This is a genomic window from Streptomyces lacaronensis, assembly GCF_047337785.1.
Taxonomy (GTDB): Bacteria; Actinomycetota; Actinomycetes; order Streptomycetales; family Streptomycetaceae; genus Streptomyces; species Streptomyces lycopersici.
In genome coordinates, this window is sequence record NZ_JBLHDK010000003.1 from 4,447,086 (window position 1) to 4,674,016 (window position 226,931).

Annotated in this window: 199 protein-coding genes, 2 tRNA genes and 2 pseudogenes (1 of these 203 only partly in view); 90 read left to right on the top strand and 113 right to left on the bottom strand. The window is 71.5% G+C overall.

Annotated features, from left to right (window positions below; translation table 11 throughout):
• The 7 genes from ACMTAK_RS18710 to ACMTAK_RS18740 form a co-directional block, all read right to left on the bottom strand.
• On the bottom strand, window positions 1-116 hold the 5' end (the start) of the coding sequence (locus tag ACMTAK_RS18710; RefSeq protein WP_262701756.1) for a tetratricopeptide repeat protein. The gene continues 871 nt to the left of window position 1, outside the view; 116 of the gene's 987 nt are visible here — the first part of the coding sequence; its start codon is at window positions 114-116; its stop codon lies beyond the left edge, outside the window.
• 240 nt (window positions 117-356) lie between these two features.
• On the bottom strand, window positions 357-1,622 hold the full coding sequence (locus ACMTAK_RS18715) for an HD-GYP domain-containing protein (protein ID WP_413807287.1): 1,266 nt from the start codon (window positions 1,620-1,622) through the stop codon (window positions 357-359).
• A 695-nt stretch (window positions 1,623-2,317) separates the two neighbouring features.
• Complete coding sequence (locus tag ACMTAK_RS18720) at window positions 2,318-3,751, bottom strand: HD-GYP domain-containing protein (protein ID WP_413812929.1); 1,434 nt, start codon at window positions 3,749-3,751, stop codon at window positions 2,318-2,320.
• A 285-nt stretch (window positions 3,752-4,036) separates the two neighbouring features.
• Window positions 4,037-4,354, bottom strand: coding sequence for a mycothiol system anti-sigma-R factor (gene rsrA / locus ACMTAK_RS18725; RefSeq protein ID WP_413807288.1), 318 nt, complete (start codon window positions 4,352-4,354; stop codon window positions 4,037-4,039).
• Complete coding sequence (locus ACMTAK_RS18730; RefSeq protein ID WP_413807289.1) at window positions 4,351-5,040, bottom strand: sigma-70 family RNA polymerase sigma factor; 690 nt, start codon at window positions 5,038-5,040, stop codon at window positions 4,351-4,353. The genes rsrA and ACMTAK_RS18730 overlap by 4 nt, the downstream gene beginning before the upstream one ends.
• A gap of 310 nt (window positions 5,041-5,350) precedes the next feature.
• Complete coding sequence (locus tag ACMTAK_RS18735; protein WP_413807290.1) at window positions 5,351-6,019, bottom strand: alpha/beta hydrolase family protein; 669 nt, start codon at window positions 6,017-6,019, stop codon at window positions 5,351-5,353.
• Window positions 6,019-6,837 (bottom strand): SOS response-associated peptidase, encoded by an 819-nt coding sequence (locus ACMTAK_RS18740; protein ID WP_413807291.1) that lies wholly within the window; start codon window positions 6,835-6,837, stop codon window positions 6,019-6,021. Before ACMTAK_RS18740 ends, ACMTAK_RS18735 begins: the two co-directional genes overlap by 1 nt.
• A gap of 48 nt (window positions 6,838-6,885) precedes the next feature.
• On the opposite strand from ACMTAK_RS18740, the gene ACMTAK_RS18745 reads away from it, so the two are divergent.
• The 4 genes from ACMTAK_RS18745 (at window position 6,886) to ACMTAK_RS18760 (ending at window position 10,944) form a co-directional block, all read left to right on the top strand.
• Window positions 6,886-7,599 carry a M50 family metallopeptidase gene (locus tag ACMTAK_RS18745; RefSeq protein ID WP_413807292.1) on the top strand — a complete coding sequence of 238 codons (714 nt, stop codon included), beginning with the start codon at window positions 6,886-6,888 and terminating at the stop codon, window positions 7,597-7,599.
• 192 nt (window positions 7,600-7,791) lie between these two features.
• Complete coding sequence (gene aroA, locus ACMTAK_RS18750; protein WP_413807293.1) at window positions 7,792-9,168, top strand: 3-phosphoshikimate 1-carboxyvinyltransferase; 1,377 nt, start codon at window positions 7,792-7,794, stop codon at window positions 9,166-9,168.
• Between the two features lie 12 nt (window positions 9,169-9,180).
• Complete coding sequence (gene rsgA, locus ACMTAK_RS18755; protein WP_413807294.1) at window positions 9,181-10,188, top strand: ribosome small subunit-dependent GTPase A; 1,008 nt, start codon at window positions 9,181-9,183, stop codon at window positions 10,186-10,188.
• 432 nt (window positions 10,189-10,620) lie between these two features.
• The gene (locus tag ACMTAK_RS18760) at window positions 10,621-10,944 is read left to right on the top strand and encodes a DMT family transporter (protein WP_262701764.1); all 324 of its coding nucleotides are present in this window, start codon (window positions 10,621-10,623) and stop codon (window positions 10,942-10,944) included.
• A gap of 83 nt (window positions 10,945-11,027) precedes the next feature.
• Here the strand turns inward: ACMTAK_RS18760 and ACMTAK_RS18765 are convergent, their stop codons facing one another.
• Window positions 11,028-11,597, bottom strand: a complete 570-nt coding sequence (locus tag ACMTAK_RS18765) for a TetR/AcrR family transcriptional regulator (protein WP_413807295.1) — start codon at window positions 11,595-11,597, stop codon at window positions 11,028-11,030.
• Window positions 11,598-11,770: 173 nt separating this feature from the next.
• On the opposite strand from ACMTAK_RS18765, the gene hisN reads away from it, so the two are divergent.
• Both hisN and ACMTAK_RS18775 read left to right on the top strand, forming a co-directional pair.
• A complete protein-coding gene (hisN, locus tag ACMTAK_RS18770; RefSeq protein WP_413807296.1) occupies window positions 11,771-12,565 on the top strand; it encodes a histidinol-phosphatase in 795 nt (264 codons plus the stop codon).
• Window positions 12,566-12,754: 189 nt separating this feature from the next.
• Window positions 12,755-13,147 (top strand): CBS domain-containing protein, encoded by a 393-nt coding sequence (locus ACMTAK_RS18775; RefSeq protein ID WP_413812930.1) that lies wholly within the window; start codon window positions 12,755-12,757, stop codon window positions 13,145-13,147.
• Between the two features lie 107 nt (window positions 13,148-13,254).
• Here ACMTAK_RS18775 and ACMTAK_RS18780 read toward each other — a convergent pair whose 3' ends face one another.
• Entirely contained in the window at window positions 13,255-14,787 is a 1,533-nt protein-coding gene (locus ACMTAK_RS18780) for a catalase (protein ID WP_413807297.1), read from the bottom strand.
• 95 nt (window positions 14,788-14,882) lie between these two features.
• Between ACMTAK_RS18780 and ACMTAK_RS18785 the strand changes: the two genes are divergently transcribed.
• On the top strand, window positions 14,883-15,296 hold the full coding sequence (locus tag ACMTAK_RS18785) for a Fur family transcriptional regulator (RefSeq protein ID WP_020868561.1): 414 nt from the start codon (window positions 14,883-14,885) through the stop codon (window positions 15,294-15,296).
• A gap of 133 nt (window positions 15,297-15,429) precedes the next feature.
• Here ACMTAK_RS18785 and ACMTAK_RS18790 read toward each other — a convergent pair.
• The 4 genes from ACMTAK_RS18790 to ACMTAK_RS18805 all read right to left on the bottom strand — a co-directional run bounded on the left by ACMTAK_RS18790 (window position 15,430) and on the right by ACMTAK_RS18805 (window position 20,709).
• Window positions 15,430-15,506 (bottom strand) — tRNA-Met (locus tag ACMTAK_RS18790).
• Window positions 15,507-15,588: 82 nt separating this feature from the next.
• Complete coding sequence (locus ACMTAK_RS18795) at window positions 15,589-17,436, bottom strand: tetratricopeptide repeat protein (protein ID WP_413807298.1); 1,848 nt, start codon at window positions 17,434-17,436, stop codon at window positions 15,589-15,591.
• Between the two features lie 181 nt (window positions 17,437-17,617).
• A tRNA-Met gene (locus ACMTAK_RS18800) sits at window positions 17,618-17,691 on the bottom strand.
• 69 nt (window positions 17,692-17,760) lie between these two features.
• Window positions 17,761-20,709, bottom strand: coding sequence for a UPF0182 family membrane protein (locus ACMTAK_RS18805; protein WP_413812931.1), 2,949 nt, complete (start codon window positions 20,707-20,709; stop codon window positions 17,761-17,763).
• 134 nt (window positions 20,710-20,843) lie between these two features.
• On the opposite strand from ACMTAK_RS18805, the gene ACMTAK_RS18810 reads away from it, so the two are divergent.
• Window positions 20,844-21,407: a PPA1309 family protein gene (locus ACMTAK_RS18810; RefSeq protein WP_210949539.1), complete on the top strand. Its 564-nt coding sequence runs from the start codon at window positions 20,844-20,846 to the stop codon at window positions 21,405-21,407.
• A 35-nt stretch (window positions 21,408-21,442) separates the two neighbouring features.
• On the opposite strand, the gene ACMTAK_RS18815 is transcribed toward ACMTAK_RS18810, so the two are convergent.
• The 4 genes from ACMTAK_RS18815 to ACMTAK_RS18830 all read right to left on the bottom strand — a co-directional run bounded on the left by ACMTAK_RS18815 (window position 21,443) and on the right by ACMTAK_RS18830 (window position 24,741).
• Entirely contained in the window at window positions 21,443-22,537 is a 1,095-nt protein-coding gene (locus ACMTAK_RS18815) for a YlbL family protein (protein WP_413807299.1), read from the bottom strand.
• A gap of 80 nt (window positions 22,538-22,617) precedes the next feature.
• On the bottom strand, window positions 22,618-22,800 hold the full coding sequence (locus ACMTAK_RS18820; RefSeq protein WP_020868566.1) for a hypothetical protein: 183 nt from the start codon (window positions 22,798-22,800) through the stop codon (window positions 22,618-22,620).
• Between the two features lie 280 nt (window positions 22,801-23,080).
• Window positions 23,081-23,548, bottom strand: a complete 468-nt coding sequence (locus ACMTAK_RS18825) for a molybdenum cofactor biosynthesis protein MoaE (RefSeq protein ID WP_037952335.1) — start codon at window positions 23,546-23,548, stop codon at window positions 23,081-23,083.
• An 83-nt stretch (window positions 23,549-23,631) separates the two neighbouring features.
• On the bottom strand, window positions 23,632-24,741 hold the full coding sequence (locus ACMTAK_RS18830) for an NAD-dependent epimerase/dehydratase family protein (RefSeq protein WP_413807300.1): 1,110 nt from the start codon (window positions 24,739-24,741) through the stop codon (window positions 23,632-23,634).
• Between the two features lie 191 nt (window positions 24,742-24,932).
• On the opposite strand from ACMTAK_RS18830, the gene ACMTAK_RS18835 reads away from it, so the two are divergent.
• Both ACMTAK_RS18835 and ACMTAK_RS18840 read left to right on the top strand, forming a co-directional pair.
• Complete coding sequence (locus ACMTAK_RS18835; RefSeq protein WP_413807301.1) at window positions 24,933-26,402, top strand: zinc-dependent metalloprotease; 1,470 nt, start codon at window positions 24,933-24,935, stop codon at window positions 26,400-26,402.
• The gene (locus tag ACMTAK_RS18840; protein WP_413807302.1) at window positions 26,399-26,926 is read left to right on the top strand and encodes an NUDIX hydrolase; all 528 of its coding nucleotides are present in this window, start codon (window positions 26,399-26,401) and stop codon (window positions 26,924-26,926) included. Before ACMTAK_RS18835 ends, ACMTAK_RS18840 begins: the two co-directional genes overlap by 4 nt.
• Window positions 26,927-27,091: 165 nt before the next feature.
• On the opposite strand, the gene ACMTAK_RS18845 is transcribed toward ACMTAK_RS18840, so the two are convergent.
• From ACMTAK_RS18845 to ACMTAK_RS18860, 4 genes are all read right to left on the bottom strand, one after another.
• Entirely contained in the window at window positions 27,092-27,850 is a 759-nt protein-coding gene (locus ACMTAK_RS18845) for an AIM24 family protein (RefSeq protein WP_413807303.1), read from the bottom strand.
• Window positions 27,851-27,866: 16 nt separating this feature from the next.
• A complete protein-coding gene (locus ACMTAK_RS18850) occupies window positions 27,867-28,550 on the bottom strand; it encodes an AIM24 family protein (protein ID WP_037952321.1) in 684 nt (227 codons plus the stop codon).
• An 11-nt stretch (window positions 28,551-28,561) separates the two neighbouring features.
• On the bottom strand, window positions 28,562-30,304 hold the full coding sequence (locus tag ACMTAK_RS18855; RefSeq protein WP_413807304.1) for a TerD family protein: 1,743 nt from the start codon (window positions 30,302-30,304) through the stop codon (window positions 28,562-28,564).
• A 168-nt stretch (window positions 30,305-30,472) separates the two neighbouring features.
• On the bottom strand, window positions 30,473-31,102 hold the full coding sequence (locus ACMTAK_RS18860) for a M48 metallopeptidase family protein (protein ID WP_413807305.1): 630 nt from the start codon (window positions 31,100-31,102) through the stop codon (window positions 30,473-30,475).
• A gap of 205 nt (window positions 31,103-31,307) precedes the next feature.
• Here ACMTAK_RS18860 and ACMTAK_RS18865 point away from each other — a divergent pair, with 205 nt between their 5' ends.
• Together ACMTAK_RS18865 and ACMTAK_RS18870 are read left to right on the top strand one after the other, a co-directional pair.
• A complete protein-coding gene (locus ACMTAK_RS18865) occupies window positions 31,308-32,537 on the top strand; it encodes a ThiF family adenylyltransferase (RefSeq protein ID WP_413807306.1) in 1,230 nt (409 codons plus the stop codon).
• A gap of 74 nt (window positions 32,538-32,611) precedes the next feature.
• Window positions 32,612-34,096, top strand: a complete 1,485-nt coding sequence (locus ACMTAK_RS18870) for an ABC1 kinase family protein (RefSeq protein ID WP_413807307.1) — start codon at window positions 32,612-32,614, stop codon at window positions 34,094-34,096.
• A gap of 158 nt (window positions 34,097-34,254) precedes the next feature.
• Here ACMTAK_RS18870 and ACMTAK_RS18875 read toward each other — a convergent pair whose 3' ends face one another.
• The 4 genes from ACMTAK_RS18875 to ACMTAK_RS18890 form a co-directional block, all read right to left on the bottom strand.
• Window positions 34,255-34,566 carry a hypothetical protein gene (locus tag ACMTAK_RS18875; protein ID WP_413807308.1) on the bottom strand — a complete coding sequence of 104 codons (312 nt, stop codon included), beginning with the start codon at window positions 34,564-34,566 and terminating at the stop codon, window positions 34,255-34,257.
• Entirely contained in the window at window positions 34,563-34,925 is a 363-nt protein-coding gene (locus ACMTAK_RS18880; RefSeq protein WP_020868576.1) for a WhiB family transcriptional regulator, read from the bottom strand. The genes ACMTAK_RS18875 and ACMTAK_RS18880 overlap by 4 nt, the downstream gene beginning before the upstream one ends.
• A gap of 115 nt (window positions 34,926-35,040) precedes the next feature.
• Entirely contained in the window at window positions 35,041-35,307 is a 267-nt protein-coding gene (locus ACMTAK_RS18885) for a hypothetical protein (RefSeq protein WP_262701782.1), read from the bottom strand.
• Window positions 35,308-35,449: 142 nt separating this feature from the next.
• The gene (locus ACMTAK_RS18890; protein ID WP_413807309.1) at window positions 35,450-37,744 is read right to left on the bottom strand and encodes an ATP-dependent DNA helicase UvrD2; all 2,295 of its coding nucleotides are present in this window, start codon (window positions 37,742-37,744) and stop codon (window positions 35,450-35,452) included.
• Window positions 37,745-37,891: 147 nt separating this feature from the next.
• Here ACMTAK_RS18890 and ACMTAK_RS18895 point away from each other — a divergent pair, with 147 nt between their 5' ends.
• Window positions 37,892-38,134, top strand: a complete 243-nt coding sequence (locus ACMTAK_RS18895; RefSeq protein WP_037952302.1) for a mycoredoxin — start codon at window positions 37,892-37,894, stop codon at window positions 38,132-38,134.
• A gap of 135 nt (window positions 38,135-38,269) precedes the next feature.
• On the opposite strand, the gene nudC is transcribed toward ACMTAK_RS18895, so the two are convergent.
• From nudC to ACMTAK_RS18920, 5 genes are all read right to left on the bottom strand, one after another.
• Window positions 38,270-39,205: an NAD(+) diphosphatase gene (nudC, locus tag ACMTAK_RS18900; protein WP_413807310.1), complete on the bottom strand. Its 936-nt coding sequence runs from the start codon at window positions 39,203-39,205 to the stop codon at window positions 38,270-38,272.
• A 51-nt stretch (window positions 39,206-39,256) separates the two neighbouring features.
• Window positions 39,257-40,660: a dipeptidase gene (locus ACMTAK_RS18905; protein ID WP_413807311.1), complete on the bottom strand. Its 1,404-nt coding sequence runs from the start codon at window positions 40,658-40,660 to the stop codon at window positions 39,257-39,259.
• Window positions 40,661-40,714: 54 nt separating this feature from the next.
• The gene (locus tag ACMTAK_RS18910; protein WP_413807312.1) at window positions 40,715-44,350 is read right to left on the bottom strand and encodes a UvrD-helicase domain-containing protein; all 3,636 of its coding nucleotides are present in this window, start codon (window positions 44,348-44,350) and stop codon (window positions 40,715-40,717) included.
• A gap of 128 nt (window positions 44,351-44,478) precedes the next feature.
• Window positions 44,479-47,697, bottom strand: coding sequence for an ATP-dependent helicase (locus ACMTAK_RS18915; RefSeq protein WP_413812932.1), 3,219 nt, complete (start codon window positions 47,695-47,697; stop codon window positions 44,479-44,481).
• Between the two features lie 379 nt (window positions 47,698-48,076).
• Window positions 48,077-48,457 (bottom strand): MGMT family protein, encoded by a 381-nt coding sequence (locus ACMTAK_RS18920; RefSeq protein WP_413807313.1) that lies wholly within the window; start codon window positions 48,455-48,457, stop codon window positions 48,077-48,079.
• A gap of 245 nt (window positions 48,458-48,702) precedes the next feature.
• Here ACMTAK_RS18920 and ACMTAK_RS18925 point away from each other — a divergent pair, with 245 nt between their 5' ends.
• The 3 genes from ACMTAK_RS18925 (at window position 48,703) to ACMTAK_RS18935 (ending at window position 54,943) form a co-directional block, all read left to right on the top strand.
• Window positions 48,703-51,471: a lysylphosphatidylglycerol synthase transmembrane domain-containing protein gene (locus ACMTAK_RS18925; RefSeq protein WP_413807314.1), complete on the top strand. Its 2,769-nt coding sequence runs from the start codon at window positions 48,703-48,705 to the stop codon at window positions 51,469-51,471.
• A 212-nt stretch (window positions 51,472-51,683) separates the two neighbouring features.
• Window positions 51,684-53,192, top strand: a complete 1,509-nt coding sequence (locus ACMTAK_RS18930) for an alpha/beta hydrolase (protein ID WP_413807315.1) — start codon at window positions 51,684-51,686, stop codon at window positions 53,190-53,192.
• A 146-nt stretch (window positions 53,193-53,338) separates the two neighbouring features.
• Window positions 53,339-54,943 (top strand): alpha/beta hydrolase, encoded by a 1,605-nt coding sequence (locus tag ACMTAK_RS18935; RefSeq protein WP_413807316.1) that lies wholly within the window; start codon window positions 53,339-53,341, stop codon window positions 54,941-54,943.
• Between the two features lie 117 nt (window positions 54,944-55,060).
• Here ACMTAK_RS18935 and moeZ read toward each other — a convergent pair whose 3' ends face one another.
• The 7 genes from moeZ to ACMTAK_RS18970 all read right to left on the bottom strand — a co-directional run bounded on the left by moeZ (window position 55,061) and on the right by ACMTAK_RS18970 (window position 64,572).
• Window positions 55,061-56,239 (bottom strand): adenylyltransferase/sulfurtransferase MoeZ, encoded by a 1,179-nt coding sequence (gene moeZ / locus ACMTAK_RS18940; RefSeq protein ID WP_044570234.1) that lies wholly within the window; start codon window positions 56,237-56,239, stop codon window positions 55,061-55,063.
• 85 nt (window positions 56,240-56,324) lie between these two features.
• Window positions 56,325-57,092, bottom strand: a complete 768-nt coding sequence (locus tag ACMTAK_RS18945) for a spherulation-specific family 4 protein (RefSeq protein WP_413807317.1) — start codon at window positions 57,090-57,092, stop codon at window positions 56,325-56,327.
• Window positions 57,080-58,162 (bottom strand): NAD-dependent epimerase/dehydratase family protein, encoded by a 1,083-nt coding sequence (locus ACMTAK_RS18950; protein ID WP_413807318.1) that lies wholly within the window; start codon window positions 58,160-58,162, stop codon window positions 57,080-57,082. Before ACMTAK_RS18950 ends, ACMTAK_RS18945 begins: the two co-directional genes overlap by 13 nt.
• A 168-nt stretch (window positions 58,163-58,330) precedes the next feature.
• Window positions 58,331-59,818: a hypothetical protein gene (locus ACMTAK_RS18955; RefSeq protein WP_413807319.1), complete on the bottom strand. Its 1,488-nt coding sequence runs from the start codon at window positions 59,816-59,818 to the stop codon at window positions 58,331-58,333.
• Window positions 59,815-61,671 carry a DUF3492 domain-containing protein gene (locus tag ACMTAK_RS18960; protein WP_413807320.1) on the bottom strand — a complete coding sequence of 619 codons (1,857 nt, stop codon included), beginning with the start codon at window positions 61,669-61,671 and terminating at the stop codon, window positions 59,815-59,817. Before ACMTAK_RS18960 ends, ACMTAK_RS18955 begins: the two co-directional genes overlap by 4 nt.
• A gap of 203 nt (window positions 61,672-61,874) precedes the next feature.
• Window positions 61,875-63,554: a DUF3152 domain-containing protein gene (locus ACMTAK_RS18965; protein WP_413807321.1), complete on the bottom strand. Its 1,680-nt coding sequence runs from the start codon at window positions 63,552-63,554 to the stop codon at window positions 61,875-61,877.
• Window positions 63,538-64,572, bottom strand: a complete 1,035-nt coding sequence (locus ACMTAK_RS18970) for an alpha/beta fold hydrolase (RefSeq protein ID WP_413807322.1) — start codon at window positions 64,570-64,572, stop codon at window positions 63,538-63,540. Before ACMTAK_RS18970 ends, ACMTAK_RS18965 begins: the two co-directional genes overlap by 17 nt.
• Window positions 64,573-64,863: 291 nt before the next feature.
• On the opposite strand from ACMTAK_RS18970, the gene ACMTAK_RS18975 reads away from it, so the two are divergent.
• From ACMTAK_RS18975 to ACMTAK_RS18990, 4 genes are all read left to right on the top strand, one after another.
• Complete coding sequence (locus tag ACMTAK_RS18975) at window positions 64,864-65,094, top strand: hypothetical protein (protein WP_413807323.1); 231 nt, start codon at window positions 64,864-64,866, stop codon at window positions 65,092-65,094.
• A 137-nt stretch (window positions 65,095-65,231) separates the two neighbouring features.
• Window positions 65,232-65,873 (top strand): TetR/AcrR family transcriptional regulator, encoded by a 642-nt coding sequence (locus ACMTAK_RS18980; protein WP_044570254.1) that lies wholly within the window; start codon window positions 65,232-65,234, stop codon window positions 65,871-65,873.
• Between the two features lie 224 nt (window positions 65,874-66,097).
• The gene (locus tag ACMTAK_RS18985) at window positions 66,098-66,325 is read left to right on the top strand and encodes a DUF3107 domain-containing protein (RefSeq protein ID WP_020868598.1); all 228 of its coding nucleotides are present in this window, start codon (window positions 66,098-66,100) and stop codon (window positions 66,323-66,325) included.
• Window positions 66,326-66,528: 203 nt separating this feature from the next.
• The gene (locus ACMTAK_RS18990) at window positions 66,529-66,801 is read left to right on the top strand and encodes a hypothetical protein (RefSeq protein ID WP_413807324.1); all 273 of its coding nucleotides are present in this window, start codon (window positions 66,529-66,531) and stop codon (window positions 66,799-66,801) included.
• 121 nt (window positions 66,802-66,922) lie between these two features.
• Here the strand turns inward: ACMTAK_RS18990 and ACMTAK_RS18995 are convergent, their stop codons facing one another.
• Window positions 66,923-67,732: a ferritin-like domain-containing protein gene (locus ACMTAK_RS18995; protein ID WP_262703608.1), complete on the bottom strand. Its 810-nt coding sequence runs from the start codon at window positions 67,730-67,732 to the stop codon at window positions 66,923-66,925.
• 285 nt (window positions 67,733-68,017) lie between these two features.
• On the opposite strand from ACMTAK_RS18995, the pseudogene ACMTAK_RS19000 reads away from it, so the two are divergent.
• Together ACMTAK_RS19000 and ACMTAK_RS19005 are read left to right on the top strand one after the other, a co-directional pair.
• Window positions 68,018-70,649, top strand: a pseudogene (locus ACMTAK_RS19000) (DEAD/DEAH box helicase).
• Between the two features lie 124 nt (window positions 70,650-70,773).
• Entirely contained in the window at window positions 70,774-71,640 is an 867-nt protein-coding gene (locus ACMTAK_RS19005) for an alpha/beta fold hydrolase (RefSeq protein ID WP_413807325.1), read from the top strand.
• Between the two features lie 86 nt (window positions 71,641-71,726).
• Here the strand turns inward: ACMTAK_RS19005 and ACMTAK_RS19010 are convergent, their stop codons facing one another.
• Complete coding sequence (locus ACMTAK_RS19010; RefSeq protein ID WP_413807326.1) at window positions 71,727-72,656, bottom strand: NYN domain-containing protein; 930 nt, start codon at window positions 72,654-72,656, stop codon at window positions 71,727-71,729.
• A gap of 214 nt (window positions 72,657-72,870) precedes the next feature.
• Between ACMTAK_RS19010 and ACMTAK_RS19015 the strand changes: the two genes are divergently transcribed.
• Window positions 72,871-73,023 (top strand): hypothetical protein, encoded by a 153-nt coding sequence (locus ACMTAK_RS19015; protein WP_020868604.1) that lies wholly within the window; start codon window positions 72,871-72,873, stop codon window positions 73,021-73,023.
• Between the two features lie 73 nt (window positions 73,024-73,096).
• Here ACMTAK_RS19015 and ACMTAK_RS19020 read toward each other — a convergent pair whose 3' ends face one another.
• The 4 genes from ACMTAK_RS19020 to ACMTAK_RS19035 all read right to left on the bottom strand — a co-directional run bounded on the left by ACMTAK_RS19020 (window position 73,097) and on the right by ACMTAK_RS19035 (window position 76,219).
• The gene (locus tag ACMTAK_RS19020; protein WP_262703605.1) at window positions 73,097-73,702 is read right to left on the bottom strand and encodes a MarC family protein; all 606 of its coding nucleotides are present in this window, start codon (window positions 73,700-73,702) and stop codon (window positions 73,097-73,099) included.
• Window positions 73,703-73,791: 89 nt separating this feature from the next.
• Window positions 73,792-74,646 carry a PHP domain-containing protein gene (locus tag ACMTAK_RS19025; protein WP_413807327.1) on the bottom strand — a complete coding sequence of 285 codons (855 nt, stop codon included), beginning with the start codon at window positions 74,644-74,646 and terminating at the stop codon, window positions 73,792-73,794.
• A gap of 136 nt (window positions 74,647-74,782) precedes the next feature.
• A complete protein-coding gene (locus ACMTAK_RS19030; protein ID WP_121824791.1) occupies window positions 74,783-75,424 on the bottom strand; it encodes a DUF6758 family protein in 642 nt (213 codons plus the stop codon).
• A gap of 189 nt (window positions 75,425-75,613) precedes the next feature.
• Window positions 75,614-76,219, bottom strand: a complete 606-nt coding sequence (locus ACMTAK_RS19035; RefSeq protein WP_413807328.1) for a suppressor of fused domain protein — start codon at window positions 76,217-76,219, stop codon at window positions 75,614-75,616.
• A 449-nt stretch (window positions 76,220-76,668) separates the two neighbouring features.
• Here ACMTAK_RS19035 and corA point away from each other — a divergent pair, with 449 nt between their 5' ends.
• Window positions 76,669-77,769: a magnesium/cobalt transporter CorA gene (corA, locus tag ACMTAK_RS19040; RefSeq protein ID WP_413807329.1), complete on the top strand. Its 1,101-nt coding sequence runs from the start codon at window positions 76,669-76,671 to the stop codon at window positions 77,767-77,769.
• Window positions 77,770-77,863: 94 nt separating this feature from the next.
• On the opposite strand, the gene ACMTAK_RS19045 is transcribed toward corA, so the two are convergent.
• Window positions 77,864-78,823 carry a DMT family transporter gene (locus ACMTAK_RS19045; RefSeq protein WP_413807330.1) on the bottom strand — a complete coding sequence of 320 codons (960 nt, stop codon included), beginning with the start codon at window positions 78,821-78,823 and terminating at the stop codon, window positions 77,864-77,866.
• A gap of 85 nt (window positions 78,824-78,908) precedes the next feature.
• On the opposite strand from ACMTAK_RS19045, the gene ACMTAK_RS19050 reads away from it, so the two are divergent.
• Entirely contained in the window at window positions 78,909-79,496 is a 588-nt protein-coding gene (locus ACMTAK_RS19050; RefSeq protein WP_413807331.1) for a hypothetical protein, read from the top strand.
• Window positions 79,497-79,562: 66 nt separating this feature from the next.
• Here ACMTAK_RS19050 and ACMTAK_RS19055 read toward each other — a convergent pair whose 3' ends face one another.
• Complete coding sequence (locus ACMTAK_RS19055; RefSeq protein WP_413807332.1) at window positions 79,563-80,306, bottom strand: hypothetical protein; 744 nt, start codon at window positions 80,304-80,306, stop codon at window positions 79,563-79,565.
• A 200-nt stretch (window positions 80,307-80,506) separates the two neighbouring features.
• Between ACMTAK_RS19055 and ACMTAK_RS19060 the strand changes: the two genes are divergently transcribed.
• Genes ACMTAK_RS19060 through ACMTAK_RS19070 form a run of 3 tightly spaced genes read left to right on the top strand, consistent with a single transcriptional unit; the run spans window position 80,507 to window position 83,506 of the window.
• Window positions 80,507-81,790: a magnesium transporter MgtE N-terminal domain-containing protein gene (locus ACMTAK_RS19060; RefSeq protein ID WP_413807333.1), complete on the top strand. Its 1,284-nt coding sequence runs from the start codon at window positions 80,507-80,509 to the stop codon at window positions 81,788-81,790.
• Window positions 81,780-82,310: a DUF1003 domain-containing protein gene (locus tag ACMTAK_RS19065; protein WP_413807334.1), complete on the top strand. Its 531-nt coding sequence runs from the start codon at window positions 81,780-81,782 to the stop codon at window positions 82,308-82,310. Before ACMTAK_RS19060 ends, ACMTAK_RS19065 begins: the two co-directional genes overlap by 11 nt.
• A 41-nt stretch (window positions 82,311-82,351) precedes the next feature.
• Complete coding sequence (locus ACMTAK_RS19070) at window positions 82,352-83,506, top strand: Mrp/NBP35 family ATP-binding protein (RefSeq protein WP_413807335.1); 1,155 nt, start codon at window positions 82,352-82,354, stop codon at window positions 83,504-83,506.
• A 76-nt stretch (window positions 83,507-83,582) separates the two neighbouring features.
• Here the strand turns inward: ACMTAK_RS19070 and ACMTAK_RS19075 are convergent, their stop codons facing one another.
• The 5 genes from ACMTAK_RS19075 to sigE all read right to left on the bottom strand — a co-directional run bounded on the left by ACMTAK_RS19075 (window position 83,583) and on the right by sigE (window position 88,700).
• Window positions 83,583-84,242, bottom strand: coding sequence for a hypothetical protein (locus ACMTAK_RS19075; protein WP_413807336.1), 660 nt, complete (start codon window positions 84,240-84,242; stop codon window positions 83,583-83,585).
• Between the two features lie 119 nt (window positions 84,243-84,361).
• Window positions 84,362-84,832, bottom strand: coding sequence for a sec-independent translocase (locus ACMTAK_RS19080; RefSeq protein ID WP_413807337.1), 471 nt, complete (start codon window positions 84,830-84,832; stop codon window positions 84,362-84,364).
• Between the two features lie 99 nt (window positions 84,833-84,931).
• A complete protein-coding gene (locus ACMTAK_RS19085; protein WP_413807338.1) occupies window positions 84,932-86,674 on the bottom strand; it encodes a S1C family serine protease in 1,743 nt (580 codons plus the stop codon).
• 290 nt (window positions 86,675-86,964) lie between these two features.
• Window positions 86,965-87,888, bottom strand: coding sequence for an anti-sigma factor family protein (locus tag ACMTAK_RS19090; RefSeq protein ID WP_413807339.1), 924 nt, complete (start codon window positions 87,886-87,888; stop codon window positions 86,965-86,967).
• Window positions 87,885-88,700 (bottom strand): RNA polymerase sigma factor SigE, encoded by an 816-nt coding sequence (sigE, locus tag ACMTAK_RS19095; RefSeq protein ID WP_413807340.1) that lies wholly within the window; start codon window positions 88,698-88,700, stop codon window positions 87,885-87,887. Before sigE ends, ACMTAK_RS19090 begins: the two co-directional genes overlap by 4 nt.
• 130 nt (window positions 88,701-88,830) lie before the next feature.
• Here sigE and ACMTAK_RS19100 point away from each other — a divergent pair, with 130 nt between their 5' ends.
• A complete protein-coding gene (locus ACMTAK_RS19100) occupies window positions 88,831-89,496 on the top strand; it encodes an O-methyltransferase (RefSeq protein WP_137979415.1) in 666 nt (221 codons plus the stop codon).
• A 225-nt stretch (window positions 89,497-89,721) separates the two neighbouring features.
• Here the strand turns inward: ACMTAK_RS19100 and ACMTAK_RS19105 are convergent, their stop codons facing one another.
• Window positions 89,722-89,889, bottom strand: coding sequence for a DUF3117 domain-containing protein (locus tag ACMTAK_RS19105; RefSeq protein ID WP_003966491.1), 168 nt, complete (start codon window positions 89,887-89,889; stop codon window positions 89,722-89,724).
• Window positions 89,890-90,244: 355 nt separating this feature from the next.
• On the opposite strand from ACMTAK_RS19105, the gene chcB reads away from it, so the two are divergent.
• Window positions 90,245-91,051: a 2-cyclohexenylcarbonyl CoA isomerase gene (gene chcB / locus ACMTAK_RS19110; protein WP_413807341.1), complete on the top strand. Its 807-nt coding sequence runs from the start codon at window positions 90,245-90,247 to the stop codon at window positions 91,049-91,051.
• A gap of 43 nt (window positions 91,052-91,094) precedes the next feature.
• Here the strand turns inward: chcB and ACMTAK_RS19115 are convergent, their stop codons facing one another.
• Window positions 91,095-91,691, bottom strand: a complete 597-nt coding sequence (locus tag ACMTAK_RS19115; RefSeq protein WP_413807342.1) for a DNA-3-methyladenine glycosylase I — start codon at window positions 91,689-91,691, stop codon at window positions 91,095-91,097.
• The gene (locus tag ACMTAK_RS19120) at window positions 91,688-92,224 is read right to left on the bottom strand and encodes a DivIVA domain-containing protein (protein ID WP_413807343.1); all 537 of its coding nucleotides are present in this window, start codon (window positions 92,222-92,224) and stop codon (window positions 91,688-91,690) included. The genes ACMTAK_RS19115 and ACMTAK_RS19120 overlap by 4 nt, the downstream gene beginning before the upstream one ends.
• Before the next feature lie 137 nt (window positions 92,225-92,361).
• Between ACMTAK_RS19120 and folP the strand changes: the two genes are divergently transcribed.
• Entirely contained in the window at window positions 92,362-93,222 is an 861-nt protein-coding gene (folP, locus tag ACMTAK_RS19125; protein WP_413807344.1) for a dihydropteroate synthase, read from the top strand.
• Between the two features lie 26 nt (window positions 93,223-93,248).
• Here the strand turns inward: folP and ACMTAK_RS19130 are convergent, their stop codons facing one another.
• Together ACMTAK_RS19130 and dapE are read right to left on the bottom strand one after the other, a co-directional pair.
• Window positions 93,249-93,998 carry an LOG family protein gene (locus ACMTAK_RS19130; RefSeq protein ID WP_020868627.1) on the bottom strand — a complete coding sequence of 250 codons (750 nt, stop codon included), beginning with the start codon at window positions 93,996-93,998 and terminating at the stop codon, window positions 93,249-93,251.
• A 711-nt stretch (window positions 93,999-94,709) separates the two neighbouring features.
• Window positions 94,710-95,780, bottom strand: a complete 1,071-nt coding sequence (dapE, locus tag ACMTAK_RS19135; RefSeq protein WP_262703588.1) for a succinyl-diaminopimelate desuccinylase — start codon at window positions 95,778-95,780, stop codon at window positions 94,710-94,712.
• 145 nt (window positions 95,781-95,925) lie between these two features.
• Here dapE and ACMTAK_RS19140 point away from each other — a divergent pair, with 145 nt between their 5' ends.
• Both ACMTAK_RS19140 and ACMTAK_RS19145 read left to right on the top strand, forming a co-directional pair.
• Entirely contained in the window at window positions 95,926-96,846 is a 921-nt protein-coding gene (locus ACMTAK_RS19140; protein WP_413807345.1) for a hypothetical protein, read from the top strand.
• A gap of 214 nt (window positions 96,847-97,060) precedes the next feature.
• Window positions 97,061-97,693, top strand: coding sequence for an ATP-binding protein (locus ACMTAK_RS19145; RefSeq protein WP_413807346.1), 633 nt, complete (start codon window positions 97,061-97,063; stop codon window positions 97,691-97,693).
• A gap of 495 nt (window positions 97,694-98,188) precedes the next feature.
• On the opposite strand, the gene dapC is transcribed toward ACMTAK_RS19145, so the two are convergent.
• Window positions 98,189-99,286, bottom strand: a complete 1,098-nt coding sequence (gene dapC / locus ACMTAK_RS19150; protein ID WP_413807347.1) for a succinyldiaminopimelate transaminase — start codon at window positions 99,284-99,286, stop codon at window positions 98,189-98,191.
• A 174-nt stretch (window positions 99,287-99,460) separates the two neighbouring features.
• On the bottom strand, window positions 99,461-99,787 hold the full coding sequence (fdxA, locus tag ACMTAK_RS19155) for a ferredoxin (protein ID WP_014054705.1): 327 nt from the start codon (window positions 99,785-99,787) through the stop codon (window positions 99,461-99,463).
• A gap of 114 nt (window positions 99,788-99,901) precedes the next feature.
• On the opposite strand from fdxA, the gene ACMTAK_RS19160 reads away from it, so the two are divergent.
• Both ACMTAK_RS19160 and ACMTAK_RS19165 read left to right on the top strand, forming a co-directional pair.
• Window positions 99,902-100,960 (top strand): GNAT family N-acetyltransferase, encoded by a 1,059-nt coding sequence (locus ACMTAK_RS19160; RefSeq protein WP_413807348.1) that lies wholly within the window; start codon window positions 99,902-99,904, stop codon window positions 100,958-100,960.
• Window positions 100,961-100,978: 18 nt separating this feature from the next.
• Entirely contained in the window at window positions 100,979-101,815 is an 837-nt protein-coding gene (locus ACMTAK_RS19165) for a transglutaminase-like domain-containing protein (protein WP_413807349.1), read from the top strand.
• Window positions 101,816-102,157: 342 nt separating this feature from the next.
• Here ACMTAK_RS19165 and ACMTAK_RS19170 read toward each other — a convergent pair whose 3' ends face one another.
• Entirely contained in the window at window positions 102,158-102,760 is a 603-nt protein-coding gene (locus tag ACMTAK_RS19170) for a TetR/AcrR family transcriptional regulator (RefSeq protein WP_413807350.1), read from the bottom strand.
• A gap of 92 nt (window positions 102,761-102,852) precedes the next feature.
• Between ACMTAK_RS19170 and ACMTAK_RS19175 the strand changes: the two genes are divergently transcribed.
• Entirely contained in the window at window positions 102,853-103,635 is a 783-nt protein-coding gene (locus tag ACMTAK_RS19175) for an MBL fold metallo-hydrolase (protein ID WP_413807351.1), read from the top strand.
• 79 nt (window positions 103,636-103,714) lie between these two features.
• Here the strand turns inward: ACMTAK_RS19175 and ACMTAK_RS19180 are convergent, their stop codons facing one another.
• From ACMTAK_RS19180 to ACMTAK_RS19215, 8 genes are all read right to left on the bottom strand, one after another.
• A complete protein-coding gene (locus ACMTAK_RS19180) occupies window positions 103,715-104,320 on the bottom strand; it encodes a response regulator transcription factor (protein ID WP_413807352.1) in 606 nt (201 codons plus the stop codon).
• Window positions 104,321-104,426: 106 nt separating this feature from the next.
• Window positions 104,427-105,698: a sensor histidine kinase gene (locus ACMTAK_RS19185; RefSeq protein WP_413807353.1), complete on the bottom strand. Its 1,272-nt coding sequence runs from the start codon at window positions 105,696-105,698 to the stop codon at window positions 104,427-104,429.
• 80 nt (window positions 105,699-105,778) lie between these two features.
• Window positions 105,779-106,522, bottom strand: coding sequence for an ABC transporter permease (locus tag ACMTAK_RS19190; protein ID WP_413807354.1), 744 nt, complete (start codon window positions 106,520-106,522; stop codon window positions 105,779-105,781).
• Window positions 106,519-107,484 carry an ABC transporter ATP-binding protein gene (locus ACMTAK_RS19195; RefSeq protein WP_413807355.1) on the bottom strand — a complete coding sequence of 322 codons (966 nt, stop codon included), beginning with the start codon at window positions 107,482-107,484 and terminating at the stop codon, window positions 106,519-106,521. Before ACMTAK_RS19195 ends, ACMTAK_RS19190 begins: the two co-directional genes overlap by 4 nt.
• Before the next feature lie 184 nt (window positions 107,485-107,668).
• Window positions 107,669-109,915, bottom strand: a complete 2,247-nt coding sequence (locus tag ACMTAK_RS19200) for a hypothetical protein (protein ID WP_413807356.1) — start codon at window positions 109,913-109,915, stop codon at window positions 107,669-107,671.
• 196 nt (window positions 109,916-110,111) lie between these two features.
• Complete coding sequence (locus tag ACMTAK_RS19205; RefSeq protein WP_044570320.1) at window positions 110,112-110,480, bottom strand: DUF6113 family protein; 369 nt, start codon at window positions 110,478-110,480, stop codon at window positions 110,112-110,114.
• Window positions 110,477-111,361: an N-acetyl-1-D-myo-inositol-2-amino-2-deoxy-alpha-D-glucopyranoside deacetylase gene (gene mshB / locus ACMTAK_RS19210; protein ID WP_413807357.1), complete on the bottom strand. Its 885-nt coding sequence runs from the start codon at window positions 111,359-111,361 to the stop codon at window positions 110,477-110,479. Before mshB ends, ACMTAK_RS19205 begins: the two co-directional genes overlap by 4 nt.
• 63 nt (window positions 111,362-111,424) lie before the next feature.
• Window positions 111,425-111,619: a hypothetical protein gene (locus ACMTAK_RS19215; RefSeq protein WP_037952186.1), complete on the bottom strand. Its 195-nt coding sequence runs from the start codon at window positions 111,617-111,619 to the stop codon at window positions 111,425-111,427.
• Window positions 111,620-111,939: 320 nt separating this feature from the next.
• Between ACMTAK_RS19215 and ACMTAK_RS19220 the strand changes: the two genes are divergently transcribed.
• Window positions 111,940-114,102, top strand: coding sequence for a S9 family peptidase (locus ACMTAK_RS19220; RefSeq protein ID WP_413807358.1), 2,163 nt, complete (start codon window positions 111,940-111,942; stop codon window positions 114,100-114,102).
• Window positions 114,103-114,204: 102 nt separating this feature from the next.
• Here ACMTAK_RS19220 and ACMTAK_RS19225 read toward each other — a convergent pair whose 3' ends face one another.
• Window positions 114,205-115,413 carry a hypothetical protein gene (locus tag ACMTAK_RS19225; protein WP_413807359.1) on the bottom strand — a complete coding sequence of 403 codons (1,209 nt, stop codon included), beginning with the start codon at window positions 115,411-115,413 and terminating at the stop codon, window positions 114,205-114,207.
• A 522-nt stretch (window positions 115,414-115,935) separates the two neighbouring features.
• Here ACMTAK_RS19225 and ACMTAK_RS19230 point away from each other — a divergent pair.
• The 5 genes from ACMTAK_RS19230 (at window position 115,936) to ACMTAK_RS19250 (ending at window position 122,116) form a co-directional block, all read left to right on the top strand.
• Complete coding sequence (locus tag ACMTAK_RS19230) at window positions 115,936-116,943, top strand: ABC transporter permease (RefSeq protein WP_413807360.1); 1,008 nt, start codon at window positions 115,936-115,938, stop codon at window positions 116,941-116,943.
• A gap of 70 nt (window positions 116,944-117,013) precedes the next feature.
• A complete protein-coding gene (locus ACMTAK_RS19235; protein ID WP_413812933.1) occupies window positions 117,014-118,804 on the top strand; it encodes an ABC transporter substrate-binding protein in 1,791 nt (596 codons plus the stop codon).
• A gap of 87 nt (window positions 118,805-118,891) precedes the next feature.
• The gene (locus ACMTAK_RS19240; RefSeq protein WP_413807361.1) at window positions 118,892-119,869 is read left to right on the top strand and encodes an ABC transporter permease; all 978 of its coding nucleotides are present in this window, start codon (window positions 118,892-118,894) and stop codon (window positions 119,867-119,869) included.
• A gap of 19 nt (window positions 119,870-119,888) precedes the next feature.
• Window positions 119,889-120,959, top strand: coding sequence for an ABC transporter ATP-binding protein (locus tag ACMTAK_RS19245; RefSeq protein ID WP_413807362.1), 1,071 nt, complete (start codon window positions 119,889-119,891; stop codon window positions 120,957-120,959).
• A gap of 26 nt (window positions 120,960-120,985) precedes the next feature.
• Window positions 120,986-122,116 (top strand): ABC transporter ATP-binding protein, encoded by a 1,131-nt coding sequence (locus tag ACMTAK_RS19250; RefSeq protein WP_413807363.1) that lies wholly within the window; start codon window positions 120,986-120,988, stop codon window positions 122,114-122,116.
• 17 nt (window positions 122,117-122,133) lie between these two features.
• Here ACMTAK_RS19250 and ACMTAK_RS19255 read toward each other — a convergent pair whose 3' ends face one another.
• The gene (locus ACMTAK_RS19255) at window positions 122,134-122,916 is read right to left on the bottom strand and encodes a GNAT family N-acetyltransferase (RefSeq protein WP_413807364.1); all 783 of its coding nucleotides are present in this window, start codon (window positions 122,914-122,916) and stop codon (window positions 122,134-122,136) included.
• A gap of 166 nt (window positions 122,917-123,082) precedes the next feature.
• On the opposite strand from ACMTAK_RS19255, the gene ACMTAK_RS19260 reads away from it, so the two are divergent.
• The 3 genes from ACMTAK_RS19260 (at window position 123,083) to ACMTAK_RS19270 (ending at window position 124,873) form a co-directional block, all read left to right on the top strand.
• Window positions 123,083-123,211 carry a cittilin family RiPP precursor gene (locus tag ACMTAK_RS19260; RefSeq protein WP_247616614.1) on the top strand — a complete coding sequence of 43 codons (129 nt, stop codon included), beginning with the start codon at window positions 123,083-123,085 and terminating at the stop codon, window positions 123,209-123,211.
• An 80-nt stretch (window positions 123,212-123,291) separates the two neighbouring features.
• Window positions 123,292-124,611 carry a cytochrome P450 gene (locus tag ACMTAK_RS19265; protein WP_413807365.1) on the top strand — a complete coding sequence of 440 codons (1,320 nt, stop codon included), beginning with the start codon at window positions 123,292-123,294 and terminating at the stop codon, window positions 124,609-124,611.
• Window positions 124,612-124,741: 130 nt separating this feature from the next.
• Window positions 124,742-124,873, top strand: coding sequence for a hypothetical protein (locus ACMTAK_RS19270; protein ID WP_413807366.1), 132 nt, complete (start codon window positions 124,742-124,744; stop codon window positions 124,871-124,873).
• An 18-nt stretch (window positions 124,874-124,891) separates the two neighbouring features.
• On the opposite strand, the gene ACMTAK_RS19275 is transcribed toward ACMTAK_RS19270, so the two are convergent.
• Window positions 124,892-125,089: a hypothetical protein gene (locus tag ACMTAK_RS19275; RefSeq protein WP_020868650.1), complete on the bottom strand. Its 198-nt coding sequence runs from the start codon at window positions 125,087-125,089 to the stop codon at window positions 124,892-124,894.
• A 137-nt stretch (window positions 125,090-125,226) separates the two neighbouring features.
• Window positions 125,227-126,240 (bottom strand): NADP-dependent oxidoreductase, encoded by a 1,014-nt coding sequence (locus ACMTAK_RS19280; RefSeq protein ID WP_413812934.1) that lies wholly within the window; start codon window positions 126,238-126,240, stop codon window positions 125,227-125,229.
• 111 nt (window positions 126,241-126,351) lie between these two features.
• Between ACMTAK_RS19280 and ACMTAK_RS19285 the strand changes: the two genes are divergently transcribed.
• Complete coding sequence (locus ACMTAK_RS19285) at window positions 126,352-126,897, top strand: TetR/AcrR family transcriptional regulator (protein ID WP_413807367.1); 546 nt, start codon at window positions 126,352-126,354, stop codon at window positions 126,895-126,897.
• A 52-nt stretch (window positions 126,898-126,949) separates the two neighbouring features.
• Here the strand turns inward: ACMTAK_RS19285 and ACMTAK_RS19290 are convergent, their stop codons facing one another.
• On the bottom strand, window positions 126,950-128,074 hold the full coding sequence (locus ACMTAK_RS19290; protein ID WP_413807368.1) for an epoxide hydrolase family protein: 1,125 nt from the start codon (window positions 128,072-128,074) through the stop codon (window positions 126,950-126,952).
• Window positions 128,075-128,345: 271 nt separating this feature from the next.
• Between ACMTAK_RS19290 and ACMTAK_RS19295 the strand changes: the two genes are divergently transcribed.
• From ACMTAK_RS19295 to ACMTAK_RS19315, 5 genes are read left to right on the top strand one after another with little or no spacing between them, the layout of a single operon-like run.
• Entirely contained in the window at window positions 128,346-130,019 is a 1,674-nt protein-coding gene (locus tag ACMTAK_RS19295) for a peptide ABC transporter substrate-binding protein (RefSeq protein WP_413807369.1), read from the top strand.
• Window positions 130,020-130,022: 3 nt separating this feature from the next.
• Entirely contained in the window at window positions 130,023-130,946 is a 924-nt protein-coding gene (locus ACMTAK_RS19300) for an ABC transporter permease (protein ID WP_413807370.1), read from the top strand.
• A complete protein-coding gene (locus tag ACMTAK_RS19305; protein ID WP_413807371.1) occupies window positions 130,939-132,000 on the top strand; it encodes an ABC transporter permease in 1,062 nt (353 codons plus the stop codon). Before ACMTAK_RS19300 ends, ACMTAK_RS19305 begins: the two co-directional genes overlap by 8 nt.
• Window positions 132,001-132,002: 2 nt before the next feature.
• Window positions 132,003-133,103 carry an ABC transporter ATP-binding protein gene (locus ACMTAK_RS19310; RefSeq protein ID WP_413807372.1) on the top strand — a complete coding sequence of 367 codons (1,101 nt, stop codon included), beginning with the start codon at window positions 132,003-132,005 and terminating at the stop codon, window positions 133,101-133,103.
• Window positions 133,096-134,133, top strand: coding sequence for an ABC transporter ATP-binding protein (locus tag ACMTAK_RS19315; RefSeq protein ID WP_413807373.1), 1,038 nt, complete (start codon window positions 133,096-133,098; stop codon window positions 134,131-134,133). Before ACMTAK_RS19310 ends, ACMTAK_RS19315 begins: the two co-directional genes overlap by 8 nt.
• Here ACMTAK_RS19315 and ACMTAK_RS19320 read toward each other — a convergent pair.
• The 3 genes from ACMTAK_RS19320 to ACMTAK_RS19330 form a co-directional block, all read right to left on the bottom strand.
• Window positions 134,123-134,644, bottom strand: a complete 522-nt coding sequence (locus ACMTAK_RS19320) for a hypothetical protein (protein WP_413807374.1) — start codon at window positions 134,642-134,644, stop codon at window positions 134,123-134,125. The two genes, ACMTAK_RS19315 and ACMTAK_RS19320, sit on opposite strands and share 11 nt — an antisense overlap.
• 290 nt (window positions 134,645-134,934) lie before the next feature.
• Window positions 134,935-135,489, bottom strand: coding sequence for a flavoprotein (locus ACMTAK_RS19325; protein ID WP_413807375.1), 555 nt, complete (start codon window positions 135,487-135,489; stop codon window positions 134,935-134,937).
• Entirely contained in the window at window positions 135,486-136,892 is a 1,407-nt protein-coding gene (locus tag ACMTAK_RS19330; protein WP_413807376.1) for a hypothetical protein, read from the bottom strand. The genes ACMTAK_RS19325 and ACMTAK_RS19330 overlap by 4 nt, the downstream gene beginning before the upstream one ends.
• 712 nt (window positions 136,893-137,604) lie before the next feature.
• Here ACMTAK_RS19330 and ACMTAK_RS19335 point away from each other — a divergent pair.
• On the top strand, window positions 137,605-137,811 hold the full coding sequence (locus tag ACMTAK_RS19335; protein ID WP_413807377.1) for a hypothetical protein: 207 nt from the start codon (window positions 137,605-137,607) through the stop codon (window positions 137,809-137,811).
• 455 nt (window positions 137,812-138,266) lie between these two features.
• Window positions 138,267-138,557, top strand: a complete 291-nt coding sequence (locus ACMTAK_RS19340) for a hypothetical protein (protein ID WP_413807378.1) — start codon at window positions 138,267-138,269, stop codon at window positions 138,555-138,557.
• 909 nt (window positions 138,558-139,466) lie between these two features.
• On the opposite strand, the gene ACMTAK_RS19345 is transcribed toward ACMTAK_RS19340, so the two are convergent.
• From ACMTAK_RS19345 to ACMTAK_RS19355, 3 genes are all read right to left on the bottom strand, one after another.
• Complete coding sequence (locus ACMTAK_RS19345; RefSeq protein WP_413807379.1) at window positions 139,467-141,098, bottom strand: recombinase family protein; 1,632 nt, start codon at window positions 141,096-141,098, stop codon at window positions 139,467-139,469.
• Between the two features lie 76 nt (window positions 141,099-141,174).
• Window positions 141,175-141,375, bottom strand: a complete 201-nt coding sequence (locus tag ACMTAK_RS19350; protein ID WP_413807380.1) for a DUF397 domain-containing protein — start codon at window positions 141,373-141,375, stop codon at window positions 141,175-141,177.
• Window positions 141,376-141,386: 11 nt separating this feature from the next.
• Window positions 141,387-142,277 (bottom strand): helix-turn-helix domain-containing protein, encoded by an 891-nt coding sequence (locus tag ACMTAK_RS19355; protein ID WP_413807381.1) that lies wholly within the window; start codon window positions 142,275-142,277, stop codon window positions 141,387-141,389.
• A gap of 166 nt (window positions 142,278-142,443) precedes the next feature.
• Between ACMTAK_RS19355 and ACMTAK_RS19360 the strand changes: the two genes are divergently transcribed.
• Window positions 142,444-142,611 (top strand): ATP-binding protein, encoded by a 168-nt coding sequence (locus ACMTAK_RS19360; RefSeq protein WP_413807382.1) that lies wholly within the window; start codon window positions 142,444-142,446, stop codon window positions 142,609-142,611.
• 184 nt (window positions 142,612-142,795) lie between these two features.
• On the opposite strand, the gene ACMTAK_RS19365 is transcribed toward ACMTAK_RS19360, so the two are convergent.
• From ACMTAK_RS19365 to ACMTAK_RS19395, 7 genes are all read right to left on the bottom strand, one after another.
• Window positions 142,796-143,953 carry an ABC transporter ATP-binding protein gene (locus ACMTAK_RS19365; protein WP_413807383.1) on the bottom strand — a complete coding sequence of 386 codons (1,158 nt, stop codon included), beginning with the start codon at window positions 143,951-143,953 and terminating at the stop codon, window positions 142,796-142,798.
• The gene (locus ACMTAK_RS19370; RefSeq protein ID WP_413807384.1) at window positions 143,946-145,004 is read right to left on the bottom strand and encodes an ABC transporter ATP-binding protein; all 1,059 of its coding nucleotides are present in this window, start codon (window positions 145,002-145,004) and stop codon (window positions 143,946-143,948) included. Before ACMTAK_RS19370 ends, ACMTAK_RS19365 begins: the two co-directional genes overlap by 8 nt.
• An 11-nt stretch (window positions 145,005-145,015) precedes the next feature.
• The gene (locus tag ACMTAK_RS19375) at window positions 145,016-145,993 is read right to left on the bottom strand and encodes an ABC transporter permease (protein ID WP_413807385.1); all 978 of its coding nucleotides are present in this window, start codon (window positions 145,991-145,993) and stop codon (window positions 145,016-145,018) included.
• Window positions 145,986-146,912, bottom strand: coding sequence for an ABC transporter permease (locus ACMTAK_RS19380; RefSeq protein WP_413812935.1), 927 nt, complete (start codon window positions 146,910-146,912; stop codon window positions 145,986-145,988). The genes ACMTAK_RS19375 and ACMTAK_RS19380 overlap by 8 nt, the downstream gene beginning before the upstream one ends.
• Before the next feature lie 149 nt (window positions 146,913-147,061).
• Complete coding sequence (locus tag ACMTAK_RS19385; protein ID WP_413807386.1) at window positions 147,062-148,705, bottom strand: peptide ABC transporter substrate-binding protein; 1,644 nt, start codon at window positions 148,703-148,705, stop codon at window positions 147,062-147,064.
• Between the two features lie 552 nt (window positions 148,706-149,257).
• Complete coding sequence (gene typA / locus ACMTAK_RS19390) at window positions 149,258-151,153, bottom strand: translational GTPase TypA (RefSeq protein WP_413807387.1); 1,896 nt, start codon at window positions 151,151-151,153, stop codon at window positions 149,258-149,260.
• Between the two features lie 971 nt (window positions 151,154-152,124).
• Window positions 152,125-154,167: an ABC transporter family substrate-binding protein gene (locus tag ACMTAK_RS19395; protein ID WP_413807388.1), complete on the bottom strand. Its 2,043-nt coding sequence runs from the start codon at window positions 154,165-154,167 to the stop codon at window positions 152,125-152,127.
• 307 nt (window positions 154,168-154,474) lie between these two features.
• Between ACMTAK_RS19395 and ACMTAK_RS19400 the strand changes: the two genes are divergently transcribed.
• The 4 genes from ACMTAK_RS19400 to ACMTAK_RS19415 all read left to right on the top strand — a co-directional run bounded on the left by ACMTAK_RS19400 (window position 154,475) and on the right by ACMTAK_RS19415 (window position 158,425).
• A complete protein-coding gene (locus ACMTAK_RS19400) occupies window positions 154,475-154,759 on the top strand; it encodes a hypothetical protein (protein WP_020868672.1) in 285 nt (94 codons plus the stop codon).
• 75 nt (window positions 154,760-154,834) lie between these two features.
• A complete protein-coding gene (locus ACMTAK_RS19405; RefSeq protein ID WP_413807389.1) occupies window positions 154,835-155,686 on the top strand; it encodes a hypothetical protein in 852 nt (283 codons plus the stop codon).
• A gap of 16 nt (window positions 155,687-155,702) precedes the next feature.
• Window positions 155,703-157,658: a fumarate reductase/succinate dehydrogenase flavoprotein subunit gene (locus ACMTAK_RS19410; RefSeq protein ID WP_413807390.1), complete on the top strand. Its 1,956-nt coding sequence runs from the start codon at window positions 155,703-155,705 to the stop codon at window positions 157,656-157,658.
• The gene (locus ACMTAK_RS19415) at window positions 157,655-158,425 is read left to right on the top strand and encodes a succinate dehydrogenase/fumarate reductase iron-sulfur subunit (RefSeq protein ID WP_413807391.1); all 771 of its coding nucleotides are present in this window, start codon (window positions 157,655-157,657) and stop codon (window positions 158,423-158,425) included. Before ACMTAK_RS19410 ends, ACMTAK_RS19415 begins: the two co-directional genes overlap by 4 nt.
• Window positions 158,426-158,983: 558 nt before the next feature.
• Here ACMTAK_RS19415 and ACMTAK_RS19420 read toward each other — a convergent pair.
• The 6 genes from ACMTAK_RS19420 to ACMTAK_RS19445 form a co-directional block, all read right to left on the bottom strand.
• Window positions 158,984-161,686 carry a SpoIIE family protein phosphatase gene (locus ACMTAK_RS19420; protein WP_413807392.1) on the bottom strand — a complete coding sequence of 901 codons (2,703 nt, stop codon included), beginning with the start codon at window positions 161,684-161,686 and terminating at the stop codon, window positions 158,984-158,986.
• 222 nt (window positions 161,687-161,908) lie between these two features.
• On the bottom strand, window positions 161,909-162,337 hold the full coding sequence (locus ACMTAK_RS19425; RefSeq protein WP_413807393.1) for a (deoxy)nucleoside triphosphate pyrophosphohydrolase: 429 nt from the start codon (window positions 162,335-162,337) through the stop codon (window positions 161,909-161,911).
• A 204-nt stretch (window positions 162,338-162,541) separates the two neighbouring features.
• Entirely contained in the window at window positions 162,542-162,727 is a 186-nt protein-coding gene (locus ACMTAK_RS19430; protein ID WP_020868678.1) for an SPOR domain-containing protein, read from the bottom strand.
• 147 nt (window positions 162,728-162,874) lie between these two features.
• Complete coding sequence (locus ACMTAK_RS19435) at window positions 162,875-164,533, bottom strand: APC family permease (RefSeq protein ID WP_413807394.1); 1,659 nt, start codon at window positions 164,531-164,533, stop codon at window positions 162,875-162,877.
• A 166-nt stretch (window positions 164,534-164,699) separates the two neighbouring features.
• The gene (locus tag ACMTAK_RS19440; protein ID WP_413812936.1) at window positions 164,700-166,427 is read right to left on the bottom strand and encodes a purine-cytosine permease family protein; all 1,728 of its coding nucleotides are present in this window, start codon (window positions 166,425-166,427) and stop codon (window positions 164,700-164,702) included.
• A 234-nt stretch (window positions 166,428-166,661) separates the two neighbouring features.
• Complete coding sequence (locus tag ACMTAK_RS19445) at window positions 166,662-167,414, bottom strand: GntR family transcriptional regulator (protein ID WP_413807395.1); 753 nt, start codon at window positions 167,412-167,414, stop codon at window positions 166,662-166,664.
• Window positions 167,415-167,765: 351 nt separating this feature from the next.
• Here ACMTAK_RS19445 and ACMTAK_RS19450 point away from each other — a divergent pair, with 351 nt between their 5' ends.
• The gene (locus tag ACMTAK_RS19450) at window positions 167,766-169,208 is read left to right on the top strand and encodes a M1 family metallopeptidase (RefSeq protein ID WP_413807396.1); all 1,443 of its coding nucleotides are present in this window, start codon (window positions 167,766-167,768) and stop codon (window positions 169,206-169,208) included.
• Window positions 169,209-169,262: 54 nt separating this feature from the next.
• Window positions 169,263-169,844 (top strand): Uma2 family endonuclease, encoded by a 582-nt coding sequence (locus ACMTAK_RS19455; protein WP_413807397.1) that lies wholly within the window; start codon window positions 169,263-169,265, stop codon window positions 169,842-169,844.
• Window positions 169,845-169,874: 30 nt separating this feature from the next.
• On the opposite strand, the gene ACMTAK_RS19460 is transcribed toward ACMTAK_RS19455, so the two are convergent.
• Both ACMTAK_RS19460 and ACMTAK_RS19465 read right to left on the bottom strand, forming a co-directional pair.
• On the bottom strand, window positions 169,875-170,501 hold the full coding sequence (locus ACMTAK_RS19460) for an NADPH-dependent F420 reductase (RefSeq protein WP_413807398.1): 627 nt from the start codon (window positions 170,499-170,501) through the stop codon (window positions 169,875-169,877).
• Window positions 170,502-170,679: 178 nt separating this feature from the next.
• Window positions 170,680-172,578, bottom strand: a complete 1,899-nt coding sequence (locus tag ACMTAK_RS19465; protein ID WP_413807399.1) for a propionyl-CoA synthetase — start codon at window positions 172,576-172,578, stop codon at window positions 170,680-170,682.
• Window positions 172,579-173,346: 768 nt separating this feature from the next.
• Between ACMTAK_RS19465 and ACMTAK_RS19470 the strand changes: the two are divergent.
• The 4 genes and pseudogenes from ACMTAK_RS19470 to ACMTAK_RS19485 form a co-directional block, all read left to right on the top strand.
• Window positions 173,347-173,436, top strand: a pseudogene (locus tag ACMTAK_RS19470) (cold-shock protein); the annotation flags it as partial.
• Window positions 173,437-173,693: 257 nt separating this feature from the next.
• Window positions 173,694-175,211 carry a DEAD/DEAH box helicase gene (locus ACMTAK_RS19475; RefSeq protein WP_413807400.1) on the top strand — a complete coding sequence of 506 codons (1,518 nt, stop codon included), beginning with the start codon at window positions 173,694-173,696 and terminating at the stop codon, window positions 175,209-175,211.
• A 46-nt stretch (window positions 175,212-175,257) separates the two neighbouring features.
• Complete coding sequence (locus ACMTAK_RS19480; RefSeq protein WP_413807401.1) at window positions 175,258-175,656, top strand: CBS domain-containing protein; 399 nt, start codon at window positions 175,258-175,260, stop codon at window positions 175,654-175,656.
• A 41-nt stretch (window positions 175,657-175,697) separates the two neighbouring features.
• The gene (locus ACMTAK_RS19485) at window positions 175,698-176,006 is read left to right on the top strand and encodes an SCO5918 family protein (protein ID WP_413807402.1); all 309 of its coding nucleotides are present in this window, start codon (window positions 175,698-175,700) and stop codon (window positions 176,004-176,006) included.
• A gap of 132 nt (window positions 176,007-176,138) precedes the next feature.
• Here ACMTAK_RS19485 and ACMTAK_RS19490 read toward each other — a convergent pair whose 3' ends face one another.
• Window positions 176,139-176,513, bottom strand: a complete 375-nt coding sequence (locus ACMTAK_RS19490; RefSeq protein WP_413807403.1) for a hypothetical protein — start codon at window positions 176,511-176,513, stop codon at window positions 176,139-176,141.
• A gap of 632 nt (window positions 176,514-177,145) precedes the next feature.
• Here ACMTAK_RS19490 and ACMTAK_RS19495 point away from each other — a divergent pair.
• Window positions 177,146-177,484, top strand: coding sequence for a helix-turn-helix domain-containing protein (locus tag ACMTAK_RS19495; RefSeq protein ID WP_037960250.1), 339 nt, complete (start codon window positions 177,146-177,148; stop codon window positions 177,482-177,484).
• Between the two features lie 301 nt (window positions 177,485-177,785).
• On the opposite strand, the gene ychF is transcribed toward ACMTAK_RS19495, so the two are convergent.
• A complete protein-coding gene (gene ychF, locus ACMTAK_RS19500) occupies window positions 177,786-178,874 on the bottom strand; it encodes a redox-regulated ATPase YchF (protein ID WP_262703525.1) in 1,089 nt (362 codons plus the stop codon).
• Window positions 178,875-179,076: 202 nt separating this feature from the next.
• Here ychF and ACMTAK_RS19505 point away from each other — a divergent pair, with 202 nt between their 5' ends.
• On the top strand, window positions 179,077-179,745 hold the full coding sequence (locus ACMTAK_RS19505; protein WP_413807404.1) for a DUF6542 domain-containing protein: 669 nt from the start codon (window positions 179,077-179,079) through the stop codon (window positions 179,743-179,745).
• Here ACMTAK_RS19505 and ppgK read toward each other — a convergent pair.
• Both ppgK and ACMTAK_RS19515 read right to left on the bottom strand, forming a co-directional pair.
• The gene (gene ppgK / locus ACMTAK_RS19510; RefSeq protein WP_413807405.1) at window positions 179,651-180,442 is read right to left on the bottom strand and encodes a polyphosphate--glucose phosphotransferase; all 792 of its coding nucleotides are present in this window, start codon (window positions 180,440-180,442) and stop codon (window positions 179,651-179,653) included. The two genes, ACMTAK_RS19505 and ppgK, sit on opposite strands and share 95 nt — an antisense overlap.
• The gene (locus tag ACMTAK_RS19515) at window positions 180,439-181,530 is read right to left on the bottom strand and encodes a 4-hydroxy-3-methylbut-2-enyl diphosphate reductase (protein ID WP_413807406.1); all 1,092 of its coding nucleotides are present in this window, start codon (window positions 181,528-181,530) and stop codon (window positions 180,439-180,441) included. Before ACMTAK_RS19515 ends, ppgK begins: the two co-directional genes overlap by 4 nt.
• A 148-nt stretch (window positions 181,531-181,678) precedes the next feature.
• Between ACMTAK_RS19515 and xseA the strand changes: the two genes are divergently transcribed.
• The 3 genes from xseA to ACMTAK_RS19530 all read left to right on the top strand — a co-directional run bounded on the left by xseA (window position 181,679) and on the right by ACMTAK_RS19530 (window position 184,478).
• The gene (gene xseA, locus ACMTAK_RS19520) at window positions 181,679-182,899 is read left to right on the top strand and encodes an exodeoxyribonuclease VII large subunit (protein WP_413807407.1); all 1,221 of its coding nucleotides are present in this window, start codon (window positions 181,679-181,681) and stop codon (window positions 182,897-182,899) included.
• Window positions 182,900-182,909: 10 nt separating this feature from the next.
• On the top strand, window positions 182,910-183,212 hold the full coding sequence (locus ACMTAK_RS19525) for an exodeoxyribonuclease VII small subunit (RefSeq protein WP_413807408.1): 303 nt from the start codon (window positions 182,910-182,912) through the stop codon (window positions 183,210-183,212).
• 675 nt (window positions 183,213-183,887) lie between these two features.
• Window positions 183,888-184,478 (top strand): malonic semialdehyde reductase, encoded by a 591-nt coding sequence (locus tag ACMTAK_RS19530; RefSeq protein WP_413807409.1) that lies wholly within the window; start codon window positions 183,888-183,890, stop codon window positions 184,476-184,478.
• 108 nt (window positions 184,479-184,586) lie between these two features.
• Here the strand turns inward: ACMTAK_RS19530 and ACMTAK_RS19535 are convergent, their stop codons facing one another.
• Window positions 184,587-185,126 (bottom strand): DUF4245 domain-containing protein, encoded by a 540-nt coding sequence (locus ACMTAK_RS19535; RefSeq protein ID WP_413106000.1) that lies wholly within the window; start codon window positions 185,124-185,126, stop codon window positions 184,587-184,589.
• 188 nt (window positions 185,127-185,314) lie between these two features.
• Here ACMTAK_RS19535 and glpX point away from each other — a divergent pair, with 188 nt between their 5' ends.
• Complete coding sequence (gene glpX / locus ACMTAK_RS19540; protein ID WP_413807410.1) at window positions 185,315-186,346, top strand: class II fructose-bisphosphatase; 1,032 nt, start codon at window positions 185,315-185,317, stop codon at window positions 186,344-186,346.
• 175 nt (window positions 186,347-186,521) lie between these two features.
• Here glpX and ACMTAK_RS19545 read toward each other — a convergent pair whose 3' ends face one another.
• Together ACMTAK_RS19545 and ACMTAK_RS19550 are read right to left on the bottom strand one after the other, a co-directional pair.
• Window positions 186,522-186,878: a WhiB family transcriptional regulator gene (locus ACMTAK_RS19545; protein ID WP_020868722.1), complete on the bottom strand. Its 357-nt coding sequence runs from the start codon at window positions 186,876-186,878 to the stop codon at window positions 186,522-186,524.
• 178 nt (window positions 186,879-187,056) lie between these two features.
• On the bottom strand, window positions 187,057-187,779 hold the full coding sequence (locus ACMTAK_RS19550) for a DUF1707 SHOCT-like domain-containing protein (RefSeq protein ID WP_413807411.1): 723 nt from the start codon (window positions 187,777-187,779) through the stop codon (window positions 187,057-187,059).
• A gap of 186 nt (window positions 187,780-187,965) precedes the next feature.
• Between ACMTAK_RS19550 and ACMTAK_RS19555 the strand changes: the two genes are divergently transcribed.
• Window positions 187,966-189,654, top strand: a complete 1,689-nt coding sequence (locus ACMTAK_RS19555; protein WP_413807412.1) for a fumarate hydratase — start codon at window positions 187,966-187,968, stop codon at window positions 189,652-189,654.
• A gap of 106 nt (window positions 189,655-189,760) precedes the next feature.
• Here ACMTAK_RS19555 and ACMTAK_RS19560 read toward each other — a convergent pair whose 3' ends face one another.
• Window positions 189,761-190,855, bottom strand: a complete 1,095-nt coding sequence (locus ACMTAK_RS19560; protein ID WP_413807413.1) for a chitinase — start codon at window positions 190,853-190,855, stop codon at window positions 189,761-189,763.
• Window positions 190,856-191,022: 167 nt separating this feature from the next.
• Between ACMTAK_RS19560 and ACMTAK_RS19565 the strand changes: the two genes are divergently transcribed.
• The 6 genes from ACMTAK_RS19565 to ACMTAK_RS19590 all read left to right on the top strand — a co-directional run bounded on the left by ACMTAK_RS19565 (window position 191,023) and on the right by ACMTAK_RS19590 (window position 199,950).
• Complete coding sequence (locus tag ACMTAK_RS19565) at window positions 191,023-191,904, top strand: hypothetical protein (RefSeq protein ID WP_413807414.1); 882 nt, start codon at window positions 191,023-191,025, stop codon at window positions 191,902-191,904.
• Window positions 191,901-194,234 (top strand): bifunctional polysaccharide deacetylase/glycosyltransferase family 2 protein, encoded by a 2,334-nt coding sequence (locus tag ACMTAK_RS19570; protein ID WP_413807415.1) that lies wholly within the window; start codon window positions 191,901-191,903, stop codon window positions 194,232-194,234. Before ACMTAK_RS19565 ends, ACMTAK_RS19570 begins: the two co-directional genes overlap by 4 nt.
• Before the next feature lie 78 nt (window positions 194,235-194,312).
• The gene (locus ACMTAK_RS19575) at window positions 194,313-195,731 is read left to right on the top strand and encodes a class II fumarate hydratase (protein WP_413807416.1); all 1,419 of its coding nucleotides are present in this window, start codon (window positions 194,313-194,315) and stop codon (window positions 195,729-195,731) included.
• A 68-nt stretch (window positions 195,732-195,799) separates the two neighbouring features.
• Window positions 195,800-196,501, top strand: a complete 702-nt coding sequence (fomD, locus tag ACMTAK_RS19580; protein WP_413807417.1) for a cytidylyl-2-hydroxypropylphosphonate hydrolase — start codon at window positions 195,800-195,802, stop codon at window positions 196,499-196,501.
• Between the two features lie 134 nt (window positions 196,502-196,635).
• Window positions 196,636-197,355, top strand: a complete 720-nt coding sequence (locus tag ACMTAK_RS19585) for a class I SAM-dependent methyltransferase (protein ID WP_413807418.1) — start codon at window positions 196,636-196,638, stop codon at window positions 197,353-197,355.
• A 57-nt stretch (window positions 197,356-197,412) separates the two neighbouring features.
• A complete protein-coding gene (locus ACMTAK_RS19590) occupies window positions 197,413-199,950 on the top strand; it encodes a SpoIIE family protein phosphatase (protein ID WP_413807419.1) in 2,538 nt (845 codons plus the stop codon).
• Window positions 199,951-200,004: 54 nt separating this feature from the next.
• Here ACMTAK_RS19590 and ACMTAK_RS19595 read toward each other — a convergent pair whose 3' ends face one another.
• Window positions 200,005-200,652, bottom strand: a complete 648-nt coding sequence (locus ACMTAK_RS19595; RefSeq protein ID WP_020868731.1) for a TetR/AcrR family transcriptional regulator — start codon at window positions 200,650-200,652, stop codon at window positions 200,005-200,007.
• Window positions 200,653-200,766: 114 nt separating this feature from the next.
• On the opposite strand from ACMTAK_RS19595, the gene ACMTAK_RS19600 reads away from it, so the two are divergent.
• Genes ACMTAK_RS19600 through ACMTAK_RS19610 form a run of 3 tightly spaced genes read left to right on the top strand, consistent with a single transcriptional unit; the run spans window position 200,767 to window position 204,973 of the window.
• Window positions 200,767-201,687 carry a shikimate dehydrogenase gene (locus ACMTAK_RS19600; protein WP_413807420.1) on the top strand — a complete coding sequence of 307 codons (921 nt, stop codon included), beginning with the start codon at window positions 200,767-200,769 and terminating at the stop codon, window positions 201,685-201,687.
• A gap of 2 nt (window positions 201,688-201,689) precedes the next feature.
• The gene (locus ACMTAK_RS19605; protein ID WP_413807421.1) at window positions 201,690-203,486 is read left to right on the top strand and encodes a bifunctional sugar phosphate isomerase/epimerase/4-hydroxyphenylpyruvate dioxygenase family protein; all 1,797 of its coding nucleotides are present in this window, start codon (window positions 201,690-201,692) and stop codon (window positions 203,484-203,486) included.
• Between the two features lie 53 nt (window positions 203,487-203,539).
• Window positions 203,540-204,973, top strand: coding sequence for an Nramp family divalent metal transporter (locus tag ACMTAK_RS19610; protein ID WP_413807422.1), 1,434 nt, complete (start codon window positions 203,540-203,542; stop codon window positions 204,971-204,973).
• Window positions 204,974-205,039: 66 nt separating this feature from the next.
• Here the strand turns inward: ACMTAK_RS19610 and ACMTAK_RS19615 are convergent, their stop codons facing one another.
• On the bottom strand, window positions 205,040-207,280 hold the full coding sequence (locus tag ACMTAK_RS19615) for a transglycosylase domain-containing protein (RefSeq protein WP_413807423.1): 2,241 nt from the start codon (window positions 207,278-207,280) through the stop codon (window positions 205,040-205,042).
• A gap of 216 nt (window positions 207,281-207,496) precedes the next feature.
• On the opposite strand from ACMTAK_RS19615, the gene ACMTAK_RS19620 reads away from it, so the two are divergent.
• The 6 genes from ACMTAK_RS19620 (at window position 207,497) to ACMTAK_RS19645 (ending at window position 213,228) form a co-directional block, all read left to right on the top strand.
• Window positions 207,497-208,453: an SPFH domain-containing protein gene (locus tag ACMTAK_RS19620; protein WP_413807424.1), complete on the top strand. Its 957-nt coding sequence runs from the start codon at window positions 207,497-207,499 to the stop codon at window positions 208,451-208,453.
• A 47-nt stretch (window positions 208,454-208,500) separates the two neighbouring features.
• Window positions 208,501-208,749 carry a type II toxin-antitoxin system antitoxin gene (locus ACMTAK_RS19625; RefSeq protein WP_413812937.1) on the top strand — a complete coding sequence of 83 codons (249 nt, stop codon included), beginning with the start codon at window positions 208,501-208,503 and terminating at the stop codon, window positions 208,747-208,749.
• A gap of 87 nt (window positions 208,750-208,836) precedes the next feature.
• The gene (locus ACMTAK_RS19630) at window positions 208,837-209,361 is read left to right on the top strand and encodes a PadR family transcriptional regulator (RefSeq protein WP_262702997.1); all 525 of its coding nucleotides are present in this window, start codon (window positions 208,837-208,839) and stop codon (window positions 209,359-209,361) included.
• Window positions 209,358-210,044, top strand: a complete 687-nt coding sequence (locus ACMTAK_RS19635; RefSeq protein ID WP_413807425.1) for an ABC transporter ATP-binding protein — start codon at window positions 209,358-209,360, stop codon at window positions 210,042-210,044. The genes ACMTAK_RS19630 and ACMTAK_RS19635 overlap by 4 nt, the downstream gene beginning before the upstream one ends.
• Window positions 210,041-212,458 carry an FtsX-like permease family protein gene (locus ACMTAK_RS19640; RefSeq protein ID WP_413807426.1) on the top strand — a complete coding sequence of 806 codons (2,418 nt, stop codon included), beginning with the start codon at window positions 210,041-210,043 and terminating at the stop codon, window positions 212,456-212,458. Before ACMTAK_RS19635 ends, ACMTAK_RS19640 begins: the two co-directional genes overlap by 4 nt.
• A 170-nt stretch (window positions 212,459-212,628) precedes the next feature.
• Window positions 212,629-213,228: a Uma2 family endonuclease gene (locus tag ACMTAK_RS19645; protein ID WP_413807427.1), complete on the top strand. Its 600-nt coding sequence runs from the start codon at window positions 212,629-212,631 to the stop codon at window positions 213,226-213,228.
• Window positions 213,229-213,231: 3 nt separating this feature from the next.
• Here ACMTAK_RS19645 and ACMTAK_RS19650 read toward each other — a convergent pair whose 3' ends face one another.
• Window positions 213,232-214,191: a hydrogen peroxide-inducible genes activator gene (locus ACMTAK_RS19650; RefSeq protein ID WP_413807428.1), complete on the bottom strand. Its 960-nt coding sequence runs from the start codon at window positions 214,189-214,191 to the stop codon at window positions 213,232-213,234.
• Between the two features lie 138 nt (window positions 214,192-214,329).
• Between ACMTAK_RS19650 and ACMTAK_RS19655 the strand changes: the two genes are divergently transcribed.
• Window positions 214,330-214,884 carry a peroxiredoxin gene (locus tag ACMTAK_RS19655; protein ID WP_413807429.1) on the top strand — a complete coding sequence of 185 codons (555 nt, stop codon included), beginning with the start codon at window positions 214,330-214,332 and terminating at the stop codon, window positions 214,882-214,884.
• Window positions 214,885-214,895: 11 nt separating this feature from the next.
• A complete protein-coding gene (locus ACMTAK_RS19660) occupies window positions 214,896-215,435 on the top strand; it encodes an alkyl hydroperoxide reductase (RefSeq protein ID WP_138914026.1) in 540 nt (179 codons plus the stop codon).
• 103 nt (window positions 215,436-215,538) lie between these two features.
• Here the strand turns inward: ACMTAK_RS19660 and ACMTAK_RS19665 are convergent, their stop codons facing one another.
• The 5 genes from ACMTAK_RS19665 to ACMTAK_RS19685 all read right to left on the bottom strand — a co-directional run bounded on the left by ACMTAK_RS19665 (window position 215,539) and on the right by ACMTAK_RS19685 (window position 221,893).
• Entirely contained in the window at window positions 215,539-217,065 is a 1,527-nt protein-coding gene (locus tag ACMTAK_RS19665; RefSeq protein ID WP_413807430.1) for an AI-2E family transporter, read from the bottom strand.
• Between the two features lie 144 nt (window positions 217,066-217,209).
• On the bottom strand, window positions 217,210-217,926 hold the full coding sequence (locus ACMTAK_RS19670; protein ID WP_461773812.1) for an aggregation-promoting factor C-terminal-like domain-containing protein: 717 nt from the start codon (window positions 217,924-217,926) through the stop codon (window positions 217,210-217,212).
• A gap of 428 nt (window positions 217,927-218,354) precedes the next feature.
• On the bottom strand, window positions 218,355-219,692 hold the full coding sequence (locus ACMTAK_RS19675; RefSeq protein WP_413807432.1) for a PhoH family protein: 1,338 nt from the start codon (window positions 219,690-219,692) through the stop codon (window positions 218,355-218,357).
• A gap of 396 nt (window positions 219,693-220,088) precedes the next feature.
• Window positions 220,089-220,850, bottom strand: a complete 762-nt coding sequence (locus ACMTAK_RS19680) for an isoprenyl transferase (RefSeq protein WP_413807433.1) — start codon at window positions 220,848-220,850, stop codon at window positions 220,089-220,091.
• A gap of 296 nt (window positions 220,851-221,146) precedes the next feature.
• A complete protein-coding gene (locus ACMTAK_RS19685) occupies window positions 221,147-221,893 on the bottom strand; it encodes a prepilin peptidase (protein ID WP_413807434.1) in 747 nt (248 codons plus the stop codon).
• Between the two features lie 84 nt (window positions 221,894-221,977).
• Here ACMTAK_RS19685 and ACMTAK_RS19690 point away from each other — a divergent pair, with 84 nt between their 5' ends.
• On the top strand, window positions 221,978-222,448 hold the full coding sequence (locus ACMTAK_RS19690; protein WP_413812938.1) for a DUF192 domain-containing protein: 471 nt from the start codon (window positions 221,978-221,980) through the stop codon (window positions 222,446-222,448).
• A 104-nt stretch (window positions 222,449-222,552) separates the two neighbouring features.
• Complete coding sequence (locus ACMTAK_RS19695; RefSeq protein ID WP_262702985.1) at window positions 222,553-222,957, top strand: cold-shock protein; 405 nt, start codon at window positions 222,553-222,555, stop codon at window positions 222,955-222,957.
• Between the two features lie 91 nt (window positions 222,958-223,048).
• Here the strand turns inward: ACMTAK_RS19695 and ACMTAK_RS19700 are convergent, their stop codons facing one another.
• The 5 genes from ACMTAK_RS19700 to ACMTAK_RS19720 form a co-directional block, all read right to left on the bottom strand.
• On the bottom strand, window positions 223,049-224,311 hold the full coding sequence (locus ACMTAK_RS19700; RefSeq protein ID WP_413812939.1) for an SLC13 family permease: 1,263 nt from the start codon (window positions 224,309-224,311) through the stop codon (window positions 223,049-223,051).
• A 344-nt stretch (window positions 224,312-224,655) separates the two neighbouring features.
• The gene (locus tag ACMTAK_RS19705; RefSeq protein WP_413807435.1) at window positions 224,656-225,288 is read right to left on the bottom strand and encodes an OmpA family protein; all 633 of its coding nucleotides are present in this window, start codon (window positions 225,286-225,288) and stop codon (window positions 224,656-224,658) included.
• A gap of 8 nt (window positions 225,289-225,296) precedes the next feature.
• Window positions 225,297-225,878 (bottom strand): hypothetical protein, encoded by a 582-nt coding sequence (locus ACMTAK_RS19710; RefSeq protein WP_413807436.1) that lies wholly within the window; start codon window positions 225,876-225,878, stop codon window positions 225,297-225,299.
• Window positions 225,879-225,928: 50 nt separating this feature from the next.
• Complete coding sequence (locus ACMTAK_RS19715) at window positions 225,929-226,636, bottom strand: pilus assembly protein TadG-related protein (RefSeq protein ID WP_413807437.1); 708 nt, start codon at window positions 226,634-226,636, stop codon at window positions 225,929-225,931.
• Window positions 226,637-226,644: 8 nt separating this feature from the next.
• The gene (locus ACMTAK_RS19720) at window positions 226,645-226,794 is read right to left on the bottom strand and encodes a hypothetical protein (RefSeq protein ID WP_162496074.1); all 150 of its coding nucleotides are present in this window, start codon (window positions 226,792-226,794) and stop codon (window positions 226,645-226,647) included.
• Between the last annotated feature and the right edge of the window lie 137 nt (window positions 226,795-226,931).

Consider the following 226,931-nt stretch of genomic DNA (forward strand, 5'->3'; position numbering starts at 1 on the left):
GTCAGCAGCGCGCCCGCGTCCTCGTACCGGCCGTCGCCGATGAGCGTGAACGCACGGTCCGTGGCCTGCCGCCATGAGGCGGACGGCCGGTGCCGTACCTTGCCGAAGATCTTCACGATTCCCGCCTGCCGGTATCGAAGTCGTCCCGTACCAGATGCCTTCGCGGACGGCGTCGCCCTCCCTCGAAGACAACCTGCCACACATTCGCGGACATCTCAGCCCGACCCCTCACGCTGCGGCCGGGATGCGACGCCCACCACACCTCCTTGCCACCGGCCATCTGGCCTGGCACCCCTCTCCTCGCATCCAACCATGCCCCTCGGGAGCCCCGCTCATTACCGGCGAGTTATCAGTTCTCACCGGGGGCGGCCGTAAACCCCGCGCGACAGCACCGTGGCGAGCGCCTCGACCACGACCGGGTCGAAGTCGCGCGCCGTGGCCAGCCGCAGCCGCTCCAGGGCGCGCAGCGCCGCCACCCCGGCCGCTCCCTCGGCCGCGGGCCCGCTCACCAGCTCGGTGTACGCGTTCACCGCGCGCACGATACGCGCGGCGAGCGGCTGCTCGCGGTACGGGTCCGCCTGGCGCTCCACGACCAGCGCCACCTCGGCGGGTACCCCGGTCTGGCGCACCACAGCGCCGCCGAGCAACGCGATTTTGCGCTGCTCGGCGGCGGGCAGCGGCTCGGTGGCCCCCGCGGGCACCGGGTCCACCAGCGACAGCTGGCCGATGTCGTGCATCAGCGCCGCGTACTCCAGCACGGTCAGCCGGGGCTCGGAGAGGCCCAGCTCACGCCCCACGGCCCGGCTGAGCCCGGCCACCTCGCGGGCGTGGCCCGTCGGGGTGTACCCGGCTATCTCGGTCGACCGGGCCAGGGAGGCGATGGTCTGGCGGTAGGTGGCCCGTATCCCGGCGTAGCGGCGGTAGGAGTACTGGATCAGCAGCAGCGGCACCGCCAGCACCGGCACCGGCCACAGCCCGGCGACGGCCACGGTGAGCGCCATCACGGCCGCGGTCGCGCACACCGCCGCCCCGACCCCGGGCAGCGACCGCAGCTCGTCGCGGAGCAGCGGCCCGTAAGGCCAGCCGGTACGGGCGCGCGCGAGGGCGGCGGCCAGGACGGCGTCGCACAGGGCGGTCAGGGCCACCAGGGCGAGCAAATAGCCGACGAGGGACGGACCGTGGCCGAGCCAGTCGGCCAAACGGCCGGTCCGGTGCAGCGGTTGGAAGCAGACGGCGGCGAACGCGGCGGTCAGCACCCGGCGGGCGGTGTGCCCGGGGTCGACCGGGCAGCCGAGCGCGAGCGGCGCCACCAGCCCGGCGAGCGACGCGGCCACGACGACGGTGACCACCTGGAGGACGCCATGGATGGCGGGCTCCCCGCCGAGCCGCCCGAGCAGGGCGTAACCGAGCGCGCCTGCGGCGGCGAGGGGCGCGGGCTCACCGCGCGGATCGGACACTCCCCCGCCGCCGCCCGGCAGCGCGGGCGGCGCCTCGACGCACCGGATCGCCTCCCCCACGGCGATGAGCGCCCCGAAGGCCAGCGCCGCCTCCGCCTGCCGCACCCCATGCCACTCGGTCCACACCAGCGCCACTACGGCGAGCGCCCCCGCCGCGCCATACACGGCGACGACCGTAAGGCCGCCATAACGTCCCCGGGATATGCGCTCCCGCCCCTCCTCACGGACGGCGGCGGCCTCGGCCCGTTGGCGGCGGGTGCGATGGAGGGCACGAGCGTGCCGCGCGGCGATCCGGGCGAGAGCGTTCGGAGGTCGGGGGTCGGCCGCTGCCGAACCGCGGCGACCCGCCCTGGCAGCCCACTGAGCCGCGCTCGCGTCCCGGCCGCGCGGTCCGGAGCGGCCCGGGGCACCGGTCCCACCTCTACCCGGGGTGTCGGGGGCTTCCCCGGCCCCCGCGTCGGCCGGCCCGGGGGCAGGCCGGGGACCCCGATCGGAGCCGCAGCGGTCCTGGGCGCCCGTCCCGCCTCTGCCCGTGCCTGAAGAGCCCGGGGCTTCCCCGGGCTCCGCGTCGGCTGGCCCCTGGACGGGCCCGGGGGCCCCATCGGGGCCGAGGCGACCCGGGGCGCCCGCCTCGCCTCTGCCCGAGCTGTCGGGGGCTCCCCCTGCTCCCTCGTCGGCTGGCCCGGGGGCAGGCCGGGGGGCCTGGTCGGGGCCGGGACCGGACGGGGCGCCCGTCTCGCCTCTGCCTCTGCCCGAGGAACCGGGAGCTCCCCCCGGGCCCTCTTCGGCTGGCCCGGAGGCGGGCCCGGAGGCGCGGGCGGAATCGTTCGTGCTGGGCGTGGTGGGGCCCTCGGCGGAGGTCATGGGCCACCGCCGGGGCCGCCCGCGCCGGGGTGGGGCCCGCCGGGGGCGTCCGACGCGCCCGGGGCGGCCGCGCGTACCAGGGGCGGGGCGGGCTCTGCCGGGACGTTTCCGCGCTCGTCAGGGGCGTCCGCGGTGACGGCCGCGTGCCAGCCGTGGCGGTCCAGGGCACGAGTGAGGGCCCCGACCATGCGGGGGTCGAACTGCGAGCCCGCGCACCGTCGCAGCTCCTCCACGGCCGTGGGCACCGGCCGGGCCCTGCGGTACGTACGCGTCGAGGTCATCGCGTCGAAGGCGTCCGCCACCGCGACCACCCGGGCGAACTCCGGGATCTGCGCCCCGGCGAGCCCGTACGGATAGCCGCTGCCGTCCAGCCGCTCATGGTGGTGGAGAATCGCGGCCCGCGCCTCGCCCAGGAAGCCGATGCCGCGCACCATCTCGTCGCCGTACTCGGGGTGGAGCTCGATCACCCGGCGCTCATCGGGGGTCAGCGGACCGTTTTTGCGCAGTAGCCGGGTGGGCACGCCGAGCTTGCCGACGTCGTGGAGGATGCCCGCGATCCGCAGCGCCTCCAGCCGGTCGCCGCTCATGCCCAGCTCGCGGGCGATCATCGCGGAGGCGCGGCCGACGCGCTCACTGTGGCCGCGGGTGTAGCGGTCCTTGATGTCGACCGCCTGGACCAGGGCCCGGATGGTGGCCTGATGGGCGGCGCTCTCGCGGCGGTAGAGCACGAAGCCACAGGCGCAGACGTACATCGGCAGCAGCACCAGCAGGGCCGCCGCCGGTCCGTAAGGGCTGCGCCACAGCACCGCCATGGCCAGCCCGGCGGGCCCGTGCACCAGATACGGGGCGAGGGCGCCGGGCAGCCGCCCCCACCAGGCGGCGCGCGGGGACTGCCGCTCGGCGGTGACCAGCACCCCGCCCTCCAGGGCGGTGGCGGTCAGGCCCAGGACGAGCGCGGCGGCCACGGCGGCCGCCAGGGCGTACGGAAAGCCGGGCGTACCGGGCGACACCCGTCCAGCGGGGGCCTGGGCGCCGTCGCCGAGGGCCCAGAGCGCGCTGAGGGTCCCGGGGCCGTCCAGGGCCGCGAAGGCACACGAGGCGGCCCAGACGGCCAGTGAGAGCCGTGCGGCCCGCCAGGCCCGCCGCGCCCCGGCCGGGGGCCGCTCGACACGGGCGAGCAGCGCACCGGGTACGGCGACCAGCGCCGCGGCGGCGGGCGGCAGCAGAAAAGCCCCGGCCAGAAGGACGGGGCTGCACCATTCGGGCCAGCGGGCGCGGACCCTGGAGCCGACCGCGTGAACCGCGGCGAGCAGGGCGGTCGTGGCCCAGGGGACGGCCGCTCCGGGCCGTACGGCCGGGGCGGCGCAGTACGCCCCGGCGAGCACGGCGCACAGGACATAGGCGCGCGCCCCGTGGGGAAGTGCCCGCACGGTGTCCTCCTCCCCATCCATGTCCATCGCGCCACCCCTCTCGGGCGGGGCGGCTCAGGTGGTTGGGGAGCTTAGGACGAGGCGGGGCGTATGGGACCGGAGGGGCTGTCCGATTACACCCCTTCGAGTGATGATCTGATCACCGAGGGTGGGAATGAGAACGCGCCGACTCGATAGGCGTTCGACCGGGGATCCACTGGGGCCTGAGCCCCGGGGTCACTGGGCCCTGAGCCCCGGGGTCACTGGGCCCTGAGCCCCGGGGTCACTGGGCCCTGAGCCCCGGGGTCACTCCTGGGCGCTGCTCGGCGCGTTCGTCTCCGTCGTGATCTCGCGCTCCGGCACCGCCTGCCCGGAGCGGATCAGCTCGATCCGCCCCATGACCTTCGAGCGGAGGTCGGTGGGCACGTCGTCATGGCCGCAGCACCGCTTGACGAGCTTCTTCACGGCCTTCTCGAGGCCGTACTTCTCCAGGCACGGGGAGCACTCGTCGAAGTGCACCTCGAACTTGGCGCAGTCGCCGTCCGGCATCTCGTGGTCGAGGAACTCGTAGAGGTGGTCGAGAACCTCGGAGCAGTCCGTCTCATGCGGCTCTCCGCAGCTCATGAGTCCGCGCCTTTCCGATCGTGCGACTCGTCCGCCGCGGCGCCCGCGCCGGCCGGGACCAGCCCGCGCCCACGGGCGTAGTCCTCCAGCAGCCCGCGCAGCTGGCGGCGACCACGGTGCAGCCGGGACATCACCGTACCGATGGGTGTACCCATGATGTCCGCGATCTCCTTGTAGGCAAAGCCCTCGACGTCCGCGAGATAGACCGCGATGCGGAACTCCTCGGGGATGGCCTGAAGGGCCTCCTTGACATCGGAGTCGGGCAGGTGGTCAAGGGCCTGCGACTCGGCGGAGCGCAGACCGGTCGACATATGCGACTCGGCGCGTGCGAGCTGCCAGTCCTCGATCTCCTCGGCCGCGCTGCGCTGGGGCTCCCGCTGCTTCTTGCGGTACGAGTTGATGAAGGTATTGGTCAGGATGCGGTACAGCCATGCCTTGAGGTTGGTGCCCTCGCGGAACTGGTGGAAGGACCCGTACGCCTTGGCGTAGGTCTCCTGCACAAGGTCCTCCGCGTCGGCCGGGTTACGAGTCATCCGCAGCGCGGCCGAGTACATCTGGTCCAAGAAGGCAAGGGCATCCCGTTCGAAGCGCGCGTTGCGCTCCGAGGACGGCTCCTGCGACCGCTCGACCGGCTCTCCCTCGGTCACGCCGTCGGTACCTGCGTCGGTCCCAGTGACCTGACCCACCTCCTCCAGCTTCGTGTCGGGTCCGGATGTGGACCCGCTCGAATCGGAGAATAGACGACGATCCGGTGCGCCCGCCGCTTCGATCTTCACGGCCTGCGCCGCCTGCAGCTGAGACCAGTCCAGGTCAGCGGCCTGTGGACGGGCCGGGCAAGCAAGCGAACCCATGCGGGGGACTCCCTTTCCTCGTATTCCGCGTATCAGTGCCTCTTACACGGTGAGTACCGACAGCCCGTTCAACACGGATCCCTCCCGCCGCATTCCCACCCGGCGCCGGGCGCCCTTGGGCAGGTCAGCGGCCGACGGCCGACGGTCAGCCCAGGGCGCGCGGCAGCCAGTCGGTGACGGCCCCGGTGATCAGGGCGAGCGCCGCGGCCTCGTCGAGATCCGCCGACTTCGGCAGGCCGAAGACGTGGTCGCCGTACGGCACCTCCACGAGCTCCATGGCCGCGGGCAGCTCCGGGAACTCCTCCGGTCGCCCGAACGAGTCCCGGCCACCCTGGACGATCAGCGTCGGCACGCCCGTGGCCAGCAGTTCCTCGGCCCGGGACCGCTCCGGCTTGCCCGGCGTGTGCAGCGGGAACGACAGCGCCAGTACGGCCTTCGCGCCCAGCTCCGTCGCGGTCCGGCAGGCCACCCGCGCCCCGGCGCTGCGGCCGCCCGCCACGATCGGCAGCCCGGCCTTCTCCAGCGCGGGCCATACGGCACGCCATCCGGTGTCCAGGGTCGAGGGCGCGGGCGCGATCTTCTTGCCCGCCACCCGCCACGGCTGCTCGATCAGCGCGACGCTCACGCCGAGCCCGGGGAGCGCCCCGGCCAGCGCGCGCAGGTCCCGCGCCTCGATGCCCCCGCCGGCGCCATGGCCGGCGGCCAGCAGGGCATGGGCGCCGGGGGCGTGGTGCCAGGTGATCCGGGCGTCCCCGGCCGGGGTCGCCACCAGCTCGGTGGTCACCTGAGGTTCGTCCGTCTTCTTCGCGGCCATCAGAACAGCGTGCCCTCCTCCGGGGCCTCGAGCTCCTCGAGCAGCTCGGGGCCGTTGTTACGGACATCACTCACCCCGGTGGCCACCGGGTACGCCCGCAGCAGCCCGGAGGGCGGCGGCGCCAGCAGCGGCAGCAGGTCGTCGGGGTCGGTGCGGCCCGGGTCCAGCCAGGAGGCCCAGCGGTCCTCGGTGAGGACCAGCGGCATCCGCGGGTGGATCTCGGCGAGCGAGCCCGGCCCCTCGTCCCGGGCCGCGCCCCCGAAGGGCTCCTTGTCCGCCTCGGTGGTGATCACCGTGCAGGTGACCCACCACGCCCGGGGGTGTTCGTCCGGCAGCGTCCGGTCCCGCCAGAACTCGTACAGCCCGGCCATGGCCATCACGGAGCCGTCCACCGGGGTCACGAAGTACGGCTGCTTGCGGGGCCGCTTCCGCTTGCCCTTCTCCTCCAGCTGCCGCTCCCCCGCCGCGGTGACCCACTCGTAGTAGCCGTCCGCGGGCAGGATGCAGCGCCGCGAGGCGAACGGGCGCCGGTAGGACGGCTTCTCGTGCACGGTCTCGGCCCGTGCGTTGATCATCTTCGCGCCGCCCTCGGGGGACTTCGCCCAGGACGGCACCAGCCCCCACTTCAGCGCCCTCAGCTGGCGAACCGGGCACGGCTCGGTGGCGTCCTTAAGGGGGCGTTCGAGCACCGCGTACACGTTCTTGGTGGGCGCGACGTTCCAGTCCGGCGCCAGAGTCTCCTCCGGCTCCCACTTCTCCACTCCGAAGAGCCCGACGAGATCCTCCGGCCTCCGGCTCGCTGCGTATCGACCGCACATAGGTGCCACACTGCCACGACCCCTACCGACGCGAGGAGCCGCCCGCACATGGACGCAACGAACGCCGCCGATCTGTGGGACCGGGTGACCGGCGCCCAGCCCGACCCCACCACCTGGCTGGTCGTCTCCACCGGCGTGATCGCGTTCGCGGTCGTGGTCTTCCGTACGGCGTGGCGGATAGCCCGTAACGCCGTCACCATGGCCCATGAGGGCGGCCACGCCGTGGTCGCGCTGCTCAGCGGGCGGCGGCTGGACGGCATACGGCTGCACTCGGACACCTCGGGGCTGACCGTCTCGCGCGGCAAGCCCACGGGCCTGGGCATGATCCTCACCGCGGCGTCCGGCTACACCGCCCCCTCCCTGCTGGGCCTCGGCGGCGCCTGGCTGCTGGCGGCGAACCACATCACCTTGCTGCTGTGGGGGACGACGGCGCTGCTGGTCGCGATGCTGGTGATGATCCGCAACGCCTATGGCGTCCTTACGGTCGTCATCAGCGGGGCCGCCTTCTTCCTCGTCTCCTGGCTGACCGGGCCGGACGTCCAGGCGGGGTTCGCGTACGCCGTGGTGTGGTTCCTCCTCCTGGGGGGCGTGCGACCGGCCTTCGAGCTCCAGCGCAAGCGCCGTCAGGGCGGCGCGTACGACTCCGACCCCGACCAGCTCGCCCGGCTGACCGGCATTCCGGCCGGCGCCTGGCTGCTGCTCTTCCACGTGGTCTCGCTGTGCTCGCTGCTCGCCGGAGGGCGTTGGCTGATGGGGCTGTGACCCCGGCTGCCGGGACTGTGACCCCGGCTGCTGGGGCTTTGACCCCGGCCCCTGGGGCTGTGACCCCGTACGAGCGCCCGGCGCGCCACCGCCGGCACCTCGTTGGCTCCTTGTAGCAGCGCCGTGTTTCGACTGGGTTTCGCCACTTTCGATCAGGATTGGCACTCCGGGCGAACCACTAAAGTAAGACCCATGACCGGCATTGAGACCTCCCCGGGCGACCACACCGCCCTCTGGCCCGCTCCGACCGCCGATGGAGCGGTCGACGCGACCGTCACCGTGCCCGGATCCAAGTCGGTTACCAACCGCGGTCTGATCCTGGCCGCGCTCGCCGCCGAACCCGGCTGGCTGCGCCGCCCGCTCCGCTCCCGCGACACCCTCCTGATGGCCGCCGCCCTGCGCGCCATGGGCGTCGGCATCGAGGAGACGGTGTCCGACGGCGCCCTCGGCTCCAGCGGCCCCTCCGGCGGCGGGGAGGCCTGGCGGGTCATCCCGGCGGGGCTGCACGGCCCGGCCACCATCGATGTCGGCAACGCCGGCACCGTGATGCGCTTCCTGCCGCCGGTCGCCGCCCTGGCCGACGGCCCCGTCCACTTCGACGGCGACCCCCGCTCCCACGAGCGCCCGCTGCACGGCGTGATCGACGCGCTGCGCGCCCTGGGCGCCCGCATCGACGACGACGGCCGCGGCGCGCTGCCGATGACCGTGCACGGCGGCGGGGCGCTGGACGGCGGCCCGGTCCGCGTCGACGCCTCGTCGTCCTCCCAGTTCGTGAGCGCGCTGCTGCTGTCCGCGCCGCGCTTCAACCAGGGCGTCGAGGTGCGTCATATCGGCGCCGCGCTGCCCTCCCTGCCGCACATCCGGATGACCGTGGACATGCTGCGCGCGGCGGGCGCGCGGGTGGACACCCCGGAGGCGGGCGGCGAGCGGGGCGTCTGGCGGGTGGCGCCGAGCGCGCTGCTCGGGCGCGACCTGATCGTCGAGCCCGATCTGTCCAACGCGGCGCCGTTCCTGGCCGCCGCCCTGGTCACCGGCGGCCGGGTGACCATCACGGACTGGCCGGAGCGCACCACCCAGCCCGGCGACGAACTGCGCCGGATCTTCACCGAGATGGGCGGTTCCTGCGAGCTCACCGACACCGGTCTGACCTTCACCGGAACGGGCCGGATCACCGGGATCGACGCCGATCTGCACGAGGTCGGCGAGCTCACCCCGGTGATCGCGGCGGTCGCGGCGCTGGCCGACTCCGAGTCGGTGCTGCGCGGCATCGCGCATCTGCGGCTCCACGAGACCGACCGGCTCGCCGCCCTCGCCAAGGAGATCAACGAGCTGGGCGGGGACGTCACCGAGACCGAGGACGGTCTGCGGATCCGCCCGCGCCCGCTGCACGGCGGGATCTTCCACACCTACGAGGACCACCGGCTGGCCACCGCCGCCGCCGTCCTCGGCCTGGCCGTCGACGGCGTGCTGGTCGAGAACGTGGCGACCACCGCCAAGACCCTCCCCGACTTCCCCGGTCTGTGGGCCGGGATGCTCGACGCGACGACGACCTCGGCGCGGAGATCCTGAGAGCCTGGACTCATGCGCCGCTACGGCAAGCACACCGACGAGGACGACGTTCGGATCCGCCCCAACCGCAAGGGCACCCGGCCGCGCACCAACATCCGGCCCAAACACGAGGACGCCGCCGAGGGATTCGTACTCACGGTCGACCGCGGCCGGCTCACGGTCCTGGTCGAGGACCACACCATCACCGCCATGAAGGCCCGCGAGCTCGGCCGTAAGGGCGTCGTGGTGGGCGACCGGGTCGGGGTCGTCGGGGATCTCTCCGGCGGCAAGGACACGCTCGCCCGGATCGTCCGCGTCGAGGAGCGCTCCTCCGTCCTGCGCCGGACCGCCGACGACGACGATCCGTACGAGCGGGTGGTGGTCGCCAACGCCGACCAGCTCGCGATCGTGACCGCCCTGGCCGATCCCGAGCCGCGCCCGCGGCTGATCGACCGGTGCCTGGTGGCCGCCTTCGACGCGGGCCTGGAGCCGCTGCTCGTCCTCACCAAGTCCGATCTGGCGCCCGCCGACGACATGCTGAAGACCTATGAGCCGCTCGGCGTCCCCTATGTCGTCACCAGCCGCGACGAGCTGGCCGACGGCGACGCCGCCGACCGGGTGCGGGAGCGGCTGACGGACCGGATCACCGTCTTCGTCGGCCACTCGGGCGTGGGCAAGACGACACTGGTGAACGCGCTGGTCCCGGACCGCCAGCGGGCCACCGGCCGGGTGAACGCGGTCACCGGCCGCGGCCGCCACACCACCACCTCCGCGCTCGCGCTGCCCCTGCCGGACGCCAAGGGATGGGCGATCGACACCCCGGGCGTGCGGTCCTTCGGGCTGCACCACGTGGACCCGGCGCGGGTCATCCACGCCTTCCCGGACCTGGAGCCGGGCACCGAGGGCTGCCCGCGCGCCTGTAGCCACGACGAGCCGGACTGCGCGCTGGACCAGTGGGTGGCCGACGGCCACGCCGAACCGGCCCGGCTCTACTCCCTGCGGCGGCTGCTGGCCACCCGCGAGCGGCGAGAGGGCGACTAGGACCTGTCCGGCGGACCGTGCCGCCTGCGGCGGGCTGCTCCCCTTCCCGTAACTGGGGCTTCGCCCCAGACCCCGGGCTCCCCCAAACCCCGGACCGGGGCCCCGCCCCTTCCGCAGCATCGCCATGCGGCTCCGCCGCACGGCGGGGCCTCGTGCGAAGCCCGGGGCCAGGGATGGGGCCCCTGGCCCCCGAGGTCTGGGGCGGAGCCCCAGTTTCGGGAAGGGGCGGGGAGGGGAAAGGCCCGCCGCAGGCGGCAAGATCCGCCGGATACCCGCAGGGAGCGGCCGGACACCCGTAGGGGGGCGTGTTTGCCGCTCCACCCGGGCGGTAAATGGATAATCGCATCAAGCAATCGAGGCGACTCAGGCAATCCAGGCGACCGGGGACGCCCCGGGCGACGGCAGCCGACAGCGGCACGGGAGGGCATCTCTATGGCGTGGCTGCTGGTCGTGGTCGCCGGGCTACTCGAAACCGGCTTCGCCGTCTGTCTCAAGCTCTCGCACGGCTTCACCCGCCTCTGGCCGACCATCGCCTTCTGCGCGTTCGCGCTCGGCAGCTTCGGGCTGCTGACGCTGTCCCTGAAGAAGCTCGACGTGGGGCCCGCGTACGCGGTGTGGACGGGGATCGGGGCCGCCGGGACCGCCATCTACGGCATGGTCTTCCTCGGCGACCTCGTCTCCACGCTCAAGATCATCTCCATCTCACTGGTGATCGTCGGCGTGATAGGGCTCCAGCTCTCCGGTTCGGCCCACTGAGGCCGTCGGCGAACGGATCCCTACGCCCGCGGCGGGCCGCGGGCGTACGCGTACCACCGGGCGCCCCGTACCCCCCGGGCGGCTCAGGCCAGCACGGTGCGCACCATACGGGCCACATCCGCCGCCGGGGCGGGCGCCACCACGTATGACAGGGCCAGCCGGGCGACCGCCTCACAGGCCAGCGGCAGCTCGACCGCGCCGGGCGGCCAGTCGCCTTCCAGCAGCCGCACCGCGCGGTCCCGCGCCTCTCCGATCAGCTCGCCCGGCGCGGGCAGCCGCTCCGGCTTCCCCGGCGGTGTCGTCCTTACGGACGTCGGCAGCCGCTCGTTCCAGCGGCCCGTGAGCACCGCCCGCACCAGCGGGTTCTCGCTCGCCGAGCGGACCGTCCACACCGCAGCGGCGGCCAGCCGCTCCCTGGGTGCCACCGCGCCGGACACCCCGGACAGCGCCCGCTCGACCCCGCACAGATACGCGTCGGCCTCGCGTCGCACCAGAGCGCGGGCGAGACCGTCCTTGCTGCCGAACTCGTTGTAGAGGGTCTGCCGGGAGACCCCGGCCGCCGCCGCGACCTCGGACATCTTCACCCTCGGCCACGGACCGCGTTCGAGCGCGGCGAAGGCCGCGTCGAGTAAGGATTCACGCGCTGCGGGCATCGTCGCCTCCCAGAGCGGGCATCGTCGCCTCCCGGCCCGGCATGTGCCCGACAGAATTGACGGGCCGCCAGATGAAGTCAAGAGCCCCGCGCGGGCGGGCCGTCCAGCCGAAGTCCCCTGGTCGTTGTGGAGTCGTGTGGCTCCGCGTCTTTTCCTGTCGATACTGTTCGGCCATGCCCGACTACCACGATGACCTGCGTCTCGCCCACGTTCTCGCCGACGCCGCCGACGCGACCACCATGGAGCGGTTCAAGGCGCTCGACCTCAAGGTCGAGACGAAACCCGATATGACGCCGGTGAGCGAGGCCGACAAGGCGGCCGAGGAGCTGATCCGCACCTCGCTCCAGCGCGCCCGGCCGCGCGACGCGGTGCTCGGCGAGGAGTTCGGCAGCGAGGGCAGCGGTCCGCGGCGCTGGGTGGTCGACCCGATCGACGGCACCAAGAACTATGTGCGCGGGGTCCCGGTCTGGGCCACTCTGATCGCCCTCATGGAGCGCGGTGAGGGCGGCGACCGGCCGGTGGTCGGGGTGGTCTCCGCACCGGCGCTGGGGCGGCGCTGGTGGGCCGCCGAGGGGCTCGGGGCGTACACCGGGCGCAGCCTGTCCTCCGCGTCCCGGCTCGCGGTCTCGAAGGTGGGCAACCTCTCCGACGCCTCGTTCGCGTACTCCTCGCTCAGCGGCTGGGAGGAGCGCGGCAGGCTGAACGGCTTCCTCGACCTGACCCGCGCCTGCTGGCGCACCCGCGGCTACGGCGACTTCTGGCCGTACATGATGGTGGCCGAGGGCTCGGTGGACATCTGCGCCGAACCGGAATTGTCGCTGTGGGACATGGCGGCCAACGCGGTGATCGTCCAGGAGGCGGGCGGCCGCTTCACCGGACTCGACGGTGTACCGGGCCCGAACAGCGGCGACGCGGCGGCGTCCAATGGGCTGCTGCACAGGGTGATGCTGGATTACCTGCGCTCCTGAGGAGCCTTCCGGGGGCTGGCCAGAGCATGAACCGGAGCGCGGGGCGCGCTCAGCGGCAGATCGGCTTCCGCGCGCCCTTGTTGGACCCACCAAGGCATGTGAACATGAGAATCCAGGACCTTGTGAACTTGTGAATCCTTTCTCTAATGGGATCCGGGATTCACCAAGGAGGTGGCTCCATCCATGCCCATGCACGTCCGTGACGCCATGAGCTCGGTGGTCCTCACCATCGGCCCCGCGCACACACTCCGCCAGGCCGCCCGGCTGATGTCGGCGCGACGGGTGGGATCGGCCATCGTGCTCGATCCCGACACCAGCGGCCTGGGGATTCTCACCGAGCGCGACATCCTCAACTCCCTGGGGGCGGGCCAGGACCCCGACCAGGAGGCCGCACACGACCACACCACCGCCGATGTCGTCTTCGCCGCCCCCGGGTGGACGCTGGACGAGGCGGCCCGCGCGATGTCCCAGGGCGGCTTCCGTCATCTGGTCGTCCTCGACGCGGGCGACCCGGTCGGAGTGGTGTCCGTGCGCGACATCATCCGCTGCTGGGTCCCGGCACCCCAGCCCGTACCGGCGTAAGGGCCCGGCGCACCGCGCCCGGCACCTGAACCGGCACTCGAAGCAGCACACGAAGAGGCCGGAGCCCAACGGCGTCCGGCCTCTTCGGTTGATACGGCAAGCGTCCGTCAGCCGCGCAGGGCCTGGACCGCGGCCTCCAGCCGCTTGCCGTAGTCGGCGTCCGCCTTGCGGAAGTTCTCGATCGCCCGCTGTGCGATGTCATCGCGGGAGACCTTGGCGATGAACCGCGCCAGATTCTCGATCAGGCGCTCCTTCTCGTCGTCCGACATCAGCCGGTAGAGGTTGCCCGCCTGGACGAAGTCGTCGTCCTCGGCGTGCGAGGGGGCCTCGTGGTCCCCGGTCCGGCCGGACACCGGGGACGGCTGCCACAGCGCCCGGCCGGTCTCGGCCGGGCCGCCGAAGCTGTTGGGCTCGTAGTTCTTGGCGCCCGCGTGACGGCCGTCGTACAGGAAGCCGTCCCGGCCGTACGTGCGCGCCTCGGCCGCGTGCGGGCGGTTCACCGGCAGGTGATCGGCGTTGATGCCGACGCGGTAGCGGTGGGCGTCGCCGTACGCGAACAGGCGGCCCTGGAGCATCTTGTCCGGGGACGGGCCGATGCCCGGCACGAAGTGGGCCGGCGAGAAGATCGACTGCTCGACCTCGGCGAAGATGTTCCGCGGGTTGCGGTTGAGCTCCAGCTTGCCGATCTCGATCGGCGGGTAGTCCTCATGCGGCCAGACCTTGGTCAGGTCGAACGGGTTGAAGCGGTAGTTCGCCGCGTCGGCCGCCGGCATGATCTGCACCTGCACGGTCCAGGTCGGGAAGTCACCCCGCTCGATGGCCTCGCGCAGATCGCGCTGGTGGCTGTCCGGGTCCAGACCGGCGGTCTCGGCCGCCTCCGCGGTGGTGAGGTTCTTGATGCCCTGGTCGGTCTTGAAGTGGTACTTCACCCAGAAGACCTCGCCCGCGGCGTTGTTCCACTGGTAGGTGTGCGAACCGTAGCCGTTCATGTGGCGGTACGAGGCGGGGATGCCGCGGTCGCCGAACAGCCAGGTCACCTGGTGGGTGGCCTCGGGCGAGAGCCCCCAGAAGTCCCAGACGTTGTCCGCCTCCTGCGAGCCGGTGTACGGGTCGCGCTTCTGGGTGTGGATGAAGTCGGGGAACTTGATGGCGTCCTTGATGAAGAACACCGGGGTGTTGTTCCCGACCAGGTCGTAGTTGCCGTCCTCGGTGTAGAACTTCAGCGCGAAACCGCGCGGGTCGCGCACCGCGTCCGCCGAGCCGAGGTTGCCGGCGACCGTCGAGAAGCGCAGGAACGTCTCGGTCTGCTTGCCGACCTCGGAGAGGAACGCGGCGCGGGTGTACTTCGTCACATCCGCGGTCACGGTGAAGGTGCCGTACGCACCGGCGCCCCGCGCGTGCACGATCCGCTCCGGGATCCGCTCGCGGTTGAAGTGGGCGAGCTTCTCGATCAGGTGCTGGTCCTGGATGAGAACCGGACCGCCGACGCCCGCCGTCTCGCTGTTCTGGTTGTCCGCCACCGGAGCCCCGGACTCCGTGGTCAGCGGACCAGTGATGTCGTCCTGGACCGTCACGTGCGCCTCCTGCGTACTCGCATTCTGTCCCTGGTCTGGGACTGGGTTCGATCCTACATTGGACATTGTCTAAGTCAAGAAGGCTTTGAGACTCGTACCCGGTCTGGTCAAGGACTCGTCCGCTGCTACCCTTGTCCTTATCTGACTGATAGGTGAATGGCATGAGTGACCTGCTGGAACGGCTCAGGGGACGCGGCTGGAGGCTGACGGCGCAGCGACGTGTCGTCGCCGAGGTCCTCGACGGGGACCACGTGCACTACACCGCCGATGAAGTCCACGCGCTGGCGGCCGAGCGACTGCCCGAGATCTCCCGCGCGACCGTGTACAACACCCTCGGCGAGCTCGTCACGCTCGGCGAGGTGATCGAGGTCAGCACGGACGGCAGGGCCAAGCGCTACGACCCGAACGCGCATCACGCGCATCAGCACCTGGTGTGCGCGCGCTGCGGCACCATCCGCGATGTCCACCCCTCCGGCGATCTGCTCGCCGACCTGCCCACCCAGGAGCGCTACGGCTTCGCGATCTCCGCGGTCGAGGTGACGTACCGGGGGCTGTGCCCCAACTGCGCGGCCTGAGGCCCGAGGGGCACGGCGCGAGCGGCGCGGATCACGACCGTAGGGCCGTAACAGCCGGCGAAGGCCCGCGACAGCGACCGTAAGTCCGCGACAGACGAAAGGCCCGGATCCTGGAGGATCCGGGCCTTTCGTCTGGTAGCGGGGACAGGATTTGAACCTGCGACCTCTGGGTTATGAGCCCAGCGAGCTACCGAGCTGCTCCACCCCGCGTCGTTGTGTAGCAACCTTAACCCGGGGTGGACACCAGGAGCAAACCGGTTACCGAGAGGGCGCCCTGAAGGGGCGCTGGGACTCAGGCCGTGAGCTCCTGCTGGAGCGCCTCCCGCAGCCGGGCCGCGCGCTCGGCGACCTCCGCGGGCCCCAGCTCGACCGCCCGCGCGCACCACCGCTGCCCCTCGGCGAGTGCCCCACGACGGGCCGCGAGCAGCGCGAGCCGCAGCGCGGCCCGGCCGTGCCCCGACTCTGCGGCACGCGTCCACCACAGGGCGGCCTCCGGCTCGCTGCCCTCCCGGGCCAGCAGCAGCCCCAGGTTGAACGCGCCGTTGCTGCTGCCCGCCTCGGCGGCCATGCGGTACCAGCGCGCGGCCTCGACCACGTCGCCGCGCGCGGCCGCGAACATGCCCACCCGCACCTGGGCCCGCCGGTGGCCCTGCCGCGCGGCGCGCTCGTACCACTCCTCGTACTCGGGGACGTGCGGCCCGGAGCCGTCGTCCGGCGGCGGGGTCGGGAAGCGGGTCCCGGACGAGCTGCCGAAGCCGGTGCCGGTCGCCGGGTCACCGCCCACCGAGGAGCGGTCCAGCAGCGCGGCCAGCCGGAAGGCGCCCTCGGCGCTGCCGCCGCCCGCGGCGCAGCGCAGATGGCGCTCGGCGCCCTGGAGGTCGCCCTCCCGCTGGAGGGCGAGGCCGACCTGGAGCGCGGCCTCGGTGTGCCCGGCGGCGGCGGCCCGCTCGTACCACTGCCGCGCCGCCCGGTCCTCACCCCGGCCCGCGTGCAGGATCCCCAGGTTGAACGCGGCGTCGACGCTGCCCGCCTCGGCCGCCTTGGAGAACCACGGCTCGGCGCCCGCCGCGTCGCCGCGCTGGAGCAGCATCACGGCGACGGCGTTGGCGGCCTCGCGGTGGCCCGCGTAGGCCGCGCGGCGGTACCACTGCTCGGCCTGGACGGTGCGGCCCTGCTCGGCGCAGAGCAGCCCGAGGTTGTAGGCGCCGTTGATGTCCCCGGCGTCGAGCGCGGCGCGGTACCAGCGCTCGGCGGTCTGGGTCTCACCACGGTCGGCGTGGAGCGCGCCCAGCGCGTTGGCGGCGTTGCCGTCGCCGTCCTGGGCCGCCCGGTGCCACCAGACGGCGGCGCTGTCGGTGTCGCCCGCGTCACGCAGCAGGAAGCCCAGCGCGCAGGCGGCCCGGGCCTCGCCGTCCTTGGCGGACATCAGGTACCAGCGCCCGGCCTCCTTGGTCTCACCGCGCTTCTCCAGCAGCGTGCCGAGGTGGAGGGCGGCGCGCCGGTGGCCGCGCGCGGCGGCCTGCCGATACCACTGCCCGGCCTCCTCCCGGCCGCCCCCTTCGGCGCCACGGCGGCGCTCGGCCGCCGGCTCGTCCGCCTCGTCGCCACGGTCGTCGAGGATGCGGGCGAGGCGGTACGCGGCCTCCCGGTGGCCGCGCTCGGCGGCCGTACGGAACCAGCGCTCGGCCCCGATGTCGCTGCGGTGCTCCAGCAGATCGCCCAGCGCGTACGCGCCCAGGGTGTGGCCGGACTCGGCGGACTGGCGCAGCCAGTACTCGGCGGCGGGCTCGTCGCCCCGCTCGCGGTGATGGCGGCCCAGGGCGTGGGCCGCGGCGGGGGATCCGGCGACGGCGGCTATGCGCCACCAGCCGGCCGCCTCGTCGGCATAGCCGCGCTGGTGCAGCAGAACGCCGAGGTTGTTGGCGGCGGCGCGATCGCCCGCCGCGGTGGCTCCCCGCAGATGCGGTTCGGCGCCATCGAGGTCGCCGCGGCGCAGCAGCAGCGCGCCGAGCGCGCTCATCGCGACGGTGTCACCGGCCTCGGCGGCACGACGGTGCCGGGTCTCCTCCTCGGCATCGTCGTGCGCGTGCGCAAAACGCCCTGTCTCCAACAGACTGACCCTGTCCCCCATAAATCCCATCGTGGCATCACCCGCGTCCGGCGTACACCTGGTATACCGCAGCCGAGGAGGTCACTTCAGCGTTTTGTCGACATGCCCACAGAGAGACAACCCAAACGCTTGTATCCGCATTCCCCGAGTGGACGCTCATACAACACACAACGAGGCCCGGATCCTTGCGGATCCGGGCCTCGTGTGTCAGTAGCGGGGACAGGATTTGAACCTGCGACCTCTGGGTTATGAGCCCAGCGAGCTACCGAGCTGCTCCACCCCGCGCCGTGGTGGAACCACCGTACCACGGCGCGAGGGGTCGGCCGCCCGGCCGTTCTCGCAGGTCGTCAAGGGTCAGCCGGCCTTCTTGTCGGAACCGCCGCCGGCGCTCTGGCTCCGTGGCTGGTTCTGCTGCTGCCCCTTGTCGCCGGCCGCCTTGTTCTCCGCCTTGGCGGCGCGGTCCAGCGCGTCCTTCAGATCCTCCTGGGCCCTGCCGTACGCCTCCCAGTCCTGCGGCTGCTTCTGGAGGGCGTCCTGGGCGTCCTGATAGGCGTCCGAGGCGTCCTTGAGGGCCTCCTTCACCGTCGGGTTGGTGTTCGACGGCGGCTCTTCCTGCCCGCCGTCTTCCGGTGGCCGCTGTTCGGACGACTCGCCGAAGACGGCGTCCAGGGCCTCGCCCAGGGTGTCCTTGAAGACCGTCTCCTTGCCGTAGGAGACGCCGACCTTCTTCAACAGCGGGTAGTTGGCGCTGCCACCGCGCGCGTAGACGGGCTCGATATAGAGGAAGCCGTTGTCCAGTGGCACGGTGAGCAGATTGCCGTACTCGATGTCGGAGTCGGTGCCTCTCAGGTTCCGGACGAACTCGGCGACTTCCGGATCACCGTTGAGCTCGCTCTGCACCTGTTGTGGACCGGGCACGTTGGAGGTGACCTTCAGCAGTCTTATCGTGCCGTAGTCCTTACTGTTGGCATCCGCGTCGATCGACATGAACGCCCCCAGGTTGGGACGCCCGTTGGGGGTGAAGGTCGTCGTCAGCGAGAACGTCTGCCCCTGCTGATCGGGCATCTTCATGCTCAGGTAGTACGGCGGCACCGCGTTCCCGTCCTTGTGGGTCGGGTCCTCGGGCACCTGCCAGGCGTCACTGCCGCTGTAGAACTGCGTGGGGTCGGTGACGTGGTAGCGGGTCAGCAGCTCGCGCTGGACCTTGAACAGGTCCTGCGGATACCGCAGATGCTCCATCAGCTCGCCGCTGATCTTCTCCTTGGGCTCGACCGTCCCCGGGAACGCCTTCTCCCAGGTCTTCAGGACCGGGTCCTTGGAGTCCCACTCGTAGAGCTTGACGGTGCCGTCATAGGCGTCCACGGTCGCCTTGACCGAGTTGCGGATGTAGTTGACCTTGTTCTGCTGCGCGACCACCGAGCGGTCCCCGTCGCTCAGCGAGTCGGCCGTGCTGTCGCCCAGGGTCGTCCGCGAGGCGTACGGATAGCCGTTGGTCGTGGTGTAGGCGTCCACGATCCACTTGATCCGGCCATGGACGACGGCCGGATAGGCGTCACCGTCGATGGTCAGCCAGGGGGCGACCTTCTCGACGCGCTCCTTGGGGGTGCGGTTGTACAGGATCCGCGAACCGTCCCCGATCGCGCCCGAGTAGAGGATCTGGGGCTCGCCGAACGCCACCGCGTAGGCGGCGCGGTTGACCGGGTTGGAGAGGCTGACCCCGCTCTTGCCCTTGTAGCTGGTGGTCCGCTCGCCGTTCTTCTCGTAGTCGAGCTCCTTCTGGGGGCCACCGACTATCGAGTACTGGTCGGTCTTCTCGCCGTAGTAGACCTGTTGCTTGTAGGTGCCGACACCGCCGCCGCTGGAGCCCTTGGTGGGCAGCCCGGACTCGGTGAAGTCCGGCGAGCCGGCCGGATCCGCGTTGGGGTCGGTCGTGGTGCCCTTCGCCGCCACCATGCCGTAGCCATGGGTGTAGGTGAAGTGGTCGTTGATCCAGTTCCGCTTGGGGATGCCGTTGAGGTTCAGCTCGCGCACACCGACGACGGTGTCCTGGTCCTTGCCGTCGGCACCCTTGTAGCGGTCGACGTCGAGCGTCGAGGGGAACTGGTAGTACTTGCGCTCCTGCTGGAGCTGCTGGAAGGTCGGCGAGATGACGCTGGGGTCGATCAGCCGGTAGCTGGCCGTCGTATTGGCGTCCTTACGGAGCTTGTCGCCGCCGCCGTCGCTGTCGTTCTTGCCGGAGTAGTCCGCCACCTTGGAGTCATCGATGCCGTACGCCTTGCGCGTGGCCTCGATGTTCTTCTGGATGTACGGCGCCTCCTTGGCCTGCTCGTTCGGCTGGACCTGGAACTTCTGGACGATCGCCGGGTAGAGCCCGCCGATCAGGATCGCCGACAGCACCATGAGCCCGAAGCCGATGACCGGCAGCTGCCAGGTGCGCCGCCACAGCGTGGCGAAGAAGAGCAGCGCGCAGATCGCCGCGATGCAGAACAGGATCGTCTTCGCGGGCAGATAGGCGTTGGCGTCCACATAGCGCAGACCCGTCCAGTTGCCCGTCGCCTTGAAGTCGCTGGACTTCACCGCGAGTCCGTAGCGGTCCAGCCAGTACGCCACCGCCTTGAGCGCCACGAAGACGCCCAGCAGCACCGACAGATGGCCGGTGGCCGCGGCGGTCGCGCGGGCGCCGGGGCTGGTGACCCGCAGGCCCCCGTAGAGGTAGTGCACCAGGGCCGCGGCGATCAGCGAGAGCACCGTGGCCGCGAAGCCGAAGCTCAGCAGGAAGCGGTACCAGGGCAGATCGAAGGCGTAGAAGGCCACGTCCTTGTGGAACTGCGGGTCCTTCTGGCCGAACGGCACCCCGTTGACCCACAGCAGCCAGATGCGCCACTGGCCGGCCGCCGAGGCGCCCGCGATCAGCCCCACCAGGGCGGTGACCGCGAGCAGCACCCACTTCTTGAACGGGGCGATGCCCATCCGGTAGCGGTCCAGGCTCTGCTGCTCCATGGACATCGCGCTGAGCGGCGGCCGCAGCCGATGGGCCAGCCAGATGTTGATCCCGACGGCCGTGGCCATCAGCACGCCGAAGACGAAGAACAGCCCGATCTTCGTCTTCAGGGTGGTACTGAAGACGGAAGAGTAATGAAGTGAGCGATACCAGAGCCAATCCGTCCAAAATCCGGCAAACATGACAAAGAGCATGGCCAACACGGCCAGCACGCCCAGAGTCATGAGCAGGGTCCTGGCACGCCGGGACGGACGGCCGACTCTCACCCGCGGCCCCGTCGGGCCTCCGCCGCGGTCCGGCATCTGGAAAGCCAAGGTGCGCACCTCGAAGTTCGCTGTCGATTGAGGAACCCTGAACTCCAGGGCCCACCTGTTGCAACTTACTCAGGCTTTACTCAGTTCCCGTTTCCGGGTCCGAACAGGGCACGATATGAACCATGTCCAACGCAACCCCCGGCACCGACCCGCTGGCCTCGAATCCACTGACCCGAGCCGTACTCGAAATCGACGACTACGCCTCGGGGCTCGGCTGGGACCAGCCCGCCCGGCTCTTCGCCCTTGTCGACACCGCCCGGCTGCGCACCGAGGAGCCCGGCCTCGCCGCTCAGCTCGGCCTTGACGAGGGCGGCGAGGAGATCGCCTCCCTGACCCCCATCGAGCAGGACGAGCTGCCCTCCGGCGCCCCGCTGGACGAGTTCCTCGCCACCATCGCCTGGCCGGACGCGGTGACGGGCTGCGCCCTGACCGTGGAGCGGCAGATGCTGCCGCCGTCCGCCGAGAGCTCCGTGCCCGAGGGCCTGGACGAGGCGGCGCTGGCCAAGTGGGTCGCCGACCATCCGGACCGCCAGGAGGTCCGGATGACCGTGGCCGTGCTGCGGGACGGCGCGCGTGAGTCGGCCCTGCGGCTGCGGGAGAAGGATTCCCCGACCGAGGTGCTCACCGGGGCCGGTCTGGTGCCGGGCCTGGCGGACGCGCTCGCCGCCACCTTCGCCACCGACTGACCGCCGCGATCTGACCCCGCAACGGGGGGCGCCGCTCAGCCCGTCGTGCACTTCGGCAGACCGGCGGTGTCCCCCTTACGGATCTTCTCGAGCGCCGTAAGGGCGTCGTCGATCGTGTGCACCTTGACCAGCCGCAGCCCGCTCGGCACGTCCTTCGCGGCGGCCGCGCAGTTCTCCTTGGGCGTGAGGAAGTAGCGGGCGCCCGCCTCGCGCGCGCCGATCGTCTTCATCTCGATCCCGCCGATCGGGCCGACCGTGCCCTTGTCGTCGATCGTCCCGGTGCCCGCGATGAACTTCCCGCCGGTGAGATCGCCGGGCGAGAGCCGGTCCACGATCCCCAGCGCGAACATCAGACCGGCGCTGGGCCCGCCCACGTCCGCCAGCTTGATGTCGATCCGGAACGGGAAGGTGTAGTCGATCCCGGCCTGGATGCCCACGATGGCGCGGGCCGGGCCCTTGTCCGCCTTCGTGGTGGTGATCGTGACGCGCTCCTCGCCGGTGGGCTGCTTGCCGCTCTTCTCCGCCGCCGCCACGTTCTTGGCCGGGACGACCGAGAAGACCACCTTCTGGCCCGGCTTGTGTTTGGTGACGAGCTTGGCAACGTCGTCGGGCTCGCGCACCGCCGTGCCGTCCACCGACTTGATCACATCGCCCGCGTGCAGCTCGCCCTGGGCCGGGGCGCCCTTCTGGACGGCGCCGACGATGACATGCGCGGTGACCGGCTTCTTCAGTGCCCGCAACGCCGCGACCTTGGCGGACTCCTGGGACTGGGTGAACTCCTCGGCGTTCTGCTGGTCCACCTGGTCCGGGGTCTTGTCGTCCGGGTAGAGGGTGCTGTGCGGCACGACCACGTCATCGTGCGCCAGCCAGCCGTAGACGGCCTCCACGAGGTTCATCCGGTACTCGGAGCCGGTGACCCGGACCGTGGTCATGTTCAGATGCCCACCGGTGGTCTCACAGCTCTTGCGGCCGGAGATCTGGAGCACGCACTCCCCGTTGTGCTCACCCAGGGTGTTGTACGTCGGCCCGGGCGACATCTCCGCGTACGGCACCGGGATCAGCACTCCGGCGCACAGCAGCGCGATCAGCATCAGAAGGGAGGCGAGCATCGTCGCAGTGCGGCGTGGCATGGAACGACAGTACGGGACGCGTCCGTCAGTCCACCGTCGGGGCCGTCCGTACGAGGGGCGGCGCGGACGGGGCGGCGGCCTCAGGCCGCGGCGTCCGAATCGGACGGCCGGCGCTCCATCGCTTCGCGGAAGCGGGCGTATCCGGCCAGCTCAGCTACATCCCCCCCGGACTTCCGTTTACCGGCTCGGGCGGCTATGCCGGCGTATATCGCCGCGCCTATCGCCGCGAACAACGGAATCAGCAACCAGAGAAGCGCAGCCACAGCAGCCTCCCGACCCCTTGAAAAATCGCGGTTCAGGACCGCGACTGACAGATGAGCAGATTAATCCTCTGCCAGGTCAACGCTTACGGCAGGGTGGGGGTTACGCAAGCGGAGTACACCCTTCCGTGCCCCCATGCGCATGCGCATTCCCGCTACGCGCCCACCCATTCTTCGCTCCACGCGCCCACCCGCCCTCCCGTCACCCGACCACCACCCCTCAACGAAGCGCTACGCGCCCACCCGCCCTCCCGTCACCCGACCACCACCCCTCAACGAAGCGCTACGCGCCCACCCATTCTTCGGTGCCGTCCGCGAACGTCTGGTGCTTCCAGATCGGGACCTCGCTCTTGAGGTCGTCGATCAGCCGACGGCAGGCCGCGAACGCCTCCGCGCGGTGCGGGCAGGAGACGGCCACCACCACGGCCAGATCACCGATCACCAGATCGCCCACCCGGTGCACCGCGGCCAGCGCACGCACCGGGAAGTCGGCCACGACCTTCTCGGCCACCCGGCGCAGCTCGGCCTCGGCGGTCGGGTGCGCGGAGTAGCCGAGGGCGCCGACTTCCGCGCCTCCGTCGTGGTTGCGCACGGTGCCCACGAACAGCGCCGTGCCGCCCGCCGCGGCATCGCCCACCGCCCCGAACACCTCGTCCACGGACAGCGGCGTGTCACGGACGGCGAGCAGCCGGATGGGGTGGGCGGCGGCGAGCTCGCCGGGGTGATCGTACGAATGTGCCATGTCGTCCATCGTGCCGTACCGTCCCGCCCTCAGGGAATCAGTGGAGCCATCGGCCTACCGGATCCCGGAAAACACCTTCCGGGGCCTTTGTCTCAGGCCCGGCGGCGCGCCTTGCGGGCGCGGCGCACGATCGCCGCGGTGCCCACCAGGGCCACGGTCGCGCCCGCGGCGCCGAGCGTCGTGGCGTCCTTACGGCCGAGGCGCCGCCCCGCGACGGTATGGCGGCCGGCGACCTCCTCCAGCAGCTCCGCCAGGACCTCCTCGTTGGTCCAGCGCGGCCGCCAGCCCGCCGCGTGCAGCCTGCTGCCGCTGACCGCCCAGGGGTGCATCGTGTACGCGAGATCTCCCGCCGGGGACGGCGTCAGACCGAGCCGGTGCAGCCGGGAGGCGGCGCCCAGGGCGACCGCCGAGGGCAGCTCCATGCGCCGGATCCCGGACAGCTCCTCGACCTCCTCCTGCTCCAGCCAGCCCTCGCACCCGACCGCCAGCTCGCCCTCGACCTTCTCCAGGGCGGCGTATTCCAGCGCGCCGACCAGGTCCTCCATATGGCAGAACTGCCAGGTGGGACGGGATCCGGCGACAACCAGCAGCCTTGGTGACTCAAAGTAGCGGGTGAGCGCGGTGTCCGTGCCGCCGACCAGGAGCGCCGGGCGCACCACGGTCACGTTAAGCCCCGGATGCGCCCGGGGCGCGCGCTCCCCGAGCCGCTCGATCTCCAGCAGGTCGCCGACGCCGGTGGCCTCGGCGGTCGCCCTCAGCTCCGCGTCCTCGGCCAGCGGCACGGCGTTGTCGGGGAGCGCCCCGTAGACCATCGCGGACGTGCACAGCACCACCCGGCGCACCCCGGCCGCGGCGGCCGCCGTCAGGACCGTCTGGGTGCCGCGCACGTTGTAGGCGGTGCGGGCGGCGGGGTCCGTGCCCAGATCCAGGTCGACGGCGAGGTGGACCACCACGTCGGCGCCGCCCAGCTTCTCGGCGATGGCCGGATCGCGGACGTCCAGCACATGCCACTGCGCCTCGGTCACCTCACCGCGGCGCTCGTCGATGGCCAGGACCTGCTTGACCTCTTCGGACTCCGCGAGCCGCTGCGTGAGCAGGGCACCTGGGCCCGAGGCGGCACCGGTCACCGCCACGACGGGTCGTCGTGCGGTGCGGGCCGTATCGTTTCGCGCAGCGCGAACTTCTCGGTCTGGGGAACTCACCGGGCGTCTCCAGCGGTTGTCTTCAGTACGCAGCGCATGCACGCATACGTACCAGGTGACGTCCATCCTGCCGCAGGGCGGCGATCAGCGAAGCACCGAGCCCGGAAACCGGCGAGGTGTCTAGGCTGGGTGGTGATGTCGGGCATCCGCCACCGGCCCGGGGCCGGTGGCCCAACGAGCCGAGGAAACCCGTGAGTGACACCCCATTCGGATTCGGCCTTCCGCCGGAGGAGCCGGAGGACGGCGACGACGGCAAGAAGAAGGGCGGCCAGGGCGGCGAGCAGGGCCCCGCGAATCCCTTCGGGTTCGGCGGCGGAACCGGCGGAGCGGGCGGCGCGGAGAATCCGTTCGCCGCGATGTTCGGTTCGCTGAACCCGGGCGACCTGGGCGCCGCGTTCCAGCAGCTCGGGCAGATGCTCTCCTACGAGGGCGGCCCGGTGAACTGGGACATGGCCAAGGACATCGCCCGCCAGACCGTCGCGCGCGGCACCGCCGACGGCAGCAAGGACGAGAGCGTCGGCCCCGCCGACCGCGCCGCGGTCCAGGAGGCCGTGCGGCTCGCGGACCTGTGGCTGGACGGCGTCACCTCGCTGCCCTCGGGCTCGGGGACCGCGGTGGCCTGGAGCCGCGCCGAATGGGTCGAGGCGACCCTGCCGGTGTGGAAGGACCTGGTGGACCCGGTCGCCGAGCGCGTCGGCGCCGCCATGGGCGATGTGCTGCCCGAGGAGATGCAGGCCATGGCCGGCCCGCTGCTCGGGATGATGCGCTCGATGGGTGGCGCCATGTTCGGCACCCAGATCGGGCAGGCGCTGGGCGTGCTGGCCGGCGAGGTGGTCGGCTCGACCGACATCGGGCTGCCGCTGGGCCCGGCGAGCAAGGCGGCCCTGCTGCCGGTCAACATCGCGGCGCTGGGCTCCGGCCTCGGCGTGCCCAAGGAAGAGGTCCGGCTGTATCTGGCGCTGCGCGAGGCGGCCCATCAGCGGCTGTTCGCCCATGTGCCGTGGCTGCGCTCGCACCTCTTCGGCGCGGTCGAGGGGTACGCCCGCGGCATCAAGGTCGACACCGCCAAGCTGGAGGATGCGGTCGGCCAGCTCGACCCGACCCACCCCGAGCAGCTGCAGGAAGCGCTCCAGCAGGGCATGTTCCAGCCCGAGGACACCCCCGAGCAGAAGGCCGCGCTGGCGCGTCTGGAGACCGCTCTGGCGCTGGTGGAGGGCTGGGTGGACGCGGTGGTGCACGCCGCCGCCAAGCCGCATCTGCCGTCCGCCGACGCCCTGCGCGAGACGCTGCGGCGGCGCCGGGCGAGCGGCGGCCCCGCCGAGCAGACCTTCGCCACGCTGATCGGCCTGGAGCTGCGACCGCGCCGGCTGCGGGACGCCTCCCGGCTGTGGGCCTCCCTCACCGACGCCCGCGGCCTGGAGGGGCGCGACGGCCTCTGGGCGCACCCGGACATGCTGCCGACGGCACAGGACCTCGACGACCCGGACGGCTTCGTCCACGGCGAGCAGCTGGACTTCTCCGAGCTGGACAAGATGCTCGGCGAGGCGGCGAGCGGTGATGAGGACCGTAAGGGCGGCTCCGAGGGTCCCGACCTCCGTAAGGGCCGCGAGAGCGGCGAGGACGACCGCGAGGGCGGCGACCGGGGCGACGGCGAGAAGTGAGTCTGCACCAGGACGCGGCGCGGGTGCTCACCGAGTGGCCCGCGCCCGATGCCGCCCAGGAGCGGCTGCGGCGGCTGTACGGCGACCATCTGGCCGCGTATCCGGACGGCATGTGGAAGGCGTGCGGGGACGGGCACATCACGGCGAGCGCGCTGGTGATCGACCCGGACCGGGACCAGGTGCTGCTCACCCTGCACCGGAAGCTGCGGATGTGGCTCCAGATGGGCGGCCACTGCGAGCCGGACGACAGCACGCTCGCGGGCGCGGCGCTGCGCGAGGCCACAGAGGAGTCCGGGATCGCGGGGCTGACGCTGCTGCCGGGCGGCCCGGTGCGGCTCGACCGGCACCAGACCCCCTGCGCCTGGCACCTGGACGTCCAGTACGCGGCGGTGGCGCCCCGGGGCGCGGTGGCGGCGATCAGCGACGAGTCGCTGGATCTGCGCTGGTTCGGCTACGACGAGGTGGCGGACGTGGCCGACGAGTCGGTGCGCCACTTGGTGACGCGCACCCGCGCGCTGCTCTGAGGAGCGCGTCGGGCCGCTCCGGGGAGCCTGTTGAAATGCGGGGCCCTGTTGAGATGCGGAACCTGTTGGAACGCGGGCCTGTTGGAACGCGGGCCTGTTGGAACGCGGAGCGGCCGCGGACCCGAGGGATCCACGGCCGCCGTGCTCCATCAGCGGTGACCTCGGTCAGTTGCTGAAGATATTGCCCTGGTTCTGACCGCGGGCGCCCTGCTGGCCCATGCCGAACTGCGCGGCCATACCGCCCCCGACCACCGCGTTCTGCGGCGGGAGCAGCTCGCTGGGCTGCACCAGGGCGTAGCCCTGGCCGAGGAAGCTGAGCTCCCAGCCCTCGCCGGTGTTGCCGCGCCGCCGCCAGACGCCCGAGGAGTGCGTCTGCGCCTGCATCTGGACCCGCAGCGAGCTGGACCAGGCGACGATGGCGTCCGCGTCGGCGTTGACGTACTTGTCCGGGGTGACCTGGAGCAGCAGCGGCTGTCCCGAGGTCATCAGCGCCACCTTGCCCTGGCCGGAGATGTTGAGGTTGTACTTGCCGGACCCGGAGATCCCGAACTGGCTGTCCACCGCGATCGACTCCCAGTGCAGCGTGGAGTCGATCGCGAGCACATAGGAACTGTCGACGGTCAGCCCGTCGTGGTCCACGTCCATCACATGGATGTGCTGGGCGAGGTTGGCGAGGTAGACCGTGCCCTGCCCGGAGCAGCGCATCAGGTCCAGGCCCTCGCCGGTACGGGCGCGGGCCCTGTGCTGCCCGGGCGTCTGGTACTCGCCGTCGAACTCGATGAGCCCCTGATAGGCGACCATGCTGCCCTTACGGGCGAGCACATCCTCGTGGCCGCTCAGGGCGACCCGCAGCAGATGCGGGTTCTGGAGCGCGTAGCGGTCCTGCGTCTGGGCCTCGGTGAAGGCGAAAAGCGGGCTCTGCATCTGGTGTCCCTCCCCCTCAGCCCCGGGCCCGGAGCCGGTCGGTGCTGTCCTCACTGGGCTGTACGACGACGAAGCCCTGCCCGGAGAAGCCGAGCTGATACGCCTCGCCGCTGCCCCGGCCGATCAGGGACGACGCCTTGAAGCTGCGCTTGCCCTTCACCTTGAGCCCGGAGGACCAGGCCACGAGCGCGTCCGGGTCCACATAGGTCTCGTCCTCGCCGCGGCCGCAGTCGACCACGATGGGGGTCCCGCGAGAGGTCAGGGCGACCCAGCCGGTGCCGGAGACGCCCACGTTGAACAGGCCCTGCCCGGCGAACTTGGCGATGCCCTTGACGCGTTCGACGCCCCACTGGAGGTGGGCGTCGAAGGCGAGGAGGTTGGTGCCGTTGACCGAGAGCGAGTCGCCGTTGAGGTTGATGCAGACGACGTTGGCCCCGTAGTCGGCGAGGTAGAGCAGCCCGTCGCCGCTGCACCGCATCAGCGGGGCGCCCTCGCCGGTCAGCCACTGGGAGGCCATCTGCCGTACCGCGGGCGGGTTGGGCTCGTACTGGACGAAGCCCTCGTACGCCACCATCGAGCCGGTCCGGGCGAAGAGGTCCTGGCCGCTCTGCATGGCGACCTTGAGCATGCTGGCGCCGTGGTTCTCCATACGGGCGGCGACCGGGGCGGGTGCGAAGCCCGAGATCATTTGCTGGTCCATATCGGGCTCCCTCAGACCTCGTAGGGCTGGACGACGATGAAGTTGCCGGGCGCGCCACGGAACTGGAGGTTCACAGTCTCCCCGCTGTGGCCGGGGTAGGCGCTGCGGCGCAGCCGCACCTGGCTGGAGATGATCACCTGGGCTCCGGCGGACCACGCCACGATGGCGTTGCTGTCGGCGAAGGTCGTCGGGGTGACGGGGAGGACGACCGGCGTGCCCTCGGTCTTCACCACGACGGTCCCGGTGCCCTGGAACTGCATGGTGAACAGCGCGCCGCCGGGGATGCCATGGCCCTCGATCCGGCGCACCTCGTGGTGCAGCGACTCGTCGAAGGCGAGCACGTTCTCGGCGGAGACACAGATGGCGTCGCCCTGGAGCTCGATCGGGTGGAGCTCTGCGGCGTTCTCGGCGAGGAAGACCTGGCCCTGGCCGGTGCAGCGCATCAGCTGCATCTCCTGGCCGGTCGCATTGCCGACGATCCGGCCGCGGAAACCGGCGCCCTTGTAGCTGAAGTCGACCTTGCCCTGGTAGAGCACCATCGTGCCCTGGCGGGCGAGCACGGGCTGGCCGCCGACGCCGAGGTCGACCCGCATCAGCCGGGGGTTCTGCGGCGTCCAGCGCTGGCCGGTGGGCGCCTCACGGTACTTGGAGAGCGCGGCCTGGAGCCCGGGCGCGCCCCCGCCCTGAGGGACGCCGCCCATGGGCTGCGGCTGACCGTAAGGAGCGGGCTGGCCCGACTGACCGGGCTGACCGGGGTAGGGCTGGGCGGGCGGCTGGCCGTACGGCGCGGGGGCGGGCGGGGCCTGGCCCGGCTGCTGGCCGAACGGGGGCTGCTGACCGGGGTACTGGCCCGGTGGTGGAGGCGGCGGTGCCTGCCCCGGGGGCGGCACCTGGCCGGGAGGCGGCACCTGGCCGGGAGGCGGCACCTGGCCGGGAGGCGCGATGGGTGCGGCGATGGTGGGGGCGCCGTGCATCTGCGGGGTGCCGGGGGCGGGCGGCTGAACGCCCTGCGGGGGCGTGCCCTGGGGCGTACCCGGAGGCGGCGTGCCCTGGGGCGGCGTGCCCTGGGGAGCGCCGAAGGCGGGGGCGGGCTGCGGGGCGGGGGCCGGAGGTGCCGATGGGGCAGGGGCCCCGGCCGGGGGTGCGAAGCCCGGTGCGGGGGCGGCCTGACCGGGCGGCGCGAAGCCGGGCGTGGCGCCCTGGGCGGGCGCGGGGGCGGGCTCCTCCTCGGCCACCTCACCGCCGAAGTTCTTGAGCAGCGCGTCCAGTCCCCCGTCGAAGCCCTGCCCGACGGCGGCGAACCGCCACACGTCCTTGAGGTAGAAGTCGCCCAGCATCACCGCGCGTTCGGTGCTGAACTCCGAACCGGTGAAGGAGTACCGGGCCACCTCCTCGCCGCCCGCGACGATCCGCAGGTAGCCGGGGCCGACCTGCGACATCTGCCCGGCGCCGTCGATGGTCGCGGTGAAGGAGAGCTTCTGGATGGCGGGCGGCACGCTGTCGAGCGTGACGCGGAACGAATCCGTGTCCCCGGCCTGCGGCCCGAGCTGCTGTATCGCTTCTTCAGGGGACTTCGGCTGGTTGAAGAAGATGAAGTAGCGGTCGTCCGACAGCCGCTCGTTCGCGTCGAGACCGAAGCAGCTGATGTCGAAGGTCAGACCGGGGCCGGCGATCTGCACCCCGACGTACAGATCCCTCCCGGCCGTCAGATCACTGATCCTGGCCTTGTGGCCGCGCTGGAATTCCCTGGCCATACGTTAGGACCGTCCCCCATCGCCGTACCGGTGTGTGCGTTGCGCGCCAGGCTAGCCGCTGCCGCCGACTATGAGCGACGCCGGGAACCAGGATGTGGTTCCCGCACGGCCCGGGGGCTCCCGGGGGCTCCGGGGGGGCTGATCCCTCACCGCCCGGGCGCGGTCGCCTTACGGCTGGTCGTCCGGGGGCCCTGAGAGGTGCGGCAACCGCGCGGCGGCGACCACCCCTTCGAGATAGCCCCGCGCCCGCTCGGTCCGCGGATACGCCTCCAGGAGCTGCCAGAAGCGGCGGCCGTGCCCCGGCACCAGCAGATGGGCCAGCTCGTGGAGGAGCACGTAGTCCACGACGTACTCCGGCATGCCCTGGAGCCGGTGCGAGAGCCGGATGCTTCCCTCGGCCGGGGTGCACGACCCCCAGCGGGTGTTCTGGTTGGTGACCCAGCGGACGGAGTCGGGCCGGGCCCGCCCGCCCAGGTACTGGCCGGAGAGCCACTCGGCGCGGGCGGCCAACTCCGCGTCGCCCAGCATCCGCTTGCTCTCCTGGGCCGCCAGCTTCTCCAGCATGACGCTCACCCAGCGCCGCTCCTCCGCCTCGGACATGCGCGCGGGGATGAGGACGACGGTGCGGTCGCCCTCGCGATAGGCGGAGACCGTCCTGCGCCGCCGGGTGCTCCGGCGGACCTCCACCGCGCTCGCGTCGGAGCTTCGGCTCTGCGGGCTCGGAACGGTGCTCGGTGCGCTCGCGGCGGTGCGGGAGACGTTCTGTCCCGCGGTGCGAGGGGGCGGGTCGGCGGACACGCCCCGACGTTACCCGCTGGCAGCCGGGGAAGTCCCGCCCCGCCGATGGTTGCGGACCGAACCACTCCACGGTGTGCACGGCTTGTACGACCGGCGTTCGTACGACTTATTCCACTGCCTGTGGACAACGCGCTGCGGGGTCCGGGCGCCGGCCCGCATGCTGAAGGCGGTTCAACGGGCAGCACATCAGACGGGGGGCAAGTCGATGCATCCGATGCTCAAGCCCGCGCTGCGGCGCGGCTGGCGGAGCCGGGACACGGTGCAGTTCGGGGTGGCCCGGGCGCATGCGGTGGTGATGGGGCCGGTGGACACGGCCACGAGCAGCTTTCTGGAGCTGCTGGACGGCACCCGCGGTCTGCCGCTGCTGCGGCAGGAGGCGCGGGCCATCGGACTGCCGGAGGGGCGTGCCGACGCACTGGTGGACCGGCTGGCGGCGGCCGGTCTGCTGGACGAGCCGAGAGACGGCGGCGAGCCCGCCGCGGCCCTGGACCGGCTGCGGCCCGACACGGGGGCGCTGTCGGTGCTGCATCCCGAGCCCGGAGCGGCGGCGCGGCTGCTCGCCGCGCGGCGGGCGACGCGGGTTCAGGTGCGGGGCGCGGGCCGGGTCGGGGCTGCGGTCGCGGCCGCGCTGTCGGGCTCGGGGGTCGGCCGGGTCGATGTGGTGGACGGCGGCTGTGTCGAGCCCTGGGATGTGGCTCCCGGCGGGCTCTCGGCCGAGCAGATCGGCGAGCGCCGGGATCTGGCGGCCCGCCGCGTGGTGCGCCAGGCCGCGCCCGCCCCACTCCCCCGCCGGTCGGCGCGGCTGCGGACCTCCGCGGCAGAGCGGGCCCCTTCGCGAGAGAAGGTCCCTTCAGGAGAGCGGACCGCCTCGGGAGGGCGGCCCCTCTCGGGAGAACGGATCGCCTCGGGAGAGCGGACCGCCTCGGCCGAGCCCGGGCTGGCGCTGGTGGTGATCGCCCCGCGTGACGGCCTCGCGGCGTACGCACCGGATCCGGAGCAGGCCCTCCCGCTGCTCGCCTCCGGCACCCCCCATCTCTACGCGGGAGTCATCGAGGCCACGGGGGTGGTGGGCCCGCTGGTGGTGCCGGGGATCACACCCTGCGCGGGCTGCGCCGCTGCGGGCCGTGCCGAGCGGGAGCCCGTCTGGCCAAGGATGCTCGCGCAGTGGCGGTCCGGTCGCCGGCGCACCGCCCCGGCCTGTGACACGGCGCTGGCGATGGTGGTGGCCGGGCTCACCGCGGTGCAGGCGCTGGCCTTCCTCGACGGCCGCCCCTCCGGGGGCGCGGGGGTCCGGTGGGAGCTTGCGCTTCCCTCGCCCGTCTGGGAGGCGTGCCCGATCGAGGCACATCCCGGATGCGGCTGTGGAGCGGCCGGGGAGGAGGATGCCGTATATGCCTCGGCCGCAGAGGCACCGCACGCGACAATGTCCGGGTGACCCACGTCCGCGGAGTGGGCACGGGGGCCCGGGGGCCACCTTCCGGGATGGCACGGCTGTAGTTGGAGGGGCGCATGACCGATCTGCCGCGCAAGGCGATCACCCGTACCGCCAAACTGGCGGCGCTGCCCTTGGGATTCGCGGGGCGCGCCACATGGGGGCTCGGGAAGCGGATAGGGGGACGGCCGGCGGAGATCGTCGCACGCGAGGTGCAGCAGCGCACCGCGGAGCAGATGTTCAAGGTCCTCGGCGAGCTCAAGGGCGGGGCCATGAAGCTCGGACAGGCCATGTCCGTCTTCGAGTCGGCGCTGCCCGAGGAGATAGCCAGGCCCTACCGGGCGGCCCTGACCAAGCTCCAGGAAGCGGCCCCTCCCATGCCCAGCCGCACGGTCCACGCGGCGCTGGAGGAGCGGCTGGGCCCGGACTGGCCGGAGCTGTTCCAGGAGTTCGAGGACAAGCCCGCGGCGGCCGCCTCGATCGGGCAGGTGCACCGGGCGGTCTGGCACGACGGGCGCACAGTGGCGGTCAAGGTGCAGTATCCCGGGGCGGGCGAGGCGCTGCTGTCCGACCTCAACCAACTGAGCCGGTTCGCCCGGGTGCTGGGACCACTGGTGCCGGGGCTGGACGTCAAGCCGCTGATCGCGGAGTTGCGCGAGCGGGTCGCCGAGGAACTGGACTACGAACTGGAGGCGGCGTCCCAGCGGGTCCATGCGGAGGAGTACGCACAGGACACGGAGATCGTGGTGCCCGAGGTGGTGCACCAGAGCGATCAGATACTGATCACCGAATGGCTGGAGGGGGTGCCGCTCTCCGAGGTGATAGCCGACGGCACACAGGAAGAGCGGGACCGCGCCGGGCAGCTGCTGGCCCGCTTTCTGTTCTCGGGGGCGTCCCGCACCGGGCTGCTGCACGCCGATCCCCATCCGGGGAACTTCCGACTGCTGACCGGGGACGCCCCGGACGGCCCGCCGGAGCGGTGGAAGCTGGGCGTCCTGGACTTCGGTTCGGTGAACCGGCTCCCGGGAGGGCTTCCCGAGCCCATCGGCATCGCGCTGCGCATGGCGCTCGAGAACGACGCCGCGGGGGTCTATGACCTGATGCGCGGGGAGGGGTTCGTCAAGCCGACGATCGAGCTCGACCCGGATGATCTGCTGGACTTCCTGCTGCCGATGCTCGAACCGGCCCAGGTCGACGCGTTCGTCTTCGACCGGCAGTGGCTGCGCAGCCAGGCGGCGCGGATGGCCGACCGTCACTCCCCCGTCTATGAGCTGGGCAATCAGCTGAATCTGCCGCCCGCCTATCTGCTGATTCACCGGGTGACGCTGAGCACCATAGGGGTGCTGTGCCAGCTGGGTGCCACGGTGCGGATGCGGGATGAGCTCGAGGCATGGGTCCCCGGATTCGCCGCGGACCCGGAGTCCGAGGACCCGGAGCCCACGGACCCGGAGCCCGAGGACCGCGCTGAAGAGGACGCCGAGGAAGGCCCCGCGGCAGACGCCGGGGAAGAGGTCTCGGACGGCGCCGAGGAGGAGGCCGAGGCCGCGGAGACCTCGGCCTGAGCTCGGAGTTCTCGGCCTGAGCGCGGACGCCTCGGGACAGCCGAAGGGCCGGTCCGATCGGACCGGCCCTTCGTGGTCAGGCGATGGGTCGGTGTAGGACCCGTCGGTGTGTGTTGTGTGTCAGCCCCGGCTCTGGCCGGTGCCGCACATGGTGGTGGTCACTGCATGACCGCCATGGCCAGGGCGCGGCGGGCGCGGAGCGAGGCACGCTCCGCACGCCGCTGCATCCGGCGGGCGGCCGCGAGCCGAACGGCCTGCCGTTCGGACTCGGCCTCCTGCAGCCGGTCGTGCATATGCGCACGGGCCAGGGCTTCTTGCATGAGTTGCATCTCTCGGTTCCTGTTCTGGCGCGCCTCGGGCGCACCGGAGGTATCTGGTGCGGGGGTTTCGGGGACCGGTGGGGTCATCGTCGGAACCTGCTTCATGGGGTCGTGCGTCGCTGGGCGATCGATGGTGCCGATGGTGCTCATGCCGCAACCGGGTTCTTACGCGGCCGACCACGCGGCCGCTTGCGGGCCACCACCACGCCCTGGACGAAGAGCTCGCCGCCCCAGACGCCCCAGGGCTCCCGGCGGTCCTTGGCGCCGGCGAGGCATGCCTCCCGCAGCGGGCAGGTCTGACAGAGCGACTTCGCGTACTCGACGTCGGCCGGGGACTCGGCGAAGAAGACCTCCGGGTCGTACGAGCGGCACGGAACGGCTACACCCAGGTTCTCGATGGCCTCATCGAGTTCGGTGAGGGCGGTGAGCGGGGTCAAGGAGTCCTCCGAGGAGTCAGGCGGGCGGTTCAGGTCGGTCGATGCGGACGGGGCGTGTGCGTTGAGTTGCACGGTGTGTGTTCCTCGTCTCTTCGGTCCGGCTGGTGGCCGGGCTCTGGCAAATCAAAAGGGCCGCGGATCCCGGTGTGGGTTCCGCGGCCCTGGAAGGTGCCGACCTGATCCTGGATCAGGCTGGATAACTCCAGGGTTCGAGCCTGCGGAAGGCCCACGTCTTGTGGTGCTGCTGCGTCGTCCGGGATTCGGCACCATTGGCCGCAAAGGCATAGGCCATTGCCTGTGCCGCTGCTGCTACCGCAGGTGCCTGGATCGGTCGCTCACTGAGGCGCGCCTCATTGGCTCCGGGCATACCGGTGCCAGGGAGCGCAGAGCCGAGCAGGCATGTGGCGACGACCGACCGATCGGCCTTTTTGATGGTGTTGATGAAGCTGATCACTGGTCTTCGCCTCCTCTCGGCGTCTCAGGGACCGGTCCGAAACCAGTCCGGGTGTTCAGTACAACACGGAATCCTCGGCTCCTGGAAGGGCCGTTGTCTTCCGTGCTCGGAAGGCTATGGGTAGCGCCTCCACGCGCGCAAACTATTTTTCCGTCGAGTTTTGCCAAGGGTCACCCGAATGGCTTCCCCCGGCATCGCCGTCGCCCTCGTCGTCGAGTGCGGAGGGCAGTTCCCTGCCCGCGCACAGCGCGAGAACATCGGCCCCGAACCGGTCCAGCTTGCGCCTTCCGACACCGGAGATGCGGGCGAGCTCCGGTTCGGTTCCCGGAACGGCCTCGGCGATCGCGAGCAGTGTCTTGTCGGTGAACACGCAGTACGCCGGCTGCCCCAGCAGCCCCGCCTGCTCCGCCCGCCAGTCACGCAGCCGCTCATAGAGCGCCTCGTCCAGCTCGGACGGACAGCCCTCGCAGCGCATCAGCTTCATCTCGCCCGCGTCGGTCAGCGCCCGGCCGCACACCCGGCAGTGGACCGGGCCGCGCCGCTTGCGCACCCCGCCGCCCCCGCCCTGGGCCGCCGCCCCGCGCTCGATCCCGCCGCCCCCGCCCGGGGGACGGGCGCCGACGGCCTGGGAGCCGGGCCGCAGCCCGTTGAGAAAGCGGGTGGGGCGGCGGGAGGCCCGGCCGCCCGGAGCCCGCGAGAGCGCCCAGGACAGCGTCAGATGACGGCGGGCACGGGTGACCCCCACATACAGCAGCCGGCGCTCCTCCTCGATCTGCTGCTCCGTCTTGGCGTAGGTGATCGGCATCATTCCCTCGGTGAGACCGACCAGGAAGACGGCGTCCCATTCGAGGCCCTTGGCCGCGTGGAGTGAGGCGAGGGTCACACCCTCGACGGTCGGGGCGTGCTGCGCCGCCGCCCGCTCATCGAGCTCCGCCACCAGATCGGAGAGCGTGGCCCCGGGGCGGCTCGCCGTGAAGTCCTCGGCGAGCCGCACCAGGGCGGCCAGGGACTCCCAGCGGTCGCGCACCGCGCCCGAGCCCGACGGGGGCTGGGGCGTCCAGCCACGGGTGCCCAGCACGGCCCGCACCTGGGACGGGATGTCCGCGTCCGCCAGCTCCGGGTCGGCGCTTCCGCCACGGGCCGCGCCGCGCAGCAACAGCCCGGCCTCGCGCACCTCGGGCCGCTCGAAGAACCGCTCGGCGCCGCGCAGCTGATAGGGCACCTGGGCATCGGCCAGCGCCTGCTCATAGAGCTCCGACTGGGCGTTGACCCGGTACAGGACCGCGATCTGGCTCGCCGGGATCCCGGCGCCCCCCTGCTCGACCGGGGTGATCAGCTCCCGGATCCGGCGGGCGGTGCCCTCGGCCTCGGCGGGCTCGTCCGCATAGGCGGCGTAGACCGGGTCGGGGCCCGCCTCCCGCTGGGAGACCAGCTCCAGCCGGTGCTCGGCGGCCCGGCCGCGGGCCTGGGACAGCAGCCCGTTGGCCAGGTGGACCACCTGGGGAGTCGAGCGGTAGTCCCGGATCAGCTTGACCACGGTGGCCCCGGGGTGGCGGGTGCGGAAGTTCAGCAGATGGTCGGGGGTGGCGCCGGTGAAGGAGTAGATGGTCTGACTGGCGTCGCCGACCACGCACAGGCTGTCCCGCTCGCCCAGCCACAGATCCAGCAGCCGCTGCTGGAGCGGGCTGACGTCCTGGTACTCGTCGACCACGAAGTGCTGGTACTGACGGCGTACCTGATCGGCGATGTCCTGCCGCTCCTGGAGCACACCGACCGTGAGGAGCAGCACATCCTCGAAGTCGATGACTCCTCGGTCGCGCTTCAACTGCTCATAGGTGGCATAGATCCGGCCGATCTCGGCGGCGTCCCGGGGGGCCTCCCGGCCGGACTTGGCGGCCACGGCCGGATAGTCCTCGGGCACGGTCTGGGTGACCTTCGACCATTCGATCTCGCCGGTCACGTCCCGCAGCTCATTGCGGTCCAGCCGGACCCGGCACCGGGCGGCGGCCTCGGCCACGAGCTGCACCTTGCGCTCGACCAGGCGTGGCACTTCACCGCCGACCGCCTTGGGCCAGAAGTACTGCAGCTGACGCAGGGCCGCCGAATGGAAGGTGCGCGCCTGCACCCCGCCCGCGCCGAGCTGCCGCAGCCGCCCGCGCATCTCCCCCGCCGCGCGGTTGGTGAAGGTGACGGCCAGCACACTGGCCGGCTGGAGCATCCCCGCGCGCACCCCATAGGCGATCCGGTGGGTGATGGCGCGGGTCTTGCCGGTGCCGGCCCCGGCCAGCACGCACACCGCGCCGTGCAGGGACGTCGCCACCTCGCGCTGCTCGGGGTCGAGCCCGTCGAGCACCGCGTCGGCGTCACGCGGGGTGGCCGCGTAGGCACCTGGCGTGGAGCCGTGCGGGAACAGAGTGGAGGACGTTGCTGCAGTCACCCCGCCATGCTGCCAGGTCCCCTGAGACGCCCGATGCCGGTTGTCCACAGCCATGGCCTTCCGGTCATATGAATCCGGGAATGACCGGCGGAAGGTGAGCGTTCACCTTCTGCCCACCCGCCACGACCCCGAGGAGAGCGAAGACCGATGTCCGGCACTGTGACGATGTACAGCACCACCTGGTGCGGCTACTGCCGACGCCTGAAGGGGCAGATGGACCGCGAGGGCATCGCCTACACCGAGATCAACATCGAGCAGGACCCGGAGTCCGCGGCCTTCGTCGAGAAGGCGAACGGTGGCAACCAGACCGTGCCGACCGTCCTCTTCCCCGATGGGTCGACCCTGACCAACCCGTCCCTGGCGCAGGTCAAGGCCAAGGTCGGGGCCTGAGCGGGCGGTCGCCGAGCCGCCCCCGCGGGCTCTGACCCGGCTCCCGGGCCACTGAGCCGGTCCCACGGGCTCCGCGTCAGCCCCGCGGGTCTGCGTCAGTCCCGCGGTCTCTGGCTCGGTCCCGCGGGCTCCGGCTCAGCCCCGCGGCAGCGGCTCGCCGTACCAGAGCTCGATCAGCCGGGCCGCGATCGAGATCCCGGAGGGAGGCAGGACCTCCCCGGACTCGATCGCGGCCCGCAGGTCGTCCCGGGAGAACCAGCGCGCCTCGTGGATCTCCTCCCCGTCCACCTGGATCCGGGAGGACGTGGCCCGGGCCATGAAGCCGAGCATCAGGCTGGACGGGAACGGCCACGGCTGGCTGGCCACGTAATCGACCTCGCCGACCGTGACGCCCGCCTCCTCCGCCACCTCGCGGACCACGGCCTGCTCGATCGACTCGCCCGGCTCCACGAAGCCCGCCAGCGTCGAGAAGCGTCCCTCCGGCCAGTGCACCTGGCGCCCCAGCAGCGCCCGGTCCTTGTCGTCCTTCACCAGCATGATCACGGCGGGGTCGGTGCGCGGGTAGTGCTCGGCCCCGCACGCCGGGCAGCGGCGGATATGGCCCGCCGCCGCGATCACCGTGCGCTGACCGCAGCGTGAGCAGAAGCGGTGCAGCCGCTGCCAGTTCTCCAGCGCGACCGCGTGCACCAGCAGCCCCGCGTCACGCTCGGACAGCAGCACGCCCGCCTCGCGCAGCCCGGCCGGGCGCGCCGACTGGTCCATCCGCCCCGGCAGGGAGTCCTTCTGGAGCGCGAAGTAGCGCACGCCCTCCTGGTCGGTGCCCAGGAAGTAGCGGTGGTTCTCGGTGGGCGGGGCCTCGAAGGACGGGGTCATGACGAGTTCGGTACGGCCGTCCGGGGTGTCGTCGACCAGGGCCTGGCCGCCGGAGACCACGAAGACGCGCGTCGTCGGGTGGCTCCACGCAGCGGCCAGCCACGCCTCGTCCAAGCGGTGGTGCGCGGAGCGGTCGATGCCGCTCGGAGCGCTGAGCGTGATCGGCCGGTCGGTGGCGTGGTCGGTCGAGGTGGTCACGGCTGGTTCCAACTCCCCCAGTGCAATGGGTGGTTCACGTAACAGAGCAAGCTATTCCCGTCCATTCTCGGCGAGCTCGGCCCAAAGGTGGGCGGCCGTCTCGGCGCCCTTCATGAGCAGACCGAGCTCGACCTTCTCGTTGGGTGCGTGCCAGCCGTCGGACGGCACCGAGATGCCCAGGAAGAGCACCGGAGCGCCGAGGATGTCCTGGAGATCGGCGGCGGGGCCCGATCCGCCCTCGCGGGTGAAGCGGACCTTCTGGCCGAAGGCGCGCCCCATGGCGCGGACGACCGACTGGAGCGCGGGGTGGTCCAGCGGGGTCAGACAGGGGCGGGTGGCGCCCCAATAGGTGATCTCATGGCGGATCCCGGCCGGGAGCAGGGCGGCGGCCCAGTCCCGCACGGCCGACTGGATCTTCTCCACATCCTGGCCCGCCACCAGCCGGAAGGACAGCTTCAGCTGGGCGGCCGAGGGCACGATGGTCTTTCCGCCCGGCCCCTGGTAGCCCCCGCCGATGCCGTTGACCTCGGCGGTCGGACGGGCCCAGATCCGCTCCAGGGTGGAGTACCCGGCTTCGCCGAGCGTGGCCCGTGAATGCGCGGTCCGCAGCCAGCCCGCCTCGTCGAACGGCAGCTCGGCGAAGAGCTCGCGGTCACGGTCGGTCAGCTCCACGACGCCGTCGTAGAAGCCGGGGATGGCCACCTTACGGTCGTCGTCATGCAGCGCGGCGACCAGTCGGGCGGCCTCGGTGGCCGGGTTGGGGACCGCACCGCCGAAGGAGCCGGAGTGGATGTCCTGGCCTGGGCCGTGGAGATCGATCTGGCACTCTACGAGGCCCCGCATACCGGTGCAGACGGTCGGGGTGTCCTCGGACCACATCCCGGTGTCGGAGACGATCACGGTGTCGCAGGCCAGCCGGTCGGCGTGCGCGCGGACCAGCTCGGGGAAGTGCGGGGAACCGGACTCCTCCTCGCCTTCGATCAGCAGCTTGAGGTTCACCGCGGGCGCGTCACGGCCGGTCACGGCCAGGTGCGCCCGTATCCCCAGGGTGTGGAAGAGAACCTGCCCCTTGTCGTCGGCGGCGCCGCGGGCGTAGAGCCTGCCGTCCTCGATGACGGGCTCGAAGGGGTCGGTGCGCCAGCCGTCCGCGCGGTCGGCGGGCTGGACGTCGTGGTGACCGTAGACGAGCACCGTAAGGGCGTCGGGATCACCGGACGGCCATTCGGCGAACACGGCCGGGGCGCCCGGTGTGTCCCATATCTCAGTCACCGGGAAGCCCGTGGCGGCCAGGTGGTCCCTGAGCCACTGGGCGCCGCGCCGGACGTCGTCGGCGCGGGCGGGGTCGGCGGATACGGACGGGATGCGCAGCCACTCGGAGAGCTCGGCGAGGAAGACGGCGCGATGGCCGTCCACAAAGGCGCGGACGGCGTTGTCCGTGTCCGGGGTGTTGCTCATGCATGTGAGCCTATCCGGCCCGCGGCCGGGCGAGGGCGGGGGCCTCCGGGCCGCTCAGGTGCGCTCGCGCTCGGTGACGGTTCCGGCATCGATACGGTCATTTCCGGTCGCGTCCGCGTCTCCGTCCCCGCCGATGTCCACGACTCCGTCCCCGCTGCCGTCCACGTTTCCACCGACTTCCGCGTCCACGCCGACGTCCACGTTCCCGCCGACGTCGGCGTCCCCCGGCTCCCCGAGCAGGACGCGCTCCAGCCCGGCCCGGCCGGGCAGCCCGGCGGGGCGGACCACCTCACCGCTGCGTACGTACACGAAGGCCGCCGTGACCGCCGACAGGGGCAGCCCGTGCTGTTCGGCCCAGGCGACGCGGTAGATGGCCAGCTGGAGCGGGTCGGCGTCCTGGGACCGGCCGGTCTTCCAGTCGACGATCTCGTAGCGCGGGCCGTCGTCGGGGCCCGTACCGGACTCGCGGTACACCGCGTCGATCCGGCCACGGACGGTGCGGCCCGCCAGGGTCAGCTGGACCGGCACCTCCACGCGGTAAGGGGTGCGCCGGGCGTACGGCGTGCGGGCGAACGCCTCCTTGAGCGCGGTCAGATCCCGCTCGTCGGCGATCTCCGCCTCGTCGTCCTCGCCGCCCGGCAGCTCGTCCGGGCCGAGGAAGGGCAGCGGCAGCGCCTCGAAGCGCGACTCGACCCAGGCGTGGAAGCGGGTGCCGCGCCGCGCGGCGGGGCGCGGCGGCCGGGGCATGGGGCGGGCCAGCTCCCGTGCGAAGCCGTCCGGGTCGGCGGCGAGACGCAGCAGCTGGGACGCGGTGAGCGTGCTCGGCAGGGGCACCTCGTGCACGCTCTCGCGGGCTCGGCGCAGCTCTCCGGCGAGCGCGTCCAGATCGCGGTCCCAGGAGCCGATCAGCCGGACCTCCTCGGGCGCCAGCTCGTCGTCGGCCGGTTCTGACGTGATGTCGGGCACATCGGGCTCCGGTGCGCCAGGTTCCGGCGCGCCGTAAGGGTCGGGGTACGGCGCGTCCTCGTACGAACCGTAAGGATCCTCCGGAGGCTCGGGCCACTCCGGGTCCTCCGGGGGCTCAAGCTCCTCCGGGGGCTCCGGAAAGAGTTCCCCGTCCGCCGAGGGGTGCCCCTCGTCCTGGGCGGTCGGCTCTCCCCGCGCCGTCTCGATGCGCGCCAGATGGGCGAGCACCACATCGGCGGCGCGGCGGCGGTGGCGCAGCGCGGCCGGGTCCAGCGGAAGCGGCCAGGCCCGGTCGGCCGCCGACTCCCGCAGGGCCGGGTTCCCCGCGCCCTCCTCCGGCGGTTCGGCCCATGCCTCGATCTCGCCGTACCCCGCCTCGCAGTGCTCGCGCAGCGCGTCCAGGAAGCCCGACGGGCCGCGCGGACGCTTCTGGGTGGGGCCCCACCAGTGCCCGGAGCCCAGCAGCAGCGAGCGCGGCCGGGTGAAGGTCACATAGCCCAGCCGCAGCTCCTCCGTCCGCTGATGCCCCTTCATGGCGTCCTTGAAGGCGGCGATCCCCTTGCTGTCCCAGGCGGTGACGTCCGGGAGGGTCCGCGCGTCCCCGCGCAGCTCGTGCGGCAGTACCTTCGCGTTCGCCGTCCAGGACTCGCGGGACTGTTCGCTCGGGAACTGCTTGGCGACGAGCCCCGGCACCGCCACCACATCCCACTCCAGTCCCTTGGCCTTGTGGGCGGTGAGCACCTTGACCGTGTTCTCGCCGCCGGGCAGGGCGTTGTCGAGCCCCTTCTCGTACTGCGCGGCGGTGCGCAGGAAGCCGAGGAAGCCCTGAAGGGTGGCCTCGCCGTCCACAGCCGCACCGCCCTCCCGGCCCGCGAAGGCGGCCGCGACGTCCAGGAAGTTGCCGAGCGTCTCGCGGCGGCGCGCGGCCAGGGCGTGCGGTGAGGCGGACAGCTCGACCTCGAGGCCCGTGGTGGCCAGGACCCGGTGGAGGACGTCCATCAGCGGATCGGCGAGCGAGCGGCGCAGCTCGCGGAGTTCGGCGGCGAGCCGGGCGAACCGGACCCGTGCGTCGGCCGAGAAGGGCAGCCCGTCGTCCGGGCCGCCGCCTGCTTCCAGGAAGGTGTCGAGGGCGTCGGCGAGGGAGATCACCTCGGCGGGGTCGGTGCCCTCGACGGCCTCGGCGAGCCGTCGGTCCGGATCGTCCTCCGCCCCGTCCGGCCCGCCGTAGGAGACCACCGCGCGGGCGCGGCGGCCGAGCAGCGCGAGGTCGCGGGGGCCGATCCGCCAGCGCGGCCCGGTGAGCAGACGGACCAGCGCGGCGTTGGCCCCCGGGTCCTGGAGGACCTCGCAGACGGCCACCAGATCGGCGACCTCCGGCAGGTGCAGCAGCCCCGACAGGCCCACCACCTCCACCGGGATGTCCCGCTCCACCAACGCGCCCTGGATCTGCGCGAAATCACCCGCCGTGCGGCACAGCACCGCGATCTCGCCGGGCGGGGTGCCCGTGCGCACCAGGTGGGCGATGGAGTCGGCGAGCCAGGCCAGCTCCTCGGCGTGGGTGGGCAGCAGCGCACAGCGCACCGCTCCGTCCCGCTCGGCGCCGGGCGCGGGGCGCAGCGCCTCGACGCCCTCGTGCATCGCGCGCAGCGGGGCGGCCAGCCCGTTGGCGAGGTCCAGGAGACGGCCGCCGCTGCGCCGGTTCTCGCTGAGTGCGAAGCGCTCCGCCGGGCGGCCGTCGGCGTGCGGGAAGTGCTCGGGGAAGTCGTCCAGGTTGGCCACGGAGGCGCCGCGCCAGCCATAGATGGCCTGGCAGGGGTCACCGACGGCGGTGACGGGGTGTCCGGTGCCGCCGCCGAAGAGGCCGGACAGCAGCAGCCGCTGGGCGACGGAGGTGTCCTGGTACTCGTCGAGCAGCACGACCGCGAACTGCTCGCGCAGGATCCGGCCGACCTCCGGGTGGTCCAGGGCCAGGGTGGCCGAATGGGCGATCTGGTCGCCGAAGTCGAGCAGATCGCGGCGGCGCTTCTCCTCGCGGTACGCCTCGACCAGACCCAGCAGCTCCTGGCGGGCGCGGGCGGCCTCGGGAACCTTGCGCAGCACCTCGTTGGTGAGCCGCGTGCCCTCAAGCGTCCGCAGCAGCTCGGTGTCGTACGCGCGCAGCCGCCCGGTGGGGACGAGGTGCTCGGCGAGCTCGGCGTCGAGCGCGAGCAGATCGGTGACCAGGTCGGCGAACGGGCGGGTGAGCGCCGGATACGGGCCGGGGGCGGAGCGCAGCACGCGCGCGGCCAGCTGGAAGCGGGTGGCGTCGGCGAGCAGCCGGGCGCTCGGTTCGAGGCCGACGCGCAGTCCGTGGTCCTTCAGCAGCTGTCCGGCGAAGGCGTGGTACGTCGAGATGACGGGCTCGCCCGGGGCCTCCTCGGTGGCGCCCGGATCCGGGTCCGGGTCCACGATGCCCGCCGTGACGAGGGCCTTACGGACGCGCTCCGCCAGCTCTCCGGCGGCCTTGTTGGTGAAGGTGAGGCCGAGCACCCGGTCGGGCGCGACCTGGCCGGTGCCGACCAGCCAGACGACGCGGGCGGCCATCACCGTGGTCTTTCCGGAGCCCGCCCCGGCGACGATCACCTGCGGGGCGGGCGGTGCGGTGATGCACGCCACCTGCTCCGGGGTGAACGGGATCCCGAGGAGTTCCTTGAGCTCCTCGGGATCGGTGATGCGGGCTGACACTCCAGTGAGGCTATCGGTGCCCACCGACACGCCCCGCCGCGCCGGTCGACGGCCGCCCCGGGGCCACGGCTCGACGGGCGACGGCGTCAGCCCGGTGCCACGCCGCCCCAGCCCCGTGCGAGACAGCGTCACTCGACCACATGACGCCCCTCCGCCCGCGCACTGCACGCGCCCCGGAAGGCGCAGCGCTCGCAGTGGTCGCCCGTGCTCGGGGTGAACCGCTCGTCCAGGACGCGCCCGGCCGCGGTGGCGAGCAGCTGCCCCACCCACTCACCGTCCAGCGGCTCCTGGGCCTGGACCTTGGGGACGTCGTCGCCGCCGTCCTTCTTGGCGGCGCCCTGCCGCAGCTGGACGAGCTCCGCGCCGCCCGGCTCGGGGCGCCCGCCGTCGAAGACGTCGTCCACGGCGCCCTCGCGCACCGCCAGCTGATAGGCCGCCAGCTGGGGGTGGTGCTCGACATCGCCACGGGTCACGGCCTGCTTACCGGTCTTGAAGTCGACCACATAGGCGCGCCCCTGGGCGTCCGTCTCGACGCGGTCCATGCTGCCGCGGATGCGCACCTTATAGACGTCGGCTTCGAGCGTGACGTCGAAGGAGTGCTCGCTGGCGACCGGGGTGCGGCCGCCGCGCTCCATCACATGCCACTGCAGAAAGCGCTCCAGGGCCGCCCGTGCCTGCTCCTTCTCCTGCCGTGACTTCCAGGGGGCGTCGAAGGCGAGCGCGTCCCATACGGAGTCCAGGCGCTCCATGAGGACCGCGAGATCGGCCGGGGTACGGCCGGAGGCGACCTCGTCGGCCAGGACGTGCACGACGTTGCCGAAGCCCTGGGCGGCCGTCGAGGGCGCGTCCGCCTTCACCTCGCGCCCCAGGAACCACTGGAGCGAGCAGGTGTTGACGAGCTGGTCGAGCGCGCTGCCGGACAGCGCCACGGGCCGGTCCCGGTCGCGCAGCGGGACCTCGCTGTGCGTCGGCTCGTACAGCCCCCACCAGCGGTAGGGGTGGGCGGCCGGGACCAGCGGGCGGCCCTCCTCGTCGCGCAGCGCCGCGAGCCGCGCCAGGCGGCGCGCGGCGGCGTCGCGCAGCGCCTCCGAGGCGTCCGGGTCGACGGTGGTGGCGCGCAGCTCGGCGACGAGCGCGGCGACGGACAGCGGACGGCGCGGCCGTTGGGTGACGTCGGTGGTCGGGACGCCCAGTTCGGCGAGGAAGCGGGAGGGCTGGTCCCCGTCCTCGGAGGCGGCCTTGACGGCGGTGACCACGAGCCGCTCCTTGGCGCGCGTCGCCGCCACATAGAACAGCCGTCGCTCCTCGGCCAGCAGGGCGCCCGGCGGCAGCGGCTCGGCCAGCCCGTCCCGGCCGATCCGGTCGGCCTCCAGGAGCGAGCCGCGCCGCCGCAGATCGGGCCACAGCCCCTCCTGCACCCCCGCGACGACCACCAGGGCCCATTCGAGCCCCTTGGAGCGGTGGGCCGTCATCAGCCGTACGGCGTCGGGGCGGACCATCCGGCGGGAGAGGGTGTCGGCGGCTATGTCCTGGGCGTCGATCTCCTCCAGGAAGTTGAGGGCGCCGCGGCCGCCGGTGCGCTCCTCGGCGCGCGCGGCGGTCTCGAACAGCGCGCACACCGCGTCCAGGTCGCGGTCCGCGTTCCGCCCGGCGGTGCCGCCGCGCTGCGCCGCCCGCTCCAGTCGGCCGGGCCAGGGGGTGCCGTCCCACAGCCCCCACAGCGCCTGTTCGGCGGTGCCGCCCCGGGCCAGCGCCTCCCGGGCCGTGCGCAGCAGCCGCCCGAGGTTCTGGGCGCCGCGCGCGTACGCCGGGTCGTGGACGGCCAGCCGCTCCGGCTCGGCGAGCGCCTCGGCGAGCAGGACGTCGGAGGGGCGCGGCACCGCCCGCCCGGCGGACCGCTCCTCCTCGCGCAGCGCGCGGCCCAGGCGGCGCAGATCGGCGGCGTCCATACCGCCGAGGGGCGAGGCGAGCAGGGTCAGGGCGGTCTCGACGCCGAGGACCGCGGACAGCCCGCCGCTGTCCGGCAGCGCGGCCGTGGCGGCCACCCGCAGCGCCGTCAGCAGGGGTGCCACGGCGGGCTCATGGCGCAGCGGGATGTCATCGCCGTCCACCTCGACGGGGACTCCGGCCGAGGTGAGCGCCCGGCGCACACCCGGGATCGAACGCCCCCCGGCGCGCACCAGGACGGCCATCTCACGCCAAGGCACCCCGTCCTCCAGATGGGCACGACGCAGGATGTCGGCCACATTGTCGAGCTCGGCGCCCGCGGTCGGGTACGTGTACGCCTCGACGCGACCGCCGTCACGGGTGGCCGCGAGCTCCCGGTGCGCCCTTACGGCTCGCGCGGGCAGCCGGGTGAGCGGCATCCGGCCGGCGATCCGCCGGGTGGCGGCGAGCAGCGCGGCCCCCGAGCGTCGGGAGACGGTGAGGACCTCCATGTCGGCGGGCCGCCCGTCCGCCCGCGGGAAGTCCTCGCGGAACCGGAGGATGCCGCCCACGTCGGCGCCGCGGAAGGCGTAGATGGACTGATCGGGGTCACCGAAGGCGAGCAGGGTCCTGCCGCCGCCCGCGAGCGCCCGCAGCAGCCGCCCCTGGGCCACGTCGGTGTCCTGGTACTCGTCGACGAACACCGCGTCGTACCGCCCCGCCAGCTCGGCCGCGACCTCCGGCCGCCCGGCCAGCAGCACCGCGCGGTGCACCAGCTCCGCGTAGTCCAGCACCCCCTGGCCGTCCAGGACGTCGAGGTACTCGGCGAGGAAGCCGGCCGCGGCGGACCAGTCGGGGCGCCCGGTGCGCTCGGCGAACTCCCCCAGCGACCGTGGGCCGAGGCCCAGCTCCCGGCTGCGGGCCAGCACCGCGCGCACCTCGTCGGCGAAGCCCCGCGTGGTCAGGCAGGCGCGCAGGTCGTCCGGCCAGCGGACGACGGCCCGGCCCTCGCTCGCCAACTCGGCCTGACCGGCGAGCAGCTCCCTGACGACGACGTCCTGCTCCGGTCCGGAGAGCAGCCGCAGCGGATCCACGAAGAGATCGACGTCCTGGTGGGCGCGGACCAGTGCGTAGCAATAGGAGTGGAAGGTCGTGGCCCGTGGGGCGCTCGCGCCGCCCAGGCGCGCGGACATGCGGTCGCGCAGTTCGACGGCCGCCTTACGGCTGAAGGTGAGCACCAGGAGCCGCTCGGGATCCGCGCCCTCGCGCACCCGGCGGGCCACCGCCTCCACGAGCGTCGTCGTCTTGCCCGTGCCGGGCCCGGCGAGCACCAGCAAAGGACCGCCCCGGTGCTCAACCACGGCGCGCTGCCGTGCGTCCGGGACAGGAAGGGCACCTGGCTCCGGCCGATGACGGAGCAGGCGGTAGACGCCCTGGGCCGACTGCCGTGAGGACGGCTGCCGTGCCTGCCGCTGCCGCGGAAGGGACGAGGGGGAGGAGCTCACGTTGGATCGCCGGTCCTGGTGGGTTCGCTGGGTGCGGGACAGCCTCTCATGCGCCGCGGGGCCTCACCCGTATGGCTGTGGATACCGCCGGTACGACCGCGAGCCCGCCGCAAACCGGTACGGCCCCGCGCTCACGGCACACCGATACGGCCGCACGCTCATCGGGCGCCCGTACGACCGCGAGCCCGCCGCGCACGCGTCCGGCCCCGCGCTTACCGCGCCCCGGCACGGCCCGGCGTCCACCGCCCCCGAGGACGGCCGCCCCGGTCCCGCCGCGCTTCCGAAAGCCGCCCCGCTACCGGCCGTGGTCCTGCCCGCCGCCGTCCCACCGCGCCCTGGCCATGTCGATCCGCGGCACATGGCCCTCGGCCGAGCGCGCCGCCTCGCGCAGCGGGGTGCCCTCCTCGCGGTAGTGGCCAAGGGCGCGCAGCTCATGGCCGGGCAGCAGCACACCGTCCGCGCGCACCACCCGCCACCACGGCACGGCGCCCCCGTAGAGCGCCATCACCCGCCCCACCTGGCGCGGGCCGCCCTCGTCCAGCCATTCGGCGACGTCCCCGTAGGTCATCACGCGGCCGGAGGGGATCAGCTCGGCCACCTCCAGCACCCGCTCGGCGTACTCGGGCAGCTCCTCGGCGCTGTCCCCGTCCTCCGGCTCCCTGTTCTCCCGGCTCATCCGCCCCATCCTGCCGCACCCCTCCGACAGCCCCGACGACAGCCGCGCCGCACGCCCCGCGGAACGCACCACCGCACGCCCCTCGCAGGGTGGCGGCGGGCCCGCTCCGGGCCGGGTCGCGGTTCGATCACGCATTGTGCGGGAATCCTCAGCAGGGCGTACCATTCGGGGTCCACGTCCCCGAAATGCACCCTGATGCCCCCCTCCGCAGCCCGGGCATGCCACCATCTTCCGGGCGGTGACTGGTGATACGAGATCAAGAAGAGACGGCGAAGCAGCAGGGTGCGCAGCCTCCCGAGGAGGAGGCCCGCACCCCGGAGGCGTTGCCGCACTCCACGACACCGTCCGGTCGGCCAGAGGCAGAGGCCCCGGGCTCGGGGGATGACTGCGGCCCGGACGGACCGGAGGGCCATGTGGACCGGGTCTCCGGCGACGAGCCGCTGCTGCCGGCCCGTGTGCACCGCCCCTCCGATCTGCTGCGGACGCTGCTCGGGATCCTCGGCATGGCCGTCGTGCTCGCCATCGCGGCCTTCGCCCACGGGACCACCGCCGGTCTGGAGAAGGACATCGGGCACGGCGCCGACCAGGCGCCCCCGCTACTGATCGACTTCGCGGGGCTCACGGCCGGGGTGGCCGTCCTCGTCCTGCCGGTGGCCTTCGCCTTCGAGCGGCTGATCAAGCGGGACGGACTGCGGATCGCCGACGGCGTGCTGGCCGCGGTGCTGGCCCACGGGGTGTCCCTCGCCATGGACCTCTGGGTCGCCAGAGGCGCCCCCGGCTCGCTCCGCGAGGCGCTCACCCAGCCCGCCCCCGGCGGCACCTTCAGCGACCCCGTGCACGGCTATCTCGCCCCTGTCATCGCCTATATGACGGCCGTCGGCATGGCCCGCCGCCCGCGCTGGCGGGTGGCCATGTGGTGCGTGCTGCTGCTCGACGCCTTCGCGGTGCTCGTGGGCGGCTACACCACACCGTTCTCGATCATCCTTACGGTGCTCATCGGCTGGGCGGTGGCCTACGGCACGCTCTACGCGGTCGGCTCCCCCAATGTGCGCCCCACCGGCCAGCACCTGCTCGCCGGGCTGCGCCGGGTCGGCTTCAACCCGGTCAGCGCCATGCGCGCCGAGGAGCCCGAGGACGAGCACGGCCATGGCGACCGGGGCCGCCGCTATCTGGTCACGCTGGAGGACGGCCCGCCCCTGGACGTCACGGTCGTCGACCGGGAGCAGCAGGCCCAGGGCTTCTTCTACGGCGTCTGGCAGCGGCTGACCCTGCGGACGATCACCCCGCCGCGCAGCCTCCAGTCGCTGCGCCAGGCCCTGGAGCAGGAGGCGCTGCTCGCCTACGCGGCCATCGCGGCCGGGGCCAACGCGCCCAAGCTGATCGCCACCTCCGAGCTGGGACCGGACGCCGTGATGCTCGTCTACGAGCACGTCGGCGGCCGCCCGCTGCACGCCCTGCCGGACGAGGCGATCACCGACGAACTGCTGGCCGGGGCCTGGCACCAGGTCCAGGCGCTCCAGTCGCGGCGGATCGCCCACCGGCGGCTGGACAGCGACGCCCTGCTGGTCGACCGCAACGGCACGGTCTTCCTGACCGATCTGCGCAGCGGTGAGATCGCGGCCGGTGACGTGGTGCTGCGGATGGACATCGCACAGCTGCTGACCACCCTGGGCCTGCGGGTGGGCGCCGAGCGCTCGGTGACCGCCGCCGTGGAGGTCCTCGGCCCGGACGCGGTCGCCGGAAGCCTTCCGCTGCTCCAGCCCCTGGCGCTCGGCCGGGGCACCCGGGCGACCCTGCGCCAGCTCGCGCGCGAGCGCGCCCAGCGCCAGCGGGAGGCCGTCCTGGAGGCGTCCCGCGCCGCCAAGGAGGCCAAGGAGGCCCGGGAGGCCGACACGCGGGAGGCACAGGAGGCCGCCGGGGGTCCGGAGGCGGCCGGCGGCGACCGTAAGACGGCCAAGGCCGAGAAGCAGGCGGAGAAGCGCGCCATCGAGGAGGCCCTGGAGGACGCCCGCGAGGAGGATCTGCTCTCCCAGATCCGGCAGCAGGTGCTGCTGGTGAGGCCCCAGGCGCCCATACAGCCCGAACGGCTGGAGCGCATCAAGCCGCGCACCCTGGTCAGCTTCTGCGCGGGGGCCTTCGCCGCGTACTTCCTGCTGTCCCAGTTCACCCATCTCAAGCTGGGCGCCCTGGTCGGCGAGGCCAACTGGATCTGGGTCGTCTTCGCGCTCGTCTTCTCCGCGCTCACCTATCTGGCCGCGGCGCTGAGCCTGCTCGGCTTCGTCCCGGAGAAGGTGCCCCTCGGGCGGACGGTGCTGGCGCAGGTGGCTGCCTCGTTCGTGAAGCTGGTGGCGCCCGCGGCGGTCGGCGGGGTCGCCCTCAACGCCCGCTTCCTCCAGCGCGCGGGGGTGCGGCCGGGGCTCGCGGTGGCCAGTGTGGGCGCCTCCCAGCTGTTCGGGCTCGCCAGCCATATCGTGCTGCTGCTGACCTTCGGCTACATCACCGGCACCGAGCGCACCCCGGCGCTCTCGCCGTCCCGGACGGTGATCGCCGGGCTGCTGACGGCCGCCGTCCTGGTGCTGGTGGTGACCGCCATTCCCGTGCTGCGGAAGTTCGTCTCCACCCGGGTGCGGTCGCTGTTCGCGGGCGTCGTGCCGCGCATGCTGGACGTGCTCCAGCGGCCCAAGAAGCTGCTCGCCGGCATCGGCGGCACCCTGCTGCTGACCGCCGCGAACGTGATGTGCCTCGACTCCGCGATCCGGGCGTTCGGCGGTGAGCTGAGCTACGCGAGCATCGCCGTCGTCTTCCTCGCGGGCAACGCCCTGGGGTCGGCGGCGCCCACCCCCGGCGGTGTGGGCGCGGTCGAGGCCGCCCTGATCGCTGGTCTGACCTTCGCCGGGCTGCCGTACGAGACGGCGGCTCCCGCGGTGCTGCTCTTCCGGCTGATGGTCTTCTGGCTGCCGGTGCTGCCCGGCTGGGTGGCCTTCACCCACCTCACCCGCAAACAGGCGCTGTAGCGCCGGTGACCGCCCGCGAAAGGGCCCGGTAGGGCCCCCGGGGTAGGACTCGCTGGGAAGAGGCGCCGTAGCGCCCGTAGAGGCCCCGCTGGAGCCCTCCCGCGGTCGCCGGGCAGCCGCAGGCCTCCCCTCACCCGTACGCCCCCACTGTGCGCGCGTGCGGCTGCCACGGAGCTCACGATGGCGGTACCCCCACCCACGGGAGAGCCGCCGTGTTCCGACCTCCGCGCCTCGCTGCGCTGTCCGCCGCCCTGCTGCTGACCGCCCTGGCCGCCGGATGCGGTGGCGACGGCGGACGGCCGGACACCTCGGCCGACCAGAAGCCGGACTGGGCCGGCTGCCCCGCCCCCTCCTCGAGCCAGGACGCGGCCGCCACCAAGGCCCCGGGCGGGGAGTGGGAGTGCGCGACGCTCCATGTGCCGCTGGACTACCGCAAGCCGCACGGCAAGACCATCGGCATCGCCATGATCCGCGCCAAGGCCACCGACCGGCGCCACCGGATCGGCTCGCTGATCTTCAACTTCGGCGGCCCCGGCGGTTCGGGCGTGGCCACCCTCCCGGCGCTCGCGGGCAGCTACAAGCAACTGCGCACCCGCTACGACCTGGTCAGCTTCGATCCGCGCGGGGTCGGCCGCAGCAGCGGGGTGCGCTGCCTCCCGGACCGGCAGCTCGACGCCTATTACGCCGCCGACTCCACCCCGAACGACAACGCCGAGGTGAAGAGCCTGGTCCGCCGGGTGAAGACCTACGCCGCCGGGTGCGAGAAGAACTCCGGCACGATCCTGCCGTACGTCGGCACCACCAACGCCGCCCGTGACATGGATCTCATGCGGCGCGTCCTCGGCGACAAGAAGATGCACTACTTCGGCGTCTCCTACGGCACCGAACTCGGCGGCGTCTACGCCCATCTGTACCCGAAGCAGGTGGGGCGTGCCCTCTTCGACGGGGTCGTGGACCCCATGCAGACGCCCGAACAGGGCGCGCTCGGCCAGGCCAAGGGGTTCCAGCGCGCCCTCGACGACTATCTGAAGGCATGCACCAGGACCAGCGCCTACAGCTGCCCCACCCAGAACCGGATCCGCACGCTGCTGAAGCGGCTCGACGGCCGTCCGGTGCGCGGCTACAGCGGCCGGAAGCTGACCGAGTCCCTGGCGGACGGCGGTATCGCGCAGTCCCTGTACTCGCGGGAGTACTGGCAGTACCTCACCCAGGGGATCGCCGCCGCCCAGCAGGGCGACGGCAGGATCCTGCTGGCCCTGGGGGACGCCATGAACGGACGCGGTCCGGACGGCCGCTACAGCACCCTCCAGTCCGCCCTCACCGCCATCACCTGCGCCGACTTCAAGCAGCGCTATACGGTCCCGGACATCGAGCGGAAGCTGCCCACCTTCCGTAAGGTCTCCCCCGTCTTCGGCGACATGATGGCGTGGGGCCTTACCCAGTGCACCGATTGGCCGGTACGCGGCGCCTGGACCACGCCCGACGTGAGCGCCAAGGGGGCCGCGCCGATCCTGGTCGTCGGCAACACCGGTGACCCGGCGACGCCGTACGAGGGTGCCGCGCGGATGGCGAAGGAGCTGGGCCCCGGGGTCGGCGTCCAGCTCACCTACAGGGGCGAGGGCCATGGGGCGTACGACAGCGGCAACGCCTGTGTCCGAAAGACGGTCAACGCCTATCTGCTCAAGGGCACGGTGCCTCCGAAGGGCAAGGTCTGCGCCTAGGGCCCTTCTGACGGATCTCCGCGGAAGAAGGACCCTAGGGCCGGGGGCCGCGGCCGGGCCCGCCGTACGAACGCCGCGCGAACCGTGACGGCTTTGAGAAGGGTTGCGGACGATTCCGCCCCCGCCTCCTCATAGGATCTCCGGATATGCCGAGTTCCCCACGCACCATACGGACCAGGGCGCTGGTCTCCATGACCGCCATGGTCACCCTCCTCACCGTCGCGGGCTGCGACGACGACGGGGGGAACGAGCAGGGCAAGGCGTCGTCCGAGCCCTCGGCGTCGGCCCCGGCCGCGCCTTCGGATTCCGGGCTGCCGGGCTCGCTCACGGGTCAGAAGCTCAACTGGTCGTCCTGCCCTGCCCCGACCGCGATGCAGGGCACCGGTGAGAAGCCGGGAAGCGAGTGGGAATGCGCCACTCTGAAGGCGCCGCTGGACTACGCGAAGCCCAGAGGCGAAACGATCGATCTGGCCATGATCCGCGCCAAGGCCACCGGATCGGGCAAGCGCATCGGCTCCCTGGTGTTCAACTTCGGCGGACCCGGCGGCTCCGGTGTCTCCTCGCTCCCCGGTTTCGCCGCCGCCTACGACACCCTGCGCTCACGCTATGACCTGGTGAGCTTCGATCCGCGCGGGGTCGGCGAGAGCGCCGGGGTGCGGTGCCAGAGCGATGCGGAGATCGACGCCTCGGACGCCGTGGACAGCACGCCGGACGACGACGCCGAGGTCAAGACCGCGATGGCGGACGCCAAGGCGTTCATCAAGGGCTGCGAGAAGCGTTCCGGCAAGGTGCTCGGCCATGTGGACACCGTGAGCGCCGCGCGTGACATGGACCTCATGCGGCAGGTGCTGGGCGACGACAAGCTGTCGTACTTCGGCATCTCCTACGGCACCGAACTCGGCGGTGTCTACGCCCATCTGTACCCGAAGCGGGTGGGACGCGCGGTCCTGGACGCCGTGGTCGACCCCACCGAGGACCCCGAGCAGGGCTCCTACGGCCAGGCGAAGGGCTTCCAGCTCGCGCTCGACAACTACCTCAAGGACTGCGCCAAGAAGGGCACGGCGTGCCCGACCGGTGGCGACCCGGCGGCGGGCGCCGACCGGATCGTGGCCTTCCTGAAGAAGCTCGACAAGAAGCCGCTGTCCACCGAGAGCGGCCGCAAGCTCACCCAGGACGGGGCGCTGAGCGGTATCGCCGCCGCGCTCTACGACAAGGAGAGCTGGAAGTACCTGACGCTCGGGCTCCAGGAGGCGATGCAGCTCCAGGAGGGCAATATGCTGCTCGCGATGGCCGATTCGATGTCCGGCCGCGACGAGAACGGCCACTACAGCAACATCAACGCCGCCAACGCGGCCATCAACTGCGTGGACGACAGGCAGCGTTACACGGTGACCGATGTGAAGGCGCAGCTGCCGCGCTTCCGCGAGGCGTCACCGGTCTTCGGCGAGTATCTGGCCTGGGGCATGCTCGGCTGCACCGGCTGGCCGGTGGACGGCACCACGGACACCCCGGACGTCAGCGCCGAGAGCTCGGCGCCGATCCTCGTGGTCGGCAACACCGGCGACCCGGCCACTCCGTACGAGGGGGCCCGGAAGATGGTTCAGGAACTGGGCAAGGGCGTGGGCGTCGAGGTCACCTACAAGGGGCAGGGCCATGGCGCGTACAACAGCGGCAACGCCTGTATGACGAAGACCGTGAACGCCTATCTGCTGGACGGGAAGGTGCCCGCGGGCGGCACGACCTGCCGCTGAGGGTCTCGCCGCAGCCGTAAGAGGGCCCTGCAGCCGTAAGGGCGCCGGATCGCCGTCGGCGCGGCGGTCCGGCCCCCTTACGGGCGGTGCGTACTTACGGGCGGTGCGTACCGGGGATCAGTAGACCGGCTTGTCGGGCTCGATCTGGTTGACCCAGCCGATCACGCCGCCGCCCACGTGGACGGCGTCGGAGAAGCCGGCGGACTTCAGGACGGCCAGGACTTCCGCCGACCGGACACCCGTCTTGCAATGCAAGACGATCTTCTTGTCCTGTGGAAGGTCCTGGAGGGCGCCGCCCATCAGGAACCCGTCCTTCGGGATCAGCCGGGCGCCGGGGATCGAGACGATCTCGTACTCGTTGGGCTCGCGGACATCGATGATGTCGATGTTCTCGCCGTCGTCGATCCACTCCTTGAGCTGCTTGGGAGTGATCGTCGAACCGGCCGCCGCCTCCTGGGCCTCGTCCGACACCACACCGCAGAACGCCTCGTAGTCGATCAGCTCGGTGACGGTCGGGTTCGGACCGCAGACCGCGCAGTTCGGGTCCTTGCGGACCTTGACCTGGCGGTAGGTCATCTCCAGGGCGTCGTAGATCATCAGACGGCCGACCAGCGGGTCCCCGGTGCCGGTGAGCACCTTGATGGCCTCGGTGACCTGGATGGAGCCGATGGAGGCGCACAGCACGCCCAGCACGCCGCCCTCGGCGCAGGACGGGACCATGCCGGGCGGCGGGGGCTCCGGGTACAGGCAGCGGTAGCAGGGGCCATGCTCGGACCAGAAGACCGACGCCTGGCCGTCGAAGCGGTAGATCGAACCCCACACGTACGGCTTGTTCAGCAGCACGCACGCGTCGTTGACCAGATAGCGGGTGGCGAAGTTGTCGGTGCCGTCCACGATCAGGTCGTACTGGGAGAAGATCTCCATCACGTTGTCCGCCTCGAGGCGGCCCTCGTGCAGCACGACGTTCACGTACGGGTTGATGCCGAGGACCGTGTCACGGGCGGACTCCGCCTTGGACCGGCCGATGTCCGCCTGGCTGTGGATGACCTGGCGCTGCAGGTTGGACTCGTCAACCTCGTCGAACTCCACGATGCCGAGGGTGCCCACGCCGGCCGCGGCGAGGTACATCAGGGCCGGGGAGCCGAGGCCGCCCGCGCCCACACAGAGCACCTTGGCGTTCTTCAGCCGCTTCTGCCCGTCCATCCCGACATCGGGGATGATCAGATGGCGCGAGTACCTGCGGACCTCGTCGACGGTGAGCTCGGGAGCCGGCTCGACCAGGGGTGGCAGCGACACGGGGACTCCGTAAGGGGAGGGAGCAGACGGTTCACCCCCGCGTGAGCGGGGTGGTTTTCTTCTCGTAACACTGCCACGCTCCATCTCATTCCATGACACGTGGTCCGAGTCGCGAGACGATTTCGTCCCAGTAGCCGGGCAGGGCCGTCCAGGGCGAATCGGTGCAGGTCCGCCCGTCGGGGTGGACCGTACGGTCGGTGAAGTAGATCGTGCCCGCGCCCTGCCAGCGGGCGATCCTCAGCGCTTCCTCGAGATGCCGGCGGGGAACGCCGTGCACCTGGTGGCAGAACCGTTCGGGCGGATACCCCGCGGTCCACTCGGCCACCTGGGACCAGCGGTAGTCGGGCCACGAGCCCCGGAAGGTCACCAGCTGATCGGCGAGCTCCATATAGCCCTCATGCGGATGGATGCCCTGGCCGAGCACCAGATAGGCCCCGCCCAGCAGCGCGCGCAGCGTGGCCACCGTACGGCGGACCTCAGGCATCCCGGGACGGTCCACCGGGCAGCGCTCCAGACAGAAGCCGTCGACCTGGTACCAGTCCAGGAAGTGGTTCGCGTCACTGATCACCTCGCCGAAGGGCCGGGTGCCGCACCGCAGGTCGAGATGGCCCAGCACCCGTACGCCCGTGGTGCGCAGCCGGGCCGCAGCCGTAAGGCAGTGCGGATCCCTGCGCGAGCCGGGGCCGCGGGCGATATTGAGGACCGCCCAGTGCAGGGGCGCGCCGGGGCGGGTGAGCTCGGCCCACTCGGTGGGCGCCACCAGGGGGTGGGCGTAGCCGGGCACTCCGAAACCGAGCCGGGCGGCGGTGGCCGGGGCCTCGTGCCCGGCGTCCGCGGGGATCAGATGCGACATGCCGCCTCCATCCAGATGTCGGCGAGCGACTCCTCCAGCGGAATCCTGGAGCGCCAGCCGAGCCGGTCGCGGGCGGTGCGCACATCGGCCTGCTGCCAGCTGCCGCAGCCGTCCGGGTAGGGGTAGGTGGCGGCGCCGGCGCCCGCCGGGCCGCCGCCGTGCTCGCCCGCCGCCTGGGGGTGGGCGAGCGCGTGGCCGTGGGCGGGCGCGTGGCCATGGGCGGTGGCATGGCCGTGGGCCGCGCCATGGGGGTGGGCGGGCGCCGGGACGTGCGCCACGGCGGCCGGGACGTGATGCGGTCCCCCGCGCCCCGGCGGGCTGTCGATCTCGTGCAGGGCGCCGCCGAAGCCCGCGACCCTGGCGAGCACGGAGGCCGCCTCGCGCAGCCTTACGGCGCGCCCGCTGCCGATGTTGACCACGCCCTGCGCGGCCGACAGCGAGGCCGCGTGGACCGCCCGCGCCACGTCCCGTACGTCCACGAAGTCGCGCTGCACGCCCAGGCCGCTCAGCTTGAGCTCGCTCTCCCCGGACTGCATCGCGCGCCGCATCGCCTCCGCGAGCCGCCCCAGCGGCGAACCGGCCGGGGTACCGGGCCCCACGGGCGAGAAGACCCGCAGCACCACCGCGTCCAGCCCGGAGCCCAGCACCAGCTCGGTCGCTGCGAGCTTGCTCACGCCGTACGGGCCGCCGGGGCGCGGCACGGCGTCCTCGGCGGTCGACGAGCCGGACTGCGAGGGCCCGTACTCGGAGGAGCAGCCGATCTGGACGAGGCGGGCGCCGCAGCCGCTGCGGCGCAGCGACTCGCAGACGGTGGCCACGGCGACGATGTTGTGCCGGGTGAGCTCGCGCGCCCCGCCGCGGGTCGCCCCGGCGCAGTTGATCACCACGCCGGGGTGGACCGCGTTGAGGAAGCGGGTGAGCGCGCCCGGACTGCCGTTGGAGAGGTCGAACCGCACATCGGCGTCGTCGCCGCGGCCGAGCGCGGTGAGCTGTACGGCGGGGTCGGCGAGCAGGTGTTCGGCCACATAGCGGCCGAGGAATCCGCCGGACCCGAGCAACAGGACTCTCATCGGTCGCGCCTCCCCGTACCGGCGCGCTGATCGGTCATGTCGCAGCTCATGTGGTTGCTCCTCGGACTCATTGAGGGGGAAGGACGGGGGGTGGCGGGTTCGGTGGGCGCCTTACGGGGCGGTGGGCCCCTGAGGGCGCGGTGGACGCCTTACGGCGCGGTGGACGCCTTATGGGGCGCGGTCCGGGGCGGTGCGGGTCGTACGGGTGTCACCAGCGCTCCGGCCGGTACGCGCGCCGGGGTCGCCGTGGGCGGAGGCCCGGCACAGAGCGCCGAACGCGTGGATCACCAGCGCGAGCGCGGCGGCGCCGCAGGCGGCCGCGGGGACGGCGGCCGCGCCCTGGGCGGCGGTCAGCCGTGCCACGGGCTCCCCGAGCGGCGCGGCGCCCGGCAGCCGGGCGGCCGCCGCCGTCGCCAGGGCCGCGGCCTGGACCGCGCAGGCCACGGCGACACCGCTGAGCGCGGCCCTCCGGAAGCCGTGGACGGCGAGCAGCCGGGCGAGGAACAGCAGCCCGCAGAGCGCCACGACGGCGGCCTCGGCCATCGAGAGGGGGGCGGCGGCGGGAGGCGATCCGGGCACCGTGAGCCGGGCCGCGAGCACCAGGGCCGCCAGAGCGCAGAGGAAGGCCGTCACCACGCCCGCGAACAGCGGGCGCACCCCCGCCGCGAACTCCTCCAGACCACGGCTGACCGCCAGCCTGCGGCGCGCCCTGACCGCGAACCAGCGGGCGCACCACGCGGCGGGCGCGGCGGCCAGGGCGAAGAGGACGGCGGCCTCGGCCGCGGGCACCGCGTCGTAAGGGCGGCGTCCGTCGAGGAGCCCGGAGAGCAGCCAGTCCCCGGCGGCGGCGTACCCGAGCAGCCAGCCGGTGCCGAAGGCGTGCGCCATACGGCCCCCGCGTCCGCTCCCATGGACGCGCAGGGGGCCACGACGCAGACACAGCCACAGCGCGATGACCGTCAGGGCCGCGCCGCCCGCGCCCAGGGCGAGGCCGACGGTGGTGTCCTTACGAATGGCATCGACGCGGAAGGCGGCGGAGGCGATCGCCGCGCACAGGGCACCCGGCAGCAGCCACAGCGCGGCGAGCGCCATCCGTTCGACCGGCGCGCGCCCCGGCGCCGGTGCGGCCGGGGGCGCGGGCTCCTCGGCGCGCGGCACCCGGGCATACAGCTCCTCGGCGAGCGAGAAGACATCGCGGTGCCGGAAGCGCGCGGCGGTGCGGTCCGTCACACCGTGGGCCTCCAGCCCGGCGGCGATCTCCAGCGGATCGACGGCGCGGGCGCACAGGTCGTGGTGGCGGTGCATCAGCGCCCGCACCGGATCGGCGGGCCCCCGCCGTCCCTTCCCCTGCCCCTTCCCTGCGCCGGTGCCGGTGCCGGTGCGCGCGGACGTCTCGTCCGGCCGCCGGGAGACCGGCACCCCCGAGACCGGCACCTCCGAGACCGGCACCCGCGAGACCGGCGCCCGGGCGGCCCCGGACAGGGCGCCGAGGCCGCGATCGGAAGCGAGGCGGCGATCGGGGGCGAAGCCGCGGTCCGAGGCGAAGCCACGATCGGAGGCGGGACTGCGGTCCGAGGCGAGGCGGCGATCGGAGGCGGGACTGCGGTCCGATGAGGCCGGGTCGAGCGGGCCGTTCCACCGGGAAGGCGTGGTCATGCGCCCTCCTCGGACGGGCGCGGGCCCACGCCCAGCGGCTCGCGTGGCGGTGGACCGGCCCAGGTGGGGGTGTGCTCCGGGGCGGGGCGGGAGGCGGCCGGGCCGGGCGGTCGATGCCCGAAGCCGTCACCGTCGCGGCCCGCGGTCCAGCGCCCCGGCACATGGGCCTCGGCGGGGCGGGCGAACGGCAGCGGCCCACCGCTCTCACCGACCTCCTCGCGCGGCACCGGGCAGTGCGACATCAGCTCCAGATAGATCCCGCGGAAGGCCGCGACGTTCTGCTCGACGGTGAACAGCTCCAGCGCACGGGCGCGCGCGGCGGCGCCCAGGCGCGCACCGCGCTCGGCGTCGCTCAGCAGCGCCAGGCACGCGTCCGCGAGCGCCCGGGGATTACGCGGGGGCACCACAAGGCCGGTGCCGCCGATGACCTCGCACACCGCGCCCACGTCCGTGGACACCGTGGCCCGTCCGCAGAACATCGCCTCGACCAGCCCGACCGGAAAGCCCTCGACCACGCTGGACAGCACCACGACGCCGCCCGCCGCATAGGCGTCGGCCAGGGTCGGCACCTCGGGGTCGCCGAGCCGCTCGAAGGAGACGGGGTTGTCACCGGCGGAGTGGGCGTCCGCCGCCTCGTCGGGGAAGAGGTGGTCGGCCAGCGCCCGGCAGTGGGCGGGATAGCCGTCCGGCTCCGGGTCCTCACCGCGCCGGGTCTCGATGATCCTCAGCCGGGCGTCCGGCTGCCACCGGCGCACCTCCGCGAAGGCGTGCAGCAGGGCGATGACGTCCTTGGGGGGCTCGATCCTGCCCACCCACACCAGCGTCCGGTCGTCGCCTTCGGAGGGGGCCGCGCCCTGCTCGCCGACCTCCGCGAACCGGGCGGCGTCCATGCCCGGGTAGACGGTGCGCAGCCGCTCCCGGTCGGCGCCGCACCGTTCCTGCCAGCGGCGGGTGTGCGTATTGCCGGGGGTGATCAGATCCGCCCGCGCGTACGCCTCGGCGGCCAGCCGGCCGTGGAACGCGGTCAGCAGGGACCGTACGGGCCCGGAGAGCGGCCGTCCGCCCTCGACACGGGTCGCACCGGTCGCACCGGTCGCACCGACCGCACCGGCCGCGCCCGCCAGATAGCACTCGCGCAGCCGTACGCCGTACTCGGTGAGCAGCAGCGGGGTGCCGAAGCGGCGCTTGGCCAGCAGCCCGGGGAGCACGGCCGCGCCGCCGGTCGCGGCGTGGCACAGATCCACCCCGGCCAGCCCCGGATCGCCGCCGGCCCCGTCGCCGTACCAGTCGAGCGACAGCGGGCGCAGTGCGCGCTCCAGGGCCTCGGTGACGGTCAGCAGATCGGCGACCCGCGCCCGCTGCGCGCCGTGCGGCGCCCCGAGGGCGCGGCAGGCCCGCTCCAGCGTCCTTACGGCGTCCTCGGAGCGGAGCGCGGCGGGCAGTCCGCCGTACTCCACGGCCAGGTCCGCGAGGCCGTGGAGACCATTGGCGAAACGGTCCGCCTCGTCCGTGGAGCATCCGGGCACGCCGGAGCCATGGGGCGCACCGGAGCCGTAAGGCGCGCTGATCGCCGCGGCCAGCTCCCCGAAGTGCTCGGCGAACCGCCGCCGCTGTCGGCGGCCGCCCCACCCGCCCCGCCGGGGCTCCGGCTCTCCCCACAGCGGCGCCGTGCACACCCGGCCGACGTGCCGCGGCAGCTCGCCCCAGCCCGCACCCTCCTGGCCGGGGTCGCGGCTGAGCGCGTACACCTCGAACTCATGCTGGGCGAGCCCACGCACCAGCCGGTCGCACCACACCCGCGCATCACCGGTCGCATACGGATAGCCACCCTCCGTAAGCAGTCCCACGCGCATGAGCGCACCCCCGATCTCCCAAACGGGCCGTTCGTCTGCCGTCGTCACCGGCGGCGGCCGCCGTCAGGCAGCGGGAGCACGTTATGCGCGCAGGGCCATGGCGCGATGGACGGTTGTCCGTCGCACCACCGGAAGGGGTGAACGCACGTGACCTATCGGGAATTCAGGCGTTGCGAGGCGCTATATGGGCCGGTGCGGGACCCTCAGCCCTTGGGGAACGGCCAGGCGTTGGGGCGGCAGGTGGCGCCGTCCGTCGACAGGAACTTGGTCTGCTGCATCATCACCGGCGCGAGCGCGCCCTGCTTGGGGCAGATCTCGTGGTTGTGGCCGAGACGGTGGCCCACCTCGTGGTTGATGAGCATCTGGCGGTAGGAGTGCATCTTGTCGTCGCCGAAGGTCTTGGCGCCCTGCGCCCACCGATAGGCGTTGATCATGACGCGCTCGGTGGACGCCGAGTCGCAGGAGACGTTGTCCTCGGTGGTGTCCAGACCGGACTTGGCGCACCACGCCGCCGTGGTCCCGGGGCTCGCGAGGGTGATCACGAAGTCCGCATGCCCGGACGCGACCCGCTCGAAGGTGCGAACGCCGCCGTGCCCCCAACTGCGGTCGTCGTTCAGCGTCTTGTGCACGGCCTCGGCGAACAGCTCGCCGTCGAGCGGCAGTCCCTTCTCCACATCGACGCGGTAGCGCAGCACCTGGCCGCGGCCGGGCGCCTTGTCGTGCCCGCCGACGGTCTGGAAGGCGCCGGATCCGCGCAGCTTGGCGTCGAGCGGAAAGAGGGCCGCCATCTTCTCGTCATAGGTGACGGGGGCGGGCGAGTTCGCCGAGCGGGCGGCACCGCGGCCGTCGTCGGCGCGGGCGCCGCGGGAGGCGGTGGCGGTGTCGTCGCCGCGCTCCGAGCCGCCCCGGGCCTGCGTCTCACCGCCGCCGCCCTGCGGTCCGCCGGCGACCTGTCCGGCGACCACGACGGCCAGCACGGTGGTCACGGCCGCCGCGGCGACACCGGTGAACGTGCGCCCCTTACCGCCCTTGGTGACACCGTGCGCCCCCTTGCCCGGGGGCTCCTGCTCGTCGTCGTCCGGCCCGCTCCCGCCGTCGCCGCCCGAACCGCCGCCGATCCCCCCGGAGGGAGTGGCCGCCCGCCGCGTACGGCGCTGCGGGGGCACGCCGCCCGGCGCACCGGCGGCGAAGACGTCGTCGCCGTCGCAGTCCAGGGCGTCGGGGGCGTCGAACGCCTCGATGTACTCCTTGCGCGGGCCGGGCATCAGACCGGCCGCGCCACCCGTGCCGCCCGTGGTCGGGCGCTGCGGCGGGTTCATGGTGCGCATGCCGTAAGGAGGCCGCTGACCACCAGGACCGCCGCGGCCACCAGGACCGCCGGGTCCACCGGGGCCCCTGGCCCCACCGAGACCGGCCGGACCGCCGGGTCCACCGGGACCTCTGACCCCGCCGAGACCGGCCGGACCGCCGGGTCCACCGGGACCTCTGACCCCGCCGAGACCGGCCGGACCGCCGGGTCCACCGGGGCCCCTGGCCCCGCCGAGACCGCCGCCGCGGCCGCCGATCGCGCCCCAGCCGCCGCCCGCCTCGCGCTGCTCGGGATGTCCGCCCCTGGTGCGCGCCGCGGGCCCGCCGGCTCCGTAAGGCAGTCTCGGCACACCCTGTGGCGGGGTGACCCCGGGATCGGGGGCGCCGGGCCCCGGGGCGGCCCGGCGGCGCCCGGTCCCCGGTCTGCCGCCGTCGGCCGCGGGGGCCTCACCGGGCGCGCCGTACTCGACGAACTCGGGGCCCGAGCCCTGACCCTGGCCGGAGCCCGCCGCGGCGGACCGGCGCTCCCGGCCCTCCTGGCTGCCACGTGCGCTGTGTTTACCCACGCGCCGCACCGCTCCCGTCCGCGCCGGACACCGGTACGGCCCCCCGCGCCTCCCGGCTGTCCCGGTCGTCTCGTTGATCAACGTCGTCGAGCAGCTCGCGCATCCCGCGCGCCACCGCCTCGGGATACTCCATCATCGCGACATGCCCGGCGTCCAACAGCGTCAACAGACGCGAGTCGCGGAAGGTGGCGTTGGCCCGATCCGCCATCCTTACGGACACCAACTGGTCGCGGCCGCCGTAGACGAGCAGCGTCGGGGCGAGCACCCGCTCGGCCTGACGCCACAGGGAGTGCTGACCGCCCAGGGTGTACGAGTCGACGACACCGCGTGCCGAGCGGGTGAGCGCGTCCCAGAAGTACGGAAGGCTGAGCCGGCGTTCGAACTCCTCCACCGCGTGGGCGAAAGCCTCCCGGGTGACCAGGGACGGATCGCCGAAGGTGAGCATCATCACCTCGCGGGTGCGCCGCTCCGCGTCCCAGTCCCTGGTCAAGCGGGTGAACAGCCGGGTCACCCCGGGCACCGCGAGCAGGCCGGTCGGCACCGCGGTGCGCTGCGGGCGCAGCTCGGGCAGCGCGGGCGAGACGAGCGTGAGGGTGCGCACCAGATCGGGCCGCACCGCCGCGACGCGGGTGGCGATCGCGCCGCCCATCGAATTACCGACCAGATGGACCGGTCCCCGGGCCTGCGCGTCGAGGTAGCGGATCACGGCGCGGGCATGGCCGGTTATCGAGTAATTGCCGTCGTCCGGCGGCGGGGAGTCACCGAAGCCGGGGAGGTCGAGCGCCTCGCCGTCCACCCGGTCGGCGAGCAGTTCCATGAGCGCGGACCAGTTCTGCGAGGAGCCGCCGAGGCCGTGGACGAAGAGCGCGGGCGGCAGCCCGGAGGCGGACGGCGGACGGCAGCGCACGGTCATCGTGAGCCCCGGAAGGGAGGCGGTTCGCAGCTTCTCCCCCGCTCCGACCCGCACGGGCCTCGCGGGCGGCACCGCCGCGACGATGCGGGCTTCCGGCGGCTCGGTCGAAGACATGCGGCAATGTTACGAGACGATCACGCGCGCGATCGTGTGTTCACGCTCACAGACCACGTAGCGTCCGAAAGTGACCTCTCCTAGGCTCGTAAGTCACAGGGGCGATCACCTTGCCACTGGCTCACCAGCCGTTGGCCGCCACTGGGCAGCCTTCGGTGGAAAGCCGCCGTAAGTGGGAACCCATCACTGGCGCCCACCACTGGCGAACCACCGGTGCAAAGCCGCCACAGGAACGAAGCCGCCACCGGAACAGGAAGGGAAGCCGCCGCAGGGAACAGGGAAGGGGAGTACATGTCCATCGACCCAACCGACCCCGACACCTTCGAGGACTCCGTGGAGAACACCGACGAGACCGCCGCGCGCGACGTCGAGGCTCCCGAGGCGGACGCCGTCGAACAGCACCGCGAGGTGATCTCCCGCCGCGACGAACGGCCCAGGACCGACGAGTCCATGGAAGCCAACGAGGCAGACCGGGCGGAACAGGCACGGATCGTCGAGGAGAACGAGGAGGACTACCGGTGACCAGCGTCATTTATGGGCTTTTCATAGAGTCCGGTACATGAAATTCTCCGCACGAACAGCGCGCCGCACTGTTACCCAAAAGTACGATGGCGGGCGCGATGGACATCGTGCACAGGGATCATTCATTGGGAGGCGGCGTGACAGCCATCGAGCAGACCGAGGCGCGCCCACGGGGTACGCGCCTGCCGCGCCGAGCCCGACGTAATCAGCTGCTGGGGGCGGCTCAGGAGGTCTTTGTCGCCCAGGGCTACCACGCGGCCGCGATGGACGACATCGCCGAGCGCGCCGGGGTCAGCAAGCCGGTGCTGTACCAGCACTTCCCGGGCAAGCTGGAGCTGTATCTGGCCCTGCTCGACCAGCACTGCGACGCCCTGCTCCAGGCGGTGCGCACCGCGCTCGCCTCGACCACCGAGAACAAGCAGCGGGTCGCGGCGACCATGGAGGCGTACTTCGCCTACGTCGAGGAGGAAGGCGGCGCCTTCCGGCTCGTCTTCGAGTCCGATCTGACCAACGAGCCCGCGGTGCGCGAGCGCGTGGACCGGGTCTCGCTGCAGTGCGCCGAGGCGATCTGCGAGGTCATCGCCGAGGACACCGGGCTGTCCCGGGACGAGTCGATGCTGCTGGCCGTGGGCCTCGGCGGGGTGTCCCAGGTGGTCGCGCGCTACTGGCTCTCCAGCGAGAGCGCCGTGCCGCGGGACACCGCTGTGCAGTTGCTCACCTCGCTGGCCTGGCGGGGTATCGCGGGCTTCCCGCTGCACGGGTCCGAGGGCGGCCACTGAGCGGGCCGGCCGAGCGGACCCGCCGACCCGGCGGGGCGGCTGGGCGCGGCCACTCAGCGGCCGGGGACCGTTCCCGGCCGCGAAGCGGCATGTTCGCGGCGGTGGGCGTGTTCGCTGCCGGCGTGCGCCCGCGACCCCCGGCGGGTGTTCCGGCCCGGCTAGTGTGTGCTGGGTACGGCGCGGATGGCCGCGCTACCCCAGTTGACCGTCGGAGGGACAAGGCCGTGGAGGTCAAGATCGGCGTGCAGCACGCGCCCCGCGAGATCACCTTGGAGAGCGGGCAGTCTGCCGAGGAGGTCGAGCGCCTGGTGGCCGAGGCGCTCGGCGGCAAGGCTCAGGTGCTGACCCTGGAGGACGCCCACGGCCGCAAGGTCCTGGTCCCGTCCGACCGGCTCGCCTACGTCGAGCTCGGCGAGCCGTCCGCCCGCAAGGTCGGTTTCGGCGCGGCCTGAGGATTCACCCACAGCGGCGGGGTCCGGTGGAACAAGACCACCGGACCCCGCCGCTGTTTGCGCTCGCACGCACGCCCCGGCCCGACATGCGCCACAGACCGCCCCCATGGACAGGGTTGCCTCCGGTCGGGCACGGGTAGGACGGGCGTGACCGACTCGTGATCACGTATCGGTCCCGGTCCGCTCACGGGAAGGACGCGCCAATGCTGTTCTGGGAAGCGCTCGCCTCGGTACTGATCGGTCTCGTCATCGCATACGGGGCGCTCCACCGGCTCCCCCGAAGGCTGCCCGCACGGCCCCTCGTCCTGTCCACCGGCCCCGCCTCCGCGCTTCTGGGCGCTCTGCTGACCCATACGGTGCTGGGCTCGGGGCACACGGCGGCCGTGCTGATCGTCGCGCTCGGCTTCGCGGCGGCGCTGCTGTCGCTGCTCATCCGCCCGGCCAGGACGCGCCGGCGTCGTTCGGTCCCTGCGTAGGGCCATAGGCCCGTAGAGGCAGGGCCGTGAGTCCAGGTGCTCAGCCCTGCCCGGCCGGGCTCCGGAGCGGCATCGGCCGCCGGAGCCCCCCGTTCCGTAGTCGTTCCCCAGCCGTTCGAACCTAGGCGGAGAGCCCCAGGGCGGCCATCCGCTTGGTGTGGGCCTCGGTGATCCGGGAGAACATCCGGCCCACCTCCGCCAGGTCGAAGCCGTCGGCCAGCCCGCCGACCAGCATCGTGGAGAGCGCGTCGCGGTCCGCGACCACCCGCTGGGCCTGCGACAGCGCCTCGCCCATCAGCCGCCGCGCCCACAGCGCCAGCCGCCCGCCGACCCGCGGATCGGCCTCGATCGCGGCCCGTACCTTCTCGACCGCGAACGAGGCGTGGCCGGTGTCGTCGAGCACCTGGAGCACCAGATCGCGGGTGTCGGAGTCCAGCCGGGCCGCGACCTCACGATAGAAGTCACTGGCGATCGAGTCGCCCACATACGCCTTGACCAGGCCCTCCAGCCAGTCGGACGGCGCGGTCTGACGGTGGAACCCGTCCAGCGCCGCCGCGAACGGCTCCATCGCCTCCGTCGGCTCCTCGCCGATCGCCGAGAGCCGCCCCCGAAGCCGCTCGAAGTGGTGGAACTCGGCGGACGCCATCTTCGCCAGCTCCGCCTTCTCCTCGAGGGTGGGCGCCAGCTTCGCGTCCTCCGCCAGCCGCTCGAAGGCGGCCAGCTCGCCGTACGCGAGGGCGCCGAGCAGATCCACCACGGCGGCCCGGTACTGCGGATCGGCGGCCGCCGTGTCCCAGTCCTGGGCGGCGATCCCGGTGGGCTCCGGGGCCTTCTCCCCGCCGCCCTTCCCCGGAGCTGCGTCGTCCCCGGCGCGGTCCCCGGTGGTCGCGGCGGGCGTCTCAGGCGTGTCAGGCGTCTCCATGGAGCGCACAATAGCCCGCTCCGCGCCCCGGGGAAGGCCCTGGTCAGCCATGCCCACGGATGCCCCGCGTCGGACAGCCCGGTCACAGATGCGCGCTTACGGGGTACAGTGATAAATGCGCCCGTCGAGTATCGGCGGGTTGTTCCACGAATGCGGATGCCCGGTCGGTGGCCCGATCGGCTCCAAACCCGACCGCCCTCCGCGCGGCGCGCATCACCTGTTGCGCACGGCAGGAGGGACCCGCTCGCGGCGTGTGCGCTCGAGCGAAGGCCGTGGTCCCGCGCCGAACCGGCCATCCCCAAGGCCGGTGCACCCGGGCGCCGTGCGACCCCCTTCGCCGCCTCCCGCCGCGCTCACAGAAGAGGCAAACATCCTGACCACCTTCCGAGAGCTCGGGATCCTCCCCGAGACTGCCGAGGCCCTGGAAGCCGTCGGCATCACGTCCCCGTTCCCCATCCAGGAGATGACGCTTCCGGTCGCCCTCTCCGGCACCGACGTCATCGGCCAGGCAAAGACCGGCACCGGCAAGACGCTGGGCTTCGGCCTCCCCCTGCTGGAGCGCGTCGTCGTCCCCGCGGACGTCGAGGCCGGCCGGGCCAAGCCCGAGCAGCTGACCGACACCCCGCAGGCACTCGTGGTCGTCCCCACCCGCGAGCTGTGCCAGCAGGTGACCAACGACCTGCTGACCGCCGGTAAGGTCCGCGACGTCCGCGTCCTGTCGATCTACGGCGGCCGCGCCTACGAACCGCAGGTCGAGGCCTTGAAGAAGGGCGTCGACGTGGTCGTCGGCACCCCGGGCCGGCTGCTGGACCTGGCGGGCCAGAAGAAGCTGCGGCTCTCCGCCGTCAAGGCGCTCGTCCTGGACGAGGCCGACGAAATGCTCGACCTGGGCTTCCTGCCCGACGTCGAGAAGATCATCCAGCTGCTGCCCGCCAAACGCCAGACGATGCTCTTCTCGGCCACCATGCCGGGCGCCGTCATCGGTCTCGCCCGCCGCTATATGTCGCAGCCCACGCACATCCGCGCCACCGCGCCGGACGACGAGGGCCAGACCGTCGCCAACACGACCCAGCACGTCTTCCGGGCCCACTCGATGGACAAGCCCGAGTTGGTCTCGCGCATCCTGCAGGCCGAGGGCCGCGGCCTCGCGATGATCTTCTGCCGTACGAAGCGCACCGCCGCCGACATCGCCGATCAGCTCTCGCGCCGTGGCTTCGCCTCCGGCGCGGTCCACGGCGACCTCGGCCAGGGGGCGCGCGAGCAGGCGCTGCGCGCCTTCCGCAACGGCAAGGTCGACGTGCTGGTGTGCACCGACGTCGCCGCGCGCGGTATCGACGTCGAGGGCGTCACCCATGTGATCAACTACCAGTCGCCCGAGGACGAGAAGACCTATCTGCACCGCATCGGCCGTACGGGTCGCGCGGGCGCCTCGGGCATCGCGATCACGCTCGTCGACTGGGACGACATCCCGCGCTGGCAGCTGATCAACAAGGCGCTGGACCTGCCGTTCAACGACCCGGAGGAGACGTACTCCACCTCCGACCACCTCTACGAGCTGCTGAGCATCCCCCAGGGCATCACCGGTGTCCTCCCGCGTGCCGAGCGCACCCGGGCCGGGCTCGCCGCCGAGGAGGTCGAGGACCTGGGCGAGACCGGGGGCCGTGGCGGCCGCGGCCGCCGGGCCGCCGCCCCTGCCGCGGAGGAGCGCCCCGCGCGCAACCGCAGGGCCCGGCGCCGCACCCGTGGCGGTGTGAGCCTGGACGGCGCGGGCGCCCCGGAGAGCGCGGCGGCGGCCGAGGCCGCCGCCGACACCGCCGAGGGCGCCACCGAGCCCCGTCGGCCCCGCCGGCGCCGCCGTACGCGCGGCGGCACGGCGACGGCCGGTTCCGAGGCGGCCACGGCCGCCGTCGACACGGCGGAGGCGGCCAAGCCGGAGGCGGAGCCCGCCGAGGCCGACGCGAAGCCGCGCCGCCGCCGCACGCGGGGCGCGAGGACCGCCGAGGCGGCCACGGCGGCTGTCGAGACGGCTGAGGGCGCCGAGGGCGCCACGGCGGAGTCGACGCACGCCGCCGAGGCGGCGGAAGCCGCAGTGACGGCCGTGACGACGGCGGAGGCTCCGGAGGCCGTGGAGGCCCCCGCGAAGCCGCGCCGCCGGACCCGCGCCAAGGCCGCAGAGGCCGTCGAGACGGCCGAGGGCACCACCGAGGCCGCCGAAGTCGCAAAGCCGCGGCGCCGTACGCGCGCCAAGGCCGCCGAGGCCGCCCAGACCGCCGCGGAAGCGGCCGAGGGCACGACGGAACCGGTGAACGCCGCCGAGGCCGCCGAGACCGCCGACGCCCCCGCCAAGCCGCGCCGTCGCACCCGTAAGGCAGCCGAAGCGGCGGAGGCCGCCGTGGAGACGGCCGAGGGCACGGCGGAGGAGGCCAAGCCCCGGCGTCGCACCCGTAAGGCCACCGAGACGGCCCAGGCTGCCGTGGAGACGGCCGAAGGTGCGACGGACGCGGTGAGCGCCACCGAGACCGCCGACGCCCCCGCCAAGCCCCGGCGTCGCACCCGGAAGGCCACCGAGACGGCCGAAGCCGCCGTCGAGACGGCCGAAGGGACGACGGAGGAGGCCAAGCCCCGGCGTCGCACTCGCGCCGCCGCCAAGGCCGACACCGCCGAAGCGCAGCCGGAGACGGAGGCCGCCGAGGCTCCCGCCAAGCCGCGGCGCACCCGCGCCAAGGCTACGAAGGCCGCGGAAGCCGCTGTCGCCACCGCCGAGGGCGCCGACGCCGACGAGGCCGCCGAGCCGCGGCGCCGCACGCGCGCCAAGGCCGCCACGGCGGCACCGGCGGCGGATGAGGCCGAGGCCGCACCCGCCAAGCCCCGGCGCCGTACGCGTGCCAAGGCGGCCGAGGCCGTCGAGGCCACGGTCGAGGGCTGACCCAGCACAACGGCACCATGGCGCTACGGCACGGCAACACGCCCAAGGGCCCGTCCCGCGACACCGCGGTACGGGCCCGCGGGCGTTCATGTGCCGTTTCCCGCGGGCTGTATAGCCTCGTCCCATGAGCAGGCCGCCCTTTCTCACACTGCCCGCGAGCGCCCGTGCGTACCGCCTCCGGACCGCGCGCGGCGAGTTCGCCGTCCATGACGCGCGGCCCGCTTCGGCGGCGCGCGGGACCGTCCTGCTGGTCCCGGGGTTCACCGGGAGCAAGGAGGACTTCATCGCGCTGCTGGAGCCGCTCGCCGCGGCCGGTTTCCGGGCCGTCGCCGTCGACGGCCGGGGTCAGCATGAGAGCCCTGGCCCCCGTAAGGAGGCCGCGTACGCCCAGGACGAGCTGGCCCAGGATCTGCTCGCGCAGGTCACCGCCCTGAGCGCGGCGACCGAGGACCCCGTCCATGTGCTCGGGCATTCGCTCGGCGGGCTGATCGCGCGGACCGCCGCACTGCGCGACCCGGGGGCGTTCGCCTCGCTGACGATCATGAGCTCCGGCCCGGCGGCCATCTCCGCCCCGCAGCGCGCCCGGATCAAGCTGCTGATCGACGCGCTGACCGTGATGGACATGGAGTCCGTATGGCAGGCGATGCGCGAGCTGGATCCGCCCGAGGCGGCGGATGAGTCGACACCGCCCGGGGTGGCGGAGTTCCTGCATCAGCGCTGGCTGGGGACCGTCCCGGAGCAGCTGATCGTCACCGGGCGGCAGCTGTCCGAGGAGCCGGACCGGGTCGATGAGCTGGCGGCGCTGCGGCTGCGCGTCCATGTGCTGTCGGGCGAGGCGGACTACGCCTGGCCGGTGCCGCTGATGGACGAGATGGCCGGACGGCTGGCCGCCCGGCGGACCGTGATCGAGGGGGCCGGGCACTCCCCCAACGCCGAACGGGCCCATCCCACCGCCGATGCCCTGATCTCCTTCTGGCGCGACGTGGGCTGAACACCAAGACGTGGGCTGAGCACTAGCACGTGGGCTGAGCACCAAGACGTCGGCTGGGCCCGAAGCCCACCCAAGATCCCGCGGGCTCAGTACTGCGCTTGCAGATGCTCCCAGAAGCCGTCCCGCAGGGCCCGCCGCAGATCGGCGTGGGCACGCAGCGAGAGCCGCAGCAGCCCCTCCGCGTCGATCAGCAGCTCCTGGTCCACGGAGCCGGGCAGATACGGATGGCCCGGCAGCAGCTCGGCGAGGGTCTCACGGCCGCGTGAGGACAGCCACTGGGCGGCGATCTGCGCCCCGACGAAGCGCACCTCGTCCCGGGTCGGGGCGGGCCCGCACAGGGGCGCGTCGCCGTTCGGCTCGTAGCCGGTGGCGCGCCGGGTGACGTACGGCTTGCAGAAGTCGAGGTCGAAGGTGCGCTGACTGTCGACCTCCCACAGCAGCGGTTCGGCCTGGTTGCGCCCGTCGAGGGCCTCGATGCCCCAGAGGTGGACGCGTGCCCCGTAGCCCTGGGCCGCCTCGACGGCGGAGACCAGGTCCTCGTCGCCGCCGATCAGCACGGCGTCGCCGATGGCGCGGTGGCGGGCGAGGGACTCCAGGTCGGAGCGGATGAGCGAGTCGACGCCCTTCTGCTGGTTGTTGGCGTTGAGGTTGCCGAGCCGGACCTTGACGTCGGGCAGCTCCGCGATGCCCTGCTGCTCCGGGGTGTGGATCCGGCGCCGGGCGCCGTCGAACCAGTAGACGCGCAGCAGCCTGCTGTCCGGGAAGATCGTGCGCGCCTTGTCGATGAACGCCTCGATGAGCCCCTCGGCGTCCAGCTCGAACGCCCGGCGGTCCTCCGTGCCCGCGACCAGCCGCCCGGCGGCCGCATAGACATACCCCGCGTCCACGAAGATCGCGTGCGTCGAGGGCGTGGTCGCGACCTCGGCGAGTACGCGCTGCAGCAGCTCGTTCGTGCGCTCGATGCCCGCGACGATCGAGGCGAGGTCTTGTGGGCCCGGAGGCATGGTCTCACTCATACGCGGTTCATTCTCCGGGCGGCTCCGTGAGGGGCACAACCGGACCCCGCCCCGGCTACCAGCGGATACTTAGGCTGCGAAAAAATTTTATTAGCGTAGGGAATGTTTTCGGGGGACCCTCTGGTTGAACACGTACAGGAGGGCGCGGCAGCGACGCTGCGCGACTCCGTACACATCAGTTCTCCTTCAGGAGGATCAGACGAAGGGAGAAGCCTTGCGCTTCGAGATCATGCGCCTTGACGACATCGATGGCAGCGCCATCGAAAGCACTGTCGTAGACGCCGCCTCCGTCAACCGGATCGTGCAGCAGGCCGCCGCAATCGGCCAGCGCATCTACATCCGTCCAGCCGACACCGCCGCCCGGTAGTGCCGTAAGGCCCTCCCAGCCGCACAGAGCGTCGAGCGCCCCCGTACAGACGGTACGGGGGCGCTCACGCGTGTCAGGCGGTGTGGGCCACCTGGATGACGCCGTTGATGATCTGCTGGACCGCGATGGCGGAGAGCATCATGCCGGACAGCCGGGTGACCAACACCACTCCCCCCTCCTTGATCACGCGGATGATCAGCAGCGAGTAGCGCATGGTGACCCAGAGCACGCCATGCATGGCCGCGATCGCGGTCCACACCGCCATCTGGTCGCCGATCCCACGAGCGTGCTGGACGGCGAGGATCACCGAGACGATCGCGCCCGGCCCGGCCAGCAGCGGCATGCCGAGCGGGACGAGCGCGACATTGACGTCCTTGGTCTGGGTCGGCTCGTCGTTCTTACCGGTGAGCAGATCGAGCGCGATCAGCAGGAGCAGCAGCCCGCCCGCGATCATCAGCGCGGGGACCGAGACATGCAGATAGTCGAGGATCTGCTGACCGCCGATGCCGAAGACGGCGATGACGCCGAAGGCGACGGCCGCCGCCTGGCCCGCCATCCTGCGCTGCACCTTGGCCGGTCGGCCCGAGGTCAGCGCCAGGAAGATGGGCGTGATGCCCGGCGGGTCCATGATCACGAACAGGGTGAGGAAGAGGGAGCCGAAGACGGCGACGTCGAACACAGTGAATGGCCTTGCGGGGACGAGCAGCGGTGCGGTGCTGATGCGGTAAGGGAAACAGGGGGAAGACGAAGCAGAGGGGAGAGCGGGGTTCAGCCGCCCGCGCCCGGCACCGGGAAGGCCCCGGTCGCCCGGCGCACGATCTCCCCGTAGATCTCGGGGTCGGTCGTGTACTCGCCGAGCCGACAGGTCTTACGGCTGCCGTGATAGTCGCTGGAGCCGGTGGTGAGCACGCCGAGCTCGGCGGCGAGACCGCGCAGCCGGGCACGGGTGTCCTCGGCGTGGTCCATATGGTCGACCTCGATACCGTCGAGGCCCGCCGCCGCCAGCTCGCCGATCGCACTCTCCGGGACGCACTGGCCACGCTTGACCGCCAGCGGATGCGCGAAGACCGCGACCCCACCGGCGCCCTTGATCAGCCGGATCGCCTCGAACGGGTCCAGCTCGTGCTTCTCCACATGCGCCCGGCCGCCGTCGGCCAGCCAGTCCTGGGTGAAGGCGTCCGAGACGCTCTCCACGACGCCCAGTTCGACCAGCGCGGTGGCGACGTGCGGCCGTCCGACGGCCCCGTCCCCGGCGATCTCCGCCACCCGCTCCCAGGTGATCGGCACGTCCAGCTCGCGCAGCTTCGCGACCATCGCCCGGGCCCGGGGCACCCGGTCGTCGCGCACCAGCTCGCGCTCGCGCGCCAGCTCGGGCTCGGCCGGGTCGAAGAGGTACGCCAGCATGTGCAGGCTGACCCCGTTGAGACGGCAGGACAGCTCGGCGCCGGTGACCAGCGTCAGCCCGGAGGGCAGCGCCTTCGTCGCCTCCTCATAGCCGCCGACGGTGTCGTGATCGGTGAGCGCGACGACGTCCAGACCCTGGGCGGCGGCGTTCCGTACCAGCTCGGCGGGGGTGTCCGTACCGTCCGACGCAGTGGAGTGGGTGTGCAGATCGATGCGCACGGCACGGGCTCCAAGCTGCGTTCGGGATGGACCGAGGGGACGCCCCAGCATAACCACGCCCGCAGCTGCCCGCGTCGGCGGCCCTGACCTGTGCATGACGCACCAGCCCAGCGGCGAAGGCCGGCGGCGAAGGGGCTCAGGGCGAGAGCAGCCTCGGGGAGAGTGCCCCGCAGGGCACCAGGTCGACCTCGGCCCCCGCGTCCCGCAGATCGGTGAGCACCATCTCGTCGTACATCAGCAGCCCGGTCTGCTCGGGCCAGACGACCGCCCACAGCCACAGCCCGCACGCCTCGCCCGCGAAGACCGCGCGGTCGTCCGGGGTGCCCTCGACATGCCACAGCGGGGTGGGCCGCCCGGCGGCCAGCACCTTGACATGCGGCGGCTTGTCCACTCGCATCCCCGGCCCCGGATCGGGCCCCGGGAGGCCCGCGAAACGCGCGCCGAGGCCGACGCCCAACTCCTCGGCGATCAGCAGCAGCTCACCCGGGCCGCCCAGCGGTCCGGGGCCGGAGCAGGCCACGGCCGTGGCGCGGCCGCCACTGCGGTCGTCCCCGGCGCAGGCCACACCGGTGAACAGCCAGCCCACGGGCAGCGGCCACGGCATCCATACGGGCACCCGGGCGCGGTTGGTGACGACCACGAGTGCTTCGACGCTCGGCGGGACGACCGGCTGGAGGGGGTGCACCGTGCCGTGCACGCCGCACTGCCAGGAGTCGGCGAAGAGACCGGGCGCTCGCACCCGGCCACCGCACTTCGGGCAACTGGGTTCGCCCCTCATAGGGCCCCACGGTCCTCCCCGGTCGTCGCCGCGTCAAGGACGATCACCCGTCCGGAGGCCACTTCCCGCACCAGTTCCCGTCCGGCCCCGCCGCGGCCCTCGTCCCGCCCCGCCGCGGCCCTCGTCCGGCCCCGCCGCGGTTCCCGTCCGGCCCCGCGCCCGGGCCATCGCGGGGCTTCCGTACGGGTCTCAGCCCGACAACGGCACCCCGGTCCGCGCCGGGTCGCGCAGATCCGTGCCATGCCGCAGCCAGCGGTCCTGGAGGGCTCCGGCGCCATGCACCCGCTTCCACGCCGCCTCGTTCGCGGTCATCGGCAGCATCGGCAGGAAGCGCACCGGCTCCAGGGGCTCCAGCAGCTCCAAGTCCTCGACCAGGCCGCCCGGTTCCGCGACGAGGACGGAACTGAAGGGCGCCCCGGGCCACAGCGGCCCGCCGAGGTCCAGCGACGCGCCGGGGGTCACCACGACCCCCTCGACCTGGGGCGAGGCGGCCAGCACGGCGAGCGGGCGGAGCACCTCGTCGAGGACGGAGAGGTCGGGACCGGAACCGCCCGTCCTTACGGTCAGCACCAGCTCGGCGCGCGGCCCGCGCAGCGGATCGGCGACGGCGGCGGTCGGACTGGTCATCGGATGGTCCGACATGCCGAGCGTGGCGTAGCGGATCACATCGTTCTCATCGCGGAATCGCAGCACCTCAATGCGGTCCGCACCGACGAAGGTGACGGCGGCGCGGGCGTCCGGCTCACCCAGCGCGGTGATCAACCGGGCCTCGACCAGCTGAAGAACGTCTGACATGCGGTGAGCATAGATCGCGTATCGAACAGGCAAAGCGGCGACGTAACGGTTCAGCCGACTGATAGCCTTAATCTCTGCCCAGGGAGTTACAGATCGTCCCTCACGGGGGACCGGCCGGAGGAGGTGGGGCTGCGGTGGATCCTAGTCGACCGTGCAGTACCGACAGTTCTCCCGTCGTTTCCCCTTGGTATGCGTCTTCATGATCTGAGCCTTCCGTACCCCGCCGCTCGGCGGTGAAACACGCGAAGCCCACTCGCATCCAGGGCATCTGACGGTAGAGCGCCTTCGTACCGCTTTGTTCAGTTCCGAAGAACCTTCCGTCAGCGCCATCGCATGGAGCGCCGCCCGCTTTGCGGACGTACGGGCACCGGATGTCGTACGTCCACCTTCCGGGCGCTGCGCTGCGCCGCGCGCCCGCCGCTGACGGCCGGCCTGTGAAGGAGCCCGTCATGTCGATGATTCGTGACCTGCGCGCAGCCGTTCGGCCCGCCCTGCGCCGTTCCCGTACCGCCAGCGACTACGACGCGACGCGTGACCCGTCGGTCACCAGCGCCGTGGTCGACTGCGGGGTCTACCGCGACGGCATGCGGGTCAGTGAACATGTGAGCCCTGCGAAGGCCATGGAGCGGGTCCGCGAGGAGGGCGGGTTCGCCTGGATCGGGCTGCACGAGCCGACCGAGCGCGAGTTCGCCGGGATCGCCCAGGAGTTCGGGCTGCACCCGCTGGCGGTCGAGGACGCGGTGCAGGCCCACCAGCGGCCCAAGCTGGAGCGGTACGACGACACCCTCTTCACCGTCTTCAAGACCATCCACTACGTGGAGCACGCCGAACTCACCTCGACCAGCGAGGTCGTGGAGACCGGTGAGGTGATGTGCTTCACCGGCCAGAACTTCATCGTGACCGTGCGGCACGGCGGTCAGGGCTCGCTGCGCGCCCTGCGCCACCGGCTCCAGCAGGACCCGGAACTGCTCGCCAAGGGCCCCTCGGCGGTGCTGCACGCCATCGCCGACCAGGTGGTCGACGGCTATCTCGCGGTCGCCGACGCGGTCCAGGACGACATCGACGAGGTCGAGATCGACGTCTTCTCCGCCGCGACCTCCCGGCGGGGCGGCGACGCGGGCCGGATCTACCAGCTCAAGCGCGAGGTCCTGGAGTTCAAGCGGGCCGTCTCGCCGCTGCTGCGGCCGATGCAGCTGCTGAGCGAGCGTCCGATGCGGCTGGTGGACCCGGACATCCAGAAGTACTTCCGGGATGTCGCGGACCATCTGGCGCGGGTCAACGAGCAGGTGCTGGCCTTCGACGACCTGCTGAACTCGATCCTCCAGGCCAATCTGGCGCAGGCCACGGTCGCGCAGAACGAGGACATGCGGAAGATCACGTCCTGGGCGGCGATCTTCGCCGTGCCGACGATGATCGCGGGGATCTACGGCATGAACTTCGACTACATGCCGGAGCTGCGCTGGAAGTTCGGCTACCCGACCGTGCTCGTGGTCACGGTGGGCATCTGCTTCGCGATCCACCGCGGCTTCAAGCGCAACGGCTGGCTGTAGGGCCGGACGGCGGGCGGGCCCTCATCAGGTGGGTTGGGCCTCACTCATCAGGTGGTTGGGCCCTCACTCATCAGCCGGGCTGGACCCTCGCTCCTCAGCCGGGTTCGTTCGACGCGCCCTTCCCGTCCGCCATGATGACCAGCGCGAGCCCGCCGAGGATCACCGCGAGCGCCGGGTAGGCGGCGACGGGCGGCATCTGACCCAGCCACAGGGCCGCGATCAGGGCCGCCCCCGGCGTCTCCAGCAGGATCGCGGTCGAGGTGACGGACGGGCCGAGACCCTTGACCACCCGGTTGATGAGGGTGTGTCCCAGCAGCTGCGCGGTGACCGTCAGCGCGGCCAGCCGCAGCCAGGTGGTGCCGCTGTAGCCGCCGAGCTCCGCGCCCGCCACCAGGCAGGTCAGCAGCAGGAGCACGCTGGTGGTGGTGTAGCAGACGTAGGCGTACGCGGTGGTGCTCACCGAGCGGCGCACCTCCGCCCCGAGCAGCACGTACCCGGCCGCCGCGACCCCGCCCAGCAGGGCGAGCCCGTCGCCCAGCAGGGCACGCGGCGAGGCGGACAGGTCGACCCCGGTGAGGATCACCACACCGAGGATCGCCAGGCCCATGCCCAGCCAGGCGAGCGTGGGCGGGCGGTGTCCGCGCAGCCGCAGCAGCAGCGCCGTCCAGACGGGGGTCGTGGTCACCAGCGCGGTCGAGGAGGCCACGGAGGTCATGTGCAGGCTCGGCAGCCAGGCCCCGAAGTGCACCGCGAGCAGCGCCCCCGCCCCGGCCGAAAGCAGCGCCGTCCGGCGGCCCATCCCCCGCAGCTCGCCCCGGTGGCGCCACAGGGCGAGCGGGGTGAGCGCGCCGACCGCCATGGCGTTGCGCCAGAAGGCGATGGCGAGCGCGGGCGCCACCGTCGCGGCGGCCAGCGGCGCGGAGAGCGAGACCCCGGCGATGGCGACCGTAAGGAGCGCGACATCCACAGGACCGCTGTGGAAGCGGCCACCGCCACCGGGTGCGGTGGGCCTGGCGGCGAGGGCTGAGGCGCGGGCGGTACGGGCGGTGGGCACGCGGCCAGGGTAAGGCGCGTGGCCGTGCGACGGAACTGACATTTCACGGGCTGGGACGGGTGCGTGGCTGGCCTAGGCTGTCGGCATGACGCAGACGCCGATGGACCGTGCCCTTGTCGAGGAGGCGGCCAAGAAGTCCGCCCTCATCTGGGTCCAGGGCACCGAGGGTGCCCCGCGCGCCCTGTGGCACATCTGGCACGAGGGCGCGGTCTGCCTCGTCGGGGACGGGCCCGACGAACAGCCCCTCGAGGACCTCGGGCTGGCCGACGGCGGCAGCGCGACCGTGACCGTGCGCAGCAAGGACAAGGGCGGCCGCCTGGTGAGCTGGTCCGCGCGGGTGGTCGAGCTGACCCCGGGCGGCGAGGCGTGGACCGCGACGGTCGACGAGCTCAAGGGCAAGCGGCTGAACGCGGCGGACGCCGACCACATCGCGGAGCGCTGGGCCCGTGAATGCCGGGTGCTGCGGCTGGAGCCCGCGTCCGGGGCGCTCGCCGAGCACCCCACCGGCTCCCTGGCGGCGGCCCCGCTGCCGTCCCCCGCGATCACCCGCCGCCCGATCCCGGCGGCGCTACCCAAGCTCCTGGCCCGCCGCAAGAAGCGGGCCCGTGACGCCCGTAAGGACGCGTCCCAGCCATCCGACAACCGCGTCGGCGACCGTAAGGACGCGTCCTAGCCGACTGCAGGCCGTGCTGACGACCGTTAGGACGCGTCCTTGGAGCCTTTCCAGGCGCACCCACGCCTACGGCGTCTCCGGGATCCGCTGTCCGTAGTCGAGCACATGGCCCTTCTCCGGGGCGGTCAGCTTGAAGCCCTTGTTCCAGTCCGCGAGCCGGATCACCCCCGCGCCGCCCGCCCGCTGCAACCGCAGCGGATACGGCCTTCCCTCCAGGGAGACGTCGAGTGAGCCGCCCTCACCGGCCTTACCGGCGCTGATGGTGATCGTCCGCACGCCGTCCACCCGCCCGCGGTCACCCGTGGTGATCCTGCCGTGCAGCCCGAGCAACCCGTCGAGCAGCAGCTTCATATCGGTGAAACCGCTGAGCCGCTGGTAGGAGGGGTCGCCGGAGGGAACCTTCACATACTTGTTGTCCAGCTTGCCGGCCGCGTTGTCCGCGTCGCCGCCACCACTCTCGCCGTCGTGCGACCAGAAGCCCGCGTCGGCCTTGAGGTAGAGCTCCTTGCCGACGCGCAGCAGCTCGAAGCTGGAGCCCTTGGTGGACACCTGGCCCGTGCCGCCGTCGGCGTTGAGCCGCATGTTCAGTTTGTAGGTGGCTCCGCTGGTGACGAGGTTGCCGGAGAGCCGCACCGATTTCGCGCCCCCGGCCGCCTGACGGGCCTTGCTCTCGATCTTCGTGGCGGGGAGCTTTCCCACGCCGTTCGTCCCCGCGTCGGGGTCCTTCTCCCCGCCGCCGCCACACGCGGCGAGCGTGGCGGCCAACCCCGCGCACATCGCCGCAACGACAGCCCTGTTCCGGGTGCGCACGTCCGCTCTGCCTCCTGATGCCGGTGCAGTAGGGCAGCGTACCGGTGCCGCCCCACGCTGTCCGCCGGGTGCCGCGGTGCCCTCGCCCGGCGGCAGGGCAGGCGCGGGCACGTTAGCCTGAACCCGGTGAAGAGCGGATCATTGCCTTGAATGACCACGAAACCTGACAAGGAAGCCCCAGCCACGAGGGGAGGCAGGCCATGCCCGCAGGCACCCCCCGGATCTTCGTCTCGCATCTCGCGGGCGTCGCCGTGTTCGACCCGAACGGCGACCAGGTGGGGCGGGTGCGCGATGTCGTGGCGATGCTGCGGCTGGCCGGCCGCCCGCCGCGGGTGCTCGGCCTGGTGGTCGAGGTGGTCGGCCGCCGCCGGATCTTCCTGCCCATGACCCGGGTGACCGGCGTGGAGTCCGGCCAGGTCATCATCACCGGCGTGCTCAACATGCGCCGCTTCGAACAGCGCCCCACCGAGACCCTGGTCCTCGGCGAACTGCTCGACCGCACCGTGCGGCTGGTCGAGACCGGCGACCCGGTGACGGTCCTGGACGTGGCGATGAGCCAGCTGCCCGCGCGCCGCGACTGGGAGGTCGACAAGGTCTTCGTCCGCCGCGGCAGGACCCGCGCGCTGCGCCGCCGCGGCGAGGCGCTGACCGTGGACTGGTCGGCGGTCACCGGCTTCTCGCTGGAGGAGCAGGGGCAGGGCGCGGAGAACCTGCTGGCCACCTTCGAGCAGCTGCGCCCCGCCGACCTGGCCAATGTGCTGCACCATCTGTCCGCCAAGCGCCGGGGCGAGGTGGCGGCCGCCCTGGACGACGAGCGGCTCGCGGACGTCCTGGAGGAGCTGCCCGACGACGACCAGGTGGAGATCCTCGGCAAGCTCAAGGAGGAGCGCGCGGCCGACGTCCTGGAGGCCATGGACCCCGATGACGCGGCCGATCTGCTCTCCGAGCTCCCCGAGCCCGACAAGGAGCGGCTGCTGGATCTGATGCGCCCCCGGGACGCGGCGGACATGCGGCGGCTGATGTCGTACGAGGAGGGGTCGGCGGGCGGTCTGATGACCACCGAGCCGATCGTGCTGCGCCCGGACGCGACCGTCGCGGACGCGCTCGCCCGGGTGCGCGACCAGGACCTGACCCCCGCGCTCGCCGCCCAGGTCTATGTCTGCCGCCCGCCCGACCAGACGCCCACCGGGCGCTATCTGGGCATCATCCACTTCCAACGGCTGCTGCGCGACCCGCCGTTCACCCTCGTCGGCGCGGCCGTCGACTCCGATCTGCCGACGCTGCCGCCGGACACCCCGCTGCCCGTCGTCGCCGGCCATCTGGCCACGTACAACCTGCTCGCGGCGCCCGTCGTGGACGAGACCGGCTCGCTGCTCGGCGCGGTGACGGTCGACGACGTCCTGGACCATATGCTGCCGTCCGACTGGCGGGAGCGCGAGCTGCACGCCGGGATGGCCCTGCCGGAGGCCGCCGATGGACGGTGACGGCGGCCGTCTGGACCGGCCCAAGGCGCGGCGCCGCAGCCCGCTGCCGCGCTGGGACCCCGAGGCGTTCGGCAAGGCGTCGGAGCGGATCGCGCGCTTCCTGGGCACCGGGCGGTTCATCGCCTGGATGACGGCCATCGTGGCCTTATGGCTGCTCTGGAACATCCTGGCGCCGCCACGGCTGCGGTTCGACCCGTTCCCGTTCATCTTCCTGACGCTGATGCTCTCGCTCCAGGCGTCGTACTCCGCACCGCTGATCCTGCTGGCCCAGTACCGGCAGGCCGACCGCGACCGGGTCAATCTCGAACAGGACCGCAAGCAGAACGAACGGTCCATCGCCGACACCGAGTTCCTCACCCGGGAAATCGCGGCGCTGCGGACGGGCCTGGGCGAGGTGGCCACCCGCGACTGGCTCCGCGACCAGCTGGCGGACCTGCGCCAGGGGCCGGACGGCGGCCGGAGCGCCCCGCGGCCCGGCGGCCACGGCGAACCCCGGCTGAGTGAGGAACGCGACCACTGACGGCCGTCCGCGCCCCACCCACGGCGCCGTACCATCTCCATATGGCTACCGACACCCTCCCAGCACCGAGCGAAGACGCTGTACGCGCCGCGCTCGCGACGGTCAACGACCCGGAGATCCACAAGCCGATCACCGAGCTCGGCATGGTCAAATCCGTCGGGATCGCGGCGGATGGCTCGGTCGCCGTGGTGGTCTACCTCACGGTCTCCGGCTGTCCGATGCGGGACACGATCACCAGCAATGTGCGGACGGCGGTCGCCGGGGTCGAGGGCGTGACCGGAGTCACGGTCGACCTCGAGGTGATGAGCGATGAGCAGCGGCGTGAGCTGGCCGCCTCGCTGCGCGGCGGGCAGGCCGAGCGCGAGGTGCCCTTCGCCAAGCCCGGCTCGCTGACCCGGGTCTACGCGGTGGCCTCCGGCAAGGGCGGGGTCGGCAAGTCCTCGGTGACGGTCAACCTGGCCGCCGCGCTGGCCGCGGACGGGCTCAAGGTCGGCGTGGTGGACGCCGACATCTACGGCCACTCGGTGCCCCGCATGCTGGGTGCCGACGGACGGCCCACCCAGGTCGAGAACATGATCATGCCGCCGTCGGCGAACGGTGTGAAGGTGATCTCGATCGGGATGTTCACCCCGGGGAACGCCCCGGTGGTGTGGCGCGGGCCGATGCTGCACCGCGCGCTCCAGCAGTTCCTGGCCGATGTCTACTGGGGCGACCTCGATGTGCTGCTGCTCGACCTCCCCCCGGGCACCGGCGACATCGCGATCTCCGTCGCCCAGCTGGTGCCCAACGCCGAGATCCTGGTGGTGACCACGCCGCAGCAGGCCGCCGCCGAGGTCGCCGAGCGGGCCGGCGCGATCGCCGTCCAGACCCATCAGAAGATCGTCGGCGTGGTGGAGAACATGTCCGGGCTGCCCTGCCCGCACTGCGACGAGATGGTCGACGTCTTCGGCACCGGCGGTGGCCAGGTGGTCGCCGACGGACTCAGCCGGACCACCGGTACGACGGTGCCGGTGCTGGGCTCCATCCCGATCGACGTACGGCTGCGCGAGGGCGGCGACGAGGGCAAGCCGGTCGTGCTGACCGACCCCGACTCCCCGGCGGGCAGCGCGCTCAAGGCGATCGCGGGCAAGATCGGCGGCCGCCAGCGCGGCCTCGCGGGCATGTCGCTCGGCGTCACCCCGCGCAACAAGTTCTGAGCGGGCGCGCTCGGCCACGGCCTGCGGCTCAGGGGCGGTTTCCCGGGGAAACCGCCCCTGAGCCATACGTGCGCCCCTACCCGTCGTAGCGGGCGATGTCCTTCACGACGGCGAAGCCCAGGCCGTAAGCGCTCATCCCGCGCCCGTACGCCCCGATGTGCACGTCCTCGTTGGCCGTACCGGCCAGCACCCAGCCGTACTCCGACTCGCGGTAGTGGAAGTCGGTCGGCACCCCGTCCACCGGGAGCGAAAGCCGCGACCAGCTCTCGCCCTCCAGATCGTCCGCCAGCTCCCAGGCGATCGCGGTCTGCTGGTCCAGCCAGTCCTGGCGCAGCGCCCGCTCCATGCGGGTCGGCCAGGTGCACGACAACAGACCGGAGCCGGCCAGCCAGGCGGCCGAGGAGACCGAGGTGGCCTCCAGCTTGCCGGTGCCGTCGGCGCTGTCCCGCCCCGGACGGCTGGCGACGGTGACGACCACCGTGAAGCGCTGCTGTTCCATATCGGTCTCGACCCGCAGGGACGGCTCCTCGCCATGGCCGGTCGAGCCGTACTCGACGATGCCGTCCGCGGCCGCACCGACCTGCATCAGCCAGCGGGGGCCGGTGAACGCCTCGTCAAGCCCGTACCAGGGGAAGGCGGCCATCAGATAGCCGTCAACGCTCCGGCGGGCGTCGGCGGGCATCCCCTGCGCGGCCGCTGCCACCCCTCGTTCCCCTAGCCGACCCGTGGTCTCCATGTGCGCGCGGCCTCCTCGTTTGCCCTGCGTCGTGGGCGGCCCGCCCCCCTCGGGCGACCCTCACCCCGGACAAAGGGAGGATAGCCATACGGGTCAACCAGGCCGGGCATACGGGGGGATCAAGTGGCGTCGGAGTCGAAAGGCGGACGCTCCTCGCGTCCCGGCTCCTCGCGCTTGCGCAGCAGGTCAGGCGTGCTGGAGTCGTCCTTGGACAGGGACAGCGGGGTGCTGTCGGAAGCCCCTGAAGAGCCCTGCGGCGGATCACTCTCCCGGCCGTGCACCGCGTCGGCGACCTCCGCCATCTCCTTGCGGAGGTCGAAGCCGTTACGGATCTCCTTCAGGCCCAGCTCATCGGAGTCCAGCACGTGCTTGCGCACGAACGTCTTGGGGTTGAGGTCCTCGAACTCGAAGTCCTTGAACTCCGGCCCCAGCTCGGAGCGGATGTCCTCCTTGGCGCTGTCGGAGAACTCCCGGATCTTCCGGATGAACTGCGTCACGTCCCGAATCACCTTCGGGAGCTTGTCCGGGCCGAAGACGAGCACCGCAAGGACAACGAGCGCGACAAGCTCGAGAGGTCCTATGTCCAACACCTTGCAGCTCCTCAAGACGTCTGGGCCCCGGCCTGGGCCACTCAATACCGTACCTGGCGGTGGGGTCGGCGCGGGAGACGGCCGGGCCAACAACGGGCGTCAGCCGCTGCTCGCCGAGCCCAGGGTCAACTCCGTGGCGCGCTCCTTGCCGTCGCGCCTGACGGTGAGCCCGAGCCGGTCCCCGGGGCGATGGCTGCGGATCTTCACGATCAGCTCCTGGCCGCTGTGCACCCGGACGCCGTCCACCTCCGTGATCACGTCACCGGGCTCGATCCCCGCCTTGTCGCCGGGGCCGCCCGCGGTGACCGGCGCGCCGCCGCCGGCACCCTTGGTGTTCACCCGGGCGCCGTCGCCCGTGTAGCTCATGTCGAGGGTGACGCCGATGACCGGATGGGTGGCATTCCCGGTGTTGATCAGCTCCTCGGCGACCCGCTTGCCCTGGTTGATCGGGATGGCGAAGCCCAGGCCGATGCTGCCGCCCTGGCCGCCGCCGAGGCCCGAGCCGTCGTCGGCCGCCCGGATCGCGCTGTTGATCCCGATGACCCGCGCCTTGCGGTCGACCAGGGGGCCGCCGGAGTTGCCCGGGTTGATCGGGGCGTCGGTCTGCAGCGCGTCGACATAGCTGACGTCGCTGCCGTCCTCCTTCTCGCCGCCCGCGGTGATGGGGCGCTCCTTGGCGCTGATGATCCCGGAAGTGACCGTGCCCGCCAGGTCGAAGGGGGCGCCGATGGCCACGACAGGGTCGCCGACGCGCACCGAGTCGGAGTTGCCCAGCGGCAGCGGGGTGAGCCCGGAGACGCGGTCGACCTTGATCACCGCGAGGTCGTACCCGGTGTCCCGGCCGATCACCTCGGCCTTGGCGTCCTGGCCGCCGTTGAAGGTCACCGATATGTCGCCGTCCGCGCCGGCGGGTTGGACGACGTGGTTGTTGGTGAGGATGTGGCCCTGCTTGTCGAGCACGAAGCCGGTGCCGGTGCCCTCCTCCGCGCTGCCGCGCACATGGATGGTCACCACGCCCGGCAGCGACCTGGCGGCGATTCCGGCGACGCTGCCCGGGGACCTGGCCTCCTTCTCGACCGGGGCCTGCGGCAGCTTCACATCGACGCCCCCGGAGGCGCGGTCCCGTTCCGCGTAGGCACCGATACCGCCGCCGAGGCACCCCGCGATCAGGGCGATCAGCAGCACGGCGATCCAGGCGCCGCGGCGGGACACGGTCTTCCGCTCGCGCTCGGCGGGCGGCGGAACCACGGTCCAGGGGTCGTAGCCACCCCACTGGGCGCCCTGGGCGGGCTGCGCCATGGGGGCGCCCTGGTGGCTCTGGTGGCCCTGGTGGGGCTCTCCGGGGCCCGGAGGCAGCTGGGTGCCGTGCGGCGGGGTCATCCCGGGGTGTTGCGGCAGGGGCGGGGGCGCGCTCTGGCCCGGTACGGGCCCCGCGGCGGGCGGCACGGTGGTGCCGCCGTGGGGCGGGGTCATCCCGGGCGCCTGGGACGGCGTCTGTGGCGGCGCCTGAGCCATCCCGGGCGGGACATGCGTGCCCTGCGCGGGGGTCGCCACCGGATGCTGAACGGGCGGGGCCGGGGCCCAGGGCCCGGGGTCACCGTAGGGCGGGGTGCTGTACGGATCGGGCTCGTGCAACGGCCGGGGCGCCCGCTCCTCGGGTGCCGGGCCCTCCACGGGGGCGTCCACCGGCTCCGGCGCCACCTGCGCGGCGGCCGCCTCCGTACGCTCCTCGGCGCCCTCCGCCGCGTCGTTCGGCCGGTCGCCGGGTCGCGCGGCGGCCGGGCGGCTCCACCACCTCGGCTTCGGCTTGGGCCCAGGGGCCTTGGCCTTCGGCTCGTCCATGATCTCCTCTTTTGAGGGCTCGGTTCGCCTCCGGGGCGCAGAAGTCGCCCCCAGCTACCGCTGGGAGGTGCCCCCGGCCGGAAGACCCAAGCACCCCGGGCCAGAGCATTGCATCCGTCCGGGGGCATACATCGCCGCCTCCGGGTCGCGCTGCCCGGAGGCGATTCAATCAGGTCCGTCGGCACTCGCGCAGGGCGGACGAAAAGACCTCGTCATGATCGGCGAAGACACGGACGGCCCGAGACTGGGCGCCCTGATCGCCGTCGTACTGCTTCCGTACTGCTTCCGCGCTACTTCGGGGGCGCGCTGACCCCGAGGTACGGCGAGCCGCCCGACGCGGGCCCGGACGGGACCTCCAGCTGGGTCGGCCGGGGGGCCGGGGGCGTGGAGTTCGACGTCCGCAGCAGCTCCGTGACCGACAGAATCGGCTGTATCAGCGGATTCAGCGCCGCCACGGGCTGACGCAGGGACGGTGGGTACGGGGTGGCCGTCGGGGACGGGGCGACCGTGCTGGTGTCCGTGGTGGCCAGCAGGCCCACCTCCTGGCGGGTGCGCTCCCGCACGCCCGCGTTCACGGCGGTGTCGTCGCCCACCGGGGAGACCGCGGTGTCCGCGCCGTCGGCCGAATTGCCCGGGGGGTCGACCGCCGCGTCCAGCGGCAGGGCCGCGCCGAGCGCGAAGGCCGCCAGGGAGACCGCTCCGGCCGCCGCGAAGGCGAACCTGCGGCGCGGGGCGGGGCGCTCGACCTCATGGATCCGGAAGCCGCGCTGACGCGAGGCACGGGCCGACGCCGCCGGTGCGATCGCGGTGCCCGGGGGCATCGCGGGCACGAAGGCGAACGCCCGCTCCCGTCTCTCCTCCGGCTCCCGCACATCGCGCAGCTCGCGCACGTCCCGCGAGCCGCCGCGCAGATCGCGCGGGCCGAAGACGCCCGAACCCCCGAAGGGGGAGCCACCCATACCGTCGTCGCCGCCCGTGGCCGGCAGGCCCTGGAGGCGGGCCAGAAAGCCCTCCGACGGTGCCGGGGGCGCCGTCTGGGCGAACACGTTTTTCAGCCGACGCTGAGCATCGGCCTCCGCCTTGCACTTGCAGCAGGTGGCGAGATGGGCGAGGACGCGCTCCCGCGCGTCATGTCCCAGCTCACCGTCGACCAGAGCCGCAAGGCGGTCGCCGAGATGCTGCTCGGCGGGGGACGGACCGCCTGATCGGGTCACGCGATTCCGACCTCCCCGCTCAGCCGGGGGGCCGTGACACCCGGCGCCACCGCGGCGACCTCATGCTGCTGCCCGGTCCGCGCCGCGGGGGCGCGGTGCTGCAGCGCCTTGCGCAGATGCGAGCGGCCGCGGTGGATGCGGCTGCGCACGGTGCCCAGCTTGACGCCCAGGGTGGCCGCGATCTCCTCGTACGACAGCCCCTCGATGTCACAGAGCACCACGGCGGCGCGGAACTCCGGGGCGAGGGTGTCCAGCGCCTGCTGCACATCCGCGTCGAAGTGGGTGTCGTTGAAGTGCTGCTGGGGAGAGGGCTCGCGGCTGGGGAGCCGCTCCGCCGCGTCCTCGCCGAGCGCGTCGAAGCGGATGCGCTGCCGGCGGCGGACCATGTCGAGGAAGAGATTGGTGGTGATGCGGTGCAGCCAGCCCTCGAAGGTGCCCGGGGTGTACGTCGACAGCGAGCGGAAGACGCGGACGAACACTTCCTGGGTGAGATCCTCGGCATCGTGCTGGTTACCGGTGAGCCGGTAGGCGAGGCGGTAGACCCGTGCGCTGTGAGTGCTGACGATCTCCTCCCAGGTAGGAGGCGTCCACGCCGCGTCCGCATCCGTGGCGAAGGTCGCGGTGGTGGCGGACTCGGCGAGGGGCGCACCTCCCGTGCCCTTCGGGCTACGGGGGTGAGAACGGTCAGCGGTGTTGGTCACGGATTTCGGCTCGCCCACTGACCTGCGAAAGCGCTTCAGCACTCTCCGGTCACCGGTCGCAGCCGCACCTCCCCTATCGGCTCTGGTGGTGTCCAGTAGAGCCCCTACCATATCCACCTCGCCCGTTAGCTCCGGATAAGCATTTTTGACCTGCATTTGGTCGTGATCCATACGGTCCCCCCGGCCTCTACAACGCCTGGTCCCATCTGCGGGTTCCCGTGCGCAGCGGATACAGTCACCGTTGCGCCAACTACGGGGACAGGAGAGGGTCATTACCGGCAACCGGCAGACGAGCTGGGCGTTCGCCGACGCGTTCGTCGCCGAGGACGAAGCCCTTCACTGGGCCCGTGACCGGGCCCGGGAAGCAGGGCTGCGCTCGGTGTCGGCGGGCACCGGCGCCGCGCTGCGGCTGCTCGCTGCCACCGCCGACGCCAAGGTCGTCGCCGAGATCGGCACCGGTACGGGCGTCTCCGGGATCCACCTGCTGCGCGGAATGCGCCCGGACGGCGTGCTGACCACCGTGGACACCGAACCGGAGATGCAGCAGTTCGCCCGGCAGGCGTTCCGCGCGGCCGGGTTCACCGGGAACCGGGCGCGCTTCATCCCCGGCCGCGCCCTCGATGTCCTGCCCCGGCTGGCCGACGGCGGATACGACCTGGTCTTCTGCGACGGCGACCGGCTGGAGTGCCTGGACTACCTCGCCGAATCGTTGCGGCTGCTGCGGCCCGGCGGGCTGGTCTGCTTCGAGGGGGTCTTCACCAACGGGCGGACCGTGGACTCCGCGGCCCAGCCCACGGAGGTGCTGCGGGTGCGCGAGCTGCTGCGGACCGTACGGGAGTCCACCGTGCTCCAGTCGTCCCTGCTGCCGGTCGGCGACGGACTGCTCTGCGCGGTCAAGCGGGGCTGAATCCCACGGCCGGACGGGGCTGAATCGTCACGGCCCGAACGGTCGGGAACGGCCGGGAGCAGCCCGAACGATCGGGAACACCCCGAGCGGTCGGGAACACCCCGAACGGCCGGAAGCGACCGTCCGCCGCCTCCGGCGGAACCCCGTACAAGCGCTGCCCCGGCGGTCGGTACCTGACGTACCGGCCGCCGGGGCAGCGCGCGAGTGATGGTGGGCCGCAAGCCGTCAGCCGACAACCTTCTTCAGGGCGTCGCCGAGGGCGTCGGCCTCGTCCGGTGTCAGCTCGACGACGAGCCGACCGCCGCCTTCGAGCGGAACGCGCATGACGATGCCCCGCCCCTCCTTGGTCACCTCGAGCGGGCCGTCGCCCGTCCGCGGCTTCATGGCCGCCATGCTCGTTCCCCTTCCTGAAACCAGCTCATCGCAGCCGACAACCCAGGTGTCACCGGCATCGAACACGTTGCTTCCCCCTCATTATCCCGCATGGCACGACCCGATGACCAACATCGGTCGGCAACGCCTGTGCGAGGCGTTCCCCCAAAACCACCCAATTCGGGGAGGGGATCGCGGTACCGTACGCCCGCCGTCACCGAACGAAGGGTCGGTTCTTTGACGCAGGTCACATGTCGGTCGGTCATGATCTCCGGCATGCTGTGCGCTGACCGCCGCGGCGGGCCCCTTCCGGGCCCGTCGGTGCGGCCGCAGCCCGAGCCGCCCACCCGCCTCGCCCCACCGCCGGAGGACCGCCATGGCCGACGCCGTGCTCTACGACCTCACCGAGGGTCTCGCCACGATCACGCTGAACCGTCCCGACGCGATGAACGCCCTGAACATCGACACCAAGGAGGCGCTGCGCGACGCGCTGTTGCAGGCCGCGGAGAGCCCGGCGGTACGGGCCGTGCTGCTCACCGGCTCCGGGCCGCGCGCCTTCTGCGTCGGCCAGGACCTCAAGGAGCACATCGGCCTGCTGGGCGCCGACCGCGACGGCAGCGGCGAGGGCTCGACCATGAGCACGGTGGCGCTGCACTACAACCCGATCGTCACCGCGATCGCCGGGATGCCGAAGCCGGTGGTCGCCGCGGTCAACGGCGTCGCGGCGGGCGCCGGGGCGGGCTTCGCCTTCGCCGCCGACTACCGGATCGTCGCCGACACCGCCTCCTTCAACACCTCCTTCGCCGGGGTCGCGCTGACCGCCGACTCGGGGGTCTCCTGGACCCTTCAGCGGCTGATCGGCTACGGCCGGGCGGCGGATCTGCTGCTCTTCCCGCGCACCATCGACGCCCAGGAGGCGCTCGACCTGGGCATCGCCCACCGAGTGGTCCCGGCCGACGAGCTGGCCTCCGAGGCGGCGGCGGTCGCCCGGCGGCTGGCCGAGGGCCCCACCGCGGCCTATGCGGCGATCAAGGAGTCCTTGGCCTTCGCCGCGGGCCACACCCTCACCGAGGCCCTGGCCATGGAGGACGAGTTGCAGCGCCGCGCGGGGGCCTCGGACGACCACGCCATCGCGGTGAACGCGTTCGTGAACAAGGAGAAGCCGAGGTTCACCGGCCGCTGACGGGCCCCCCGCCCCGGCCGTCGGCGGCCGGGGGCCGGGGCGCTCAGACCGCGTCGCGGACGTGGCAGTCGGCCAGATGGTCGTTGACCAGGCCGCATGCCTGCATCAGCGCGTAGGCCGTGGTGGGGCCGACGAAGCGGAAGCCGTGCTTCTTGAGGTCGCGGCTGAGGGCCGTGGACTCCGGGGTGATCGCGGGGACATCGGCGAAGGTCCGCGGGACCGGGCGGCCGTCGGAGGCCGGGGCGTGGGACCAGATCAGCTCGCTCAGCTCACCGGGGGCCAGGGCTGCCGCGGCACGGGCGTTGGCGATCGTGGCGGCGATCTTGGCGCGGTTGCGGATGATGCCGGGGTCGGCGAGCAGCCGCTCCTCGTCGGCCTCGGTGAACTCCGCGACCTTCTTGATCGAGAAGTCGGCGAAGGCGGCCCGGAACCCCTCCCTGCGGCGCAGGATCGTCAGCCAGGAGAGCCCGGACTGGAACGCCTCCAGGGAGACCCGCTCATAGAGCGCGTCATCGCCGTGGACCGGGCGGCCCCACTCCGTGTCGTGGTAGACGCGGTAGTCGGCCATGGACTCGCTCTCCAGGCCCCAGGGACAGCGCGGCAGACCGTCCGGCCCCTCGACCACACCCTGCTCGCTCATGCGCCATGCCCTTCGTAACCGCGGCCCTCGAGGCCGTTTCCGTCAAAGCCGCGCCGCCCGAAGGCGTCGAAGCCCCTGCCCTCGAAGCCGCCGTCCTCCAAGCCCCTGCCCTCGAAACCGCCGTCCTCGAAACCGCGCCGCTCGGATCCGGGGCCCTCAAGGCCGCCCGGCCCGAAGCCATGGTCGCTCTGCGGGGCCGACAGCGGACCGGGACCGGGCCCGGAGGGCGACAACGGCTTCGGGCGCGGACCGGCGAGCGCCGTCTCCAGCTCGGCGATCCGGGCGTCGCGCTCGGCGAGCTCGGCGCCGAGGCGGCCCAGCACATCGTCCACGTCCGCCATCCGGTAGCCCCGCAGCGTCATGGGGAGCCGCAGCGACTCCACATCGGCGCGCGCCAGCGGCCGGTCCGCGGGCAGCGGATCGTCCAGCCGGTCCGGGGGCACGTCGGTGAGCGGGCCGTCACCACCGCCGACGACGGCGAGCGTGACCCCGCCGACCACAACGACCAGCGCGATCAGCAAGAACAAGAACACGGTGATCGTCTCCCCGTCAGATGCATGGTTGAGTCTGTGTCCGTCGGCCTCGATAACTGTCTGCCCCGATCGTGCCATGCCCCTCGGACAGTTATCGTCGCTGCCCGCAACCTGGAAGAAGACGTGAGGGAAGTTCAATGCTGCGGCTGGGACGACGTGAGTTCGGCGAAAACGACCGGGTGATCATGGCGATCGTGAACCGGACGCCGGATTCCTTCTACGACCAGGGTGCGACCTTCCGCGACGAGCCCGCCCTGACCCGGGTGGAGCAGGCGATCGCGGACGGCGCCGCGATCATCGACGTCGGCGGCGTCAAGGCCGGTCCGGGCGACGAGGTGAGTGCCGAGGAGGAGGCGCGCCGCACGGTGGGCTTCGTGGCCGAGGTGCGCAGGCGCCATCCGGACGTGGTGATCAGCGTGGACACCTGGCGCCATGAGGTCGGCGAGGCGGTCTGCGCCGCGGGCGCGGATGTGCTCAACGACGCCTGGGGCGGGGTCGACCCCAAGCTGGCCGAGGTCGCCGCCCGGTACGGCGCCGGGCTGGTGTGCACCCACGCGGGCGGGGCCCGGCCGCGCACCCGCCCGCACCGGATCGGCTACGACGATGTGGTGGAGGACATCCTGCGGGTCACCCTGGAGCTCGCGGAGCGCGCCGTCGAGCTGGGGGTGCGGCGCGACGGGATCATGATCGACCCGGGCCATGACTTCGGTAAGAACACCCGCCACTCACTGGAGGCGACGCGCCGGCTGGGCGAGCTGACGGAGACCGGCTGGCCGGTCCTGGTCTCGCTGTCCAACAAGGACTTCGTCGGGGAGAGCCTGGACCGCCCGGTCAAGGAGCGGCTGATCGGCACGCTCGCGACGACCGCCGTTTCGGCCTGGCTGGGGGCGCGGATCTACCGGGTGCACGAGGTGGCGGAGACCCGTCAGGTGTTGGACATGGTGTCGTCCATCGCGGGCCACCGGCCCCCGGCGGTCGCCCGCCGGGGACTGGCCTGAGTGGGCCGTTGAGGAGACGCGCGCCGTCAGGGGCCGGACTCCTTGGTCACCAGGTCGATCACCTCGTCGATGTCATCGGTGAGGTGGAACAGGTCCAGGTCGTGCGGGGACGCCTTGCCCTCGGCGATGAGGGTGTTGGTGAGCCAGTCGACGAGGCCTTTCCAGTAGGCGCTGCCGAAGAGGACGATCGGGAAGCGGGTGACCTTCTTGGTCTGGACGAGGGTGAGCGCCTCGAAGCACTCGTCGAGCGTGCCGAGCCCGCCGGGCAGCACCACGAACCCCTGGGCGTACTTCACGAACATCGTTTTTCGCACGAAGAAGTAGCGGAAGTTGACCCCGATGTCGACGTACGGGTTCAGGCCCTGCTCGTACGGCAGCTCGATGCCCAGGCCGACCGAGACACCGCCCGCCTCGGTCGCACCGCGGTTGGCCGCCTCCATCGCTCCGGGGCCGCCGCCGGTGATCACCCCGAAGCCCGCCTCCGCGAGGGCCCGGCCGATCCGCACCCCCGCCTCGTACTCCGGGGAGCCCTCGGGCGTACGGGCGGAGCCGAACACGCTGATCGCCCGGCCCAGCTCCGCCAGGGTGCCGAAGCCCTCGACGAACTCCGACTGGATGCGCATCACCCGGAACGGGTCCTCGTGCACCCAGTGGGTGGCCCCCTGGGTGTCCAGGAGCCGCTGGTCGGTCGTCTCGGGTCGCATCTGATGGCGGCGGCGCACGACCGGGCCCAGACGCTGCTCCCGCAGCGCTCGCTCTTCTTCGGCGTTGCCCACTGAGTGCTCCCTTCGCCAAGACCAAGATCTGGTCAAAGATCTGTGCTTCAGGGTAGGCCCCTTGGGGGGCATACAGCCGAAATCCGGGCCACGCTCACCCACCGAACCGCTGATCACATAGGGGCACGGTCGGCTAGCACCGCTAGGGGTGCGCCCGGCGAGCCATGCGGCGGAGCCGCGCGGCGATGCTTTCCCCTCCCCGCCCCTTCCCGATACCAGGGGCTCCGCCCCTGGACCCCCGGGGCCCGGACGAAGTCCGTCACGCGGCGGAGCCGCATATCGATACCCCGGGAAGGCGCGAAACCCCGGTGCGCGGCCGGGCCCAAGCCCCGGCACGGGGCCGGGGGCGAAGCCCCGGTGCGGGGTCTGGGGCGAAGCCCCGGCGGGGTCTGGGGCGAAGCCCCAGTCCTGGACCGGGGGGCGAAACCCCAATCCGGGACCAACCCCAGTCCGGGACCGGGGGCGAAACCCCGGTACGGGGCCGGGGCCCAAGCCCACTCCGAGGCCGGGGGCGAAACCCCAATCCAGGGCCGGGGCCCAAGCCCCACTCCGAGGCCGGGGGCGAAACCCCAATCCAGGGCCGGGAGCCAAGCCCCAGTCCGGGGCCGGGGGCGAAGCCCCGGTTTCGGGGTCTGGGGCGAAGCCCCGGTTTCGGGAAGGGGCGGGGAGGGGAGCAGCCCGCCGCAGGCGTCATGGCCCGCCGGGCGCGTCCTAGCTGGTCAGCCAGGCCCGCAGGCGCTCCTCGGCCTCCAGGACGGCGGCGACCGGAACGTGCTCCTCGCGGGTGTGGGCCAGCTTCGGATCACCGGGTCCGTAGTTCACGGCGGGCACGCCGAGCGCCGAGAAGCGAGCCACGTCGGTCCAGGCGTCCTTGGGCGCGACCTCCACCCCGAGCGTCGCCACGAGCGCGGCGGCCGACGGATGGGCGAGACCGGGCAGGGCGCCGGGCGCGCTGTCGGTGAGCTCGACCTCGAAGCCGGTGAAGACCTCACGGACGTGCGCGAGCGCCTCGTCCTCGGAGCGGTCGGGGGCGAAACGGAAGTTCACCGTCACCGTGCAGAAGTCGGGGATGACATTGGTCGCGTGGCCACCCTCGATCGTCACGGCGTTGAGGCCCTCGCGGTAGGTGAGCCCGTCGATCTCCGCCCGCCGGGGCACATAACCGGCCAGCCGGTCCAGGATCGGCGCCGCCTTGTGGATGGCGTTCTCGCCGAGCCAGCTGCGCGCGGAGTGGGCGCGCCGCCCCTGGGTGCTCACCCGTACCCGCAGCGTGCCCTGGCAGCCGCCCTCGACCTTGCCGTCGGTGGGCTCCAGCAGCACGGCGAAGTCCCCGGCCAGCCACTCGGGGTGGTTCCTGGCCAGCCGCCCCAGCCCGTTGAGCTCGGCGGCGACCTCCTCGTGGTCGTAGAAGACGAAGGTGAGGTCGCGGTTGGGCGCGGGCACGGTGGCGGCCATGCGCAGCTGTACGGCGACGCCGGACTTCATGTCGGAGGTGCCGCAGCCCCACAGCACGCCGTCGTCGTCGAGGCGCGAGGGCACGTTGTCGGCGATCGGCACGGTGTCCAGATGGCCCGCCAGCACGACCCGCTCGTCCCGGCCCAGGTTCGTGCGGGCCACGACGGCGTCCCCGTCCCGGTCGACGGTCAGCTGGGGCAGGGCCCGCAGGGCCTGCTCCACGGCGTCGGCGAGCGCCTTCTCCTCACCGCTGACCGAGGGGAAGTCGACGAGCCGGGCGGTGAGCCGGGCCGCGTCCAGGGACAGGTCGAGTGCTGGGTGTGCCATACCCGCGACCCTAGCCGGTCGGTCCGCGCCCCCGGCGGCCCCTGCCCCTGCTCCCCGGCCTCCTGCCCCCGGCCGCCGCCGCGAACGTGGCGTTCCCCACCCCGCGCCCGGGAACCGGAAACAGGCCGCGTGAGGCTCCAGTACCGTGTGGCCCGTGCCCCTGTCCGTCTTCTCCCACCGCGCCCGGCTGCTGCGGGCCGCGGTCGCCTGTGCCGTACTGCTGGGCCTGGCCGGATATCTGGCGGCGCAGCTGGTGACGGGCGGTGTGGGACCGCCGCGCTGTGTCGTACGGGCCAACGGCGTCCAGGTGCGGCTCTCCCCCGAACAGACCGTGAACGCCGCCACGATCGAGGCCGTGGCCGCCTCCCGCGGACTGCCCGAGCGAGCCGTCACCATCGCGCTGGCCACCGCCCTCCAGGAGTCGGGGCTGCGCAACATCCGCCACGGCGACCGGGATTCACAGGGGCTGTTCCAGCAACGCCCCTCCCAGGGCTGGGGAAGTGTGCGGCAGATCCGCGATCCGGTCTACTCCGCCGGGCAGTTCTACGACGACCTGGTGCGGATGCCCGGCTATTCGCGGCTGCCGCTGACCGTGGCGGCGCAGCGGGTGCAGCGCAGCGGCTTCCCTCAGGCGTACGCGAAGCACGAGACCGAAGCGGTGGTGCTGACCGGCGCGCTCACCGGGCGCTCCGGGGCGGCCCTCAGCTGCCCGGGGCCGCCCGACGACGGCGAGGCGGGCGATCCGGTGCGTGTACGGGCCGCGCTGAAGCGGGAGTTCGGCCCGGAGACGGAGGCGCGGCCGACCCTGGCCGGGCACGGCGGCGGTCAGCAGGCCGCCCCCTCGCCGCACACGGTGCTGGTTCCGGTGCCCAAGGCGGCGGCCCGGGGACGCGCCGGGCAGCGCGGCTGGGAGATCGCGCACTGGGCGGTGGCCCACTCGGACGAGTTGCGCATCGAACGTGTCTCTTACGGCGCGCACGAATGGAACGCGCGAAATTCCGGGGCGGGTTGGCGTCCGGCCAAGGGGATTTCGGGGGCGGAAGTACGGATCGACACCATGCGATAGCGCATCGAATCACCGCAGTTCAGAGCGGCTGATGGTGGATTGCGCGGCGCGTGCGGCGGAATAGTCCGGGCGTATTACACGCAGAACCGGATAATGCGACGCATTGCCAACTCTTTGCCTTGGGGCACCGCAACCTTCGCGAGGTTCACGCGGTATTCACAGCGTCCGAATCGCCAGACACAGACGCCAATTGTCCCCTCGTCAAAGGAGCACCATGTCCCTCCCTCTCACCCGTCGGATCGCCCGCACGGCGCTACTGGTCGCGGCGACCGCGGCTCCCGTGGTCGGTGCCGCCGGCGCCGCGAGTGCGGCGGAGCCGGCCCAGCCGCAGGCCTCCAACCTGGGGCTGTCCTCGCTGGACGCCGCCTCGGTCGGTGAGGTGGCCGACGTCGCCTCGCAGCAGGTCGGGAGCACGGCGGGTGAAGTCAGCGGCAAGGCCGGCGGGACCGTCAAGGGGATCCTGCCGGGCAGGGCCACCCCGGCGAACGTGACCCCGGCCAAGCCCGCGAAGCCCGCTGATGCCGCGCCCACCAAGGCTGCGCAGACCGCCAAGCCCGCCAAGGGTGTGAAGGCCGCCAAGCCCCACAAGGCCGCCAAGAGCGCACCGGCCAGGGCCGCCCACGCCAGGGCCGCCGGTCAGGGCGAGCCCCGGGCCCTCGGGCACGGGAAGGGCAAGGGCGGCGCCCACGCCAAGGGCAAGGGCAAGGCGGTGCGGCCCGCACGGCCCGCTCCGGCCGCCCCGGCCGCCCCGGCCGAAGCCCCGCAGGCGCCCGCGCCCAGTGCCCCGCAGGGCCCGGACCTCCCGGTCAAGGGCCTGCCGATCAAGGGCCTGCCGCTGCTCGGCTGAGCGTCGGCCCGGACGTACGCAGGGGCCCGGGGAGTTCTCGTACTCCCCGGGCCCCTGCGGGTCCATCAGCCCGTAGCGGGGTGTCCGGCGGACCACGCGGCGGAGCCGCGTGGCGAGGCTTTCCCCTCCCCGCCCCTTCCCGATACCAGGGGCTCCGCCCCTGGACCCCCGGAGCCCGGGACGAAGCCCCACCACACGGCGAAGCCGCATCCCGATGCCGCGGAAAGGGGCGAAGCCCCGGACCGGGGTCTGCGGCAGAGCCCCGGCTGCGAGGACCTGAAACAGACCCCCACCCGAAACCCGAGGCGAAGGCCCGAACCAGAACCTGCGGCGCAGCCCCGGACCGGGGCCCGAGGCAGAGCCCCGGTTACGAGGGCCCTGCGGCAGAGCCCGGACCGGGGTCCGGGGCGGAGCCCCGGTTGTGGGAAGGGGCGGGGAGGGGAGCAGCCCGCCGCAGGCGTACGCGTACCGCCGGCCCCAGTCGGCTTCCGGTTCTCAGCCCACCAGCCGGCGGACCGCCGCTTCCACGCGCTCATCGGTCGCCGTGAACGCGACCCGGACGTGCCGCTCCCCCGCCGCGCCGTAGAACTCGCCCGGGGCCACCAGGATGCCCAGCTCGGCCAGGGCACCCACGGTGTCCCAGCAGGGCTCGTCCCGCGTCGCCCACAGGTACAGCGACGCCTCGCTGTGCTCGATGCGGAAGCCGTGGCCCGCCAGCGCCGACCGCAGCGCGGCCCGGCGCCGCTCGTAGCGCTCGCGCTGCTCCGTCACATGCTTGTCGTCGCCGAGCGCCGCGGCCGTGGCGGCCTGCACCGGTGCGGGGACCATCATCCCGCCGTGCTTGCGGATCTTCAGCAGCTCGCCGAGCACCGCCTCGTCACCGGCGAGGAAGGCCGCCCGGTAGCCCGCCAGATTGGACCGCTTGGAGAGCGAGTGGACCGCCACCAGCCCCTCGAAGGAGCCGCCGGAGATCTCCGGGTGGAGCACGGAGACCGGATCGGTCTCCCAGCCCAGCTCCAGATAGCACTCGTCGCTGACCACCAGCACCCCGTGGGCGCGGGCCCAGGCGACCGCGGTGCGCAGCTCGTCCTTGGACAGCACCTGGCCGGTGGGGTTGGACGGGGAGTTGAGCCACAGCAGCTTCAGCCCGGCCGGGTCGAGCTCCGTAGGCTCGTCGTACGGCACCGGCTCGGCGCCCGCCAGCCGCGCGCCCACCTCGTACGTCGGGTAGGCGAGCCGCGGGAAGGCGACCCGGTCGCCGGGGCCAAGGCCCAGCTGCGTCGGCAGCGAGGCCACCAGCTCCTTGGAGCCGACCACCGGCAGCACCTGGGTGTGGGTCACCCCGGCCGCGCCCAGCCGCCGCTCCACCCAGCCGGTGAGGGCGTCGCGCAGCGCGGCCGTACCCCAGACCGTCGGATAGCCGGGGCTGTCCGAGGCGTCGGCGAGCGCCGCGCGGATCAGCTCGGGGACCGGGTCGACGGGGGTGCCCACCGAGAGGTCGACAATGCCGTCGGGGTGGGCCGCGGCGGTCGCCTTGTACGGTTCGAGCCGGTCCCAGGGGAAGACCGGGAGGCGGGCGGAGACGGGTGGCACGGGGTGGCTCGCTTTCTTCTGAACTGCCCGGGCCGTGGGGCCCGGGGAAACCCGCGGGAGCGCCGGGGAAACCCGCGGAGCGCCGGCGAGGGCCGGGAAACAGCCCGGTCCCGCAGGCCACAAGGCCATGCGGGACCGCCGACTGCTTCCGGGCGATGGCGCCGGGGCAGGGGTTTACTCGTCGTGCTCCTGCGGCGGAAGCGCGGCGATGAAGGGGTGGTCCCGCTCGATCAGGCCGAGCTTGCTCGCGCCACCGGGCGAACCGAGCTCGTCGAAGAACTCGACGTTCGCCTTGTAGTAGTCCTTCCACTCCTCGGGAGTGTCGTCCTCGTAGAAGATCGCCTCGACCGGGCAGACCGGCTCACAGGCCCCGCAGTCGACGCATTCGTCCGGGTGAATGTACAAGGACCGCTGGCCCTCGTAGATACAGTCGACGGGGCACTCCTCGATGCACGCCTTGTCCTTCAGGTCGACACAAGGCTGCGCGATGACGTAGGTCACGCTGTCGTTCCTCCTCGTTAGGGCTGCTATCGCGCGGGAGCGCGGCGTCGTCGATGCCCGCACCTAGTATCTCCGTTCTTGGGCACCGAGCGCACATGAGGGGCTGACAGAGCTGTGGATTTCACCACTGGCGGACGTCTCGAAGTCCGGATCACCCCGGATGACGTGGGAAAACGCGTCTCGGTCAGGCTTGTGACCGAAGATCGTGAGCCCGGCGCCACCTTCACCGACGTGGTCGGCGTTCTCACATCGTGGACTGAGGGCACGCTCTCCATCACCCGGCGTACCGGTGAGCCGGTACGGATCGCCGAGTCGTCCCTGGTGGCGGGGAAGGTGGTGCCCGCCGCTCCGGCCCGCCGCCGCGGCCCGGCGACGAGCGCGCCCGAGCTGGACCGGGTCGCCGCCCGGGCGTGGCCGCCGGTGACCAGCGAACCACTGGGTGAGTGGACGCTGCGCGCCTCCGGCGGATTCACCCGGCGCGCCAATTCGGTACTGCCCCTCGGCGACCCCGGGATGGGGCTCGACGCGGCGCTGCGCCGGGTGACCGAATGGTACGCGGCTCGGGACCTGCCCGCGTACATCCAGGTCAGCACGGGCGCCGAGGGCACCCAGGAACTGCTCGCGGCGGAGCTGGAGAGCCGCGGCTGGATACGGGAGGTCTCCTCGCGGATGGAGATCGCGGCACTCGCCCCCATCGGGGACCTGGACGCCGACACCTCGGCGGTGACGCTCTCCGGCCGGCTCGACGACGCCTGGCTGACCCGCTACCAGCGGTCGTCCGGCGAGCCCTCGCCCGAGGCGCGGACGGTGCTGTCGGGCGGCCCGTCGGTGTGGTTCGCGACCATAGCGGCGGCAGGGGGCGGCGCCCCGGCCGCAGGGGGCGGTGCCCCAGCCGCAGGGGGCGGCGCCCCGGCCGCGATCGGGCGCTGTGTCGTGGACGGCCGCTGGGCCGGGTTCACCGCCGTGGAGGTCGCCCCGGAGCGGCGGCGCCAGGGCCTGGCCAAGGCCGTGATGGCGGCGCTGGCCCGCAAGGCGCTCGACGAGGGCGCCTCGGCCGCGTATCTCCAGGTCGAGACGGACAATGGCGGGGCGCACGCCCTCTACGAGGGCATGGGCTTCACCGTCCACCACAGCTATCATCACTGGCGCGCGTCCGGGGAGGATCCGCGCTGAGCAGGGTACGAGGCGGCTATGCCACGGATGAACGACGTCTCCCGCCGCCGCTGGTTCGCCGACGCGGCCCGCGAAGAGCGCCCCGATCTGGCGCTGCTGTGCCTGCTGGTCGGCATGGAGGCCGACCCCGGCCTGGACGAGTCCGGAATCGACGAAGCGCAGATCGAGCTGGACCGGCTGGCCGGTCAGCTCCCCTTCTCCCCCGGCGGCCCCGAGGACTGGGCCGCCGCGCTGGCCCGCCTCCTCGGTGAGCGCCATGGCTTCCGGGGCGGCCCGGCCGACTACCGGCGGCTGGAGTCCTCGCTCCTCCACCAGGTACTGCGACGCCGCCGCGGGCTGCCGATCCTGCTGTCCGTGGTCTGGATGGAGGTGGCACGGCGGGCGGGCGCGCCGGTGTACGGGGTGGGGCTGCCGGGCCACTTCGTGGTCGGCTTCGGCGATCCTTACGGCGGCCATGTGCTGGCCGATCCGTTCGAGGGCGGGCGGCCGCTGTCCGCCGAGGACGCGGCGACGCTGGTGTCGGGGGCCACGGGCGCCCCGCTCGCGTCGTCGATGCTGACCCCGGCCGGCCCGCTGGACATCGTGCTGCGGATCCTCAACAACATCCGCGCCTGGGCGTCCGCCCGCCCCGAGCGCACCGATGTCCGGCTCTGGGCGCTGGAGCTGTCCCTGCTGCTGCCCAGCCACCCGGCCGAGCTGCGCTACGAGCGGGCCAAACTCCTCGTGGAGCGGGGTGAGTTCCTGACCGGCGCCAAGGAGCTGGAGGACTACGCGGAGGTCGTGGCGGCGGTGCGGCCCGACGCCGCCGAGACGATACGCCGCCAGGCCCGCGCCGCCCGCGCGATGCTGAACTAGGGCCCTTCTGACGGATCTCCGCGGCGTCGCGGCGTCCGGCACGCCCTCTCGCCCCACCGCGCGAAAACCCAAGTAGCTCCGCTACGAGGGCTTCCGCGCGGCACGCCGAGAGCACGCTCCCCCAGCTACCGCTGGGAGGTGCCCCCTGACGCCGCTCCTTCCTCCACGGAGATCCGTCAGAAGGACCCCAGGGGGCTGGGCCAGGGGGGCGCCCGACGGTTGGTGGCGCCTGTCGCGGGTTGCTCCCCTCCCGCCCCTTCCCGCCGCATCGATACGCGGCTCCGCCGCATGGCAGGGCCGCGCCCGAGGCCCCGGAGTCCAGGGGCCCGGTCTGGCGTGCGGTCAGGACTGGTCCAAGGCCCGTTCGATCGCGCGGCGGGCCCGGCCCGCGGCAGCCCGGTCGTGCTCGAGCTGCATGGCCGCGTTCAGCGCCAGTCCGGCGGCGACGATCTCGAACAGCACCTGGTCGATGTCGAACCCGGCGGGTAGCTCGCCGTTCTCCACCGCCGCGGTCAGGTCCACCCGCAGCTGTTCCCGCCAGCGCGACCACACCTCGGCCACCGCGTCGCGAACCCGGCCGGGGCGGCCGTCGTACTCGGTGAGCGCCGCGGTCATCAGGCAGCCGCCGGGCAGCAGTGGCGCTTCCAGGTAGCTCACGGAATTGGCGCACACCGCGCGCAGCCGCCGCAGACCCGGCGGCTCGGCCAGTGCGGGCTCGACCACCCGGTGCCAGAAGTCCACGAACGCCTTGTCCAGCGTGGATATCTGCAGCGTCTCCTTGGTGCCGAAGTGCTTGTGCACCCCGGACTTGCTCATCCCCAGCTCCTCGGCGAGCCGGCCGATGGTGATGCCGTCCAGCCCTTCCTCGGAGGCGATCTCGGCGGCACGGCCGAGGATCCGGCCCCTGGTGGCCTGCGCTTCGGCCGCTGAGCGTCGTGGTGACATATGACAAGAATAGCGTACGTCCGTTCGCTATTGATTTACCGAACGACCGTACGCTAAATTCCGCGGCAACCACCGCGACGAAGGAGTGCGAGATGCGGGTGCGACGACTGGGCTGGGCCGGACTGGAGATCGAGGCAGGCGGCAAGCGACTGGTGATCGACTACGTACAGGACCTCTCACCGCTGTTCACGGGGTGGAAGCCGGGCGTGGGGCTGGCGGCGCCGAGTGGGAAGGCCACCGCCGCACTGGTCACCCACCTGCACCGGGACCACACCGACGCGTCCGCGCTCGCGGACGCACTGACGCCCAGGGCCCCGGTGCTGCGACCGGCGCCCGGTCACGGCGACGACGTGGACAACGTGACGACGCTGCCGGCCGAGCACGAGCTGGCCCGGCACCACCTGGCCGCCGAGGTCGTGGATGCCTGGTCCACCCGCGAAGTCGGGCCGTTCCGCGTCACCGCGGTCCCCTCCGTCGACGGACTGGGCGACCCGCAGCTGAACTGGGTGGTGCAGGCCGACGGGCAGCGGGTCTTCCACGGCGGCGACACGATGTTCCACGGCTACTGGTGGCTCATCGCGCGCCGGTTCAGCCCGTTCGACGCGGTGTTCCTGCCCGCCAACGGCGCGGTGGTCGACGCACCGCACCTGCAACCGCCGAGCCCGCTGCCCGCCGCGCTGGACCCGAGGCAGGCCGCCGCGGCGGCGGAGATCCTCGACGCCCGGTACGCGGTGCCGATGCACTACGCGACGGAGCAGCCGGACAAGATCGCGGGCTACGTCGAGGTCTCCGACCCGGAGAAGGAGTTCCGCGCGCACGCCGGACGACGCGCACACGTACTGGCCGTCGGGGAATGGCTGGACCTGGCCACATGACCGGAAACGGGGACCCCCGGAAGAGCCTGGCCCGCGGTCGATCGTGTGCGGCGCCGTCGTGGGCGGCCGTCGGGCCCGGCTACAACCAGCCCTTGTCGCGGGCGATGCGGACGGCGTCGGCGCGGTTGCGGGCGGCGGTCTTCTGGATGGCCGTGGAGAGGTAGTTGCGGACCGTACCCGGCGACAGGTTCAGCGCACCGGCCAGCTCCGCGTTGGTCGAGCCGTCCGCCGAGGCGCGCAGCACCTCGCGCTCCCGCGCGGTCAGCGGGCTGGCCCCGTCCACGAGCGCGGCGGCGGCCAGCGTGGGGTCGATCACCCGCTCCCCGCGCAGCACCCGCCGTATCGCGTCCGCGAGCTGCGCCGCCGGGGCGTCCTTGACCAGGAAGGCGTCGGCGCCGGACTCCATGGCGCGGCGCAGATAGCCGGGGCGGCCGAAGGTGGTCAGGATCACGATCCGGATCCCGGGCTCGGCCCGGTGCAGCGCGGCGGCGGCCTCGATCCCGCTCATCCCGGGCATCTCGATGTCCAGCAGCGCCACATCGGGGCGATGGGTCCGGGCGGCGTCCACGACCTCGTCGCCGCGCGCCACCTGCGCGACGACCTCGATCTCGTCGTCGAGCCCGAGGAGCGCGGCCAGCGCCTCCCGCACCATGGACTGGTCCTCGGCCAGCAGTACCCGGATCACGCCCCGCAGCGTAGCCGCTCCGGCGGCGGCCAGGGCCCGCCGGTCTGCCCGCCTTCGCTACGGCGCGCCTCCCCACGGCAACGCCTGCTCTACGGTGCGGCCTTCGCTACGGCGCGGCCTGCGAGGGCAGCTCCACGCGGGCGCCGCGGGAGAGCGGGACCAGGGCCCGGAGGGTGAAGCCGCCGCGCTCGCCGGGGCCGGTCTCCAGGCGCCCGTCGGCCAGCTGGAGCCGCTCGGCCAGCCCGGTGAGCCCGTTGCCGTGCGGGCCGGTGGCGCCGCGGCCGTCGTCGGTGACGGTCAGGCGCAGCTCGTCGCCCGTCTCGTCGAGGGTCACCGCACAGCGCCGCGCCCCGCTGTGCCGCACCACATTGGTGACCGCCTCGCGCAGCGCCCAGGCCAGCGCCCCCTCCTGGTCGGGCGGAAGGTCGGGGTGGTGGGTGCCGGCCCGGCTCAGGTCGGCGACGATGCCCCCGGCGGCGAGGGCGGTACGGGCCCCGGCGACCTCGGCCTCCAGGGTGGGGCGTCGAAAGCCGCTCACCGCCTCCCGGACGTCCACCAGCGCCTGTCGGCTGACCCGCTCGATATCGGCCACCTGCCGCGCCGCCTGCTCGGGCTTGTCGGGCAGCATCCGCCCCGCCAGCTCGCTCTTGAGCGTGATCAGGGAGAGCGAGTGGCCCAGCAGATCGTGCAGATCGCGGGCGAGCCGCAGCCGCTCCTCGTTGGCGGCGAGCTGGGCCACGGTGGCGCGGGCGGCGCGCAGCGCCCGGGTGGTGCGGACCATCTGTCCCACCGCGCTCATCGCGAAGCCGCCGAGCAGCGAGGGGATGACCAGGGCGGACACCAGTCCGTGCGAGCCGCGCACCAGCACCCCGATACCCACCATGAACGCCGTGTTCAGCGGGATCGCCCAGCTCGACAGCCGCAGCGGCAGCACCGCCCCGAAGGCGACGGACACATAGACCGAGAGCACCAGCCAGTCGTCGCCCATGGTGAGGGTGAGCACGGCGGCGAGCACGCTGATCATGCCCAGCGCCCCCAGGACCGCGGCCCGGCTCAGCGCCCGCCCGGTGTGCCGGAAGACCAGCCCCAGATAGACGGCGACGAAGACCAGCAGGCCGAACCCGCCGCACACGGTGCCCAGGGCGGTGTGGTTGCCATCGGCCAGATCGCTCACCGGCGCGCCCATATAGGCCATCCAGATCCCGATCCACATCAGCTTGACCAGCGCCTGTTTGCGGTTCTCGGGGGCCTGCCCGATGGCGGCCACCCGGTCGTTCTCCGCGTCGTACGCCATCGCGTCGGCCCACCAGGTCAGCCGGCGGCGCCCGCCGGGGCGGACCTCCGGATCGCCGTCGGTCCACTCGGCCCGGTCAGCCATGGTTTTCTCTCCTCGGATCACGCCTCGGGCCACGCCCTCGGTCATGCCTTAGGGCGTCCCTCACGCCTTACGGGTGTCCCTCACGCCTTACGGGTGTCCTTGCGGTACAGCCATGCCGCGCCGCCCGCGAAGACCGCGAGGTAGCCGATGAGCAGCGCCACGTCCTTGGCGTGCGGGGCGCCGCCCAGCTCGATGGCCTGGCCGAGGGCGGTGTAGGCGTGGGTGGGCAGATAGTCGCCGATGTTCCGCAGCCAGTCCGGATACGACGTGGTGGGCATCCACAGCCCGCCGAGGATCGACAGACCGAAGTAGATGATCATCGTCAGCGGCCGTACCGCGTCCCCGCTCGCCAGATATCCGATGGCCACCCCGAGGGCGGCGAAGACCAGGGAGCCCGCCCAGACCGCGGCGGTCAGCGCGGGCCACTCCCAGACCGCGTCCAGCCGTACGCCCTTGGCGACGGCGGCCACCACGAAGACGATCACGATCGACGGCAGGGTGGTCACCGCTCCCGCGGCGATCTTGGCCCCCACATAGCCGCGTCCGGGCAGCCGGGTGAGCCGCAGCTGGCGGGTCCAGCCGCCCTCGCGCTCCTTGGCGATCCGCTCGCTGTTGCCCATCAGCACGGCGGTCAGCGCGCCGAACGAGGCCATCGCGACCATGTAGTAGAGCGGCATGGACAGCCGGGTGCCGGGCACCCGGTCGTCGGCGTCGCTGCTGCCCGCGATCATCAGGAAGAGCACGGACGGGTAGATGACCGTGAAGAACATGAACCTGCGATTCCGCAGGGTCCGCGCGATCTCCAGCTTGACCAGCGTCTTCATCGTGCGGACTCCTCAACGGCCGCCGCGGCGTCGGTGATGGCGAGGAACGCCTGCTCCAGGCCGAGGCCGGTGACCTCGAGCCCGTGCGGATAGAGCCCGAGCCCGTAGACCGCGTGGACGGTCGCGTCCGCGTCGGTCGACCGTATCCGTACGGTACGCCCCGAAATCTCGATCCCGGTCAGCGCGGGCAGGGCGCGCAGCGCCGCCTCGTCGACCGGTCCGTCCAGTTCGAAGGAGATCCGGCGGGCCCCGGCCATCGCCTTGATCTCGGCGGAGGAGCCGTCGGCCAGCACCCGGCCGCGGTGCAGCACGATCACCCGGTCGGCGATGGCGTCGGCCTCTTCCAGGTAGTGGGTGGCGAACAGGATGGTGCGGCCCTGCTTCGCCTGCTCCCGCATCGCGCCCCAGAAGGTCTGCCGGGACGAGACGTCCATACCGGTCGTGGGCTCGTCCAGCACGATCAGATCGGAGGCCCCGGCGGTGGCGAACGCGAAGCGCACCCGCTGCTCCTGGCCGCCGGAGAGCTTGTTCACCTTGCGGGAGGCGATCTCGGTGATCCCCGCGCGCTCCAGCACCTCGTCCACCGGATCGCCCTTGGGGTGCAGATCGCAGGCCAGCCCCACCAGCTCGCGGACCGTCACCTCCTCCATCAGACAGCCGCTCTGGAGCATCGCGCCGACCCGCCCGCGGTCGATGGCCTGGCGCGGGGTGGTGCCGAAGACCTCCACCCGGCCGGAGTCGGGGTGGCGCAGGCCGAGCAGCAGATCGAGGCTGGAGGACTTGCCGGCGCCATTGGGGCCCAGCAGGGCGACGGTCTCCCCCGGGTACAGGGTGAGATCGAGATCGGTCACGGCCCGCACACTGCCGTAGGCCTTGTTCACCTTCTCGAAGCGGACCACGGGCGGGGCGCCCGTGGTGGCGGCCCCGGTGCCGGGGGCGGAAACAGCGGTCGTCGCGGTCATGGCCATAAGACTGGCCGAGGGCGGGGCGCGCACGGCAGTGTCAGCGGTCGTGACCTGGAGATGACAGATGTCATGGGCGTGACGCGGCCCGGAAGAGGCTAGGGCGCAAAAGGTCGGGACATACCGCGGCCCCCGCCCGGTGCCGGGCGGGGGCCGCGTCGTCCGGCCGTGCGCGACGGGCCGGTCAGTTGTCCTTGCCGATGACGCCGATGCGCTCGCTGGGCGTCTTGCCCCGCAACGCCAGGCGCAGCGCCGACTCCACGTCCTCCGGGGTGACGGGCTTCTTGGAGCCGTCGCCCCGCTCCAGCAGGACGCCGTCGAAGGTGCTGCCGTAGAGCTGCTTGAGGACGGCCAGGTCGTAGTGCTCCACCAGCTTGCCGTCGACCACCCGCATGGAGAGGATCTTCGGCAGCGACTTGTCAGGACCGAACGGGATCGAGTGCTGGGCGTCCGTCTGGACCGTGGCCAGCCCCGACATCGCGGGCTCGGCGAAGCTCTTCAGCTTCCGGTCCACCTCGGCCTTGCTGACCGTGGGGCGCTTGATGGTGACCGGCAGGGTGATGGCCTTGTTCTGGCCGGTCTCGGCGCGCAGCTGGAACCCGTCCGAGACGGCCTTGACCGCCTTGTCCACGTCCAGCCCCTTGCCCTCCTTGCCGTACACCGGGACGGCCTTGCCGGAGGTGAAGCTGATGCCGCCCTCGCGGGCCGTGCCGGAGTGGCCCGCGAGCCGCACCAGGGCGTCCCGCAGCTTCTCCTCGTCGACGGTGACCGCCGGTTCGGCCTCATGGGTGCCGCCGAAGAGCGAGCCGATCACGGTGACCGGGTTATAGTCCCGGCCCGCGACGTCCCGGACCGTGGCCTCGGTGTCCAGCGCCAGGCCCGCGACGGAGGGCTTGATCTCCTTCTCCTGGCCGTCGACCGACACCGTCAGCGGGGCGGTGGTGCGCTTGCCCAGCGTGGAGTCCAGCTTGTCGACGGCGACCTCCTTGGAGGTGCCGCCGATGTCGACGCCGAGGACGGTGGTGCCGTTCGGCACGTCGGCGTGGTTCATCACCAGACCGGCCGCGTAGGCCCCGCCCGCGATCACGAACAGCAGGCCCCCGGCCATGACGACCTTGGACCGGCCCTTCTTCTTGGGCTTGCCGGCCTTCGGGGCGGACGGCGCCGGGGCGCTGTCGCCGCCGGGCGCCGAGGCCCCCGGACCGCCCGGAACGGGCGGGGACGGCGGCTTGGCCCGGCCCTCGGCCGAGGGCACCACGGGCACCCCGCTGACCAGCGTGTCGCTGGAGACCTGCTCCGGCGGCACGCCGCCGGTCGGCGTGGGCTCGGGGTCGCGGAACAGCGAGGGGGACGGATCGGCCCCAAGGCCGTCCGCGGACCCCGCCCCGGGCCCGGTCAGCGGGCCCACGCCGGTGGTGGCGCCGAGGCTGCCGGACAGCGGCGAGCCACCCGGCGGGGTCGGCGGCTGACCGGCCGGGCCTCCACCGGCCAGCGGGCCCACTCCGCCCGGAGGCGTCTGCGGGTCACCGCCGTACGGGCCGCCCGCGTGGCCCGGTCCGGGCGGGGCCAGCAGGTCGCTGTCGCGCGGGCCCGCCCCGGGGCCGGACGGCGGCACGTACATGTCGCCGGTGGCCGGGCCGGTGGTGGGTCCGGTCGGCTCGGGGTGGCCGGACGGGGCCTGGGCGTCGGTGAAGTACGGCAGATCGGCGACGGGGCCGCCGCCCTGCTGCGGCACCGGGAACCCCTGCGTGGTGTCGGGCGCCGGGAATCCCTGAGTGGTCTCCGGCGAGGGGAATCCCTGCGTGGTCTCCGGGGAAGGGAAACCCGGCGTGGTGTCGGGTGCGGGGAACCCCTGGGTGGTGTCCGGCGCCGGGAACCCCTGCGTGGTGTCAGGGGCCGGGGGCACCGGTGGCTTGGGGGTGCTGCCGGTGGCCGACGAGCCGCTTCTGGGCTTACGGGGCGCGAACCAGTCGCTGGTCCGCTCGCCGTCGCCCTTGCCGCTCTTCCTCTCCCGGCCCTCGGAGGGCTCGTTGGCCCCGCCGGACTCGGCCGGCACACCGCGCTCGGGGGTCGGCGAGAAGTCGGCCCGGGGCAGGGCGCTGGTGCGCTCGGGGGCGTCGTCGTCCCCGCCGGAGCGCGGCGCGGGCACGCCGTCCTCCGCGACGGGCGTGCGCATGACCACCGGCGGGATGGGCCGCGACCCCGGAATGTTGATCTTGATCCGGGTCGTCAGCGTGGTCTCGGTCTTCGGCTCCTCCGGCTTGGCCGCGGCACGCGCCTGCCCATCCTCGGCGGCGCCCTGCGGGGCCTCCTGCGTGGGGTTCGGCGAGGGGTACTGGCGGGATCCGTACGGCGGGGTGCCCGACGGGTAGGCGGCACCGCCGCTACCCTCCCGGGGCCCGGAGGACGAACTGTCAGATTCACGGCTCAAAGCAGGTTCTCCCAGTTAGCTCCGCCGCCCGTCAGACCTCGCGCGGGCGGCTCGGCGGCGGCACCACCATACTGGGCGGTGCGGACGCGCACTTGACGGCCGCCGGATCACCGCATCCGGTACGCCCGAGGCGCACCCTTCGCCGTGTGTCCGAAGGGCCTCCGAGTGCCGGGGACGTCGTGCCAAAAACGTCACGTCACTTACCAAGTCGGACCGGCGGGCCAGGAGGTTGCGGCACCAAAGGCAGCGTGGCACACATCACACCGATGAACATCCCGCCGAGGAGGAAAGCGTACGACCCCAGCCCGGCGCCGAAAAGAAAATCCCCTTCCGGACGGGAGGAAGTGAGCAGCAACACGGCCACCGTCCAGGCGCCCGCGGGCACTCCGCCGCCCATCCGGGCGCCCATGGCCTTGACCCCGCCGTAGCACAGGCCAGCGACCGCGAGCAGCGCGAGCAGCAACCCGCCGGGGAACCACGCCGCTTGGACCAGCGCGCCCGCGGCGCCCACCAGAACCCCGGCCACGGCGAGCAGGGCGTATCCGCCCAGGCGCGGGGCCGTCATGCCGTCACCCCCGCGAACAGGTCGTCCTCGCGCTCCGCCCCGGCCTCGCCCTTGACGAGCCGGTAGTGCTCGTGGAGGAACATCGGCTGGACCAGTTCGTTGGAGAGCGCGAAGAAGGGCCCGTCCACCGCGATCTGGCTGGCGTGGGCGCGCATCGCCGCGGCCTTCGCCCCGGCGTGGGGGACACCGTCGACGAACGCGGTGACGTCCGCGTCGTCCACGACCCCGGGGACGTCGTCCACCGTGGCGACGCCGGGGAAGAGGGAGTCACGGCCCTCGGCCCGCAGCCGGGCGAAGCCCTCCTCGACGGCCGAGCGCGGCACGCAGTTCCAGTAGACCTTCGCGATGTCGTGCGGCTCGCCGAGATCGGGGCGGAAGCCGGGATCGGCGGCCAGCTCCACGGCGCGCATCGCCACGCGGTGCGCCTGGATGTGATCGGGGTGACCGTAGCCCCCATTGGTGTCGTACGCCACAAGGACCTGTGGCCGGATCTCGCGGACCACGGCCACCAGATGTCCGGCGGCCTCGTCCAGGTCGGCCTGCCAGAAGCAGTCCGGCCGGTCGTTCTGCGGGGCGCCCATCATCCCGGAGTCGCGATAGCGGCCGGGCCCGCCCAGGAAGCGATGGTCCTCGACCCCCAAGGCGGCCATGGCGGCGGCGAGTTCGCCGATCCGGTGCGGGCCGAGCGCGTCGTCGCGGTCGGCGGCGAGATGCGCGAGGGCAGGCGGAATGACCTCGCCCTCCTCACCGAGGGTGCAGGTCACCAGGGTGACGTGTGCGCCCTCGGCGGCATATTTCGCCATGGTCGCGCCGTTATTGATCGACTCGTCGTCCGGATGTGCGTGCACCAGCAGCAGACGACGGGCGGGAAGAACGGTCATGGGCACAGCCTACGATTCGCACACACGTGCCCATGGGTCGCACGCCCCGGCCCCGCTCGGTGGTCAGATCTTCACGCCGCCGATCATGTCCGCCACATTGGTGGTGAGGTCGTCGATCGTCGGAGCGACCGAGGAACTGGCCAGGTAGAAGCCGAGGAGGACGCAGACGATCGCATGAACCGCCTTCAGTCCTGCCTTGTTCACGAGCATGAAGACGATGATCAGCAGCAGCACTGACATCGAGATCGAGAGCGCCACAGCGGCTCACCTCCAGGTACACGCACTCGGACGGACAACATATTGATGCCACAGGGGGGCTACCCACTATGCGCAATCGATCATAACTATGGCGCTGCGCACACGACTCGGTGCACGGGAGCATGACAGGGGCGCATGCCTGATCGCACGAACTTCCCGGCTCAGGGGGCGACTTCTCGTTGGTTATGCGCCATCTCGCCGTCGTCCGGGGCCGCTTGGCACCCGCGCGGTCCCGGCCGGACCGTGCCGGGGGCAACGCCCACCCGGCCTACCGATCCGTACCCTCCCTCGCGATGATCCGACAGCCGTACGCTCCCCCTATGACCGGACAGCTCTCGTTCCCACGGCAGCACGCGCGCACCCAACGTTTCACCCTCGGGACACCGCGGGCCCTCGCCGTGGCCCCCGACGATTCACGCGTCGCCTTCCTGCGCTCCCGCTCGGGCACCGACCGCACCGGCCTGCTGTGGGTGTACGACCTCGCCGGGCGGCGCGAGTACCCCGCCGCCGACCCGGCCGAGCTGCTCGGCGGCGCCGACGAGGAGCTGTCCGCCGAGGAGCGGGCGCGGCGCGAGCGCAGCCGCGAGGGGTCGGCCGGGGTGGTCGGCTACGCGGTGGACACCGCGGTCGAGCGGGCCGCCTTCGCCCTCTCCGGACGGCTGTTCACCACGGACCTGCCCACGGGCACCACCCGCGAGCTGCGCGTCCCCGGCCCGGTCGTGGACCCGCGCCCCTCGCCCGACGGCCGCCACATCGCCTACGCGGCGGGCGGGGCGCTGCGGGTCACCGGCGCGGACGGCGCGGGGGACCGGGCGCTCGCGGAGCCGGAGGGGGACTCCGTCACCTACGGCCTCGCGGAGTTCATCGCGGCCGAGGAGATGGACCGCTCCCGGGGCTTCTGGTGGTCGCCGCGGAGCGACGCCCTGCTGGCCGCCCGGGCCGACGAGTCCCCTGTACGGCGCTGGTGGATCGCCGACCCCGCCCACCCCGGCCAGGAGCCCACGGAGGTGGCCTATCCCGCCGCGGGCACCGCCAACGCGGAGGTGCGGCTGGTTCTGCTCGGTCTGGACGGCTCCCGTACGGAGATCGAGTGGGACCGGGAGCGCTATCCGTACCTCGCGCGGGTGCATTGGTCGGCCTACGGTCCGCCGCTGCTTCTGGTCCAGGCCAGGGACCAGCGCAGCCAGCTCTACCTGGCCGTGGACACCGACACCGGCCGGACCAGCACGGTCCATGTGGACGAGGACGCGGTTTGGCTGGATCTTTTCCCCGGGGTACCGGCCTGGACCGAAGATGGACGACTCGTCCGGATCGCGGACGAAGGGGGCGCCCGGGTCCTGATGGTCGGCGACCGCAAACTGACCTCCAGCGCCCTCCAGGTTCGCGCCGTCCTCGACATCGGCACGGACGACGTGCTGTTCTCCGCCTCCACCGGGGCCGGTGCGCCGCTGCCCGAGCGGCCCGGCGAGATCGCCGTCCACCGCGCCTGGTTCCGGGGCAGCGGCGACCAGGGCGGCTGGGAGCCGGTCGGCAAGCGGCCCTTCCCCGCGGTCCACTCCGCCGTGCGCGGCGGTGAGGTGATCGCGCTGTCGTACACGGGTCTTGAGCGGCCCGGGGTGAGCGTGGAGCTCCTCCGGCCCGCCGACCACGGCGCGGCCGAGCGCCTGGCCGAGCTCGACGCGTACGCGGAGCGGCCGGTCATCACCGCCCGCCCCGAGCTCGTCTTCGCGGGCAAGCGGGACATCCCGTGCGCCGTGCTGCTGCCCAGCGGCTATCAGGAGGGCGACGGACCGCTGCCGGTCCTGATGGACCCCTACGGCGGCCCGCACGGCCAGCGGGTGGTCGCCTCGCACAACGCCCATCTCACCTCGCAGTGGTTCGCCGACCAGGGCTTCGCGGTGGTCGTCGCGGACGGCCGCGGCACCCCCGGCCGCTCCCCCGCCTGGGAGAAGGCGGTGCGCGACGACCTGGCCGCGGTCACGCTGGAGGACCAGGTCGAGGCGGTGACGGCGCTCGCCGGGCGCTATCCGCTGGACCTCGGCCGGGTGGCCATCCGCGGCTGGTCCTACGGCGGCTATCTGGCCGCGCTGGCGGTGCTGCGCCGCCCCGATGTCTTCCACGCGGGCGTGGTGGGCGCCCCGGTGACGGACTGGCGGCTGTACGACACCCACTACACCGAGCGGTATCTGGGCCTGCCGGACGAACAGCCCGAGGTCTACGCCGCCAACGCGCTGATGACCGACGAGGGCCTGTCCGGCGCGGCCGACACCGCACGCCCGATGATGATCATCCACGGTCTGGCGGACGACAACGTGGTGGCCGCGCACACCCTGCGGCTCTCCTCGGCGCTGCTGGCCGCGGGCCGTCCGCATGAGGTGCTGCCGCTGTCCGGGGTGACCCATATGACCCCGCAGGAGCAGGTCGCGGAGAATCTGCTCCTGCTCCAGGTGGACTTCCTCAAGCGGTCCCTCGGGCTGCGGTAGCGCTCCGCTGGAAGTGCCCTGACCTGCCGTCGACCGTCCGCGGCGCCGTCGTGGCTGGTCGCGCAGTTCCCCGCGCCCCTTCGGGGCGCCACCGAACCGCCGTCACCAGCCCGGCGGCGGCGCCGGAGGCGCGGACGGCGGCGGGGGCGTGGCGGGCGGGGTGCCGGGCGGCGGGGGCACCAGCGGCGGAGTGGCGGGCGGCGGCGGGGCGTAACCGCCGCCGTAGCCCCCACCGCCATAGCCGCTGCCGTAGCCCCCGGCCCCGGAGCCGTCCCCATGGCTCCCGGGCCCCTGGCCGTCGTAACCCCCGCCGTAGCCGCCGTAGCCGCCGCCGTACGCCGGGCCGCCTCCGAGGTCCCCGGCGCCCGCGGCGCCCTCCTCCATGCCCCGCCGCGCCAGCACGATCAGGGCGATCAGCCCCGCGATCGCCTCGAAGAAACCGGTGAGCACGCTGAGCACGCCCACTGTCGGCAGATCGCTGAGGTGGTCCACGTAGTCCAGCTTGATGTAGAGCGATGCCTCGCTGATCCCCGTGACCGTGACCAGGGCCGCCGCCACCATCCCCAGCGGGCGCGCCAGCGGGGCGCGCGCGAGCGCGGCGGCCGCCCCGGCCAGGGACAGCGCCACCGCCGCCCACGCGACCCAGGCACCGGGCGCCGACAGCAGGGTGGGCAACGTGTGCTTGCCGGTGAGCAGGTACTTGTAGATCTCCCAGCCGCGCTCCTGGGCCCAGTAGATCTGCCAGGCGGCGATGACGACCCCGATGGCGCCCAGGAACAGCGCGCCGACGACCGCCGCCCCGGGCGAGGGGCGGCCCGGCGGCCGGTCGGCGGGCGAGACCGGCTGCCCGGCCGGGGCGGCCAGGTCGGCGGGGCGGCGTGCGGCGGCCACGACGGCCAACAGCAGCCCCGCGAGCACCACCTGCGCCCAGGCGCTGGCATTCGCCCGGGTCTTCAGATCGCCGGGGATGCCCTGGAGCCAGTCGGAGTTCAGGTTCCACAGGCTGGGCAGGCGCACCGCGACGGTCACCACCGCGACCGTGCCGAGCGCGCCCGCGGCGGCCGGTGAGCGCAGGGCGGTGATCCCGACGACCGCGTAGACCAGCAGCAGCGCGAGGTCGAGCAGGGACGAGCCGAAGATCCCTCCGGTGGCCCGGAACGGCAGCCCCGCCCAGGTCCACCACAGATGGTTCGCCTCATCGGCCTTGTCCAGGTCGTGGATGATCCATCCCAGCGAGATCAGCCCGAGAACCGCGCAGACGAGCGCCCCGAAGACGCGCGCTCCGCTGTTGAGTATCCGTCCCTGCCCCATAGCCGTAGGTCTCCCCCGCCTCGCACCCCGGGCAACCGTCGCGAGCCGAAGAAAAATACCGATCGTAGAAGAAAAATGCGGATCGTGACCATCCGGAGACCGCTGGGGGACACGGTCGGCCGAGCCCCCGGAGTGGTGCGACCGGCCGGGGCGGCATGTCGCGCCCCGGCCGGTCCACGGCACCCGCACGGCCGTACGCAGTTCAGCCTGGCGCGTCCGTATATCGGTGTTGCGACAGATGAGTTGCCTGTGTGTTAACGCGTTTCCTGCCCATAGTCCATGCTTTGTCCCCCATGGGGGATCTCTGTCAAGCACGCCTGGACCTCGATCTGCCAAATCTTCGCTCAAGCTTCGAATGAGCGGCACATCCACCCTTCCCGGACCCTTGACTGTGCCGTTCCCCGATTGCGAAAGTCCGCTCAACCCGACACGCATGCACCACCCTGGCGAGCGGGCGGCGACATGACGCGCATAGACAACGTGAGTTGACGGTGTGACACCAGTGCGGGGGGACGCTACGCGATGACGAGTCCATCCCAGACCGGCGTGGTCGAGAAGACCGCACCGGGCGGCACGGAGGGCGAGGCGCCGGCCGGTCTGGCGCCCCGCCAGCTGATGTGGCGGCGCTTCAGACGCGACCGCACCGGTGTGATCTCCGCGTGCGTGGTGGTCTTCTTCTTCGCCGTCGCCGTACTGGCGCCGGTGATCGCCTGGCTGTACGGCAAGGATCCGTACACCACGTACGGACTGGACCGGCCCGAGCTGCTGGACCCCCTCACCGGCTATCCGATGAAGCCCAACGGCGGCGTCGACGGCGAGTTCTGGTTCGGCATCGAGCCCAAGCTGGGCCGCGATGTGCTGACCCAGCTCGTCTACGGCATCCGCACCTCCCTGCTGATCGGGCTGGCCGCGACCGTGCTGTCCACGCTCACCGGCATCGTGATCGGCGTGGTGGCGGGCTATACGGGCGGCCGCACCGACTACTTCCTCGGCCGCCTCATCGATCTGCTGCTGTCCTTTCCGCAGCAGCTGTTCTTCGTCGCCTTCATGCCGGTGGTCACCGCGCTGTTCGTCAGCCCGCAGAAGGAGACGCCCACCTATTTCCGGGTGACGGCCCTGGTGATGGTGTTGTGGCTGCTGGGCTGGATGCAGCTGGCCCGGCTGCTGCGCGGCCAGGTGCTCTCCCTGAGGGAGCGTGAATTCGTCGAGGCGGCCAGGGTGACCGGCGCCTCGCCGTGGCGGATCGTCCGCAAGGAGCTGCTGCCCAACCTCGTCACGCCCATCCTGGTGCAGTCCACGCTGATGCTGCCGAACTTCGTGACGACGGAGGCGGCGCTGTCCTTCCTCGGCGTCGGCGTGGTGGAGCCGACCCCCGACTGGGGCCGGATGTTCGCCAAGGGCGCGAACTTCTACGAGGGCGACATCACCTACATGTTCTTCCCCGGCATCGCCATGGTGGTCTTCGTGGTCGCCTTCAACCTGCTCGGGGACTCGGTCCGGGACGCGATGGACCCCAAGACCACGCGGTGACCGGGGGCCGGCGGGCCCAAGGCAGTGAACGGCAAGTCTTCCGTCCGATGAGGCAGGTGCAGTGACCACGATGACGCCCAAGAACAGTCGCAGAGCCCGTACCTACGCCGTCGCCCTGGCCGTGGGGGCCCTGGCGCTCGCGGGGTGCAGCAGCGGTGGCGGTGGCTCGAACCCCAAGGATTCGAACGAGCCCAAGATGGAGTCCCAGGACATCACCCTCGGCACCGCCGCCGACTCCACCGGACCGGCCAAGGACCTGCCGGGCGCCAAGAAGGGCGGCACCGTCACGGTGCTGCAGCGGGACGCCTTCGAGCATCTGGACCCGGGGCAGATCTATGTCAGCGATGAGCTGATCATGCAGACCCTCTTCAACCGGACGCTGACGAACTACCAGTTCGACGACAAGACGGGCAAGGCCAAGCTGGTCGGCGACCTCGCCACCGACACCGGCAAGTCCTCCGACGGCGGCCGCACCTGGACGTACACCCTCAAGGACGGGCTGAAGTACGAGGACGGCTCGCCCATCACCTCCAAGGACGTCCGGCACGCCATCGAGCGGCTCTACGCGCCGTTCGAGGCCGCCGGCCCGACCTATCTGCAGCAGTGGCTCTCCGGGGAGGGCCAGAAGTACCGCAAGGCGCTTCCGGACGGCCCCTACAAGGGCAAGCACCTGCCCAAGTCGGTGCTGGACACCCCGGACGACAAGACCATCGTCTTCCACTTCGACCAGCCGCGCGCCGAGGTGCCGTTCGCGGTCGCCATGCCCAACATCGGGGCGGTGCCGCCGGGCAAGGACACCAAGGAGAAGTACGACAAGGCCCCGCTGGCCTCCGGTCCGTACAAGATCCAGAACTTCAAGCCGGGCAAGAGCGTCCAGTTCGTCAAGAACGACCAGTGGGACCCCAAGACCGACTCGATACGCCATCAGTACGTCGAGAAGTTCGACGTCTCCTTCGGCCACCAGTGGGTGGACTCCACCCGCCGGCTCCAGGCGAACAAGGGCGCCGACCGGAACGGGATGACGTGGACCAACGCGGTCGACCCGTCGCAGATCTCCACGGTCCTCAAGGACAAGGAGGCGATGTCCCGGTCGCTGACCGAAACGCAGCCCTATGTGGATGTCGTTTCGATCAACGTTGATCGGGTCAAGGACAAGAAGGTGCGCGAGGCGATCGCCTGGGCCTTCCCCAGCGGTCAGTACCTCCAGCAGTTCGGCGGTCCGAAGGCCGGTGAGATCGGCGGCGGGCTGGTCGGCCCCACGCTCAAGGGCTACGACCCCGAGTTCGACCCGTTCCAGAAGAAGAAGTACCCCGGCGGCAACGCCAAGAAGGCCAGGGAACTGCTGAAGGAGGCGGGCAAGGAGAACTACGAGCTCGTCTACGCCTACGGCAACGGCGACACCCACCAGGACGCCTCGGTGGTCGTCGAGCGGGCCCTGGAGCGGGCCGGCTTCAAGGTGCAGAAGAAGGAGATCGACCAGTCGACCTATTACACGCAGATCGGAAAGGTCAAGAACAAGTTCGATCTGTACCGGTCCTCGTGGGGAGCCGACTGGCCGTCCGCCTCGACCGTGGTTCCGCCGGTGTACGGCGGCGACAACGTCTACGACGACTCCGCGAACTACTCGCACCTCAACGTCCCGTCGGTCAACGACGAGATCGGCAAGGTGACCAAGGTCAGCGATCTGAGCCGGGCCACCTCGGAGTGGATCAAGCTCAGCGAGAAGATCCTCACCGATGAGATCCCCGCCGTCCCGACCTTCTACAACCGGCTGTTCACCCTCTGGGGCTCAGGGCTGGGCGGAGTGAAGTTCAACTCGGTCTACGGCGCCGTGGACCCGACGGCCGTCTTCATCAAGTAGCCCCGGCCGCACCCAGGCAGCGCAGCGCCCGGCCGCGTCCGCTCCGGCGGACGCGGCCGGGAACCCTAGCGGAAGATCACCGACGTCATGTTGAGATTCCTCGCCCGCCGGTCCCTCGGCGCGATCGTGATCCTGATCCTGATCAGCGCGATCACGTTCTTCCTGTTCTTCGCCCTGCCCGCCGAACCGGCCCGGCTCGCCTGCGGCAAGAACTGCGATCCCACCTCGCTCGCCATGATCAACAAGAATCTGGGCCTGGACCAGCCGGTGCCGGTCCAGTACTGGAAGTTCATGGTGGGGATCTTCGCCGGTCGGGACTTCGCCGTGGGGCACTGCGACGCACCCTGCTTCGGCTACTCCTTCGTCAGCCAGGAGCCGGTCTGGGGCACCATCGTCGACCGCTTCCCGACCACCCTCTCGCTCGCCCTCGGCGGCGCCGCCGTCTTCCTGGTCTGCGGGATCGGCATCGGCATGATCGCGGCCTGGCGGCGCGGCACCTGGATCGACAAGTTCTTCAGCTCGCTGTCGCTGCTCGGCGCCTCGATGCAGATCTACTTCGTCGGGGTACTCGCCCTGGCCTGGTTCGTCAGCGGGCTGGGGATCATGGACCAGCCCGCCTACTACCCCTTCACCGACAATCCGGCGAAGTGGTTCAGCGGGATGCTGCTGCCCTGGGTGGTGCTCTCGCTGATCTTCATGGCCAACTACAGCCGGATGACCCGCTCCCAGATGGTCGAGCAGTTGCAGGAGGACCATGTCCGCACGGCGAGGGCCAAGGGGCTCTCCAGCCGTACGGTCTTCTTCCGCTACGCCTGGCGCGGCGCCATCGCCCCCATCGTCACCATCTTCGGCATCGACCTCGGATCGCTCCTCGGCGGGGCCATGGTCACCGAGTACACCTTCACCCTGCACGGCATCGGACGGCTGGCGGTGGAATCCGTCCAGCTCACCGATCTGCCGATGCTGATGGGCGTGATGCTGGTCAGCTCCGCGGCCATCGTGGTGTTCAACATCCTGGTCGACGCCGCCTACGCCTTCATCGACCCGCGCGTGCGCCTCGCCTGACAGACCCGGAGCTGCCGAGATGACCACACTCACCAAGCCCGACGACGGCGCGACGCCGCCACCGGCCCCCGGCGACGGCGCCTTCCTGTCCGTACGCGATCTGTACGTCCGGTTCTCCACCGAGGACGGGATCGTCAAGGCCGTCGACGGCCTCTCCTTCGACCTCGAACGCGGCCGGACGCTCGGCATCGTGGGCGAGTCCGGCTCCGGGAAGTCCGTCACCAACCTCACCGTGCTGGGCCTGCACGACCCGCGCACCACCACCGTCAGCGGCGAGATCCTGCTGGACGGGCAGGAGCTGACCGGCGCGCCCGAGCGCACCCTGGAGCGGCTGCGCGGCAACACCATGGCGATGATCTTCCAGGACCCGCTGACCGCCCTGTCGCCGTACTACACGGTGGGCCGCCAGATAGCCGAGCCGTACCGCAAGCACACCGGCGCCTCCAAGAGCGAGGCCCGCTCCCGGGCGATCCAGATGCTTCAGAAGGTCGGCATCCCCAACCCGCGGCTGCGGGTGGACGACTATCCGCACCAGTTCTCCGGCGGGATGCGGCAGCGCGCGATGATCGCGATGTCGCTGGTCTGCGACCCCGATCTGCTGATCGCCGACGAGCCGACCACCGCGCTCGACGTCACCGTGCAGGCCCAGATCCTGGATCTGCTGAAGGACCTCCAGCAGGAGTTCGGCTCCGCGATCATCCTCATCACCCATGACCTGGGCGTGGTGGCCAACACCGCCGACGACCTGCTGGTGATGTACGCGGGCCGGGCCGTGGAGCGCGGTACGGTCCGCGAGGTGCTGCGGGCGCCCCAGCACCCGTACACCTGGGGACTGCTGGGCTCCATGCCGCGGCTGACCTCCGCCGTGGACGAGCCGCTGAGCCCCATACCCGGCTCCCCGCCGAGCCTGCTCAGCCCCCCGCCGGGCTGCCCCTTCCACCCGCGGTGCAGCTACACCGACCAGGTGGAGGGCGACCGCTGCGCCACCGAGCGGCCGTCGCTGCCGGACGGCCGCGGCGCGGCCTGCCATCTGAGCGCCGAGCGGAAACAGACCCTCTTCACCGAGCAGATCAAGCCCCGGCTGGGCTAGGGACCAGGGCTTAGGAGCGCTGACGCATGAGCATCGAGTCGGGCACGCCCGAACCCCTCCTGGTCACCGAGAAGCTGACCAAACACTTCCCGATCATGGGCGGCTTTCCGTATCGGCGGAAGGTCGGGGCCGTACAGGCGGTGGACGGGGTCGATCTGACCGTGCACGCCGGGGAGAGCTTCGGGTTGGTCGGCGAGTCCGGCTGCGGCAAGTCCACCACGGGCCGGCTGCTGACCCGGCTGCTGGAACCCACCAGCGGCACGATCACCTACCGGGGCCGGGACATCACCCACGCGGGCCGCAAGGAGCTCGCCCCGATCCGCTCCGAGATCCAGATGATCTTCCAGGATCCGTACTCCTCGCTGAACCCCCGGCAGACCGTCGGCACCATCATCTCCGGCCCCATGGAGATCAACGGCATCGATCCGCCGGGCGGCCGGGAGACCCGGGTGCGCGAACTGCTGGAGATCGTGGGCCTCAACCCCGAGCACTACAACCGCTTCCCGCACGAGTTCTCCGGCGGCCAGCGCCAGCGCATCGGGGTGGCCCGCGCGCTCGCCCTGGAGCCCAAGCTGATCGTGGCCGACGAACCGGTCTCGGCACTGGACGTCTCCATCCAGGCGCAGGTCGTCAATCTGCTCCAGAAGCTCCAGCGGGAGCTGGGCATCGCCTTCCTGTTCATCGCCCATGACCTCGCCGTCGTACGCCACTTCTCGCAGCGCGTCGCCGTGATGTACCTGGGCAAGGTGGTCGAGGTGGGCGACCGCGAGTCCATCTACCGCCGCCCCCGCCACCCGTACACCCACGCCCTGCTGTCCGCGGTGCCGGACGCGGCGGTGGTGATGGCCGAGGAGGCCTCGGACGGCCCGGACGCCGTGGCGAACACCCGCAGGGAGCGCATCCGGCTCGCCGGGGACGTCCCTTCCCCCATCAACCCGCCCTCCGGCTGCCGCTTCCGCACCCGCTGCTGGAAGGCCCAGGACAAATGCGCGCGGGAGGAGCCTCCGCTCATCCGCCTGGACGGCAACCGCGAGGGCCACCTGTCCGCCTGTCACTTCCCCGAGGACCCGACGCTGGAGGCCCGCGAGGAGGACGTGGTGCTGGACCCGGCGCTGATCGCGGCGGAGTCGGAGGCCCTGCCGCGCAAGGAGCCGTGACAAGCTGAAACCAGGCCTCAGAACCGCGAGAAGGAATGCACCCGCCCGACGGCGGTGAACCCGCGGCGGCCGTACCAGCGCAGCGGCCAGTCGTCCTGGTCGGCGACGAGGAACCGCAGCGCGCACCCCGCGGCGGCCGCGCGGCGCAGCGCGTCGGCCAGGACGGCGCCGGCGTAGCCGCGGCGCAGATACGGCTCGGCGGTCGCCACCTCCTCGATCTGGGCGACTCCGGCGGCGGGCTCCAGATACAGATCGGCCCAGGAGGCGATCTCGCCGCTGTCGTCGTGGGCGGCGAGGAAGAGCACCTCCTCGGCCCCGGCCCGCCGGGCGGTGCGCCGCTCCACGAGGTCGTGCACGGTCTTCTCGTCCGCGTCCGGCATCCACCGCCACTGCTGTGCCGTCACCGCCCGCCGCAGCAGCCCGTGCGGATACGGCCCCAGCTCCCGCTCCACCACATCGGCCGCCCCGGCCTCCGGCACCGGCCCGGTGTGGACCATCAGCACCTCGGTGACATGGGTGTACCCGGCCCGTTCGAGCGCGGGCACACAGAGCAGACCCAGGGCCTCGTCATGGACCGTGATCCGGCGGTGCGGCAGGAAGGCCATGGCCTCATCGGCGAGCGCGGGCAGCCCCTCGGGGTCGGCGGGCCCGGTGATATGCAGCTGATTGTGCTCATGGGAGCGTGCGTACTCCCGGTGCAGCACCAGGAAACCGCCCGGCACCTCCCGCACTTCACCGGCCTGTCGACGGGCGAAGGAGATCCGGAAGTCGATGATGCGCTGAAGGTCGTTCTCCGACACGTCGCGATCATAAGCGAACCCGCCCAATGACGCGGCTTTCGATAACTGGTGAACGCGGATAACCCCCCAGGTAAAAGGAATTAAACGATCCACTACCTCCTGATGGAAAATGTCAACTCTTGATAGTTCTGTAGCGGATATTTACTGTCTAGCGCATGTCGGAACAGTGACTCCACTGCGTCCGGCCCCCAACGAGAGGGAGGTGTTCGCCATGCGCAAGCTGATCCTCACCGGAGCGCTCTTCGCCCGGCTTACTCGTAAGGACCGTCTCACGCTGCCGTACTCGTACTACTAAACCGGCGCGGGTGAGCGGGCGGTGGCCGCGGCGGCGATGCCGCGGCCACCGCCGTCGGCCACGATCCGAGGGGGACGTCCATGACCGCCGCTCCTTACCGCACCGACCTGCCGGGCCCCTCCGGGGACAAGTACCTCGGCAATCTGCACGCCTTCTCCTCCGATCCGCTGGGCTTTCTGACCGACTGTTCGCGCCGCTACGGCGACGTGGTCCGGCTCGGCGAGAACAACGTGCTGCTGACCGATCCCGGCGACGTGGAGAAGATGCTGGTCGACCGGGACTCCCTGTTCTCCAAGGCCAGCGCGGACACCCGGCGCGGCTCGCGGCGGCAGGGCTTCCCGCACTCCACCATGAACAGCGACGGCGACCGGTGGAAGGCCAAACGTCACCGGCTGCAACCGGCGTTCGGGCGGTCGCTGTCCACCAGGGCGGCCGAAATCGTGGACGCCCAGGGCGGGAAGCTGCTGGGCACCTGGCGGCCCGGCCAGGCCCGTACGCTCCAGGACGACATCGCCGTGGTGACCCTGCGGCTGGTCACCCAGCTGATGTTCGGGGACGAGTTCAGCGACCGGGACACCGCCGAAGTGGCCCGGCTGGTGGCGCCCATCATGGACCTGTCGACCTCGCCGGTCCTGCTGCCCGAGTGGGTGCCGACCCCGCGCAAGCTGCGCATCCGCCGCTCGATGACCCGCATCGACCGCACCCTGCGCGCCCTGGCCGCCTCCCCCGCCGCGAACGACCCGGAGCGCGCCCCCGTGCTGCACGCCCTCGTCCACGGCACTCCCGCCCCCTCACCGGAGGAACTCCGGGACGAGCTGGCCACCTTGATCATGGCGGGTTTCGAGACCACCAATGACGCGGTGGTCTGGACGAGCGTCCTGCTGGCCCGGCACCCCCGGATCGCCGAGCGGGTGCGGGCCGAGGCCGACGCCGCCTTCGCCACCACCCCCGCCGGGCTCGCCCGGATGGAGGCCCTGCCCTACACCCACGCCGTCGTCCGCGAGGCGCTGCGCCTCTACCCCCCGGTCTGGCTGACCAGCCGGGACGCGCGGGAAGACCTCGACTTCGGCGGCTATCTCATCCCCGCCGGGACCACCGTCACCGTCAGCCAGTGGGTGGCCCACCGCGATCCGCGCTTCTGGGAGGAGGCCGAGGCGTTCCGCCCCGAGCGCTGGCTGGGCGGCGGCCCCTCCTCGGTACCGCGCGGCTCGTACTTCCCCTTCGGACTCGGCCCCCGCGTCTGCGTGGGAGCCGCCGTGGCCACCACCGAGACGGTCCACCTGGTGGCCGACATCTGGCGCCGCTTCCGGCTGGAGCTGACCACCCCGGACCGCGTCCACCCCCGCCCGGCCCTCGCCCTCCAGCCGGTGGGCGCCGAGGTGGTCCCGCGCCCCTGGTGACCCGGCAGCCGGGCTCGCGGCCGTCAGGGCTCCGGGACGGGGCCGTAGACGGCCGTGGGAGCGGCCGTGGCCCAGGCCCAGTAGCGGTCGCCGTACGACATTGCCGGCCCGAGCGGGGACGTCCGACCCGGTGGACGGAGCAGTCGCGGTGCTCGCCGCGCGGCGGGAGGCGACGATCGCCACCTCCGGCCCCGACGACATTCGGCATTTGCTCGACCGGCTCGGCGGCCGGGGCAAGCGGGTGGCCGTCCAGCGGGTCTGAAGGCCGGCCGCCACGGCCTCAGGTACCCCACATCATGTTGGACAGCGCCACGAACAGCACAAAGGCGATGCCCACGCCCTGCGCGGCCTTGCCCCAGCCAGGCATGGATTCGCCCCGCTTGACCGCCGAGCGCTGCGCGGAGAAGGCGAACGCCAGCGCGATGAGGGCGAGGGGGCCGAGCACGATGGACAGCCAGTCGACTTGCACGGGGGTCATGGCGGAACTTCCTTACGTTCTCCTCGGCTACGGGCCGCCCATCCTCCTCGGGACCGCCGGGACCCCTCCCGAGGAGCGATGCCCCCGCCTTCGCCACGCGTCCGCGTCCGTACGGCTCGTTCCTAGGCGACTCGTTCCTAGGCGACCGTGAGCACGATCTTGCCTTGGATATGCCCTCGGGCGGCGCGTTCGTGCGCCGCTCGGGCGTCCGCGAGCGGGAACGTGCTGTCCACCGCGACGCGAACCGTGCCCGCGTGGAGCAGGAGGCCCAGTTCGGCGAGTTGCGCACCGCTCGAGCGGACCTGGGTGGCCGTGACCGTGACGCCCAGCCTCGCGTTCTCCTCGTCGTCGAACTCGCCGAAGTAGACCGGGTAGAGGGATCCGCCGCGCTTGAGGGTGCGCAGGAAGCGCCTGCTGTCGGGGCCTCCGACGGTGTCCAGGACGAGATCGACGTCACGGGCGACCTCCTCGGGCCGCTCCTTGGTGTAGTCGATGAACTCGTCGGCGCCGAGCTCGCGCAGGAACGCCTCGTGGGCCCCGGAGGCCACGGCGATGACGCGGGCCCCCTTCCACTTGGCCAGCTGGAGAGCGAGGTGCCCCACGCCACCGGCGGCGCCGTTGATGAGCACCGTGGTCTCGCTGTCGAGTGCCATCGGGCGGTGCCGGGCCTCTTGGAACGGCGAGGGATGGTCATGCCCGAGCTCGATCAGGAACTGCCACGCCGTCAACCCCGACATGGGCAGCCCGGCCGCGTGCACATGATCGATGGCGGCCGGCTTGCGGGCGAGGTCGGACGCCGGCGCGGTGACGTACTCGGCGTACGCGCCGCCCTGAAGAGCGATGGGGAAGCGCAGCAGGCCGATCACCTCGTCTCCGGCCGCGAAGCCGCTGACGTCGGCGGCGACGGCTGCCACGACGCCCGAGACGTCGGTCCCTGGTATCAGGGGGAGCTGGAACGGGGGCTTGAGCTCCGGAGGTACGTCGGGCATTCCCTCGCGTGCGTACCAGTCGGGAGGGTTGATGCCGACCGCGTGCACGCGGATGAGCACCTCACCCGGCGCCGGTTCTGGAACCGGCGCCTCCTCATAACGCAGCACCTCGGGGCCGCCGAACTCGTGCAGCCGGATCGCCCTCATCGTGCGTGTCAACATCATTTTCTCCTGCCCCGCCGCGCGGGATACGCTGATCGGATCAGTGGTCCATATTTCCGAACCACTGATCCGAATATATGGACCACTGGTCCGGATAGTCAAGGGGGACAGATGCGGGCCGACGCCAGGAAGAACCGTGACCACCTGCTCGCAGTCGCGGGCACCGTCATCGCCGAGCAGGGCGTCGACGCGTCGCTGCGCGACATCGCACGCAAGGCCGAGGTGGGGCTCGCGACGCTGCTCCGCCACTTTCCGACGCGCGAGGCGCTGCTGGAGGCCCTGCTTCACACGAGCTTCGACGAGCTGACGACAAAGGCGCACGAGCTCGAAACGTCGAGCTCGCCCGAAGACGCTCTCGCTTCGTGGCTGCGCGACTGCGTCGCGTGGACAACTGAGTATCGGGGCGTGACCGTGCTGATGGCAGCCGCCATCGAGGACACCGAATCCGCACTCCACGCTTCGTGCGTCACCCTGCGCGCAGCCGGCGCGCGGCTCCTCGCCCGCGCCCAGGCCGCGGGCATGGCGCGGACAGACATCGATGGCACCGATCTCTTCGCGCTGATCGCGGCGCTCGCATGGCTCGGCGACCAGCCCTCGCTCGCGTCGCGCGCCGATCGCCTCTTCGAGGTTGTCGCGAGCGCGATCCTGACGAAATGACGTTCCCCAAGGCCGGTCTCTCCACGGCCGGTCTCGCCACGGCCTGCGCCGGTCAGCGCAGGCCGCGGAAGAACGTCCGTACGTCACCCACCAGCAGCTCCGGGACCTCCATCGCCGCGAAGTGGCCGCCCGCCTCGAACTCCGACCAGTGGGTGATCGCATGCCATGGCCCGGCGAGGCGGCGGATCGCGGTGTCGCCCCGGAAGACCGCGACGCCGGTGGGGACCCCGGAGCGCTCGGGGGACGCACCCCAGGCCGAGGCCGCCTCCTTGTAGAGGCGGGCGGCGGGGCCCGCCGTGTTGGTGAACCAGTACAGGGAGACATTCGTCAGGACCGCGTCGCGGTCGAGGGCCTCGGGCTTGTCGCCATGGGCGGCGAACCAATCCACGTTCCAGGCCAGTTGGCCGACGGGCGAGTCGGCGAGGCCGTAGGAGAGGGTCTGGGGGCGGGTGCCCTGGACGGCGGCGTAGCCGGACAGCTCGCGGCGCCAGCGGTCGAGCCCGGTCAGGCGTGAGCGTTCGGCCGGGGTCAGCTCCCCCAGCCCGGCCGGGTCGGTCGGCCCCGCCGTCACCAGGGCGTTGACATGGACGCCGACGACCCGCGACGGCGCCACCCGGGCCACCTCGGGGGAGATCAGCGAGCCGAAGTCGCCGCCCTGTGTGCCGTAGCGCTCGTACCCGAGGCGCCGCATCAGCTCCGTCCACGCGGTGGCGATGCGGCGGATGCCCCAGCCGGGCTCGTGCGGCGGGGCGGAGAAGGCGAAGCCGGGAAGGGACGGGATGACGACGTGGAAGGCGTCGGCCGGGTCGCCACCGTGTCCGCGCGGATCGGTCAGCGGGCCGATGACCTCGGTGAACTCCGCGACCGAACCGGGCCAGCCATGGGTGATCAGCAGCGGCAGGGCATCCGGCTCGGGCGAACGGACCTGGAGGAAGTGCACCCGCTGCCCGTCGATCTCGGTCGTGAACTGCGGAAACGCGTTCAGCCGCGCCTCTCGGGCCCGCCAGTCGAACCCGGTGGCCCAGTACGCGGCCAGCTCGCGGACATGGTCGAGCGATGCCCCGTCGGACCAGCCGGCGCCCGGGAGCCGCTCCGGCCAGCGGGTGCGCTCCAGGCGGCGGCGCAGATCGTCGAGGTCGGCTTCGGGGACGGCGATGCGGAAGGGACGGATCTCCATGAGCCGCACGGTAGGCGCGGTCGCGGACGGGGAGTGTCCGCGACGCCCGGAAATCTTCGGTAACAGGGCTTGAAGGAGAGCCTGTTGATACGGGAAAGTGTTCGAGAAAGCGCTTGCCGAGCGAGGGACGTACCGCTCGGCTCGCGCTTCCCCAAACCTCCCTCACCTCCGGCCCCGCCACCCCGGACAGCGGTCATCGACGTGCGCCGTCGCCCCAGCGGATGTCAGATGGGCCTAAGGCCGATCTTGGACCGGATCGTCGGGAGGCGCCATGCGTCGCGGAGTCCCGTATTCCCTGCGTGCCCGGCCTTCCCTGGGCGCCCGGCACTCCGTGCGTGCCGTCGTCCTGATCGTGACGGCCGCGACCACCGCGACCACCGTGACCGCCTGCGGCGGCGGGGACAGCGGCTCCGCCGCCGGTGTCGTCCGCTCCTCCTGGGGCGATCCCCCCAATCCGCTGGAGCCCGCCAACACCAATGACGTCCAGGGCGGCAAGGTCCTCGACATGATCTTCCGGGGGCTCAAGCGCTACGACCCGAGGACCGGCGAGGCCAAGAACGCGCTTGCGGAACGGATCGAGAGCTCCGACCAGCGGAACTACACCATCACCCTCAAGAAGGGCTGGCGGTTCGCCAACGGCGAGAAGGTCACCGCCGCGTCCTTCGTGAACGCCTGGAACTACGGCGCCCGGATCGACCACAAGCAGCGCAACGCCTACTTCTTCGAGTACATCGAGGGCTATGACAAGGTCCACCCCGCCTCCGGCGGCGCCCCCACCGCCAAGGCCCTCTCCGGACTGCGGGTCAGGAACGACCGGACCTTCACCGTCCGGCTCACCCAGAAGTTCTCCACCTGGCCCAAGACCCTCGGCTACAACGCCTATGTGCCGCTGCCCCGGGCGTTCTTCGAGGACCACGCCGCCTGGCTGAGGAAGCCCATCGGCAACGGCCCGTACCAGGTGCGGTCGTACGCCAAGGGCTCGGTGATGAAGCTGCGCGCCTGGGACGGCTATCCCGGCTCGGACAAGGCCCGTAACAAAGGCGTCGACCTACGCGTCTACACCGATAGCAACACCGCCTACACCGATCTCCAGGCGGGCAATCTCGATCTGGTCGACGATGTCCCGGCGCAGCAGCTGAAGTTCGTCCGCTCCGATCTCGGCAACCGCTACCTCAACCAGCCCGCCGGGATCATCCAGACCCTCACCTTCCCGATGTACGACCGCACCTGGAGCGGCCCGGCGAAGGCCAAGGTCCGCCGGGGCATCTCGATGGCGATCAACCGTGCGCAGATCACCGATCGGATCTTCCAGGGCACCCGCACCCCCGCGACCGACTGGACCTCGCCGGTGCTGCGCCGCCAGGGCGGCTATCAGCCGGGGCTGTGCGGGGACGCCTGCCGCTACGACCCGGTCCGGGCACGCAAGCTGATCACGGCGGGCGGCGGGCTGCCCGGAGGCCGGATGACGATCACGTACAACGCCGACACCGGCTCCCACAAGGACTGGGTGGACGCGGTCTGCAACAGCGTCAACACCGTGCTGCGGAACGACCGGGCCTGCGTCGGCAAACCGGTCGGCACCTTCGCCGACTACCGCAACAAGATGGCGGGGAAGAAGATGACCGGGCCGTTCCGGGCCGGCTGGCAGATGGACTATCCGCTGATCCAGAACTTCCTCCAGCCGCTGTACTACACCGGCGCCTCCTCCAACGACGGCCACTTCAGCGACACCGGCTTCGACCGGCTGGTGAACCAGGCCAACGCCGCCTCCGCCGACGGCCGGGCCATCGCCGGATTCCGGGACGCGGAGAAGATCCTCGCCGAGCAGATGCCCGCGATCCCGCTGTGGTATCAGAACGGCAGCGCGGGCTATTCGCGGCGGCTCAGCGAGGTGGCGCTCAATCAGTTCAGCGTGCCGGTCTACTCGCAGATCAGGGTCGGCTGAGCCATGGGCCGCTATACGCTGCGTCGGCTGCTGCAGATGATCCCGGTCTTCGTCGGCTCCACCTTCCTGATCTTCTTCATGGTGTACGCGCTCGGCGACCCGGTGGCCGCGCTCTTCGGCGACAAGGCCCCCGACCCCGCCACCGCCGCCCGGATCCGTAAGGATCTGTATCTGGATGAGCCGCTGTGGCGGCAGTACGCGCACTACATGGGGCAGATCTTCAGCGGCCACTTCGGTACGGCCTTCAACGGGCAGCCGGTGACCGAGCTGATGGCGAGAGCGTTCCCGGTCACCCTCCGGCTCACCCTCGTCGCGGTCGCCTTCGAGATGGCGCTGGGCATCACCCTGGGCGTCCTCAGCGGGCTGCGCCGGGGCCGGGGTCTTGACACCTCGGTGCTGCTGCTCACCCTCGTCGTGGTCTCCGTCCCGACGTTCGTCAGCGGCACGGTGCTCCAGTATCTGTTCGGCGTGACGTGGGGCTGGGTCAGGCCGTCGGTCTCGCCGGAGGCGCCGCTGAACGAACTGCTGCTGCCCGGGGTGGTGCTGGGGCTGGTCTCGCTCGCGTACACCACCCGCCTCACCCGTACCTCCATCGTGGAGAACGCCCGCGCCGACTACGTCCGCACCGCCGTCGCCAAGGGGCTGCCGCGCCACCGGATCGTCACCCGCCATCTGCTGCGCAACTCGCTGATCCCGGTGGTGACCTTCATCGGCACGGACATCGGCGCGCTCATGGGCGGGGCGATCGTCACCGAGCGGATCTTCAACATCCACGGCGTGGGCTACCAGCTCTACCAGGGCATCCTGCGCCAGAACTCGCCGACCGTCGTCGGCTTCGTCACCATCCTGGTGATCGTCTTCCTGCTCGCCAATCTGCTCGTCGACCTCCTCTACGCCGTGCTCGACCCGAGGATCCGGTATGCCTGAGCCCTTTGACACGCGCTACGACGTGACCGAGGCGATCGCACCGCCCGGGAGCGGCGGCGGCCGTCCGGTGGACCCCGCCGCCTCCGCCCCCCGGACGCTGAAGGGCGGGCCACGGCGCGGCCCCTGGCGACGCCTCCGGCTCCCCTGGCGCGGGGAGCCCGGCCGCCGCTCCGGCGGACCCCGCCGCTCCGGCGGACCGGCCGCGCCCACCGGACGGGGGCTGTGGACGGACGCCTGGCACGATCTGCGCCGCAATCCGATCTTCGTCGTCTCCGCGCTGATCATCCTCTTCCTCGTCGTGATCGCGATCTGGCCGCAGCTGATCGCGAGCGGAAACCCGTACCACGGCGACCTGGCCAAGGCGCAGGACGGCCCGGCCCCCGGCCACCCCTTCGGCTACGACCTCCAGGGCCGCGATGTCTACACCCGCACGGTCTACGGCGCCCGCGCCTCCATCACCGTCGGCATCTGCGCCACCCTCGGCGCGGCGCTGCTGGGCAGCGTGCTGGGCGGGCTCGCCGGGTACTTCGGCGGCTGGTGGGACGCGCTGCTCTCGCGAATCGCCGATGTCTTCTTCGGCATCCCGATCCTGCTGGGCGGGCTGGTCTTCCTGTCGGTGGTCACCAGCGGTTCGGTCTGGCCGGTGGTGGGCTTCATCGTGCTGCTGGGGTGGCCGCAGATCTCCCGGATCGCACGCGGCTCGGTGGTGACCGTCAAGGAACACGACTACGTCCAGGCGGCGCGGGTGCTCGGCGCCACCAGCGGCCGGACGCTGCTGCGCCATATCGCCCCCAACGCCGTGGCCCCCGTGATCGTCGTCGCGACCATCGCGCTGGGCACCTACATCTCGCTGGAGGCCACGCTGTCGTTCCTCGGCGTGGGGCTCAAACCGCCCACCGTCTCCTGGGGCATCGACATCTCCTCGGCCGCGACCCAGATCCGCAACGCCCCGCACATGCTGCTGTGGCCTGCCGGGGCGCTGTCCATCACGGTGCTCGCGTTCATCATGCTCGGCGACGCGGTGCGCGACGCCCTCGACCCCAAGCTGCGCTAGCCATGGCGGCCCGCCTGCTGGAGGTACGGGACCTCCGCGTCGAATTCCGCACCCGGGACGGGGTCGCCGAGGCCGTCGGCGGGGTGAGCTACGGCCTGGACGCGGGCCGCACCCTCGCCGTGCTGGGCGAGTCGGGGTCCGGCAAGTCCGTGACCGCCCAGGCGATCATGGGCATCCTCGACTCCCCGCCCGGCCGGGTCACCGGCGGCCAGGTGCTGTTCCAGGGGCGGGACCTGCTGACGATGGGCGCGGAGGAGCGCCGCCGGATCCGGGGCTCCGCCATGGCGATGATCTTCCAGGACGCCCTCTCCGCCCTCAACCCGGTGATCCCCGTGGGCGCCCAGCTCGCCGAGATGTACGAGGTGCACCGCGGGATGTCCCGCAAGGACGCCCGGCGGCGGGCGGTCGAGCTGATGGACCGGGTCCGCATCCCGGCGGCGGGGCAGCGGACCGGGGACTATCCGCATCAGTTCTCCGGCGGGATGCGCCAGCGCATCATGATCGCCATGGCGATGGCGCTGGAGCCGGACCTGATCATCGCCGACGAGCCGACCACGGCCCTGGACGTGACCGTCCAGGCCCAGGTCATGGAGCTGCTCGCGGAGTTGCGCCGGGAGTACGCCATGGGGCTGGTCCTCATCACCCATGACCTGGGCGTGGTCGCGGACGTGGCCGACACCATCGCCGTGATGTACGCGGGGAGGATCGTGGAGACGGCGCCGGTACGCGACCTCTACCGGCGCCCCGCCCACCCGTACACCCGCGGGCTGCTGGACTCCGTGCCGCGCGTGGACCAACGGGGCGAACGGCTCTACGCGATCAAGGGAACGCCGCCCAGCCCCCTCGCCCTGCCCTCCGGCTGCCCCTTCCACCCGCGCTGCCCGCGCGCCCAGGACGTCTGCCGCGCGGAACGGCCGCCGCTGTACGAGGTGGTGGCGGCGGGCGCGTCCCCGCCGGAGGCGTACCCGGCGTCCTCCGCGTCCCCCGCGTCCCCGACGGGCGCGCCCCAGGCGTCCTCCGCGTTCCCCGCGTCCCTGGTGTCCTCCGCGTCCGGCGGGCGAACCAGCGCCTGCCACTTCTGGAAGGAGGAGCTGCATGCCTGAGCGCATGCCTGAGCCCGACGGGCCGGTCCTGGAGGTCCGCGACCTGGCCAAGCTCTATCCCCTGACCCAGGGCGTGGTGTTCAAGCGGCGGATCGGCGCCGTCCGGGCGGTCGACACGGTCTCCTTCGCCCTGCGACGCGGGGAGACCCTCGGCATCGTCGGCGAGTCCGGCTGCGGCAAGTCCACCGTCGCCAAGCTGCTGGTCAGCCTGGAGCGGCCGACGGCCGGGACGATCCACTACCGGGGCGAGGACATCACCCGGCTGTCGGGCCGGGCGCTGCGGGCCGTCCGCCGCAACATCCAGATGGTGTTCCAGGACCCGTACACCTCACTCAACCCCCGGATGACGGTGGGCGACATCATCGGGGAGCCCTTCGAGATCCACCCCGAGGCGGCCCCCAAGGGCGACCGGCGGCGGGCGGTCCAGGAGCTGCTGGAGGTCGTGGGGCTCAGTCCGGAGCACCTCAACCGCTATCCCCACCAGTTCTCCGGCGGCCAGCGCCAACGCATCGGCATCGCCCGGGGCTTGGCGCTACGGCCGGAGGTCATCGTCGCGGACGAGCCGGTCTCGGCGCTGGACGTATCGGTGCAGGCGCAGGTGGTCAATCTGATGGAGCGGCTGCAGGACGAGTTCGGCCTGGCGTACGTCTTCATCGCCCACGACCTGTCGGTGGTCCGGCACATCGCCGACCGGGTCGCCGTGATGTACCTGGGCCGCTTCGCCGAAACGGGGACGGGCCCCGAGATCTACGATCACCCCACGCATCCGTACACCCAGGCCCTGCTGTCCGCCGTCCCGGTCCCGGACCCGGAGTCGGGCGAGCGCCGCGAACGCATCCTCCTGGCCGGCGACGTCCCCTCCCCGGCCAACCCGCCCTCCGGCTGTCGCTTCCGCACCCGCTGCTGGAAGGCGCAGGAGCGCTGCGCGACGGAGGTGCCGGTGCTGGCGGTGCCGACGGGCCTGGCGGGCCCCGCCGCCCACGCCTCGGCCTGCCACTTCGCGGAGGAGCGCGCGGGGGTCAGGGCATGATGTCGAAAATGCTCCCGCCGGAGTCGTTCCCCAGCCTCGTGCCCGGCCCCTGGGGTACCACCTTGTGCACCGGGTGGACACGCAACTGGACTTGGGGCGCGAACGCCTGCATGGCGGTGGCGAGCAGGGCGTGATCCACCTTCCATAAGGCGATGAACCGGCTGTTCCTGACCACCTCGTGCTCGATATGCGGCGCGATACCCGCGCTGAGCTGCGGGGTGAGCCCATGGTTGGGGCCGGGAGGGTCCGGCACGCCCGGCCGCAGCTTCAGACCTATCCGCCGTATCGGCCTCTCCGTGGTCTTTTTCGTGGACCACAGAACGACGGCTTCGATGTCCCGCCACGGCACGACGGCCGTGAACCGCCGGTAGCGCGTCACGGGGCCGCCCAGGGTGACGCCCGACTCATCGGCCCGGAAGGCCACCAGCCGCTTCCAGCCGACGCCCGAGAAGAACTGGAACGGTGTGCGGGTGTAGTACTCCTGATAGACCGGTGAGTGAGGGGCAGTCATGCCACGACCCTACGAGGCGCGGCGCGGCGCCGTCTCGCGCCTTCGGCGCATTTGAGCATGGGTCGGGAGGTGGGGGGCGGAGCGCCATCGCCGGGCGCCGGGCCGCCGGGGTTGGCGCCGGTGGCGGCGCCCGTGCTCGGGGGCCGAGGCCGTTGCCGGACTACCGGACCGGCTCCGGGTTGGCCGGGGGTGGGGTACCCCTCTGGAAAACGTTTGACAAATTAGTTGCAACACTCTGGCGAATGTATTTTTTTCGTGCATCTGTGCCAAGTGTTGGGGACAGGGGTTGGTCAGTCGTTGTGTTCGACGGTGTCGAGGGCCAGGCTCCACGGGAAGGTCTCGAGCAGCGCGCTGCCGGAGCCGGGGGCGTGGGGCTCTGGGCCGTGTCCCTTGCCGTGCAGGATGCTGACGCCTGCGGATCGCAGGTCTGCGATGTTGCGCCGGTAGGCGGGGTGCGCGGCCAGTGCCGCGTTGACGAACGGGAGTACGGCCACGGGGATGCCCAGCCCGATGGACTCGGCGAGGATGCCCAGCGCGTAGGTGTCGCTGATGCCCAGTGCCCATTTGTTGATGGTGTTGTAGGTGGCGGGGGCGACGATGATGGCGTCTGCCTGCGGGGTTGAGCGGGTGCCGTCGCCGGGTTTTCGGTATTCGCTGCGGATGGGCCGTCCAGTCTGGGCTTCGAGCGCTGAGACGTCTACGAAGGTTCGTCCCGCTGGGGTGGTGATGATCTGCACGTCCCAGGACCGGTCTTGGGCTTGCTGGATGAGCTTGCCCACGTGTGCGGCGGGTCCGGCGGCGCAGACGATGACGTAGAGGGTCCGCTGAGGTGGCGGTGTGGTCATGGACGGGCTCCGACTCGGGCGGCAAGCTCGGGCAGGCCGCGCAGTTCACCGCGTACGTCCTGGTGCTGGATTCGTCCGACCAGTGCCTTGACGGTCGGGCGGGTGCGGATCTCTTCGGGGGCGAGGTCCTCGGCGGTGCGCAGGGCCGCGTACGCCTGGGGGTATTTGTTCCATTGCTCGCAGGCCCTGGCTACGTCTACCCAGAGGGTCGCCTGGCGTTCACGGACGTTGATGGTGTCGATGTCAATCGCGCGGGCGTAGGCGAGTGCTGCTCCGGCGTCGCCAAGGGTGGTGGAGATGTTGACCCGGTGGAGAAGCACGTTGGTCGGGCCGAAAGCGGTCCATTGGCGGTTGGCGTCGCTGCCGAGCATACGGGCGGCACGTTCGGCCTCGTCGAGGAGTTCGGTTGCTGAGTCGCGGTCGGCTTGCTCGGCTGCGGCCACTGCGCCCCGCAGGAGGAGAGCACCGTAGATGGACTGGTGATCAGGCGAGTGTGTGATGGACTTCGGGTCGAGTCGCTGAGCGCGTGTGCGTGCGAGGTCGGCGGCCTGGCCGCCGTGTCCCATAGCCATGTAGGCATGGACAAGGATGCGGGCGCTGGCTGCCTGGGTGAGGGGGTCCTCGCTGGTCCGGGCTGCGTGCATGCTGCGGTCGGCGGTGATGGCTGCCGGGCCTCGGTCGCCGAGTTTGAGTAACAGGCTGGTTGTGGTGTGGTACAGCTCCGCCAGGCATGCATGCGCGGTTAGCCGGTCATCTCCGGTCAGGACCTCGCATGCCGCCTCGCACTCGGTGAGAACGCGCGGGAGATCGTTGGCGAGGGTCGTGTACTCGCACGCCTGGTAGGTGCGTTTCGCCCAGGTGACGGCTGTTCTGAGTTCGGCGGGGGTGCGCGGCTGCGGTTCTCCGACGCTGAAGGCGGAGAGGTGGTGCAGGAGGGGGGCGGCAAGCCCGGTGTGCTGTGGTGCGTTGCTGGCCCCTGCGGATGGTGTTGTGGCTGCGGCCAGCAGCGCGGCGCCTGACAGGCTCATGAAATCGCGTCGTAGCACGTGATCGTCTCCACGGTCCATGCCGATACGGGCCATCGGCCGTATGGCTCCAGACGCGGGGGTGTGCGATTCCCAGGGGCGAGGTGCAAGACCAAGTAACGCGCCGGGAATCCTGAGCCCGTCGGCTACAGCAATGATCTTGTCGATCGTGGTGATCCGGCCTTTGCCCTTGGTGACGACTCCGACCCGGTCGGTCTTCATTCCGCAGGCATCAGCGATTTTGGTGAAACTGATGCCGCCCCATTTGCGGGCGAGAGTGAAGACTGTCCCAAAGTCGTGGCAGGCGAGAGCCGCGCGCATGTCCTCACGTTCCAGGACGTGCGGCGGGAGTGCTGCTGGTGAGACGTAGTCGGTCATCTCGTGCCCCCGCGCATCTCTGACGTGATGAAGTATCGATCAGTGCCTGCGTCCCGAGCCTACCCATGATGGGTCTACTCACTATGGGTTAGAGACCGATCGGCGGCAGAGCAGTTGGCAATGCCACGTGCCGCGTCTCCTGAAGGCCCCCGGCGCTCGGCGGAATGCAAGGTGATCTGGGGCCGAGTCCACCCATGGTGGGTCTACCCATCATGGGGTAACGCGCAGACCACATAAACGGTGACGCTGGGAGATCAAGACCCCCGCGACGTTGCTGCGTCCGGGGGCGTGGTCAACGCTGCAAAGGAGCGTCAACAATGCGGAAGACTACCGCCCGATGTGTGGAATGGCTGTTACGGCTGCTGCTGCCTGCTTCAGGCCGCCACCGAGTCGCTGGAATCCGGCCAGGCATCCCGTGCGTGGATACGCCGACCATTCGCCTGGCACGCGTACCCCTGGCACACGCATGGGCGCCCCATGGTGCGGACGTCCCGGGCACTGGTCTTGTCCGGCCGTATGTGGTCGCACATGAGCGGGAGCGACAGCGGGGGGCCGTTGGACGCGGTGTGAAGGCGGTGGCGCTGTGAGTGTGCAACCGCGTTTGTTGCCGTGGCCTGGTCCTGCGGGACAGCGGTGCTATCTGGTCTCGGATGCGGACGGTGAGGGGTACCTGTCGCGGCTGGCTGACGAGATGGAGGCGGTTCAGCTTCAGATGGGCACTGAACTCATCGGCCATGCCCGCCTGATGCTCGGTGACCGGAAGACGGACGCCCGAGAGCTCCGCTACCTCTCCAACCGCCTGATCGAAGCGCTGCAAGACGCGCTCCGGATCGCGGAGAGTCGCGGCGGACGTCTGCCCGTGCCCGACGAGTCCGAGAGCGACAGCCCGGCTCAGAGGGGCGAGGGGGGCGCGGAATGAGTGAGGTGTCGGGAGGCTGGCAGGTGGGTCCGGCTCCGGGGCGTGGTCTGCGTCCCGGGAAATACGGTCTTCTTGAACTGCCGCTTCACGTGCTCCGGCCTGGCCGCACGTCGTTGGCGTCGCTGGTGCTGACGGTGGTGGAAGCGGAGCAGTTGCATGCCGCCTTGTGTTACGCGCTCGGGGGCGAACCTGCACCCGAGGACGCGCCGGAGTGCCGTCAGCCGGTCCGTTACCCCGGTGGCCGACAGCGGTACTAAGGGCTGCTTGGGCCGGATGACGCGCAACAACTGAAGAAGCAACACCGGACCACCCCTCTCGCCTGGACAGCTGTCGGGGTGGTCCGGCTGGGGATCGATGAACCCCGGTGCCGATGGTACCGGGGCCGTCGTCGTGCTCTCACTCGACGTGCCCGGTGATGGCTGGTCAGTTGGCTTGTACGGAAGGGGACTTGACGGATGTGCGGCCCTGGGGGCGACGGGTTCGAGGGAGAGGCGGCAGACCTGGAGGCGGGGATATGGGTGCGCGGAGTGGACTACCTGAGCGGCTGGCGGGACGCGAGAGAGGCCGCAACCGAGCTGGGGGATGCGCTGCGGCTCGTGGGTGTGGAATCGGCCGGGGTGCGGCTTCGTGCCGCTTCGGGCCCGGACGGCTCCGGGGTGGTGCGGCTTGAGCTGTCGGCGGCGTCGGCGCGTGAGGTGGCGGTGCTGGCGCGGGTGACGGCGGCCCGGTGGGGCAGGGCGGGGTGATCGGGGTGGCCGGTGGCGGGCGTGCGGTGCTGGATCGGCGCGCTGTGGGCACCGCCGCCGGCCGTAGCGGCTTTTGGGCGGGAGCTGCCACGGGGCGAGAGAACAGGGGGCCTTACGCTGGCCCGGCGAATCGGGCGGGTCTGTGATCCTGCCCGCGTTTGCGACCGATCGGCCCCCTGTTCTTGGAGGCTCGCCCCGTGGTGGCTGCCTAAAAGCCGCGTAGGCCGTCGGCCCCAGCCACAACGCCCCCGCCCCGAACGGCGGTCGGCTCCTCGGCGAACCATCGCGGGTGCGCTGGGAGTGTGGGCGGTGGGCGTCCGACGGGACCGGCGGCCACGCCGCAGCCCGGCGGGGCGGCCAGGCCGCCCGGCGCGCCGCAAGGCGCGCCCTTGAGTAAGTGAAGACAAGTTTCGACACCTCGCCGGTCTGCTGGCGGCCTGCTGGCTGTCGGCGAGGAAAGCGACTGGCCTTGCGTGCCAGTGACAGGCGCCCTGATCCAGGGGCGCACCGGAGAACGAAGGAGAGGGGCACTCATGATCGCCCGCTTTACATCATCGGTCTACACGCCCTGGAGGGTGCCCAATAACCGGCGAGAGAAGAGCAACCCGGATACCGCCGTTATCGTCCCCCGATCCGTCCATACCTCCGGCAGGGCCGGAACGGGAGGACCGGACGGAACAGGTGCCAGTCGAGATCTCCGGCGCGTCCGCGCTCCCTGCGGTCCCGGCAGACGACGACCTGGCCGACTGGGCATGGGCCAGGGAGCATGCGCGGAAGGCTCCCCGGTGGTCTGACCACACGTGGCGGCGCATGAACGCGATCTTCGGTATCGAGGTCGCACCCCACGCCCCCACACCTGGCCACCGCCCACGTGCCTCGTAACGGGGCCCCTGGGGGCTGGTCCTGCTGTCACTCCTCCTCGGCGTACAGCGGGACCAGCCGCTCCCGCAGGGGCACCCGCCTGCCCCTGCCGACCGGCAGCACGACAATGGCCGTGAACGCCCGCTCCACATACGCCCGCTTCTCCGCCAGCGTGATATCCGGCCGCGCCCACTCCACCGCGATATCCACCGGCTTCCCGCTGGAGACCAGCGCTTTGCGCTGCCACGCGTTGCGCTCCCGGCTCAGCCGCTTCTCCTCCGCCTCGTACTCGGACAGATCCCGGTAATACCGCTCCGCGCTGATCAACCGGTCCCGGCGGGCCTGCTTCAGATCCTCGATGTCCTCCCGGACACGTCCCAGTTTCTCCTCCTCCGGCCATGCGGCGGTGGCGGTCACGGCCTGCCGCCTCCCAGCCTCTTCCTGGTGCTTGGCGATCAGGAGTTTGCGCACCAGTTCATCGGCCTCCTCACCAGGGATACGGATACCGCCGCACCCCTGGCCACTGGCACTGTTGTGGCAGGAGTAGAAGTAGAAGCCCTCCGGTTTCTTCTGGCTCGGCCCGGCCTTGCCCGCGCGCAGCTTCGCCCCGCAGCCCTCCTTGCCACACCGCAACGTGCCGGTCAGCAGGTACGTGCGGGCGTTGTGGCCGCTGCCCCGCTTCGGGCTCGCCTCGATGATCGCGCACATCGCACGCCACTGCTCCACGGACAGGACCGGCTGATGCTGCCCGAGGACCGGTTTCCCGTCGTCGTCGTGGACGATCACGGTGTGGGCTGACTCGGTCTTGGTCTCGGGGTCGAATTCGTACACGGTGCGGGAGCGGTAGCCGCAGATACGCGGGTTGGTCATGATCTTCTTCAGGACCTGGACGTTCCACTTCTTGCCGTTCGCGGTTTGGATTCCGGCGCGGTTCCAGTCCGCGATGATCGTGTACCAGGGGCTTCCGTCGATCAGACGGCGGACCGCCTCCCGCAGGAGCTTCGCCTCGCCGGGGTCGAGGGTGCGGCGGTCCTCCTGCCAGCCGAACGGACGGCCCCCTCCGGCGGGGATTCCCTGCTGCTGCATGGCCCTGTGCTTCCGCTTGACACGCCGGGCGGTGTCCGCCGACTGCTTGTTCGCCATCGCCACGATCACCCGCGCCATGGCCCGGCCGTTGTCGGTCAACAGGTCCAGTGTGCCGGTGATGTCGATGATCGGCCGGTGATAGTGCTCCACCACCTCGATGGCGTCTTCCAGATGCCGGGTATCGCGGGTGAGCCGGTCGATGTCGTAGACGATCAGGCCGTCCAACGGCTCACCATTGGGGGTCCGGCCCGCTTTGACATCTTCCAGAGCAGCCTCGAACACCGGCCGCACCACGCGGTGCACCGCGCGTCCGTCGGGCAGTCGTATCCGCTTGCGCTTCCACGCTGAAGTGTCCGGCTCGGTGTAGGTGTGCACGTACCGGCCGCCGCGTGCCTCGACGAAGGCGCGGGTGTCCTTCTCCTGCTCGGCGGTGCTCTTGATGTCCTTGCCCGTGAGGAACCGGACCGCCCCCGGCCGGACGTCGTCGGTCTCCAACGGCTCGCCTTCGGCCTCCTCCGTGGACAGGCGCGTCAAGCCCGCCCAGTTCATCCCGTCCAGCTTGCCCCACTGCGCTCGTTGCACGAGTTCGCTCATGAGAGAAGAAACTACATTCGGCATTCCGCTGCTTGCGTGTGATCAAGCACTTTCGGGAGGGGTACCGGGGCCCGACTCACCCTTCGAGGTGATCGAATCTCCCCGCCTTCGCGGCCCGCAGAAACGCGCGGAGCGCGGCCGGGGTGGGGGCTATGACGACCTCCGGGTCGTCGCTCTCGCGGAGGCGGGGACGGCCGCCGGAGTCGGCGGAGAGTTCCACGCAGTTGGCGGCGTCCCCGGAGCTGAAGCTGGACTTGCGCCACTGAAGCGCGGACATGCGGACGTCCCCTAGAGCAGGGGATACAGGACGTGCTGGATGAGCCCGAGCGAGTCCTTCACCGTACGGCCCTCGGGCGCGGCCTCGGCGTCGATGGGAGGCAAGGCCAGATCGCTCAGTTCAGCGAACGACCGCCCGTATTCGGCGAACGATCGACGGTCATCAAGGTACTGGGTCTTGCCCAATTGGTCGACCAGCACCGTCCCCAGTTCCGCCGCGTCCGGTTCGATCAGCATGAACGGGTGGCTGAACGCGCTACGGCCTTCGTCGTCGAGCGAGATCACCTGGATCGTCACATTCGGCAGCCGTGACATCTCGATCAGCCGCAGGAGCTGATCCCGCATCACCGCTCGGCCTCCGTACAGCACGCGCAGCGCCGCCTCATGGATGATGGCGTGCAACCGAGGGGGTTGGTCGCCGGTGAGGACCTGCTGGCGCCGCATCCGGAACTCGACGGCCGTCTCCCGTACCTCGTTCGCGGCAGGCGAGAAAACACTGCGGTGGACGGCTGTGGCGTACTCGAAGGTTTGGAGCAGCCCTGGGATGAACAGCAGCTCGTAGTTGTGCAGAGCGACGGCCCCGGCTTCCAGCTCGGCCAAGTCGAGGTAGCTTGCGCCGAGAGTCGTGCGGTAGTCGCTCCACCATCCCCTGCCGGACTCCCGCCCCAGGGCCAGCAAGGCGTCAACAGGGTAGGTATATGTTCCACTGAGCGCCTGAGCCAGCTTCTGAAGCCGCTCGGCGGACAGGTTCGTCCGGCCCGCCTCGACGTTGCTGAAGTGCGGCTGCCGCATCCCCACTACCTGGGCCGCCTCGCCCACAGTAAGCCCTGCCGCCTCCCGCAGCCTGCGCACCTCGATGCCGAATCGGCGCTGCCGGTACGTGGGATCGCCCCTGAGCCCCATGCGGTTCCCCTCTCTCGTGCGGCGAGTGTTGCGCGGCGCACGCCCGAAGAGCCCTGGTCCTACGGCCTGTTCATCCCCCACGACCCACGCGCCGTGGGCGTCGTAGCCGTCGCCGTCCGACTTCCGGGTCACCGTATGGGACTCCGGCTGCGGGCTGCCGCAACCGGTGGCGGCAAATGCCGAGGACGAGAGCGGGCGCGGGCTCACGCTCGTCGAGTCGTGCTCCGACACCTGGGGGGTGCACGACTACACCGACAAGGACGCGGGCGTCACCGGCAAGGCCGTCTGGTTCACGCTGAACCCGCCCACCGCACGCCCCCACCAGCTTGGATGACCGTTGACCGAAGCCGAAGCGTTGCGGGCGTACCGGCGGGGCGCGTCGCGAGGTCGCGGCGTGAGCGATTCCGTGCGGCATTGGCCCGAGTCGGACGGGGCCTGAACGACGACGAGGGCCGCCCGGGACGTGGATCACGTCCCGGGCGGCCCTCGTCGTTCACACAGCGGCCCGCGCGGTAGCGCTAGGCGTGGACCACGTCCTTTTCCTCCGCGAAGTGACACGCCGACTCATGCGCCGCAGGCGAATCCGTGTCGGCGAAGCGCTCGGGGATGGCGAGGAGGGGGACCTCCTTGGCGCACTTGTCCTCGGCCTTCCAGCAGCGGGTGCGGAAGCGGCAGCCGGAGGGCGGGTTGGCCGGGGAGGGGACGTCGCCGGTGAGGATGATGCGTTCCCGGCCCTCGCGCGACTCCGGGTCCGGGACCGGGACGGCCGACAGCAGCGCCTGGGTGTAGGGGTGCGTCGGGTGGTCGTAGATCTCGGTGTCGGAGCCGATCTCGGCCATCTTGCCCAGGTACATCACGCCGACCCGGTCGGAGATGTGCCGGACGATGGACAGGTCGTGGGCGATGAAGATGTAGGACAGGTTGAACTCGTCCTGGAGGCCCTCCATCAGGTTGATGACCTGTGCCTGGACGGACACGTCGAGCGCGGAGACCGGCTCGTCGCAGATGATGATCTCCGGGTTGAGGGCGAGGCCGCGCGCGATGCCGATGCGCTGGCGCTGGCCGCCGGAGAACTGGTGGGGGTAGCGGTTGATGTACTCGGGGTTGAGGCCCACGACGTCCAGAAGTTCCTGGACCTTGCGGCGGCGGTCGCCCTTGGGCGCCACCTCGGGGTGGATCTCGAAGGGCTCCCCGATGATGTCGCCCACCGTCATCCGGGGGTTGAGCGAGGTGTACGGGTCCTGGAACACCATCTGGATGTTGCGGCGGACGGCCCGCAGCGCGCGGCCCGACAGCCGGGTGATGTCCTGGCCCTTGTAGAAGACCTCACCGGCGGTGGCGGTCTCCAGCGTCATCAGCAGCTTGGCGACGGTGGACTTGCCACAGCCGGACTCGCCGACGATGCCGAGGGTCTCGCCCTGGTAGAGGTCGAAGGAGATGCCGTCGACCGCCTTGACCGCGCCGATCTGCCGTTTGAAGAGGATGCCCTGGGTCAGCGGGAAGTGCTTGACCAGATTGCGCACCTGGAGGATCGGCTCACCGCGGTCGACCTTGGCCTCGAGCGCGGCGACGGCCTCGTCCTCGGTGGCCGCGTCGACCGTCTCCACCTCCGTGACGTTGGGGGTGGCGTCCGCGGCCGGTTCCATGGCCTTCTCGTTCTTCTCGGGGTCAGCCATGGAGGGTCTCCTTCCAGAAGTGGCAGGCGCTGCCGCGGCCCGGCAGCTCCGTGCCGTCCTGCTCGGTGACCGGCACCAGGGCGGGGACGTCCTGGCGGCAGATGTCCTCCGCCTTGGGGCAGCGCGGGTTGAAGGCGCAGCCCGTCGGGATCTTGAGCAGATTGGGCGGCAGCCCCTTGATCGCGTAGAGCTCCTGACCCTTGCGGTCCAGGCGCGGGATGGAGTCCAGCAGACCGCGGGTGTACGGGTGGGCCGGGCGCTTGTAGAGCTCGTGGACGGGGGCGGTCTCGACGATCCGGCCCGCGTACATCACGGCGATCTTGTCGGCGACGTCCGCCACCACGCCCAGGTCATGGGTGATCAGGATCAGACCCATGTGGTACTCGCGCTGGAGCTCCGCGAGCAGGTCCATCACCTGGGCCTGAACGGTCACGTCCAGCGCGGTGGTCGGCTCGTCGGCGATGATCAGGTCCGGCTCCAGCGCCATCGCCATGGCGATCATGATGCGCTGGCGCATACCGCCGGAGAACTGGTGCGGATAGTCGCTCACCCGCTCCCTGGCCGCCGGGATACGGACCCGGTCCATCAGCTCGATGGCCTTGGCCTTGGCCTCCTTCTTGGACAGGCCCTGGTGGACCCGGAACATCTCGCCGAGCTGATAGCCCACGGAGAGCACCGGGTTCAGCGCCGAGAGCGCGTCCTGGAAGATCATGGCGATCTTGCGGCCGCGGATCTTCCGGCGCTCCTCGCCCGCCATGGTGAGCATGTCCTCGCCCCGGAACAGGATCTGCCCCTGCGGGATCTTCCCGGGCGGCATGTCGAGGATGCCCATGATCGCCTGGGCGGTCACCGACTTGCCGGAGCCGGACTCGCCGAGGACGGCGAGCGTCTCACCGGCGCGGACGCTGTAGTTGACGCCGTTGACGGCCTTGGCGACACCGTCCCGGGTGTGGAACTCGACATGCAGGTCGCGGACTTCAAGCAGTGGGGTGCCATCGTCTCCGGCACCCTCGCGGACGGCGTCGTCCGCGGTCTTCTCGATGGTGGTCACGTACGCCCTCCTCAGCGCAGCTTGGGGTCGAGGGCGTCGCGCACCGCGTCGCCGAGCGTGATGAATGCGAAGACCGTGAGGCTCAGCATTCCGGCCGGGAACAGCATCACATGCGGGTTGTCCCGGATGGCGTCCTTGGCGTCGGAGATGTCGATGCCCCAGGAAATGGTGGGGTCGGCGAGGCCGAGGCCGAGGAAGGACAGCGTGGCCTCAGCGGAGATGTAGGCGCCGAGGGAGATGGTCGCGACCACGATGGTGGGGGCCAGCGCGTTCGGCAGGACGTGCCGGAAGAGGATCCGGCCGGTTCCGGCGCCGAGGGCACGCGCCGCGGTGACGTAGTCCGCCTGCTTGGCGGTGATCACCGAACTGCGCATCACCCGGGCGATGGTGGTCCAGCCGAGGAAGGCCAGGGCCGCGATCACGACGTACACCTTGCGCTCGGTGAACGCGTTCAGCACGACCATCGAGCCGAGCAGGAACGGCAGACCGAAGAAGATGTCGACGATCCGGGAGATGATCGAGTCGATCCAGCCGCCGAAGTATCCGGCGGCCATGCCCAGCAGACCGCCGAGGAGGGTCACCACCGCGGTCACACCGACGCCGACCATGATCGAGGCGCGGGTGCCGTAGATGACCCGGGCGTAGATGGAGCGGCCCTGGCCGTCGTAGCCGAACCAGTCGGCCTGGAAGAAGTGGGTCAGCTCGGGCTTGGTCAGGAAGTGGTTGGTCAGATCGCCGTTGCGCGGCTCGGCGCTGGTGAACATTCCGGGGAACGCCGCGATGGCCAGCAGCAGCACCAGCAGCACCGCCGAGATCCAGAACAGCGGGCGATGGCGCAGCTCGTACCAGGCGTCGCCCCACAGCGAGCGCGGCTTGCCCTGGGGGGCGGGGCCGGAAGCGGCGGTGTCCACCTCGGCCGGCGGGGCCACGGCGTCGACCGCCGTGTCGACTGCCGTGCCGCCGGACTGGGATTTGGTCATGTCAGGCATACCGGATCCTCGGGTCCAGGACCGCGTACAGCAGGTCGACGAGCAGGTTGATCAGCAGAATGACGAGGACGAAGATGGTCACGACCCCGACGATGGTGGTGCCCTCACGCTGCCCGAGCGCCTTGAAGAGCAGGTTGCCGACGCCCTGGACGTTGAAGATGCCCTCGGTGACCACCGCGCCGCCGACCAGCGCGCCGACATCGGTGCCGAGGAAGGTGATGACCGGGATCAGCGAGTTGCGCAGCAGGTGGACGCCGACGATCCGGCGGCGCGGCAGCCCCTTGGCGAGCGCGGTGCGCATGTAGTCGGCGCGCAGGTTCTCCGCGAACGTGGTCCGGGTCAGCCGGGCCACATACGCCATGGAGAGCATCGCGAGGACGAACCCTGGCAACAGGAGCTGCTGGAGGTCCATCGAGTCCTGGACGTTCGGTGGCAGCCAGCCGAGTTCGTCGGCGAAGATGAACCGGGCGAGGTAGCCGAGGACGAAGACCGGCATCGAGATGACGATCAGCGTGAAGATCAGGACGCCGGTGTCGGCGGCGCGGCCCGCCCTGAGACCGGCCCAGGCACCGAGCCCGATGCCGATGATGATTTCGATGGTGAGGGCCACCGCCGCGAGGCGGAGCGTCACCGGGAAGGCCATCCCCATTTCCTCGGAGACCGGACGGCCGCCGAAGGTCTTGCCGAAGTCGCCCTTGAAGAGGTCGACCATGTAGTCGATGTACTGCTTCCACAGGGGCTGGTCCAGCCCGAACTCATGGCGGAGAGACGCGACCTGCGCGGGGTCCGCGGCCTTGTCGCCCCACATCGCCCGGATGGGGTCACCGGGCAGTACGTGGACCATGAGGAAAATAATCAGAGTAGTCCCGATGAACACCGGGATCATCTGGAGCAGTCGCCTGGCGACATAGCGCCCCATCATGCCTCCATGCCGTTGGGGGGCGGCGGAGGCCACGTCTCGTCTGCGCCACGCGGGTGGGGGGATGAGCTGCGGGCCTCACGCCTGCGGGCCGGTGCCGCCGCCCCCCGGTTGAGAGAAGCGGCGGCACCGGCCGGCGGTCCCGATGATTACTTCTTCTTCACCTGGACGTTGGTGAAGATGGGGTCGCCGTCCTGGCCGTAGGGGATCTTCCCGAGGACCTTGTTGGACTGGCCGCTGTTGACCTTGTAGAACCACAGCGGGATCGCCGGCATGTCCTTCGCGAGGATCTGCTCCGCCTGCTGGTAGAGCTTCACGGTCTCGTCGAGCGTGGCGGCCTTGTCGGCCTTGTTGGCGAGCTCGTCGAACTCCTTGTTGGCGTAACCGCTGGTGTTACCGGCCGCCTTGGAGCCGTACAGGTCCCTCATGAAGTTCGAGTTGACCGGGTAGTCGAGCACCCAGCCACCGCGGTACATGGACTTGACCTGGTGCTTGTCACGCGCGTTCAGGTCGGCCTGGAAGTCGGGCTTGGAGTCTCCGGTGCAGTCGACGCCGGTGGCCTTGCGGATGCTGTTGCAGACCGCGTCCACCCAGGGCTTGTGGTCCTGGTCGGCGTTGTACTGGATCGAGATCTTGTTGCCCGGGACCCCGCCGCCCTCCTTGATGAGGGCCTTGGCCTTGGCCGGGTCGTAGGTGACCTGCTCCTTGAGGGCGCCGGCCTTGTAGCCGAGCACGCCGCGGGCGACATAGCTGTCGGCCGGGGTGCGGGAGCCGTGGAGCACGGTCTTGGTGATCGTGTCACGGTCGATCGCCATGGACAGACCCTGGATGACCTTGGGGTCGATGTCCTTGAACTGCTTGGTGTAGAAGGCCGGGACGACCGACTGGACCGCCGAGTACTCCTCGTCGATCGCGCGCTTGCCCAGGTCGGTCTTGTAGTTGGTCAGCGCGGTGGTCGGAACCTGCTCGATCCAGTCGAGGTTGTTGGAGCGCAGGTCCGAGTAGGCGGCGTCGGCGGTGGTGTAGTTCTTGAAGTCGATGCCGCCGTTCTTGGCCTTGTTCGGTCCCTTGTAGCCCTCGAACTTACGGACCTTGATCAGCTTCTTGTGGTCCCAGGAGACGAACTTGTAGGGGCCGTTGCCGACCGGCTTCTCACCGAAGCCCTTGGGGTCCTTGAAGAAGCCGCTGGGCAGCGGGGACCACACGTCGTAGCCCAGCTTGTAGGCGAAGTACGAGACCGAGCTGTTGAGCTCGATCTTGAACTCGTTGTCGTTGACGACCTTCAGGCCGGACATCTTGTCGGCCTTGGGCTTGCCCTTCTCGGGGTGGACGTCCTCGTAGCCCTTGATGTCCTGGAACCAGCTGGAGTTGGTCTGGTTGTTCGCGACGTTGGCGGACCAGTTCCAGGAGTCCACGTAGGACTTGGCGGTCACGGCCTCGCCGTTGTGGAACTTCCAGCCCGGCTTGAGCTTGACGGTCCAGACGGAGGAGTCCTTGTTGGGGGTGACGGACTCGGCGTTGATGTACTGGAGCTTGCCGGTGCCGGGCTCGTAGTCCACCAGCCCGGCGAAGATCTGCTTGAGGACGCGGCTGCCCTGGCTCTCCTTCGCGTTCGCCGGCTGCAGCGGGTTCTGCGGCTCGCTCAGCTGGGCGGTGAGTATCCCGTTCGGGTCCGCCGTGCCCTTGTTCATGTCATTGCTGCCGCTGTCGCTGTCGTTGCCACCGCAGGCGGTCGCGGCCAGCGCCACAACCGCCGCCAACGCGACCCACTTGGCGCTCTTGGCACCGCGCATGGGTTTGCCTCCTCAGGAGTCCACTGTCACTACGAGAGGGGGCGCCCGGAGACACGCTGACACCCCTGACAGCGAAAGGGACCGGAACCCCCCAGATGTGCTCGTAGGTCCGCGCTCCCCACAGCGTGTGACCCATTGACCCGAGCTCAATGGACCCCATGATTGAGCACGCCCGGCCCTTAAACCACACCTTATGGGTCTCGCTTTGGTCACAGCATCTACGCGCGGAGCTTTGAAATCCGGACAAAACTGCCCCAGACAGACACACGCGAAACGGACTGTTAACACATCATGCGGAGCTTGGACGCCGATATTCGGACAGAGCGATCCGGATAACCGCTTGACTGGCACGTTGCTGACATGGCAACGGCCCGGACCCCCGCCGCGGAGGCGGTGGGTCCGGGCCGTGGGCAGCTCACCGAGGCGCGGTGTCGCGCCTACGGTCCGTGATCGGCGCCGTAGTGCGCCTCGACACCGCAAGGCGCCTCGGCGCCGTAGTGCGCATCGGTCCTCGGTCGTGAGCCTCGGCGCCCCCGCGCCCGGGTGTGCGCGTCAGCGCTTGGCGCGAGCCGCGGTGCGGGCGCGCTCCTTCTGATCCAGCACCACCTTGCGGATCCGCACCGTCTCCGGCGTCACCTCGACGCACTCGTCGTCGCGGCAGAACTCCAGGGACTGCTCGAGCGAGAGCAGCCGCGGCGGGACCAGGGACTCGGTCACATCCGCGGTGGAGGACCGCATGTTGGTGAGCTTCTTCTCCTTGGTGATGTTGACGTCCATGTCGTCGGAGCGGGAGTTCTCACCGACGATCATGCCCTCGTACACCTCCGTGCCCGGCGAGGTGAACAGCACCCCGCGCTCCTGGAGGTTGGTCATCGCGAAGGCGGTCACCGCGCCCGAGCGGTCGGCCACCAGCGAGCCGTTGTTACGGGTCTTCAGCTCGCCGAACCACGGCTCGTGGCCCTCGTGGATGGAGTGGGCGATACCGGTACCACGGGTCGCGGTCAGGAACTCGGTACGGAAGCCGATCAGACCGCGGGAGGGAACGATGAACTCCATGCGGACCCAGCCGGAGCCGTGGTTGGACATGTTGTCCATCCGACCCTTGCGGGTGCCCATGAGCTGGGTGACCGCGCCCATGTGCTCCTCGGGCACATCGATGGTGATGCGCTCGATCGGCTCGTGGACCTTGCCGTCGATCTCCCGGGTGACCACCTGCGGCTTGCCGACGGTGAGCTCGAAGCCCTCCCGGCGCATGGTCTCCACCAGGATCGCCAGCGCCAGCTCGCCGCGGCCCTGCACCTCCCAGGCGTCCGGGCGGTCGGTGGGCAGCACACGCAGCGAGACGTTACCGATCAGCTCGCGCTCGAGGCGGTCCTTGACCAGCCGCGCGGTGACCTTGCGGTCCTTCACGGCCGACTTGTCGGCGCCCTTGCCGCCGGGGCCGCGGCCGACCAGCGGGGAGGTGTTGGTGCCGATCGTCATCGAGATCGCGGGCTCGTCGACGGTGATCAGCGGTAGCGCGATCGGGTTCTCCGGGTCGGCCAGGGTCTCGCCGATCATGATGTCCGGGATGCCCGCGACCGCGCAGATGTCACCGGGGGCTGCCACCTCGGCGGGCTTGCGGGTGAGCGCCTCGGTCATCATCAGCTCGGTGATCCGGACGTTGGAGATGGTGCCGTCGCGCTTGATCCACGCGACCGTCTGCCCCTTCTTCAGCTCGCCCTGCTCGACTCGGAGCAGCGCGATACGGCCGAGGAAGTTGTCCGCGTCCAGGTTGGTGACATGGGCCTGGAGCGGCGCGGCCGCGTCGTACTCCGGCGCCGGGACGGTCTCCAGCAGAGTGGAGAAGAACGGCTGGAGGCTGTCGCTGTCGGCCGGGACGGTGCCGTCCTCCGGCTTGGTCAGCGAGGCCACACCGTCACGGGCGCAGGCGTAGACGATCGGGAACTCGATCTGCTCCTCGGTCGCGTCCAGGTCCAGGAAGAGGTCGTACGCCTCGTTGACGACCTCGTCGATCCGGGAGTCCGGACGGTCCGTCTTGTTGATGCACAGGATCACCGGCAGCTTGGCCTGGAGCGCCTTGCGCAGCACGAAGCGGGTCTGCGGCAGCGGCCCCTCGGAGGCGTCCACCAGCAGGACCACCGCGTCGACCATGGACAGACCGCGCTCGACCTCACCGCCGAAGTCGGCGTGGCCGGGGGTGTCGATGATGTTGATGGTGACGGGGTCGCCGCCGTCCGCCGGGTGGTACTTCACGGCGGTGTTCTTCGCGAGAATGGTGATGCCCTTCTCGCGCTCCAGGTCGTTGGAGTCCATGACCCGGTCGTCCACCTGCTGGTGGGCGGCGAACGCGCCCGCCTGCTTGAGCATGGCGTCGACGAGGGTCGTCTTGCCATGGTCGACGTGGGCGACGATGGCGACGTTACGAATGTCGTGGCGCGTGGGCATGAAAGCGCGCTTCTCCCGGTTGTTGGGTGGCGGCGCGCTCCTTAAGCGGCGCGCCTTCCGCCGGGCTGATCACGCCTCGGCCTCACCCCCATGGTACGGGGACGGCGCGGGGACGAATGCCGCAGCCCGTCCCGCGGCCCGTTCCGGCGCACCTTTCCCCTCCCCGCCCCTTCCCGATACCAGGGGCTCCGCCCCTGAACCCCGAGGCCTGGAGCAGCCCCACCACGCGGCGAAGCCGCATACCGCCACTCCTCCCGGCACGCTGACGCGCCAGAGCGACGGAGCCGCAAATCGCTGCCGCGGGAAGGGGCGGAGCTCCGCCCCGGGGCCTGGGGCGGAACCCCAGTTGCGGACTCTGGGGCAGAGCCCCTCCCGGGGCCTGGGACAGAGCCCCCACCCGGGATCTGGAGCGGAGCCCCCACCCGGGCCTGGGGCAGAGCCCCTCCCGGGGCCTGGAGCGGAGCCCCCACCCGGGATCCGGGGCGGAACCCCCACCCGAGGCCTGGGCAGAGCCCCGCCCGGGGCCCGGGGCGGAGCCCCCACCCGGGATCCGGGGCGGAACCCCCACCCGAGGCCTGGGCAGAGCCCCCACCCGGGGCCTGGGCGGAGCCCCCACCCGGGATCCGGGGCGGAACCCCCACCCGAGGCCTAGGACAGAGCCCCACCCGGGGCCTGGGACAGAGCCGCCACGCGGGGCCTGGGACAGAGCCCCACCCGGGGCCCGGGGCAGAGCCCCACCCGGGGCCCGGGGCAGAGCCCCACCCGGGGCCCGGGGCAGAGCCCCACCCGGGGCCCGGGGCGGAGCCCCAGTTGCGGGGTCTGGGGCAGAGCCCCTCCCGGGCCCTGGGGCAGAGCCCCTCCCGGGGCCTGGGGCGGAGCCCCCGCCCGGGGCCTGGGGTGGAGCCCCGGTTTCGGGGAGGGGTGGGGAGGGGAGCGGCTCGCGGTGGGCGTCAAGGCTCGTCGGACGACCCCTAGCGACGGAAGCCGATGTCCTGGTAGCGGGGCGTGGCGAAGCCGAAGGCGCCCGCGTTGACCAAGCCCTTGCGCATCGCGATCAGCTGGGGGCGCTGATAGAGCGGAATCGATCCGGCCGCCGCCCAGATCCGGGCGTCCGCCCGGCTGACCAGGGAGCGCGAGGCGCCGCCGTCCAGTTCGGAGAGCGCCTGGTCGAAGAGCTGGTCGATCTGGTCGGTGCCCACCCGGGTGTAGTTCTGCTCGACGACCAGGGAGCCGTCTGCCGCGGGCTGCGGCTTGGCGTAGATGGGGCGGGCGTCGGTGGCCGGGTAGGCGGAGGCGGGCCAGGAGTAGAGGGCCAGGTCGTAGTCGCCGGTGGCGATGTGGTCCCGGAAGTAGCTCTCACCGGAGACCTTGGTGATCTCGGTCCGGACGCCGATCTTCTCCAGCATCCGCGCGATGCGCTCGCCGACCGTGCTCAGCCGGGCGCCGGCCTGGTCGTCGGGGAGGACAAAGTGCAGCACCAGCGGCCGTCCCTTCTTCCGTACGACGGCCGTCTCCCGGAGCCGTCCGGACCGCCCGGCGTCACCGGCCGCGGGCGGGGCGCCGGAGGCGGTGGCCGTGGCGGTGGCCGTGGCGGTGGTGGTGGCGGTGGTGGCGGTGGCGGTGGCGGTGGTGGAAACGGCGCCGGAGGCGCTCTCCGTGGCGGGATTCGTGGAGCTCGCGTCGGCGGTCGGGGCGCTGTGCCGGCTGCCCCGGTCGTCCGTCTTGCCGTCCAGCGCCTTCTGCCGGCCGGTGCCGCCCGCCCGCCAGCCCGCGTCGGCGAGCAGCGACTGCGCGGCGTTGGTGTCCGGGTCGCCGAGGGCGCCGCTGTGGTCCTTGTAGCCCGGCTGGCCCGCCATCAGCAGATGGTTGCCGAGCGGTTCGGACGGCAGCCCCATCGGCTTGAGCACCAGCTTCGCCAGGGCCTTCCGGTCGATCGCGCGGGCCACCGCGCGGCGCACCCGCTCATCGGCGAGCGGGCCCTTGGTGCCGTTGAGGGCGAGCTGGGTGTAGGCCGGGTCCAGGGCCTTGCGCAGGGTGAACCTGCTCAACGCCCGGGTCCGCGACCGGTTCTTGTCGGTGTCGCCGCTGGACGGCTCCGGCGCACCCGCCTTGCCCGGGGCCGAGGAGCCCCGCTTGGCGCCCGCGGCCTGCTTGTCCGGGGCGGTGGCCTGGATGCGCCGGGCGGTGGTCCGGTCCACCTCGGCCAAGTCCAGCCGCCCGGCGATCAGCGCCTCGGCCCGCTTCTCGGCCGGGACCGCCTGGAAGACCACCCGGCTCAGCCGCGCCCGGTCGCCCCACCAGCGGGGGTTGCGGACGAGGGTGACCTCGGAGTCCGTGACCTGGCGGACCATGAAGGGTCCGGCGCCAACCGCGAGCCCCTTGTCCGCGGCCGCGGTGAAGACCGCCGGGTTGCCCATCACGCTCTTCGGGTACAGCGGGGTGAACAGCGAGCGCCAGTCGGTGTACGGCTTGGCGAAGGTGACCTTGACCTCGTGCTCCTTGTCCCCGGGTTCGACCTTGGCGATCCGGTCGTATCCAGCGTTGCGCGCCGTCCCGTACTTCTCGTCGGTGCCGCGCAGCGCCTTCCACTGGGCCTGGAAGTCCTCCGCGCCGATCGGGCGTCCGTCGCTCCACACCGCCTTGGGGTTGAGCTTGAAGACCACGACCTGCTTGGGGTCGGTCGAGGTGACGTCGGCGGAGGTCAGATAGTCGCCGTTGCGCTGGGGCCGGCCGCGGGCGTCGAGGGTGTAAAGGGAGGGCAGCACGGCGCCCGCGATCCGCTGGGTGCCCGTGTCCGCGGTCTTCTGAAAAGCGTTGAGCGTGGTGGGCGCCGCGTCCAGGGCCCAGCGCAGGGTGCCGGTGCCGGCGGTCCCGGAGCGAGGTGCGGAGGCGATGTCCCAGGCGGCGCGCGGCGGCGGGCCGTCGTCCTCGGAACTGCAGCCGGTCAGTACGGGCAGCGGCAGCATCACTCCCGCGGCGAGCAGCATGGCGCGGCGGCTCCTGGTGATGGGCATGGCTCGTACCTCCGCAGGGTGACGGATATATGCGCATTTGGCATAGTGTGACGCTGATCGCATATACTCCTCACTCAAAGCCACGGTTCATGGGACAGCACGCCGAGAGGGCCATGGAGACGGCCATGAGGGGAAAGGATCACCCGCGCGGATCAATGCGGCGGGCGCGCGCTCCGGCGCGCGGCGGCGGAATCCCGCCGGTGACGGCGCCAATCCCGACAGATCCCTTCACAATCAGGACCGTGGCGCGTAACACTCGCTGTCGCATGAGCGTCGCCAACCGCAACCGCGGAAGTGAGGGCAAGTCATGTCCTTGAACGACGACTTGACGGCCGTCCAGCGCTGTCTCGATGACCTGGTCCGTTCCGTCTCCCGGCTGGAGCAGCGGGTGGGCGCCGGCGGGCTGGAGATACGCCGCGTCCGCACCGACGCGGACCACCTGCGCGAGAGCCTCGCCCTGCTGCGCGAGACGGCTCCCGTGGAGCGATCACGCCCCGAAATGGTTCCGGTCCCCGACGCCCCGTACGACAGCGCGCTGTGGTCGGACGTCGACGACGAGGGCCTCGGCGCGCGAGATCGCCACGCGCCCTAGGGACGGGTCGGCGCGCCTCCCGTCACGGGGTGCGTCCCCACCGTCCCCCCACACCACTCCACCGCGGAGTTCCCCTTGGCCACAGGCACCGACCCGCAAGCCACCACGCCCGCGCCCGCAGACTCCGGAACGGCCCCGCACGGCGTGCACAGCGCCTCGCGCGCCGCCATCCCCGGCCGCCATCTGCGCAGCGACCGCTGGTGGCTCTCCCCCGCCATCACCGCCGCCGGACTGTTCGCGTTCATCGTCTACTCGACCTGGCGGGCCTTCGCGGGGGACGACTACTACGCCGAGCCGTACGTCTCCCCCTTCTACTCGCCCTGCGTCGCCCAGAACTGCGTGCCCATGAAGGGCGGCGCCAACTGGGAGATCTTCGGCGCGTGGTGGGGCCTGTCCCCGGCGCTGCTGATCCTGATCTTCCCGCTGGGGTTCCGGCTCACCTGCTACTACTACCGCAAGGCGTATTACCGGGGCTTCTGGGCCTCACCGCCCGCCTGCGCGGTCGCCGAACCGCGCGCCAAGTACACCGGCGAGACCCGCTTCCCGCTGATCCTTCAGAACATCCACCGCTACTTCTTCTACTTCGCGGTGATCGTCGCGGGGATTCTCACCTATGACACCGTGCTCGGCTTCCGGGACGAGCACGGCCGCTGGGGCCATATGGGCCTGGGCACCCTGGTGCTGCTCGCCAACATCGCGCTGATCTGGGCGTACACCCTCTCCTGCCACTCCTGCCGCCATATCGTCGGCGGCCGGCTGAAGCATTTCTCCCGGCATCCGGTGCGCTATCGGCTCTGGGGCTGGGTGAGCGGGCTCAACGCACGCCATATGCAGCTGGCCTGGGCCTCTCTCATCAGCGTCGCCGTCGCGGACTTCTACGTCTATCTGGTGGCGAGCGGCGCCTTCGACGATCCCCGCTTTTTCTAGGAGAGGTGCTCATCCGATGACGCAAGTCGAGCGGCAGGCGTGGGACGTGGTCGTGATCGGCGCGGGCGGCGCCGGGCTGCGTGCCGCGATCGAGGCCCGCGAGCAGGGCATGCGCTGCGCCGTCATCTGCAAGTCGCTGTTCGGCAAGGCCCATACGGTGATGGCCGAGGGCGGCATCGCCGCCAGCATGGGCAACGTCAACGAGCGCGACAACTGGCAGGTGCACTTCCGCGACACCATGCGCGGGGGCAAGTTCCTCAACCACTGGCGGATGGCCGAGCTGCACGCCCAGGAGGCCCCGGACCGGGTCTGGGAGCTGGAGACCTGGGGCGCGCTCTTCGACCGCACCCCGGAGGGCAAGATCTCCCAGCGGAACTTCGGCGGCCATGAGTACCCCCGCCTCGCCCATGTCGGGGACCGCACCGGCCTGGAGCTGATCCGCACCCTCCAGCAGAAGATCGTCTCCCTCCAGCAGGAGGACAAGGCCGCCACCGGCGACTACGAGTCCCGGCTGAAGGTCTTCCAGGAGTGCACGGTCACCCGGATCGTCAAGGACGGCGACCGGGTCGCCGGGGTCTTCGGCTACGAGCGCGAATCGGGCCGCTTCTTCGCCCTGGAGGCCCCGGCCGTGGTGCTGGCCACCGGCGGTATCGGCAAGTCCTTCAAGGTGACCTCCAACTCCTGGGAGTACACCGGCGACGGCCACTCGCTGGCGCTGCTCGCGGGCGCCTCGCTGATCAACATGGAGTTCGTGCAGTTCCACCCGACCGGTATGGTCTGGCCGCCCTCGGTGAAGGGGATCCTGGTCACCGAGTCGGTGCGCGGCGACGGCGGGGTGCTGCGCAACAGCGAGGGCAAGCGGTTCATGTTCGACTACGTCCCGGACGTCTTCAAGGAGAAGTACGCCCAGTCCGAGGACGAGGCCGACCGCTGGTACGAGGACCCGGACCACAACCGCCGCCCGCCCGAGCTGCTCCCCCGCGACGAGGTGGCCCGCGCCATCAACGCCGAGGTGAAGGCGGGCCGGGGCTCCCCGCACGGCGGGGTCTTCCTCGACGTCTCCACCCGGATGTCGCCCGAGGTCATCAAGCGGCGGCTGCCCTCGATGCACCACCAGTTCAAGGAGCTCGCGGACGTCGACATCACCGCCGAGCCCATGGAGGTGGGCCCCACCTGTCACTACGTGATGGGCGGGGTGGACGTCGACCCGGACACCGCGGCCGCCACCGGCGTGCCCGGTCTTTTCGCCGCGGGCGAGGTCGCGGGCGGGATGCACGGCTCCAACCGGCTCGGCGGCAACTCCCTCTCCGACCTGCTGGTCTTCGGGCGCCGCGCCGGGCTCCACGCGGCCCGCTACGCCCAGGAGACCGCCGCCTCCGGCACCCGTCCGGTGCCGGACGAGGCGCAGCTGGACCTGGCGGCGGCCGAGGCGCTGCGCCCGTTCAGCGCCGAGGCCGGTGAGCCGGACGAGACCGCGGGCCCGGCCGGGCCGCCGGAGAACCCGTACACCCTCCACCAGGAGCTCCAGCAGTCGATGAACGACCTGGTAGGGATCATCCGCAAGGCCGAGGAGATGGAGGAGGCGCTGCACCGGCTGGCCAGTCTGCGGGTCCGGGCGCGCCGCGCCGGGGTCGAGGGCCACCGGCAGTTCAACCCCGGCTGGCACCTGGCGATCGATCTGCGCAACATGCTGCTGGTCAGCGAGTGCGTGGCGCGCGCCGCGCTGGAGCGGACCGAGAGCCGCGGCGGACACACCCGCGACGACTGCCCGGAGATGGACCGCGAATGGCGGCGGCTCAATCTGGTCTGCCGGCTCTCCGACCCCTCGGGCGGTCTTGCGGCCCCCGACGCCGGGCACGGCCAGATCCGGCTCGAGCGGCGTGAGACACCGCCCATCCGGCCCGACCTGCTGAACCTGTTCGAGAAGGACGAACTGGTGAAGTACCTGACGGACGAGGAGCTGACCCAGTGAGTGCGTACGAGGCCCACTTCCGGGTGTGGCGGGGCGACCAGGACGGCGGCGGTCTGAAGGACTTCCACGTCGAGGTCAACGACGGCGAGGTCGTACTCGACATCGTCCACCGGCTCCAGGCCACCCAGGCCCCCGACCTGGCGGTCCGCTGGAACTGCAAGGCGGGCAAATGCGGTTCGTGCAGCGCCGAGGTCAACGGGCGGCCACGGCTGCTGTGCATGACCCGGATGTCGGTGTTCGAACGGAACGAGACAATCACCATCACCCCGCTGCGGGCCTTCCCGGTGGTGCGGGACCTGGTGACGGATGTGTCGTTCAACTACGCCAAGGCCCGTGAGGTGCCGTCCTTCGTGCCCCCGGAGGGGCTGGGTCCGGGCGAGTACCGGATGTGGCAGGAGGACGTGGGCCGCTCGCAGGAGTTCCGCAAGTGCATCGAGTGCTTCCTGTGCCAGGACACCTGCCATGTGGTGCGGGACTTCGAGGAGAACAAGGAGGCGTTCGCCGGCCCGCGGTTCCTGATGCGGGTCGCGGAGCTGGACATGCATCCGCTGGACGCGGCGGCCGACACCGGTCTTGACCGCAAGAGCACCGCCCAGGAGGAGCACGGACTGGGCTACTGCAACATCACCAAGTGCTGTACGGAGGTCTGCCCCGAGCAGATCAAGATCACCGACAACGCGCTGATCCCGCTCAAGGAGCGGGCGGCGGACCGTAAGTACGATCCGCTGGTCTGGCTCGGCAACAAGATCCGCCGCCGGGGGCAGTGATCCCCTCCCCGCCCCTTCCCGATACCAGGGGCTCCGCCCCTGGACCCCGGTGTCCGGGACAGAGCCCCGTCACGCGGCGGAGCCGCATATCGACGCTGCCGGGAAGGGGCGAAGCCCCGACCCGGGGCCTGGAGCGGACGCCCCAGTTTCGGGGACTGGAGCGGATACCCCGACCCGGAACCTGGAGCGGATACCCCAGTTTGGGGTCTGGAGCGGATACCCCGGCCCGAGGCTGGAGCGAATACCCCAGTTTCGAGGCCCGGAGCGGATACCCCGACCCGGGGCCCGGAGCGAATACCCCAGCCCGGGGCCCGGGGCGGATGCCCCGGCCCGGGGGCTGGAGCGGACGCCCCAGTTTCGGGGCCTGGGGCGGATACCCCGGCCCGGGGCTGGAGCGAATACCCCAGTTTCGGGGCCTGGGGCGGATACCCCGGCTCGGGGGCTGGGGCGGATGCCCCAGTTTCGGGAAGGGGCGGGGAGGGGAAAGTTCCGCCGGAGGCAGTACCTCCGCTTCGTGTCGCGGGCCCGGGCCCGCCGCCGTAACGGGTCGTGGCCCCGTCACCACAGGCTGAGCAGCGCCTCCACCGAGTCCGGACTCGAGGACCGGCCGTCCGGAAGGGCCAGTTCGAACCAGACGGTCTTGCCGAGCGGCGTCCTGCGGCTGCCCCAGCCCGCGCTGAGCAGCCCGACCAGCTGGAGCCCGCGCCCGCCCTCGTCGGTGTCCCGGGCGCGCCGCCGCCGGGGCTGGACCAGACCGCCGTCCCAGACCTCGCACACCAGCGTGCGGTCCAGCAGCAGCCGCAGCCTGATCTCGCCCTCGCCGTACCGCAGGGCATTGGTCACCAGCTCGCTGACCAGCAGCTCGGTGGTGTCCACCAGATCGTCCAGACCCCAGGACTCCAGCTGCTCCCGGGCCAGTTCGCGGGCCCGGCCCACGGACTGCGGGGCGCTCGGAAGGCGCCAGTCGCCGACCGACTCGGCCGACAGCCCCTGGACCCGGGCCATCAGCAGGGCGATGTCGTCCTCGCCGTGGTGGGTGTCAAGGGTGCTCAGGACGTGGTCGCAGACGTCCTCGAGGGAACCGGCCGCGGCGTTCCCGCCGTCGGCGCCGTCCGGGGTGTTGAGGGCCGCGCGCAGGGCCTGGAGCCCCTCGTCGAGGGTGTGGTCGCGGGATTCGACCAGTCCGTCGGTGTAGAGGGCCAGCAGCGCGCCGTCGGGGAGCTCGACCTCGATCTCCTCGAACGGCTCGCCGCCCACGCCGAGCGGCAAACCGGGCGGGACCTCCATCAGCAGGGCGTCCTCGCCCGGCTCCACGAGGACAGGGGGCGGATGCCCGGCGTTGGCGAAGGTGCAGCGCCGGGTGACCGGGTCGTAGACGGCGTAGACGCAGGTGGCGAGGTAGACCTCGGTCAGATCCGAGGAGTCGTCGGCGGCCCTGCCGTCGCGCACGAGGGCGCGCGAGCCGGACCGCGCGCCGGCGTGCGAACCACCCGGTGTGCCGAGGCCCCGGGCGATCTCGTCCAGCGCGGAGAGCACCTCGGCGGGCTCCAGGTCGAGCAGGGCGAGGGTGCGTACCGCGGTGCGCAGCTCGCCCATGGCCACGGCGGCGCGCAGCCCCCGCCCCATGACGTCGCCGACCACCAGCGCGGTGCGGTGCCCGGGCAGCTCGATGACGTCGAACCAGTCGCCGCCCACCTCGGTCGCGGCGTTCCCCGGCAGATAGCGGCAGGCGATATCGAGCCCGGCGGCCTCCGGGTCGCCGGGCGGGAGAAGACTGCGCTGGAGTATCAGCGCGCGTTCATGTTCTCTGCGGTACAGCCGGGCGTTGTCGATGCTCACGGCGGCGCGGGCGGCCAGCTCGACGGCGAGCGCGCGGTCCCGTTCGCCGAACGGCTCGCTGCCCTTGGTACGGGAGAACTGGGCCAGGCCGACGACGGTGTCCCGCGCGACCATGGGCACCACGAGGGTGGACTGGAGCATGGCCCCGAGCTCCAGGGCCTCGCTGCCGTCCCGCCCGGGGACGACGCGGACCTGGGCGGTGCGCAGGGCGTGGGCGCACAGCGAGTTGAAGGGGTAGCGGTGCACCTCGCCGACCTGGATGGGCTTGGGGTCCTCCACGGTGTTGACGCGGCAGATGTCGCCGAAGGGGACCGGGCCGTCGGAGACCGCGCTGGCGAAGGCGACGCGGCGCAGCTCGGCGCTGCCGTCGGCGAGCCCGGGCGGGGCCTCGTCGCCGGAGAGCAGCCCCTGGTAGAGGTCGACGGAGGCCAGGTCGCAGAACTGCGGTACGGCCACGTCCAGCAGCTCGCGGGCGGTGGTCTCCAGGTCGAGCGAGGTGCCTATTCGGGCCCCGGCCTCGTTCAGCAGGGCCAGATTGCGCCGTACGCCCGCGGCCTCCTGCTCGGCGCGGCGGCGGCCGGTGACATCCGTGGCGAGACCGGCGACGCCGATGGGGCGGCCGGAGCCGCTGTGCAGCCGGTAGAGCGAGACCGACCAGCGGCGGCGGTCGGGGCTGCCCGGCGCCTGGCCCACGATGGGCATGTCGGTCAGCGACTGCCCGGAGTCCAGGACCTGGCGCAGGGCCGCGGCCAGCCGGTCGGCCTCGCCGCGCGGCAGCAGATCGTGCGGGGTCGTACCGCGGTACTCCTCGGTGGGGCGACCGAAAACCTTGGCAAAACGCTCATTGACGCGGAGGATCCGCAGATCGGTCCCGAAGAGGAAGAAGCCGAGCGGAGATTGACCGAAAACGGCCTGTGAAGAAGCAAGATCGGTTTCCAGCCCGCGCAACGCGCTGACGTCCACCGCGATGCAGAGCGCGGCCCGCTTCCCGTGCTCGTCCTGAGCGGGCATCACATAGACCTCGGCGATGCCATGCCCGCTCGGCGTCCGGGGGTTACGGTAGGGAACCAGCCCGGTCCACTCCCGGCCGTCGAGGATGTCGGCCACCGCGCGCTGGCCCGTCTCCTGGTACTCCGGCGGTACGAACGCCTCCACCGGATCCTTGCCGATGGCCTGGCTCGCCGTCAGCCCCAGCAATTCCGCGGCCCGTTCGCTCCACTGCGCGATCCGGCCGTCGGGCCCCAGCGCGAAGGAGGCGACCCGGATGTAGTCATAGATCGAGCCGGGAGGACTGCTCTGCCACACCGCCGACATCGAGGACATGGACGACATGTCCGGCATCGAGGACCCCTGTGGCATCGGCGACACCTGCGAACCCACCGTCTCCTCGGGCATATCAGCCCCCGCTGGCTTCTCGCTCATGCGCCCGTCCCCTCCGGCTCAGGTGCTCCGACCGGCTTCAGATAGCCGAGTATCCAGCACTTCGGCCATCCCGAGTACGGTCTTCACGATCACAGCACTATCTCAGCCCGCCATCAGTGTCCGTCCCGGCTTTTGGTGAAGCGCTCATGATCAGCGCTCCCCCTCACTCCTAACCGGACGGAGGCGGCTCGAACCCCATGGATTTTCCCGCGCGGGACGTTCTCAAGAGGTGCGTGGACGGGTCCCCTCGGTGGCCCCCGCCGCACGCAGCCGGCGGACCGCCTCCGCCACCGCGGGACGGTCCGCGTCCAGCCAGTCCACCTCGTCCGCCCGGTCCGGGGGGAGCCAGCGCAGCTCGTCGTGGTCCTGGAGCGGGCGCGGCTCACCGGAGCGCAGGGCCGCGGTCCATACCCGCAGCACATAGCCGGGCTTGAGGGGCCACTCCCCCGGCAGCGGTTCAAGCGGCTCGACCTCGACCCCGAGCTCCTCGCGCAGTTCGCGGACGAGCGCCGCCTGTGGGGTCTCCCCGGGCTCGGTCTTGCCGCCGGGCAGCTCCCAGCGGCCCGCGAGCTCGGGCGGGGCGCTGCGCCGCGCGGCCAGTAGCCGCCCCCGGTCGAACACCGCTCCGCCCACCACCACGCGCACGCTCATGATCGGCACCCTAGCCTGCGCGGAAGCACACCGGAGCCCCGGGGCGGGAGCGCTCCGGGGCTCTGGAAGAGGTACGCATTCCTGCGAACCGGATGTACGTATTTCCGCGGACCGAAACCGAATTCGGGCTTACCGGACTCGGGGCTTACCGGACTCGAGCTGACCGGACTCGGACTAACCGGACTCGGACTAACCGGACTCGGACTAACCGGACTGACGGGACGCGGCGGTCCGCTCGACCACGTACAGCTGCTCCTGGCCCTCGCCCTCCAGTCGGTCGGCCACCTCCTGGGCCTCCGTCCTGGTGGCGTAGCGCCCGACGCGGTAGCGGTTGCCGTTGCTGTCCTGGCGGATCACGAGCCAGGGCAGCACAGCGTTCCCGTCACTCATCTCCCCGCCCCCTCCGCTGTGGCGTGCCCGGGCGCACGACCCCGCGACACCGTTAAGGAAATCCCGATCCGCATATGCCCGAGCCTACGCCCTACCTTCACGCAGCGGATACGTATTCTTACCAGGAGGCACTCATCCGGCCATGTCTCAGACGCCGACTTCGGCCTTCACCCGATCGCCGTCGCCGCCCTCGCCCGCCTCGTCGGCCGGGGCGGCGCCCATCTCGCGCTCGGCCTCCAGCAGCGTCGGATTGCGCCATGCGCTGCGTACGCCCCAGAAGTAGAAGGCCAGTCCGATCAGCGCGACGATCACGATGTCCCAGCCGCCCGGCAGGTAGCCGCGGCCGCCGAACTCCGTGCCGCCGGCCCATGACACCGCCGCCATGACGAGCAGATACGTGACCATCCAGGCACCGGCGGCCAGATGCGGCCGCAGTTCCGCCCACGGCTTGCGCAGTTCGTACCAGGCCCAGATCGGCAGCCCGATCGCCATGATGAAGATGACCTTGCCGGTGAGCGGCCAGCGGGCCCAGTACAGCACCAGCGAGCCGAAGACCATCGCGATCGGCGCGATCACCGGCATCGCGCGCAGCCGCACCGGGCGCGGCAGCTCCGGGGAGAGGCGGCGCAGCGACATCACGGCCACCGGACCGGTGATGTACGAGATCACGGTGGCGACGGAGACGATCTCGGCGAGCGAGCCCCAGCCGCGGAAGACCGCGAGGAAGATGAAGGCGATCGCCAGGTTGAGCAGCAGCGCCGGGCGCGGAATGCCGGTCTTGGGGTCGACCTTGCCGAAGATCCCCGGCAGATGGCCGTTCTCCTGGACGCCCTGGATCATGCGCGAGGTGGTGGCCGCGTAGATCATGCCGGTGCCGGACGGGGAGATGAAGGCGTCCGCGTACAGCAGCATCGCCAGCCAGTTCAGGCCCCAGGCCAGGGAGAGATCGGCGAGCGGGGAGTTGAAGGAGAGCCCGGACCAGCCGCCGTGCCGCAGATCGGCGGCGGGGACGGCGGTCAGGAAGGCGATCTGCAGCGCGACGTAGATCACCAGCGCGATGAGGATCGAGCTGATGACGGCCTTGGGCAGCGACTTCCCCGGATCACGGGCCTCGCCCGCCATGTTGAGCGGCGACTGGAAGCCGTTGTAGGCCCAGACGATGCCGGAGACGGCGACGGCGGTGAACACGGAGCTCCAGCCGTTGGGGGTGAAGCCGCCGTTACCGGTGACATTGCCGGTGTCGAAGTGCGACAGCAGCAGCGCCCCGGCGGTCAGGGTCGGCACGACCACCTTGAAGACGGTGATCGCGGTGTTGGTCTTCGCGAAGAGGGAGATCGCGAACCAGTTGAGGAAGAAGTAGAAGAGCAGCAGCACGGACGCGAGCGCGACACCGCTGCCGGTCAGCTCCTTCCCGTCGTACAGCGCCTTGGCCCAGCCGAAGTCCCAGGAGGACATGTACTGCACGGAGGCCGTGGCCTCGCCGGGGATCACGGAGACGATGGCGATCCAGTTGGCCCAGGCGGCCAGATATCCGGCCAGCGAGCCGTGCGAGTACTGGCCGTACCGGACCATGCCCCCGGCCTTGGGGAACATCGAACCCAGCTCGGAGTAGGTCAGGGCGATGGTCAGGGCGACGGCCGCGCCGATCACCCAGGCCAGGACGGCGGCGGGCCCGGCCAGCGCGGCGGCGCGCTCGGCGCCGAACAGCCAGCCGGAGCCGATGATCGACCCGAGGCCCACGGCGGTGAGGGCCACCGGTCCGAGCGACCTTCGATAATGCGAGTGGGAACCCTGCTCCGTGCTCAAGTTCCTGGCACTCCTTTCGCCCCCCGACGACCGGACACAAACCGACCCATCGTAAGAGCGAAATGGATGATCCCCTTCCAGTAACCCCTTTCACCTGCACTGATGTGAGTTTTGCAACAGGGGCCGCGGGAACCGGGCTCAGTTCACGCACTCGCGGAAGGGGTGCTCACCTACGCACCGAGGGGTCGCCCACGGCGGGGCCGCCCACCGTGGGAAGCGGCATCAGCACCGGCTCGCCGGTGGGCGCCTTGCGGCACACATCCCCGCACTCGGCGTCCAGTGAGCAGCACAGCGAGCAGACGGCCCCCGCCCGCACCGGGCAGTCGGCGATGTCCGGCAGCTCGTACGCCGTCTCGCACGAGGCGCACAGGTGGGTGGCGGTGATGTCCGGGACGTCGGCGTCCGGCCCGTTCACCGGGTTCTTCCGGGCCAGGTAGTAGCGGCCCCCGGTGAGCCAGGCCAGCAGCGGGCAGAGCACCAGCGCGAGACCGCAGGCGATGAAGGTCGAGAACGCCTCGGCCACCTCCCCGAAGGCCCCGAAGAAGGCGACGATCGAGACCGCCGACGCGATCGCCATCGCGCCGAATCCGGCGGGGTTCACGGGATGCAGATACGCCCGCTTGAACTCGATGTACTTCGGGCTCAGCCCGAGCGGCTTGTTGATGACCAGATCGGCGGCGACGGCGGCTATCCAGGCGATGCCGACGTTGGAGTAGAAGCCCAGCAGCTTGTTGAGCGCCGCGAACATGTTCATCTCCATGAGCGCCAGCGCGATGGCGAGATTCAGGAAGATGTACCAGACCCGGCCGGGGTGGCGGTGGGTGACCCGGGAGAAGAAGTTGGACCAGGACAGCGAGCCGCTGTAGGCGTTGGTCACATTGATCTTGATCTGGGAGACCACCACGAAGAGCGCGGCGGCGGGCAGCGCGACCGAGCCCAGCCAGGGCTTCAGCGCCTCGATCTGCGGGGCGATGGGCTCCAGCGCATGGGTTTTGCCGACCGCGTCGAGCGCCACGAACGCGAGGAAGGCGCCACCGATCTGCTTGGCCGCGCCGATGACCACCCAGCCGGGGCCCGCGGCCAGGACCGCCAGATTCCAGCGCCGCCGGTTCTCGTCGGTCTTCGCGGGCATGAACCGCAGATAGTCGGCCTGCTCACCGATCTGTGCGATCAGCGAGAGCGCGACACCCGTGCCCAGGCCGTATCCGATCCAGTCGAAACCGGAGCCCGCGCCCTCGGTCCCGCCGAAGGAGGCGAACGCGCCCCAGGAGTCCGGCGCCTCGAAGGCCAGCACCACGAACGGCAGGGCGAGCCCGATCAGCCAGATCGGCTGGGTCCACGCCTGCACCTTGGCGAGCGCGCCCATGCCGCGGAAGACGATCGGGATCACGATGAGCGTGGTGAGCAGATAGCCGACCGGCAGCGGGATATGGAGGGCCTGGTGCATGGCCTGCGCCATGATCGAGCCCTCCAGCGCGAAGAAGATGAAGGTGAAGCTCGCGTAGATCAGCGAGGTCAGCGTCGAGCCGAAGTAGCCGAATCCGGCACCGCGGGTGATCAGATCCATGTCCAGGCCGTAGGTCGCACAGGCGCGGGCGATGGGGATACCGGTCAGGAAGATGATCGTCGCCGCGGTGAGGATCGAGGCGATACCGCTGGTGAAGCCGTAGGTGAAGACGATGGACGCGCCGATGGCGAAGTCCGCGAGATAGGCGATGCCGCCGAGCGCCGTGGAGGCGACCATGGTGGGCGACCAGCGGCGGTAGGAGTGGGGTGCGTAGCGCAGCGAGTAGTCCTCATGGCTCTCGTCCGCCGCCAGCCGGGCGTAGCCGCGCCGCGGGACGGTTACCTGCTCTCCCGCCTGGGTCGGCGCTCCCGCCTCGGGTGTGACCATATCGACCGCCCCGACCCCATCGACCGAATCGACATCGACCGCGTCCGTCATACCGGCTTCCCCTGTCGCTCGGGCCGTTCTCCTACGCCCGAGGACGGTAGGAGCCGGAGGTGACGGGCGGCCGCGATACGCCATTGCCGGGCCGTTACGGCGGCGGGGCGGCGGTTAACTCGCGGTAAGACGCCCCGGGACGGACCGCCCGGCTATCGGCGAGTGCCGACAGCGGGCGGACGGTCACCTCACCGGCAGCCGGTAGGCGATCCGATAGCGCTCGGCCAGCACCACCACATCGGCGGTCTCCACCGGTCGGCCGCCCGCGAAGTACGTACGCGAGACGACCATCACCCAGTGGCCCGGCACCCCGCCGAGCGCCAGCACCTCCTCGGCCCGGCCGGGGCGCGCGCCGACCTCCTCCGCCACGTTGTCCACCACCAGGTCGAGGGCGGCCATCCGGTCGACGACGCCGCGCCCGGCCAGCGGGCCCTCCTCGGGCAGCATCACGGGCGTACGGCCGGTGAGTTCGAGCGGCTCCCAGGAGGTGGAGAGCATCACGACCTCCCCCTGCGACCGGAACACATAGCGGGTGCGCATCACCCGCTGCCCCACCTCGACCCCCAGCCGCTCGGCGATCTCGCCCCCGGCCTCCTCCTGCCCGCTCTCGGCCTCCCAGGTGCCGGTGATCCGGTCGTCGCTCTGCTCCTGCCGGAACGGCGTGGTCTCCCCGGCGGTGTGGAACCCACCCCGGACCACCCGCCGCGGCACCGGCTGCGCCCGTACGTACGTCCCCGACCCGGAGCGCCCCTCGACCAGCCCCTCGGCCATCAGCACCTTGCGCGCTTCGAGCGCGACGGTGTCCGAAACCCCGTACTCCTCCCGGATCCTGGCCTGGGAGGGAAGGCGCGCATGCGGCGGCAAGTCACCCGCGGTGATCTTCTTCCGCAGATCGTCGGCGACGCGGAGGTATGCGGGCTGGTCACCAAAGGCCACGTGCACTCCCTGGGTTGACAGTCAGCAACAGCTTGGCAACTCAGGGTTGCCGATTGCAACTGGAGGCCAGAGCTTCACTAGAAGTGGTGAACTGCAGCTCAGAGACGTTTAAGTCGCCCAAAGTCGGTGAGCTGCCCGTCACCGGACAACCTCACCAACCTCACCAACCTCACCAACCTCACCGACCTTTGCGGCCGTGACGCGGTGTCGTGCCATCGGCGGTCCCGCACGTTTCGCCCCGTCGGGCGCATTACGCTCCTGAGGGTCAGCCGCCGAAGCGTAGGGACGTGAGATGGACGACGAACCGCTGCCGGAGTGGGCGGAATCCCCGGCGCCCGGGCCGGAGCGGGGATGAGCAGGTCACGCGCGGCGGCCACGGCGACTGGCCGCTTCTCGCGGGTGCTGCCCGGGGTGCTGCTCCTCGCGCTGTGCGCGGGGTGCACCGGTGGCGCCGGGGCTCAGGACGCGAGCGGGGCGTCCGGCGCCGGGGCGGGTGGCGCGGGGGTCGGCGACGCGCTCTTCCCACGGCTCGGCAACGGCGGCTACGACGTGCGGGGCTACCGCCTCACCCTCGACTACGCCCCCGGCTCGCGCCATCTCGAGGGCACCGCCCGGATCACCGCCCGCGCGGACCGCGCCCTGAGCTCCTTCCACCTCGACCTCGCCGGGCTGCGGGTGCGGAAGGCCACGGTGAACGGCCGTCCCGCCAAGGCCGCCCGCGGCGGCACCGAGCTGGTGCTCACCCCCGCCGCGGCCCTGCCCAAGGGCCGCACCTTCACGGCCACCGTCGTCTACGACGGCAGGCCGAAGACCCTCACCGGCGACGACACCGGGAAGGAGGGCTGGATCCGCACCCACGACGGCGCGGTGGCCCTCGGCGAGCCGACCGGCTCCATGACCTGGTTCCCCGGTAACCACCACCCCTCCGACAAGGCCGTCTACGACATCGCCGTCACCGTTCCCCAGGGCTACACCGCCGTCTCCAACGGGGAGCTGAAGGGCCAGGAGACGCAGGGGCGCCGCACCACCTTCCGGTGGCACAGCGGTGAGCCCATGGCGAGCTATCTGGCCACGGTCGCCATCGGCCGCTTCGGGATCCGTACGACGACCACCGGCAAGGGCCTGCCCGCGTACCTGGCCGTCGACCCCACCGAGGCCGCCGGTGCCAAGAACATCGCCGAACAGGTCGACGACGTCATCACCTGGGAGAGCCGCACCTTCGGCCCGTACCCCTTCGCCTCCACCGGCGCCGTCGTCGACCACCTCCCCGGCCTCGGCTACGCCCTCGAGACCCAGACCAAGCCGTTCTTCGACGCGGCCCCGGACAAGACGCTCGTCGTCCATGAACTCGCCCACCAGTGGTTCGGCAATTCGGTCACGCCCCGGGTCTGGAAGGACATGTGGCTCAACGAGGGCTTCGCGACCTACGCCGAGTGGCTGTGGGAGGAGGACCACGACGGCCGCACCGCCCAGCAGATCTTCGACGACTTCTACGACGGCACCGACGACGAGAGCGAGGGCATCTGGGACTTCCCACCCGCCAGCCCCCCGAGCGTCGCCAGCGTCTCCGACCCACCCGTCTACGGCCGCGGCGCGATGGTGCTCCACCAGCTCCGCCGGGCCGTCGGCGACACGGCCTTCTTCACCATCCTCCGCACCTGGCTCAAGGACCACCGGCACGGCAACGCCGACACCAAGCAGTTCATCGAGCTGTGCGAACGGAAGTCCGGCAAGGACCTGACCCGCCTCTTCGACGTCTGGCTGTACGGCGAGGGCAAGCCGAAGAAGCCCTGACGGCGGAGGGAAAGGTGACGCCGTCCCATCGCCCGGAACCGCTACCGTTGAGCCATGACCGCACTGCCCGACTGGATGCGCCCGCCGCGCGCGGAAGGCTGGTTCGCGGAGGACTTGGACCGCCTCCCCCAGGCGCCGCGCCACACCGAGCTGATCGACGGAGCACTCGTTTTCATGATGTCCCCGCAGAGGTGGTGGCACGGCCACCTCGTCACGATGCTCACCGTCGCACTCATGGAACAGGTACCCGCCGAGGCGAGGGTCGGCCGCGAGATGACGATCAAGCTGGATCAGCGCAACCGGCCCGAACCGGATCTGCTGGTGACAACGGCCGGCTTCGACAGTGACCGCACCTGGTTCGCGCCGGACGAAGTGCAACTCGTGATCGAGGTCGTCTCCCCCGAATCAGCCCACCGAGACCGCACGGTCAAGCTCCGCAAGTACGCCGAAGCCGGGATCCCCCACTACTGGTGCATCGAGGACGAGGACGGGGTGCCCGTCGTCCACGTCTATGAGCTCGACGAGCCGACCGGTGCCTATGCCCCGGCCGGGATCTTCCGCCACCACCTCCAGAGGACGGTTCCGTTCAAGATCGACATCGATCTGAGCAGGCTTGTACCGAACCGGAACAGCTGACGCGGGCCCTCACGGGCGTCAGCCCTGGGCTCAGGCGACGCTCAGCAGGGCGCTGGTCTCGGCGGAGGACATCTCGGTGGCGTAGACGCGGCTGCCCGGCTGGTGCTTGCGGCCGCCCTCGCCCAGGTGGCCGGCGTCCACGGGGTCGAAGCCGATGTCGCGGATCAGCCCGGCCACGGCGGCCTTGGCCTCCTCGTCGTTGCCGGACAGCGGGATGGCCACCCGGTCGGCGGCGCCCTTGGGGCGGGCGTGGTCGCGGAGGTTCTCCCAGTAGATCGCGTTGAACGCCTTGACCAGGTTGGCACCGGTGTGGGCCTGGATCTTCTCGCTCGAGGTGGTGGCGTCGGCGTCGAGCTCCGGGTCGTTCCCGTCCCGCTCGGGGTAGTAGTTGCAGGTGTCGATGACGACCTTGCCGCGCAGCGGCTCGGTCGGCAGTTCCCGGTAGCGGCCGTAAGGGATGGACACGACCACCGCCTCGCCGATCCGGGCCGCCTCCTCGGCGGTCACCGCGCGGATCGGGCCGCCGATGTCGGTCACCAGGTCGGCCAGGGTGTCCGGGCCGCGGGAGTTGGCGATCGCCACCTCGTAGCCGATCGAGGCGAAGTGGCGGGCCAGCGTCGAGCCGATGCGGCCCGCTCCGATGATTCCGATGCGCACGGCGTTGCTCCCCTCCTCGTCTGTGGTGGGTCCCCGGCGGGTTACCGGCACCCCGCGGATCATGCATTCGCCGTGGGCGGGATTGGCAGCAGGGGCGAGAGCGGATGGGCGACCGGGGCCCGCAAGAACGCCGTACGGTCCGTGCCCGGCCTCCAGGACCGGACGATCTCGGGGAACGCTAGACGTCGTCGCGGAGTACCGGTCGCAGCGCCTCGATCACTGCGGGATCGTCGATGGTGGAGGGCAGCTCGGTGTCCCGGCCGTCGGCGATGTCGCGCATGGTGCGGCGCAGGATCTTTCCCGAGCGCGTCTTGGGCAGGGCCGCGACCACGTCGACCCGGCGCAGCGCCGCCACGGGGCCGATCGTCTCCCGGACGGCGGCGACGAGTTCCGCGGCGATGTCCCGCGGATCGCGGGCGAGGCCCGCCTTGAGCACGACGAGACCGCGCGGCACCTGCCCCTTGAGTGGATCGGCGACGCCGACGACAGCGCACTCGGCGACATCCGGGTGACCGGCGAGCACCTCTTCCATCGCGCCGGTGGACAGCCGGTGCCCCGCCACGTTGATCACGTCGTCGATGCGGCCCATGACGTAGACGTAGCCGTCGTCGTCCTTACGGCCGCCGTCGCCGGTGAGGTAGTAGCCGCTGTGGGCGGACAGGTACGAGCGCACATACCGGGCGTCGTCCCGCCACACGGTGAGCAGCGTGCCGGGCGGCAGCGGCAGCCGGATCGCCACCGCGCCGTCGGCGCCCGGCGGCGCGTCGCGGCCCGTCGCGTCGAGGATGCGCACGTCGTAGCCGGGCATGGGCACGGTGGGCGAACCGGCCTTGAGCGGGTGCGGCTCCAGGCCCATGGGGTTGGCGACGATCGGCCAGCCGGTCTCGGTCTGCCACCAGTTGTCGACCACCGGAACGCCCAGCAGGTCCGTGGCCCAGCGATAGGTCTCCGGGTCCAGGCGCTCACCGGCCAGGAACAGGTGGCGCAGCGATCCGATGTCGTGGGCCCGCAGAAGTTCTCCGCGCGGGTCCTCCTTCTTCACCGCGCGGATCGCCGTCGGCGCGGTGAACAGTGCCGTCACGCGGTGTTCGGCGATCACCCGCCACAGCGCACCGGCGTCCGGAGTGCCGACGGGCTTGCCTTCGTAGAGCACGGTGGTGCAGCCGGTGAGCAGCGGTGCGTAGACGATGTAGGAGTGGCCGACGACCCAGCCGACGTCCGAGGCCGCCCAGAAGACCTCACCGGGGTGGGTGTCGTACACGTTCTCCAGGGACCAGCGCAGCGCGACCGCGTGGCCGCCGTTGTCGCGCACCACGCCCTTGGGGCGGCCGGTGGTACCGGAGGTGTAGAGGATGTACAGCGGGTCGGTGGCGGCCACTGGGACGCAGCCGACCGGCTCGGCGGTCTCCATGACCCGGTCCCAGTCGAGGTCACGGCCGGTCATCTCCGCTGTGCACTGGGGCCGCTGGCGGATGACACAGTGCTCCGGCTGGTGTTCGGCCAGCGCGAGGGCATCGTCCAGAAGCGGCTTGTACGGTACGACACGGGCCGGTTCGACGCCGCACGAGGCGGCGATGACGAGCTTGGGGCGGGCGTCGTCGATGCGCACGGCGAGCTCACGCGCGGCGAACCCCCCGAAGACGACCGAGTGGACGGCGCCGACGCGGGCGCAGGCCAGCATGGCGACGACCGCCTCGGGAATCATCGGCATATAGATCACGACGCGGTCGCCCTGGGCCACCCCGAGCCCGGTCAGCACCCCGGCGAACCGCGCGACCTCATCACGCAACTCCCGGTAGGTGAACGCCGTCTTACGACCGGTGACCGGGCTGTCGTACACCAACGCGAGTTGCTCACCGCGCCCGGCGTCGATATGGCGGTCCAGAGCGTTGTGGCAGGTGTTCAACCGCCCGTCCGGGAACCACCGGTACAGCGGGGCCCCCGACGCGTCGAGGGCCCGGGTCGGGGCGACGGTCCAGTCGATGGCACGGGCGGCGTCCAGCCAGAAGCCTTCCGGATCCTCCAGGCTGCGCCGGTACTCAGCCGCGTAGCCGTCCTGCTTCGGCGCCTGCGTCATGTCGATGCCCCTTCCCTCGTTCCGTTTTCCTCGTTCCGTCCGCGCCGTGCCGGGTGGTGCCTCCCGGCCGCGCCCGTACCGTACGAGCGGGTGCGTGTGCGTGCATGCGGGCGGCACCACGGTCAGCCCAGCGGATGTGCCCGCCGGGCGTCAGGGTCATTCCATCAGCCTGATGGTCCGCCGGCCCGCACCAGAGGGACGGAGCGACGGCCACGGGCCTGCCCTGAGCGACCATGATCCCGGCTGCCCGGCGGCATGCCTCCGCGCTGACGAAGTCATCGATACCGGTTGGCAGATGCGGACCGTACACCCGACCGGCGCGTCCGGCCGGGCGATGGCGGCGCGGGCCGGATCCGAGATGGCTTCGAGCCGCAGTCCCGTGGTCCGCACGCCGAAGACGATCGCGACCCCGGCCAGCAGCATCGCCGCGGCGACCGCGTCCAGGAGGGGAACCAGGTAGCAGGGGGCGACCCCCGTCGAGCTGCTCGGCCGTGTTCCGGGCGGACCAATACCTGTGGTGGCGAAATGAGAAATCGACGCAGCGCGCGAAGAAAATTTCTGACGTCGCAGACCGAGCGAAATGATTTAACATGCACAGCCACATGTGCCGTGCTACTGTTGCTTCCAGTTGCAGTTGTGGTTCCCAAAATTTTCAAGCGCCCTCACTAGCTTTCCATGCCAATGGCAATTCTTCTGCATTTCCGGTCATAATTCCGGGCTGGGCAATCATCGCGCGACGCGAATTCCGCACAGCGCGGGCTCCGGGAGGGTTTCGGCTTCATCGAGCAGGACGGTGGCGGCGCTGACGTGTTCGCCCACTACTCGATGGCCGAGAACATCGTTCCCTCCCGAAGCTGACGCACGCAGTGAGAAGCCGGGCCCCTTGGACGCGGGCCCGAATCGTCGCGCCGCAGGGCGCTGCCCCCCGTCACACCACGCTCGACGCCCCGGCCTCTCCGACCCGGATCGCGTCGCCCTCTTCAGGGTCTCAGCCGGTGAGCATTCCCTCCGGCCGAACCCGTTTCGGTATTTGTTCTGGCCCGTTCTTGCGATTCTCTGCGCCGCTGGGCGCTGCGGGAATTCCTTGATGCGTGCCGCTTCGAGGAAGGCTCCGCATGAACCGCACACGTACGAACGCCGGTTCCGTCCCCACCCGTGCCGGCGGTTCCGGCTCCCGAAAGGGCGGCAGCCGCTCGGGGGCTACGGTCTCCAAGCGCTCCGGTGGTCCGAACCGTTCGCGCGGTTACGGGGGCCGACCCGCCGCACCGCGGGGGGAGTTCGCCCCGCCGGTGACGAGCAGCCCCGCACTCCCCGCCGCCGAGACGTTCGCTGATCTCGAGATGCCCCGGCGTCTGCTGGCCGCGCTGGTCGCCGAAGGGGTGACCGTACCGTTTCCGATCCAGGCGGCGACCCTGCCGAACTCCCTGGCGGGCCGTGACGTACTCGGCCGCGGGCGCACCGGATCCGGCAAGACCCTGGCCTTCGGCCTGGCGCTGCTGGCCCGTACGGCCGGCCGGCGAGCCGAGCCCCGGCAGCCGCTGGCGCTGGTGCTGGTGCCCACCCGGGAGCTGGCACAGCAGGTCACCGACGCGCTCACTCCGTACGCCCGCTCCGTGCAGCTGCGGATGGCCACGGTGGTCGGCGGGATGCCGATCAGCAAGCAGGTCCGTGCGCTGCGTGGCGGGGCTGAGGTCGTCGTCGCGACGCCGGGTCGGCTGAAGGACCTCGTCGAGCGGGGCGACTGCCGCCTGAACCAGGTCGACATCACCGTCCTGGACGAGGCTGACCAGATGACCGACATGGGCTTCATGCCGCAGGTCACAGCGCTGCTGGAGCAGGTGCGCCCGAAGGGGCAACGGATGCTGTTCTCAGCCACTTTGGACCGCAACGTCGACCTTCTGGTCCGCCGGTACCTGGTCGACCCGGTGGTCCACTCCGTCGACCCGTCCGCGGCCGCGGTCACCACGATGGAGCACCACGTGCTGCATGTGCACGGCGCGGACAAGCATCAGGTGACGACAGAGATCGCGGCGCGAGAGGGCCGAGTGATCATGTTCCTGGACACCAAGCATGCCGTCGACCGGCTCACGAGCCACCTGCTGCAGAGCGGTGTACGGGCCGCCGCACTGCACGGTGGAAAGTCGCAGCCGCAGCGCACCCGGACCCTGGACCAGTTCAAGACGGGGCATGTGACGGTCATGGTGGCGACCAATGTCGCGGCACGCGGGATCCATGTCGACAATCTCGACCTGGTGGTCAACGTGGACCCGCCCAACGACCACAAGGACTACCTTCACCGGGGAGGCCGCACGGCCCGCGCCGGCGAGTCCGGTCTCGTCGTCACCCTGGTGACGCCCAACCAGCGCCGCGATGCGGTCCGTCTCATGTCGGACGCCGGGATCCGCCCGCGGACCACCCAGGTCCGCTCAGGCGAGGCCGAACTGAGTCGTATCACCGGCGCCCGCACTCCGTCGGGCATTCCGGTCGTCATCACCACAGCGGGGGTGGAGCGCCCCAAGTGCGGCGTCCCCCGCTCTCGCGATCGGCGCGGCCGTGCCGCTGGGGACCGCCGGACCGGCGAGGCGACACACCGTAAACCTCAGTGGCGGTCCGCCCTCGACGCGGCAGCCTAGAACCTTCCTCGATCAGGACTCTTGCCCATTCCCCAAGGAGGCACCTTTGACGCTGGTTCAGATGACGCCGCGCCCGGCGGATTCCACCACCAAGACCGTGGTCGACGCCATGGCCGCGCCCGGCCCGCAGGTCTGGGACGACATGACCGTGGAGGTGGCCTTGTCCGTCATGGCCAGTGCCCGTTCCGGGTACCTGCTCGTCTATGACGAGGACGGCCGGTGCACGGGCCTGATCGCTCAGGACCAGCTCACCGCCGTCCGCGACAGCTCCGCGTACACGGATCGGGTCCGTCTGCGGGACATCCTCGGCGACAACGGCCCCTTCACCTCGCCCATGACCACGATCGCCGATGCGGAGCGCACGATGCGGCACGGGCGGCTCGGGGCCCTGCCCGTCGTCGACGAGCACGGCTGCGCCGTGGGCGTTCTCGCCCTCTCACGCTGATCCGCCCCCTCAGACCTTCTCCCGCCACCTGTGAGGCACCCATGCGTTGCGTCATCGCCCGCTTCCCGTTCGACCTGACCAAGAGTGCGGTGCTGGCGTCGATGAAGGGCGTCACGCCCGAGCTCGTCACGGGTGAGTCCGTGATCATCGGCCGCCGCCAGTACCCCGTGAAGCAGGTGGGCGAGGTCATCACCGGGCAGGACCGTCGTGACTTCACCGCCGGCGAAGTCACCAGGGCCATGACCCGTCTCGGCTTCACGTGCCGTGCCCTCCCCGAAAGCTCACCCGCGCGCGGCCTCACTCCGCTTGAGGAAGCGTCGGCTCAGCTCGGCACCCCCGCGCCCAGGTAACCGACGGGACAGGCGAAAGCCGAGACCAGGACAGTGTTGAGGGCTCGACCGGCGCGCGCCGGTCGAGCCCTCAACGCGTTCAGCGTCCGGTCGGCAGGACAGCGCCTCCAGGGCCGACCAGGGGTCCGTGACTCATGAGTCGGAGTAGCTGAAGTCGCCAACGGTCCAGCCGCTGACGTCCTTGATCGCGACGCGGTACATCCCGCCCGTCTCGGGGATCCCCATGCTGCCTTGCAGGATCCGGGCGACGTGAAAGTGCAGATGCGTGGGCGGCTCGCCGCGGGCGGGCCGGTCTCGCGTCTCGCCGGCGGTGAAGACGCCGGCGAAGGGGCCGAGATGGTCCGAGTCCCTCAGGATCTCCGACACACGCTGCCTCCACACGGCTTCGGGAGCCAACCGTCCAGTGATGACAGCGCCGCCGGTGACCACGGTCAGGGACATCTGATTGCTCTGCTCGGACTCCACTATGGCGGCCACGTCAACGAGCAGTTCGTCAGCGTTCGACATGAGAGCCGAGTTTATTCATGGGTCCGGCCGGCCGCACCCCACTGGACGCACCGGCGAACGGACCGACGACGTCTCCTGCCGGGGTGCGGCCCCTGAGCCGGCCGGGTGACCAGCCGCACGCCCGCTGTTACGGGCCACAGGTTATCGAGGGCCGATGCACGGCAAAATCTATGCTCACCAAAGTAGACATTGGGCTGTGGCATGGTTAAGGTTCTTCTCGTAGACAGAGTCGAAGGAGACCCGGCAGACACGAACTGGCGGGTAGAAGTACGTGAAGTTCCCAGGTCGGTGCGGCTGTGGAGTTGCGAAGCCAGGTAGTTCGCAGGAAGGCGACGGGACTGGCAGCCGCACCGGGTAGCCCGGAGTGGACAACTCAGCAAAGAACGGAGGAAGCGGACGCCATCAGGATCGCCCGGGTACGGAGAACCGGCCCGGGTACCGCAAGACCCCGGAATGGAAGGTGGTCCCCGGTCACGCATTCGCGATCCCCGCGATCCCGTCCTCCTCGGGCGGCGTAGCGGAAGACAGAAGGTCGGCCCGGCGGTAGGGCCGACGGATGGTGTTGAATTTCCTTCGGGGCCCTGGTGCGTACGGCACCAGGGCCCCTCGACGCGTTGCTCAACGAGGTGAGAATGACAGCAGACAATCCGCTCGGTGGTCGTCTGGACGACGACGACTACCCCGCCTACACCATGGGACGGGCAGCAGAGATGCTCGGCACCACCCCCGGCTTTCTCCGCGCCATCGGTGAGGCCCGCCTCATCACCCCGCTCCGCTCGGAGGGCGGGCACCGCCGGTACTCCCGCTACCAACTGCGGATCGCCGCCCGCGCCCGCGAGCTCGTCGACCAGGGCATGCCGGTCGAGGCCGCCTGCCGCATCGTCATCCTCGAGGACCAGCTCGAGGAAGCTCAGCGCATCAACGCGGAGTTCCGCCGCGCCGCGGCCGAACAGCACGACGACTCTCCATGAGCCCTTCCCGGCACAGTCGGCGCCGCAGCACGGAAGCGGCGCTGGTCCGCGTCCGACATCGGCATGCCAGGGGCCGGGGTCAAACCCGGTGAGCCGAGGACGGCGCCTCCCCCACCACCGACGGTCAGGCTCCTGACCGGGCTGCGGCGCGGCCGCGGCCGCGTTGTCCGACCCTGCCGTTCGCGAGCGCCGTCGAGGCGAAGAAGAGCGCCTGTGAGCGGTCGGCGCCGGGCCAAACCGACCCGGCATCGCCAGCCGCGCCTACCGCGGAAACCTCTCCAGGTCAGCGACGTGGTGGAGTTCACACATTGAAGCGGAACTCCACCACGTCCCCGTCCTGCATCACATAGTCCTTGCCCTCCATGCGCGCCTTACCGGCCGCGCGGGCCTCGGCGACGGAGCCCGTCTCGACCAGGTCCTGGTAGGAGATGACCTCGGCCTTGATGAAGCCCTTCTGGAAGTCGGTGTGGATGACACCGGCCGCCTCCGGGGCCGTGGCGCCCTTCTTGATGGTCCAGGCGCGGGACTCCTTGGGGCCGGCGGTGAGGTAGGTCTGGAGGCCCAGGGTGTTGAAGCCGACGTGGGCGAGGGTGGCGAGGCCGGGCTCGTCCTGGCCTACGGACTGGAGGAGCTCGAGGGCCTCGTCCTCGTCGAGCTCGGCGAGGTCGGCCTCCAGCTTGGCGTTGAGGAAGATCGCCTCGGCGGGGGCGACGAGGGCGCGCTGCTCGGCCTTGAAGGAGTCGTCGGTGAGCTCCTCCTCGTCGACGTTGAAGACGTAGAGGAAGGGCTTGGTGGTGAGCAGGTGCAGCTCGTGGAGGAGGGCGGCGCGCTCGCTGCCCTGGACGATGCCGGCGGAGAAGAGGGTGCGGCCCTCGTCGAGGATGGCCTTGGCCTCCTCGACGGCCTTGACCTGGGGCTGCTTGTCCTTCTTGATCCGGGCCTCCTTGACCAGGCGCGGGAGCACCTTCTCGATGGTCTGGAGGTCGGCGAGGATCAGCTCGGTGTTGATCGTCTCGATGTCGCTCTTCGGCGAGATCTTGCCGTCGACGTGGACGACGTTCTCGTCCTTGAAGGCGCGGATCACCTGGCAGATGGCGTCCGACTCACGGATGTTCGCCAGGAACTTGTTGCCCAGGCCCTCGCCCTCCGAGGCGCCCTTGACGATGCCCGCGATGTCGACGAAGTCGACGGTGGCGGGCAGCTTGCGGGCCGAGCCGAAGATCTCGGCGAGCTTGTCCAGGCGGGGGTCGGGGACGCCGACCACGCCGACGTTGGGCTCGATGGTGGCGAACGGGTAGTTGGCCGCCAGCACGTCGTTCTTGGTGAGGGCGTTGAACAGGGTCGACTTGCCGACATTCGGCAGACCGACGATTCCGATCGTGAGCGACACGTTGACGACTTCCCGTAGCTTCCCGTGGCGGGGATGTGAGGACCGATGACGGGCCCCGGTGGAGCCGGGGCCGGTCCACCAGTCTACGGGGCCGCCCTCGATCACCCGGCCGGGCTGACAATCGGTCGAACACACTGCCAAGGTCCTGCGAAGGGCGTGTCCAAGACCGGATTCCCGCCCTCCGGCGACCTAGGTTGGTCGGGTGGAGCATTACAGCACGCGTACGCCCCGCCGCGCGGCGGCACCGCCGCCCCGTCCTGCCGCGGACGACACATATCCGGGACGGGGCAGAAGCACGGTTCAGGGCCGGGGACAGCCCGGCGGCGCGGCCCGGGCGCCCCGGCCTGCCGCGCGTCGTACGGGGCCGTCCGGAGCGGCCGCGGCGCGGCCCGCCGTCCTGCGGCGGGCCCGGGGGCTGTCCCTCCCCGATCCCCGGCTGACCGGGCTGGGCGCCGGGCTGCTGACCACGCTCGCCATGCTCGGCGTCGGCTGCCTGGACGCGCTGCTGCTCTCCGGCTCGCCCACTGTCTACAGCGTGCTCTTCCTGCCCGCCTGCGCGGCCTGCGGACTGTGGGTGCGCCCGGCCGATCTGCTGGCGGCGCCGGTGACGGCGCCGCTGGCCTATACGGTCGGGCTGCTGCCGATCAACGAGGGCTCGGCGGGGTTCAGCGGACAGGCGGTGGGGGTGTTCACCGCGCTGTCGCTGCAGGCCGGCTGGCTCTACGCGGGGACGCTGCTGACCGTGGTGATCGTGCTCGTACGGCGGGCCGTGCTGGTCACCCGGCGTCGCCGGCAGCAGCGGCCGCGGCCATCCCGGCACCCACGATCCCCGCGTTGTTCTGAAGCTGCGCCGGCACGATCTCGGCCCTGACGCCCTCGATCAGCGGCAGGAACTTGTCCGCCTTGCGGCTCACCCCGCCGCCCAGCACGAAGAGTTCGGGAGAGAAGAGCATCTCCAGGTGATGGAGGTACTTCTGCACCCGGCGCGCCCAGTGCGACCAGCTGAGGTCGTGGTCGTCCTTGACCTTGGTCGAGGCCCGCTTCTCCGCCTCATGGCCGTCCAGCTCCAGATGGCCCAGCTCGGTGTTGGTGAGCAGATGCCCGTCGGTGAAGACCGCGCTGCCGATGCCGGTGCCGAGGGTGAGCACGATCACGGTGCCCTTGACACCGCGGGCGGCGCCGAACGTCGCCTCCGCGACCCCGGCCGCGTCCGCGTCGTTCAACACCGTGACCGGGCAGTCCAGCCGCTCGGTAAGGCGCGACGCCAGATCGGTGCCGATCCAGCTCTTGTCGACATTCGCGGCGGTAAGGGTGACACCGTCCTTCACCACGCCCGGGAAGGTCACCCCGACCGGCCGCCCGGACCAGTCGAAGTGCCGGACGACCTCCACCACACCGTCCAGGACCGCCTCGGGCGTGGACGGATGCGGGGTGAGCACCTTATGGCGCTCTTCGGCGAGCTCACCCCGGTCCAGGTCCACCGGGGCGCCCTTGATGCCCGAACCGCCGATGTCGATGCCGAACACCTTCGCCGCGGACGCCCCCGTGGCCCCCTGGCCGTACGTCACCGCTGGGACCCCTCGGGCCGGGCGGCGGCCGCCGACCCCTCGGGCTGGCTGGCCGCCGCCGACGTCTCCGGCTGACCGACGGCCGCCGCGGCCTCCGGCTGACCGACGGCCGCCGCGGCGGCCTCGGCCCGCAGGTCCCGGCGCAGTTCCTTGGGCAGCGAGAAGGTCAGCGACTCCTGCATGGGCTGGACGACCTCGACATCGCCGAAGCCGCGCTCGGCCAGCCACTCCAGGACGCCCTCGACGAGCACGTCAGGAACGGAGGCGCCCGAGGTCACGCCGACCGTGGTGACGCCCTCCAGCCATGCCTCGTCGATCTCGCTCGCGTAGTCGACCAGATGGCCCGCCCTGGCGCCCGCGCCGAGGGCGACCTCCACCAGCCGCACCGAGTTCGAGGAATTCTTGGAGCCGACCACGATCACCAGGTCGGACTCGGCGGCCACCTGCTTGATGGCGGTCTGCCGGTTCTGCGTCGCGTAGCAGATGTCGTCGCTGGGCGGGCTGATGAGCTGCGGGAAGCGCTCCTTGAGCGCGTCCACGGTCTCCATGGTCTCGTCGACCGAGAGGGTGGTCTGGGAGAGCCAGACGACCTTGGACTCGTCCCGCACCTCGACGTTCCCCACATCGTCGGGGCCGTCGACCAGGGTGATGTGCTCGGGGGCCTCACCGCTGGTGCCGATGACCTCTTCATGGCCTTCATGGCCGATCAGGAGGATGTCGTAGTCCTCCTTGGCGAACCGGACTGCTTCCTTGTGGACCTTGGTGACCAGGGGGCAGGTGGCGTCGATGGTGGCCAGCTTGCGCGTGGCGGCCTCCTCGTGGACCACCGGCGCGACACCGTGCGCCGAGAAGATCACGATGGAGCCCTCGGGCACCTCCTCCGTCTCGTCGACGAAGATGGCACCCTTCTTCTCCAGGGTCTGGACGACGTACTTGTTGTGGACGATCTCCTTGCGCACGTAGATGGGCGCGCCGTACTGCTCCAGGGCCTTCTCGACGGCGATCACGGCACGGTCGACACCGGCACAGTAGCCACGGGGGGCCGCGAGCAGGACCCGGCGGGCGGAGGTTGCAGTCATGTCCCCCATGGTAGGGGCGACGACCGCGGGCTCTGCCGGTTGGTGGGGCGATGGGCGGGTGCCATTGGTGGGGCCATAGGTGGGGGCGATGGATGAGGGCGATGGATGGGGGCGATGACCGCCGCTGCTGTCGGTGGTGGCCGATACCCTCGCGGTCATGGCTGTCAACACGTCCGCGGAGGCGCCGATCCCGGTCGGCGAGGTGTCCCGGCTGATCGGGGGCTGGATCGACCGGCTCGGCGCGGTCTGGGTCGAGGGGCAGATCACCCAGCTGTCCCGGCGCCCGGGCGCCGGTGTGGTGTTCCTGACCCTGCGCGACCCCAGTTACGACATCTCGCTGACCGTCACCTGCTTCCGCGCCGTCTTCGACAAGATCGCGGACACGGTCGCCGAGGGCGCGCGGGTCGTGGTGCACGCCAAGCCGGAGTGGTACGCGCCGCGAGGGCAGCTGTCCCTGCGGGCCGCCGAGATCCGCCCGGTGGGCGTGGGCGAACTGCTCGCGCGTCTCGAGCAGTTGAAGAAGGCGCTGGCGGCGGAGGGGCTGTTCGCTGCCGACCGTAAGAAGCCGCTGCCGTTTCTGCCGCAGCTGATAGGGCTGGTCTGCGGGCGCGCCTCGGCCGCCGAACGCGATGTGCTGGAGAACGCGCGGCTGCGCTGGCCCGCCGTCCGCTTCGAGGTGCGCAATGTGGCCGTGCAGGGGGTGCACGCGGTGCCGCAGGTGATCGAGGCGGTCAAGGAGCTCGACGCGCTGCCCGAGGTGGATGTGATCGTGGTGGCGCGCGGCGGCGGCAGCGTGGAGGATCTGCTGCCGTTCTCGGACGAGCAGCTGGTCCGGGCAGTGGCCGCGTGCCGTACGCCGGTGGTCTCCGCGATCGGCCATGAGCCGGACTCGCCACTGCTCGACCTGGTCGCCGATCTGCGGGCCTCCACGCCCACGGACGCGGCGAAGAAGATCGTGCCCGATGTGGGCGAGGAACTGATGCGCGTCCAGCAGCTGCGGGAGCGGGCGCTGCGCAGTGTGCACGGGCTGCTGGACCGGGAGGAGCGGGGGCTGACCGCCGCGCTGGCCCGGCCGTGCATGCGGGAGCCGCACCGCATGGTGGACGAGCGCGAGGAGCGGATCACGGCGGTGCTGGAGCGCGCCCGCCGCTGCATGGGCCATCTGCTGGACCGGGCCGACTCCGAGCTGACCCACACCCAGGCGCGGGTGGTGGCGCTCTCCCCCGCCGCGACGCTGCGCCGCGGCTATGCGGTGCTCCAGCACCCCGACGGCTCGGTGGTGCGGGAGGCCGAGGAGGTCACGGAGGGCGAGGAGCTTCGGGCGCGGGTCTCCGAGGGCGAGTTCCGGGTGCGGGTCGCTGTCGGACCCGCTGAATAGGGTGAGGGGTATGGCGAAGACGGACGAGCAGACCGGGCCGGACGGGCAGGCCGGGCACGACGCGCGGGCGGAGACCACGCTCGGCTATGAGCAGGCGCGGGACGAGCTGGTCGAGGTGGTCCGCCGCCTGGAGGCGGGCGGCACCAGCCTGGAGGAGTCGCTGGCGCTGTGGGAGCGCGGCGAGGAGCTGGCAAAGGTCTGCCGCCACTGGCTGGAGGGCGCGAGGGCCCGTCTGGACGCGGCGCTGGCGGAGGACGAGGCCGCCGAAGGCGCCGAAGGCGCCGAGGAAGCGGAGAGCGCCGGGGAGGGCTGACCGGCCACGGTCGGTGCCCCGTCCGCCGGGGACGCGGAAAGCCCCACCGAGAGCTGACCGGCCACCGCTCACCGCAGGCCGCCGAACGGCCACGCTCGACCGGCCCTCGGCGTCCACCAGCCGCCGCTGGCGCTGCTCGCCGCCGATCGGCCGCCGCACTCGGTCGCGCCGTCCGCCGAGCGCACGGAAAACCCGGCCGAGAGCTGACCGGCCACCGCTCACCGCAGGCCGCCGAACGGCCACGTTCGACCGGCCCTCGGCGTCCACCAGCCACCGCTGGCGATGCTCACCGTCGGCTGGCCGCGCTCGACCGGACCTCCGTGGCGACCGGCCGCCGTCGGCCGCACCCGACCGGCCCTCGGCGTCCACCGGCCGCGGGCGGCGATGCTCGCCGCCGCCTTCGAACGGCGGCGGTACTCGGTCGCGCCGTCGGCCTTCAGCGGGGGCCGACGGCCGCAGGGCGCCCGCCGCCGCCGACGTGGCGGGAGGCCGCGTCGATCGGGCTCCGCCCACCGACGGCGCCCCATCCACCACGCTCGACCGGCTCCGCCGGTCTTCGCACTGTGATTCAGAGCACCTTCCCCATCCCACACCATCATTTTAGTTGAACATTAATCTAAGTATCGTAGAGTGGAGCCCGTCAGCGATATCCCCGCTTATGCAGAGGTTTCTTCCATGGCACTCGTTCTCGACCCCGCCGCCCAGGACCTGCTCTTCCGCGAGGCCCGCACCGCCAATACCTTCACCGATGAGCCGGTGACCGAGGAGCAGGTGCAGGCGATCTACGACCTGATCAAGTACGCGCCGACCGCGTTCAACCAGTCGCCGCTGCGTATCGTGCTGGTCCGCTCGCCCGAGGCCCGTGAGCGGCTGGTCCAGCACATGGCCGAGGGCAACCAGCCCAAGACCTCGACCGCCCCGCTGGTCGCGATCCTCGCCGCGGACAACGAGTTCCACGAGGAGCTGCCCGCGCTCTTCCCGCACTTCCCGCAGGCCAAGGACGTCTTCTTCGCCGAGCGCGCCTCCCGTGAGCAGGCCGCGGCGCTCAATGCCTCGCTGCAGGCCGGTTACTTCATCCTGGGCATCCGCGCCGCCGGTCTCGCCGCCGGCCCGATGACCGGCTTCGACCCCGCCGGGGTCCAGAAGGAGTTCCTGGACGAGGACCACACCCCGCTGATGGTCGTCAACATCGGCAAGCCGGGCGAGGACGCCTGGTTCCCCCGTGGTCCCCGCCTGGACTACGACGACGTCATCACCACGGTCTGATCGACCGCTCGATCACGCTCGGTCAACCACGGGCCGTCACGCTTGATCAACCACGGGCCCTTGGCCCGGACCACCCGCCGGTCCGGGCCAAGGGCCCCACGTCTCCGCTCAGCCCTTCTTCTCGGTCAGCGCCTCGGCCATCTTCGTCAGCTGTCCGTACGACGCCGTCCCGGTGACCACCGTGGTCACGCCCGGCTCCTTGCGCACCAGCGCGTCGTACTTGTCGCCGTCGTAGCGGACCCAGTCCTTGCCGTCGATCCGCTGCGTCCGCTTCGTCTCCCGCGCCTGCTGGGTGACCTCCTCCACGAACGGCACGGGCTTGCCGTCGCTCTGCTCGACCGCGATGTACTCCTCGTTCTGGTCGAGGAAGCCGAGGTGCCAGAGCGCGCCGTCCTGCGCGGCGGCGGGGCGGTAGGTCACCGATGTCGCGCGCCAGCCCTTGGGCAGGGTCCCGGGATCGGGGGCGGCCACCGGGTACGGGGCGGCGCGGCGGGCCGTGGCCAGCTCCACGCGGTAGTTCACCGTCTTCACCCCGGCGCCCTTGGGGCCCTCGTCATGCGGGATACCGAAGAGGTAGATGGCCGCCGCGACGACGCCAATCGCCGCCAGCGACAGCACCATGTCCCGGACCGTCTCTTTGCCACGCATACCTGCCACGCCCCCTATCGTCCCTCATCGGGTCGCCGCATCTCGCAACAGGGCCGCGCTCATGCGTGGGGCTATCTGCTCACTTAGCCAATCAGCGGATAAAGTCATGAACACCCTCACCCTCCTGATCCCCCTTGCGGGGCGGAGGGGCCCTCACGGTCCGTCGCCGTACAGAAAGGTGCGCTCCGATGACCGAGCATCATCTCCCGTCCCAGCTCGAGGTCAGCCCCGAGGCTCCCGATCGCAACCTCGCCCTGGAACTCGTCCGGGTCACCGAGGCGGGTGCCATGGCCTCCGGACGCTGGGTGGGCCGCGGCGACAAGAACGGCGCCGACGGCGCCGCCGTCAAGGCCATGCGCTCCCTCGTACACACCGTCTCGATGAACGGCGTCGTCGTCATCGGAGAGGGGGAGAAGGACGAGGCGCCGATGCTCTTCAACGGTGAGCGCGTGGGCGACGGCACCGGCCCGGAGTGCGACGTGGCCGTGGACCCGGTGGACGGCACCACGCTCACCGCGAAGGGCATGGCCAACGCCGTCTCCGTCCTCGCGGTCGCCGAGCGCGGCACCATGTTCGACCCGTCGGCCGTCTTCTACATGGACAAGCTGGTCACCGGCCCCGACGCCGCCGAGTTCGTCGACATCACCGCGCCCCCCGGCGTGAATATCCGCCGGATCGCCAAGGCCAAGAAGTCCAGCCCCGAGGACGTCACCGTGGTGGTCCTGGACCGCCCCCGCCACGAGGGCGTCGTCAAGGAGATCCGGGAGGCGGGCGCCCGGATCAAGTTCATCTCCGACGGCGATGTGGCCGGGGCGATCATGGCCGCGCGCGAGAGCACCGGTGTGGATCTGCTGCTCGGCGTCGGCGGTACGCCGGAGGGCATCATCGCGGCCTGTGCGATCAAGTGCCTCGGCGGCACCATCCAGGCCAAGCTGTGGCCGAAGGACGACGAGGAGCGGCAGCGCGCCCTCGACGCGGGCCATGACCTCGACCAGGTCCTGGAGACGGACGACCTGGTCAGCGGCGACAATGTGTTCTTCGTCGCGACCGGCATCACCGACGGGGATCTGCTGCGCGGGGTGCGGTACCGCGCGGAGACCGCCACCACCCAGTCGCTGGTCATGCGGTCCAAGTCCGGGACGATCCGGCAGATCGACTCCACCCACCGGCTGGCCAAGCTGCGGGCCTACGCCTCGGTCGACTTCGAGCGGCCGAGCTGAGCGAGGTGACGGCGGCGTTCAGCCGACTGCGGCGTTAAACCGACGCCGCATGACAGACCCCTCATGAGGGTCCCCGCGCGAGAGGCCCCTCATGAGGGGCCCCGCGTGACAGACGCCCGCATGACCTGGGCCGGGTCCCGCCTCCCGGCGGTGCCCGGCCCAGGTCCCGAAGAGTTCAGCCAGCGGCGGCGACCCGCACCGCGCGCTGCAGCTCGGCCTCCCGCCGCCGACGGCGGGCCAGCACGACCCGGCGCTCGGCCGCGGTCAGCCCGCCCCACACTCCGTACGGCTCGGGCTGCAGCAGTGCGTGCTCCCGGCACTCGACCATGACCGGGCAGCGCGCGCAGACGCGCTTGGCGGCCTCCTCCCGCGACAGCCTGGCAGCCGTGGGCTCCTTGGAGGGAGCGAAGAACAGCCCGGCCTCGTCCCGTCGGCACACCGCCTCCGAGTGCCAGGGGCCGGCCTGATCCCGCGCGGGGACGCGCTGCGGGGGCACGGCGGCTTCCAGCAGGGGCTGATGCGGTTGCAGCACGGTCTACTCCTGACGACGGCTCCGGTGGTCACCCTTGCCCGCCTCGAGGTGTACGGCCCCCTTAGCACCCCCATCAGCCGTACGAGAGACGATGCACCAAGCCTTACCCGCTGTGCGCGTGCTTATGCACACCGTTGTCCCACCCGGAACTTCCCCGTGCACACCCCTTCTTCAGGGCTTATGCTCGCAGGTTCTTCAGCCGCTTGCCCCGCTTGGGCTTGGCCTCCACACCGCCGAAGACGGCGAACCCGGTGACGTGGATCACCGGTGCGTCGGGATCCTGTGCCTCGTACGTCGTGACGTCGAAACCGCCGAGGATGCCCGCGCCCGAACCGCGCAGCGAGACGTTTTCCGGGACCTTGATCTCCACCCCGCCGAAGGCGGCCACGACATGGATGACGATCTCCTGCTGCTCGAAGACCGCCTCGGTCAGATCGATCTCGACGCCGCCGAAGATCGCCAGGGCGTTCGTACGGCGCCTGACCCGCCAGCGGCCCTTGCGCGTCGAACCGCCGAAGACCGCCACCAGGTTCTCCGACTCGGGAAGGGAGCGCGGCCACCCCGACTCCGCGTCGCGCGCGGAAGCGGCGGAAGCGGAGGCGGCGCCGCGGGTGGGTGCGGCGGGCAGATCGCGCACCAGGGGTTCCAGCTCGCCGAGGGTCTTGGCGCGATAGACCGCGTCGATCCGCTCGGCGTGCTCCTCCGGCTGGAGCCGCCCCTCGGCGAGGGCCTCCCGCAGGATGTCCGCGATCCGGTCGCGGTCCGCGTCGGACGCGCGGAGATCCGCCTCCGCGGCGGGCGCGGGCACGGGCGCGGCAGAAGCGGGCGCCGGGGCCGACGCGGGCCCGGGCGCCGGAGCTTGGGCGGATTTGGTCAAGGGCACGGGCTGCTGCTCATCCACGGGCTCAGCGTACCCAGTCGCGATAGATCGCGACTAGGGGTAGAGGCGACTCGACGGCCCTGATCCGTCCCCTGCCGGGTCCGCCTCTGCTACTGAGCCTTACCTCACACCTTCCGTCCCGCGGCCCCGTTCTACGCTTATGGACGCGCTGTCGACGAAGTCAGCCCAAGCCCTGTCGAGTGAGGAATGGCCGCGATGCCAGAGTTTGCCTATTCGGACCTGCTGCCCCTGGGAGAGGACACCACGCCGTACCGTCTGGTGACCTCCGACGGCGTGAGCACCTTCGAGGCCGATGGGCGCACCTTCCTGAAGGTGGAGCCGGAGGCGCTGCGCAAGCTCGCGGCCGAGGCGATGCACGACATCTCGCACTATCTGCGCCCCGCCCACCTCGCCCAGCTGCGCCGCATCCTCGACGACCCCGACGCCAGCGCCAACGACCGCTTCGTCGCGCTGGACCTGCTGAAGAACGCCAACATCGCGGCCGCCGGGGTGCTCCCGATGTGCCAGGACACCGGCACGGCGATCGTCATGGGCAAGCGCGGGCAGAACGTGCTCACGCGGGGCGGCGACGAGGAGGCCCTCTCGCACGGTGTCTACGACGCGTACACCAAGCTCAACCTGCGGTACTCCCAGATGGCCCCGCTGACCATGTGGGAGGAGAAGAACACCGGCTCCAACCTGCCCGCGCAGATCGAGCTGTACGCGACCGACGGCGGCGCCTACAAGTTCCTCTTCATGGCCAAGGGCGGCGGCTCGGCCAACAAGTCCTTCCTCTACCAGGAGACGAAGGCGGTGCTGAACGAGGCATCGATGATGAAGTTCCTGGAGCAGAAGATCCGCTCGCTGGGCACGGCCGCCTGCCCGCCGTACCACCTGGCGATCGTGGTCGGCGGCACCAGCGCCGAGTACGCGCTGAAGACCGCGAAGTACGCCTCCGCGCACTACCTGGACGAGTTGCCCACCTCGGGCTCGCCGACCGGGCACGGCTTCCGCGACAAGGAGCTGGAGGAGAAGGTCTTCGAGCTGACGCAGAAGATCGGGATCGGCGCGCAGTTCGGCGGCAAGTACTTCTGCCATGACGTGCGGGTCGTACGGCTGCCGCGGCACGGCGCCTCCTGCCCGGTCGCGATCGCGGTCTCGTGCTCCGCCGACCGCCAGGCGCTCGCCAAGATCACGCCGGAGGGCGTCTTCCTGGAGCAGCTGGAGACCGATCCGGCGCGCTTCCTGCCGGAGACGACGGACGAGGAGCTGGTCAAGGGCGCGGGCCCGGACCTGGACGCGGTCGCCGTCGACCTCGACCGGCCGATGGACGAGGTGCTGGCCGAGCTGACCAAGCACCCGGTCAAGACCCGGCTCTCGCTGACCGGCACGCTGGTGGTGGCCCGGGACATCGCCCACGCGAAGATCAAGGAGCGGCTGGACGCGGGCGAGGAGATGCCGGAGTACCTGAAGAACCACCCGGTCTACTACGCGGGCCCGGCCAAGACCCCCGAGGGCTACGCCTCCGGCTCCTTCGGGCCGACGACGGCGGGCCGGATGGACGCGTACGTCGAGCAGTTCCAGGCGGCGGGCGGCTCGAAGGTCATGCTGGCCAAGGGCAACCGCTCCAAGCAGGTCACCGACGCGTGCGCCGCGCACGGCGGCTTCTACCTGGGCTCGATCGGCGGCCCGGCGGCGCGACTTGCCCAGGACTGCATCAAGAAGGTCGAGGTCCTCGAGTACGAGGAGCTGGGCATGGAGGCGGTCTGGAGGATCGAGGTCGAGGACTTCCCGGCGTTCATCGTGGTGGACGACAAGGGGAACGACTTCTTCCAGGACCCGGCGCCCCAGCCGACGTTCACCAGCATCCCGGTGCGGGGCCCGGGGCAGGCGTAACGGCTTCGGGGCGGCGGGGGACGACGGACGGGCCCCCGCCGCCCTTGCCCGTCCCATCCCCAGGGACTCCGCCCCTTCGACCCCGCCGGGGGGCTCCAGGGCCCGGTCAGCCGCTCAGCGCCGCCTCGAAGGCGCCCGGGCGCTGGGTGACGCCGCTGCAGCGGGTGTTGGGGACGACGTTCGCGGTCGGCTCGGGGGCCGCGGCACCGGCCGTGGGGGCGGTCGGGGTGGCGGACCGGGTCATCTCCGGGGTGCACGGCTGGTCCCGTTCGGCGGACCACATCGACAGCCGTCCGATCCCCTTCTCCGCGGCGAACCGCGCCAGACCGGCCGCGTCCTCCAGCGTGAAGGTCTCGCCCGTGACGTCGTTGACCCCGATCATCGGCGTCACGGCGAGGATCTTCCAGGCGGCGGCGTCGGACATGCCGAACACCTCGCGGATCCGGGCCTGGGCGGCGGTGGCCGCCTGGACGGCGTAGTCGCCCATGTCGCCGGTGTGGTCGCCGCTGTAGTTCATCGCCATGATGTTGACGCCCGAGAGGATGACCCCCTCCTGTTTGGCGGCCTCCAACTGGGCGACGCCCTGCGGGGTCAGCCCGTCCGGCATGGCGGGCAGGGTGAAGGAGATGTTCAGGCCCTCGTGGGTGCGCTGGATCAGCGCGAGCGCCTGGGCGCGGCGGGCGGCCGCCTCGGCGTTGGCGAGCGTCTCGCCCTCCAGGTCGAAGTCGATCCTGTTGGCCTGGTAACGCTCGATCACCTCGGCATAGGCGGAGGCGAGTTCGGGGACGTCGGTGCAGACGGTGGCGAGCTCGGTGCCCTCGGCGCCGCCGAAGGAGATCCGTACGTCGCCACCGGCCCGGCGGACGCCCTCGATCCGGGTCTCCAGCCCCTGGTCCTCCAGCGAGGTGCCGCCGTCCCACACCGGGGCGCAGCCGTCGCCCGCGACGACGAAGCCCAGCGAGAACTCCTTGACCCCGCGCGACGCCGCGGCGGCCATGTCGTACCCCGAGTCCGACCAGGCGTTGACGTACGGCACGAACTCGGCGGGCCGGCGCGCCGCGGGGGGCTGTGACGCCGGGGGCGGTGAGGGCGCGGCGTGTGGCTCGGGCGACTGCTTCTGGTGTCCCGCCCATACGGCGATGGTGGCGCAGACCACCGCGCCGGCCACGGCGATTCCGCTCATGCGGGGGCTGGCCCTCATGGCTCTGGCTCCTCCTTGTTGGTCCGGTACGCGGCGCCGGGGGCCCTGCCGCCCGTGCCGTTCTCCCGTCAAACCTCAACATATTCGGTGAAGCCTACTGAACTATGACACACCGCATGTTTGACTTATATGTCGCATGTCGTATTTTCTGCATTAGCCTCTTCCGTATGGATCCTCAGTCAGATGTGGCCGAGCGCGCGCCTTCGCGTCCCCTCCGCGCTGACGTGGCCCGGAAGGGGCCCGTGTTCGTGGACCTGTCCGGGCGCCGTGGCCGACTGGTACGACATGTGGGCGTCGTCGCGGGAGCCGCCTGCCTCGGCTATTCGGCGGTCCTGGGGTTGGGCTACGCGGGCGGTACGCCGTTCGCGCCGCAGACGCTGATCCCCGGACATCCCGTCTCCACCGAGGCGTTGGGCCGGGGGCCGAACCACACCCCCGGGGGGCGTTCGGGGCCCTCCGAGTCGCATGAGCGGCGTGACGCGCACGCGTACGGCCACGAGGACGGGTACGGGGACGACGCGTACGGGCCGACCGACCGTCAGCACCGGCGCGAGCGGCACGCCCCGGGCCGCCCGGAGCACCGGGACGCCCGGAAGCCCGTCGCCCTGCCCCCCATCACCACCCGCCCACGGCCCGCGCCGCCGCGGCCCGACCCGCCCAAGGCCCCCCGCTCGGCGCCGCGGCACTCCCCCGCGCACCACCGCCCCGGCGGCCGCGAGTCCGCCGCGGGGCACCGGCCCGGCGAGCACCACAAGGCCGGCCACACGCCGTCACATCCGGTCGGCCACCAGCCCGGCAAGCGGCCCGCGGGCGCCTCGCACACACCGGCGAAGCAGCACCCCGTCGGCGCCGAGCCGCCCGCCAAGGGCTCCGGCCACCCGCAGGCCCCCGGCCGCACCACGCGGCCCGGCCACGCCGCGTCCCCGCAGAAGCCCGAGTCCCACAAGCCCCCGCAGGCCGACGCGCCCAAGCCCCCCAAGGCGCCCGCCGGAGGCGGCACCCCAGACGATGGGCCGGGCGCCCCCGAGGCCGAGGGCGAGGCGCCATGAGCGGCGGCAGACCGCCGAAGCTGCCGCGGCCGCGCCGCCGGCTCCCCGCGCCCCGTCAGGACGGCGCGCCCCGTACGGTGTTCCGGCTGACCGGCCCCGGCCGCCGCGCCGCGCGCCGCACAGGCGGGCCGGGGGCCAGGGGCAAGCCAAGGCTCAGGCTCACCGGCAAGCTCAAGCTCACGGGCAAGCTCAGGAGCCGACTCCGTACCGTCAATCCGCGCAAGCTCCGCACCCGTACCCGGATGGTGCTCGCCCTCGCGACCCTGCTCGCGCTGGTGTGCACCCTGCTGTTGGACGGCTATCTGCACGCCGAGGTCGGCAACGACGCCCGGGTGTACCGCTCACACGCCTCGCGCACCGTCCCCGACCGGCTGCGCAAGGGCGGCCCGGTGATCACCTTCGACCGCCGGGGTAAGGCCACCGAGCACGCCATCCCGTCCAAGACCATCGCGCTGACCTTCGACGACGGCCCGGACCCGCGCTGGACCCCGGAGATCCTCGACGTGCTGCGCCGCCACAAGGTGCGGGGGACCTTCTTCGTACTGGGCCAGATGGTGATCCGCCATCCGGAGCTGGTCCGCCGGATGCGGGCCGCGGGCCATGAGGTCGGGGTGCACACCTTCTCCCATGTCGACCTGTCGTACCAGGACAAGGGGCGCATGGACCGCGAACTGGCCCAGTCCCAGCTGGCCCTGGCCGGTGCGGCGTCCATCACCAGCTCGCTGTTCCGCGCGCCGTACGCCTCCAAGGTCCGCGCGCTGGACGACCGCACCTGGCCGGTGCAGCAGCACATCGGCTCCAAGGGCTACATCAGCGCCTTCGTGGACACCGACAGCGAGGACTGGCAGCGGCCCCCGGTGAAGGAGATCGTCCAGAACGCCACCCCCGAGGGCGGGAAGGGTGCGTCGGTGCTCTTCCACGACGCGGGCGGAAACCGCGCCCGCACCGTGAAGGCCCTGTCGCTGTACATCGAGCGGATGAAGAAGAAGGGCTACTCCTTCACCACGGTCACCGGCGCGCTCGGCGCCCACGGCGCCAACCACCCGGCCCGCACCCTGCCGGTCTGGGAGGGCCGGGCGCTGATCTGGGCGGCCGCGCTCAGCCACAGCGCGCTGCCGTTCCTGATGGGGCTGCTGGGGCTGGTGGGCTTCTCGGTGATCGGGCGGCTGCTGCTGATGGTGGTCCTCGCCTGGTGGCACCGGCGCTCCCGGGAGCGCCGGCGCTGGAGCCGGGTGCAGGAGGTCACCGATCCGGTGAGCGTGATCGTGCCCGCGTACAACGAGAAGGAGTGCATCACGGGCACCCTGAAGTCGCTGTCCGTCTCCACCCACCCCATCGAGATCCTGGTCGTGGACGACGGCTCCACCGACGGCACCGCCGATATCGCCGAGGCGATGGGGCTGCCCAACGTGCGGGTGCTGCGGCAGGCCAACGCGGGCAAGCCCGCGGCCCTCAACCGGGGCATCGCCCATGCTCGCCACGAGCTGATCGTGATGATGGACGGCGACACCGTCTTCGAGCCCACCACCATCCGCGAGCTGGTCCGCCCGTTCGCCGACTCGCGGGTGGGCGCGGTGGCGGGCAACGCCAAGGTCGGCAACCGGGGGAGGCTGATCGGCGCCTGGCAGCACATCGAGTACGTGATGGGCTTCAACCTCGACCGGCGGATGTACGACCTGCTGCGCTGCATGCCCACCATCCCCGGCGCGATCGGCGCCTTCCGCCGCCTGGCGCTGCTGGAGGCCGGGGGCATGAGCGCGGACACCCTGGCCGAGGACACCGACATCACCATCGCCCTGCACCGGGCCGGCTGGCGGGTGGTCTACCAGGAGCACGCCCGCGCCTGGACCGAGGCGCCCAGCTCCCTCGGTCAGCTGTGGAAGCAGCGCTACCGCTGGTCCTACGGCACCATGCAGGCGCTGTGGAAGCACCGCCGCTCGCTGATCGACCGGGGGCCCTCGGGGCGGTTCGGGCGGGTGGGGATGCCGCTGGTGGTGCTCTTCCAGATCCTCACCCCGCTGTGCGCGCCGCTGATCGACCTCTTCACCCTCTACGGGGTGATCTTCCTGGACCCGGTGCGCTCACTGCTGGCGTGGGCGGCGCTGCTGCTGGTGCAGCTGCTGGGCGCGGCGTACGCGTTCCGGTTGGACCGGGAGAACTACCGGGCACTGGCCGTACTGCCGTTGCAGCAGATCGCCTACCGCCAGTTGATGTATCTGGTGCTGCTGCACTCCTGCGTCACCGCGGCCACCGGCGCCCTGCTGCCGTGGCAGAAGCTCAAGCGCACCGGCGAGGTGGACACCCCGCGGGCGCCCGAGGCCGTGCGGTGACCGGGCTCACCCGTTCGGCTCAGCGGGCGCGGGAACACGGCGTGACGTGAAGACGCTGTGCTGGACGGAGGTGTCCCCATGACCGACGAGAGCCACCGCGACGACAGCCCCCAGGAGGGCTACCGCGTCGAGCACGACTCGATGGGGGAGGTCAGGGTGCCCGCACACGCCAAGTGGCGCGCCCAGACCCAGCGGGCGGTGGAGAACTTCCCCGTCAGCGGGCAGCGCCTGGAGCGGGCGCACATCCAGGCGCTGGCCCGGATCAAGGGCGCGGCCGCCCTGGTCAACGCGGAGCTGGGCGTGGTGGACAAGGACGTCGCGGCGGCGATCTCGGAGGCGGCGGCCGAGGTCGCCGAGGGCCGCTGGGACGACCACTTCCCGGTGGACGTCTTCCAGACCGGCTCCGGCACCTCGTCCAACATGAACACCAACGAGGTGCTGGCCACCCTGGCGAGCGAGCGCCTGGGCCGCCCGGTGCACCCCAATGACCACGTCAACGCCAGCCAGTCCTCCAACGACGTCTTCCCCTCCTCCATCCACATCGCGGCCACCGCGGCCGTCACCGGCGATCTGATCCCGGCCCTGGCCCATCTGGCGGAGGCGCTGGAGCGCAAGGCCGCCGAGTTCGCCGGGGTGGTCAAGGCGGGGCGGACCCATCTGATGGACGCCACTCCGGTGACCCTGGGTCAGGAGTTCGGCGGCTACGCGGCCCAGGTGCGGTACGGGATCGAGCGGCTGCGCGCCGCGCTCCCCCGGCTGGCCGAGCTGCCGCTGGGCGGTACGGCGGTGGGCACCGGGATCAACACCCCGCCCGGGTTCGCGGCCGCCGTCATCGCCGAGCTGACCCGCACCACCGGGCTGCCGCTGACCGAGGCCCGGGACCACTTCGAGGCGCAGGGCGCGCGGGACGGGCTGGTCGAGACGTCCGGGCAGCTGCGGACCATCGCGGTCGGCCTCACCAAGATCGCAAACGATCTGCGCTGGATGGCCTCGGGTCCGCGCACCGGGCTCGCCGAGATCGCGCTGCCCGATCTCCAGCCCGGCTCGTCGATCATGCCGGGGAAGGTCAACCCGGTGATCCCCGAGGCCACGCTGATGGTCGCGGCGCAGGTCACCGGCAATGACACCACCGTCGCCACGGCCGGGGCCGCCGGGAACTTCGAGCTCAATGTGATGCTCCCGGTGATCGCCAAGAATCTGCTGGAGTCGATCCGGCTGCTGACCAATGTCTCCCGGCTGCTCGCGGACCGCACGATCGACGGGATCACCGCCAACGCCGAGCGGGCCCGGGAGTACGCGGAGTCCTCACCGTCCGTCGTCACCCCGCTGGGCCGCTACCTCGGCTACGAGGAGGCGGCGAAGGTGGCCAAGCGGTCGCTGGCGGAGCGCAAGACGATCCGCGAGGTGATGCTGGAGTCCGGCTATGTGGAGCGCGGACTGCTGACACTGGACCAGCTCGACGAAGCCCTTGATGTCCTGCGCATGACACATCCTTAGCCGGGCGTTGGTCCCCGGTTGCGTCGTAGGTCACGGCATCGCGGCCCGTGCGCACCTAAGATCTGCTCATGACAGCGGACATCGTGGAGACGACGGGGACGGCGGACACCGCCCGGTGGGCACCGGGCGACCACATTCTGTGGCGCTATCGGGCCAACGCCTCCGACCTCATCCACATCTGCCGTCCCGTGACCGTCGTCGAGGACACCGCCGAACTGCTCGCCGTCTGGCTCGCCCCCGGCACCGTCTGCGTCAAACCACAGCTCACCGACGGCACCTCGGTACACCACGAGCCGCTGTCCACCCGGTACACCAAGCCGCGGACCACCGCGCTGTCCCAGTGGTTCGGCACCGGGGTGCTGAAGCTGGCCCGGCCCGGCGAGCCGTGGTCGGTGTGGCTGTTCTGGGACCATGACTGGCGGTTCCGGAACTGGTACGTGAACCTGGAGGAGCCACTGGTCCGCGGGGACCACGGAGTGGACTCCGAGGACCACTTCCTGGACATCGCGGTCTACGCCGACCGCAGCTGGGAATGGAAGGACGAGGACGAGTTCGCGCAGGCGCAGCGGGCCGGGCTGATGGGTCCCGAGCAGGCGGAGCGGGTCCGGGCCGCGGGGCGGGCGGCCACGTCGGCCATCGAGTCCTGGGGAGCGCCCTTCCGGGACGGGTGGGAGAACTGGCGGCCCGACCCCGCGTGGTCCGTGCCCGCGCTTCCGGCGGACTGGGGCCGTACGGACAAGAAGCACACCTCGGCACACTCGAGGTCATGAACCTCTTGTCGTGTCCCAGTGTTTCAAACGTAGGATCGTCGTCCGGAACACTGCCCATGCGGGACACCAGAGGCCGGCGCAAGTCACGGGCGATGCGCGAGACCTGACGTAATGTCACAGGAGGGGGCGGAGTCGTGAGCGGTGAGGACGAGCACGGGGACGGTTACGAGGGCTACGAGGACTTCGACCGCCTCGCGCTGGACCGCAGCGGTCAGGCGGAAGCCTTCGACCACATCGGCGACCGCTACGACGACGCCTTTCCGCACAAGGAGGGCCAGCTCGACGCCGGCCGCTGGCTGGCCGAAACGCTTCCGCCCGGCTCCCGGGTGCTCGACGTCGGCTGCGGTACGGGCCTGCCCACGGCCCGTCAGCTGGTCGACGCGGGGCACGAGGTGGTCGGGATCGACATCTCCCCGGGGATGCTCAAGCTGGCCCGGGACAATGTGCCGGAGGCCACCTTCCACCATGTGGACATCGTCGATCTGCGGGTGGGCGGCCGGTACGGCCCCGGAGGCCCCCGGGAGCTCGGCCCGTTCGACGGCATCGCGGCCTACTTCACGCTGCTGCTGCTGCCCCGCCCGGAGATCCCGTACGCACTGCGGACCCTGTACGCCTGCTTGAGACCCGGAGGGCTGCTGGGGCTCGGCATGGTGGAGGCGGACATCGACGACTTCCCCATTCCGTTCCTCGGCAACTCGGTCCGGGTATCCGGTTATCTGCGGGACGAGCTGCGCCAGGCCGTCCGCGATGCGGGCTTCGAGATCGCCGGGGAGGACTCGCACGCGTACGCCCCGGCCAGCACGGACGTACCACCCGAGATCCAGCTCTATCTGAACTGCCGACGACGTGCCTGACACTCGGTGCGCCCACGAGACGCGGGCGTACGGCCCCGGACGGATGGAAACCCACGCGTGACGGAGCACCCCACCTCCCACAACAGGCGGCAGGCGGCCACCTCGGCCGCCGCCCCGGGCGCGGGCGCGCCCGACGACGCGCACGGCGCGGTCCCGGACCCGCGGACCGCCGTGCGGCAGACGGCTGCCCCCGGCCAGGAGCCGGGCGACGGCCGCCCGCGCCCGGCCTACCGCCCGGACGGCCCCGCCGGCCCGGCGGCCCACGACGGACCCCCGGGTCCGGTCGGGGAGCCCGCGCCCCACGCCAGAGGGCGCGGCGCCGCCCCCGAGCGCGGCGAGGGCGCCGACTGGACGGGGTCCGCGCGCCGTGGCCGCGGCAGGAGTGGCGCGGACGGGGCGGACGGGGCGGGGGAGCGAGGGGGCGCCGCCGCGGCGCGCGGTGGCGGAGGCAGGGAGCGCCGGAACACGGCGGAGAGCGAGCACCCGGCGCAGCCGGAGCACGGCACACCGGAGGGCGAGCCTGTGTGGGACGCGGATCGCAATGCCGCAAGAGGCGCGTCGCGCCGGCCGGGAGCGAACGGCGGCACCGGCCCCGACGAGCAGCCCCCGGCCGCCCAGGGCGACGGGCGCGGCCGGGGGGCGGCGCGCCGGGGCACCGGCGCGGGCGAGCATCCGGAGCGGCCCGGCGAGGCCCATGCCGCGGCCGCGCCCGGCGAGGCCCATACGGCGGCCGGGTCCGGCGAGACCCATACGGCGGCCACCACGGCGGGTGAGGTCGGCTACAGCGCACCGGAGGGCGGAGTGCCCACCGTCGCACCGGAGGGCGGAGTGCCCACCGTTCCGCCCGCGGGCGGCTCCGCGGCCGCCGAGGCGGCCACCGCGCGGGACCGGGGCGGCGACCGGCTGCGGTTCGTGGGGGCCGCCACCCGCCGGATCGCCCGGGGCATCGACCTGGACGAGATCGTGCTCGGCCTGTGCCGGGCCACCGTGCCCACCTTCGCCGACGCGATCCTCGTCTATCTGCGCGATCCGCTGCCGGTCGGCGACGAGCGCCCGGTCGGCCCGGTGGTGCTGCGGCTGCGCCGCACCGACCGGATCCCGCTGGACCCGGACACCGACAGCGGCCGGCTGTCGCTGCTGCCCTCCCAGCCGGACCTGTCGCCCGCCGTGGGCGGCGGCCCGGCCGCCGAGCTGTGCGAGGTGGAGGCGGGCGGCCCGCTGGCCGAGGTGCTGCGCGGGGTGCGGCCGGTCTTCGGCGACTCGCAGGCCGCCCGCGCCGCGCTGCCGGAACTGCTGGGCGAGGGGCCCTCGGTGGCGACCGGTCAGCGCACCGTGCTGGCGCCGCTGCGCGGCCGCCGCCGGGTGATCGGCGCGGCCGTCTTCGTACGCCGCCCGGATCGGCCGCCGTTCGAACCGGACGATCTGCTGGTGGCGGCCCAGCTGGCCACCCACACCGCGCTCGGCGTCGACAAGGCGGTGCTCTACGGGCGCGAGGTGTACATCGCGGACGAGCTCCAGCGCACCATGCTGCCCGACTCGCTGCCGCAGCCCACCGGCGTCCGGCTGGCCAGCCGCTATCTGCCCGCCGCCGAGACCGCGCGGGTCGGCGGCGACTGGTACGACGCGATCCCGCTGCCGGGCAACCGGGTGGCGCTGGTGGTCGGCGATGTGATGGGCCATTCGATGACCTCCGCCGCGATCATGGGCCAGTTGCGCACCACCGCGCAGACCCTCGCCGGGCTCGACCTGCCGCCTCAGGAGGTGCTGCACCACCTCGACGAGCAGGCCCAGCGGCTGGGCACCGATCGCATGGCCACCTGCCTGTACGCGGTCTACGACCCCGTCGCGCACCGCATCGTGGTGGCCAACGCGGGCCATCCGCCGCCGCTCCTGCTGCACCGGGGCGGCCGCGCCGAAGTGCTGCGGGTGCCGCCGGGGGCACCGATCGGGGTCGGCGGCGTCGACTTCGAGGCGGTCGAGCTGGACGCCCCGGCCGGGGCCACCCTGATGCTCTACACCGACGGTCTTGTCGAGTCGCGGATGCGCGATGTGTGGACCGGGATCGAGCAGCTGCGGGAGCGGCTGACCGCCACCGCCCGGCTCACCGGCCCCAACCCGCCGCCGCTGGAACCGCTGTGCGACGAGGTGCTGGACATGCTCGGCCCCGGCGACCGCGATGACGACGTGGCGCTGCTCGCGGCCCGGTTCGAGGGCATCGCGCCCAGCGATGTCGCGTACTGGTTCCTGGACCCCAAGGCGCAGACCGCCGGGCAGGCGCGCCGGCTGGCCCGCAGGGCGCTGGCCCGCTGGGACCTGGACGATCTGACGGACGCGGTGGAGCTGCTGGTCAGCGAGGTGGTGACCAACGCGGTGCGCTACGCGGAGCGGCCCATCACGCTGCGGCTGCTGCGCACGGACGTCCTGCGCTGCGAGGTCGGCGACGATGTGCCGCAGCTGCCCCGGCTGCGCCAGGCCCGGCCGTCCGACGAGGGCGGGCGCGGACTGTATCTGGTGAACCGGATGGCGCGGCGCTGGGGCGCGACCCGGCTGTCCACGGGCAAGGTCGTCTGGTTCGAGCTCGCGATGCCGTCCTGAGCCCGGCCCGACCCCGTTCGCGACGGGTCCCGCGCCGTACGGTCGCCGTACGGTTCAGGACCCGGCGCGGAGGTACGCCACGACCATGTCGCCGACCATCCGGCGATAGTGGGCGCGGCGCCCCGGGTCCAGGGGGTCGCGGCCGAAGAGGGTGCCGAAGGTGTGCTGGTTGGCCACCGGGAAGACGGCGAATGAGCTGATCATCATGTGGACGTCGACGGCGTCGGCGTCGTCCCGGAACACGCCCTGCTCCCGGCCGCGGGCGAGGATTCCGGAGATCAGGTCGATCACCGGTGTGCCCGCCTTGGCCAGCGTCTCGGACTTGGCCAGGTGCTCGGCCCGGTGGATGTTCTCGATCGACACCAGCCGGATGAAGTCGGCGTGTTCGGTGTGGTGGTCGAAGGTCAGCTCGGCCAGGTGCCGGATGGCCTCGGCGGGGTCCAGACCGGTGACGTCCACGGCCTGTTCGGCCTCGCGGATGCCGGTGTAGGCGCGCTCCAGGACCTTGATGTAGAGCTGCTCCTTGCCGCCGAAGTAGTAGTAGATCATCCGCTTGGTGGTGCGGGTGAGGGCGGCTATCTCGTCGACGCGGGCCCCGGCGTAGCCGCGTTCGGCGAATTCGCGGGTGGCGACGTCCAGGATCTCGGCCTGGGTGCGGACGGCGTCGCGGAGGCGGCTGTTCTTCGGCGGCTGATCGCTCATGCTGGGGCCACTCTACGTCCAGGGGGTTCACAAGAGGGCGGTCCCGGGCCTTTACTGTCCACGCTACTAACGAACCAGTTCGTACATTAGCCGGGAAGGCGGGAGGTCGCCGGTATGCGGGGCAGTGCGCGGCAGTCACGAGGCTCGGAGGAGGGCCGGGAGGGGCGGGAGTCCTGTCTGGTGGGGCTGGTCGGATCCGGAGTGGGCCCCTCCCTCTCCCCCGCCCTCCACCAGCGCGAGGCCGACCGCCACGGGCTGCGGTATCTCTATCGCCTGATCGACATCGATCCGCTGGGGCTCCGCCCGGAGGGGGTGGGCGAGCTGGTGCGGGCCGCCGCCCGGCTGGGCTTCGACGGGCTGAACATCACCCATCCCTGCAAGCAGACGGTGATCGAGCACCTCGACGGGCTGTCGGAGGACGCCGCGCTGCTCGGCGCGGTCAACACGGTGGTCTTCGGCGAGGACGGCCGGGCCATCGGCCACAACACCGACTGGTCCGGCTTCGCCCGCTCCTTCGCCCGCGGTCTGCCCGACGCGCCCACCGGCGAGATCGTGCTGCTCGGCGCGGGCGGGGCGGGCGCCGCCGTCGCCCACGCGCTGCTGACCGTCGGCGCCGACCGGCTGACGCTGACCGACACCGACCCGGCGCGGGCCGCCGGGCTCGCCGGGACGCTGGCGGCACGGTTCGGCGCGGCCCGGGTCCGTACCGTCGCGCCCGGCGGGCTCCCGGCGGCCGTCGGCGGCGCCGACGGGCTGGTGCACGCCACCCCCACCGGGATGGCCGCCCACCCCGGGCTGCCGCTGCCCGTGGAGCTGCTCCGGGCCGGGCTGTGGGTCGCCGAGGTGGTCTACCGCCCGCTGGAGACCCCGCTGCTGGCAGCCGCCCGCGCGGCCGGCTGCCGCACCCTGGACGGGGGCGGCATGGCCGTCTTCCAGGCCGTCGACGCCTTCCGCCTCTTCACCGGCCGCGAACCCGACGCGACACGGATGCTCACCGACCTCTCCGACCTGCTCGAGCTCCCCGCCGGAGGCTGATCATGCGCAAGTCCATCGCCACCGTGTGTCTCAGCGGCACCCTCGAGGAGAAGCTCACCGCCATCGCCGCCGCCGGTTTCGACGGGGTCGAGATCTTCGAGAACGACCTGCTGGCCAGCCCGCTGTCACCGGAGCAGATCCGGGACCGGGCCGCCGAACTCGGCCTCACCATCGACCTCTTCCAGCCGTTCCGCGACGTCGAAGCCGTGCCCGAGGACCTCCTGGCCCGCACGCTGCGCCGGGCCGAGAAGAAGTTCGCGGTCATGGAGCGGCTCGGGGCGGATCTGATGCTGGTGTGCTCCAGCGTCTCCCCCGCCGCCCTCGACAACGACGCCCTCGCCGCCGAACAGCTGCGGCTGCTGGCCGAACGGGCCGCCGCCCACGGCATCCGCATCGCCTACGAGGCGCTGGCCTGGGGGCGCCATGTGAACACCTACGACCACGCCTGGCGGATCGTCCGGCAGGCCGACCACCCGGCGCTCGGCACCTGCCTGGACAGCTTCCACATCCTCTCGCGCGGCTCGGACCCCAAGGGCATCGAGGAGATCCCCGGCGAGAAGATCTTCTTCCTCCAGCTCGCCGACGCCCCGCTGATGGCCATGGACGTCCTCCAGTGGAGCCGCCACTACCGCTGCTTCCCCGGCCAGGGCGGCCTCGACGTGGCCGGGCTGCTGGAGCACGTCCTGCGGGCCGGCTACGACGGGCCGCTGTCCCTGGAGGTCTTCAACGACGTCTTCCGGCAGGGCGACACCGCCCGTACCGCCGTGGACGCGCTGCGCTCGCTGATCGCCCTGGAGGAGGCCGCGGGCCGGACCGATCTGCCCGCCCCCGTCGTCCCCACCGGCTTCGCCTTCGCCGAACTGGCCTCCACCGGCCCCGAGCTGCCCGCGCTCCTGACCGGGCTGGGCTTCGCCCGCACCGGCCGCCACCACTCCAAGCCCGTGGAGCTCTGGGAGCAGGGCGACGCCCGTATCGTCCTCAACTCCGGCCTCGACGCCGCCACCGGGCACCCCGAACCGGCACTCGCCGCCATCGGCCTGGAGACCCCCGACCCGGCCGCCTCCGCGGGCCGGGCGCGGGCCCTGCTCGCCCCCGTACTGCCGCGCCACCGGGCCGTCGCGGACGCCCCGCTGGACGCGGTCGCCGCGCCCGACTCCACCGAGCTCTTCTTCTGCCGCACCGAACACCCCGACCACCCCAGCTGGACCGGCGACTTCACCCCGCGCGCCGCCTCCGCCTCCCCCGCCGGGATCACCCACATCGACCATGTGGCGCTCACCCAGCCCCGGCACCACTTCGACGAGGCCTCGCTGTTCTACCGCGCCGTCCTGGGACTGCGGCCGCACGAGTCCCTGGAACTGGCCGATCCGTACGGGCTGCTGCGCAGCCGGGCCGTCTCAGGGGCCGACGGCTCGGTACGGCTCGCGCTCAACGTCGCCCAGATCCGCCCGGGTTCGGGCCCGTCCGGCTCGCTGTGGCAGCACATCGCGCTGCACAGCCGGGACATCGTCGCCACCGCGCGCCGGCTGCGGGAACGCGGCGCGCCCCTGCTGCCCATCCCCGACAACTACTACGACGACCTCGAAGCGCGCCATGAGCTCGACCCCGGGCTCCATCGCACCCTGCGGGAACTCGGCCTGCTCTACGACCGGGACGACAGCGGCGCCTTCCTGCACCTGTACACGGCCACCGTCGGCCGGGTCTTCTTCGAGATCGTCCAGCGGATCGACGGCTACCAGGGCTATGGCGCGGCCAACGCGCCCGTACGCCTGGCCGCCCAGCACGCCCGCACCCGCTGAACCCCCCAATCCCCCCGTCCGGAAACGGCCTCGCCGTCCCCCGAGGAGCCGCCATGTCGTCAGCGTCGTCGACACCGTCCGCCCAGCGCCCGTCCCCCACCACCGCCCCGCCCGACTGTCTCGATCTGCCCGATCCACCACCGCTGCGCACGATGGTCGGACCGGGGGTCGTCGCCGTCGGGATCGGCATGGCGGCGGGCGAGATCATCCTCTGGCCGTATCTGACCTCGGTCGGCGGGCTCGGGCTGCTCTGGCTCGCGGTGGTCACCCTGGCCATCCAGACGGTGATCAACCTGGAGATCGAGCGCTACACCCTGGCCACCGGGCAGACCGTGGTCGCCGGTTTCTCCCGCTGGTCCAAGGCGTGGGGCATCCTGATCTGCCTGGCCGGGGCGTTCCAGTACGTCTGGCCGGGCTGGGCCACCTCCGGATCGACCGTGCTCACCTATCTGACCGGCGGCGGCGATGTCGTCTGGATCACCGTGGGCTCGCTGGTGGGCTTCGGGGTGGTGCTAACCGTCTCACCGGTGGTCTACCGCACGATCGAGAAGGTCGAGCTGGTCAAGGTCATCCTGACGCTGTTCTTCCTCGCCGTCGTCGCGGTCGCCGTCATCGGCTGGCACACCTGGACCACGGCGGGCGAGAAGACCGTCACCGGCGCCGGACGGATCCCGGGCGGCATCACCTTCACCATGATCCTCAGCGCGCTGGGTGCCGCCGGGGCGGGCGGGGTGCACAACCTGGTGCTCAGCAACTGGATCCGCGACAAGGGCTACGGCATGGGCGCCCATGTCCCCAAGCTGGTCTCCCCGATCACCGGCCAGTCGGAGGCATCGGGCGCCGACCGCTACGCCTTTCCGCAGGACGAGGCCAATCTGGCCCGCTGGCGGGTGTGGTGGCGGCGGGCCAACACCGAGCACATCGTGTCGTTCTTCGTGATCTGCCTGGTGACCATCGGGCTGATGAGCATGCTCGCGTACGAAACCCTCTTCGGACGCGACGACGTGGAGAACAGCCCGGAGTTCCTGCGGCTCCAGGGCGATCTCCTGGGGCAGCAGGTGGGCGACTGGCTGAAGATCCTTTTCTTCGCGGTGGCGACGGTCTCGCTCTGGGCCGCCTCCATCGGCCTGCTCGACATCATCGGACGGGTGGTCAGCGACTTCACCAAGCGCAACTACCTGCGGGATTCGGCCTTCTGGACCGAGGGTCGGCTGTACTTCGCGGTGGTGTGGGCCGAGGTCGCCATCGGCTCGGCGATCCTGCTGTCCGGGGTGAACCAGCCGATCGTGCTGCTGACCATCTCCACCTGCACCGCCTCCATCGTCACCCTCGTCTACACGGCGCTGCTGATCCGGCTCAACCGCCGCGATCTGCCGGCCGCCGTACGGCTGCGGGGGCCACGGCTGGGCATGATGCTGCTGGCCATCGGCTTCTACGGCTTCTTCGCCCTCGCGATGCTGAAGAGCCAGCTGGAGGAGAACTTCTGACGGCCGTACGGCGATGCGGCCCCGCGGTCCGGTGCGGGCGCGCCCTCGGCACGCCCGCACCGGCCGTCACTCCTGGTCTCTGCGGAGGATGCCGCCACCGTCGTCGTCGCCCGAGGCCGAGCTCGACGGGTCGGGCGGGCTCGGGGAGTCGGCGTCGCCCGAGGGCGACGCCGATGACGAGGCGCTTGACGACGCGCTGGACGACGGGCTGGACGACGGGGACGAGGAGGGCGACTCGCTGTTCGACGGGGACGAGGACGGGCTGGACGAGGGCGACTCCGAGGTGGCGCTCGTACTCGGCGACGTGGGCGGCTTGACCGCCGCCCCCATGTCGGTGTCCAGGTCGAACTTCGAGGCCTTCTCGCCGCGCAGCGCGGACTCGGTGTACGCGGCCCAGATCCTGGCCGGGAAGTCACCGCCGTTGACGCGGCCGCCGCCCGCGGTGCCCTTGAGCGAGACCTGCTTGCCGACGCCCTTCAGCTCGCCGAACATGCCGACCGAGGTGACCAGATCGGGAGTGTAGCCGGTGAACCAGGCCGACTTGTTGTCGTCCGAGGTGCCGGTCTTGCCCGCGACCGCCTGGCCCTGCTGCCGCACGGCCTGGCCGGTGCCGTCGTCGACCACCCCGGTGAGGACGGAGGTGACGGAGTCGGCGGCGCCGCGGCTGATCGCCTGGCCGTTGGTGGGATCGGGCAGCTGGGGCCGCTCGTCGCCCTTCTCGGCGGACTTCACGATCGCCGGAGTGACCTTCTTGCCGTGGTTGTCGAGGGTCGCGTAGACCCCGGCCATCTCCTTGGGGCTGGCGCCCATCACGCCCAGGGACATCGCGGGGCGCACGTCGAAGCCACCCGCGTCCTTGCTCATGCCCAGGTCGATGGCGGTGTTCTTCACCTTGTCCAGGCCCACGTCCACCGCCATCTGCGCGAAGACGGAGTTGACGGAGTTGTTCATGGCCTTCTGGACGGAGATGGGGCCGTAGGACTTGTTGTCCTCGTTCGGCGGGGCGAAGGCGGTGTCACTGCCCTTGACGGGCCGTCTGCTGGTGCCGTCGTAGATGGTGCTCGCCGTGATCGGGGTGCTGTCCTGGGTGGTGGAGCCGTTCTCCAGCCCCGCGGCCAGGATCAGCGGCTTGAAGGTGGAGGCGGGCTGGTAGTCAGAACGGGTGGCGTTGCTGGTCCAGTGCTCGGTGTAGCCCGCGCCCCCGTACATCGCCACGATGCCACCGGACTTGGGGTCCACCGAGACCGCGCCCACCTGAGCGTCGCCGTCGACCTTGCGCTTCTTCGGGTCCAGCTTGGACGTCAGCTCGGTGCGGACCGCCTTCTCCAGCGCCTTCTGCTTCTTCTTGTCGATGTTGAGGGTGACCGTCCAGCCGCCGGCCTCGAACTCTTTCTCGTCCACCCCGGCCTTGAACAGCTCGTCCTTGGCAGCTTTGATGAAGTAGCCCGCCTGGCCGTCGAGACCCGGGATGGGGCGGGGCTCGATGGGCACGGGGAACTTCATGCCCTCGCGCTCGCTCTTGGGCAGCCAGTCCTTCTCGACCATGTTGTTGAGGACGTAGTTCCAGCGCGCCTTCACCAGCCGCTTGCCCTTGGGGCCCGCCGCCGACCAGTCGTACTGGCTGGGCGCCTGGAGCACCGACGCGAGATAGGCGCCCTGCTCGACGCTGAGGTCCTCGACGTCCTTGTTGTAGTACGCGCGGGCGGCGGCCTGGATGCCGTAGGCGCCGCGGCCGTAGTAGCTGGTGTTGATGTAGCCCGCGAGGATGTAGTCCTTGGACTTCTGCTGGTCGACCTTGAGCGAGATCACCAGTTCCTTCAGCTTGCGGCTGACGGTCTGTTCCTGGCTCAGGTAGTAGTTCTTGACGTACTGCTGGGTGATGGTCGAACCGCCCTGTTTGCCCCGGCCCAGCGCGGTGTTGATGAGACCGCGGGCGGTGCCGGTGAACGAGACGCCGGAGTCACCGTAGAAGTCCTTGTTCTCGGCGGCGACAAAGGTGTGCTGCACCTTCTTGGGGATCTTGGACAGAGGCACCGACTCGCGGTTGACCTTGCCCTCCTTCGCCATGATCGAGCCGTCGCTGTACTTGTAGACGTTGGCCTCGGCCTTGGCCGCGGCGTTCGCAGGCGGAACCTCCACCAGCAGATAGAGGACGAAGAACGCCCCGACGAGCAGCGCACCGAGCCCCAGGACGTACCCCAGCAGCCACTTCCAGGTGAAGAAGCGGCGTATGCCCCCCGACTTCGCCGCCCGCTTGGCTCTGCGAGCGCCCTTCTGCCGCGCGCGTCGCTCTTCCGCTCTACCCATCGCTCCCGCCGCTCCAGTCCGTAAGCCCCCCAGGCCAGCTCATGAAACTAACACCGCAACAACCCTCAAATGCCCATCGATCTAGCTTTTTCCGAAGGTGACAAAAAGCACCCACTCCAAGGGAACTGACGGCTTACGGGCCTCAAGGGTTGCCACCGACCCGTAATGTGCTATCACTTTGCTAGACGCACCACCGAACGAAACGGGGAGCCCTCCATGTCCGACGCCACCTCAACCGACTCCGTGACCGAACAGGCCGACATACCGTCCCTCCCGGAACCGCGGGTCCGGGAGCGGCCCGCGCACAACGTCAGCGGCGGGCTGGCCCTGCTCGGGGGCCTGGCCGGACTCGCGGGCGGCGTCGGGCTGATCCTCGCGGGCGCCGCCGTCGCAGCCGGACACAAGGGCGCCTGGTCCACGCTGCTGATCGTCTCCGGCATCGTGGTGATCATCGCCGCGATCCTCACCATGTGCGGCCTCAACACCATCGCGCCCGGCGAGGCCCGGGTGGTCCAGCTCTTCGGCCGCTACCGCGGCACCATCCGCACCGACGGGCTGCGCTGGGTGAACCCGCTCACCAGCCGGGAGAAGATCTCCACCCGGGTGCGCAACCACGAGACCGCGGTGCTCAAGGTCAACGACGCCTACGGCAACCCGATCGAGCTCGCCGCGGTCGTCGTCTGGAAGGTCGAGGACACCGCCCAGGCGATGTTCGAGGTGGACGACTTCCTGGAGTTCGTCGCCACCCAGACCGAGGCCGCCGTCCGGCACATCGCCATCGAGTACCCGTACGACGCCCATGAGGAGGGCGCCCTCTCGCTGCGCGGCAACGCCGAGGAGATCACCGAGAAGCTCGCGATCGAACTGCACGCCCGGGTCGAGGCGGCCGGGGTCCACATCATCGAATCCCGCTTCACCCACCTCGCCTACGCCCCGGAGATCGCCTCCGCGATGCTCCAGCGCCAGCAGGCGGGCGCGGTGGTGGCCGCGCGCCGGCAGATCGTGGACGGCGCGGTCGGCATGGTCGAGGCGGCACTGGCCCGGATCGCCGAGGAGGAGATCGTGGCGCTGGACGAGGAGCGCAAGGCCGCGATGGTCAGCAATCTGATGGTGGTGCTCTGCGGGGACCGCTCCCCGCAGCCCGTTCTGAACACCGGCACGCTGTACCAGTGACGGACGAGAGCGAGCGGAAGGCACGGCAGCCGCGGCAGCGTAAACAGATGCTGCTGCGGCTCGACCCGGCCGTCCATGACGCCCTCGCGCGCTGGGCCAACGACGAACTGCGCAGCGCCAACGCGCAGATCGAGTTCCTGCTGCGCAAGGCGCTCGCGGACGCGGGCCGGCTGCCCGGCGCGGCGCGCCCGATCCCGCGCCGGGGCCGCCCGCCGCGGCGGCCCGCCGAGGGCACCGAGGGCGCGGACCCCACCGAGGGCCCGGAGGGCACCGGCCACGAGCCGAACCGACCCTGACCCCTGCCACACCTCACTGACCTGCGGTAACGCACCCACCATCACAGCTATACACTCCAGGTATACGCATGGTGTAGAGTGCTGGGCATGTCAATTGGCCACACCCTGCTCGGACTCCTCGAGGGCGGCCCGCGCCACGGCTATGACCTCAAGCGAGCCTTCGACGAAAGATTTGGACACGACCGCCCGCTGCACTACGGGCAGGTCTACTCGACCATGTCCCGGCTCCTGAAGAACGGCCTGGTGGAGGTCGACGGCATCGAGCACGGCGGCGGCCCGGAGCGCAAGCGCTACGCCATCACCGACGCGGGCATCACCGATGTGGAGAGCTGGCTCACCCAGCCCGAGAAGCCCGAGCCGTACCTCCAGTCGGTCCTCTACACCAAGGTCGTCATCGCCCTGCTCACCGGGCGTGACGCGGCCGATCTCCTGGACGTCCAGCGCGCCGAACATCTGCGGCTGATGCGCGATCTGACGCAGCGCAAGCGCGGCGGCGACCTCAGCGACCAACTCATCTGCGACCACGCCCTCTTCCATCTCGAGGCCGATCTGCGCTGGCTGGAACTCACCGCCGCCCGCCTCGGCCAACTCGCCAAGGCGGTGCGCTCATGACCCCGGCAGGCTCCTTGCTGATCGCCACGTCCCTGCACAAGACGTACGGTCGCACCCCCGCCCTGGACGGTGCCGACTTCTCCATCCACCCCGGCGAGGTCGTCGCCGTCATGGGCCCCTCCGGCTCGGGCAAGTCGACGCTGCTGCACTGCCTCGCCGGGATCGTGAAGCCGGACTCCGGCTCCGTCCACTACAACGGGCGCGAGCTGACCACCCTGTCGGACGCCGAGCGCAGCGGTCTGCGCCGCGGCGAGTTCGGCTTCGTCTTCCAGTTCGGCCAGCTCGTCCCCGAGCTGAGCTGTGTGGAGAACGTCGCGCTGCCGCTGCGGCTGAACGGCACCAAGCGCAAGGAGGCCGAGGCCCGGGCGTCGGCATGGATGGAGCAGCTCGAGGTCGCCGATGTGGCGCACAAGCGGCCCGGCGAGGTCTCCGGCGGCCAGGGGCAGCGGGTCGCCGTCGCCCGGTCGCTGGTCACCGGGCCGCGGGTGCTGTTCGCCGACGAGCCGACCGGTGCGCTGGACTCGCTCAACGGGGAGCGGGTGATGGAGCTGCTGACCGAGGCCGCCCGGGAGTCCCGTACCGCCGTGGTGCTGGTCACCCATGAGGCCCGGGTCGCCGCCTACTCCGACCGCGAGGTCGTCGTCCGCGACGGCAAGGCCCGCGATATGGCAGGGGTCCGATGAGCGGCCAGGACGCCCCGGCGGTGGAGCCCCGCTCCCGTGTCTCCGTCGCCCGCTGGGCCGCCGATCTGGCCATGGGCGGCCGGTTCGCGGTCACCGGCGGCCGGGAGAGCTGGGCCAGGACGATCATGACGGCGGTGGGCGTCGGTCTGGGGGTGGCGTTGTTGCTGCTGGCCTCCTCCGTCCCCAACATGTACCAGGAGCGCAATGATCGGGGCGACGCCCGCTCCGCGCTCAACTTCGGGGACACCGAGGTGAAGCCCGGCCCGGATACTCTCCGGCTCGGCGACGCGGGCACCACCTATCGCGACCGGGACATCGGCGGCATGGTCATGGCCCCCGACGGCAAGGGCACCCCGCCCCTGCCCCCGGGCATCGACCGGATACCGGCCGCCGGTGAGATGTGGGTGTCCCCGGCGCTGAAGAAGCTCCTCGGCTCCGACGAGGGGAAGCTGCTCCGGGACCGCTTCCCGTACCGCACCATCGGGGTGATCGGCGACAGCGGCCTGTCCGGCCCGACCGAACTCACCTACTACGCGGGGATCTCCCAGAAGGCGTTCGGCCACGTCAGCTCCGGCTATCACATCGACCACTGGGGCAAGGAGAAGAAGGGCAAAAGCGAGCCCCTGGACCCCGCGCTGCTGCTGCTGATCATCGTGGGCTGTGTGGTGCTGCTGCTGCCGGTGCTCATCTTCATCGCCACCGCGGCCCGCTTCGGCGGTGAGCGGCGCGACCGGCGGCTGGCCGCGCTGCGGCTGGTCGGCGCGGACATCCATATGACCCGGCGGATCGCCGCCGGTGAGTCGCTCTTCGGCTCGCTCCTCGGGCTCGCGGTCGGCACCGGGATGTTCCTGCTGGTGCGGGAGCTGGTCAGCGGCGTCGACGTCTGGGGCATCAGCTTCTTCGCGTCCGACATCGTGCCGAGCGCCCCGCTCGCCCTGGCGATCGCGGCGGCCGTGCCCGCCTCGGCCGTCATGGTCACGCTGGTCGCCCTGCGCGGCATCGCCATCGAACCGCTGGGGGTCGTGCGGAACGCCACGCCCAAGCGCCGCCGTCTGTGGTGGCGGCTGCTCCTGCCGCTCCTGGGCCTGGCCCTGCTGCTGCCGCTCGCGGGCGGCTTCGGGGCCGGCAGCGGAGGAGGGAGCGACTTGCAGGCATACCAGGCCGCGGCCGGTGCCGTCCTGCTGCTCCTCGGCATCACCGCGCTGCTGCCCTGGGTCGTCGAGGCCGTGGTGGAACGCTTCGGCGGCAGGGGCTCGGTGCCCTGGCAGCTCGCCACCCGCCGGCTCCAGCTCAGCAGCGGCACCGCCTCGCGCGCCGTCAGCGGCATCACGGTCGCCGTCGCCGGAGCCCTCGCGCTCCAGATGCTCTTCGCCAGCGTGCAGGCCGAGGACGCCACGTCCACCGGCCAGGACCCGACCCGCGCCCAGCTGATGGCGAACGTCCCGGTGGCCAACGGCACCCAAGCCCGCGACGCCTTCGACCGGTACCGCACGACCAAGGGCGTACGCGATCTGCTCGGTGTCACCGAGGACTACGTCTCCGATGTGCACCGCAGCAAGGACGACCCGTCGACGTACCCGGAAGAGGCCATCACCGTCGCCGACTGCACCACGCTCCGCGAGGTGGTCCGCATCACCAGCTGTAAGAACGGCGATGTCTTCCTCGCCGATTCGCCCAGCTACTACGGGGAAGGGGAGGGCTTCGCCAAACCGGGCGCCCAGGTCAACCTCGCCTACGGCGACGATGGTCAGCCGGACCTGAGCAAGAAGAAGCTGTGGACGATCCCCCGCTCGGCCACGAACGTGAAGCCCCGGCAGGACCCGGTGGGAGGCGAACGCACCGGCATCTTCGCCACCCCCGGCGCCTTCGATGTCGCCGACCTGCCGGACCCCCAGGCGGCGGCCATGATCCGGCTGGACCCGAAGGTGCCGGACGGGGTCGAGTATGTGCGCAACGCCAGCGCGGTGCTCTCCCCGACGATCGATGTCATGCAGCTCACCAGCACCGCCCAGTCGGATGCGTTCACGGTCATCCGCAAGGCCCTGTTCATCGGCGCCACCGCGACCCTGCTGCTCATCGGGGCCAGCATGATCGTGACCACCCTGGAACAGCTCCGCGACCGCAAGCGGCTGCTGTCCGTCCTGGTCGCCTTCGGCACCCGGCGCACCACGCTCAGCTGGTCCGTGCTGTGGCAGACCGCGGTCCCGGTGGTGCTGGGGCTGGCGCTGTCGATCGCGGGAGGGCTGGCGCTGGGCGTGACGCTGCTGAAGATGGTCGGCCGGCCGCTGGCCGTGGACTGGACCGGGCTCGCCACCATGACCGGCATCGGCGGCGGGGTCATCCTGCTGGTGACCCTGGTCAGCCTGCCGCCGCTGTGGCGGATGATGCGGCCGGAGGGGTTGCGGACGGAGTAGGCCGCCGCCCACCCCGATCCCGGACCGGGAGCCGCTTCCGCCTGCGGAACGGCCCCCGGCCCGGGTTTTTGGTGGTTATGCCACCCGTGCGGGTGAACTCCGATGGACGGGACGTTTCCGCAGCTCTCGCCCTACGATGATGGTCTCGACACCAGCCACCAGGAGGTGCCATGTCTGCCGCAGCGGTCGAGTACCCCTGTGACGGCCCGGAGCGGAACCTGCTCGAAGAAGCCGAGCGGATCTCCGCCATGCTCCCCGGCTACCGCGTCGAGATCATCGGGGAAGAAATCACCGTGACGCCACCGCCCGACATGCCTCACGGGGATTCGCTGACCGACCTCACGTTTGCCTTCGCGCCCGCCCACGGCAAGCTGACGCGAGTGGTCCAGGGTTCGGGCGTGTGGCTCCCCGACGGCCCCTTCGACTACGCCGTACCGGACCTTGCCGTGGTCGATGCCGACTACCGGGACCACTGCATCGAGCACAATTGCTACGACCCCACGATCTTCCGTCTGGTCCTGGAGGTCACCTCGAGCAACCTCGGCAACGACCTGAAGACGAAAGTCACCGCCTACGCGATCGCCAAGATCCCCGTCTACGTGATCGTCAACCGCACGAAGCAGCGCATCCACGTCCTGACGGATCCGATCGCCAACGAATACAACCACCATCGCGTCTGCGCCCCGGGTGAGCACATCACCCTCCCGGAGTCGATCGGCGCCGAGGTCACCCTGGACGTGGAAGCGGTCCTGGCAGCCGGGCGCCCCTGACACTCACCCCCGGGCGATCCGCACCGGCAGCGGCCGCAGCGCCTCCCGCAGCGCCTCCGCGAACGCCTCGAACTCCTCCGTGCGCGCCGCGCCCGCCCGCATGGCCAGGGCTATCCGGCGGGCGGGCGCCGGATCGGCGAAGTCGCCGGTGGCCAGATGGTCGTTGCGCGCGGTCTCCACCCGGAGCGCGGTGCGGGGCAGCAGCGTCACCCCGAGCCCGCCCGCGACCAGCTGCACCAGGGTGGAGAGCCCGGCGGCGCTGGTGGTCACCGGGGCGCCCTCGGTGCGGCCCGCCTCACGGCAGATGTCCAGCGCCTGGTCGCGCAGGCAGTGGCCCTCGTCGAGCAGCAGCAGATCCAGTTCCTTGAGCGCCTCGCGGGGGATGTCATCGCGCCCGCCCAGCCAGTGGTCCCGCGGGGTGACCAGCACGAAGTCCTCGTCGAACAGCGGCATTTCGACCACTCCGGGCGCGCCGAGCGGCACCGCGAGCAGCAGCAGATCCAGACGGCCGTGGGCCAGCCCCTCCAGCAGCGAGGCGGTCTGCTCCTCGTGCACCTGGAGATCGAGCCGGGGGTAGCGCTGATGCACCAGCCGCAGCACGGTCGGCAGCAGATACGGCGCCACGGTCGGGATCACCCCGAGCCGCAGCACACCGGTGAACGGCGCCCGTGCCGCCTCGGCCTCCTCCAGCAGCTCCCCGACCGCTTCGAGCACGGTGCGTGCACGGACCGCCAGCCGCTCCCCCGCCGGACTGAGCAGCACCTTGCGCGTCGTACGCTCGAGCAGCTGGACACCGAGTGCCTCCTCGAGCGCCGCGACGGCGCCCGAGAGCGCGGGCTGGCTCATCCCGATGGCGGCCGCGGCATCGCGGAAGTGCAGCTGTTCCGCGACCGCGACAAAGGCCCTGAGCTGGGAAATGCTCGGCTGGCGCGGTTTGCCGGACAGTGTGGGTGATGCGGCCACTGATAGCCACCTCCAATCAACCTCACCGAGTGTAGCTATTTCACTGATCAATGCACTCTGTGCCAGGGTGGAACCGTCCAACCCCAGGAAAACCCGGACGAGCGGGTCTTTCCTATGCGAAAGCTGCAAGGAGTACGCGTGCTCACCGTCGGTGACAAGTTCCCCGAGTACGACCTGACCGCCTGCGTGTCGCTGGAGAGCGGCAAGGAGTTCGAGCAGATCCACCACAAGTCCTACGAGGGCAAGTGGCGCGTGGTGTTCTTCTGGCCCAAGGACTTCACCTTCGTGTGCCCGACCGAGATCGCCGCCTTCGGCAAGCTGAACGACGAGTTCGCCGACCGTGACGCGCAGATCCTCGGTGTCTCCGGCGACTCCGAGTTCGTCCACCACGCCTGGCGCAAGGACCACGCCGACCTGCGTGACCTGCCCTTCCCGATGCTGGCCGACTCCAAGCACGAGCTGATGCGCGACTGCGGCGTCGAGGGTGAGGACGGCTTCGCGCAGCGCGCCGTGTTCATCGTGGACCAGAACAACGAGATCCAGTTCACCATGGTGACGGCCGGTTCCGTGGGCCGTAACCCCAAGGAGGTCCTGCGGGTGCTGGACGCCCTGCAGACCGATGAGCTGTGCCCCTGCAACTGGAGCAAGGGCGAGGACACCCTGGACCCGGTGGCCCTCCTCTCGGGAGAGTGAGCTGATTCGCCATGGCACTCGATGAGCTGAAGTCCGCGCTGCCGGACTACGCCAAGGACCTCAAGCTGAACCTCGGTTCGGTGATCGGCAACTCCGAGCTTCCGCAGCAGCAGCTGTGGGGCACCGTGCTGGCCTGCGCGATCGCCTCGCGTTCGGCGCGCGTGCTGACCGAGCTCGAGCCGGAGGCCAAGGCCAACCTCTCGCCGGAGGCGTACACCGCCGCCAAGTCGGCGGCCGCCATCATGGCGATGAACAACGTCTACTACCGGACCCGGCATCTGCTGTCCGACCCGGAGTACGGCAACCTGCGCGCGGGGCTGCGGATGAACGTCATCGGCAACCCGGGCGTGGAGAAGGTCGACTTCGAGCTGTGGTCGCTCGCCGTGTCCGCGATCAACGGCTGCGGAATGTGCCTCGACTCGCATGAGCAGGTGCTCCGCAAGGCGGGCGTGGACCGCGAGACGATCCAGGAAGCGTTCAAGATCGCCTCGGTGCTGCAGGCGGTCGGCGCCACCCTGGACGCCGAGGGCGTCCTGGCCGCGGGCGGCTGACGCGCACGGTCGCACCGTTAGTCGCGGAAGACCCGAAGGGCGCCCCACCGATCGGTGGGGCGCCCTTCGGTGTTCGTTCATCGGCCCATGCCACCGGGGCGGATCATCGGTCCCCGCCCTCCCCGGGCGGCAGGCCCGGCGGCGCGGTGGGCGCCGTACCGGAGGCGGTGGCGCCGTGCGGGCCCGGGACGGCGCGCAGTGCGTTCTCCTGGCTGTAGCCGCGCAAGTAGACGACGACCGTATTGGCGACCGCCACCAGCGGAACGGCCACCACCGCGCCGCCGATGCCGCCGATCAGCGAACCGGCCGCGACCGACAGCACCACGGCCAGCGGATGGACCCGCACCGCCCGGCCGAGGATGAACGGCTGGAGCACATGGCCTTCGATCTGCTGGACGGCCAGCACCACGATCAGCACCATCGCCCCCGTGAACACGCCCTGGGTGACCAGCGCCACGACCACCGCGAGCGCGCCGGAGACCACCGCGCCCACCAGCGGGATGAAGGCGAAGAGGAAGATGAAGACGGCCAGTGGCACGGCCATCGGCACATCGAGGAAGAACAGACCCACGCCGATGAAGATGGCGTCGATCAGCGCCACGATCACCGTGCCGCGCACATACGCGGTCAGCGTCGACCAGGCGCGCGGGCCCGCGCCCGCCACGCCCTCGCGGGCCTGGGCGGGGACCAGCTTGAGGGTCCAGTTCCAGATCTTCGGGCCGTCGTACAGCAGGAAGAGCGTGGAGAACATCGTCAGCAGGATGCCCGTCAGCACCTCGACGACGACCGTGACGCCCTCCAGCCCCGCCGAGGTGATCTGCTCGGTATTGGCGCCGACCGCCTCGCGCAGGCTCTTGGCCACGTGGTTGATCTGCTTCTCGGTCACATGGAACGGGCTGTGCAGCAGCCAGCGCCGCAGATCGTCGATACCGGCCTGGACCTCGCCCGAGACCTCGTCGACGTTCTCCATGACCTGCCAGACCACGAACCACACGACCAGGCCCATGACGACGAAGCCGGCGATGAAGGTGAGCGCGGTGGCCAGCCCGCGCGGCACACCGCGCCGGCGCAGCCGGGTGACGGTGGGCTCCAGCAGCGCGGTGATGAGGATCGCGACGGTGAAGGACAGCACCACCAGTTGGACGGAGCTGATGACCCGCATGAGCACCCACACCGTGCCGCCGAGCACCAGCAGCCGCCAGGCCGCCTCGGCTGCCACGCGGACACCCCAGGGCACGGCGGCCACCGGATCGGGTCTGGCGGAGACGGCGGGGGCGTAGGCGGGTGGGGCGGGCACGCTGGCCGGCTGCTCCGGCCGGGCGGTCTCGCCCTCCCCGGCGGCGCCCTCCGGGGTCTCGGGGCCGCCGGGGCTTTCCGGGCGCTTCCGGCCCTCGGCGCCCTCAGCGCTCTCGGCGCCCCCCCGCGGGCATTCCTCAGATGGTCCGGGCCCCGGTCCTGGCCTCGGTTCAGCTCCCCGTTCGGGCCCCGGTCCGGGCCCTGGTGGCGTTCGCGGGCCGGTGTCGCCGTCGCCCTCGCGCCCCCGCATCTCGGCCTGTTGGGATTCGAGCCGGTGGGCGAGCCGGGTAAGTCCGGTTCCCAGCCTGCCGACCCACTGCGGCAATTTGGACATTTCTCGTTTCCTACCCCCAGTTTCCCCCTAGGCCGTCAAGGAGACGTTACCTGCCGAGGATGCGCGAAACCCCCGACCTGAGCCGGGGGTTTCGTGAAGCGTTCGATCCTGTGCCGCCACCGGGCGGGGCCCGGTGGAACCGGCTCAGTAGTGGCCGTTGGCCTGCCAGAACGACCAAGCGTCACACGGGCTGCCGTAGCGCTCGTTCATGTAGTTCAGGCCCCACTTGATCTGGGTGGCCGGGTTGGTCTGCCAGTCGGCGCCCGCCGAGGCCATCTTGCCGGCCGGCAGCGCCTGCACCAGGCCGTAGGCACCCGACGAGGGGTTGGTGGCCTTGTAGTTCCAGGTGGACTCGTGGTCCACGATGTTGCTGAAGCACTGGAACTGGCCGCTCGGCACGATCTGCCGTGCCATCGCCTGGACCTCGGCCACAGTGTACGAAGCCTGCTGGGGGAAGCTGGAGGCGTCACGCGTGGCCGAACGGCTCGCGACTTCCTTCTTCTCCTTGGCCTCGCGCTGCTTGGCCAGCTTCTCGGCGGCTGCCTTGTCCGCGGCGGCCTTCTTGGCCTTCGCGTCCTTGGCCGCCTGCTTGCGGGCTGCTTCCTCTGCGGACTTGCGCGCCTCCGCGTCGGCCGCGGTGGACTGGACGTCCGCCTGCTGCGTCAGGGATGCGGTCTGCGCGACAGCCTGCTGCCCAGCAGGGATGTCCGCAAGGAGCGTCGAATCGGCGGCGGTCGCCTCGATCGGGTCGGACGAGCCCTGCTGCTGCTGTCCGCCCGCGGCGACGCCGACGACGGCGCCCACAGTGGTGACCGCGGTGGCCGAAGCCACTGCGAATCCCCGGACCGAAATCCGGCTCACTCGGTTTCCTTCCAGCATCGCCCGCTTAGGTGACCTCGCGGGCGCAATCGTGCCCCTGGCGCTGGCCTCCCCTTGTTCCGTCCCCGGTAGTGCGATGGGGTCGACTGGTCACGGGAGGCACGGGCCCGGTGGGAATCTCCCGCGGGAGATCCTCGAGGTGCTCGGGCGGCATACGGCGAACGCTGTTTAGTTCTGATACTGCTGGTGCTCGGTACCGCTGGGGGTACTGGTGTGCCGTATGCGGGGCCTGACAGAACCCACACACTGCCGGACGCGGAGCCCCCTAGGCAATTCCCCGCCAGGTGTGAAAGCTCACATCCTGTTTACGCCCTAGGATTTCTGGAAATCCCCGCGCACCAAGACGCCGCGCGGCTAAGCTCATTGGCCTTTCCGCGCGGCGCCCTGTGGCCGCAAACGACTCAACCGGCTCAGATGTGGCCATCCTCCAGCATTTCAGTCACCAGCGCCGCGATCGGCGAACGCTCGGAGCGGGTCAGGGTGACATGCGCGAACAGCGGATGCCCCTTCAGCTTCTCGACGACCGCCACCACACCGTCGTACCGCCCGACGCGGAGGTTGTCCCGCTGCGCCACATCGTGGGTGAGCACCACCCGGGAGTTGGCGCCGATCCGGGACAGAACGGTGAGCAGCACGTTCCGCTCCAGCGACTGGGCCTCGTCGACGATGACGAAGGCGTCATGGAGCGAGCGGCCGCGGATGTGCGTCAGCGGCAGCACCTCCAGCATGCCGCGCCCCACGACCTCCTCGATCACCTCGGCGCTGGTCACCGCGGACAGGGTGTCGAAGACCGCCTGTGCCCAAGGGCTCATCTTCTCGGCCTCGGTGCCGGGCAGATAGCCCAACTCCTGGCCGCCCACCGCGTACAGCGGGCGGAAGATCATCACCTTGCGGTGCTGACGCCGCTCCAGCACGGCCTCGAGACCCGCGCACAGCGCCAGCGCCGACTTGCCCGTACCGGCCCGGCCGCCCATCGAGATGATGCCGACCTCGGGGTCGAGCAGCAGGTCCAGGGCGATGCGCTGCTCCGCGCTGCGCCCGTGGATGCCGAACGCCTCACGGTCGCCGCGCACCAGCCGCACCTGGCCGTCCGGGGTGACCCGGCCCAGCGCGTTACCGCGCTCGGACTGGAGCACCAGGCCCGTGTGCACGGGCAGTCCGGCCGCCTCGGGGACGTACGCCGTCTCGGTGGCGAACAGGTCGTCCACCTGTTCGGCCGGGACGGCGAGCTCCGTCATCCCGGTCCAGCCCGAATCGGTGATCGCCAGCTCCGCGCGGTACTCCTCGGCGAGCAGGCCCACCGAGGACGCCTTGATGCGCAGTGGCAGGTCCTTGGACACGACGGTGACGTCGTACCCCTCGGCCTGGAGGTTTCTGGCGACCGCGAGGATCCGCGAGTCGTTGTCCCCCACCTTGCCGCCATGGGTCAGGAAGGCGGCGGGGAGGATGCCCGGGTCGGAGTGGTTGAGCTCGACACGCAGGGTGCCGCCCAGTTCCCCGATCGGGATCGGAGCGTCCAGACGGCCGTAATGGACGCGGTACTCGTCCAGCTGGCGCAGCGCCTGCCGTGCGAAGTACCCGAGCTCCGGGTGGTGCCGCTTGGCCTCCAGTTCCGTGACCACCACGACCGGCAGCACGACTTCGTGCTCGTCGAAGCGGGCCATGGCATTGGGGTCGGCCAGCAGGACGCTGGTGTCGAGGACATAGGTGCGCCGGTCGTGCTCGCGGCGTTTCTTGCTGGTCACCACGGGTGGACGAACCCCCTCGGGAGAGGTTGGGGTGCGACGGCGTCGCGGGAGTGAGGTATCCCCGCCGTAGACGGGGAACGGACCGGGCTCAGGCCCCACTGGGAGGGCCGAGCGCCGGCCCTCCGCGTCATACGCACGATCCGCACAGTCGTCCGTGTGCAAAGGGCCTCCCGGGCGAACGGCCCGATGCCGTCCGCTGGCAGTTCGACACCCAACTGGACAGGTGGGACAGGGCGTCGACCTGGAAGGGATATTCCCTCGAACGTGCGGGGACATGCAACGGCATATGACGGCGCGGATATGAACGTTGTGAAACCGGCGTGCTACACGGCCCGGGGCCGGACGCCGGCCGGCGTCCGGCCCCGGGCCGGTGAACTGCGGTGCTACTAACGGGAACTAGTTGCCGTACCTGCGATGACGGGCGGCGTAGTCGCGCAGCGCGCGGAGGAAGTCGACCTTGCGGAAGGCGGGCCAGAAAACTTCACAGAAGTAGTACTCCGAATGGGCACTCTGCCACAGCATGAAGCCGGAGAGCCGCTGCTCACCGCTGGTGCGGATCACCAGGTCCGGATCGGGCTGCCCACGGGTGTACAGGTGTTCGGAGATGAGGTCGATGTCGACGACCTCGGCGAGCTCCTCGAACGAGGTGCCCTTGGTGGCGTGGTCCAGCAGCAGCGACCGCACCGCGTCGGCGATCTCCTGCCGTCCGCCGTACCCGACGGCCACGTTGACCAGTATTCCGTCGACGTGCTCGGTGTCCCGCTCGGCCTCCTTGAGGACCGTCTGGGTGCGGGAGGGCAGCAGATCGCGGTTGCCGACGTGGTGCACCCGCCAGCGGCCGTCGGCGGCCAGGTCGCGGACCGCGCCCTCGATGATGCTCAGGAGCGGTACCAGCTCCTTCTCGGGGCGGTCCAGGTTGTCGGTGGAGAGCAGCCAGAGCGTGACGACCTCGACGTCCGTCTCGCTGCACCAGCCGAGCAGCTCCTGGATCTTGCTGGCGCCCGCCTTGTGGCCCTGCTCGGCGGTGCCGCCGGCGGCGCGGGCCCAGCGGCGGTTGCCGTCGAGGATGACTCCGATGTGCTTGGGCACCTGGGCGTGATCGAGGCGGCCTTCCACCCGGCGTGCGTAGAGCCCGTACACCAGGTCGCGCAACTTCACGTCTTCCAGCCCCTCAGTGCTTCACATGGCTCGCCATGGCAGTCCGCCCCAAGGCCGACACCCTACTGCGGGGCGGGGGGACTGGCTAACCGGGGCGACCGAATGATCGCATTCCGTCACGCTTCGTAGCCGACCGTGTGGGATATGTGCCGCCCTTTTGGGCCCCAGAAGCCCGAAATAGACCGGGCCGGTCCGTGGGGGGGAGTACGGACCGGCCCGAGGGGGGGTTTCCACCATAACGCTTCGTGAGGGGATGTCCATGCATCTCGGCGGGGTGGGCCTGCCGCGCGCCGATGTCATCCGGCGCCGAGCGCCCCCAGCACCAGTCCGACGCCCGCTCCGAGGATCATGAACGGGCCGAACGCCATCGCGGTCCGGCGCCCGGCCCGCCGGGTCAGCACCAGGCCCACGGCGCAGCAGGAGCCCAGCAGCAGCCCGGCGAGGGCGCCCACGAAGAGCACGTCCCAGCCGTACCAGCCGAGGGCGACCCCGAGGGTCAGCGCGAGCTTGACGTCGCCGAACCCCATCCCGCTCGGGCTGATCAGGAACAGCACCAGATACGCCCCGCCCAGCACCGCGCCGCCCAGCAGCGCCCGCGGCCAGGACCCGGCGCTGTGCGGCAGCAGCGCCGCCGCGCCGAGCAGCGCCGCGGCCCCGCCCGCCATGGGCAGGGTGAGGACGTCCGGCAGCCGGTTGACCGCCAGGTCCACCGCCGTGAGCAGCACTCCCAGCGGCACCAGCAGCAGCCACACGGCCAGCTCGGGGCGCGCGCCGACGGCCGCCGCCAGGCCCGCGCACACCAGCGCGGTGAGCACGGCGGCGAGCACCGGGCCCGTCCCGTAGTCCCGCTCGCCGTCCCGGCACCCGGTACAACGGGCGGGGCCCAGCCAGCCGCGCGCCGGGCCGGTGAGCGCGTGCCCGCGCGGACAAGCACCGCGCCAGGGCTCCTCCGGCTCGACGGCCAGCCGGTAGAGCGGGCGCGGTACGAGCAGCCCGGCGGCCGCGCCGTACGCGGCGGCGAGCACGATCAGCAGCGGTTGCACGGGCCGAGCCTACGGAAGCGCCCGGCCGGTGGAACACTGCCGGGACGGGCGGACGGCGTGGAACGGGCGGAGGGGGCGCGGGTCATGGGCCGCTGGCGGGACGGTACGGGGACGCTGCGCGTGGTGGGCGGCGCCGACGGCGCGGACGGCGGCCCGTGCGGCGGCTCGAACGGCGCGAAGGAGGACCCGGGGGGCGTGGCGGGCAGCGCGGGGCGCGTGGAGGGCATTCCGCTCACCATCGCCGCCTCCTACCGCGCCCGCGCCCGCGGGCTGCTCGGCCGGGACGGGCTGACCGGCGCGCTCCTGCTCACCCCGGCGAGCGGGGTGCACACCTTCCGGATGCGGTTCGCCATCGACGTCGCCTATCTGGACCGGCGGCTCACCGTCCTGGACGTCCACACCCTGCGCCCCGGGCGGCTCGGGCGGCCCCGGCTGCGGTCCCGCCATGTGCTGGAGGCGGAGGCGGGCGCGTTGGAGCGCTGGGGCGTGCGGCGGGGCGTGCGCGTCGTGATCGCCCCCGGCCCTTCAGCCCCGCCGCCTCCTTCTGTACGCTGACGTCCAGGTGCCATGGTTGGGGCACCCTCGATCGGTCATGGTCGGGACACCCTCGATCGCGGTCGAGATCATCGAGGTAGAGGTATAGGGGTAGGGGTAGCACGGTGACGACCACGGGCAAGATTCTGCGTTTCGACGAGTTCCGCGGCTACGGCTTCATCGCTCCGGACGACGGTGGCGAGGACGTCTTCATGCACGCCAATGACCTGCTGGACGAGAAGCACCTGTTCCAGCCCGGGTCCAAGGTGCGGTTCGTTCCCGAGTACGGCGACAAGGGACCCAAGGCTTCCGAGGTGCGCGTTGTCGAGCGTGCCGCGCCGGTCGTACGGCCCTCCGCCGGTCCGGACGGCGACGACACCATGTGCGACGTGCTCTCGGCCGCCGAGTTCCGGCAGGAGCTCACCGAGGCACTGGTCGAGGTGGGCGGCAGTCTGACCGCCGACCAGATCAAGCAGGTGCGCAGGCGGGTCATCGAGATCGCACAGGCGCACAACTGGATCGAATCCTGATAGCAGGCTGAGGGGCCGCTGCCGCGACGAACCGTCGCGGCAGCGGCCCTTCGGCTTTCGCAGAGCCTCAGCTTCCGGCTTTCGGTGAGCCTCAGCTTCCGGTGACCCTCAGCATCGCCCACATCGCCGCCGTCGCGGCCACCACGGTCGCCGGTGCGGTCAGCAGCCCCAGGCGGGTGAACACCCCCAGGTCGGAGCCGGTCTCCGGCTCGTGGCGGTGGACTATGCGCCGCCACAGCAGGGTGGCCAGGGAGCCGACATAGGTGAGGTTGGGGCCCAGGTTGACGCCGATCAGCACGGCGAGCACGGGTCCGGGGCCGCCCCCGGAGGCGATCGGCAGCAGCGCCAGCACGGCGGGCAGGTTGTTGATCAGGTTGGCCAGCACCGCAGCGACCGCCGCGATCCCCAGCAGCGCGGGCAGGCTCGCCCCGGTGGGCAGCACCTGGCCCAGCGCATCCTGGAGGCCGCCCGCCAGCACGGCCTGGACCACCACTCCGAGCGCCAGCACGAACAGGCAGAACAGCGGCCCGGTCGCGCCGATCGCCTCCCTTACGGTCGCCCGGCGGCGCCGCAGCGCCCTTACGGTGAGCACGAGTGCGCCCGCCCAGGCCGCCCACTGGGGATCCAGGCCCGCCAGCGAGGTCCCCACGAACCCGGCGAGGGTCAGCAGCAGCACGGTCACCGCGAACACCGGTACCCGGGGCCAGTCGGCGGGCGGGGGCTCGCTCGTCCCGGCGGCCAGGTCGTCGGCGAAGAAGCGGCGGAAGACCAGGTACTCGATGCCGATGGTCACCAGCCAGGCGGGCCCCATCAGCACGGCGAACCGGGTGAAGGAGACCCCACCGGCCTCCAGGGCGAGCAGATTGGTGAGGTTGGAGACCGGGAGGAGCAGGGACGCCGAGTTCGACAGATGGGCACAGGCGTACACATGCGGCCGGGACCGCGCCCCGAGCCGGGCCGCCGTGGCGAACACCACCGGCGTGAGCAGCACCACGGTGGCGTCCAGGCTCAGTACGGCGGTGACGGCGGCCGCCACGGCGAACACCCCGCCCAGGAGCCGGTCCGTACGGCCCGCGCAGGCCCGCGCCACGGCCTGCCCCGCCGCCTCGAAGAGCCCCTCGTCCGCGCACATCCGGGCCAGCAGCAGTACGGCGGCCAGAAAGCCCACGACGGGCAGCAGCTCCCGGGTCTCCGCCCAGGCCCGGGCGGGCGCGACCGCCCCGATGGCCACCACGATCCCGGCGGCGGGTACGGCCGCGACCGCTTCCGGCAGGCCCCGGGGCCGTACCACCGCGAAAGCCAGTGCGCCGAGGAGCAGAGTTACGGCAAGGGTCTCGGCGACGGCGGTACTCAGAACAAACTCCGGCGAAGGGTGCGATCAACACACCCATGATGCGGCATCGTGCGCCGCGGCCACGCTCGGCCGGTTCGGGGAGGTGGCCGACGCGTCGTGACGCCTGCGGCGGGCCGCTCCCCTCCCCGCCCCTTCCCGATACCAGGGGCTTCGCCCCTGTACCCCGGGTGCGGGGGCGGAGCCCCACCGCGCGGCGGAGCCGCATATCGATGCCGCGGGAAGGGGCGAAGCCCGGTCCGGGGCCTGGGGCAGAGCCCCGCCCCGGGGCCCGGGGCACAGCCCCGGTTTCGGGAAGGGGCGGGGAGGGGAAAGACCCGCCGGGCACCCCGCAGGTCGGCCGAAGCTCAGCCGGTCCTGGGGAAGCTGACCTCGACCCGGCGGTTGCGCTTGCGGCCCTCCTCGGTCGCGTTGTCCGCGATCGGGTACTGCTCGCCGTAGCCCCGGATCTCGTAGTTGACGGAAGGGTTCAGGTCCTCGGCGAGCGCCTGCTGCACCGCGTTGGCCCGTTGCTTGGACAGCACGATGCCGTGGCCCGCGGAGCCCAGGTCGTCGGTGAAGCCGAAGACGCGGACGCTTTTGGCGTTCTGCCGCTCGGCCTCGGAGGCGATCTCCTTGATCCGGGCCCGCGCGTCGCCGCCCAGCTTGGCGCTGTCCTTGCCGAAGAGCACCTCGGCCTGGAGGGCGAACTTCACCTTGGCGTTGGTGTCCTCCCGCCGCTCGTCGCCGTCGTCCGTCTCGACCACGGACTTGATGTCCAGGACCCGGCCGGGCGCCAGCTTGGCGCCCTCGGGCATCTTCAGATCGGAGTCCTTGGCGTCGATCTTGACCGGCGGGGTGGTGTCGGCGGGCGCGCCGGGGCCGCTGTCCGCGTGGGCGGGCGGCGCCGGGGCGGTGAGGGTGACCAGGAGCGCGGTGGAGGCCAGTGCGGCCAGCACGGGGCCGCGGCGCGCGGGGCGGGCCGTCGTCTGCGGTGTCATGGCGCGGCTCACCCGGAGAGGGTGATGCTGACGGACGGCATGGTCGGGATCTGGAAGTCGATTTCTTTGACGCTCTTCGGTGGGGCCGGGAACTGAGCGAACAGCGGGCGGCTCTCATTGGGCTTGATCCCGGAGAGCCCCGTGGTGCACAGACACTGGCCGTCGGTGTCCCTCAGGACGAGATAGCGCTTCTTGCCCTTCTCGTCGACCAGGGACGCCCCGGAGACGGACGAGAGGGACTTCACCTCGGTCTCCTTCGAGCGCCAGTCGATCGCGTTGAAGAGCCGGCTGCCGTGGTTGGTGACGGTGGCGTTGACGGTCACGAACCCGCCGTCGTCGCGCACCGCGGAGTGCAGGGTGACGACGACCCCGCCGGGCCCCTTCATCTCGCCGATGGTCTTGGAGGAGTCCGCCGCGGGCTCCTGCTCGTCGCCGTCGTCCTTGCCCGCGGTCGACGTCCGGTCCGCGGCGTCGTCGGGCTTCTTGTCGCCGTCGCCGTTGCCGCACCCGGCCACGGCGAGGGCCAGGGCCGCGGCGAGCGCCGTCGCGGCGGCCCCCCTCCGGGCCTTCGTCGTGTGCCGAATGCTCATCGCTCGCTGTCCTTTGCTCTTCTGCTCTTCGTTCGCTCGTCAGTCGGCCGTCAGTCGGCCAGGTGCACGGAGAAGAGGTCCTTGGCGTCGGGGAAGAGATCGAGACGCGTCGGGTCGATGGTCAGGTCGGTTCCGTCACAGAGGAGGTCGATGGGCGGCTTGTCGTCCTTGCCGTCGTCCTTACCGCCGTCCCCGCCCTTGCCGTCGTCCTTACCGTCGTCATCCTTGCCGCCGCCGTCGCCCTTGCCGTCGTCGTCGGGCCGCTCGGTCGGCGGGGCGGGCGGCTCGGCCGTGCAGCGCGGGGTGACGACCGCCTTGGCCGACGCCTCCCCGTACTTGCTCTCCGTGCCGGGGATGACGGTCTTGCCCACGGGCTTGTGCGTCTTCACGGTGACGGTGAAGGACGTCGGCAGGAAGTCGGGTCCGCGGCAGTCGGTCACATCCGCCCCGTTCTGGTCGGCGAACCACTGCGCCTGGTCACAGGCGTTGGTGCCGCCCAGTCCCCGTCCGTCCAGCAGGTCGTCCCATGCGCTGCCGCCCGCGATCGCCTCCAGGAACCCCTTGCGCAGCTGGTCGCGGTAGTCCTGGGCGGCCGCGAGGGCCGCCGCGTCGGCGGCGGTCTGTCCGCCGTTGCGGGTGGCTCCGGCCTGGCCGACGGCGAAGAGGGCGAGCGCCAGGAAGAGCAGGCCCGCCACCGCCGTGATGTAGATCGGAAATGCCTGCCCCGCGTCGCTCCTGAGATCTCGGCGCGCTGTCACGGGACCGGTCAGATGCCGACGACCTGTGAGATCTTGTCGGAGATGGCGTTTGCGATCATGCTGCCGAAGTCCGTGGTCGACAGGACCAGCACGATGGCCACCACCACGGCGATGATGCCCAGGTATTCGATCGAGGTCTGTCCCCGATCGTTCCGCATGACGCGCTTCCCCATTGTGTTCCCCTCCATGGGCTGCCGTCCCTCTGTGGTCCGGCGACTCAACCCCCGTGGTGTCGCTCGCGACACGAGCAAAGTACGCCGAAACAGCCGTCTCGGAACAGTGCCCTAGGAAGCAT

Bases quoted from the DNA above. Each gene is read 5' to 3' on its own strand.
- ACMTAK_RS19600 (WP_413807420.1), top strand. From the start codon at position 200,767: ATGCGGGGCAGTGCGCGGCAGTCACGAGGCTCGGAGGAGGGCCGGGAG.
- folP (WP_413807344.1), top strand. From the start codon at position 92,362: ATGCTGCGGCTGGGACGACGTGAGTTCGGCGAAAACGACCGGGTGATC.
- ACMTAK_RS18935 (WP_413807316.1), top strand. From the start codon at position 53,339: ATGCCGAGTTCCCCACGCACCATACGGACCAGGGCGCTGGTCTCCATG.
- ACMTAK_RS18745 (WP_413807292.1), top strand. From the start codon at position 6,886: ATGGACGCAACGAACGCCGCCGATCTGTGGGACCGGGTGACCGGCGCC.
- chcB (WP_413807341.1), top strand. From the start codon at position 90,245: ATGGCCGACGCCGTGCTCTACGACCTCACCGAGGGTCTCGCCACGATC.
- ACMTAK_RS19065 (WP_413807334.1), top strand. From the start codon at position 81,780: ATGGACGGTGACGGCGGCCGTCTGGACCGGCCCAAGGCGCGGCGCCGC.
- ACMTAK_RS19085 (WP_413807338.1), bottom strand. From the start codon at position 86,674: ATGGACGAGCCGAAGGCCAAGGCCCCTGGGCCCAAGCCGAAGCCGAGG.
- ACMTAK_RS19440 (WP_413812936.1), bottom strand. From the start codon at position 166,427: ATGGTCACACCCGAGGCGGGAGCGCCGACCCAGGCGGGAGAGCAGGTA.
- ACMTAK_RS18855 (WP_413807304.1), bottom strand. From the start codon at position 30,304: ATGGCCAGGGAATTCCAGCGCGGCCACAAGGCCAGGATCAGTGATCTG.
- ACMTAK_RS18895 (WP_037952302.1), top strand. From the start codon at position 37,892: ATGTCCGGCACTGTGACGATGTACAGCACCACCTGGTGCGGCTACTGC.
- ACMTAK_RS19645 (WP_413807427.1), top strand. From the start codon at position 212,629: ATGTCTGCCGCAGCGGTCGAGTACCCCTGTGACGGCCCGGAGCGGAAC.
- ACMTAK_RS18970 (WP_413807322.1), bottom strand. From the start codon at position 64,572: ATGTCTTCGACCGAGCCGCCGGAAGCCCGCATCGTCGCGGCGGTGCCG.
- ACMTAK_RS19165 (WP_413807349.1), top strand. From the start codon at position 100,979: ATGCCACGGATGAACGACGTCTCCCGCCGCCGCTGGTTCGCCGACGCG.
- ACMTAK_RS19385 (WP_413807386.1), bottom strand. From the start codon at position 148,705: ATGCGCGGTGCCAAGAGCGCCAAGTGGGTCGCGTTGGCGGCGGTTGTG.
- ACMTAK_RS19485 (WP_413807402.1), top strand. From the start codon at position 175,698: ATGCGTTGCGTCATCGCCCGCTTCCCGTTCGACCTGACCAAGAGTGCG.
- ACMTAK_RS19630 (WP_262702997.1), top strand. From the start codon at position 208,837: ATGTCAATTGGCCACACCCTGCTCGGACTCCTCGAGGGCGGCCCGCGC.
- ACMTAK_RS18785 (WP_020868561.1), top strand. From the start codon at position 14,883: ATGAGTGACCTGCTGGAACGGCTCAGGGGACGCGGCTGGAGGCTGACG.
- ACMTAK_RS18825 (WP_037952335.1), bottom strand. From the start codon at position 23,548: ATGGACGACATGGCACATTCGTACGATCACCCCGGCGAGCTCGCCGCC.
- ACMTAK_RS18865 (WP_413807306.1), top strand. From the start codon at position 31,308: ATGCATCCGATGCTCAAGCCCGCGCTGCGGCGCGGCTGGCGGAGCCGG.
- ACMTAK_RS19195 (WP_413807355.1), bottom strand. From the start codon at position 107,484: ATGACCGCGACGACCGCTGTTTCCGCCCCCGGCACCGGGGCCGCCACC.
- ACMTAK_RS19205 (WP_044570320.1), bottom strand. From the start codon at position 110,480: ATGACGGCCCCGCGCCTGGGCGGATACGCCCTGCTCGCCGTGGCCGGG.
- corA (WP_413807329.1), top strand. From the start codon at position 76,669: ATGTCGATGATTCGTGACCTGCGCGCAGCCGTTCGGCCCGCCCTGCGC.
- ACMTAK_RS19275 (WP_020868650.1), bottom strand. From the start codon at position 125,089: ATGACCCCCGTGCAAGTCGACTGGCTGTCCATCGTGCTCGGCCCCCTC.
- ACMTAK_RS19300 (WP_413807370.1), top strand. From the start codon at position 130,023: ATGGGCCGCTATACGCTGCGTCGGCTGCTGCAGATGATCCCGGTCTTC.
- ACMTAK_RS19245 (WP_413807362.1), top strand. From the start codon at position 119,889: ATGACCACACTCACCAAGCCCGACGACGGCGCGACGCCGCCACCGGCC.
- ACMTAK_RS19290 (WP_413807368.1), bottom strand. From the start codon at position 128,074: ATGGAGATCCGTCCCTTCCGCATCGCCGTCCCCGAAGCCGACCTCGAC.
- ACMTAK_RS19030 (WP_121824791.1), bottom strand. From the start codon at position 75,424: ATGAGGGGCGAACCCAGTTGCCCGAAGTGCGGTGGCCGGGTGCGAGCG.
- ACMTAK_RS18810 (WP_210949539.1), top strand. From the start codon at position 20,844: ATGTCCAACGCAACCCCCGGCACCGACCCGCTGGCCTCGAATCCACTG.
- ACMTAK_RS18760 (WP_262701764.1), top strand. From the start codon at position 10,621: ATGGCGTGGCTGCTGGTCGTGGTCGCCGGGCTACTCGAAACCGGCTTC.
- ACMTAK_RS19315 (WP_413807373.1), top strand. From the start codon at position 133,096: ATGCCTGAGCGCATGCCTGAGCCCGACGGGCCGGTCCTGGAGGTCCGC.
- ACMTAK_RS19560 (WP_413807413.1), bottom strand. From the start codon at position 190,855: ATGAGGGCCAGCCCCCGCATGAGCGGAATCGCCGTGGCCGGCGCGGTG.
- ACMTAK_RS19690 (WP_413812938.1), top strand. From the start codon at position 221,978: ATGGGCCGCTGGCGGGACGGTACGGGGACGCTGCGCGTGGTGGGCGGC.
- ACMTAK_RS18870 (WP_413807307.1), top strand. From the start codon at position 32,612: ATGACCGATCTGCCGCGCAAGGCGATCACCCGTACCGCCAAACTGGCG.
- ACMTAK_RS19420 (WP_413807392.1), bottom strand. From the start codon at position 161,686: ATGAGCGAGAAGCCAGCGGGGGCTGATATGCCCGAGGAGACGGTGGGT.
- ACMTAK_RS19565 (WP_413807414.1), top strand. From the start codon at position 191,023: ATGGATCCTCAGTCAGATGTGGCCGAGCGCGCGCCTTCGCGTCCCCTC.
- glpX (WP_413807410.1), top strand. From the start codon at position 185,315: ATGACCGAGCATCATCTCCCGTCCCAGCTCGAGGTCAGCCCCGAGGCT.
- ACMTAK_RS19225 (WP_413807359.1), bottom strand. From the start codon at position 115,413: ATGGGGCAGGGACGGATACTCAACAGCGGAGCGCGCGTCTTCGGGGCG.
- ACMTAK_RS19380 (WP_413812935.1), bottom strand. From the start codon at position 146,912: ATGGGGCGCTATGTCGCCAGGCGACTGCTCCAGATGATCCCGGTGTTC.
- ACMTAK_RS18765 (WP_413807295.1), bottom strand. From the start codon at position 11,597: ATGCCCGCAGCGCGTGAATCCTTACTCGACGCGGCCTTCGCCGCGCTC.
- aroA (WP_413807293.1), top strand. From the start codon at position 7,792: ATGACCGGCATTGAGACCTCCCCGGGCGACCACACCGCCCTCTGGCCC.
- ACMTAK_RS19305 (WP_413807371.1), top strand. From the start codon at position 130,939: ATGCCTGAGCCCTTTGACACGCGCTACGACGTGACCGAGGCGATCGCA.
- ACMTAK_RS18905 (WP_413807311.1), bottom strand. From the start codon at position 40,660: ATGAGCAACACCCCGGACACGGACAACGCCGTCCGCGCCTTTGTGGAC.
- ACMTAK_RS19640 (WP_413807426.1), top strand. From the start codon at position 210,041: ATGAGCGGCCAGGACGCCCCGGCGGTGGAGCCCCGCTCCCGTGTCTCC.
- ACMTAK_RS19350 (WP_413807380.1), bottom strand. From the start codon at position 141,375: ATGTCCGCGCTTCAGTGGCGCAAGTCCAGCTTCAGCTCCGGGGACGCC.
- fomD (WP_413807417.1), top strand. From the start codon at position 195,800: ATGACAGCGGACATCGTGGAGACGACGGGGACGGCGGACACCGCCCGG.
- ACMTAK_RS19280 (WP_413812934.1), bottom strand. From the start codon at position 126,240: ATGTTGACACGCACGATGAGGGCGATCCGGCTGCACGAGTTCGGCGGC.
- ACMTAK_RS19455 (WP_413807397.1), top strand. From the start codon at position 169,263: ATGACCGCACTGCCCGACTGGATGCGCCCGCCGCGCGCGGAAGGCTGG.
- ACMTAK_RS19665 (WP_413807430.1), bottom strand. From the start codon at position 217,065: ATGTCCAAATTGCCGCAGTGGGTCGGCAGGCTGGGAACCGGACTTACC.
- ACMTAK_RS19010 (WP_413807326.1), bottom strand. From the start codon at position 72,656: ATGAGTGAGACCATGCCTCCGGGCCCACAAGACCTCGCCTCGATCGTC.
- ACMTAK_RS18795 (WP_413807298.1), bottom strand. From the start codon at position 17,436: ATGGGATTTATGGGGGACAGGGTCAGTCTGTTGGAGACAGGGCGTTTT.
- ACMTAK_RS19705 (WP_413807435.1), bottom strand. From the start codon at position 225,288: ATGACACCGCAGACGACGGCCCGCCCCGCGCGCCGCGGCCCCGTGCTG.
- ACMTAK_RS19710 (WP_413807436.1), bottom strand. From the start codon at position 225,878: ATGAGCATTCGGCACACGACGAAGGCCCGGAGGGGGGCCGCCGCGACG.
- ACMTAK_RS18780 (WP_413807297.1), bottom strand. From the start codon at position 14,787: ATGTCCAATGTAGGATCGAACCCAGTCCCAGACCAGGGACAGAATGCG.
- ACMTAK_RS19555 (WP_413807412.1), top strand. From the start codon at position 187,966: ATGGCCGCGATGCCAGAGTTTGCCTATTCGGACCTGCTGCCCCTGGGA.
- ACMTAK_RS19250 (WP_413807363.1), top strand. From the start codon at position 120,986: ATGAGCATCGAGTCGGGCACGCCCGAACCCCTCCTGGTCACCGAGAAG.
- ACMTAK_RS19145 (WP_413807346.1), top strand. From the start codon at position 97,061: ATGTCCCTCCCTCTCACCCGTCGGATCGCCCGCACGGCGCTACTGGTC.
- ACMTAK_RS19635 (WP_413807425.1), top strand. From the start codon at position 209,358: ATGACCCCGGCAGGCTCCTTGCTGATCGCCACGTCCCTGCACAAGACG.
- ACMTAK_RS19005 (WP_413807325.1), top strand. From the start codon at position 70,774: ATGAGCAGGCCGCCCTTTCTCACACTGCCCGCGAGCGCCCGTGCGTAC.
- ACMTAK_RS19425 (WP_413807393.1), bottom strand. From the start codon at position 162,337: ATGAGCGTGCGCGTGGTGGTGGGCGGAGCGGTGTTCGACCGGGGGCGG.
- ACMTAK_RS19220 (WP_413807358.1), top strand. From the start codon at position 111,940: ATGACCGGACAGCTCTCGTTCCCACGGCAGCACGCGCGCACCCAACGT.
- ACMTAK_RS19355 (WP_413807381.1), bottom strand. From the start codon at position 142,277: ATGGGGCTCAGGGGCGATCCCACGTACCGGCAGCGCCGATTCGGCATC.
- ACMTAK_RS19490 (WP_413807403.1), bottom strand. From the start codon at position 176,513: ATGTCGAACGCTGACGAACTGCTCGTTGACGTGGCCGCCATAGTGGAG.
- ACMTAK_RS19285 (WP_413807367.1), top strand. From the start codon at position 126,352: ATGCGGGCCGACGCCAGGAAGAACCGTGACCACCTGCTCGCAGTCGCG.
- ACMTAK_RS19335 (WP_413807377.1), top strand. From the start codon at position 137,605: ATGGGCACTGAACTCATCGGCCATGCCCGCCTGATGCTCGGTGACCGG.
- ACMTAK_RS19185 (WP_413807353.1), bottom strand. From the start codon at position 105,698: ATGGCTGACCGGGCCGAGTGGACCGACGGCGATCCGGAGGTCCGCCCC.
- ACMTAK_RS19115 (WP_413807342.1), bottom strand. From the start codon at position 91,691: ATGAGCGAGCAGGGTGTGGTCGAGGGGCCGGACGGTCTGCCGCGCTGT.
- ACMTAK_RS19535 (WP_413106000.1), bottom strand. From the start codon at position 185,126: ATGCGTGGCAAAGAGACGGTCCGGGACATGGTGCTGTCGCTGGCGGCG.
- ACMTAK_RS19375 (WP_413807385.1), bottom strand. From the start codon at position 145,993: ATGCCTGACATGACCAAATCCCAGTCCGGCGGCACGGCAGTCGACACG.
- rsgA (WP_413807294.1), top strand. From the start codon at position 9,181: ATGCGCCGCTACGGCAAGCACACCGACGAGGACGACGTTCGGATCCGC.
- ACMTAK_RS18775 (WP_413812930.1), top strand. From the start codon at position 12,755: ATGCACGTCCGTGACGCCATGAGCTCGGTGGTCCTCACCATCGGCCCC.
- ACMTAK_RS19170 (WP_413807350.1), bottom strand. From the start codon at position 102,760: ATGTCACCACGACGCTCAGCGGCCGAAGCGCAGGCCACCAGGGGCCGG.
- ACMTAK_RS18960 (WP_413807320.1), bottom strand. From the start codon at position 61,671: ATGCGCGTGGGACTGCTTACGGAGGGTGGCTATCCGTATGCGACCGGT.
- dapE (WP_262703588.1), bottom strand. From the start codon at position 95,780: ATGGCACACCCAGCACTCGACCTGTCCCTGGACGCGGCCCGGCTCACC.
- ACMTAK_RS19365 (WP_413807383.1), bottom strand. From the start codon at position 143,953: ATGGCTGACCCCGAGAAGAACGAGAAGGCCATGGAACCGGCCGCGGAC.
- ACMTAK_RS19035 (WP_413807328.1), bottom strand. From the start codon at position 76,219: ATGTCAGACGTTCTTCAGCTGGTCGAGGCCCGGTTGATCACCGCGCTG.
- ACMTAK_RS19575 (WP_413807416.1), top strand. From the start codon at position 194,313: ATGACCGACGAGAGCCACCGCGACGACAGCCCCCAGGAGGGCTACCGC.
- ACMTAK_RS18735 (WP_413807290.1), bottom strand. From the start codon at position 6,019: ATGGCCGCGAAGAAGACGGACGAACCTCAGGTGACCACCGAGCTGGTG.
- ACMTAK_RS19610 (WP_413807422.1), top strand. From the start codon at position 203,540: ATGTCGTCAGCGTCGTCGACACCGTCCGCCCAGCGCCCGTCCCCCACC.
- ACMTAK_RS18740 (WP_413807291.1), bottom strand. From the start codon at position 6,837: ATGTGCGGTCGATACGCAGCGAGCCGGAGGCCGGAGGATCTCGTCGGG.
- ACMTAK_RS18990 (WP_413807324.1), top strand. From the start codon at position 66,529: ATGCTGTTCTGGGAAGCGCTCGCCTCGGTACTGATCGGTCTCGTCATC.
- ACMTAK_RS19230 (WP_413807360.1), top strand. From the start codon at position 115,936: ATGACGAGTCCATCCCAGACCGGCGTGGTCGAGAAGACCGCACCGGGC.
- ACMTAK_RS19240 (WP_413807361.1), top strand. From the start codon at position 118,892: ATGTTGAGATTCCTCGCCCGCCGGTCCCTCGGCGCGATCGTGATCCTG.
- ACMTAK_RS18850 (WP_037952321.1), bottom strand. From the start codon at position 28,550: ATGGACCAGCAAATGATCTCGGGCTTCGCACCCGCCCCGGTCGCCGCC.
- ACMTAK_RS19105 (WP_003966491.1), bottom strand. From the start codon at position 89,889: ATGGCGGCCATGAAGCCGCGGACGGGCGACGGCCCGCTCGAGGTGACC.
- ACMTAK_RS19295 (WP_413807369.1), top strand. From the start codon at position 128,346: ATGCGTCGCGGAGTCCCGTATTCCCTGCGTGCCCGGCCTTCCCTGGGC.
- ACMTAK_RS19525 (WP_413807408.1), top strand. From the start codon at position 182,910: ATGGCGAAGACGGACGAGCAGACCGGGCCGGACGGGCAGGCCGGGCAC.
- ACMTAK_RS19430 (WP_020868678.1), bottom strand. From the start codon at position 162,727: ATGAGTGACGGGAACGCTGTGCTGCCCTGGCTCGTGATCCGCCAGGAC.
- ACMTAK_RS19310 (WP_413807372.1), top strand. From the start codon at position 132,003: ATGGCGGCCCGCCTGCTGGAGGTACGGGACCTCCGCGTCGAATTCCGC.
- ACMTAK_RS19595 (WP_020868731.1), bottom strand. From the start codon at position 200,652: ATGAGCGATCAGCCGCCGAAGAACAGCCGCCTCCGCGACGCCGTCCGC.
- ACMTAK_RS19265 (WP_413807365.1), top strand. From the start codon at position 123,292: ATGACCGCCGCTCCTTACCGCACCGACCTGCCGGGCCCCTCCGGGGAC.
- ACMTAK_RS19615 (WP_413807423.1), bottom strand. From the start codon at position 207,280: ATGGGTAGAGCGGAAGAGCGACGCGCGCGGCAGAAGGGCGCTCGCAGA.
- ACMTAK_RS19235 (WP_413812933.1), top strand. From the start codon at position 117,014: ATGACGCCCAAGAACAGTCGCAGAGCCCGTACCTACGCCGTCGCCCTG.
- ACMTAK_RS19330 (WP_413807376.1), bottom strand. From the start codon at position 136,892: ATGACCGACTACGTCTCACCAGCAGCACTCCCGCCGCACGTCCTGGAA.
- ACMTAK_RS19395 (WP_413807388.1), bottom strand. From the start codon at position 154,167: ATGCCCATCACCAGGAGCCGCCGCGCCATGCTGCTCGCCGCGGGAGTG.
- ACMTAK_RS19325 (WP_413807375.1), bottom strand. From the start codon at position 135,489: ATGACCACACCGCCACCTCAGCGGACCCTCTACGTCATCGTCTGCGCC.
- hisN (WP_413807296.1), top strand. From the start codon at position 11,771: ATGCCCGACTACCACGATGACCTGCGTCTCGCCCACGTTCTCGCCGAC.
- ACMTAK_RS19620 (WP_413807424.1), top strand. From the start codon at position 207,497: ATGTCCGACGCCACCTCAACCGACTCCGTGACCGAACAGGCCGACATA.
- ACMTAK_RS19340 (WP_413807378.1), top strand. From the start codon at position 138,267: ATGTGCGGCCCTGGGGGCGACGGGTTCGAGGGAGAGGCGGCAGACCTG.
- ACMTAK_RS19070 (WP_413807335.1), top strand. From the start codon at position 82,352: ATGGCTACCGACACCCTCCCAGCACCGAGCGAAGACGCTGTACGCGCC.
- xseA (WP_413807407.1), top strand. From the start codon at position 181,679: ATGGCTGTCAACACGTCCGCGGAGGCGCCGATCCCGGTCGGCGAGGTG.
- ACMTAK_RS19515 (WP_413807406.1), bottom strand. From the start codon at position 181,530: ATGGGGGACATGACTGCAACCTCCGCCCGCCGGGTCCTGCTCGCGGCC.
- ACMTAK_RS19660 (WP_138914026.1), top strand. From the start codon at position 214,896: ATGGCACTCGATGAGCTGAAGTCCGCGCTGCCGGACTACGCCAAGGAC.
- ACMTAK_RS19450 (WP_413807396.1), top strand. From the start codon at position 167,766: ATGAGCAGGTCACGCGCGGCGGCCACGGCGACTGGCCGCTTCTCGCGG.
- ACMTAK_RS18945 (WP_413807317.1), bottom strand. From the start codon at position 57,092: ATGTCGCATCTGATCCCCGCGGACGCCGGGCACGAGGCCCCGGCCACC.
- ACMTAK_RS19570 (WP_413807415.1), top strand. From the start codon at position 191,901: ATGAGCGGCGGCAGACCGCCGAAGCTGCCGCGGCCGCGCCGCCGGCTC.
- ACMTAK_RS19060 (WP_413807333.1), top strand. From the start codon at position 80,507: ATGCCCGCAGGCACCCCCCGGATCTTCGTCTCGCATCTCGCGGGCGTC.
- ACMTAK_RS18950 (WP_413807318.1), bottom strand. From the start codon at position 58,162: ATGAGAGTCCTGTTGCTCGGGTCCGGCGGATTCCTCGGCCGCTATGTG.
- ACMTAK_RS18955 (WP_413807319.1), bottom strand. From the start codon at position 59,818: ATGACCACGCCTTCCCGGTGGAACGGCCCGCTCGACCCGGCCTCATCG.
- ACMTAK_RS18875 (WP_413807308.1), bottom strand. From the start codon at position 34,566: ATGAGCACCATCGGCACCATCGATCGCCCAGCGACGCACGACCCCATG.
- ACMTAK_RS18815 (WP_413807299.1), bottom strand. From the start codon at position 22,537: ATGCCACGCCGCACTGCGACGATGCTCGCCTCCCTTCTGATGCTGATC.
- ACMTAK_RS19530 (WP_413807409.1), top strand. From the start codon at position 183,888: ATGGCACTCGTTCTCGACCCCGCCGCCCAGGACCTGCTCTTCCGCGAG.
- ACMTAK_RS18845 (WP_413807303.1), bottom strand. From the start codon at position 27,850: ATGCAGAGCCCGCTTTTCGCCTTCACCGAGGCCCAGACGCAGGACCGC.
- typA (WP_413807387.1), bottom strand. From the start codon at position 151,153: ATGCCCACGCGCCACGACATTCGTAACGTCGCCATCGTCGCCCACGTC.
- ACMTAK_RS19495 (WP_037960250.1), top strand. From the start codon at position 177,146: ATGACAGCAGACAATCCGCTCGGTGGTCGTCTGGACGACGACGACTAC.
- ACMTAK_RS19475 (WP_413807400.1), top strand. From the start codon at position 173,694: ATGAACCGCACACGTACGAACGCCGGTTCCGTCCCCACCCGTGCCGGC.
- ACMTAK_RS19175 (WP_413807351.1), top strand. From the start codon at position 102,853: ATGCGGGTGCGACGACTGGGCTGGGCCGGACTGGAGATCGAGGCAGGC.
- ACMTAK_RS19320 (WP_413807374.1), bottom strand. From the start codon at position 134,644: ATGACTGCCCCTCACTCACCGGTCTATCAGGAGTACTACACCCGCACA.
- ACMTAK_RS18805 (WP_413812931.1), bottom strand. From the start codon at position 20,709: ATGCCGGACCGCGGCGGAGGCCCGACGGGGCCGCGGGTGAGAGTCGGC.
- ACMTAK_RS19345 (WP_413807379.1), bottom strand. From the start codon at position 141,098: ATGAGCGAACTCGTGCAACGAGCGCAGTGGGGCAAGCTGGACGGGATG.
- ACMTAK_RS19400 (WP_020868672.1), top strand. From the start codon at position 154,475: ATGTCCTTGAACGACGACTTGACGGCCGTCCAGCGCTGTCTCGATGAC.
- mshB (WP_413807357.1), bottom strand. From the start codon at position 111,361: ATGACCGTTCTTCCCGCCCGTCGTCTGCTGCTGGTGCACGCACATCCG.
- ACMTAK_RS19410 (WP_413807390.1), top strand. From the start codon at position 155,703: ATGACGCAAGTCGAGCGGCAGGCGTGGGACGTGGTCGTGATCGGCGCG.
- ACMTAK_RS19075 (WP_413807336.1), bottom strand. From the start codon at position 84,242: ATGGAGACCACGGGTCGGCTAGGGGAACGAGGGGTGGCAGCGGCCGCG.
- ACMTAK_RS19625 (WP_413812937.1), top strand. From the start codon at position 208,501: ATGCTGCTGCGGCTCGACCCGGCCGTCCATGACGCCCTCGCGCGCTGG.
- ACMTAK_RS19605 (WP_413807421.1), top strand. From the start codon at position 201,690: ATGCGCAAGTCCATCGCCACCGTGTGTCTCAGCGGCACCCTCGAGGAG.
- rsrA (WP_413807288.1), bottom strand. From the start codon at position 4,354: ATGAGCTGCGGAGAGCCGCATGAGACGGACTGCTCCGAGGTTCTCGAC.
- ACMTAK_RS19190 (WP_413807354.1), bottom strand. From the start codon at position 106,522: ATGAAGACGCTGGTCAAGCTGGAGATCGCGCGGACCCTGCGGAATCGC.
- sigE (WP_413807340.1), bottom strand. From the start codon at position 88,700: ATGGTAGGGGCTCTACTGGACACCACCAGAGCCGATAGGGGAGGTGCG.
- ACMTAK_RS18920 (WP_413807313.1), bottom strand. From the start codon at position 48,457: ATGAGCCGGGAGAACAGGGAGCCGGAGGACGGGGACAGCGCCGAGGAG.
- ACMTAK_RS18975 (WP_413807323.1), top strand. From the start codon at position 64,864: ATGTCCATCGACCCAACCGACCCCGACACCTTCGAGGACTCCGTGGAG.
- ACMTAK_RS19465 (WP_413807399.1), bottom strand. From the start codon at position 172,578: ATGACGCAGGCGCCGAAGCAGGACGGCTACGCGGCTGAGTACCGGCGC.
- ACMTAK_RS19720 (WP_162496074.1), bottom strand. From the start codon at position 226,794: ATGCGGAACGATCGGGGACAGACCTCGATCGAATACCTGGGCATCATC.
- ACMTAK_RS19050 (WP_413807331.1), top strand. From the start codon at position 78,909: ATGACGCAGACGCCGATGGACCGTGCCCTTGTCGAGGAGGCGGCCAAG.